Source organism: Variovorax sp. GW823-FHT04F07 (genome assembly GCF_058795995.1).
In genome coordinates this window covers 53362-276737 of record NZ_JBXAIG010000006.1, presented here as the reverse complement: position 1 = coordinate 276737, position 223376 = coordinate 53362, and the positions used below count along the sequence as shown (strand labels likewise).

202 protein-coding genes, 3 tRNA genes and 3 pseudogenes (2 of these 208 only partly in view) are annotated in these 223376 nt (G+C 69.3%); 96 read left to right on the top strand and 112 right to left on the bottom strand.

The features are described from left to right. Nucleotides 1-921: the 5' portion of an LLM class flavin-dependent oxidoreductase gene (locus AC1RAA_RS25425; RefSeq protein ID WP_492728146.1), read on the bottom strand. It extends 432 nt beyond the left edge of the window; only the first 921 of its 1353 coding nucleotides appear in the window; its start codon is at nt 919-921; its stop codon lies beyond the left edge, outside the window. Continuing rightward, nucleotides 918-1751 carry a MetQ/NlpA family ABC transporter substrate-binding protein gene (locus AC1RAA_RS25420; RefSeq protein ID WP_492728144.1) on the bottom strand — a complete coding sequence of 278 codons (834 nt, stop codon included), beginning with the start codon at nt 1749-1751 and terminating at the stop codon, nt 918-920. Before AC1RAA_RS25420 ends, AC1RAA_RS25425 begins: the two co-directional genes overlap by 4 nt. A gap of 132 nt (nt 1752-1883) precedes the next feature. Here AC1RAA_RS25420 and AC1RAA_RS25415 point away from each other — a divergent pair, with 132 nt between their 5' ends. Further along, nucleotides 1884-2585 carry an aspartate/glutamate racemase family protein gene (locus tag AC1RAA_RS25415; RefSeq protein ID WP_492728141.1) on the top strand — a complete coding sequence of 234 codons (702 nt, stop codon included), beginning with the start codon at nt 1884-1886 and terminating at the stop codon, nt 2583-2585. Here AC1RAA_RS25415 and AC1RAA_RS25410 read toward each other — a convergent pair. Next, nucleotides 2582-3508: an alpha/beta fold hydrolase gene (locus AC1RAA_RS25410; RefSeq protein WP_492728139.1), complete on the bottom strand. Its 927-nt coding sequence runs from the start codon at nt 3506-3508 to the stop codon at nt 2582-2584. The genes AC1RAA_RS25415 and AC1RAA_RS25410 overlap by 4 nt on opposite strands. A gap of 118 nt (nt 3509-3626) precedes the next feature. On the opposite strand from AC1RAA_RS25410, the gene AC1RAA_RS25405 reads away from it, so the two are divergent. The 4 genes from AC1RAA_RS25405 to AC1RAA_RS25390 all read left to right on the top strand — a co-directional run bounded on the left by AC1RAA_RS25405 (nt 3627) and on the right by AC1RAA_RS25390 (nt 6268). Further along, nucleotides 3627-4688, top strand: coding sequence for an aldo/keto reductase (locus tag AC1RAA_RS25405; RefSeq protein WP_492728137.1), 1062 nt, complete (start codon nt 3627-3629; stop codon nt 4686-4688). 17 nt (nt 4689-4705) lie between these two features. Continuing rightward, a complete protein-coding gene (locus AC1RAA_RS25400; RefSeq protein ID WP_492728134.1) occupies nt 4706-5197 on the top strand; it encodes an aminoacyl-tRNA deacylase in 492 nt (163 codons plus the stop codon). 74 nt (nt 5198-5271) lie between these two features. Continuing rightward, nucleotides 5272-5907 (top strand): glycerol-3-phosphate 1-O-acyltransferase PlsY, encoded by a 636-nt coding sequence (plsY, locus tag AC1RAA_RS25395; protein ID WP_062469978.1) that lies wholly within the window; start codon nt 5272-5274, stop codon nt 5905-5907. Between the two features lie 7 nt (nt 5908-5914). Beyond that, the gene (locus tag AC1RAA_RS25390) at nt 5915-6268 is read left to right on the top strand and encodes a RidA family protein (protein ID WP_070062404.1); all 354 of its coding nucleotides are present in this window, start codon (nt 5915-5917) and stop codon (nt 6266-6268) included. A 19-nt stretch (nt 6269-6287) separates the two neighbouring features. Here the strand turns inward: AC1RAA_RS25390 and AC1RAA_RS25385 are convergent, their stop codons facing one another. After that, nucleotides 6288-6932, bottom strand: a complete 645-nt coding sequence (locus AC1RAA_RS25385) for a retropepsin-like aspartic protease family protein (RefSeq protein ID WP_062469972.1) — start codon at nt 6930-6932, stop codon at nt 6288-6290. Nucleotides 6933-6939: 7 nt separating this feature from the next. Continuing rightward, nucleotides 6940-7425 carry a YajQ family cyclic di-GMP-binding protein gene (locus AC1RAA_RS25380; protein WP_062469970.1) on the bottom strand — a complete coding sequence of 162 codons (486 nt, stop codon included), beginning with the start codon at nt 7423-7425 and terminating at the stop codon, nt 6940-6942. 43 nt (nt 7426-7468) lie between these two features. Here AC1RAA_RS25380 and murB point away from each other — a divergent pair, with 43 nt between their 5' ends. After that, nucleotides 7469-8521, top strand: a complete 1053-nt coding sequence (gene murB, locus AC1RAA_RS25375) for a UDP-N-acetylmuramate dehydrogenase (RefSeq protein ID WP_095746331.1) — start codon at nt 7469-7471, stop codon at nt 8519-8521. Nucleotides 8522-8525: 4 nt separating this feature from the next. After that, entirely contained in the window at nt 8526-9359 is an 834-nt protein-coding gene (locus AC1RAA_RS25370; RefSeq protein WP_095950850.1) for a glycine-rich domain-containing protein, read from the top strand. Between the two features lie 90 nt (nt 9360-9449). Here the strand turns inward: AC1RAA_RS25370 and argG are convergent, their stop codons facing one another. From argG to AC1RAA_RS25350, 4 genes are all read right to left on the bottom strand, one after another. Further along, nucleotides 9450-10790 (bottom strand): argininosuccinate synthase, encoded by a 1341-nt coding sequence (gene argG / locus AC1RAA_RS25365; RefSeq protein ID WP_062469963.1) that lies wholly within the window; start codon nt 10788-10790, stop codon nt 9450-9452. Between the two features lie 15 nt (nt 10791-10805). After that, nucleotides 10806-11132 (bottom strand): pyrimidine/purine nucleoside phosphorylase, encoded by a 327-nt coding sequence (gene ppnP, locus AC1RAA_RS25360; RefSeq protein WP_062469962.1) that lies wholly within the window; start codon nt 11130-11132, stop codon nt 10806-10808. Nucleotides 11133-11258: 126 nt separating this feature from the next. Next, nucleotides 11259-11903 (bottom strand): hypothetical protein, encoded by a 645-nt coding sequence (locus AC1RAA_RS25355; protein WP_492728128.1) that lies wholly within the window; start codon nt 11901-11903, stop codon nt 11259-11261. Between the two features lie 58 nt (nt 11904-11961). Then, nucleotides 11962-12315, bottom strand: coding sequence for an ArsC family reductase (locus AC1RAA_RS25350; RefSeq protein WP_369629709.1), 354 nt, complete (start codon nt 12313-12315; stop codon nt 11962-11964). A gap of 36 nt (nt 12316-12351) precedes the next feature. Between AC1RAA_RS25350 and folC the strand changes: the two genes are divergently transcribed. The 11 genes from folC to AC1RAA_RS25295 all read left to right on the top strand — a co-directional run bounded on the left by folC (nt 12352) and on the right by AC1RAA_RS25295 (nt 21122). Beyond that, complete coding sequence (folC, locus tag AC1RAA_RS25345) at nt 12352-13659, top strand: bifunctional tetrahydrofolate synthase/dihydrofolate synthase (RefSeq protein ID WP_492728125.1); 1308 nt, start codon at nt 12352-12354, stop codon at nt 13657-13659. Nucleotides 13660-13731: 72 nt separating this feature from the next. Then, a complete protein-coding gene (locus AC1RAA_RS25340) occupies nt 13732-14595 on the top strand; it encodes an SPOR domain-containing protein (protein WP_492728123.1) in 864 nt (287 codons plus the stop codon). A gap of 35 nt (nt 14596-14630) precedes the next feature. Further along, complete coding sequence (locus tag AC1RAA_RS25335) at nt 14631-15116, top strand: CvpA family protein (RefSeq protein ID WP_070062414.1); 486 nt, start codon at nt 14631-14633, stop codon at nt 15114-15116. Nucleotides 15117-15128: 12 nt separating this feature from the next. Beyond that, nucleotides 15129-16631, top strand: a complete 1503-nt coding sequence (purF, locus tag AC1RAA_RS25330) for an amidophosphoribosyltransferase (protein WP_095746326.1) — start codon at nt 15129-15131, stop codon at nt 16629-16631. A gap of 21 nt (nt 16632-16652) precedes the next feature. Beyond that, nucleotides 16653-17876, top strand: a complete 1224-nt coding sequence (locus AC1RAA_RS25325; RefSeq protein ID WP_070062416.1) for an O-succinylhomoserine sulfhydrylase — start codon at nt 16653-16655, stop codon at nt 17874-17876. An 11-nt stretch (nt 17877-17887) separates the two neighbouring features. Next, entirely contained in the window at nt 17888-19276 is a 1389-nt protein-coding gene (gltX, locus tag AC1RAA_RS25320; RefSeq protein WP_492728121.1) for a glutamate--tRNA ligase, read from the top strand. Between the two features lie 36 nt (nt 19277-19312). After that, nucleotides 19313-19388: transfer RNA gene (locus tag AC1RAA_RS25315), tRNA-Ala, on the top strand. Nucleotides 19389-19439: 51 nt separating this feature from the next. Beyond that, a tRNA-Glu gene (locus tag AC1RAA_RS25310) sits at nt 19440-19515 on the top strand. Nucleotides 19516-19584: 69 nt separating this feature from the next. After that, nucleotides 19585-19661, top strand: a tRNA-Asp gene (locus AC1RAA_RS25305). A 218-nt stretch (nt 19662-19879) separates the two neighbouring features. Beyond that, the gene (locus AC1RAA_RS25300; protein ID WP_070062418.1) at nt 19880-20251 is read left to right on the top strand and encodes a hypothetical protein; all 372 of its coding nucleotides are present in this window, start codon (nt 19880-19882) and stop codon (nt 20249-20251) included. 253 nt (nt 20252-20504) lie between these two features. Continuing rightward, nucleotides 20505-21122, top strand: a complete 618-nt coding sequence (locus AC1RAA_RS25295; protein ID WP_492728119.1) for a DUF4337 domain-containing protein — start codon at nt 20505-20507, stop codon at nt 21120-21122. 159 nt (nt 21123-21281) lie between these two features. Here AC1RAA_RS25295 and AC1RAA_RS25290 read toward each other — a convergent pair whose 3' ends face one another. The 5 genes from AC1RAA_RS25290 to AC1RAA_RS25270 all read right to left on the bottom strand — a co-directional run bounded on the left by AC1RAA_RS25290 (nt 21282) and on the right by AC1RAA_RS25270 (nt 25933). Then, on the bottom strand, nt 21282-22925 hold the full coding sequence (locus tag AC1RAA_RS25290; RefSeq protein ID WP_492728117.1) for an ATP-binding protein: 1644 nt from the start codon (nt 22923-22925) through the stop codon (nt 21282-21284). A 169-nt stretch (nt 22926-23094) separates the two neighbouring features. Continuing rightward, entirely contained in the window at nt 23095-23358 is a 264-nt protein-coding gene (locus AC1RAA_RS25285) for a hypothetical protein (protein WP_492728115.1), read from the bottom strand. Between the two features lie 76 nt (nt 23359-23434). Further along, nucleotides 23435-23950, bottom strand: a complete 516-nt coding sequence (locus AC1RAA_RS25280; protein WP_354343854.1) for a hypothetical protein — start codon at nt 23948-23950, stop codon at nt 23435-23437. Continuing rightward, nucleotides 23940-24890: a universal stress protein gene (locus tag AC1RAA_RS25275; protein WP_492728113.1), complete on the bottom strand. Its 951-nt coding sequence runs from the start codon at nt 24888-24890 to the stop codon at nt 23940-23942. The genes AC1RAA_RS25280 and AC1RAA_RS25275 overlap by 11 nt, the downstream gene beginning before the upstream one ends. 419 nt (nt 24891-25309) lie before the next feature. Continuing rightward, the gene (locus AC1RAA_RS25270) at nt 25310-25933 is read right to left on the bottom strand and encodes a TetR/AcrR family transcriptional regulator (RefSeq protein WP_492728111.1); all 624 of its coding nucleotides are present in this window, start codon (nt 25931-25933) and stop codon (nt 25310-25312) included. A gap of 110 nt (nt 25934-26043) precedes the next feature. On the opposite strand from AC1RAA_RS25270, the gene AC1RAA_RS25265 reads away from it, so the two are divergent. Then, complete coding sequence (locus AC1RAA_RS25265) at nt 26044-26853, top strand: siderophore-interacting protein (protein ID WP_492728109.1); 810 nt, start codon at nt 26044-26046, stop codon at nt 26851-26853. A 15-nt stretch (nt 26854-26868) separates the two neighbouring features. On the opposite strand, the gene AC1RAA_RS25260 is transcribed toward AC1RAA_RS25265, so the two are convergent. Continuing rightward, complete coding sequence (locus tag AC1RAA_RS25260) at nt 26869-27879, bottom strand: AraC family transcriptional regulator (protein WP_492728107.1); 1011 nt, start codon at nt 27877-27879, stop codon at nt 26869-26871. Nucleotides 27880-28063: 184 nt separating this feature from the next. On the opposite strand from AC1RAA_RS25260, the gene AC1RAA_RS25255 reads away from it, so the two are divergent. The 5 genes and pseudogenes from AC1RAA_RS25255 to AC1RAA_RS25235 all read left to right on the top strand — a co-directional run bounded on the left by AC1RAA_RS25255 (nt 28064) and on the right by AC1RAA_RS25235 (nt 33195). Then, a complete protein-coding gene (locus AC1RAA_RS25255) occupies nt 28064-28858 on the top strand; it encodes an SDR family oxidoreductase (protein WP_492728105.1) in 795 nt (264 codons plus the stop codon). A gap of 49 nt (nt 28859-28907) precedes the next feature. Next, nucleotides 28908-30155, top strand: coding sequence for a styrene monooxygenase/indole monooxygenase family protein (locus AC1RAA_RS25250; protein ID WP_487848183.1), 1248 nt, complete (start codon nt 28908-28910; stop codon nt 30153-30155). Nucleotides 30156-30168: 13 nt separating this feature from the next. Then, nucleotides 30169-31404 (top strand): annotated as a pseudogene (locus tag AC1RAA_RS25245) (styrene monooxygenase/indole monooxygenase family protein); the annotation flags it as partial. Between the two features lie 9 nt (nt 31405-31413). Continuing rightward, nucleotides 31414-31902, top strand: a pseudogene (locus AC1RAA_RS25240) (flavin reductase family protein); the annotation flags it as partial. 51 nt (nt 31903-31953) lie between these two features. Continuing rightward, the gene (locus tag AC1RAA_RS25235) at nt 31954-33195 is read left to right on the top strand and encodes a dienelactone hydrolase family protein (RefSeq protein WP_492728102.1); all 1242 of its coding nucleotides are present in this window, start codon (nt 31954-31956) and stop codon (nt 33193-33195) included. A gap of 21 nt (nt 33196-33216) precedes the next feature. Here AC1RAA_RS25235 and AC1RAA_RS25230 read toward each other — a convergent pair whose 3' ends face one another. Further along, on the bottom strand, nt 33217-34293 hold the full coding sequence (locus tag AC1RAA_RS25230) for a helix-turn-helix transcriptional regulator (protein ID WP_492728100.1): 1077 nt from the start codon (nt 34291-34293) through the stop codon (nt 33217-33219). Between the two features lie 59 nt (nt 34294-34352). Between AC1RAA_RS25230 and AC1RAA_RS25225 the strand changes: the two genes are divergently transcribed. The 4 genes from AC1RAA_RS25225 to AC1RAA_RS25210 are packed head-to-tail and all read left to right on the top strand — an operon-like array spanning nt 34353 to nt 38834. Further along, nucleotides 34353-35339, top strand: a complete 987-nt coding sequence (locus AC1RAA_RS25225) for a Bug family tripartite tricarboxylate transporter substrate binding protein (RefSeq protein ID WP_492728098.1) — start codon at nt 34353-34355, stop codon at nt 35337-35339. A 13-nt stretch (nt 35340-35352) separates the two neighbouring features. Continuing rightward, nucleotides 35353-36054 (top strand): aspartate/glutamate racemase family protein, encoded by a 702-nt coding sequence (locus tag AC1RAA_RS25220; protein WP_492728096.1) that lies wholly within the window; start codon nt 35353-35355, stop codon nt 36052-36054. 39 nt (nt 36055-36093) lie between these two features. Further along, nucleotides 36094-36486, top strand: a complete 393-nt coding sequence (locus tag AC1RAA_RS25215) for a Rid family hydrolase (protein WP_492728094.1) — start codon at nt 36094-36096, stop codon at nt 36484-36486. Next, complete coding sequence (locus AC1RAA_RS25210) at nt 36483-38834, top strand: penicillin acylase family protein (RefSeq protein WP_492728092.1); 2352 nt, start codon at nt 36483-36485, stop codon at nt 38832-38834. Before AC1RAA_RS25215 ends, AC1RAA_RS25210 begins: the two co-directional genes overlap by 4 nt. A gap of 42 nt (nt 38835-38876) precedes the next feature. On the opposite strand, the gene AC1RAA_RS25205 is transcribed toward AC1RAA_RS25210, so the two are convergent. The 6 genes from AC1RAA_RS25205 to AC1RAA_RS25180 form a co-directional block, all read right to left on the bottom strand. Next, nucleotides 38877-39236 (bottom strand): hypothetical protein, encoded by a 360-nt coding sequence (locus AC1RAA_RS25205; protein WP_095746312.1) that lies wholly within the window; start codon nt 39234-39236, stop codon nt 38877-38879. Between the two features lie 103 nt (nt 39237-39339). After that, nucleotides 39340-39723, bottom strand: a complete 384-nt coding sequence (locus AC1RAA_RS25200; protein ID WP_062469906.1) for a roadblock/LC7 domain-containing protein — start codon at nt 39721-39723, stop codon at nt 39340-39342. Nucleotides 39724-39770: 47 nt separating this feature from the next. Beyond that, nucleotides 39771-40295 (bottom strand): GTP-binding protein, encoded by a 525-nt coding sequence (locus AC1RAA_RS25195; RefSeq protein WP_062469903.1) that lies wholly within the window; start codon nt 40293-40295, stop codon nt 39771-39773. Continuing rightward, the gene (locus AC1RAA_RS25190; RefSeq protein ID WP_369646213.1) at nt 40292-41008 is read right to left on the bottom strand and encodes a hypothetical protein; all 717 of its coding nucleotides are present in this window, start codon (nt 41006-41008) and stop codon (nt 40292-40294) included. The genes AC1RAA_RS25195 and AC1RAA_RS25190 overlap by 4 nt, the downstream gene beginning before the upstream one ends. A gap of 352 nt (nt 41009-41360) precedes the next feature. Further along, nucleotides 41361-42209, bottom strand: a complete 849-nt coding sequence (locus tag AC1RAA_RS25185) for a plasmid replication/partition related protein (RefSeq protein WP_307696023.1) — start codon at nt 42207-42209, stop codon at nt 41361-41363. Between the two features lie 30 nt (nt 42210-42239). Beyond that, the gene (locus AC1RAA_RS25180; protein WP_492728089.1) at nt 42240-43052 is read right to left on the bottom strand and encodes a 4'-phosphopantetheinyl transferase family protein; all 813 of its coding nucleotides are present in this window, start codon (nt 43050-43052) and stop codon (nt 42240-42242) included. Nucleotides 43053-43393: 341 nt separating this feature from the next. On the opposite strand from AC1RAA_RS25180, the gene AC1RAA_RS25175 reads away from it, so the two are divergent. From AC1RAA_RS25175 to AC1RAA_RS25130, 10 genes are all read left to right on the top strand, one after another. Then, nucleotides 43394-43927, top strand: a complete 534-nt coding sequence (locus AC1RAA_RS25175; RefSeq protein WP_206167912.1) for a sigma-70 family RNA polymerase sigma factor — start codon at nt 43394-43396, stop codon at nt 43925-43927. A 117-nt stretch (nt 43928-44044) separates the two neighbouring features. Further along, nucleotides 44045-44305: a DUF4880 domain-containing protein gene (locus AC1RAA_RS25170; RefSeq protein WP_492728087.1), complete on the top strand. Its 261-nt coding sequence runs from the start codon at nt 44045-44047 to the stop codon at nt 44303-44305. A gap of 218 nt (nt 44306-44523) precedes the next feature. Continuing rightward, nucleotides 44524-44778 carry an MbtH family protein gene (locus AC1RAA_RS25165; RefSeq protein ID WP_095746306.1) on the top strand — a complete coding sequence of 85 codons (255 nt, stop codon included), beginning with the start codon at nt 44524-44526 and terminating at the stop codon, nt 44776-44778. Beyond that, nucleotides 44778-45521, top strand: a complete 744-nt coding sequence (locus AC1RAA_RS25160) for a thioesterase II family protein (protein WP_492728085.1) — start codon at nt 44778-44780, stop codon at nt 45519-45521. The genes AC1RAA_RS25165 and AC1RAA_RS25160 overlap by 1 nt, the downstream gene beginning before the upstream one ends. A gap of 2 nt (nt 45522-45523) precedes the next feature. Further along, on the top strand, nt 45524-50833 hold the full coding sequence (locus tag AC1RAA_RS25155) for an amino acid adenylation domain-containing protein (protein WP_492728083.1): 5310 nt from the start codon (nt 45524-45526) through the stop codon (nt 50831-50833). Further along, on the top strand, nt 50833-55464 hold the full coding sequence (locus AC1RAA_RS25150) for a type I polyketide synthase (RefSeq protein WP_492728081.1): 4632 nt from the start codon (nt 50833-50835) through the stop codon (nt 55462-55464). Before AC1RAA_RS25155 ends, AC1RAA_RS25150 begins: the two co-directional genes overlap by 1 nt. Further along, nucleotides 55461-61280, top strand: coding sequence for an amino acid adenylation domain-containing protein (locus AC1RAA_RS25145; protein WP_492728079.1), 5820 nt, complete (start codon nt 55461-55463; stop codon nt 61278-61280). The genes AC1RAA_RS25150 and AC1RAA_RS25145 overlap by 4 nt, the downstream gene beginning before the upstream one ends. Before the next feature lie 2 nt (nt 61281-61282). Continuing rightward, nucleotides 61283-64384 (top strand): non-ribosomal peptide synthetase, encoded by a 3102-nt coding sequence (locus AC1RAA_RS25140; protein WP_492728077.1) that lies wholly within the window; start codon nt 61283-61285, stop codon nt 64382-64384. Between the two features lie 13 nt (nt 64385-64397). After that, nucleotides 64398-73994, top strand: coding sequence for an amino acid adenylation domain-containing protein (locus AC1RAA_RS25135; protein WP_492728075.1), 9597 nt, complete (start codon nt 64398-64400; stop codon nt 73992-73994). Further along, the gene (locus tag AC1RAA_RS25130) at nt 73994-74830 is read left to right on the top strand and encodes an alpha/beta fold hydrolase (RefSeq protein ID WP_492728073.1); all 837 of its coding nucleotides are present in this window, start codon (nt 73994-73996) and stop codon (nt 74828-74830) included. The genes AC1RAA_RS25135 and AC1RAA_RS25130 overlap by 1 nt, the downstream gene beginning before the upstream one ends. Nucleotides 74831-74934: 104 nt before the next feature. Here AC1RAA_RS25130 and AC1RAA_RS25125 read toward each other — a convergent pair whose 3' ends face one another. The 4 genes from AC1RAA_RS25125 to fhuF all read right to left on the bottom strand — a co-directional run bounded on the left by AC1RAA_RS25125 (nt 74935) and on the right by fhuF (nt 80022). Then, nucleotides 74935-77082, bottom strand: a complete 2148-nt coding sequence (locus AC1RAA_RS25125; RefSeq protein WP_492728071.1) for a TonB-dependent siderophore receptor — start codon at nt 77080-77082, stop codon at nt 74935-74937. A 135-nt stretch (nt 77083-77217) separates the two neighbouring features. Continuing rightward, the gene (locus AC1RAA_RS25120; protein WP_492728069.1) at nt 77218-78300 is read right to left on the bottom strand and encodes a GNAT family N-acetyltransferase; all 1083 of its coding nucleotides are present in this window, start codon (nt 78298-78300) and stop codon (nt 77218-77220) included. 32 nt (nt 78301-78332) lie between these two features. Further along, on the bottom strand, nt 78333-79160 hold the full coding sequence (locus AC1RAA_RS25115) for a formyltransferase family protein (protein ID WP_492728067.1): 828 nt from the start codon (nt 79158-79160) through the stop codon (nt 78333-78335). A 70-nt stretch (nt 79161-79230) separates the two neighbouring features. Beyond that, on the bottom strand, nt 79231-80022 hold the full coding sequence (fhuF, locus tag AC1RAA_RS25110; RefSeq protein WP_492728065.1) for a siderophore-iron reductase FhuF: 792 nt from the start codon (nt 80020-80022) through the stop codon (nt 79231-79233). Between the two features lie 216 nt (nt 80023-80238). Here fhuF and AC1RAA_RS25105 point away from each other — a divergent pair, with 216 nt between their 5' ends. The 4 genes from AC1RAA_RS25105 to AC1RAA_RS25090 are packed head-to-tail and all read left to right on the top strand — an operon-like array spanning nt 80239 to nt 86063. Next, nucleotides 80239-81945: a cyclic peptide export ABC transporter gene (locus AC1RAA_RS25105; RefSeq protein WP_492728063.1), complete on the top strand. Its 1707-nt coding sequence runs from the start codon at nt 80239-80241 to the stop codon at nt 81943-81945. 46 nt (nt 81946-81991) lie between these two features. After that, nucleotides 81992-83293, top strand: coding sequence for a lysine N(6)-hydroxylase/L-ornithine N(5)-oxygenase family protein (locus tag AC1RAA_RS25100; protein ID WP_492728061.1), 1302 nt, complete (start codon nt 81992-81994; stop codon nt 83291-83293). Nucleotides 83294-83296: 3 nt separating this feature from the next. Continuing rightward, nucleotides 83297-83554: a hypothetical protein gene (locus tag AC1RAA_RS25095; protein WP_492728058.1), complete on the top strand. Its 258-nt coding sequence runs from the start codon at nt 83297-83299 to the stop codon at nt 83552-83554. Between the two features lie 52 nt (nt 83555-83606). Next, nucleotides 83607-86063: a penicillin acylase family protein gene (locus AC1RAA_RS25090; RefSeq protein WP_492728055.1), complete on the top strand. Its 2457-nt coding sequence runs from the start codon at nt 83607-83609 to the stop codon at nt 86061-86063. A 93-nt stretch (nt 86064-86156) separates the two neighbouring features. Here AC1RAA_RS25090 and AC1RAA_RS25085 read toward each other — a convergent pair whose 3' ends face one another. The 3 genes from AC1RAA_RS25085 to AC1RAA_RS25075 form a co-directional block, all read right to left on the bottom strand. Further along, a complete protein-coding gene (locus AC1RAA_RS25085; protein ID WP_492728050.1) occupies nt 86157-88604 on the bottom strand; it encodes a TonB-dependent siderophore receptor in 2448 nt (815 codons plus the stop codon). 217 nt (nt 88605-88821) lie between these two features. After that, a complete protein-coding gene (locus AC1RAA_RS25080) occupies nt 88822-89850 on the bottom strand; it encodes a FecR family protein (protein WP_492728046.1) in 1029 nt (342 codons plus the stop codon). Beyond that, nucleotides 89847-90425: an RNA polymerase sigma factor gene (locus AC1RAA_RS25075; RefSeq protein ID WP_159275880.1), complete on the bottom strand. Its 579-nt coding sequence runs from the start codon at nt 90423-90425 to the stop codon at nt 89847-89849. The genes AC1RAA_RS25080 and AC1RAA_RS25075 overlap by 4 nt, the downstream gene beginning before the upstream one ends. A 288-nt stretch (nt 90426-90713) precedes the next feature. Between AC1RAA_RS25075 and AC1RAA_RS25070 the strand changes: the two genes are divergently transcribed. Beyond that, nucleotides 90714-91964 carry a glutamate carboxypeptidase gene (locus AC1RAA_RS25070; RefSeq protein WP_492728042.1) on the top strand — a complete coding sequence of 417 codons (1251 nt, stop codon included), beginning with the start codon at nt 90714-90716 and terminating at the stop codon, nt 91962-91964. A 36-nt stretch (nt 91965-92000) separates the two neighbouring features. Here AC1RAA_RS25070 and AC1RAA_RS25065 read toward each other — a convergent pair whose 3' ends face one another. The 4 genes from AC1RAA_RS25065 to AC1RAA_RS25050 all read right to left on the bottom strand — a co-directional run bounded on the left by AC1RAA_RS25065 (nt 92001) and on the right by AC1RAA_RS25050 (nt 96060). Beyond that, on the bottom strand, nt 92001-93398 hold the full coding sequence (locus tag AC1RAA_RS25065; protein ID WP_492728039.1) for a hypothetical protein: 1398 nt from the start codon (nt 93396-93398) through the stop codon (nt 92001-92003). A 252-nt stretch (nt 93399-93650) separates the two neighbouring features. Continuing rightward, nucleotides 93651-94355 carry a glutathione S-transferase N-terminal domain-containing protein gene (locus tag AC1RAA_RS25060; RefSeq protein WP_492728037.1) on the bottom strand — a complete coding sequence of 235 codons (705 nt, stop codon included), beginning with the start codon at nt 94353-94355 and terminating at the stop codon, nt 93651-93653. A 54-nt stretch (nt 94356-94409) separates the two neighbouring features. Further along, complete coding sequence (locus AC1RAA_RS25055) at nt 94410-95372, bottom strand: TIGR03571 family LLM class oxidoreductase (RefSeq protein ID WP_492728036.1); 963 nt, start codon at nt 95370-95372, stop codon at nt 94410-94412. 7 nt (nt 95373-95379) lie between these two features. Beyond that, complete coding sequence (locus tag AC1RAA_RS25050; RefSeq protein WP_492728033.1) at nt 95380-96060, bottom strand: TetR/AcrR family transcriptional regulator; 681 nt, start codon at nt 96058-96060, stop codon at nt 95380-95382. A 202-nt stretch (nt 96061-96262) separates the two neighbouring features. Here AC1RAA_RS25050 and AC1RAA_RS25045 point away from each other — a divergent pair, with 202 nt between their 5' ends. The 3 genes from AC1RAA_RS25045 to AC1RAA_RS25035 are packed head-to-tail and all read left to right on the top strand — an operon-like array spanning nt 96263 to nt 99772. After that, entirely contained in the window at nt 96263-97066 is an 804-nt protein-coding gene (locus AC1RAA_RS25045) for an SDR family NAD(P)-dependent oxidoreductase (protein WP_095746287.1), read from the top strand. A gap of 22 nt (nt 97067-97088) precedes the next feature. Then, nucleotides 97089-98222 (top strand): DUF5938 domain-containing protein, encoded by a 1134-nt coding sequence (locus AC1RAA_RS25040; protein WP_492728030.1) that lies wholly within the window; start codon nt 97089-97091, stop codon nt 98220-98222. Between the two features lie 5 nt (nt 98223-98227). Then, nucleotides 98228-99772 carry an acyl-CoA synthetase gene (locus AC1RAA_RS25035; RefSeq protein ID WP_492728027.1) on the top strand — a complete coding sequence of 515 codons (1545 nt, stop codon included), beginning with the start codon at nt 98228-98230 and terminating at the stop codon, nt 99770-99772. A 1-nt stretch (nt 99773) separates the two neighbouring features. Here the strand turns inward: AC1RAA_RS25035 and AC1RAA_RS25030 are convergent, their stop codons facing one another. Beyond that, on the bottom strand, nt 99774-101381 hold the full coding sequence (locus tag AC1RAA_RS25030) for a class I adenylate-forming enzyme family protein (RefSeq protein WP_492728026.1): 1608 nt from the start codon (nt 101379-101381) through the stop codon (nt 99774-99776). Nucleotides 101382-101496: 115 nt separating this feature from the next. After that, nucleotides 101497-102345: a hypothetical protein gene (locus tag AC1RAA_RS25025; protein WP_159275890.1), complete on the bottom strand. Its 849-nt coding sequence runs from the start codon at nt 102343-102345 to the stop codon at nt 101497-101499. Between the two features lie 186 nt (nt 102346-102531). Here AC1RAA_RS25025 and AC1RAA_RS25020 point away from each other — a divergent pair, with 186 nt between their 5' ends. Next, nucleotides 102532-103185, top strand: coding sequence for a DUF1345 domain-containing protein (locus tag AC1RAA_RS25020; protein WP_492728025.1), 654 nt, complete (start codon nt 102532-102534; stop codon nt 103183-103185). Between the two features lie 7 nt (nt 103186-103192). On the opposite strand, the gene AC1RAA_RS25015 is transcribed toward AC1RAA_RS25020, so the two are convergent. From AC1RAA_RS25015 to AC1RAA_RS25005, 3 genes are all read right to left on the bottom strand, one after another. Next, nucleotides 103193-104155: a DMT family transporter gene (locus AC1RAA_RS25015; RefSeq protein ID WP_492728024.1), complete on the bottom strand. Its 963-nt coding sequence runs from the start codon at nt 104153-104155 to the stop codon at nt 103193-103195. Nucleotides 104156-104233: 78 nt separating this feature from the next. Beyond that, nucleotides 104234-104731 (bottom strand): methylated-DNA--[protein]-cysteine S-methyltransferase, encoded by a 498-nt coding sequence (locus AC1RAA_RS25010; RefSeq protein ID WP_095746281.1) that lies wholly within the window; start codon nt 104729-104731, stop codon nt 104234-104236. Continuing rightward, complete coding sequence (locus AC1RAA_RS25005) at nt 104728-106332, bottom strand: DNA-3-methyladenine glycosylase 2 family protein (RefSeq protein WP_492728023.1); 1605 nt, start codon at nt 106330-106332, stop codon at nt 104728-104730. The genes AC1RAA_RS25010 and AC1RAA_RS25005 overlap by 4 nt, the downstream gene beginning before the upstream one ends. 110 nt (nt 106333-106442) lie before the next feature. Here AC1RAA_RS25005 and AC1RAA_RS25000 point away from each other — a divergent pair, with 110 nt between their 5' ends. Together AC1RAA_RS25000 and AC1RAA_RS24995 are read left to right on the top strand one after the other, a co-directional pair. After that, nucleotides 106443-107825 carry a phosphomannomutase/phosphoglucomutase gene (locus AC1RAA_RS25000; RefSeq protein ID WP_492728022.1) on the top strand — a complete coding sequence of 461 codons (1383 nt, stop codon included), beginning with the start codon at nt 106443-106445 and terminating at the stop codon, nt 107823-107825. A 7-nt stretch (nt 107826-107832) separates the two neighbouring features. Continuing rightward, complete coding sequence (locus tag AC1RAA_RS24995; RefSeq protein WP_307637856.1) at nt 107833-109224, top strand: 3-deoxy-D-manno-octulosonic acid transferase; 1392 nt, start codon at nt 107833-107835, stop codon at nt 109222-109224. Between the two features lie 16 nt (nt 109225-109240). Here the strand turns inward: AC1RAA_RS24995 and AC1RAA_RS24990 are convergent, their stop codons facing one another. The 4 genes from AC1RAA_RS24990 to AC1RAA_RS24975 form a co-directional block, all read right to left on the bottom strand. After that, nucleotides 109241-110770: a TolC family outer membrane protein gene (locus tag AC1RAA_RS24990; RefSeq protein ID WP_062469804.1), complete on the bottom strand. Its 1530-nt coding sequence runs from the start codon at nt 110768-110770 to the stop codon at nt 109241-109243. Nucleotides 110771-110794: 24 nt separating this feature from the next. Continuing rightward, nucleotides 110795-111148 (bottom strand): rhodanese-like domain-containing protein, encoded by a 354-nt coding sequence (locus tag AC1RAA_RS24985; protein WP_492728021.1) that lies wholly within the window; start codon nt 111146-111148, stop codon nt 110795-110797. Nucleotides 111149-111164: 16 nt separating this feature from the next. Then, the gene (locus tag AC1RAA_RS24980; protein ID WP_062469799.1) at nt 111165-111842 is read right to left on the bottom strand and encodes a protein-L-isoaspartate O-methyltransferase family protein; all 678 of its coding nucleotides are present in this window, start codon (nt 111840-111842) and stop codon (nt 111165-111167) included. 94 nt (nt 111843-111936) lie between these two features. Continuing rightward, a complete protein-coding gene (locus AC1RAA_RS24975; RefSeq protein ID WP_492728020.1) occupies nt 111937-112614 on the bottom strand; it encodes a TetR/AcrR family transcriptional regulator in 678 nt (225 codons plus the stop codon). Nucleotides 112615-112717: 103 nt separating this feature from the next. Here AC1RAA_RS24975 and msrA point away from each other — a divergent pair, with 103 nt between their 5' ends. The 6 genes from msrA (at nt 112718) to AC1RAA_RS24945 (ending at nt 118592) form a co-directional block, all read left to right on the top strand. After that, complete coding sequence (gene msrA, locus AC1RAA_RS24970; protein ID WP_492728019.1) at nt 112718-113269, top strand: peptide-methionine (S)-S-oxide reductase MsrA; 552 nt, start codon at nt 112718-112720, stop codon at nt 113267-113269. A 52-nt stretch (nt 113270-113321) separates the two neighbouring features. After that, nucleotides 113322-113684: a hypothetical protein gene (locus AC1RAA_RS24965; RefSeq protein ID WP_492728018.1), complete on the top strand. Its 363-nt coding sequence runs from the start codon at nt 113322-113324 to the stop codon at nt 113682-113684. Between the two features lie 83 nt (nt 113685-113767). Then, nucleotides 113768-115864 carry a TonB-dependent receptor gene (locus AC1RAA_RS24960; RefSeq protein ID WP_159275898.1) on the top strand — a complete coding sequence of 699 codons (2097 nt, stop codon included), beginning with the start codon at nt 113768-113770 and terminating at the stop codon, nt 115862-115864. 43 nt (nt 115865-115907) lie between these two features. Continuing rightward, on the top strand, nt 115908-116858 hold the full coding sequence (locus AC1RAA_RS24955) for an AEC family transporter (RefSeq protein WP_492728017.1): 951 nt from the start codon (nt 115908-115910) through the stop codon (nt 116856-116858). Nucleotides 116859-116991: 133 nt separating this feature from the next. Then, complete coding sequence (locus AC1RAA_RS24950; RefSeq protein ID WP_492728016.1) at nt 116992-117375, top strand: hypothetical protein; 384 nt, start codon at nt 116992-116994, stop codon at nt 117373-117375. Continuing rightward, nucleotides 117375-118592, top strand: coding sequence for an OmpA family protein (locus tag AC1RAA_RS24945; protein WP_492728014.1), 1218 nt, complete (start codon nt 117375-117377; stop codon nt 118590-118592). The genes AC1RAA_RS24950 and AC1RAA_RS24945 overlap by 1 nt, the downstream gene beginning before the upstream one ends. A 7-nt stretch (nt 118593-118599) precedes the next feature. Here the strand turns inward: AC1RAA_RS24945 and pdxH are convergent, their stop codons facing one another. Next, complete coding sequence (pdxH, locus tag AC1RAA_RS24940) at nt 118600-119256, bottom strand: pyridoxamine 5'-phosphate oxidase (RefSeq protein ID WP_492728012.1); 657 nt, start codon at nt 119254-119256, stop codon at nt 118600-118602. A 29-nt stretch (nt 119257-119285) separates the two neighbouring features. Here pdxH and AC1RAA_RS24935 point away from each other — a divergent pair, with 29 nt between their 5' ends. Beyond that, entirely contained in the window at nt 119286-119855 is a 570-nt protein-coding gene (locus tag AC1RAA_RS24935) for a nucleotidyltransferase family protein (protein WP_492728010.1), read from the top strand. Nucleotides 119856-119872: 17 nt separating this feature from the next. Here the strand turns inward: AC1RAA_RS24935 and AC1RAA_RS24930 are convergent, their stop codons facing one another. Continuing rightward, entirely contained in the window at nt 119873-120412 is a 540-nt protein-coding gene (locus AC1RAA_RS24930) for a superoxide dismutase family protein (RefSeq protein WP_492728008.1), read from the bottom strand. Beyond that, entirely contained in the window at nt 120409-121104 is a 696-nt protein-coding gene (locus tag AC1RAA_RS24925; RefSeq protein ID WP_062480152.1) for a gamma-glutamylcyclotransferase, read from the bottom strand. The genes AC1RAA_RS24930 and AC1RAA_RS24925 overlap by 4 nt, the downstream gene beginning before the upstream one ends. 135 nt (nt 121105-121239) lie before the next feature. On the opposite strand from AC1RAA_RS24925, the gene AC1RAA_RS24920 reads away from it, so the two are divergent. The 4 genes from AC1RAA_RS24920 to AC1RAA_RS24905 all read left to right on the top strand — a co-directional run bounded on the left by AC1RAA_RS24920 (nt 121240) and on the right by AC1RAA_RS24905 (nt 125230). After that, the gene (locus tag AC1RAA_RS24920; RefSeq protein ID WP_492728006.1) at nt 121240-121791 is read left to right on the top strand and encodes an OmpA family protein; all 552 of its coding nucleotides are present in this window, start codon (nt 121240-121242) and stop codon (nt 121789-121791) included. A gap of 200 nt (nt 121792-121991) precedes the next feature. Further along, entirely contained in the window at nt 121992-123821 is a 1830-nt protein-coding gene (gene edd, locus AC1RAA_RS24915) for a phosphogluconate dehydratase (protein ID WP_139702881.1), read from the top strand. 42 nt (nt 123822-123863) lie between these two features. Further along, complete coding sequence (eda, locus tag AC1RAA_RS24910) at nt 123864-124499, top strand: bifunctional 4-hydroxy-2-oxoglutarate aldolase/2-dehydro-3-deoxy-phosphogluconate aldolase (RefSeq protein ID WP_070062470.1); 636 nt, start codon at nt 123864-123866, stop codon at nt 124497-124499. A 2-nt stretch (nt 124500-124501) separates the two neighbouring features. Beyond that, entirely contained in the window at nt 124502-125230 is a 729-nt protein-coding gene (locus AC1RAA_RS24905) for a haloacid dehalogenase type II (protein WP_062480144.1), read from the top strand. A 12-nt stretch (nt 125231-125242) separates the two neighbouring features. On the opposite strand, the gene AC1RAA_RS24900 is transcribed toward AC1RAA_RS24905, so the two are convergent. The 9 genes from AC1RAA_RS24900 to AC1RAA_RS24860 all read right to left on the bottom strand — a co-directional run bounded on the left by AC1RAA_RS24900 (nt 125243) and on the right by AC1RAA_RS24860 (nt 135445). After that, nucleotides 125243-125812, bottom strand: coding sequence for a DUF1697 domain-containing protein (locus AC1RAA_RS24900; protein WP_492728003.1), 570 nt, complete (start codon nt 125810-125812; stop codon nt 125243-125245). 25 nt (nt 125813-125837) lie between these two features. Beyond that, nucleotides 125838-126251 carry a lactoylglutathione lyase gene (gene gloA / locus AC1RAA_RS24895; RefSeq protein ID WP_070062472.1) on the bottom strand — a complete coding sequence of 138 codons (414 nt, stop codon included), beginning with the start codon at nt 126249-126251 and terminating at the stop codon, nt 125838-125840. A gap of 60 nt (nt 126252-126311) precedes the next feature. Further along, on the bottom strand, nt 126312-126992 hold the full coding sequence (locus AC1RAA_RS24890) for a glutathione S-transferase family protein (RefSeq protein ID WP_492728001.1): 681 nt from the start codon (nt 126990-126992) through the stop codon (nt 126312-126314). Nucleotides 126993-127092: 100 nt separating this feature from the next. Beyond that, complete coding sequence (locus tag AC1RAA_RS24885) at nt 127093-128349, bottom strand: hypothetical protein (protein ID WP_492727999.1); 1257 nt, start codon at nt 128347-128349, stop codon at nt 127093-127095. Nucleotides 128350-128363: 14 nt separating this feature from the next. Beyond that, on the bottom strand, nt 128364-129047 hold the full coding sequence (locus AC1RAA_RS24880) for an ABC transporter ATP-binding protein (protein ID WP_492727997.1): 684 nt from the start codon (nt 129045-129047) through the stop codon (nt 128364-128366). Further along, on the bottom strand, nt 129044-130729 hold the full coding sequence (locus AC1RAA_RS24875) for an ABC transporter permease (protein WP_492727995.1): 1686 nt from the start codon (nt 130727-130729) through the stop codon (nt 129044-129046). The genes AC1RAA_RS24880 and AC1RAA_RS24875 overlap by 4 nt, the downstream gene beginning before the upstream one ends. Before the next feature lie 35 nt (nt 130730-130764). Continuing rightward, nucleotides 130765-131826 (bottom strand): Fe(3+) ABC transporter substrate-binding protein, encoded by a 1062-nt coding sequence (locus tag AC1RAA_RS24870; RefSeq protein WP_062480133.1) that lies wholly within the window; start codon nt 131824-131826, stop codon nt 130765-130767. 283 nt (nt 131827-132109) lie between these two features. After that, nucleotides 132110-134815, bottom strand: coding sequence for a phage head spike fiber domain-containing protein (locus AC1RAA_RS24865; RefSeq protein ID WP_492727993.1), 2706 nt, complete (start codon nt 134813-134815; stop codon nt 132110-132112). Nucleotides 134816-134878: 63 nt separating this feature from the next. Beyond that, a complete protein-coding gene (locus AC1RAA_RS24860; protein ID WP_492727991.1) occupies nt 134879-135445 on the bottom strand; it encodes a PaaI family thioesterase in 567 nt (188 codons plus the stop codon). 75 nt (nt 135446-135520) lie between these two features. Here AC1RAA_RS24860 and AC1RAA_RS24855 point away from each other — a divergent pair, with 75 nt between their 5' ends. From AC1RAA_RS24855 to AC1RAA_RS24840, 4 genes are all read left to right on the top strand, one after another. Beyond that, nucleotides 135521-135976, top strand: a complete 456-nt coding sequence (locus AC1RAA_RS24855; RefSeq protein ID WP_159270852.1) for a MarR family winged helix-turn-helix transcriptional regulator — start codon at nt 135521-135523, stop codon at nt 135974-135976. 111 nt (nt 135977-136087) lie between these two features. Further along, entirely contained in the window at nt 136088-137404 is a 1317-nt protein-coding gene (locus AC1RAA_RS24850; RefSeq protein WP_062480127.1) for an MFS transporter, read from the top strand. Between the two features lie 15 nt (nt 137405-137419). Continuing rightward, a complete protein-coding gene (locus tag AC1RAA_RS24845; RefSeq protein ID WP_070062482.1) occupies nt 137420-138844 on the top strand; it encodes an MATE family efflux transporter in 1425 nt (474 codons plus the stop codon). A gap of 38 nt (nt 138845-138882) precedes the next feature. Then, on the top strand, nt 138883-139590 hold the full coding sequence (locus AC1RAA_RS24840) for an SDR family oxidoreductase (RefSeq protein WP_492727989.1): 708 nt from the start codon (nt 138883-138885) through the stop codon (nt 139588-139590). Nucleotides 139591-139599: 9 nt separating this feature from the next. Here the strand turns inward: AC1RAA_RS24840 and AC1RAA_RS24835 are convergent, their stop codons facing one another. The 5 genes from AC1RAA_RS24835 to AC1RAA_RS24815 all read right to left on the bottom strand — a co-directional run bounded on the left by AC1RAA_RS24835 (nt 139600) and on the right by AC1RAA_RS24815 (nt 144407). Further along, nucleotides 139600-139926 carry a hypothetical protein gene (locus AC1RAA_RS24835; protein WP_095746254.1) on the bottom strand — a complete coding sequence of 109 codons (327 nt, stop codon included), beginning with the start codon at nt 139924-139926 and terminating at the stop codon, nt 139600-139602. A gap of 113 nt (nt 139927-140039) precedes the next feature. After that, nucleotides 140040-140822, bottom strand: coding sequence for an aldolase (locus AC1RAA_RS24830; RefSeq protein ID WP_492728360.1), 783 nt, complete (start codon nt 140820-140822; stop codon nt 140040-140042). Continuing rightward, entirely contained in the window at nt 140822-141463 is a 642-nt protein-coding gene (locus AC1RAA_RS24825; protein WP_492727987.1) for a 2-dehydro-3-deoxy-6-phosphogalactonate aldolase, read from the bottom strand. Before AC1RAA_RS24825 ends, AC1RAA_RS24830 begins: the two co-directional genes overlap by 1 nt. Beyond that, nucleotides 141460-142371, bottom strand: coding sequence for a 2-dehydro-3-deoxygalactonokinase (locus AC1RAA_RS24820; protein ID WP_070062486.1), 912 nt, complete (start codon nt 142369-142371; stop codon nt 141460-141462). The genes AC1RAA_RS24825 and AC1RAA_RS24820 overlap by 4 nt, the downstream gene beginning before the upstream one ends. A 296-nt stretch (nt 142372-142667) precedes the next feature. After that, on the bottom strand, nt 142668-144407 hold the full coding sequence (locus tag AC1RAA_RS24815) for an IlvD/Edd family dehydratase (protein WP_062476021.1): 1740 nt from the start codon (nt 144405-144407) through the stop codon (nt 142668-142670). Between the two features lie 214 nt (nt 144408-144621). Between AC1RAA_RS24815 and AC1RAA_RS24810 the strand changes: the two genes are divergently transcribed. From AC1RAA_RS24810 to AC1RAA_RS24790, 5 genes are all read left to right on the top strand, one after another. Continuing rightward, on the top strand, nt 144622-145371 hold the full coding sequence (locus AC1RAA_RS24810; protein ID WP_062476018.1) for a FadR/GntR family transcriptional regulator: 750 nt from the start codon (nt 144622-144624) through the stop codon (nt 145369-145371). 54 nt (nt 145372-145425) lie between these two features. Next, nucleotides 145426-145977 (top strand): TRAP transporter small permease, encoded by a 552-nt coding sequence (locus tag AC1RAA_RS24805; protein ID WP_223301408.1) that lies wholly within the window; start codon nt 145426-145428, stop codon nt 145975-145977. Then, nucleotides 145974-147275 carry a TRAP transporter large permease gene (locus AC1RAA_RS24800; protein ID WP_070062487.1) on the top strand — a complete coding sequence of 434 codons (1302 nt, stop codon included), beginning with the start codon at nt 145974-145976 and terminating at the stop codon, nt 147273-147275. The genes AC1RAA_RS24805 and AC1RAA_RS24800 overlap by 4 nt, the downstream gene beginning before the upstream one ends. A 61-nt stretch (nt 147276-147336) precedes the next feature. Next, nucleotides 147337-148347 (top strand): TRAP transporter substrate-binding protein, encoded by a 1011-nt coding sequence (locus tag AC1RAA_RS24795; RefSeq protein WP_062476013.1) that lies wholly within the window; start codon nt 147337-147339, stop codon nt 148345-148347. Nucleotides 148348-148433: 86 nt separating this feature from the next. Continuing rightward, the gene (locus AC1RAA_RS24790) at nt 148434-149633 is read left to right on the top strand and encodes a mandelate racemase/muconate lactonizing enzyme family protein (RefSeq protein WP_062476010.1); all 1200 of its coding nucleotides are present in this window, start codon (nt 148434-148436) and stop codon (nt 149631-149633) included. Nucleotides 149634-149642: 9 nt separating this feature from the next. On the opposite strand, the gene AC1RAA_RS24785 is transcribed toward AC1RAA_RS24790, so the two are convergent. Together AC1RAA_RS24785 and AC1RAA_RS24780 are read right to left on the bottom strand one after the other, a co-directional pair. After that, nucleotides 149643-150695, bottom strand: coding sequence for an endonuclease/exonuclease/phosphatase family protein (locus AC1RAA_RS24785; protein WP_492727983.1), 1053 nt, complete (start codon nt 150693-150695; stop codon nt 149643-149645). A 114-nt stretch (nt 150696-150809) separates the two neighbouring features. Then, nucleotides 150810-152618, bottom strand: a complete 1809-nt coding sequence (locus tag AC1RAA_RS24780) for a DEAD/DEAH box helicase (protein WP_492727980.1) — start codon at nt 152616-152618, stop codon at nt 150810-150812. Nucleotides 152619-152912: 294 nt separating this feature from the next. On the opposite strand from AC1RAA_RS24780, the gene ettA reads away from it, so the two are divergent. Then, the gene (gene ettA, locus AC1RAA_RS24775; protein WP_062475998.1) at nt 152913-154574 is read left to right on the top strand and encodes an energy-dependent translational throttle protein EttA; all 1662 of its coding nucleotides are present in this window, start codon (nt 152913-152915) and stop codon (nt 154572-154574) included. Between the two features lie 162 nt (nt 154575-154736). Here the strand turns inward: ettA and pabB are convergent. From pabB to AC1RAA_RS24760, 3 genes and pseudogenes are all read right to left on the bottom strand, one after another. Beyond that, nucleotides 154737-156493, bottom strand: a pseudogene (gene pabB / locus AC1RAA_RS24770) (aminodeoxychorismate synthase component I). A gap of 22 nt (nt 156494-156515) precedes the next feature. Next, entirely contained in the window at nt 156516-157898 is a 1383-nt protein-coding gene (locus tag AC1RAA_RS24765; RefSeq protein ID WP_159270859.1) for a TAXI family TRAP transporter solute-binding subunit, read from the bottom strand. A gap of 27 nt (nt 157899-157925) precedes the next feature. Continuing rightward, a complete protein-coding gene (locus AC1RAA_RS24760) occupies nt 157926-158954 on the bottom strand; it encodes a P1 family peptidase (RefSeq protein ID WP_492727978.1) in 1029 nt (342 codons plus the stop codon). 40 nt (nt 158955-158994) lie between these two features. On the opposite strand from AC1RAA_RS24760, the gene AC1RAA_RS24755 reads away from it, so the two are divergent. Next, nucleotides 158995-160296: an NAD(P)/FAD-dependent oxidoreductase gene (locus AC1RAA_RS24755; protein WP_492727976.1), complete on the top strand. Its 1302-nt coding sequence runs from the start codon at nt 158995-158997 to the stop codon at nt 160294-160296. Nucleotides 160297-160299: 3 nt separating this feature from the next. Here AC1RAA_RS24755 and AC1RAA_RS24750 read toward each other — a convergent pair whose 3' ends face one another. The 11 genes from AC1RAA_RS24750 to AC1RAA_RS24700 form a co-directional block, all read right to left on the bottom strand. Then, on the bottom strand, nt 160300-160590 hold the full coding sequence (locus AC1RAA_RS24750; RefSeq protein WP_492727974.1) for a copper-binding protein: 291 nt from the start codon (nt 160588-160590) through the stop codon (nt 160300-160302). A gap of 48 nt (nt 160591-160638) precedes the next feature. Next, nucleotides 160639-161088 carry a DUF411 domain-containing protein gene (locus tag AC1RAA_RS24745; protein WP_492680591.1) on the bottom strand — a complete coding sequence of 150 codons (450 nt, stop codon included), beginning with the start codon at nt 161086-161088 and terminating at the stop codon, nt 160639-160641. Between the two features lie 21 nt (nt 161089-161109). Next, nucleotides 161110-161628: a cupredoxin domain-containing protein gene (locus tag AC1RAA_RS24740; protein ID WP_492727973.1), complete on the bottom strand. Its 519-nt coding sequence runs from the start codon at nt 161626-161628 to the stop codon at nt 161110-161112. 34 nt (nt 161629-161662) lie between these two features. After that, entirely contained in the window at nt 161663-163051 is a 1389-nt protein-coding gene (locus tag AC1RAA_RS24735; protein ID WP_095948997.1) for a multicopper oxidase family protein, read from the bottom strand. A gap of 1 nt (nt 163052) precedes the next feature. Beyond that, nucleotides 163053-164429: a TolC family protein gene (locus AC1RAA_RS24730; RefSeq protein WP_492728358.1), complete on the bottom strand. Its 1377-nt coding sequence runs from the start codon at nt 164427-164429 to the stop codon at nt 163053-163055. Nucleotides 164430-164629: 200 nt separating this feature from the next. After that, nucleotides 164630-165040, bottom strand: a complete 411-nt coding sequence (locus AC1RAA_RS24725) for a hypothetical protein (RefSeq protein ID WP_492727970.1) — start codon at nt 165038-165040, stop codon at nt 164630-164632. A gap of 40 nt (nt 165041-165080) precedes the next feature. Next, entirely contained in the window at nt 165081-165356 is a 276-nt protein-coding gene (locus AC1RAA_RS24720) for a hypothetical protein (RefSeq protein WP_070062497.1), read from the bottom strand. Continuing rightward, complete coding sequence (locus AC1RAA_RS24715) at nt 165353-166357, bottom strand: glycerophosphodiester phosphodiesterase (RefSeq protein WP_492727968.1); 1005 nt, start codon at nt 166355-166357, stop codon at nt 165353-165355. Before AC1RAA_RS24715 ends, AC1RAA_RS24720 begins: the two co-directional genes overlap by 4 nt. Next, entirely contained in the window at nt 166354-166935 is a 582-nt protein-coding gene (locus AC1RAA_RS24710; protein WP_062475964.1) for a YceB family lipoprotein, read from the bottom strand. The genes AC1RAA_RS24715 and AC1RAA_RS24710 overlap by 4 nt, the downstream gene beginning before the upstream one ends. 72 nt (nt 166936-167007) lie before the next feature. Further along, nucleotides 167008-167496, bottom strand: a complete 489-nt coding sequence (locus AC1RAA_RS24705; RefSeq protein ID WP_492727965.1) for a GNAT family N-acetyltransferase — start codon at nt 167494-167496, stop codon at nt 167008-167010. A 26-nt stretch (nt 167497-167522) separates the two neighbouring features. Then, complete coding sequence (locus AC1RAA_RS24700) at nt 167523-168026, bottom strand: P-loop nucleotide/nucleoside kinase family protein (protein ID WP_492727963.1); 504 nt, start codon at nt 168024-168026, stop codon at nt 167523-167525. 525 nt (nt 168027-168551) lie between these two features. On the opposite strand from AC1RAA_RS24700, the gene idi reads away from it, so the two are divergent. After that, nucleotides 168552-169097, top strand: coding sequence for an isopentenyl-diphosphate Delta-isomerase (gene idi, locus AC1RAA_RS24695; protein ID WP_492727960.1), 546 nt, complete (start codon nt 168552-168554; stop codon nt 169095-169097). Between the two features lie 398 nt (nt 169098-169495). Beyond that, on the top strand, nt 169496-169816 hold the full coding sequence (locus AC1RAA_RS24690) for a LysR family transcriptional regulator (protein ID WP_159275929.1): 321 nt from the start codon (nt 169496-169498) through the stop codon (nt 169814-169816). A gap of 33 nt (nt 169817-169849) precedes the next feature. Here the strand turns inward: AC1RAA_RS24690 and AC1RAA_RS24685 are convergent, their stop codons facing one another. The 9 genes from AC1RAA_RS24685 to AC1RAA_RS24645 form a co-directional block, all read right to left on the bottom strand. Then, the gene (locus AC1RAA_RS24685) at nt 169850-170635 is read right to left on the bottom strand and encodes an amino acid ABC transporter ATP-binding protein (RefSeq protein WP_062475950.1); all 786 of its coding nucleotides are present in this window, start codon (nt 170633-170635) and stop codon (nt 169850-169852) included. Then, nucleotides 170619-171272, bottom strand: a complete 654-nt coding sequence (locus AC1RAA_RS24680) for an amino acid ABC transporter permease (RefSeq protein ID WP_062475947.1) — start codon at nt 171270-171272, stop codon at nt 170619-170621. The genes AC1RAA_RS24685 and AC1RAA_RS24680 overlap by 17 nt, the downstream gene beginning before the upstream one ends. A gap of 18 nt (nt 171273-171290) precedes the next feature. Next, on the bottom strand, nt 171291-171953 hold the full coding sequence (locus tag AC1RAA_RS24675; RefSeq protein WP_062475944.1) for an amino acid ABC transporter permease: 663 nt from the start codon (nt 171951-171953) through the stop codon (nt 171291-171293). Nucleotides 171954-171968: 15 nt separating this feature from the next. Beyond that, nucleotides 171969-172766: a transporter substrate-binding domain-containing protein gene (locus tag AC1RAA_RS24670; RefSeq protein ID WP_492727957.1), complete on the bottom strand. Its 798-nt coding sequence runs from the start codon at nt 172764-172766 to the stop codon at nt 171969-171971. Next, entirely contained in the window at nt 172763-173524 is a 762-nt protein-coding gene (locus AC1RAA_RS24665) for a GntR family transcriptional regulator (RefSeq protein WP_492727955.1), read from the bottom strand. The genes AC1RAA_RS24670 and AC1RAA_RS24665 overlap by 4 nt, the downstream gene beginning before the upstream one ends. Nucleotides 173525-173612: 88 nt before the next feature. Continuing rightward, a complete protein-coding gene (locus AC1RAA_RS24660; RefSeq protein WP_159275934.1) occupies nt 173613-174950 on the bottom strand; it encodes an MFS transporter in 1338 nt (445 codons plus the stop codon). A gap of 46 nt (nt 174951-174996) precedes the next feature. Beyond that, nucleotides 174997-176070, bottom strand: coding sequence for an MBL fold metallo-hydrolase (locus tag AC1RAA_RS24655; protein WP_492727953.1), 1074 nt, complete (start codon nt 176068-176070; stop codon nt 174997-174999). Between the two features lie 43 nt (nt 176071-176113). Further along, nucleotides 176114-176887: an SDR family NAD(P)-dependent oxidoreductase gene (locus AC1RAA_RS24650; protein ID WP_492727951.1), complete on the bottom strand. Its 774-nt coding sequence runs from the start codon at nt 176885-176887 to the stop codon at nt 176114-176116. Then, on the bottom strand, nt 176884-177384 hold the full coding sequence (locus tag AC1RAA_RS24645) for an ester cyclase (protein WP_223301409.1): 501 nt from the start codon (nt 177382-177384) through the stop codon (nt 176884-176886). Before AC1RAA_RS24645 ends, AC1RAA_RS24650 begins: the two co-directional genes overlap by 4 nt. A gap of 142 nt (nt 177385-177526) precedes the next feature. On the opposite strand from AC1RAA_RS24645, the gene AC1RAA_RS24640 reads away from it, so the two are divergent. Next, entirely contained in the window at nt 177527-178255 is a 729-nt protein-coding gene (locus AC1RAA_RS24640) for a Crp/Fnr family transcriptional regulator (protein WP_492727949.1), read from the top strand. A 13-nt stretch (nt 178256-178268) separates the two neighbouring features. Here AC1RAA_RS24640 and AC1RAA_RS24635 read toward each other — a convergent pair whose 3' ends face one another. The 3 genes from AC1RAA_RS24635 to AC1RAA_RS24625 all read right to left on the bottom strand — a co-directional run bounded on the left by AC1RAA_RS24635 (nt 178269) and on the right by AC1RAA_RS24625 (nt 180404). Next, complete coding sequence (locus AC1RAA_RS24635; protein WP_062475921.1) at nt 178269-179255, bottom strand: Bug family tripartite tricarboxylate transporter substrate binding protein; 987 nt, start codon at nt 179253-179255, stop codon at nt 178269-178271. 42 nt (nt 179256-179297) lie between these two features. After that, nucleotides 179298-179738 carry an OsmC family protein gene (locus tag AC1RAA_RS24630; protein ID WP_492727947.1) on the bottom strand — a complete coding sequence of 147 codons (441 nt, stop codon included), beginning with the start codon at nt 179736-179738 and terminating at the stop codon, nt 179298-179300. Between the two features lie 105 nt (nt 179739-179843). Continuing rightward, complete coding sequence (locus AC1RAA_RS24625) at nt 179844-180404, bottom strand: CHRD domain-containing protein (protein WP_390342445.1); 561 nt, start codon at nt 180402-180404, stop codon at nt 179844-179846. A 204-nt stretch (nt 180405-180608) separates the two neighbouring features. On the opposite strand from AC1RAA_RS24625, the gene AC1RAA_RS24620 reads away from it, so the two are divergent. After that, nucleotides 180609-182306, top strand: a complete 1698-nt coding sequence (locus AC1RAA_RS24620; RefSeq protein WP_095746224.1) for a long-chain fatty acid--CoA ligase — start codon at nt 180609-180611, stop codon at nt 182304-182306. 13 nt (nt 182307-182319) lie between these two features. On the opposite strand, the gene AC1RAA_RS24615 is transcribed toward AC1RAA_RS24620, so the two are convergent. Then, the gene (locus AC1RAA_RS24615) at nt 182320-183225 is read right to left on the bottom strand and encodes an AraC family transcriptional regulator (protein WP_492727944.1); all 906 of its coding nucleotides are present in this window, start codon (nt 183223-183225) and stop codon (nt 182320-182322) included. A gap of 102 nt (nt 183226-183327) precedes the next feature. On the opposite strand from AC1RAA_RS24615, the gene AC1RAA_RS24610 reads away from it, so the two are divergent. The 7 genes from AC1RAA_RS24610 (at nt 183328) to AC1RAA_RS24580 (ending at nt 190727) form a co-directional block, all read left to right on the top strand. Next, a complete protein-coding gene (locus AC1RAA_RS24610) occupies nt 183328-184077 on the top strand; it encodes an SDR family oxidoreductase (protein WP_492727942.1) in 750 nt (249 codons plus the stop codon). Between the two features lie 113 nt (nt 184078-184190). Continuing rightward, on the top strand, nt 184191-184694 hold the full coding sequence (locus AC1RAA_RS24605) for a sigma-70 family RNA polymerase sigma factor (protein WP_153282851.1): 504 nt from the start codon (nt 184191-184193) through the stop codon (nt 184692-184694). A gap of 61 nt (nt 184695-184755) precedes the next feature. Beyond that, on the top strand, nt 184756-185802 hold the full coding sequence (locus tag AC1RAA_RS24600) for a FecR domain-containing protein (protein ID WP_492727941.1): 1047 nt from the start codon (nt 184756-184758) through the stop codon (nt 185800-185802). A 70-nt stretch (nt 185803-185872) separates the two neighbouring features. After that, nucleotides 185873-188353 carry a ferric-rhodotorulic acid/ferric-coprogen receptor FhuE gene (gene fhuE, locus AC1RAA_RS24595; protein WP_492727939.1) on the top strand — a complete coding sequence of 827 codons (2481 nt, stop codon included), beginning with the start codon at nt 185873-185875 and terminating at the stop codon, nt 188351-188353. Between the two features lie 90 nt (nt 188354-188443). Beyond that, a complete protein-coding gene (locus AC1RAA_RS24590) occupies nt 188444-188746 on the top strand; it encodes a DUF3649 domain-containing protein (RefSeq protein ID WP_139705706.1) in 303 nt (100 codons plus the stop codon). Then, entirely contained in the window at nt 188743-190368 is a 1626-nt protein-coding gene (locus AC1RAA_RS24585) for a PepSY-associated TM helix domain-containing protein (protein ID WP_492727937.1), read from the top strand. The genes AC1RAA_RS24590 and AC1RAA_RS24585 overlap by 4 nt, the downstream gene beginning before the upstream one ends. Beyond that, on the top strand, nt 190365-190727 hold the full coding sequence (locus tag AC1RAA_RS24580; RefSeq protein ID WP_492727935.1) for a DUF3325 domain-containing protein: 363 nt from the start codon (nt 190365-190367) through the stop codon (nt 190725-190727). Before AC1RAA_RS24585 ends, AC1RAA_RS24580 begins: the two co-directional genes overlap by 4 nt. A gap of 2 nt (nt 190728-190729) precedes the next feature. On the opposite strand, the gene AC1RAA_RS24575 is transcribed toward AC1RAA_RS24580, so the two are convergent. Genes AC1RAA_RS24575 through AC1RAA_RS24550 form a run of 6 tightly spaced genes read right to left on the bottom strand, consistent with a single transcriptional unit; the run spans nt 190730 to nt 195718 of the window. After that, nucleotides 190730-191719 (bottom strand): Bug family tripartite tricarboxylate transporter substrate binding protein, encoded by a 990-nt coding sequence (locus tag AC1RAA_RS24575; protein ID WP_492727933.1) that lies wholly within the window; start codon nt 191717-191719, stop codon nt 190730-190732. A 58-nt stretch (nt 191720-191777) separates the two neighbouring features. Beyond that, nucleotides 191778-192134, bottom strand: a complete 357-nt coding sequence (locus AC1RAA_RS24570) for a cupin domain-containing protein (protein ID WP_492727931.1) — start codon at nt 192132-192134, stop codon at nt 191778-191780. An 18-nt stretch (nt 192135-192152) separates the two neighbouring features. Beyond that, nucleotides 192153-193157 carry a quinone oxidoreductase family protein gene (locus tag AC1RAA_RS24565; RefSeq protein ID WP_492727929.1) on the bottom strand — a complete coding sequence of 335 codons (1005 nt, stop codon included), beginning with the start codon at nt 193155-193157 and terminating at the stop codon, nt 192153-192155. Beyond that, on the bottom strand, nt 193154-194062 hold the full coding sequence (locus AC1RAA_RS24560) for a beta-keto acid cleavage family enzyme (RefSeq protein WP_062482144.1): 909 nt from the start codon (nt 194060-194062) through the stop codon (nt 193154-193156). Before AC1RAA_RS24560 ends, AC1RAA_RS24565 begins: the two co-directional genes overlap by 4 nt. After that, the gene (locus AC1RAA_RS24555) at nt 194059-194829 is read right to left on the bottom strand and encodes an SDR family NAD(P)-dependent oxidoreductase (RefSeq protein WP_492727927.1); all 771 of its coding nucleotides are present in this window, start codon (nt 194827-194829) and stop codon (nt 194059-194061) included. Before AC1RAA_RS24555 ends, AC1RAA_RS24560 begins: the two co-directional genes overlap by 4 nt. A gap of 22 nt (nt 194830-194851) precedes the next feature. Next, nucleotides 194852-195718 carry a dioxygenase family protein gene (locus AC1RAA_RS24550; RefSeq protein WP_070062525.1) on the bottom strand — a complete coding sequence of 289 codons (867 nt, stop codon included), beginning with the start codon at nt 195716-195718 and terminating at the stop codon, nt 194852-194854. A 130-nt stretch (nt 195719-195848) separates the two neighbouring features. Between AC1RAA_RS24550 and AC1RAA_RS24545 the strand changes: the two genes are divergently transcribed. The 3 genes from AC1RAA_RS24545 (at nt 195849) to AC1RAA_RS24535 (ending at nt 199541) form a co-directional block, all read left to right on the top strand. Beyond that, nucleotides 195849-196880, top strand: a complete 1032-nt coding sequence (locus tag AC1RAA_RS24545; RefSeq protein ID WP_492727924.1) for a LacI family DNA-binding transcriptional regulator — start codon at nt 195849-195851, stop codon at nt 196878-196880. Nucleotides 196881-196976: 96 nt separating this feature from the next. Continuing rightward, nucleotides 196977-197555: a thermonuclease family protein gene (locus AC1RAA_RS24540; RefSeq protein ID WP_082818193.1), complete on the top strand. Its 579-nt coding sequence runs from the start codon at nt 196977-196979 to the stop codon at nt 197553-197555. 60 nt (nt 197556-197615) lie between these two features. Continuing rightward, nucleotides 197616-199541: a PhoX family protein gene (locus tag AC1RAA_RS24535; protein ID WP_492727922.1), complete on the top strand. Its 1926-nt coding sequence runs from the start codon at nt 197616-197618 to the stop codon at nt 199539-199541. A 39-nt stretch (nt 199542-199580) separates the two neighbouring features. Here the strand turns inward: AC1RAA_RS24535 and AC1RAA_RS24530 are convergent, their stop codons facing one another. Further along, nucleotides 199581-199832 (bottom strand): hypothetical protein, encoded by a 252-nt coding sequence (locus tag AC1RAA_RS24530; RefSeq protein ID WP_070062528.1) that lies wholly within the window; start codon nt 199830-199832, stop codon nt 199581-199583. 19 nt (nt 199833-199851) lie between these two features. Next, nucleotides 199852-201198, bottom strand: a complete 1347-nt coding sequence (locus AC1RAA_RS24525) for an NAD(P)/FAD-dependent oxidoreductase (RefSeq protein ID WP_095747680.1) — start codon at nt 201196-201198, stop codon at nt 199852-199854. 149 nt (nt 201199-201347) lie between these two features. On the opposite strand from AC1RAA_RS24525, the gene egtB reads away from it, so the two are divergent. Together egtB and egtD are read left to right on the top strand one after the other, a co-directional pair. After that, on the top strand, nt 201348-202613 hold the full coding sequence (egtB, locus tag AC1RAA_RS24520; RefSeq protein WP_492727919.1) for an ergothioneine biosynthesis protein EgtB: 1266 nt from the start codon (nt 201348-201350) through the stop codon (nt 202611-202613). Between the two features lie 26 nt (nt 202614-202639). Further along, nucleotides 202640-203638, top strand: a complete 999-nt coding sequence (gene egtD, locus AC1RAA_RS24515) for an L-histidine N(alpha)-methyltransferase (protein ID WP_492727916.1) — start codon at nt 202640-202642, stop codon at nt 203636-203638. A gap of 4 nt (nt 203639-203642) precedes the next feature. Here egtD and AC1RAA_RS24510 read toward each other — a convergent pair whose 3' ends face one another. Genes AC1RAA_RS24510 through AC1RAA_RS24465 form a run of 10 tightly spaced genes read right to left on the bottom strand, consistent with a single transcriptional unit; the run spans nt 203643 to nt 214448 of the window. Then, on the bottom strand, nt 203643-205106 hold the full coding sequence (locus tag AC1RAA_RS24510) for an NAD-dependent succinate-semialdehyde dehydrogenase (protein WP_492727911.1): 1464 nt from the start codon (nt 205104-205106) through the stop codon (nt 203643-203645). A 12-nt stretch (nt 205107-205118) separates the two neighbouring features. Continuing rightward, on the bottom strand, nt 205119-206390 hold the full coding sequence (gene gabT, locus AC1RAA_RS24505) for a 4-aminobutyrate--2-oxoglutarate transaminase (protein ID WP_492727906.1): 1272 nt from the start codon (nt 206388-206390) through the stop codon (nt 205119-205121). Between the two features lie 34 nt (nt 206391-206424). Beyond that, nucleotides 206425-207471 (bottom strand): ABC transporter permease, encoded by a 1047-nt coding sequence (locus AC1RAA_RS24500; protein ID WP_070062533.1) that lies wholly within the window; start codon nt 207469-207471, stop codon nt 206425-206427. Then, nucleotides 207468-208976: a sugar ABC transporter ATP-binding protein gene (locus AC1RAA_RS24495; protein WP_492727903.1), complete on the bottom strand. Its 1509-nt coding sequence runs from the start codon at nt 208974-208976 to the stop codon at nt 207468-207470. Before AC1RAA_RS24495 ends, AC1RAA_RS24500 begins: the two co-directional genes overlap by 4 nt. Before the next feature lie 7 nt (nt 208977-208983). Next, on the bottom strand, nt 208984-210066 hold the full coding sequence (gene torT / locus AC1RAA_RS24490) for a TMAO reductase system periplasmic protein TorT (RefSeq protein ID WP_492727900.1): 1083 nt from the start codon (nt 210064-210066) through the stop codon (nt 208984-208986). A gap of 48 nt (nt 210067-210114) precedes the next feature. After that, complete coding sequence (locus tag AC1RAA_RS24485) at nt 210115-211092, bottom strand: 5-oxoprolinase subunit C family protein (protein ID WP_492727897.1); 978 nt, start codon at nt 211090-211092, stop codon at nt 210115-210117. Further along, on the bottom strand, nt 211082-211981 hold the full coding sequence (locus AC1RAA_RS24480) for a 5-oxoprolinase subunit B family protein (RefSeq protein WP_492727895.1): 900 nt from the start codon (nt 211979-211981) through the stop codon (nt 211082-211084). The genes AC1RAA_RS24485 and AC1RAA_RS24480 overlap by 11 nt, the downstream gene beginning before the upstream one ends. Continuing rightward, a complete protein-coding gene (locus AC1RAA_RS24475) occupies nt 211978-213372 on the bottom strand; it encodes an acetyl-CoA carboxylase biotin carboxylase subunit (RefSeq protein WP_492727893.1) in 1395 nt (464 codons plus the stop codon). The genes AC1RAA_RS24480 and AC1RAA_RS24475 overlap by 4 nt, the downstream gene beginning before the upstream one ends. An 11-nt stretch (nt 213373-213383) precedes the next feature. After that, a complete protein-coding gene (locus AC1RAA_RS24470) occupies nt 213384-213632 on the bottom strand; it encodes an acetyl-CoA carboxylase (protein ID WP_489058263.1) in 249 nt (82 codons plus the stop codon). Nucleotides 213633-213677: 45 nt separating this feature from the next. Further along, nucleotides 213678-214448 carry a 5-oxoprolinase subunit PxpA gene (locus tag AC1RAA_RS24465; RefSeq protein WP_492727891.1) on the bottom strand — a complete coding sequence of 257 codons (771 nt, stop codon included), beginning with the start codon at nt 214446-214448 and terminating at the stop codon, nt 213678-213680. Nucleotides 214449-214682: 234 nt separating this feature from the next. Here AC1RAA_RS24465 and AC1RAA_RS24460 point away from each other — a divergent pair, with 234 nt between their 5' ends. From AC1RAA_RS24460 to AC1RAA_RS24445, 4 genes are all read left to right on the top strand, one after another. After that, entirely contained in the window at nt 214683-215609 is a 927-nt protein-coding gene (locus tag AC1RAA_RS24460) for a LysR family transcriptional regulator (protein ID WP_070062541.1), read from the top strand. A 139-nt stretch (nt 215610-215748) separates the two neighbouring features. Then, nucleotides 215749-216033 (top strand): DUF427 domain-containing protein, encoded by a 285-nt coding sequence (locus AC1RAA_RS24455; protein WP_056579293.1) that lies wholly within the window; start codon nt 215749-215751, stop codon nt 216031-216033. Then, on the top strand, nt 216030-216779 hold the full coding sequence (locus AC1RAA_RS24450; protein WP_492727889.1) for a 2OG-Fe dioxygenase family protein: 750 nt from the start codon (nt 216030-216032) through the stop codon (nt 216777-216779). The genes AC1RAA_RS24455 and AC1RAA_RS24450 overlap by 4 nt, the downstream gene beginning before the upstream one ends. A 130-nt stretch (nt 216780-216909) precedes the next feature. Beyond that, complete coding sequence (locus tag AC1RAA_RS24445; RefSeq protein WP_056579296.1) at nt 216910-217350, top strand: universal stress protein; 441 nt, start codon at nt 216910-216912, stop codon at nt 217348-217350. On the opposite strand, the gene AC1RAA_RS24440 is transcribed toward AC1RAA_RS24445, so the two are convergent. After that, nucleotides 217337-218008, bottom strand: coding sequence for an RluA family pseudouridine synthase (locus AC1RAA_RS24440; RefSeq protein ID WP_354343682.1), 672 nt, complete (start codon nt 218006-218008; stop codon nt 217337-217339). The two genes, AC1RAA_RS24445 and AC1RAA_RS24440, sit on opposite strands and share 14 nt — an antisense overlap. A 125-nt stretch (nt 218009-218133) precedes the next feature. Between AC1RAA_RS24440 and AC1RAA_RS24435 the strand changes: the two genes are divergently transcribed. After that, the gene (locus tag AC1RAA_RS24435) at nt 218134-219330 is read left to right on the top strand and encodes an MFS transporter (protein ID WP_369632800.1); all 1197 of its coding nucleotides are present in this window, start codon (nt 218134-218136) and stop codon (nt 219328-219330) included. A gap of 3 nt (nt 219331-219333) precedes the next feature. Here AC1RAA_RS24435 and AC1RAA_RS24430 read toward each other — a convergent pair whose 3' ends face one another. From AC1RAA_RS24430 to AC1RAA_RS24420, 3 genes are read right to left on the bottom strand one after another with little or no spacing between them, the layout of a single operon-like run. After that, nucleotides 219334-219618, bottom strand: coding sequence for a 2Fe-2S iron-sulfur cluster-binding protein (locus AC1RAA_RS24430; protein ID WP_307696131.1), 285 nt, complete (start codon nt 219616-219618; stop codon nt 219334-219336). Then, the gene (locus AC1RAA_RS24425; protein WP_062477599.1) at nt 219615-219905 is read right to left on the bottom strand and encodes a VF530 family protein; all 291 of its coding nucleotides are present in this window, start codon (nt 219903-219905) and stop codon (nt 219615-219617) included. The genes AC1RAA_RS24430 and AC1RAA_RS24425 overlap by 4 nt, the downstream gene beginning before the upstream one ends. A gap of 4 nt (nt 219906-219909) precedes the next feature. Beyond that, nucleotides 219910-220056, bottom strand: a complete 147-nt coding sequence (locus AC1RAA_RS24420; protein WP_167395057.1) for a hypothetical protein — start codon at nt 220054-220056, stop codon at nt 219910-219912. Nucleotides 220057-220142: 86 nt separating this feature from the next. Here AC1RAA_RS24420 and AC1RAA_RS24415 point away from each other — a divergent pair, with 86 nt between their 5' ends. Both AC1RAA_RS24415 and AC1RAA_RS24410 read left to right on the top strand, forming a co-directional pair. Beyond that, a complete protein-coding gene (locus tag AC1RAA_RS24415; RefSeq protein WP_062477596.1) occupies nt 220143-220661 on the top strand; it encodes a GNAT family N-acetyltransferase in 519 nt (172 codons plus the stop codon). A 90-nt stretch (nt 220662-220751) separates the two neighbouring features. Beyond that, a complete protein-coding gene (locus AC1RAA_RS24410; RefSeq protein WP_492727886.1) occupies nt 220752-221669 on the top strand; it encodes a DUF808 domain-containing protein in 918 nt (305 codons plus the stop codon). Nucleotides 221670-221695: 26 nt separating this feature from the next. Here the strand turns inward: AC1RAA_RS24410 and AC1RAA_RS24405 are convergent, their stop codons facing one another. Beyond that, nucleotides 221696-221911, bottom strand: coding sequence for a hypothetical protein (locus AC1RAA_RS24405; protein ID WP_062477590.1), 216 nt, complete (start codon nt 221909-221911; stop codon nt 221696-221698). Nucleotides 221912-222047: 136 nt separating this feature from the next. On the opposite strand from AC1RAA_RS24405, the gene AC1RAA_RS24400 reads away from it, so the two are divergent. Beyond that, nucleotides 222048-222482, top strand: a complete 435-nt coding sequence (locus AC1RAA_RS24400; RefSeq protein WP_235926431.1) for a hypothetical protein — start codon at nt 222048-222050, stop codon at nt 222480-222482. A 77-nt stretch (nt 222483-222559) separates the two neighbouring features. Next, on the top strand, nt 222560-223357 hold the full coding sequence (locus AC1RAA_RS24395) for an enoyl-CoA hydratase/isomerase family protein (protein WP_492727884.1): 798 nt from the start codon (nt 222560-222562) through the stop codon (nt 223355-223357). Nucleotides 223358-223373: 16 nt separating this feature from the next. Here the strand turns inward: AC1RAA_RS24395 and AC1RAA_RS24390 are convergent, their stop codons facing one another. Then, nucleotides 223374-223376 carry the final stretch of a M14 family metallopeptidase gene (locus AC1RAA_RS24390; protein ID WP_492727882.1) on the bottom strand. Its footprint extends 1101 nt past the window's final position, so 3 of the gene's 1104 nt are visible here — the last part of the coding sequence; its start codon lies beyond the right edge, outside the window; its stop codon occupies nt 223374-223376.

The following is a 223376-nucleotide window of genomic DNA, read 5'->3' as shown; positions in this document are numbered from 1 at the left end:
CAGGCGCGTGAGGCTGTAGTCCCACGGGATCAAATCGACCAGCGCGTCGCGGCGGCGAAGCGCCTGCGCTTCGGTGGCGCCGACGATGGTGGTGAGGCCTGCCAGCACCTTCACCGCGTCGGGGCCGCGGCCCAGCTCGGCGGCGCGGGTCTTGAGGGCGCGTGCGTAGGCCTGCGATTCCTCGAAGGATTGCGAGGCGGAGAACACGGCTTCGGCATGGCGCGATGCGAGCTCGCGCCCGTCGGCCGAGGCGCCGGCCTGCACCAGCACCGGGTGGCCCTGCGGCGGGCGCGGCAGGTTGAGCGGGCCCTGCACCGCGAAGTGCTCGCCGCGGTGCGCGAGGGCATGCACCTTGGCCGGGTCGATGAAGCGGCCGGCGGCCTTGTCGCCGACGAAGGCGTCGTCTTCCCAGCTGTCCCACAGCGCCTTGACGATGTCGGCGAACTCGGAGGCGCGGGCGTAGCGCTTGGCATGGTCGGGCGTGGTGTCCAGGCCGAAGTTGCGCGCCGAGGGCAGGTCGGCCGTGGTCACCATGTTCCAGCCGGCACGGCCGGCGCTCACGTGGTCGAGCGTGGCGAAGCGGCGTGCGAGGTTGTAGGGCTCGTTGTAGCTGGTGGAGGCGGTGGCGATGAGGCCGATGTGCGTGGTCGCGGCGGCCACGCAGGCCAGCAGGATGGTGGGCTCCAGCGCGGCGATCGGGCGGAAATGGATCTGGTCGACGATGGCGGCGTTGTCGGCCAGGAACACGGCATCGAGCTTGGCGGCCTCGGCGATCTGCGCGGTGCGGATGTAGTGCTGGATGTCGGCGAACGCCCACGGGTCGCTTTCCGGCAGGCGCCAGGCCGAGGGCACGAAGCCCGAATGCAGGATGTTGACGTTGAGGTGCAGCTGCCTGCGCGGCGCGGTGGTGTTGTTGCTCATTGGTTGAAGTAGTCCGGCAGCCGGTAGCCCGCCCACACGGGGTTGGCCTTGAAGAACTTCTGGAATTCGGGCGACTGGTAGGCGGTGGCGATGTCCTTCGCGAACTTCGCGTGCTCGTTGCTGCGCTTCACCGCCACCACGTTGACGTAGGGCAGCGTCATGTCTTCGAGCTTCAGCGCCTCGGTGAGCTTCAGGCCGGAGGCCACGGCGAAGTTGCCCTGCACGGCCGCGAGGTCGGCGTCGGCCAGCGAGCGCGGTGCCTGTGCGGCGTCCAGCGGCACGATCTTCAGGCGCTTGGGGTTGCTCGCGATGTCGCGCTCCGACACGCTCAGCGGACTCACGCCCGGCTTGAGCGTGACCCAGCCGATGGCCGCGAGGATGTTGAGCGCGCGCGCCGCATTCACCGGGTCGGCCGGCAGCGTGACGGTGGCGCCGTCGGGCACGGCGTCGAGCGTCTTGTGGCGGCGCGAGTACAGGCCCATGGGCGGCGTCGGCACGTGCACCACGGGCACGAGGTCGAAGCCCTGCTGCTTGTTGGTGGCGTTCAGGTACAGCGAGTGCTGGAAGATGTTGGCGTCGATCTGGCCGCGCTCCACGGCGTCGTTGGGCTGCACGCCCTGGCTGAACTCGACGTACTTGATGCTGTAGCCCAGCTTCTTCAGCTGGGGCTCGATGCCGTGGGTGAAGGCGTCGCGGTAGGGGCCCGGCATGAAGCCGACGCGCAGGTCGTCCGCGTGGGCGGGCGCGAGCAGCAGCAGGCTCAGGGCGAGTCCGCCGGACAGCGGGGCAAGGCGGCGCAGCCACAAGGGGGCGCGCGAAAGGGAAGGCATGGCGACAACTCCGGGAGACGGCAAAGGGAGTCGGGCACTCTAGGACGCACGCTGCGCGCCGCGAACGAAGATTTGCGCGCTTGCATATCCGCAGGCCGGATAAACCGCGCCGGCTTTTGTAGGATGCGCCCCATGACCCTGCACATCGGAATCGTCGGCTGCTCCGCCGAAGGCGCAGCCCTTTGCTACAAGACCATCTGCATCGAGGGCGCGGCGCTGCTCGGCCCGCATGCGCACCCCGAGGTGTCGATGCACACGCCCTCGCTCGCGGAGTACACGCGCTGCCTGGACGCGGGCGACCTGGTGGGCGTGGGCGCGCTGATGCTCGGCTCCGCGCACAAGCTCGCCGCGGCGGGCGCGGATTTCCTGATCTGCCCCGACAACACGATCCACCAGGCCTTCGACCACGTGGCACCGCATTCGCCGCGGCCCTGGCTGCACATCGCCGAGGTGGTGGCCGACGAGGCCGTGCGCCGGGGCTTTCGCCGCATCGGCATCACGGGCACGCGCTGGCTGACCGACAGCGAGGTGTATCCCGAGAAGCTCTCGGCGCGCGGCCTTGAATTCGTGCGTCCCACCGTCGAAGAGCGTGCCGAGATCGGCCGGATCATCATGGACGAGCTGGTCTGCGGCATCTTCAGGCCCGAGGCCGTGGCCACCTTCCAGCGCGTGATGCAGCGCCTGAAGGACGAGGAGGGCTGTGACGCGGTGGTGCTCGGCTGCACCGAGATCCCGCTGATCATGAGCGACGCGAATTCGCCGCTGCCGACGCTGGATTCGACGCGGCTCTTGGCGCGCGCGGCCTTGCGTCGCGCCACGCAGAAGTCAAACTAGGCCAGGAAGTCTTCGATCAGCTGCGCCACGCGCTGCGGCTGGTCGTGGTGCAGCATGTGGCCCGCGTCGTCGAGCTGCTCGATGCGCACCGAGGGCACGGACTTCAGCCGCTCGTGGAATTCGGCGAGCGTGTAGCGGGCCTTCCACCAGCCGTGCAGGCTGTCGTCCGAGGCCTCGACCATCAGCGTCGGCACGGTGATGCGCGCATAGAGCGCCAGTGTTTCGTCGACGCGGAAGATGTTGGCGTTGACGATCTTGTGCGCGGCCTCGCCGAGGATCTGCCAGCGCGTGCTGCCGTCGGGCTGGGCCTGCGGCGCCGACCAGTGGCCGGCCAGCCAGTCGGCCTTGTCCTGCGTGAGGCGCGGGTTGGTCTTCATGAGGCGGCGCGCTACGCCGTCCACCGCCGAATAGCCCGCGAGCGCTTTCTCGCCGCGGTGCAGGCCCTTGAGCTCGTCGATCCACTGGCCGTAGCGCGCGGGCGCCTCGGCGGGCTGGCGCGCGGGCATGCCGAAGCCTTCGAGGTTGACGAGGCGGCGGATGCGCGCCGGGCGCACGCCCGCGTAGTGCATGGCGACGTTGCCGCCCATGCTGTGGCCCACGAGGTCGACCGGGCGCGCATCGTCGCCTTCGCCGGCGTAGTGGTCGAGCAGCCATTCGAGGTCGGCCAGGTAGTCGGGCAGCCAGTAGTTGTCGACGCCGCCGCCGTCGGTGAGGCCGAAGCCGCGCCAGTCGGGGGCGATGATGAAGCGGTCGTCCTTCAGCGCATCGACCACGAACTGCCAGGAGGCCGCCACGTCCATCCAGCCATGCACCAGCACCAGCGGCGGGCGATCGTTCGACGGCTGGCCCCAGAGGCGGACGTGGTAGTTCAGGTTGCGCACGGGCACGAATTCGCTGCGCGAGGGGCGGAGGGCTTGGTACATATGGCGCTCGATGATACGGAGAGGCCGCGCCGCGCGCAGTCCGCCACAGGACAGGGCGGCGCTCGGTTTCTCGGGGCCGGGGCAGCGCCTGCCGCGCGGGCGCGCTAGCATTCCGCGCATGAAAAAGATTCCACTCGGTCAGAGCGACCTCCACGTCACCCCGATCTGCCTCGGCACCATGACTTTCGGCGAGCAGGTCGATGAGCCCACCGCCCACGCCGTCCTGGCCCGTTCGCTCGAGCGCGGCGTCGACTTCATCGACACCGCCGAGATGTACGCGGTGCCGGCGAGCAAGGAAACCTGCGGCGCGACCGAAACCATCATCGGCCACTGGTTTGCGGCCAACCCCGGCACGCGCCAGAAGATCACGCTGGCGACCAAGGTGGCCGGCCCCTCGCGCGGCATGCCCTGGGTGCGCGAAGGCACGGGCATGACGGCGGCCGACATCGAGGCCTCGTGCCACGGCAGCCTGCGCCGCCTGCAGACCGACGTGATCGACCTGTACCAGATCCACTGGCCCGAGCGCCACGTGCCGGTGTTCGGCAACATCCACTACAACCCCGAGAAGGAAACCTCGCAGACGCCGATCCACGACCAGCTCGAGGCGCTGGGCAAGCTGGTGAAGGCGGGCAAGGTGCGCACCATCGGCCTGTCGAACGAGACGCCCTACGGCGTGCACGAGTTCGTGCGGCTGGCCGAGCAGCACGGGCTGCCGCGCGTGGTGTCGGTGCAGAACGTCTACAACCTGGTGAGCCGCGCGCACGAGAACGCGCTCGACGAGACCATGCACCGGCTCGGCGTGTCGCTGCTGGCGTACTCGCCGCTGGCCTTCGGCCTGCTGACGGGCAAGTACGACCAGAGTGGCATCGAAGGCCCCGACGCGCCCAAGGGCGCGCGCATCTCGAGCTACGAATCGGTGCGCAAGCAGCGCTGGGGCAAGCCCGACGCGCTGCGCGCGGCGCGGCGCTACAACCAGCTCGCGCGCGACCACGGCCTGAGCCCCACGCAGCTTGCGCTGGCCTTCTGCTACACCAAGTGGCAGGTGGCGAGCACGATCATCGGCGTGACCTCGGTGGCGCAGCTCGACGAAGACCTGGACGCCTACGGCACCACGCTGTCGGCCGAGGTGCTGGCCGAGATCGACAAGATCCGCCTGGACATCCGCGACCCCGCCGCCTGACCCGAACAAGTGAGCAAGTGAGCAAGAAAGCCCACGTTTCCGAGACGCCCGCCACCCAGCTGTTGCGGGCGAACCAGGTCGCCTTCACCGAGCACCCCTACGAGTACCAGGAGCACGGCGGCGCCCAGCACAGCGCGCAGGTGCTGGGCTTCGACCCGTTCACCGTGGTCAAGACGCTGGTGATGCAGGACCAGGACGCCAGGCCGCTGATCGTGCTGATGCACGGAAACCGCACGGTGTCGACCAAGAACCTCGCGCGGCAGATCGGCGCCAAGTCGGTCGAGCCCTGCAAGCCCGAGGTGGCGCAGCGCCACAGCGGCTACATGGTGGGCGGCACCTCGCCCTTCGGCACGCGGCGCGAGATGCCGGTCTACATCGAGTCGAGCGTGCTCGAACTGCCGAAGATCGCGATCAACGGCGGGCGGCGCGGCTACCTCGTGGGCATCGATCCGCAGGTGTGCGTGACGCTCCTGGGCGCCAAGCCCGTGCAGTGCGCGCTGGCAGAATAGCCGGCGTTTGCTTTTTCCCGCCGGGCATGCAGGCCGGCGGTGCACAACAACAATCCGTTTCCCGGAGACCCGCCTTGAGTTTCGATCTGCCTTCCCTCCTTGCCATCGTGGCGTCGTACCTGATCGGTTCGCTGTCGTTTGCGGTCATCGTGAGCAAGTCGCTCGGCATGGCCGATCCGCGCAGCTACGGCAGCGGCAACCCCGGTGCCACCAACGTGCTGCGTTCGGGCAACAAGGGCGCGGCGCTGGCCACCTTGCTGCTCGACGCGGCGAAGGGCTGGCTGCCGGTGTTCCTGATCCGCCAGTTCGGCGCGCAGTGGGGGCTGGGCGAGGGCGTGGCGGCGCTGGCGGGCCTGGCGGCCTTCCTGGGCCACCTGTACCCGGTGTTCTTCGGCTTCCAGGGCGGCAAGGGCGTGGCCACGGCCGCCGGCGTGCTGGTGGGCATCGCGCCCTGGCTGGGGCTGGCCACGGGCGCGACCTGGCTGATCATCGCGATCTTCTTCCGCTATTCGTCGCTGTCGTCGCTGGTGGCGGCGTTCTTCGCACCGGCCTACTACCTGCTGGGTGGAAACATTGCGTGGCCACTCGACCGCACGGTGCTGATTGCGATCATCATCATGAGTCTGCTGCTGATCTGGCGGCACCGCGAAAACATCCGCCGGCTCGCGGCCGGCACGGAGTCGAAACTCGGCTCGAAGAAAAAGGCTTGAACTCACCATGGCATCCATCACCCGCTTTCACGTCGGCCCGCGTCTGTCCGAGACCGCGGTGCACAACGGCACCATCTACCTCGCGGGCCAGGTGCCCGACGACACCACGCAGGATATTCGCGGCCAGACCGCGCAGGTGCTCGGCATGGTCGACCGCCTGCTGGCCGAGGCCGGCAGCGACAAGTCGCGCATCCTCATGACGCAGATCTTCCTGGCCGACATCGGCGACATCGGCGCCATGAACGAGGTGTGGGACGCGTGGATTCCGGCCGGCAACACGCCGCCGCGCGCGACCGTGGAGGCCAAGATGGCCAACGCGGCCTACAAGATCGAGATCGTCGTCACGGCCGCACAGGCCTGAGGCTAGATCGGGAGCGGTCTCAGTACCGCTTCTCGAGAATCATCTCGTCGGCATCGCGCCGCATCGAGAAGCGATTGAGAAAGCTGTTGCCCAGCAGCACGAAGGGCATGGGCTGCTGCGAGACGATGGCGTCGATGTCGTAGACCTCGACGTCGCCCACGCGCACGCTTTGCAGCCGCAGCCTGTAGCCCGCAGCGTTGCCGTTGGCCGTGCGCATCTGCACCAGTTGCCCCTTGCTGTAGTCGAGTCCGATGCGCTGGGCATCGACCGCCGACAGCGCGATGGTGGTTGCGCCGGTATCGAGCATGAAGGTGACGGCGCGGCCGTTGATCTGGCCCTGCGTCATGTAGTGGCCCCGGCTGTCGGCCTGCAGCACGATGCGGTTGCCGCCGCTGCCGGCAATGCCGCCCCGGCCGATGCTCACAGGCGAATCCATGCGCAGCGAAAAACGCTTGCCCGCCGATTCGACCACCGCCTGGTCGGCCTGCAGCGACACCAGCTTGACGCCCTGGAAGGTCTCCCCGACCGCCACCGTCTTGGGCGGCGCGCCGTTCACGATGAGGATGGCGCGGCTGCCGATGGAGCCGGTCAGCGTGACCGAGTCGGCGGCGTGCGCCGCCATGGCCGCGGCCGCCCACAGCGCCGCGACGAGGAGCGCCTTCATGCGCGGGTCAGTCGCGGAAGTTGTTGAAGGACAGCGGCATGTCGGGCACGTCCTTCTTGATGAGGGCCATGGCGGCCTGCAGGTCGTCGCGCTTGGCGCCGGTGATGCGCACGGCGTCGCCCTGGATCGCGGCCTGCACCTTGAGCTTGCTGTCCTTGACGATGCGGGTGATCTTCTTGGCCTGCTCGGTCTCGATGCCGTTCTTGATCTTGATGACCTGCTTGACCTTGTCGCCGCCCATCTTCTGGACGTCGCCCTTGTCGAGAAAGCGCACGTCGACGCTGCGCTTGGTGAGCTTGTTGCGAAGGATGTCCTCGACCTGCACGAGCTGGAACTCGGCGTCGCCGATCATGGTGATCTCCTTGTCCTTGAGCTCGACGGCGGCAGCGGTGCCCTTGAAATCGAAGCGCGTGCCGATTTCCTTGGCGGTGTTTTCGACCGCATTCTTCACTTCGGGCAGATTGGGCTCGCAGACGGTATCGAAAGACGGCATAGGCTCTCCTGGACGCACGGGTACTGAATGCGACAATTCTCCCATGATCGTGGAGTCCAATGTCCCGCTGCAGCCCTACAACAGCTTCGGCATCGTCGCGCGCGCGCAGCACCTGGCGCGCATCACCAGCGAGGCCGACCTGGCCGCGCTGCACGCCGATCCGGCCTGGCGCGACGAACCCCGTTTCGTGCTCGGCGGCGGCAGCAACATCGTGCTCACGGGCGACGTCAAGCCGCTGGTGCTGAAGGTCGAGATCAAGGGCCGGCGGCTGGTCGAAGAGACGCCGCGTGCCTGGATCGTCGAGGCCGGCGCCGGCGAAACCTGGCACGACACCGTCGAATGGATGGTGCGCAGCGGCTACCCGGGGCTGGAAAACCTGGCGCTCATTCCCGGCACCGTGGGCGGCGCGCCGGTGCAGAACATCGGCGCCTACGGCGTCGAGCTGCAGGACCGCTTCGATTCGCTGGACGCCTTCGACCTCGAAACCGGCCGCGCCTTCACGCTCGACGCGGCGCAGTGCGCCTTCGGCTACCGCGACTCGGTCTTCAAGCACGTGCGCAGCGGCCCGAACGACTTCGGCCTGGCGGGCCGCGCGGTCATCACGCGGGTGCGTTTCCGGCTGCCCAAGCCCTGGAAGCCGGTGGTCGGCTACCTCGACCTCGAGCGCAAGATGGAAGAAACCGCCAATTTCACACCCAGCGCGGTCGACATCTTCGAGTGGATCTGCGCCATCCGCCGCGCCAAGCTGCCCGACTGGCGCGTGCTGGGCAACGCCGGCAGCTTCTTTAAGAACCCGACGGTCACGCCCGAACAGTGCGCCGACATCATTGCGCGCGACCCCAAGATCGTGCACTACCCGATGGACGACGGCAGCATCAAGCTGGCGGCCGGCTGGCTCATCGACGCCTGCGGCTGGAAGGGCAAGTCGGTGGGCAACGCCGGCGTGTACGAAAAACAGGCGCTGGTGCTGGTCAACCGCGGCGGCTCGGCCAACCCGGTGACCGGCGGCGAGGTGATGACCCTGGCCAAGGCGATCCAGACCAGCGTGTACGAACGCTTCGGCATCCGGCTGGAGCCGGAACCCGTGGTGGTCTGAGACGGTGGATCTCGACTTCCTGCACCTGAACTACCGCCGGCGCATCGCCGTGCTGGGCTGGGCGCAGCTTGCCGTCATCGTGGCGGGCATCGCCTCGGTGTTCCTGGTGCGGGCGGGCTGGTGGGGGTCGGTGCTGCTGATCCTCGCGGCCCTCTGCTTCGCGGGGCTCCTGAGCCAGATCGAACTCAGCCTGCGCCGCCAGTTCATCCGCGAGGCCCGGCTGCCGCCGTTCCTGATCGGCAAGCTCCGCGCGGCGCACCCGCAACTGAGCCGACGCGACGCCGAGCTGGTGCTGCGCGGGCTGCGGCAGTTCTTCATGGCGTACCTGCGCAGCAACCTCAAGTTCGTCGCCATGCCCTCGCGGGTGGTCGACACGGCCTGGCACGAGTTCATCCTGCACACGCAGGGCTACCAGACCTGGTGCCAGGCGGCCTTCGGGCGCCTGCTGCACCACAGCCCGGCCGAGGTACTGGGCCAGGACGCGCGGCGCAACGACGGCCTGCGCCGCACCTGGTACTGGGCCTGCAAGGAAGAAAGCATCGACCCGCGTAATCCGGCGCGACTGCCGCTGCTGTTTGCGCTGGACATCAAGTTTGCGATTGCGGACGGCTTTCACTACATCCCCGATTGCCGGGCGATCGAGCGCGCAACGGGCACCGACGCGCACTGCGGTTCGAGCTTCGGCGATTCGTCGTCCGACGGCGGCAGCTCGGGCGATGCCGGAGGCTTCGGCGGCAGCGAGGCGAGCGGGAGCGGCGATGGCGGCTCCAGCGACGGAGGTGGCGCGTCCGATGGGGGCGGTGGATGCGGTGGCGGGTGCGGAGGAGGCGGCGACTGACGCCGGGTGCACCTTCCAAAGAAAAACGGGCCCCGAGGGGCCCGTTGTCATTGCTGCCCTTGCGGTTGACAAGGGCAGCGAAGGGATCGATCAGCTCGCGTCGCCGTCGTTCGCCAGCTTCGGCAGCGAGGCGCCTTCGCCCGACGACAGCAGGCCGACCTGCGTGTAGATGGCGAGCTTTTCGCGCGTGTCGACGATGTCCAGGTTGCGCATCGTGAGCTGGCCGATGCGATCCAGCGGCGTGAACGCGCCTTCGACCTTTTCCATGCTCAGGCGCTCGGGCTTGTACGTGAGGTTGGCCGATTCCGTGTTCAGGATCGAGTAGTCGTTCCCGCGGCGCAGCTCGACCGTCACTTCGCCGGTGATGGCGCGCGCCACCCAGCGCTGGGCCGTTTCGCGCAGCATGATGGCCTGCGGGTCGAACCAGCGGCCCTGGTACAGCAGGCGGCCCAGGCGGCGGCCGTTGTCGCGGTACTGCTCGATGGTGTCTTCGTTGTGGATGCCGGTGACCAGGCGCTCGTAGGCGATGAACAGCAGCGCCAGGCCGGGAGCCTCGTAGATGCCGCGGCTCTTGGCCTCGATGATGCGGTTCTCGATCTGGTCGCTCATGCCCAGGCCGTGGCGACCGCCGATGCGGTTGGCTTCGAGGATCAGCTCGACCAGGTTCGTGTAGCGCACGCCGTTCAGCGCGACGGGCACGCCTTCCTCGAAGCGCACCGAGACGGTTTCGCGCTTGACTTCGACTTCGTCCTTCCAGAAGGCGACGCCCATGATGGGCTGCACGATCTGCATGCCGCTGTTCAGGTGCTCGAGGTCTTTCGCTTCGTGCGTGGCGCCCAGCATGTTCGAGTCGGTCGAGTAGGCCTTTTCGGACGACATCTTGTAGGCGAAGCCGGCCTTCTGCATGAACGCCGACATTTCGGCGCGGCCGCCCAGCTCGTCGATGAAGACCTGATCGAGCCAGGGCTTGTAGATCTTCAATGCGGGGTTGGTGAGCAGGCCGTAGCGGTAGAAGCGCTCGATGTCGTTGCCCTTGTAGGTGCTGCCGTCGCCCCAGATGTGGACGTCGTCTTCCTTCATGGCCGACACCAGCATGGTGCCCGTTACCGCGCGGCCCAGCGGCGTGGTGTTGAAGTAGGTCACGCCGGCGGTGGTCACGTGGAACGCGCCGGCCTGCAGGGCGGCGATGCCTTCGTTGGCCAGCTGCGCGCGGCAGTCGATCAGGCGGGCGTTCTCGGCGCCGTAGAGCATCGCCTTGCGCGGGATCTCGTCGTAGTCAGGCTCGTCGGGCTGGCCGAGGTTGGCGGTGTAGGCGTAGGGGACCGCGCCCTTGAGCTTCATCCAGTGCAGCGCCGCGCTGGTGTCCAGGCCGCCGGAGAAGGCGATGCCGACCTTCTGGCCGGCGGGAACGTTTTGGAGAATGGTCGACATGTCAGGGGTTCCGTTTCAACCGAAGTGGCAGATGTAGCTGTAGGGCTCGCCGCTCACGCGGATCTGGAAGCTGGAGTTGCCCGGGATGCTGAACTTCTGGCCGGGGCCCGAGGCGATCCATTCGCTGGTGCCTGCGAGCTGGTATTCGCAGCTGCCGCCGGTGCCTTCCATGATTTCAGGCGCGCCGGTGTTGAAGGTGAGGGTGGAGGGCAGGACCACACCGACCGATTTCTTGGTGCCGTCCGCCAGGGTGAGGTTGTGGCTCACGCACTTGCCGTCGAAATACACATTGGCCTTGGTGGCCACTGCGGCGCTGTTGATGGTGTCGGTAGTCGTCGTCATTGGATGGATGGCGCCGGCGCCTGCGCGTTCGGCGGATCGAGGGACGCGCCGCGGCAGCAGCACCCCCGGGGTTGGAGAAGCCCTCGATTTTAGGGGCTCGGGCGAGCCGGCCCGCCGTGGGGGAACTCAGTAGCGCCAGCCGTGGCGATGGCCGCCCCATCCGCGATAGCCACGGTAGTAGCCGCCACCGCCCCAGCCGCGCGAATAGCCCAGGTTCAGCGAGATGCCGACCGGCGGGTAGACATAGGGCTGCGCATACGGGTAGGTGTAGGCGGGCTGCACGTAGACGGGCGGGGCGTACACCGGGGCCGGCTGCGTGTAGACCGGCGCCGGCGCGTTGGACACCACCACGCCGGGTTCGGGTACGACGCTGTCCCAGGGGGCGTTGGCGCCTTGCTGGTACGGGTACTGCCCCTGCTGCGGGTACTGTTCCGGGTACTGCGGGCCGTTGTTGGCCTCGACCGGGTAGGGCTGCAATTGCGACTGGGGCTGGACCGGCGCGGTGGTCACGCCCGACGTGGTCACCCCGTAGCCGCTGGCCTGGATCGGGATGGTGGCGCCCGGCCGGCTGGTGGTGCGGGTCGTGTACTGGCGGCCCTGGTACTCGTAGGTGACGTTGTAGCTGACGTCGCTGCCGGTCGTTTCGCGGATCGGCGTGGCGGAAATCACGCGCGCCTGGACCACTTGCTGGGCCTGCACGACGCTGGTGCCCGTGGCCAGCAGGCCGGCCGCCGAAAGCCCTGTGAGGATGCGAAAAACGTGTCTGTTCATGGTGTTCTCTCCTGCAGATCGCGGTTGGAGGCCGGCCGGCGGGACGGGGTTCCGGGGTTTACACGGCGTTCACAGCCCAGCTATCGGCATCGAAACCAGTCGTTACGCCCGTCTTCGGGCCCCAATCGACCACCGGCCGCTTGATCAGGCTGGGGTTGGCCAGCAGCACGGGGCGGGCCGAAGCGGCGTCGACCACGGCGTTGCGCGTGGCCTCGTCCAGCTTGCGCCAGGTGGTGCCCTTGCGGTTGACCAGCGCCTCCCAGCCGGGGGCCTGGAGCCAGCGGTCGAGCTCGGTCTCGGGCACGCCCTGTTTCTTGAAATCGTGGAAGGCGTAGGCCACGCCATGGTCGTCGAGCCAGGCGCGGGCGCGCTTGACGGTGTCGCAGTTCGGAATGCCGTATAGGGTTGTCATGGCCGCCATGATGCCGCGAGCGGCGGGTCGGCGACAATGCCGGCCTCCATGGAAACCCTGAACGACTGGCTCGCGCGCGCCGAGCACCTTCATCCCGACAAGATCGAACTCGGGCTCGATCGCGCCAAAGAAATGGCGCAGCGTCTGGGCCTGCGTTTCGACTGCCCCGTCATCACGGTGGCGGGCACCAACGGCAAGGGCTCGACCTGCGCCATGCTCGAATCGATCCTGACGCACGCGGGCTACCGCACGGCCGTGTTCACCTCGCCGCACCTGGTGCGCTTCGAGGAGCGGCTGCGGCTCAAGGGCGAGGCGGTCGATGCTTCCAAACTGATAGCAAGCTTCGAGGTGGTGGAAAAGGCCCGCGGCGACATGGCCCTGACCTACTTCGAGTTCACCACGCTCGGCATCCTGCATTGCATGATCCAGGAGAAGCCCGACGTGGCGATCCTCGAGGTCGGCCTGGGCGGCCGGCTCGACGCGGTGAACATCATCGACGCCGACTGCGCCGTCATCACCAGCATCGACCTGGACCACATGGAATACCTCGGTCCCGACCGCGAGAGCATCGGCTTCGAGAAGGCCGGCATCCTGCGCGCCGGCAAGCCCGCCATCGTGAGCGACCCGGTGCCGCCGCAAAGCGTCATCGACCACGCGAACGCCATCGGCGCCGACCTGTGGCGCTTCGGGCACGACTTCAACGTCTCGGGCGACAAGCAGCAGTGGGGCTGGTCGGGCCGGGGGCGACGCTACAGCGGACTGGCCTATCCGGCGCTGCGCGGCGCCAACCAGTTGCTCAACGCGGCCGGCGTGCTCGCGGCGCTCGAGGCGCTGCGCCCGCAGCTGCCGATCACGGCGCAGGCGGTGCGCAACGGGCTCGCGATGGTCGAGCTGCCGGGCCGCTTCCAGATCGTGCCGGGCGAGCCCACGCTGGTGCTCGACGTGGCGCACAACGCCCACGCCGTCGCGGCGCTGGCCGAGAACCTCGACGCGATGGGTTTTTCGCCCACCACGCACGGCGTGTTCGGCGTCATGGCCGACAAGGACCTCGCGCCCATCCTGGCGCGCATCGGGCCGCTGATCGATCGCTGGTACTTCACCGACCTGCCCACGCCGCGCGCCGCCAAGGCCGCCGATCTGCTGGCCGCGTGGCAGGCTCAGAACACGCGCGCCGACGCCTCCGGCAGCGTGCACGCGAGCCCGATGGACGCCCTGCGCGCGGCCATCGAGCAGGCAGGTGCCACTGATAGAATCGTGGTCTTCGGATCGTTCTTCACCGTGGGTGGCGTCCTCGAAAACGGCACCCCCCGGCTGCAAGCCAAACACCTGCTGCCAGGCGGCTGATCGTCGGGCTGTCCACACCCATCCGGCACCATCGGGCACCACCTCGCTGCACTCCTCCAGGGATCGAACTTCATGGCGTTTTTCAAGTTCCGCGCGCGCGGCCCACAAGGCAACGAAGGACGCAGCGCCCCCGCGGCGGTGCCGGCGGAAAGTGTCGAATCCATGCGCCGGCGTGCGCGCCATCGGCTGCTCGGCGCAGCGGTGCTGGTGCTGGTCGGCGTGATCGGCTTTCCGCTGCTGTTCGACACCCAGCCGCGCCCCGTGCCGGTCGACATCCCGATCGAGATTCCCGACCGCAACAAGGCCAAGCCGCTGCCCGTGCCCGCCACGCCGGCACCCGCGACGAGCAGCGCGCCTTCGTCGTCGTCCGATGGCAGCTCCCGCGTGGCGGCGGCCTCGTCGGCCGGCGGCATGATCACCGAGACCGCCGACGGCACCGTGATCGAGCCGGGCGCGACTGTGCCCGCGACGCCGGCGGCGCCCAAGCCCGCCGTGGAGCCGAAGAAGCCCGAGCCCAAGCCGGAACCCAAACCCGAGCCGAAGCCCGAACCCAAACCGGAGCCGAAAAAGCCCGAACCGAAGCCCGAGCCCAAGCCGAAGCCGGAACCCGCCAAGCCCGCCGCGAACGCCGACGACGGCGCCCGCGCCCGCGCGCTACTCGAAGGCAAGCCGCCTGCCGCCGCGCCCAAGCCGGCCGCCGACGACAACGGCCGCTTCGTCGTGCAGGTCGGCGCCTTCGCCGATGCCGACAAGGCGCGCGAAGTGCGCCAGAAGCTCGAGCGCGCCGGCCTCAAGACCTACGTACACGTCGCCAAGACGACCGACGGCGAACGCACGCGTGTGCGCGTCGGGCCGTTCGCCTCGCGTGCCGAGGCCGAGAAGGCCGCGGACCGGGTCAAGGGCTTGTCTTTGGCCGCAGCCATCCTCACGTTGTAAGCACCGCCGTCGCCCGCTGCCTGTAGTTCATTGCCGTGGCCCTGCTCGACTGGATCGCCATCGCGCTCATCGTGCTGTCGATGCTGTTCGGGCTGGTGCGCGGCCTGGTGTTCGAAGTGATTTCGCTGATCGGCTGGGTGGCCGCCTTCATCGTGGCCCAGTGGGTGGCCTCCGACGTGGCGGCCTGGCTGCCGTTCGGCGACCCGCAGGCCACCTGGCGCTACCCGCTGGCCTTCGTGCTGGTGTTCGTGGCGGTGGCGTTCGGCGTGGGGCTGGCGGCGGCCCTCACGCGCAAGCTGATCGCCGCGGTCGGCCTGCGGCCGGTGGACCGGATTTTGGGAGCAGCGTTCGGCGCGGCACGGGGGGCGGTGGCCCTGCTCGTGCTGGCGGTCGTTGTTCATTTGCTGGCGTTGAGCGACAGTGCCTGGTGGCACGAATCGCGCAGCGCCATTGTTCTCGATGCGGCATTGCAGGGCCTCAAACCCTCGCTGCCTGAAAAGTTGGCAAGCTACCTGCCCTGAGAGGAATCGTTCATGTGTGGAATCGTCGGCGTTGTCAGCAACGCACCCGTCAACCAGCTGCTCTATGACGCGCTGCTGCTGCTGCAGCACCGTGGCCAGGACGCGGCCGGCATCGTGACCTTGCTGGAACGCAAGTTCTTCATGCACAAGGCCAAGGGCATGGTGCGCGACGTGTTCCGCACCCGCAACATGCGCGCGCTGCCGGGCAACGTGGGCCTGGGCCAGGTGCGCTACCCGACCGCGGGCAACGCCTACAGCGAGGAAGAGGCGCAGCCCTTCTACGTGAACGCGCCCTTCGGCATCGTGCTGGTGCACAACGGCAACCTGACCAACGCGCACGCTCTGCGCGCGGAGCTGTTCTCCACCGACCACCGCCACACCAACACCGAGAGCGACTCCGAAGTGCTGCTCAACGTGCTGGCGCATGAAATCGAGCGTTCCTCGCGCGGCGTGCCGTTGCACCCGGCCGAGGTGTTCGCCGCCGTCAAGAACGTCTACAAGCGCCTGCGCGGCTCGTACGCCGTGGTCTCGCTGATCGCCGGCCACGGCCTGCTGGCCTTCCGCGACCCCTACGGCATCCGCCCGCTGTGCATGGGCCGCAGCGCCGACGGCACCGTCATGGTGGCCAGCGAATCGGTCGCGCTCGAAGGCTCGGGCCACGTGTTCGAACGCAATATCGAGCCGGGCGAAGCCGTGTTCATCGACCTCGAAGGCAACGTGCACTCGATGCAATGCGCCGAAGGTGCGTCGCTCAACCCGTGCATCTTCGAGTTCGTGTACCTCGCGCGTCCCGACTCGGTGCTCGACGGCATCTCGGTCTACCAGGCGCGCCTGAACCTGGGCGAGACGCTGGCCAAGCGCGTGGTCTCGACCGTGCCGCCGAACCAGATCGACGTGATCATCCCGATTCCCGAATCGAGCCGCCCGAGCGCCACGCAGCTCGCGCACCTCCTGGGCATTCCATACCGCGAAGGCTTCGTGAAGAACCGCTACGTGGGCCGTACGTTCATCATGCCGGGGCAGGGCGTTCGCAAGAAGTCGGTGCGCCAGAAGCTCAATGTGATCGGCAGCGAGTTCAAGGGCCGCAACGTGCTGCTGGTCGACGATTCCATCGTGCGTGGCACCACCAGCCGCGAGATCGTGCAGATGGCGCGCGACGCCGGCGCCCGCAAGGTCTACCTGGCTAGCGCCGCACCGCCGGTGCGCTACCCCAACGTCTACGGCATCGACATGCCGACCAAGGACGAACTCGTGGCGCACGACCGCACCGTCGAGGAAATCCGCGAGCTCATCGGCTGCGATGCGCTGATCTACCAGGACGTCGACGCCATGAAGCGCGCCATCGGCTCGCTCAACCCGAAGCTCGCCGGTTTCGACGCCTCGTGCTTCGACGGCGTGTACGTGACCGGCGACATCGACACCGCCGCCATCTCGCGCATGAACGGCAACCGTCCGCGCATCGAGGAAAACGAAGAAGACGCTTCGCGCCTCGCCCTGCCGAACCCGAGCGAGTAAGAGAAAGAAGAGAGGGCCGACGTGAGCCAAGACGAACGCACCTTGCCACCCGGCCTGCACCGCGACACCCTCGCGCTGCGCACCGGCCTGGCGCCCAGCCAGCACGGCGAGCACTCGGAGGCCCTGTTCCTCACGAGCGGCTTCGTGCAGCCCGACGCCGAAACCTCGGCGCGCCGCTTTGCCGGCACCGAGGCCGGCTTCACCTACTCGCGCACCTCGAACCCGACGGTCGCCAGCTTCGAGCAGCGCCTGGCCGCGCTCGAAGGCACCGAGGCCGCCATCGGCGCCTCGACCGGCATGGGCGCGATCCTCATGATGTGCATGGGCCTGCTCAAGGCCGGAGACCACGTGATCTGCTCGCGCTCGGTGTTCGGCTCCACGCTGAACCTGTTCGGCAAGGAGTTCGCCAAGTTCGGCGTCGAGACCACCTTCGTCTCGCAGACCGACGTGGCCGAATGGCGCGCGGCGCTCAAGCCCAACACCAAGCTGCTCTTCGCAGAAACGCCGACCAACCCGCTGACGGAAGTCTGCGACATCCAGGCCCTGGCCGACCTGGCCCACGGCGTGGGCGCGCTGCTCGCGGTCGACAACTGCTTCTGCACGCCGATCCTGCAGCGCCCGGCCGAACTGGGCGCCGACCTCATCATCCATTCGGGCACCAAGTACCTCGACGGCCAGGGCCGTGTGATGGCTGGCGCGATCTGCGGTCCGTCGAAGCTCATCGTCGATGTCTTTGGCCCCGTGGTGCGCACCGCCGGCATGGCGCTGTCGCCATTCAATGCGTGGGTCGTGCTCAAGGGCATGGAAACGCTTGGCATTCGCATGAAGGCGCAATGCGCGAATGCACTGGCCGTGGCGCAGTGGCTCGAGCAGCAGCCCGGCATTGCGCGCGTGTACTACCCCGGTCTTGCCTCGCATGGACAGCACGAGCTCGCGATGCGCCAGCAGTCGGGGCAGGGCGGGGCCGTGGTGTCGTTCGACGTGGTTGGCGACACGCCCGACGCCGCGCGCGCCAACGCCTTCCATGTGATCAACAGCACGCGCGTGGTGAGCATCGCCACCAACCTCGGCGACACCAAGACCATCATCACGCACCCCGGCACGACCTCGCACGGCCGCCTCACCGAAGTGCAGCGCCAGGCCGCGGGCATCAGCCAGGGGTTGATCCGCCTCGCGGTCGGCCTCGAATACATCGACGACATCACGGCCGATCTTTCGCGCGGCCTGAGCACCCTGACTTCCTGATTTTTCATTTCATGACCGGCAAAGTTCGCACCCGCATCGCACCGTCTCCCACCGGCTTTCTGCACCTGGGCACGGCGCGCACCGCACTCTATTCGTGGGCCTATGCGCGCCACCACGGCGGCGAGTTCGTGCTGCGCATCGAGGACACCGACGTGGCCCGTTCCACGCAGGACTCGACCGACCAGATCCTCGCGTCGATGCACTGGCTCGGCCTCGACTACGACGAAGGCCCGATCTACCAGATGCAACGCCTCGAGCGTTACCGCGAAGTCATCGCGCAGATGCTCGCGGCCGGCACCGCTTACCACTGCTACTGCACGCCGGCCGAGCTCGACGAGATGCGCGAAGCCCAACGCGCGCGCGGAGAGAAGACGCTGTACGACCGCCGCTGGCGCCCGGCGCCCGGCAAGGTGCTGCCGCCCGTGCCCGAAGGCGTGCCGCCCGTGGTGCGCTTCTGCAATCCGCCCGAAGGCGATGTGACGTGGAACGACCTCGTCAAGGGCGAGATCACCATCAACAACCGCGAGATCGACGACCTGATCATCCTGCGGCCCGACGGTGTGCCCACCTACAACTTCGCGGTGGTGGTCGACGACTGGGACATGAACATCACGCACGTGTTCCGCGGCGATGAGCACATCAACAACACGCCGTGGCAGATCAACATCTTCCGCGCGCTCGGCGCACCGCTGCCGCAGTTCGGCCACGTGCCCGTGATCCTCGGCGACGACGGGCAGAAGCTCTCGAAGCGCCGCGGTGCCGTGAGCGTCACGGCCTACGAGGACAACGGCTACCTGCCCGAAGCCATGCTCAACTACCTCGCGCGCCTGGGCTGGAGCCACGGCGACGACGAGCTCTTCACGCGCGAGCAGATGGTGAGCTGGTTCGACGGATCGCACCTGTCGAAGAGCCCCGCGCAGTGGGACGCGGCCAAGCTTGCGTGGGTGAATGCGCAGTACATCAAGGCCAAGAGTGGCGACGAGCTCGCGCCGCTTGTTGCAGCGCAGTTGCAAAAGCGCGGCATCGTCGCCGACGAGCGTCTGCCTGCGATCTGTGCGCTCTTCAAGGACCGTTGCGATACGACTGTGGCGCTCGCTGGTTGGGCTGCAGCGTTTTATGCGGACATCGAAGTGACCGACGCAGATCGCGCGCAGCACATCACCGATGCAGTGAAGCCCGCGATCGCAACACTCGTTGAAAAATTGATGACGGTCGCCTGGGAGAGGGCCGAAATCGCAGTTATGATCAAGGAAGTCCTCGCGACACACGCGCTGAAAATGCCCGTGTTAGCGATGCCAGTACGAGTGCTTGTGATGGGAACATCGCAGACACCGTCCCTCGATTCAGTGCTCGAAATTTTTTCCCGCGAAAAAGTTATCGAGCGATTGAAAAAGGCCTGAAAAATCGGGCTATAATTCGAGGCTCGACACCCACACGGGGGTATAGCTCAGCTGGGAGAGCGCTTGCATGGCATGCAAGAGGTCATCGGTTCGATCCCGTTTACCTCCACCATCAAAGTGTCGAGTAGGTTAGAGATGCTGATCGCAGCACGTCCAAGGTTTTGACCCTATCGTCTAGAGGCCTAGGACACCACCCTTTCACGGTGGCTACCGGGGTTCGAATCCCCGTAGGGTCGCCAGTTTCACTTCGGTGAAGTCGGCACGAGTCGTCAACACTCGGTTCCGCAAGGAACGAACGTTGTCTACCAGGAGTGGTAGTTCAGTTGGTTAGAATACCGGCCTGTCACGCCGGGGGTCGCGGGTTCGAGTCCCGTCCACTCCGCCAAACACAAGCCCCAGTAGCAGTTTTGCTACTGGGGCTTTTTGTTTTGCTCGGGGGCTTGAGCGCGGATTGGCACTTGTTCCTGGGATTCCGGCTAACCCACCTCGACCAGCTGGCAGCGTGACATTTGGGAACGTTCTTCACCGTGGCGATGTACGCGGCGCCGCAAGGCCAGGCGTTGGTTGTGCATCAGGGCTATTTCTCGCCCTCCAGGAGATGAAATGACTTTCCCCCGAGCCACTCTCAAGCTGGGTTTCGCAGGTCTTGTTGCTGCCGCAGCCTTGTTCACCGCTGCATCGGCCAGTGCGGCCACCAGTTGGTCCATTGGCGTCAACCTGCCTGGCGTGGTCGTGAGCGAGCCCGCACCGGTCTATTACGAGCCGGCGCCTGTCTACTCCAGGCCAGCCCCGACCTACTACCAGCCCGCACAGCCGGTCTACTCCGCCCCGGCACCTGTCTACTACGAGCCTGAATCCCGTTGGGAAGAGCGTCGCGCGCAACGCTGGGAGGAACGCCGCGCAGAGCGCCGTGAATGGCGTCGCCGGCAGTGGGAACGCGAGCAGCACCGTCGCTACTACGAGGATCGCGACTGACATCGGGAACGTCGATCCCTGCGAATCTGCCGGGCCTGGCATCAGTGATCTGCTGCCAGGCCCGGCTCGCATGCACGCGCGGTTGACCTGAGCGCAGCGCGTTTCCGGAGCGCAGCCATGCGCTCCCGGCGGTTGCCTGCGCGCCCTGCGCATCCGCAGGGCCGACAGGACTTTCACCGAGCCATCAACACGTGAAGTCCGGGCATACTCGCGCGCCCTCCAGATTTCCAACAACTACGCCAAGAAGAACTTCATGTCAGGACACGGCTTTCACGTGCATGGTCCGCACGATCACGAACTCGAGCATGCCGCCTCCGGCGGTCACGACCACGGCCATGAGGGTGCAGCCTCTTCAGGCAAGGGCATGAGCACGACAGGAAAGATTGCTGTCAGCACCGCGGCCATTGCGACGGCGGGCGCGATCTTCGCGTACATGGGCGGGGCCACGCAGGCCAACGCCGGCCTCTACAAGAACAACGCGGCCATCAAGAAGACCGAGGCTTCGAACCAGTGGAATTACTTCCAGTCGAAGAGCACCAAGCAGGCGCTGGCGGAGTTCGCACGCGACACCGCCACCGACGACGGCCGTCGCCAGGGCTGGCAGGTGAAGGTCACCCGCTACGAGCAGGAGAAGACCGAGATCCAGGCCGCCGCCAAGAAGCTGGAGGACGAGGCCAGCCGCTGGGACGCGCAGTCCGAGACGCAGATGCACCAGCACCACCGCTGGGCGCAGGCCACCACCGTGCTGCAGGTCTCCATTGCGCTGGCGGCCATTGCGCTGCTCACCCGGAAGAAATGGCTGGAGCGCGCCATGTACGGCGTCGCCGTCGCGGGCGTGGCGATCGGCGCGCTGGCCGCGCTGCACATCTAGTGTGGTGTCCCACAAATAACTGCGCATGAAATCGCGCCTTTCACGCCAGGGCGGCGTTGCAAATCCTCGCGATACCTACGGGTATCGCTGCGGTTTGCGCCTTGCCCTGACGCGAAACGCATCGATTTCATTTTGCGCAGCTATTTGCGGGACACCACACTAGGACTTGGCGGGGCGATTCACCAGTGCGTGAATCCCGCGCAGGTCCAACCGCTCCAGCAGGTCGACAAGCAGAGCCATGAACGGCGCATAGGCGGCTTGGTCGGCGTGGCGTTCGATCCAGTGCTCGATGTCCGTGACGCGGCCCTGCAGCGCCAGGCTGGCGAGTTCGTCCAGGGCGCGATCCTCCGGCATGGCATGTCGGGGCATCGCGGGCGCCGGTGATGGCTCGCCAGGCGCGGTCTCCCGCTGCGCGACGACGGGCCAGTCCGCGTCGGAGGCGTCGACCGGCACCGACAGCGCGAAGGAGAACGTCGCACCCTGACCGGCCACGCTGGCCACACTCAGCGTTCCGCCCATGGCCGAGACGATGCGCTGCGCGATGAACAGGCCCAATCCCGTGCTGCCGCTCGCGGGGTGCATCTGCTGGAAGGCGCCGAAGATGTCGATGTTCCGGCTCATGTCGATGCCGATCCCGGTGTCACTGACAGCGAAGCTCAAGACACAGGCGCGCCCCTCGGGCCGGGCCGTGACCGACAAGGTCACCACACCGTCGCGCGTGAACTTGGCGGCGTTGGACAGCAGGTTCAGCAGCACCTGCTGCATGCGCTTTCCGTCCAGGCCGATCTCTCGGGGCATTCGCTCGGAAGGGCGGTAGCGAAAGCGGTTGTTCCGCTGCGCGCACAGAGCGACGGCGTAGTCGGAAATGTCGTCCAGCAGGCGCGGCAGGTCGGTCGTGACGGGGTGGACCGTCAGCGGTTGCAGCTCTGCCTTGGCGTATTCCAGCAGTTCGTCGATCAGGTGGAGCTGGTACTTGACGCTGCGCTGGATGGTCAGCAGATGCTTGCGCTGCGTGTCGTGCGCATCGGCGAGCAGGAGAGACGCGTACCCGCCGATCGTCGCAAGCGGTGCGCGCAAGTCGTGACCGATGTAGCCCAGGATCTCGACTTTCTGATGGGCCTTGGCCTCGATGTGGGCGAGGGCCGCGCGCAGATCGGCATGCAAGGCGGCGGCGTGCATGTTGCCGAACGCCAGTGCGTAGCCGATGTGGGTCAACTTCAAGCCGAAGGCCAACAGGGTCTGGAAATTGCCCGATGCCAGAAAATCCTGTGGCACGGGAAAGAAGGGCGTTCCGACCAGGCGTGCACCATGAACCAGCAACGCCAGCAAGGCGACGACGACCACTTCGGGGTTGCTGTTTCCCCCGCGCCCACGACCCATCGTGCACAGTGCCTGGAGGGTCATCAGGGCGATCACCGACTGGGCCGCGCCGTACACGTAGACACGCGCCGAGGTGTCGTACGTGACATAGGAGAAGCAGGCCAGCAAGGCCACTTCCACCGCCAGTACCCCCGCCATCCAGGGCAGCCACGCGCGGCGCCGATCGAAGAACAGGCAGATGCCCACGTAGAACAGGACCGAACTCAGTGTCGTGAGGAAATTCCCGAGGAGGATGGAGAAGAAGTCCGGGATCCTGTCCCGCAGGATGAGCAGCAAAGCGCCGACGCCGAAGACAAGGAAGCCGACGCCCCAGACCAGCAGATAGCGCGCGCGTCCCTTCGCCCACAGCGCCAGCATGCCGGCGGCAAGGACAAACTCCGCCAGCGCCGTGAAGAACGCAGCAGTTCCCAGATTCAGATTCATTTGGACTTCGATCGACGCTTGGCGATGCGCGTCGCTCCGAGGGGAGTCCGATTCTGCGGAGGATCTCGTCAGCCGCCTTTGCCTGGCGGTGCGCCGGTTTTGATCGGGCGCCCTGTCCGGTCATTGACCGGTTCGCGCCTTCCCAGGTTGCGCGAGTTCAAGCGCAGCGCTACCCCAGCAGCAGGACCCGCGTGCCGTCGGAAGCCACCATCACGCCCGGCGAGGCCGCATCGATCTCGATGCGGATGCCCATGTGCAAGGCCGGGTCCAGGGGGCGCTGGCGGCCCGCGTTGAAGAGCGCCACGTCGCGCAGGTAGGTGTCGTGCTGCGCAAGGTTCAGCACGAACTTCTCTGGATAGGCGCCGGTCGCGCTCAGGTGGTCCGAGAATTTCTCGGTCATCGTGAAGAAGAGGAACAGCGGGTTGTCGGCCATGCCGCAAATCTAGCCGCGCCGGCCGAAATCCGGCTACCGGGTTTGTGGGAGGGGAGAAGGCGCCCGGCCGCAGCCCTCAGGCCATCCCATAGCGCAGCAGCCAGTTCCAGATCACCGCCGAGCCGTTCGACATCGCCAGCGCCGCCTTCGCATAGCCCATGAGGTCGGCCAGCCGCACCTCGGCGCGGATCACGACGTCGTGGCGCTGCAGGTCTTCTTCCTTCACGTCCGCGCGGCGCCGGTCGAGCTCGTCGCGCAGCACGGTGGCGTAGGCGCGGGGGCTCTTCAGGCGCAGGAACATGATCGGCTCCACCACCGCGTCGAGCGCGGGATCGACGAAGGTGTGGATCTCGGGTTCGCGCGAGACGACCTGGTCGCCGTGCGCGTCCCGGATCAGCTGCTGGGCCTCTTCGAGCGCGGCCTCGTTCGCCGCGTAGATCCGGCCGCCGCGTCCTTCGCAGATGAACACGTACTGGTCGGGCCGCGAGAGCCAGTCGACCGGCCCGCGCTGGGCGAAGACGGCCAGGCCTTCGGCGCCGGGCAGCAGCGACTGGCGCAGCGGGTACTTGGTGAGGGGGTCTTCAGCGAACATCTTGCAGCTTCCTCGAAATGACGAGCGACGGGGTGTCGGCGCGGCGGTCGGCGGGCACGACCAGCACGTCACCCGTGGCCCAGCACAGCACACGCTGCGCCACGCTGCCGAACAGGAAGTCGGCCAGCGGATGGGCGCGGCGCTTGCCGACCACCAGCAGCTCGGCGCGCGCGTGCTGCTGCTGCACCGTGGCCTGCCGCGCCGGGTCGCCGCGGCCGATGGCCGACAGCACGCGGTTGCGCCGCGCGCTGGACGAGTCGGTGAGCGAGAACAGCCGCTCGCGCGCCTGTCGCATGCTGTCGTGGCGGTAGGTCTTGATGGCGTGTTCGGACACTTCGGCGTAGCGCAGCTTGCTCTCGTGCATCGTGTTGAGCGCGTGGAACAGCTCCAGCGCGGCGTCGGGGTCCAGCCCGTGGGCCAGGCTCACGAGCTCGCGCGAGGCGGGCGTGAAGTCGACGGCCACGAGGATGCGGCTGTAGCGCAGGCGCGTGTCGAGCCGCGTCACGAGCACCGGGCAGCGCAGCTGCCGCAGCAGGCGCTCCACGGGCTGGCCGGTGAAGAAGGCGGCGGGCGAGCGGTCGCGTTCGTGGTTCAGCACCACGAGGTCGATGTAGCGCGCCTCGTCCACGATCTGCGCGAGGCCGCCGCCCGTCCCCGCGACCTGCTTGACCAGCACATCGAAGCGCGAGGCCATGGCGCGGGCCAGCCCCGCGAGCGCGGTCGCCGCCTCGGCGTGCGCGAGCGGCGCCAGGTCCGCGGGCGCGTACACGAGCTTCAGCAGCGCGCCGTGCTCGGCCGCGAGCAGGGCGGCGCGTTCGACCGCGCGGTTGCCGCGCGCCGTCAGGTCGGTGACGGCGAGGATGGATTGAAAGGACGGCGTGCTGGATGCGACGCCGCCTCCGGGAAGGGCGTGCTCCCGCTGAACCTGATGATGATGCATGACGCACTCCAGTCGAACGCGACCCCGGATGACGGGGGCGCAGCCGCGCGGGGCAGGTGCCCGGCGGTCGATGGTTTGCGCTGAAAAGAGAGAGGGGGAAAGAGGCGGACCGCCGGGCTCAGGAATGTGCGGGCGTCTGCTGGGCCGCCGCTGTCATCCGCGCCCACGCAGGCGTGCAACCGCCGGGGCGGGACGTCGAGGTGTGGAGGAAGGGCTGGGCGTTCATGCGGGGGAGTCTAGGCCGGATGCGGCCGAATCCGCTCAGTACCCGCACAACCTTTGCCAGATTGGAGCCGCGCGGTGCAGGGTGTGCGCGGTTGGGCTTCCCATTTTTCCTTTTCATTTGTCATGCGCAGGAGGGGACGTGTTTCCGTGTCTGTCCCTGTCTTCCTGGAGGTTCACGCATGAGATCCCACTGTCTAGCGCCCGGTCGGGCCGCAGAGATAGCCCATGAGCGCATCGACGATCGAGGCCTCGAGCGCGGCCGGCTCGAATTGCGCGGGCGGCTCGATGACGGCCGCATGCACCAGCGTCTCCATGATCTGCAGCACCACCCAGGTGGCGAGGTCGAGGTTGCGCGGCGCGAGTTCGGGGCGGTGCTCGTCCAGCAGCTGGCGCACGCGCCGGAAGATGTCGTGGTCGGCCGGGCTTTCTTCGCGCGGCGTGTCGAAGAAGGGAAATTCCTTTTCGAGCACGCGATGCAGCGCCGGGTAGAGCGCATGCGCCGCGAGCAGCGCGCGCACCATGGCCTGCACGCGCCCGCGCAGGCTGCGCGCACGCGAGGCGGCGAGCACCTCGTCGATCACCGCGTACATCTGCCCCGCGTGCCGCTCGTGCAGCGCCGTGATCAGCGCGTCCTTGTTCGGGAAGTACTGGTAGAGCGAACCCACGCTCACGCCGGCGCGTTCGGCCACCACGTTGGTGTTGGTGCCGGCATAGCCGCGTTCTCCCAGAACGCGAGCCGTGGCTTCCAGAATGACCTCGACCATCTGCTGGGAGCGCGCCTGGCGCGGCGCCTTTCTTGGCTGGGGAAGGGATTTCATCGGGCGTTCCGAATGCGAGTTTTCAATGCGAGTGAAGGCTCGTATTCTAAGAAGAACCGAGCAAATGCTCGCATTCAAGAGTTCGCAACATCCGAATCGATACACACACCATGACAGCCAATGCCTCCGAGGCCCACGCGCCGCGTGCGTTGCCTTCCGCCTTCCCGCTCCTGCAGCCAATCGCCGCGGTCCCACCCGAGCGTGGCACGCGGCTGGAAGCCCATGTCCTCCAGTGCCGCCTCGTGACGCCGCACATGCGCCGCATCACCCTCGGCGGCCCGGACGTCGCGGCCTTCTTGCGCCACGCGGCGGCCGACCAACCCGGCGCCTGGGTGAAGGTGTTCGTGCCCGGCGGCGAAGGGCGCGCCTACACCCTGCGGCGCATCGACCGCGTCGCCGCCACGCTCGAGCTGGACTTCGTGCTGCACGGCGACAGCGGCCACGAAGGCCCCGCTTCGGCCTGGGCGGCACGGGCGCAGCCGGGCGAACGCATCGGCTTCGCCGGGCCGCGCGACGGCGGTTTCGCGCTCCCGGACGACGCGCGCTGGGTGATGCTGGCCGGCGACGCGACCGCGCTGCCTGCGATCCAGTCGATTGCCGCGACCCTCGGGCCGGAGATCCGCCTCAAGACCTATGTCGAAGTGCCCACGGCGGCCGATGTGCAGGAGATCCGCAGCCAGGCCGTGCTGCGCACCTGCTGGCTCACCGGCGATCCGGCCGAGCCGGGGCTGGCGCTTCAGCAACAGCTGATGCACCGGCCGCAGCCGGCGGGGCCCGGTTACATCTGGCTGGCGGGCGAGTCGGGCGTGGTGCGCACGTTGCGCGCCCATTTCCTGAACGACCAAGGCCTGGCGCGCACGCGCCTGACCGCCAAGGGCTACTGGAAGCACGGCGAAGCCGACCACCGCGACCGGGCCTGAGCCCGACGCGCCGGGTCAGTGTTCCGCCGGTGCGTGGCGCGCGCGGGTGTCCGAAGGCCGCTCGCCGAAGCGTGCGCGGTACTGGGCCGCGAAATGGCCCAGGTGAAGGAAACCGTATTTTTCCGCCACGTCGCGCACGCCCGTCTGCGTGGCCGCGGCCTGCAGCTCGGCGCGCACCCGGTCCAGCCGCAGCTCACGCAGGAACTCCATCGGTCCCTGGCCCGCATGCTGGCGGAACGCGATCTGCAGGGCGCGTGCGCTGCAGCCGGCCTCGCGGCACACGTCGGCCAGCGACAGCGGCTGCTCGGCGTGCGCGGCCATGAACTCCTGCGCCTTGCGCACCGCGCGCGGCAGCAGGTGGCGCTGCGCGTCGCCGGCGAGCGCGCGCGAGTGGTTGTGGCCGGCCGACATCAGCAGGCTCGACATCAGGTACTCCTCGGCATGCTCGGCCAGGCGCCCGCCGCCTTGCAGCGCATTGCCGGCATCGAGCGTGAGCCGCAGGTAGTCGATGAAGTGCACCAGCGGCGCGAGCGCGGGGTTGTCCAGCGGCACACCGAGGTCGAACACCAGGTGCTGTCGCACCGGCGCCTGCAGCAGCGCCTCGAGCCGCGACAGCAGCGCCGCGCGCGCGATGCGCACGATCAGGTGCGGGCTGTCGTCGGCCCAGCGCATCGACAGCAGTTCGGTGGGCGAGGGCAGCGAGGCGACGCGCGGCGTGGCCTCGACCTGCTGGCCGCCGCAGCGGATGTCGGCGCCGCCGCGCAACGGAATCTGCAACAAGAAGAAGTCTTGCAGGTAGCCCGGGTCGATCTGGACGCCGGGACCGTACTGCACGTAATTGAGGCTCACGTCGCGGTGCAGGCGTGCGCTATGGTGGCAGGCGTCCAGTTCGGTGCGCGGGCGCAGCATGGTGAGGCCGTGCGGGCAGAACACGCGGGCCACGCTCTCGCGCGCCTCGTCCATGTCGTGGCTCTCGAACAAACGGTAACGCTGCAACGGCAGCCGTGGGGCGGTGGCGGTTTCCATAGGGAAGCGGGCAGACCGTAGCAAAAAGCCTTCCAGCCCACAATTCGGGCCGTCCCTTGGAACCCCCGAAAAAACCTGCGCGGCAAGGACAGCGCCTGCGTTTTCCGGATCGGCCGGCGAGGCCCGGCGCTCTACCTTTGGTCCATTCGCCGAACCGGCGATTCAACCGAGGAGAGCAAGCGTCATGTTCAAGGGACTCGAAGGCAAAAGCGCCATCGTCACGGGTGGTTCGACATTGATAGGCGCCGGCGTGGTGCGCGCCTTCCACGCGGCGGGCGTGAAGGTGGTCATCGCCGACATCGACGCCGACAAGGGCCAGCCGCTGGCCGACGCGCTGGGCGCCGGAGCGCGCTTCGTGCGCACCGACATCACCGACGACGCGCAGGTGAAGGCCTGCGTCGACGAGGCCGCGGCCCGCCACGGCGGCGTGCACTTTCTGGTGAACCTGGCGTGCTCGTACGTGGACGACGGCTTCAAGTCGCCGCGCGCCGACTGGCTCACCTCGTTCAACGTGAATGTGGCCAGCGCCGTCGCGATGCTGCAGGCGGCGCACCCGCACATGGTGGCGGCCGGCGGCGGGGCGGTGGTCAACTTCACCAGCATCTCGTCGCGCGTGGCCCAGACCGGGCGCTGGCTCTACCCCGTGAGCAAGGCCGCGATGGCGCAGCTCACGCGCAACATGGCGATGGACCTCGCCCCCGACCGCATCCGCGTGAACAGCGTCTCGCCGGGCTGGACCTGGTCAGCCGTGATGGACCAGCTCACGGGCGGCGACCGCGCGCGCACCGACCGCGTGGCCGCGCCCTACCACCTGCTGGGGCGCGTCGGCGACCCCGACGAGGTGGCGCAGGTGGTGCTGTTCCTGTGCTCCGAGCACGCGAGCTTCGTCACCGGCGCCGACTACGCGGTGGACGGCGGCTACTCCGCCATGGGCCCGGAGCAGGCCGTGCCCGCGATTCCCCGCCTGATGGAACCCTGATCGGCATCCACAACAACACCCTCACGAGACAACACAGAAGGAGCAAGCCATGAAGCGAATCGCCATCGTCGGCGCGGGCCAGTCGGGCCTGCAACTGGGACTGGGCCTGCTGGACGCAGGCTACGAAGTCACGATGTACAGCAACCGCACGGCGGACGACATCCGCCACGGCAAGGTCATGTCGAGCCAGTGCATGTTCCACACCGCGCTGCAGGTCGAGCGCGACCTCGGACTCGACCATTGGGCCAGCGACTGCCCCACGGTCGATGGCATCGGCTTCGCCGTGCCGCACCCCGAGCAGAAGGGCGCCAAGGCCATCGAATGGGCGGCGCAGCTGAACTCGAGCGCGCAGTCGGTCGACCAGCGCGTGAAGGTGCCGGCCTGGATGACGCTGTTCCAGCAGAAGGGCGGCGAGCTGGTCTTCAAGGACGCCGGCATCGACGACCTCGAGGCCTGCACCCGCAGCCACGACCTCACGCTGGTGGCCAGCGGCAAGGGCGAGATCTCCAAGCTCTTCGAGCGCGACGCCGCCAAGTCGACCTACGACCAGCCGCAGCGCGCCCTGGCGCTCACCTACGTGAAGGGCATGCGCCCACGCACGCCGTACTCGGCCGTGTGCTTCAACCTGATTCCGGGCGTGGGCGAGTACTTTGTGTTTCCGGCGCTCACCACCACGGGCCCGTGCGAGATCATGGTGTTCGAAGGCGTGCCCGGCGGCCCGATGGACTGCTGGGCCGACGTGAAGACGCCGCAGGAGCACCTGGCGCGCAGCAAGTGGATCCTGGACACCTTCACGCCCTGGGAGGCCGAGCGCTGCGCCGACATCGAACTCACCGACGACAACGGCATCCTCGCCGGCCGCTTCGCGCCCACCGTGCGCAAGCCGATCGCCACGCTGCCCTCGGGCCGCAAGGTGCTCGGCCTGGCCGACGTGGTGGTGCTCAACGACCCGATCACGGGGCAGGGCTCGAACAACGCGGCCAAGTGCGCCGACACGTACCTGAAGAGCATCCTGGCGCGCGGCGAGGGCGCGGCCGATGCGCCGTGGATGCAGCAGACCTTCGACCGCTACTGGTTCGGCTATGCGCAGTGGGTCACACGCTGGACCAACATGCTGCTCGCACCGCCGCCGCCGCATGTGCTCAAGCTGCTCGGCAGCGCCGGCGCCGTGGCGCCGATGGCCAGCGCCATCGCCAACGGCTTCGACGATCCGCGCACCTTCTTCCCGTGGTTCGCCGACCCGCAGGAGGCCGACCGCTACCTCGACACCTGCGCGGCCGCCGCGGCGGCTGCGTAGGCGGAGCCAGCGCATGACACGACGCGTGGCCATCGTCGGCGCCGGCCAGTCCGGCATGCAGCTCGCACTGGGCCTGCGGGCCAAAGGGTACGCCGTGACGGTGTATGCAAACCGCACGGCGCAGGAGATCTTCGACGGGCCGGTGATGTCCAGCCAGTGCATGTTCGAGACCGCGCTGCAGACCGAGCGCGAACTGGGGCTCGACAGCTGGACCGACACCTGCCCGGTGGTCGAGGGCATCGGCATGTCGGTGCGCAGCCCGGAAGGCCAGCGCGCCATCGCGTGGGAGGCGAAGCTCGACGGCCCCGCGCAGTCGGTCGATCAGCGCCTGAAGATCTCTGCGTGGATGCAGCTCTTCGAAGCGCGTGGCGGCCGCCTCGTGCACCAGGACGCGGACCTCGACACGCTGGAAGACTGCGCGCGCACGCACGACCTCGTGGTCGTCGCGAGCGGCAAGGGCGAAATCTCGGCGCTGTTCCCGCGCGATGACGCGCGCTCCCCGTTCGACGCGCCGCAGCGCGCGCTGGCGCTCACCTACGTGAAAGGCATGCGCCCGCGCGAACCGTTCGCGGCCGTGAGCTTCAACCTCATTCCGGGTGTCGGCGAGTACTTCGTGTTCCCGGCGCTCACCACCAGTGGCCCGTGCGAGATCATGGTGTTCGAAGGCGTGCCCGGCGGCCCGATGGATTGCTGGGACGACGTGAAGACGCCGCAGGAGCACCTGGCGCGCAGCAAGCAGATCCTGGCCACCTTCCTGCCGTGGGAGGCCGAGCGCTGCGAACACATCGAGCTCACCGACGACCACGGCGTGCTGCGTGGCCGCGTCACGCCCGTGGTGCGCCACCCGGTGGCCACGCTGCCCTCGGGCCGCCAGGTGCTGGGGCTCGCCGATGCGGTGGTGCTCAACGACCCGATCACGGGGCAGGGCTCGAACAACGCGGCCAAGGCGGCTGACATCTACCTCAAGCGCATCCTGGAGCACGGCGACGCGCCCTTCGACGCCGCGTGGATGCAGCAGACCTTCGACCGCTACTGGGAGGGCTACGCCCGCTGGGCCACCGACTGGACGCACAGCCTGCTCGCACCGCCCGCGCCGCACCTGCAGAAGCTGTTGCAGAGCGCCACGCACCGGCCGGCCGTGGCGAGCGCGGTGGTCAACGGTTTCGACGACCCGCGCAACTTCGCGCCCTGGTGGTTCGACGCGGCCGAGGCCGACCGCTTTCTCGAAGCCAAGGCGCGCGAGGCGGCGGTCGACCGCTTCGACCGGCGCGACTTCCGCAAGGCGCTCGGCCAGTTCAGCACCGGCGTCACCGTGATCACCACGCGCGCACTCGACGGGCGCCGCGTGGGGATGACGGCCAACTCGTTCTCGTCGGTGTCGCTCGATCCGCCGCTGGTGCTGTGGAGCCTGGCGCGGCAGGCGCCCAGCGTGGCCGACTTCACCGGCGCGAGCCACTTCGCGATCAACGTGCTGGCCGCGCCGCAGCATCATCTGTCGCGCCAGTTCTCGACGCCGCAGGCCGACAAGTTCGGCGGCGTCGATTGCTGCGAAGGCACGGCCGGCGTGCCGCTGCTCAACGGCGTGCTCGCGCGCTTCGTGTGCCGCAACGTGCGACAGTACGACGGCGGCGACCACCTGATCTTCATCGGCGAGGTCGAAGGCTACGAACGCTTCGACGGCGAGCCGCTGGTTTTTCACTCGGGCTACTACCAGGTCACGACGCGCCATCCGGAATGCGTACAGTGAGCCCCTGGTTCCCCACGTCCACCTTTGAGCATTGAACGGAGTCACACACCCATGCAGAACAAGGCATCCCCATCGTCGTCGCAAGACATCCGCATCCAGGCCGCCGACGGCAGCGGCAGCTTCGGCGCCTACCTGGCCCTGCCGCGCGGCGGCACCGGCCCGGGCCTGGTGCTCGCGCAGGAAATCTTCGGCGTCAACAAGACCATGCGCGACGTGGCCGACTACTACGCCGAGGAAGGCTACGTGGTGCTCGTGCCCGACCTGTTCTGGCGCCAGGAGCCCGATGTGCAGCTGGGCTACACGCCCGACGACTGGCAGCGCGCCTTCGCGCTGTACCAGGGCTTCGACGAAGCGCTCGGCATGCAGGACATGCAGGCCGCCATCACCGCGCTGCGCCAGCGCTCCGAGGTGCCCGGCGGCAAGGTCGGCGTGCTCGGCTTCTGCCTGGGCGGCAAGCTCGCCTACCTGGCGGCCTGCCGCACCGACGCGGACGTGGCCGTGGGCTACTACGGCGTGGGCATCGACGCCGCGCTCGACGAGGCCGACCGCATCCGCTGCAAGCTGGCGCTGCACGTGGCCGAGCTCGACGGCTTCTGCCCGCCCGAGGCGCGCGACCGCATCGTGCAGACCCTGCGCGGCCGGCCGAACGTCGAGGTGCATGTGTACCCGGGCGTCGACCACGCCTTTGCGCGCGTGGGCGGCGAGCACTTCCACCGCGCCTCGGCGCTCATGGCGCACGAGCGCAGCGTGGCCGCGCTGAAGTCGGCCATCGGCCCGAACTACGACCTGGCCGCGCTGTGGGACAAGCACTGCGAGTACGAGTTCGGCACCCGCAACGTGGACGACACCATGGGCACCATGGTGGCCGAGCCCTACGTCAACCACATCCCGACCATGACCGGCGGCGTGGGCTACAAGAACCTGCACGCGTTCTATACGAACCACTTCGTCAACAGCAATCCGCCCGACACCTCGCTGGTGCCGATCTCGCGCACCGTGGGCGCGACGCAGGTGGTCGACGAGATGCTGTTCTGCTTCACCCACACCACCGAAATCCCGTGGATGCTGCCCGGCGTGGCGCCCACCGGAAAGCGCGTGGAGATCCCGCTGCTCGCGGTCATCAAGTTCCGCGGCGACAAGCTCTACCACGAGCACATCTACTGGGACCAGGCGAGCGTGCTGGTGCAGGTGGGCCTGCTCGACGCGGCGCTGCTGCCGGTGGCGGGCGTGGAAACGGCGCGCAAGCTGCTCGACGAGACGCTGCCGTCGAACACGCTGTTGACGCGCGCTTGACACGCCCGCGCGGCTGATCCCTCAGGCGCCGCTGTTGGCCGGCGGCGCCTGCTGCAAGCGGTAGTCGCGCGGCGCCATGCCGTGCTGCTTACGGAATGCCGCGGTGAAGCGGCCGTGGCACTCCCACCCCGCCTCGGCCGCGATGGCCTGCACGCTCAGCTGCGTGTCGCGCAGCAGCCGAGCGGCCAGCGCCAGCCGCTCGGCGACGAGCAGGCCGTAGACCGTCGTGCCCTCCGCCTCCTTCACGTGCGCCTGCAGCCGCGTGGCGCGCAGGTCGAGCCGCTGCGCGAGCGCATCGACCGTCCACGCCTGCGCCGGCGCTTCGCCGAGCAGCGCGCGCAGCCTGCGCACCGTCTGCGTCGCAGCGCTGCCGTGGGTGTCTTCCGAACGTGCGGGGCGCAGCAGCTGTGCCAGGTCGAGCAGCACGCAGGTCAGCAGCTCGGTCGCACGTGCGTGGAACAGCGGCACGAAGGCCGGGCGATCGGAGGGCTCGTCGCCGATGCGCGCCAGGCAGTCGCGCACGCGCGGCGTGAGCGCCGCGTTGCACAGCACCCGGCCGTCGTCGCGCTCGACCAGCTCGCTCATCTGCCGTGCGGGCAACCGCACGCCCAACGCATGCAGCCAACGCGGCAGCAGGTCGCGTCGCAGGCGGAACTGCACGAAGTTGTTGCGGCAGGCGCCGGGAATGTGGATCAGGTAGCCGCCGTCGCGGTTCGGCGTGCGCAGCAGCGCGCGGTCGACGCGGAAGTCGAGCGGCCGCCCTTGCGCGCTGCCGATCTCGCCCGTGACGTGGCCCGAAAGAAAGAAGGTCAGCAGCAGCTCGTTGCCGGGCGCCAGCTGCACGTGCAGGTCGTCGTTCAACCTGAAATCGAAGTACAGCGCGCTCGCGCCTTCCCAGGGCGTGGTGCGCAGCCGCAGGATGCGGCCGCCGTCGTCGGGCCAGCGCACCTCGCGGCTCGCGCCGTCGTGCAGGGCCGGCAGCGCGAGGGGGCGGTCGGCGGGCAGGCGGATCAGCGCGGCGTTGAAATCGTCCTCGCGCAGCGCGGCGGCCGTGAACGGTGAAGGCTGGATCGGCACAGTCTGCGATGGGATCGGCATAGAAAACCCTGACAGGCGGCGTTAGCGTTGCAACACTTTGGTTTGAACGGAGTTTATGGATGAATGCTCGACGTGTCTGCCGGTTTCTGGGGCTCCTGGGGGCCCTCGCCGCGGGGTGCCTGCCGGCGCTTGCCGGTGCGCAGAGTGCCTGGCCTTCGCGGCCGATTCGCCTCGTCGTGCCCTTCGTGGCGGGCGGCGGCGCCGACGTGGCCGCGCGGCTGATCGCGGCCAAGCTGCAGGTGCAACTGGGCCAGCAGGTGGTGGTCGACAACAAGCCGGGCGGCAACACGCTGATCGGCGCGCAGGAGATCATGAAAGCCCAGCCCGACGGCTACACGCTGCTGTGGTCCATCGACCAGACCTTCGTGCTCAACCCGTCGCTGTACAACCGGCTGCCCTACGACCCGAGGAAAGACTTCACGCCGGTGGCGCTGGCCATCACCTCGCCGACGGCCGTCATCGCGCGCACCCAGCCAGGCAGCGTGGGCGACGTGCATGAGCTGGTGAAGCGCGCCAAGGCCGCCCCCGGCAAGATCAACATCGGCGCGGCCGCGATCCTGTCGCAGATGGCGCTGGAAGAGTTCAACCGCAGCGCCGGCATCGAGACCACGCGCGTGCCCTACAAGGGCAGCGCCGAAGTGGCGCAGGCCACCATCGCGGGCGACATCGACGCCGCCTTCGACGGCATGGCGCCCTATGTGCAGTTCGTGAAGGCGGGGCGCGCGAAGATCCTGGCCGTCACCTCGGCCAGGCGCTTCTCGGGCCTGCCCGACGTGCCCACGCTCGACGAGCTGGGCTACAAGGGCGTCGACTTCTCCGTGTGGTTCGGCGTGGTCGGGCCGGCCGGCCTGCCGCCCGAGATCGCGAAGCGCGTGAGCGACGGCGTTGACTGGGCGATCCGCCAGCCCGATGTGGTCGAGAAGCTGCTGGTGTTCGGCTTCGAGCCGGCCACGCAGACCAGCGCGAGCGCACTCAAGGGCCGCATCGACAGCGACCTGGTGCGCTACAGCCCGGTGATCCGCAAGCTCGGCTTCAAGCTCGACTGAGAAGGAACGCGTCATGAAAACCGCGGGCCTGATCGGAGGCGTCGCGTGGCCTTCCACGCTCAGCTACTACCGCTTGTTGAACGAGCACATCCAGCGCGAACTCGGCGGCCTGCACTCGGCCCGCTGCGTGATCGTGAGCCTGGACTTCGCCGGCGTCGTCGCCGCGATGACCGAAGGGCGCCGCGACGATGCGCGCGCCCAGATGGAAACCGCCGCGCGCCAGGCCCGAGCGGCCGGCGCGGAACTCATCGCGATCCTGGCGAACACCGGGCACTTCGCGGCCGACGCCGTGCAGGCCGCGGCGGGCGTGCCGCTGGTGCACGTGGCGCGCGAAACCGGCGACGAGATCGCGTCGCGCTTCCCCTCGATGCGCCGCCTCGGCCTGCTGGCCACGAGCTTCGCGCTCGACGCGCCGTTCTTCGGCCAGATGCTGGGGGAGGGCGCGGGCTTCGAGCTGGTGCTGCCCGACGCCGCGCAACGCCGCACGCTCGACGCAGCCATCTTCGGGCCGCTGGCGCGCGGCGAGGCCAGCCCCGCCGACGCGGCCGTCATCTCGACGCTGTGCAACGCGCTCGTGGCGCGCGGCGCGCAAGGCATCGTGCTCGGCTGCACAGAGCTGAGCGCCGTGAAGCCCTGGATCGCGTGCGCCGCACCCTTGTTCGATTCCACCGACATCCACGCCCGCGCCATCGTGCGCGAGATGACCCGGGCCTGATTCATTTCCACACACCGAGAACGAAAGAGAGACCACCGCATGCAGACCGCCAACTTTCCCTTGCCCTTTGTCAATGCGCCCTACAGCCGCGCGATGTTCGACGACGAGTGGATCTTCGTCTCCGGCACCATCGGCATGGACTACGACACGCAGACGCTCGCCGTCAGCGCCGAGGACCAGACCCGCCTGATGGTGCGCAACATCGAGAAGTACCTGGCGGCCTGTGGCGGCCGGCTCGAGCAGGTCATCAACTACACGTTGATCGTGGCTGGCGCCGAGCACCTGGGCGCGGTGGTGAAGACGCTGTCGGAAGTGCTGCCCTGCAAGCCGACGGGCACCGCCATGCTGGCCGGCATCGCCGTGCCGAAGGCGTGGGTGGAGATGCAGGTGATTGCGCGCAAGAGCCAGCCGGTGGGCGGGGCCAGGCCATGACACCGCGCGCCAGCGGGTTGCTGCGCGCGGGCTTCTGCGCGCTTGCCTGTGTCGTGGCCGGCTGCGGCGGCGACAACGGAGGCGGTGGCGGCTTCTTCGGTGGGCCGGTCGTGACGCCACCACCCACACCGCCCGCGTCGAACGACACCTACAGCGCCGAGGTGCGCTGGACGCAATACGGCCTGCCGCACATCAAGGCCAGCAACTATGCGGGCCTGGGCTATGGCCATGGCTATGCCGTGGCACGCGACCACCTGTGCCTGCTGGCCGACCGCGTGCTCACGCTGCGCGGCGAGCGCTCGGAACGCTTCGGCCCGGACGGCCTGGCCACCGTGGCCTTTCTGCAGATTCCCAACCTGGACAGCGATCTGTTCTATCGCGTGCAGCTGTCGGACGACGAGGTCGAGACCGCCTGGCAGGGCCTGTCCACCGATGCACGCCAGCTCGCGCAAGGCTATGCCGCCGGCTTCAATCGCTGGGTGCGCGACCTGCCGCCCGAGGCGCGCCCCGGCGCCTGCAAGGGCCTGGCGCTGCCGCAGATGACCGCCAGCGATGTGGTGCGCGCCACGATGCAGGTGGGCTCGCTGTGGAAGGCCTTGAGCGTCGCAGCGTACGCCTCGGCATCGACCTGGGACCAGCTGGGCGCGCCACCCGTGGCGAAGGCCAAGGGCGACCGCCCGCCGACGCAGCGCATGGCGAGCAACGCCTGGGCCTACGGCGCCGAGGCCACGGGAACGAACACCTCGATCATGGTGGCCAACCCCCACACGCTGTGGCAGGACCACTGGCTGCTGATGCACCAGATGCACCTCACCATTCCCGGCGAGATCGACGTGATGGGCGCCGACTTCCTGGGCCTGCCGCTGCCGTTGTCGGGCTTCACGCGGCACCTGGCCTGGAGCATCGAGGCGCCTTCGACCGTGACCTATCCGCTGCTGGTGGCGCTGGACGTGAAGCCCGGCGCGAAGCCTTCGTACACGGTCGACGGCGCACCGCGCGAACTGACGATGAAGACCGTCGCGCTGCGCGTGAAGCAGCCCGACGGCAGCGTGCGCACGCAAAGCCACAGCCTGCCGTACTCGCACCTCGGACCGCTGTACCGCTTGCCGGCGGAAGCGGGGCGCCCGGCCGGCTGGCATGCCGTGACCGACCCCAACGTGGCGAATGCGCGCGCGCTCGACCAGATCCTCGCCGTGGCGAAGGCGCGCGACATCGGCGCCTTCGAGCAGGCGGTGGCGCGCAACCGCGGCATCACCGCGCACCTGATCGCGGGCGACAGCCAGGGGCAGGCGATGTACATCGAGTCGGGGCCGCTGCTCGACATCGGCGATGCCGCGTTGCGCGACTGCGCTGTGGTACCGCCGCCCGACGACGCCACTGTGCCGGCCGCACTCGACGGCCGCCGCAGCGCGTGTGCCGTGCGCGATGCCGACGGCCGGCCGCGCCTGGCACCGGCCAGCCGCCTGCCGGCGCTCGCCACGCGCGGCATTGTGCAGAACGCCAACGACAGCTACAGCCTCTCGCTGGTGGGGCGCCAGCTCGATGGCTATTCATTGCTGCTCGGCAGTCCGAAGGCTGCGCCCGGTGCGCGCACGCTGATGTCGCAGCGGCAGATCGAAGACAGTCTGGCCGACGGCCGCATCGACGTGGCAGAAGCCACCGACATGGTGCTCGGCAATCGCAACCACCTGGCCGAGACCACGCTCGATGCCGTGCTGGCCGCCTGCACCAGCGCGAAGGGCGGTGCCACGGTGCAGCGCGCCTGCGGCATCCTGGCCGCGTGGGACCGGCGCCACAACGTCGACAGCCGTGGTGCCTTGCTGTTCACCGAGCTGGGCCCCCGGCTCGACAACGTGCCCGGCCTGTATGCGCAGCCCTACGACCCGGCACACCCGTTCCGCGTGCGGCCGGTGTCGTCGGCGGCAGGCGTGACGGCGGGCATCGTCGCGGCGGTGCGCGACACGGCCGATGCGCTGGCGGCGCTGGGGCTGCGTGGCGATGAGAAATGGGGTGACATGCTGGCGCGGCCCACGCCGCGCGGCCGCGTGCCGCTGCATGGCGGCCCGGGCGGGCAGGGCGTACTCAATGCGCTGGAGGGCGCGCCGCTCACGAAGGACGGCTACGGCGACATCATCGCCGGCACCTCGTACGTGCATGTGGTCACGTGGGCACAGGGCAAGCCGGTGGCGCGCGTGATGATGGCGGGCGGGCAGTCGAGCGACCCGGCCTCGCCGCACCACGACGATCAACTCGAGCTCTTTTCGCGCAAGCAGCTGGTGACGCCGCCCTTCACTGAAGAAGAGATCGCGGCCGATCCGAAGCTGGAGCGGCGCACGTTGCGCGAGTGACGGTGTCGCCAGGCCCTGAACGGAGCCTGGCAACGACGCCGCTCAGACCGTCATGCCTTGTTCGACGTCGAGCGTCTTGCGGCGCGCCATGGCCAGGTTCGACTTGGTCTTGTCCAGCACCAGGTAGACGAACAGGCCTTCCTTCTTCTGCATCGGGCGGATGATGTGGTACTGCTTGCCGAGCGTGATCAGCATGTCTTCGATGCTGTCGTTCAGGCCCAGGTCGCGCATGGTGCGCAGCTTGGCGCGGACCACTTCGGTGTTGCCGGCGGCGGCCACCTCGAGATCGACGCCCGAGCCGATCTGGCCCAGGATCATGCCGCTGCTCGAATCGACCAGCGCCGCGCACAGGGCGCCGTCGCAGGTCATCAGGTCGTCCATGGATTGCTTGATATTTGCCATCGAAATCTTTCCTAGTCCTCGCCCCTGAAAGTCGGCGGCCACCCGGGCGAAGGGGATGGGTGGCTGCCGGTGTCGAATGGGTGTGGTGCGCCGATGCTCGGCGTCAGGCGTGCTGCAGCAGCTGCGTCGCCTGTTTCGCGAAGTACAGGACCTGGCCGATGATGGCTTCGCGGCTGGTGACCACGCTCACGATCAGCGTCATCTCGGGATGCCGCGCCTGCAGCATCAGGATGTGGCCGTGCGTGGCCTCGATCGCCACGTTGTCGCAGTGGCCCAGCTGGCTTTCCTCGCCGGCCACGGCACCCAGCGCGGCCAGCGAACTGGCGATGGCCGACAGGCGCGCGACCTGCGCGGTGTTCTCGACGCGCGCGGCCAGCTCCAGGCCGTCTTCGGTCGAGATCACCACGGCCTTCACGCCCTTGATTTCCCGCATCAGGGTGTCGATGGCCGATTCCGCTGCAAGCCTGATTCTTGGAGTGATGTTCATTGCTGCCTGAATGGAAGGAAAAGGAGAAAAAGAGGCGCGTCCTGCGTTCAGACCTCGAGCTGGAGCAGGAGCAGTTCCAGCAGCTGCACGACCTGCTGCGCATCGGTGACGTTGGCCGGCAGCACCGGGCACACGACGCCCTTGGCCTCCATGCGCCGGGCGTAGGCGTCGATGCCGGGGCTCGGGTGCGTTTCCATGCGGCCCACGGCCACCACGCAGGCGGTCTGCGCAATGAGCTCGGCGAAGCCGTCCAGGTAGATGTCCAGGTCGGCCAGCGGATCGGGGCGGCTGTTGTCCACCAGGATCACCACGCCGAGCGCGCCACGCCCCAGGATGCGCCACATGAAGTCGAAGCGCATCTGGCCGGGCGTGCCGTACAGGCGCAGCTTCTCGCCGTTGTCGAGCGTGAGTTCGCCGTAGTCCAGGCCGACCGTGGTGGTGGCCTTGGCGACCGAGGTGTCGCTGTTGCGCACGTCGGTGCTCACGGGCGGGATCTCGCTCACGCCGGCGATGGCCGTGGTTTTGCCGGCGCCCATGGTGCCGGTGAAGAGGATCTTGTGTTCTACGGTCATTGAGGGCCTGACGGCAGCAAGCCGAGTCGGTTCCTGATGCGTGCGAGCAGGCCGGGCTGCACGGTGTCGCGGGCGGGTGCCGGGAAGCGGCTGTCGGGAAAGACGCTGTCGGGGGCCGAGGCCGCCACCAGCGCGCCGGGGGGCGCGGCGCGTTCGAGCAGGCCGGCGCGCTGCAGGTCGGCCAGGAAGTCCGCGCACTCCTGGCGCGTGGCGGGCGAGCGCTGCTGCAGCGACAGCACCGACGCCGGCCGGTTGGACATCAGCGTGGCCAGGCGCAGGCGGATCGGCGCCTCGAGCACGGCCGCGGGCGGCCAGCGCAGCATGCGGAATTCTTCGTGCTCGCCGATCGGCACCTCGGTCGTAGCCAGCCCCAGGCCGCGGGCGTGGACGACCATCGCGCCGAGGCGGTTGAGCACCACTTCCAGCGCATCGGTGTGCAGCGGCAGGGCCAGGAAAGGGCCGCGTTGCGGGTCGGCATGGGCAACCGTCAACGTGGGCACCGCCGGTTGGGGCGAGGCGGCGGCAAGGGCGACCTGGTCGCCGACGACCCGCAGGTCGGCCTGCTCGGCCTTCCACGACCAGTTCTGGTGCGTGCGGTGGTCGAGCAGCCGGATCAGCGACTTGAGCAGCACTTCTTCGCGGTGCGGCAGCCCTTCGACGCTGTAGCTCAGCAGGGCGCGTTGACTTTTGGGAACGGTGTTAACGGCGGTCATGCAGCCTCCGCACCACCGAGCCCATCGGCCGGCCGTTGTGGGATGTTGCGTTCAACCGCATCGAAAACACCGATTGGAGGCGGCATCGCCGTTCTTTTTGCAACTTAAGCACTCACTGTAAGAAGTTGGACGGAGACGCCGATCGCAACGCTGGCTGGGAGAACTAAAGTGTTTGTTTGGAGGTGGCGTCAAAAATATAACACTTGTTGCAAATAAAAACACAAGATTACGAACAACTGTTTTCAGTGGGTCGCGGACGCGACAAAGCCTCGCGGGCCGCAGTGCGGCGCGCGAGGTTTCAGGGAGGGGGCGGTGAAAGCGGCGGGCGGGGAGAAGGGCGCCCGCCGGGGCGTCAGTGCGCCAGTTGCGCCTGCAGCTCGGCCACTTGCCGGCGTAGGTCGGCGTTCTCGGCCGTGAGTTCGGCCACGCGCTGTTGCAGTTGCTGCACGGCGTCCAGCGCCGCCGGTTCGGCGCCTTCTTCGGTTTCGGGCGCGGCCTCGCGCGGCTTGCGCTTGGCCTCGCGCACGCGCTTGGCGGCCTGCTTGAGCTCGTCCTTGCCGGCGTTGGCAGCCGACACCTGCTCTTCAGCGGGCAGGGACGCGACGGCCGCGGCCGTGTTGATCGAGATCACGCCCGACTTCACGGCCGCCACCAGCTCGGGCGCGGCCTGCTTCTGGATCTTCTCGATCATCACGACCTGGCTGCTGCTCAGACGCGCGGCGCGGGCGATGGCCTCGCGGCTGTTCAGCGGCACGGGCGGCGGCAGGGCTTCGTCGGAAGCGGGAGTGGAGGTCGAAGCGGGCGCGTCGTCGACGTCGAAGGGCGGGTCGTCCGCCGTGGTCGGGGTGGTCGGCGTGGCGGCGCTGCTGCGGGCGCGGCGCTCGTCCACGATGTCCTTCTTGCGCAGCGCCAGCACGCCGCGCAGGTAGTCCGAGATGCTGCGGCGGCCCAGGTGCTGGTCGATCATCCACAGGTGCACGTCCTGCAGCGTCTTGAAGCGCGTGTTCTGCACGGTCTGGAAGGGCAGGCCGTGCTTCTGGCAGATGCCGTAGCGGTTGTGGCCGTCCACCAGCACGTCGCCCCACAGCACCAGCGCGTCGCGGCAGCCTTCGGTGAGGATGCTGCGTTCGAGGGCTTCGTACTCCTCCGGCGTCAAGGGATCGATATAGGCTTTGAGTTCTTCGTTGACGACGATGTTCATGGGTACGGGTGCGGGGAAAGGGCCGAAATTTTAGATGGCCGCACTTGTGCGGGTCGTGGCGACCGCAAGCGGCCGGTCCCATTCGAGCGGCGCGATCTCCCGGCAGACGATGCGTGTAGTGGCAGACGTCGCGTGGCCCTGCGCGGCGCACAGGGCCACGAGATGCTTCGGCGTGGGTCGCAGTTGCCAGAAGTCCCAGCCCTGCGCGGGGTCGTCGCCCGTGCGTGAATCCGAGCGCGCGAAGCCGATCGTGCCGGGGTTGTCCAGCGCAAAGCCGAAGCTGTCGAGCGGTATCTGCAGGCCGAGGCCGCGCGCCTTGATGTAGCTTTCCTTCAGCGTCCACAACTCGAAGAAGCGTTCCGCCTGGAACGCTGTTGGCAGTGCATCCAATGCCCGTGCTTCGGCTGGCGAGAAGTAGTGGTTGGCAACGTCGAGCGCGGCCTTGCGTTCGATGTTCTCGGTATCGACGCCCAGCTCGATGTGGCGCGCAACGGCCAGCACGATGAGCCCGTCGGTGTGGCTCAGGTTGAAGTTCAGGCCGACTGCTTCAAGGGCGTCGGGCGCGCCAATGCGAGGGCGCCCGAAAGCGTTGCTCGTGAACTGCCAGGCGTGCGGCGCCACCGGCGCGTAGCGCGACAGCACCGAGCGCACCAGCGTTCGTGTCAGCAGCTCGCGATGCCGGTCGCGTGCGAAGTGAAAGCGCGCCTGTTTCGACAGCTCTTGCGCACTCAGCAACGCACGGCATGCGGCCGTCAACTCGGGGCTGCCGGCATCGCCGTGAAAGCAGAACCAGAGGTGAATCTCGCCCGCGGGCAAGGGAATGAGTGAAGCGACGCTTGGCATGAAGGGGCCACAGCTTAGAGGCCATGAGGAGGCGATCAAGGGCCGCGTTCGCATTTTTTCCATGAAAAATGATGCGACGCGAAGTGGTCTATCATCGCGATCCCCCGCATGGGCAATGCCGGGCTCCGCGTTGGTGCAGAGCTTCCGGGCCGTGCGATTCGCAGCGCCGAATTTTCGCGGGGACCCACATCACTTGATTCGAACGGTGACCCGGAAGGTCATCACGGTGACTTGAGATTTGCATATAAATAGTAATGATTCTTATTTGTATTTGTGCATAGAAAGTAGTAACCGGCTTGCGGACCGTTTCGGCTCGCTCACAGGAGGAAGAGGTGTTGAACATGCCAGTGGATTCGTCCGAGCCTTCGCTCGGAGAAGTCTTCATCGCCCATCGCATGCAGCTTTGGCGCGTCGCCCGCAAGATCGTCAACACGGCGGATCTGGCCGACGACGTGGTGCAGGACGCCTACCTGAAGATCGTCGACGGCCCTTGCGTGCGGCAGGCCGACCGGCCCATCGGCTATTGCTGCCAGGTGGTGCGCAACATGGCGCTGGATTACTGCCGGCGCCACCGTGTCGAGGCCAGCTATCGCACCTTCGATGTCGACGTCGAACTCCTGGATGTGCCCGACGTCGGCACGCCGGACCGCATGATGTGCGAGCGCCAGGTCATCACCGCCATCGACCAGGTGCTGTCCGGGCTCGCGCCGAAAACGCGCCTGGTGTTCGAGCTCTATCGGCTGGAAGGCCTGACGCAGCGGGAGATCGCGGCGCGCCTGGGTTGCGCGCTGGGGCTGGTGAATGGCCTGATCGCCGAGGCTGCGACGGCCATCAAGTCCTGCGGCCATCTGCTGCTCGACAGCGGCTCGCGCTAGAGGCCGTCGCCCGACGGTGGGAAGGGGCACGCCCGTTTCCCGCGAGAATGCGCGCTGTGCAATGGCTGCAGGCGCTCAGGGGCCGGTCTGCACGGACAACGCGAACGGCTTTCAAGAATGACACAGGAAAAAGACGATCCCATCTGGAGCACCGCATGGGACTGGGTACAGCGCGAACACGACCGCGAGAATTTCGATGACGTGGCGCGTGTGGAAATGACGACCTGGCTCCTGGCAGAGCCCGCGCATCGCCGTGCCTACGACAAGGCCGCACAGCTCTGGCTGCTCGCGGGCTTCGTGCCTCCGGCCAACGACTTCGGCGATGGCGACGAATCGCCCGACGCCGGCACCGACACCACGCCGCAGCCCCGCACCTGACGCCCGACGCCCCCGCCAACGCGCGCCATGCCGCGCGTTCGTGGCGTGGCCCCGCCGGCCCACCTTGGCGGATGCAGCCATCTCCCCCGCCAAGTGCTCCCTCGTGAAATGAACAGATTCGCTTGCGAAGCGTCCTGTTGGCAGGGGCGCTGCAATTCGATCCGGTCCGCGACCGGCCATCGGGCGCTCCTTCTGTTCAATCACACAAGGACGCACCGATGTCGACGAGCTGTTTTGACCGCGAAGACGAGGCCTTCATCGTTCTGGTCAATCACGAAGACCAGTACTCCATCTGGCCCCACTGGAAAGCCGTTCCCGGCGGATGGACCGCCGTCGAAGGCGTCCAGGGCGACAAGAAGACCGTCCTCGCCTACGTAGAAAGCCACTGGACCGACATGCGGCCCAGGTCGCTGCGCGAATGGATGCAGCAGCAACAGGCGGACGCACCGGCCACGCAAACCGCGGCAGGTTGATGAGCGCTCAGGCGCCCCTGGCGCTGCTGTGCCTGCCGTGCGCGGGCGCAAGCGCCTCCATGTACCTGCGGTGGCGGCGTTTCCTGCCGCCGTGGGTCCGCATCGTGCCGGTGGAGCTGCCGGGGCGCGGCGCGCGCATGGGCGAAACCTTTGTCGAGGACTTCGATGCGATGGTCGCGCGGATCTGCGCCGAGCAGGCCGACGCGATGCGCGGCGACTTCGCGCTCTTCGGGCACAGCATGGGCGCGTTGCTCGTGCATGGCGTGGCCCGCCGGCTTCAGTCCTTGCGGCGGCCGTTGCCGCGCGCGCTGCTGGTGTCCGGCTGTGCGGCCCCTTCCCGGCGTGACCCCGAACGTTTCGACGGCGGTGAAGACGACGCCTCGCTGATCGCCGAACTGCGCAAGCAGGGCGGCACGCCCGAAGAGGTGTTCGCGAGCGAGGAGCTCATGCGCATCACGCTGGACACGCTGCGCGCCGACCGCCGCGTCTGCCGCAGCCACGTCCATGTCGCCGCCTGGCCACCGCTCCCGCTGCCGATCCAAGCCTTTGCGGGGCGCCAGGACGACATCGAGATGCCGGCCATGGCGGCCTGGTCCGAAGAGACCGGCAGCGCCTTCACGCTCGACTGGTTCGAGGGCGGGCACTTCTTTCTCAGGCAACACGAGGCCGCCTTTCTCGCGGCGCTGGTACGGCGTCTGCCGACGCATCTTCATCAAGCGCAACTTCAGGCGCATCAAGGGTAGATATGAACGAACCGCTCGCGACGGCATCCGTCGGCCGGCAACCGCGTAATTTCGTGGCGCACCTGCGCGCGTTGGCCGAACGGCGTACGCATGACGTCTGGCTCACCGTGGTCGACGAGATCGACGGCGTCTACAGCGAGCTGCCCTTCACCTATGCCGTCTTCGAGCAGCGCGTGCGCGCGCTCGCGGCCCGCCTGCAGCAGCAGTTCGTCAAGGGCGACCGCGCGCTCGTGATGCTCGACAACGGCGACCACTACGCCGTGAGCATGCTGGCCTGCTTCTACTGCGGCGTGATCGCGGTGCCGGTGTTTCCGCCCGAATCGACGCGGCCGCAGCATCTGGCGCGGCTCACCGGCGTCGCAGCCGATTCGCAGGCCCGCTGCGTGCTCACGTCTTCCGCCTTGAGCGCCGCGATGTCGGCGGCAGGCAACCAGTTCGGCGATGTGCAGATCGTTGCCGTCGACGCGATCGACATCGCGCTCGCCGACGCCTGGCAGCCCTTCGAGCCGAGCGACGACGACATTGCTTTCCTGCAATACACCTCGGGCTCGACCTCGGCGCCCAAGGGCGTCATCGTCACGCACGGCAACCTGATGGCCAACGAGCACGCGATCCAGGTCGGCATGGGCATCGGTCCCGACGACAAGTTCGTCTCGTGGGCACCGCTCTATCACGACATGGGCCTCATCGGCGGCCTGATGCAGCCGCTCTACAGCGGCATCCCGCTGGTGCTGACGTCGCCGCGCTATTTCCTCGAGCGCCCGGTGCGCTGGCTGGAGCTGATCTCGCGCCACCGCGCCACGCTCAGCGGCGGCCCCGACTTCTCGTTCCGCCTCTGCCTGGAGCGCGTGAAGGACGCGCAGATCGCGCAACTCGACCTCTCGAGCTGGCGCGTGGCCTACACCGGTGCCGAGCCGGTGCGCGCCGACACCGAATTCGACTTCATCGAACGCTTCGCCCCCGCGGGCTTCGACCCCGGCGCGGTCTACGCCTGCTACGGCCTCGCCGAAGCGACCCTGTTCGTGACCGGCGGCAAGCGCGGCGCCGGCATGGTGGCGCGCGGCTTCTACGCCGATGGCCTGGCCGCCGGCAAGGGCGCGCCGAGCGAAGGCGGCACGCTGCTCGTGGGCTGCGGCGCGGTGGCGGTCGAGCACGCGGTCGAGATCGTCGATCCCGCCACGCTGTCCGTGGTGGCCGAGTCCGGCCGCATCGGCGAAATCTGGGTGAGCGGCGCGAGCATCGGCGCCGGCTACTGGGGCAAGCCGCGCGAATCCGCCGAGACCTTCGTCGAGATCGCGGGTCGCCGCTGGCTGCGCACCGGCGACCTGGGCTTCGTCTGCGATGGCGAGTTGTACGTCACCGGCCGCATCAAGGACCTGATCATCGTCCGCGGCCACAACATCTACCCGCAGGACATCGAGCGCGTCATCGAGGCCGAGGTCGATGCGGTGCGCAAAGGGCGCGTCGCGGTCTTCGCCGCCAGCGGCCCTGACGGCGAAGGCATCGGCGCCGCGGCCGAGGTGTCGCGCAGCATGCAGAAGCTGGTGCCGCCGCAGGTGCTGGTCGAGGCGCTGAGCGCCGCGGTCAGCGAAGTGTTCGGCGAAGCGCTGTCGGCCGTGCTGCTGCTCAATCCGGGCGGCATGCCCAAGACCACCAGCGGCAAGCTGCAGCGCAGCGCCTGCCGCGCGGGCTGGCTCGATCGCAGCGCGGATGCCTATGCGATCTACGAGCGCGGTGCGTTCGTCAAGGGCGGCCCCACCGAGGCGCCGGCCGAAGAACCCGCGCTGGACGAGACCGAGCGCACGCTCGACGCCATCTGGCGCGAGGTGCTGCGGCCGGCCGATGCGAAGCCCTTTGCGCGCGACGCGCATTTCTTCACCCGTGGCGGCAGCTCGCTCACTGCGACCCAAGTGGCCTCGCGCATCTCGGCGCATTGGGACGTCGATTTTCCCGTGCGCCTCATGTTCGAGCAGCCGCGGCTGCGCGAATGCGCGGCCGCTGTGCGAAAGCAACTCGCGGAAGGCGTGCGCGCCCGTCCGGCGCCCATCGCCGTGTTGCCGCCCGAACGCAGGCTGCACGCGCTGCCGCTGTCCCATGCGCAGGAGCGCCAGTGGTTCCTCTGGCAGTTCGATCCGACGAGCGCCGCGTACCACATGAGCGGCGCGCTTCGCCTCACCGGCGCGCTGCAGGCCGACGCGCTGCGCGCGGCGCTCGACGACCTGGTCGCGCGCCACGAGTCGCTGCGCACCGTGTTCCGCGCCGGCAGCGACGGCATCGCCGCGCAATGGATCAAGCCGACCGATACGCTGCCCCTGGAACTGATCGACCTGCGCGACGTGCCGGCCGGCGAACGCGACAGCCGCCTCGCCGACGAAACCCGGCGCCTCAAGGCCGCGCCGTTCGATCTCACGCAGGGCGGCTTGCTGCGTGCAGCGTTGATCCGCATCTCGGACGACGCGCAGGTGCTCGCCGTGGTGATGCACCACATCGTCTCCGACGGCGCCTCGATGCAGGTGCTGATCGACGAACTCGCTGCCGGCTATGCGGCCCGCCTGCAGGGCAGGCCAGCGGCGCTTCCCGTGCCGCGCGTGCAGTACGCCGACTATGCGGTGTGGCAGCGCGAATGGCTGGCAGCCGGCGAGGCGCAGCGTCAATTGGACTGGTGGCGCGCGGAACTCGGCGACGAGCACCCCGTGCTCGAGCTTCGCACCGACCATCCGCGCAAGCCACAGGCCGCCTACAGCGCGGCGCGGCATGCCTTCGAGCTGCCGGCGCCAATGCTCGGCCGCCTGCGCGGACTCGCACAGGCCGAAGGTTCCACGCTCTTCGTCGTGCTGCTCGCGGGCCTGCAGGCACTGCTGCATCGCTACACGGGGCTGCAGGACATCCGCGTCGGCGCCGCGATCGCGAATCGCAACCGCGTGGAGTTCGAGAACGTCATCGGCCTGTTCGTCAACACGCTGGTGCTGCGCAATCCGATCGACGGCCGCACCCGCCTTGCAGAGGTGCTGGCACAGGCCCGCGAGACGGTGCTGGGCGCGCAGGCGCACCAGGACCTGCCTTTCGAGCAGCTGGTCCAGCATCTGCAGCCCGAACGCAGCATGAGCCACAGCCCGCTGTTCCAGGTGATGTTCAACCACCTGTTCGAGGATCACCGCGCACTGCAGCGGCTGGGCGACATCGAGGTGAACGACCATGCGCTGCCCGATCTGCAGACGCAGTTCGACTGGGTGCTGGAAGCGCGCGAGCGGCCCGACGGGCGCTTGATGCTCGACGTGATCTACGCGGCGGACCTGTTCGAGCCCGAGACCATCGAGCGGATGGCGCAGCACTACGTGACGGTGCTCGATGCGCTGTCCGCCGATGCAGGGCGCGCGGTCGGAGATGTCGAACTGCTGGCCGCGCCCGAGAAGTCGCAGCTCACGCAGTGGAGCGTGAATGCGCGGCAGGAGCCGGGTGCGGAGCTGGTGCACCACAGCATCGCGCGGCACGCACGGCAACAACCCGACGCGACGGCGCTGCTGTTCGACGAGTCGTCGCTCAGTTTCAGCGAGCTGAACGCGCGTGCCAACCGCCTGGCCCATCGGCTGATCGCCCTGGGCGTGCAGCCCGACATGCGCGTGGGCATCGTGATGGAGCGCTCGCTCGAAATGGTCGTGGGCATCCTCGGCATCCTGAAGGCCGGCGGCGCCTACCTGCCGCTGGACCCCGAGTACCCCGTGCAGCGCCTGGCCTACATGGTGGAAGACAGCGGCATCGAACTGCTGCTGAGCCATGGGGCCACCCGCGAGCTCATCGCGCCGCGGGCCGGCCTCACCCAGCTGGAAGTCGACAGCCTCGACGTCTCCGGCGAACCCGACACCAACCCGCAGGTCGCGCTGCACGGCGAGCACCTCGCCTATGTCATCTACACCTCCGGCTCCACCGGCAAGCCCAAGGGCGCGGCCGTGCGCCACGAGGCGCTGCGCAGTTGCATGGCGTGGATGCAGGAAACCTACGGCCTCGGCGGCGACGACACCGTGCTGCACAAGGCCCCGTTCGGCTTCGACGTGTCGTGCTGGGAGATGTTCTGGCCGATGACCACGGGCGCGCGCCTCGTGATCGCCAACCCCGGCGACCACCGCGACCCGGAGCGGCTGGTGCAACTGATCCAGCGTCACCAGATCACGACGCTGAACTTCGTGCCTTCGATGCTGCAGGCGTTCCTTGCACACCCGGGCATCGAGGCGAGCACGCGCCTGAAGCACATCATCGTCGGCGGTGAGGCCATGCCCGCGGAGACTCAGCGAGAAGCGCTCAGGCGCCTGAGCGGTGCGACGCTGCAGAACCTGTACGGCCCGACGGAAACCACGATCCACGTCACGCGCTGGACCTGCCGCGACGACGGGCAGAGCCTGGTGCCGATCGGCCGTCCGATCAGCGACACGCAGACCTGGGTGCTGGATGCGGCGCTCAACCCGGTGCCGCGCGGCGTGGCCGGCGAGCTGTACCTGGGTGGTGTGAGCCTGGCGCGTGGGTATCTGAACAAGCCGGGCCTGAGCGCCGAGCGCTTCGTGGCCGATCCGTTCGGCAGCGGCGGACGCCTCTACCGCACCGGTGACCTCGTGCGCTGGAATGCCGAAGGCCAGATCGAGTACCTGGGCCGCATCGACCATCAGATCAAGATCCGCGGCTTCCGCATCGAACTCGGTGAAATCGAGGCGCAACTCCTCGCGCAGCCAACCCTGCGCGAAGCCGTCGTCGTGGCGAAGCAAGGCGCAGCGGGTGCATCGCTCGTGGCCTATGTCGCGCCGCATGCGGGCCAGTCCGTCGACGTGGCCGTGCTGCGCGAAAGCCTCGGCCAGACGCTGCCGGACTACATGGTTCCAAGGGCCATCGTGGTGCTTGAAACGCTGCCGCTGAACGCCAACGGCAAGGTCGAACGCAAGGCGCTGCCCGAGCCCGAAGGCCTGGGGCGCGCCACCACCTACGAAGCGCCGCAAGGCCATGTCGCCCGCACGCTGGTGGCCATCTGGTCTGAGGTGCTGCAGGTCGAGCAGGTCGGCCTGCACGACAACTTCTTCGACCTCGGCGGGCACTCGCTGCTGCTGATCCGCGCACACCGTCTGCTGGAAGACCGGCTGCAGGTTGCGCTGCCGCTGGTCAATCTCTTCAAGTACCCCACCGTCGAGTCGCTGGCGCAGTGGATCGAGCAGGGCGGGGCCCAGGCCGTGTCCGCATCTTCCGCCGCCGCCGCCGCCGCCGACGACCGCGCGCTGCGCCAGCGCGCCGCCATGCTTCAACGCCGCAAAGTGGCAGAGAGAGTCAATTGATGACCCCCACCTTCAACGAATCCGCTGAGCCCACCGGTCTCGAGATCGCCATCGTCGGCCTGTCGGGCCGATTCCCTGGCGCCGACGATGTGGACGCCTTCTGGCGCAACATCCAGGGCGGCGTGGAATCGGTGTCGCGCTTCACCGACGAGCAGTTGCACGAACGCGGCGTGCCGCAGAGTCTGCTGGACGACCCCGACTACGTGAAGGCCGGCGTGATGTTCGAAGGCTTCGACCAGTTCGATGCCGGCTTCTTCGGCTACACGCCCCGCGAAGCCGAGAATCTCGACCCGCAGCAGCGCGTGTTTCTCGAGTGCGCCTTGGCGGCGCTCGAACACGCCGGCTGCGATACCGAGCGCTGGCCGGGCAAGGTCGGCGTCTACGCGGGCGAGGGCGCCAACGTCTACCTGATCCGCAACCTGCTGCCGTCCTTCGGCCTCGGCGCACACACGGGCATTGCCGACCTGCTCGGCCTGATGAACGGCAACGGCAGCGGCTCGCTGTGCACGCGCGTGGCCTACAAGCTCAACCTGCGCGGCCCCGCCGTGAGCGTGCAGACCGCCTGTTCCACCTCGCTCACGGCCGTGCACACCGCCTGCCAGGCACTGCTGAGCCACGACTGCGACATGGCCCTGGCCGGCGGCGTGTGGCTCAACCTGCTGCAAGAGGGCGGCTACCGCTACCAGGCCGGTGCGATCCTCTCGCCCGACGGCCATTGCCGCGCCTTCGACGCCGATGCGGCCGGCACGGTGATCGGCAGCGGCGCCGGCGTGGTCGTGCTCAAGCGCCTGGACGAAGCGCTGCGCGACGGCGACACCATCCATGCCGTCATCAAAGGCACCGCGGCCAACAACGACGGCTCCGCCAAGGTCGGCTTCACCGCGCCCAGCATCGACGGGCAGGCCGAGGTCATCCGCGCGGCGCAACTGATCGCGGGCGTCTCGGCCGACACCATCGGCTACATCGAGACGCACGGCACCGGCACCACGCTGGGCGACCCCATCGAGATCGCGGCGCTCACGCAGGCCTTTCGCGCCGACACCGAGCGGCGCGGCTTCTGTGCCGTCGGTTCGGTCAAGACCAACATCGGCCACCTCGATGCGGCGGCCGGCGTGGCGGGGCTCATCAAGGCCACGATGGCGCTCAAGCACGGCGTGCTGCCGCCCAGCCTGCATTTCACGAAGCCCAATCCGCAGATCGATTTCGCGAGCAGCCCGTTCTATGTGAACGCGCAGCGCCAGCCCTGGGCCGAAGGCCGCACACCGCGCCGTGCGGGCGTGAGCTCGTTCGGCATCGGCGGGACCAATGTGCATGTGGTGCTCGAAGAGGCGCCGCGCGCGCGTTCCGCGCAAGTCAAGGCATCGCCGTGGCAGGTGTTGCCGTTGTCGGCCAAGGACGCAGGCGCGCTCAAGGAAGGCCGCGAGCGACTGGCCGTGCATCTGCGTGAATCCGGCGATGAGCAGTCGCTGGCGGACGTCGCCTTCACGCTTCAGGAAGGACGTAAACCCTTCGCATGGCGCAGCGCAGTGGTCGCGAACCAGCCAGCGATGGCCGCCGAGATGCTCGCCGCAGCCCCCGCGCTCGCGCCGAAGCCCGTGACCGCGGCACCCGAAGTCGTGTTCCTGTTTCCCGGCAGCGGCACGCAGCACGCGCTCATGGGTGCAGACCTTTATCGCGAGAGCACGGTGTTCCGCGAGGAGATGGACCGCTGCTTCGCGCTGCTGCGCAAGGACAGCGGCGTCGACCTGCAGTCATTGCTGTTTCCGCCGGCAGGCGGGGAGTCGGCCGCCAATGAGCGCCTGCTGCGCGTCGAGTTCGCGCAGCCCGCGCTCTTCGTCGTCGGCTACGCGATGGCGCGCTGGTGGATGCACTGCGGCGTCAAGCCCGCGCTGATGCTCGGCCACAGCCTTGGCGAATATGTCGCGGCATGCCTGGCCGGCGTGTTCTCGCTCCAAGACGCACTGCGCATCGTGGCCGCGCGCGGCCGCCTGCTGCAGACGATGGTGCCGGGCGCGATGACCGCCGTATCGCTTTCCGAGAAGGAGCTGGCGCCTTGGCTCGCCATGGGCTGCGATCTTGCCGCGGTGAACGGCGAGGCGCTCTGCGTGCTCTCCGGCCCGGTGGATGCGATCGAGCGCGTCGAGGAGGCGCTGCGCGCGAAGCAGCATGTGCCGCGCCGCCTGCATGTGTCCATTGCCTTCCATTCGCAACTCGTCGATCCGGTGGTCGCGGAGCTGGAGCGCGTCGTGGCCGCGGTGCCGAGGAGCGCACCCGCTATTCCATTTCTCTCCAATGCTTCGGGCATGCCGATCACGGCGCAGGAAGCCACCGACCCCGCTTATTGGGGGCGGCATCTGCGTGGCGCGGTGCGCTTCGCCGAGGGCCTGCGCGAGATCTTCGCGACGCCCGGCCGCGCGGTGCTCGAAGTCGGTCCGGGCGAGACGCTCGCCGGTCTCGCTCGGCTGCACGCCGACAGCACTTCGGCCGCCGGCATCTGGGCCAGCCAGGCCCATCCGCAGCAGCTCGCGCGCAATGCGCCGCAGCTGGCGAATGCGGTGGCGGGCCTGTGGACCGCGGGCGTGGACATCGACTGGGCGGCCTGCCGCAACGGCGAGAGCCGGCGCCGCGTGCCGTTGCCGACCTATGCCTTCCGGCGCCAGCGGTTCTGGGTCGATCCCGCGGCAGCCTCGCAGCAGCCTGTGCAAGCCGGGCCCACAAGTCCTTTCTACGTGCCCGCATGGAAGCGCACGGCACTGCCGCCGCACGCCGAGCAGCCCACGGTGGCCCGCTCGGGCTGCACGCTGATCCTCGGCGATGCCAACAGCTTCACCGACCGCCTCGCACGCACGCTGCGTGCGCAGGGCGTGCCGGTGGTCGTCGCGCTGCGCGGCAAGGCCTTCGCGCGCACCGCCGCGCTGCAGTACGCGTTGCGGCCCGCCGAGCGCGCCGACCATGCGCGGCTCCTGCGCGAGGCCGAAGCCGAGGCTGGTGCGGTGACGCAGGTGTTCCATCTGTGGAGCCTCGATGCGGGGTGCCCCGCTGCCTCGCAGGCCGAGGTCTTCGAGCGCGGCTATTTCAGCCTGCTCGCACTGGCCCAGGCGCTCGACGACGTCGGTGGATCGCAACGCGCACCTCTGGCGCTGACCGTGATCGCCGACGGCATCGAGGACGTCTCCGGCACCGAGGCCCTTTCGCCCGAGAAGGCCACGCTGCGCGGCCTGGCCAAGGTGCTGGGCCAGGAGTCGCCGTCGATCGCCTGCCGCATCGTGGATGTGGTGCTGCCGGCGCCCGAGAGCGCGGCCGAGAGTGAGCTTGCACGCCGCGTGGTCGAAGAGGCGGCGGCATCGCACGACGAAGCCGTCGTCGCCTACCGCGGTCCGCACCGCTGGACCAAGGGCTACGAAGCGCTCGCGGCCGACACGCCGGGCGTGCAGCGCCTGCGCAAGGGCGGCGTGTATCTCATCACCGGCGGGCTCGGTGGCGTGGGCCTCGCGCTTGCGCGCCACCTCGGCAAGACCTGGCAGGCCAGGCTGGTGCTGCTGGGCCGCACGCCCGTGCCCCAGCGCAGCGAGTGGGCGCGCCTTGCCGAAGCAGCCGACCAGCCACTGGCGCTGCGCCGCCGGCTGCAGCAACTCATCGAACTGGAGGCTGCCGGCATCGAGGTGTTGACCGTGGCCGCCGATGTGACCGACTCCGCCCAACTGCGCAGCGCATTGGCGGCGGCGCATGCGCGTTTCGGCGCGGTGAACGGCGTCGTCCACGCCGTCATCGAACCCGACCACGGCATGGTCTCGCAACGCACGCAGGCGCAGGTCGAGGCGGCATTCGCACCCAAGGTGGCGGGCACGCGCGCGCTGCTCGACACGGTGGCCTCGGAGCCGCTGGACTTCGTGCTTTTCTGCTCCTCGATCGCGACGCTGCTCGGCGGCCTCGGCCTCAGCGACTACGCCGCGGCCAACGACTACCTCGACGCCTTCGCGAGCGCGCACCGCCGTTCGTCGGCGCTGCCGGTGTTTTCGGTCAACTGGGACGCTTGGCGCGACGTGGGCGCCGCGGCCGGCAAGGACATGCCCGAGGGCATGGGCCTGGACGAGCGCACCGGCGTGCTGGCCTTCGAGCGCATCGTCAACGGGCCCGACCTGCCGCAGGTCGTGGTGTCCGCATCGCCGCTCGCGCCGCGCCTGCGCCCGCTTCGCGGCCTGCTGGATGCGATGGACGACGAGCCGGGGGCCGCCGCGCCCGCGCGCGCCGGCCATCCGCGCCCCGTGCTGCAGACGGCTTTCGTCGCGCCCGAAGGCGATCTCGAAGAGGGGCTCGCCGAACTGTGGACCGAGGCGCTCGGCATCGCACCCGTGGGCGTGAACGACAACCTGTTCGAACTGGGCGGCGATTCGCTGCTCGCCATCCGCCTGCTGTCGAAGGTGCGCAAGGCCTACGGCGTGGACCTGGCGCCCGCCGCCTTCTTCAAGGCGCCCACCGTCGCCGAGCTGGCCGCACTGGTCGAGCTGCGGCTGATCGAGGACATCGAAGCGGCCGGCCTCGACGACGAAGCCGGCGAAACAGGCGAAACAGGAGAAAAGGGCCGGGACGGCGATCGCCTCGGCCGCAGCACTGCGAGTTTTCCATCATGAGCCAGGGCAACGACATCACCGCGCGCCGCGCCAAACTGACGCCGGCGCAACTGAGCCTGCTGCAGCGCCGCCTGAAGCGCGGGGACGGCAACGATGCCGCCGAGACGGCCGGCACCGCGCCGCGTCCTTCGCGCGAGGGCATTGCGAAGAGCACCGACGACGGCGGCGCTGCGCCGGTCTCCTTCATGCAGCAGGGCCAATGGTTCTTGTGGCAGCTCGATGCCGGCGACACGGCGTATCACGTCGGCGGCGGACTCGGCTTCTCGGGTTCGCTGGACGTGGCCGCGCTGCAGGAGGCGGTGCACCGTCTGGTGCAGCGCCACGACAGCCTGCGCACCGTGTTCGGCACCGGCGCGGAAGGCCTGCCCGAGCAGCGCATCGACCCCGCGGCGCGCATCGACATTCCCTTTGCCGACCTGAGCACGCTAGATGCGGCAACCCGCGCGGTACGCCATCGCGAAGCGGTGCTCCAGGTCTGCCGCACACCCTTCGACCTGACGACCGGCCCGCTGCTGCGCGGCGCGCTGCTGAAGATGGAAGAGGGCGAGCACCAGTTGCTGCTGATGCTGCACCACATCGTCTCCGATGCGTGGACCGTCGAGCTCATCCTCGATGAGCTGGCGCAGCGCTATGCGCAGCTGGTGGATGGCGCCGCGGTGCCGGAGGGTGCGGCGCAGGCCGGGCCCGAGATCCGCTACATCGACTTCGCGCGCTGGCAGCACCGGTGGCTCGAAGGGGAAGAGGGCGCGCGGCAACTGGCCTACTGGCGCCAGCGGCTCGGCGGCAGCCAGCCGGTGCTCGACCTCGCGACCGACCGCCCGCGCTCGGGCCAGTCCGGCTACAGCGCGGTGCAGCATGCGCTCGACGTGCCCGCGCCGCTTGCGCGCGAACTCCGGCAGCAGGCGCGCGCGCAGGGCGGCACGCTCTTCATGGTGCTGCTCGCGGCCTTCCATGCAGTGCTCTTCCGCTACACCGGGCAGGAGGAGATCCGCATCGGCGTGCCGGTCGCGGGCCGCAGCCGCCCCGAGACCGCGGGCGTCGTCGGCGCCTTCATCAACACCGTGGTGATGGATGCGCGCCTGAACGCACGCATGCCGTTGGCCGATCTGCTCGCGCAGGTGCGCGACACCGCCTTCGAGGCGCAGGCGAACCAGGAGCTGCCCTATGAGCGGCTGGTGCAGGCGCTGCGCGCCGACGGCGGCCATGCGAGCTCGCCGCTCTTCCAGGTCATGTTCAACCACCTCGGCGAGGGTGACCGCCCGCTGCGCGGCTGGCCGCGGCTGGCGGTGCGGCGCATCGACCTGGAGGAGCGCGCCGCACCCTTCGAGCTCACGCTGGAAACCATCGAGCGCGAGGACGGCAGCATCCGCGCCGCCTTCCGCTACGCGGCCGAACTCTTCGATCCCGCCACCATGGCGCGGCTGGCGGGCCACTACCACCGCATGCTCGCCGCACTGGCCACCGACCCGCGCCAGGCGCTGGGTGCGCTCGCGCTGCTCGACGATGCAGAGCATGCGCAGCTCGCGGCATGGGGCGTCAGCACGCACAGCCATGGCGAGGCCGAGCCGGTGCACCACCTCATCGCGCGCCGGGCCACCGCACACCCGGATGCCGAGGCGCTGGTCTTTGGCGACGAAACACTGAGCTACGCGGAACTCGAACGCCGCGCCAACCGCCTCGCGCACCGGCTCATCGCCCGCGGCGTGCGGCCCGAAAGCCTGGTCGGCGTGGCGCTGGAACGCAGCAACGAACTGGTGATCGCGCTGCTCGCGGTCATGAAGGCGGGCGGCGCCTACGTGCCCATCGACCCGGAACATCCGGCCGACCGTGTCGCCTACATGGTGCAAGACAGCGGGCTCGCACTCGTGCTCACGCAGGAGCGCCTGCGCGACCGGCTGCCCGCCGACGCTGGCGTGGCGGTGCTGGCCATCGATGCCGCCGATGCCGCCGATGCCGCCGATGTGGCCGACGCTCCCGACAGCGACCCGGCCGTGGCGCTGGACGCGGAGAACCTCGCCTACGTGATCTACACCTCGGGCTCCACCGGCAAGCCCAAGGGCGCGGCCAACCGGCATCGCGCGCTGCACAGCCGGCTCGCCTGGATGCAGCAGGCCTATGGCCTCGGCCCCGGCGACACGGTGCTGCAGAAGACGCCGTTCAGCTTCGACGTCTCCGTGTGGGAATTTTTCTGGCCGTTGATGGTCGGCGCACGGCTGGCCGTGGCGGCGCCGGGCGACCACCGCGATCCCGCCCGGCTGGTCGAGCTGATTCGCCGGCACGGCGTGAGCACGTTGCATTTCGTGCCCTCGATGCTGCAGGCCTTCCTCACGCAGCCCGATGTGGAAAGCTGCACCAGCCTGTGCCGCATCGTGTGCAGCGGCGAGGCGCTGCCCGCCGAGGCGCAGAACGAAGTGCTGAGGCGTCTTCCGCAGGCGAAGCTGCACAACCTCTACGGCCCGACCGAGGCGGCCATCGACGTGACCCACTGGACCTGCCGCGACGACGGCCGAAGCCAGGTCGCGATCGGGCAGCCCATCTCCGGCATCCAGACCCATGTGCTCGATGCGTCGCTCAACCTCGTGCCGCCCGGTGTGGCGGGCGAGTTGTACCTGGGCGGCATCGGGCTCGCGCGCGGCTATGCGAAGCGACCGGGGCTGACCTCGGAGCGCTTCGTGGCCGACCCCTTCGATGCGACCGGCGGCGGGCGCCTGTACCGCACCGGCGACCTCGTGCGCTGGAACAGTCAGGGCCAACTCGACTACCTCGGCCGCCTCGACCACCAGGTGAAGATCCGCGGCTTTCGCATCGAACTCGGCGAGATCGAGGCGCAGCTGCTCGCACATCCGCAGGTGCGCGAAGCGGTGGTGGTGATGCAGCAGGCGGCCGGCGGCGCACGGCTCGCGGCGTATGTCTCGCTGCGCGCCGTGCAGGGCGACGGCCAGGAGGCCAATGCCCAGGCGCTGCGCGAATGGCTAGGCCGCACGCTGCCCGAGTACATGGTGCCGTCGCTGCTGATGAAGCTGCCGGCGCTGCCGCTCAACGCGAACGGCAAGATCGACCGCAAGGCGCTGCCGCCGATCCAGGCCGCCGATGCCGGCACGCACGTACCGCCGAGCGGCGCGCTCGAGGAGGCGCTGGCGCGCATCTGGAGCGAACTGCTGGGCACGGTGGGGGTGAGCCGCGAGGCGAACTTCTTCGAGCTGGGCGGTCATTCGCTGATGGCTGCGCAACTGGTCTCGCGCCTGCGCGCAGGAGCGGGGCTGCAATTGCCGCTGCGCGAGGTGTTCGACCACCCGGTGCTGCGCGACATGGCCACGCGCCTTGCGCCTGTGGGAGCGGGCGCATCGCTGCCGACGTTGATGCCGGTGGCACGCGTCGGGCAGATGCACCTGTCGCCGATGCAGCACCGCCTGTGGCTTGTCGACAGGTTGTCGGGCACTGCCGCGCGCACTGGCTACAACATGGCGACCGCGCTGCGCTTCGAAGGGCCGCTCGATCCGGCCGTGTTGCGCCGCGCGCTCGAGACGCTGGTGTCGCGCCACGAGGTGCTGCGCATGGCCTACCCCGAGAACGACGATGGCGAACCGGTCGCGACGATCGCACCGGTGGCGGCCTTCGATCTGCCGTGGATCGATCTTTCGCCTGTGGCACCCGAGGCCGATGCCGCCCGCATCGATGCCGCGCTGGAGGCCATGGCCGCGGAGCCCTTCGACCTGGCAAATGCCGCACCGCTGCGCGCCTCGCTGCTGCACCTGGGCCCGGGGCGCCATGCGCTGCTCTTGTGCGTGCACCACATCGCCTTCGACGGCTGGTCGGGTGCGATCTTCGCGCGCGAATTCGTGGCTGCCTACGAGGCGCTGCGTGCCGACCTTCCCTCGACGCTGCCGCCGTTGCGCGTGCAGTACGCCGACTACGCGGTCTGGCATGCACGCATGCTCGAGGCCACTCGCGCGCAGGACGCCGCCTTCTGGCAGCGTTACCTCGACAACGCGCCGAAGGGCTCGCGCCTGCCGGTGGACACGTCGCAGCCGGGCGTTGCCGGACATGCGGGCGACAGCCTTCGCGTGCCGGTCGAAGGCGCGCTGGTGGAGGCACTGGCGCCGCTCGCCCGGGCGAACAAGACCTCGCGCTTCACCGTGATGCTGGCCGCCTTCCTCGCGCTGGTGCACCGCGAAGCCGGCACCGACGACATCGTCGTCGGCACGGACGTCGCGGGGCGCGACCACCCCGAGCTCGAGAAGCTCATGGGCTTCTTCGTCAACGTGGTGCCGCTGCGCTCGCGCCGCGACGAGGCGGCGCGCTTCACCGACTGGCTGGCGGCGGTGCATGCGGGCACGCAATCGGCGCTCGCGCACGGCGGCGTTCCCCTCGACCGCATCCTCGATCTGGCCGGCCTCGGCCGCGCGCAGGGCACGCCGGTGCGCATGCTGTTCGTGATGCAGAACACACCCACCGGCCACTTCGAGATCCCGGGGCTGCGCATCGATGTCGTGCCGCAGCGCGTGCGGCATTCGAAATTCGACATCGCCGTTTTCATCCACGAGGGGCCGCGCGAGTGGACCGCCGAGTGGGTCTACGACACCGGCCTCTACCGCAGCGAATCGATCCGGCGCTGGGCCGCCGATTGGTGCGCGCTGCTGCGGCAACTGGTCATCTCGCCCGAGGCACGGGTCGAGCAACTCTTTTCAACACCTGTTCGCAAGGAATCTCCCATGAATCCGATGCCATCGCCCCAGCTCGGCAAGCTGGACAAGCTCAAGAAATTCGCGGCCCGGCCACCGGCTGCCCCTGCCGCCACCGCAGGCGTTGCCGAAGCATCGCGCCCGCAGGTCAAGACCTCGTTCCTGTCCGATGCGCGCCAGTTTCCGCTCGTTGTCGAACCCGCGAGCGCCGGCTTCGACGCGCTCGCCTGGGTGCGCGAGAACCGCGGCTTCGTCGACGACGCACTGGCGCGCCACGGTGGCCTGCTGTTCCGCAACTTCGGTCTGGAGACGCCGCAGGACTTCGAGGCCTTCGCCGAGAACGTCGAGCCCGAGCTCTACGGCGGCTACGGCGACCTGCCCAAGAAGGAGGGCGGACGCCGCACCTACCGCTCTACGCCGTACCCCGAGCGGCAGATGATCCTGTACCACAACGAGAGCTCGCACATGGACCGCTGGCCGCGCAAGCAGTGGTTCTACTGCGAGCTGCCCTCGCGCGTGGGCGGTGCGACGCCGATCGTCGATTGCCGCGAGATGCTGCGGCGCCTGCCGGCGGAGATCGTCGATGCCTTCGAGCGCAAGGCGCTGACCTATGTGCGCACGTTCACGCCGCACCTGGACGTGAGCTGGCGCGATTTCTTCAAGACCGACCAGCGCGCCGAGGTCGAAGCCCGGCTGGCCTCCGGCGGCATCGAATGGCGCTGGCTCGACGAGGACACGCTGCAGACGCGCACTCATTGCCCGGCGGTGATGAAGCATCCGTTGACCGGCGAGCGCGTGTTCTTCAACCAGGTGCAGCTGCACCATCCCGCCTGCCTGGAGGCCGACGTGCGCGAGGACCTGCTCGCGCTGGTCGGCGCCGAGCGCATGCCGCGCCACGTCTGCTACGGCGACGGCACGCCGATCGACGACGAGACCATGGCCATCGTGGGTCGTGCCTACGAGGAATGCGCAGTGCGTTTCGACTGGCGCAAGGGCGACGTGGTGATGCTCGACAACATGCTCGCGGCGCATGCGCGCGATCCGTACGAAGGCCCGCGCAAGATCGTCGTGGCCATGGGCGCGATGTTCGAGCGCTCGACGCTGCTGGCCGCCGAAGCGGTAGGGAGCGAATGACGATGGAAGACCGGTTCGAGAATTTCGAGGCGGCCCTGCCGCTGAGCCCCGAGCAGCGCGCCGTGCTCGCAATGCACCGCGGCGCTGCACTGCCGCCGCTTGCGGTGTCGGTGACGATCGAGGGCGCGCTCGACGAGGCGCACCTGCGTACCGTGGCGGCCGAGGTGCTGCAGGCGCATGAGGCGATGCGCCTGGCGATGCGCGATGCGGTCGACCCGTTCGCATGGCGCCAGCAACCGCGTGCCACGCTGTCCGCCAGCCATGCGCAGGCCGATGCATCGATGCAGCTGCAAGAAGGCGGCGTGGTGCGCATCGGGCTGGACCGTGTCGATGCAGCGCATCACCGGCTGACGCTTTCCGCCCATCCGCTGGCGGCCGATGCGGCCAGCCTCGCGACGTTGGTCGCGCGCATTGCCGAGGCCTGCGGCAACGAGGGAACGGCCGATGCCGAGCCGTTCCAGTACACCCAGTTCGCGGCGTGGCGCGATGCGCTCGCGCACGACGACGAGGAAGACGCGGTGAAGGGGCGCGCCTACTGGGCGGGTTATCTGGCTGGCGGCGAAGCGCTTGCCGCGCCGCGCCTTGCTGCGCGACAGGGCGACGTGGGCGATGTGGCTGTTCCGGCGCGCCGCGTCGTCGAGCGCACGCTCGATGCCGCACTGCTGTCGCGGCTGGACGCACTGGCCCGATCGCACGGCGTGCAGGTGTCCGAGCTGCTCCAGGCCGCGTGGTGGACGTTGCTCGCGCGGCTCACGGGCTTCGCGCGCTTCACCGGCGGCTGGCAGCACGATTGCCGCCTCGACTATGAGGTGATGCAGGGCGCCATCGGCGTCTACGAGAAGGTGCTGCCGCTGCGGGTGGAGATCGGCGCCGAGGAGCCGTTTGCCGACTGGCTGGCGCGCTTCGCGGCCCAGGCCCGCACGCACGTCGAGGCGCAGGAATACGGCGTGCTCGATGCGGGGGCCGATGCAGCCCATCTCGCCGTCGGCTTCGCACTGCGCACGCCCGACGATCTGCCTGCGTCGTGGCAAGTGGCGCAACGCCCGGGGCCGCTGGCTTGCTTCGAGCTCGCGCTCGAAGTCGAATGGTCGGTGCCGCGTGCCGTGTTTGCGCTGCATGCCAACGAGGGCCGCTATGCCGCGCCTGCGCTGGAACTCCTGTTGCAGCAGCTCTTCGTGCTGCTGCAGGCCGTGGCCGACAGCCCCGCAACGCCGGTGCAGGACCTGACGCTCATCGATGCCGACGAACGCAAGGCCCTGCTCGCCCTGGACGGCGCACCGCTGGACGTGGGCACGCAGGGCATCGCCGAGCGCATCGCGCACTGGTCGCGGACGACGCCGGATGCGCCGGCCATCGAGGACGGCGAGCAACGCCTGAGCTACGCGGCACTCGACGTTCGCATCAACCGCATGGCGCACTGGATGCGGACGCAGGGCGTGCAGCGCGGCGGGCTGGTCGCGCTGGCGCTGCCGCGGTCGCTCGACCTGCTGGTCGCGATGCTCGCGGCCTGGCGGGCGGGCGCGGGCTACCTGCCGCTCGAACCCGAATGGCCCGCGGCACGCCGCGCCGCGGTGCTGGCCGACGCCAAGCCCGCGCTGCTGCTGCAGGCCGAGCCCGTGCAGGATGCCGAGGCATCGGCATGGTGCGTGGCCATGGCCGGCGGCATCGACCTGTCGGCCTTCGATGTCTCGGCGCCCGACGTGCCGGCCGCGCCGCATGACCTGGCCTATGTGCTCTACACCTCCGGCTCCACCGGCAAGCCCAAGGGCGTGGTGATCGAACAGGCGCAACTGCTCAACTACGTGGCCGCCGCTTCGTCGGCGATGGCACTCGACGGCTACCGCCGCTGGGCGCTCACCAGCACCGTGGCGGCCGACCTCGGCAACACGGCACTGTTCGGTGCCTTCTTCAACGGCGCGTGCCTGGTGGTGGCCGGCGCCGAGGCGACGAAGGACGCAGCCGTCTTCACCCGCTTCATGGCCGAGTGCCGCATCGATGCGATCAAGATCGTGCCCTCGCACCTGGAGGCACTGCTCGAGGCCGAGACCCCGGTGCTGCCGCGGCTCCTGGTGCTCGGCGGCGAGGCGGCATCGCGCTCGCTGCTGGAGCGCATTGCGCGCGCGGCGCCCCCGCCCGCCTGCACGGTCTACAACCACTACGGCCCGACCGAGACCACCGTCGGCGTGATGGTGCACCGGCTCGAGCCCGGCGCGGCCTTCCCCGACCAGCTGCCGCTGTCGCAGGTGCTGGCCAACAACCGCGTGCGCGTGCTCGATCACGCACTGCGGCTTGCGCCCACTGGCGCGCTGGGCGAGCTGTACATCGGCGGTGCGCAGCTGTGCCGCGGCTACCTCGGCGGCGTGGCGGCGGAAGCCTTCATCGACGACCCCTTCGCCCCGGGCGAGCGGCTCTACCGCACGGGCGACCTGGCATGCGTGCTGCCCGGCGGTGCGCTGCGCATCGCGGGGCGTGCGGACCACCAGCTCAAGGTGCGCGGCTTCCGCGTGGAGCCGGGCGAGATCGAGGCGGTGCTGCTCGCGCAGGAAGGCGTGCGCCAGGCGGTGGTGCTGCCCGTGGCGGTGCCAGCCGGCGGGGTGGAGCTCGTGGCCTGCGTGGTCGGCGACGCGGAAAAGGTGGGCGGGCTGCGCGAGCGGCTGGCCGCGCTGTTGCCGGCGCACATGGTGCCGTCGCGCTGCGTCGAGGTCGAGGCTTTCCCGCGCCTTGCGAACGGCAAGGTCGACCGGCTCGCGCTGGCGGCCGCCATGCCTGCGTCGGCCGGAGCCGCCGCGTCGCACGAAGGCGCACAAGCGCCGCGCGATGCACTGGAGCACCTGCTGGCAGCCGGCATGGCCGAGCTGCTCGGCCGCGCGTCCATCGGCGTGGACGAGGACTTCTTCGAACTGGGCGCCCATTCGCTGCTGGTGATCAAGCTGGCCGCGCGCATCCGCCGGCTGCTGCGCGTGGAGATCGCACCGGGGGTGGTGTTCGACCACCCCAGCGTCACGACGCTGGCGCGCGCGGTGCGTGCCGCCAGCGCCGACCCCGCGCAGACCGAACAGCTCGCCGACACCTGGCGCCTCGAGGCCGAGGCCATCCCCTCTTGAACGGAAACGCTTGATGAACGAGACGACGAAGATGCCGAAGGGCGTGGACCCCGAAGCCATTGCCGCATGCACGGTGCCCGGGGAGGCGGTGGCGATGTCCTTCGCGCAGCAGCAGCTCTGGTTCCTGCAGAACCTGGAGCCGCAACTCACGGCCTACAACCTGCCGCGGGTGTTCCGCCTGAAGGGGCCGCTGGACGCCGATGCACTGGAGCGCGCGTTCCAGGCGCTGGTCGAACGCCATGCCGTGCTGCGCACGCGCTTCTTCAATCGCGACGGTGCGGCGCTGCAGATGGTGCGGGGCGATGCCGCCTTCGGCATCGAGCGCATCGACCTGCGGGGCGAGGCGCCCGCATCGCGCGAGGCCAAGCTCGATGACGCCGTGCACCGCACCGTCTCGCACGTCTTCGACCTGGGTGTTGCGCCGGCGCTGGTGGCGCGGCTGGTTCGGCTGGCCGACGACGAGCATGTGCTTGCCCTCTGCCTGCATCACATCGTCTCCGATGCGTGGTCGAACCCGATTCTTGCCAAGGACCTGGCCGACGCCTACGCCGCCGCGCTGTGCACGACCGGCGCGGTGCACCTGCCCGCGCTGCCGCTGCAGTACGCCGACTACGCGCGCTGGCAGCGCGAGCGTGCAGCGTCGGGCGCGATGCAGCGCGACCTGGACCACTGGAACGCGCATCTGGGCAGCGAGGTGCCCGCGCTGGAGTTGCCGACCGACCACGCCCGCCCCGAACAGCTGGGTTTCGACGGTGCCGCCACGCACTTCGCACTCGAGGCGCCGCTGTGCGAGGCGCTGCTGAAGCTCTGCCGTGCCGAGCGCAGCACGCCCTTCGTGGTGTTGTTCGCCGCCTGGCAGGTGCTGCTTGCGCGCTACAGCGGCCAGTACGACTTCGCGGTGGGCGTGCCTTCGGCCGGCCGGCACCGCGAGGAACTGCACGGGCTGCTCGGCTTCTTCGTCACGACCCAGGTCTTCCGCGCACGGCTCACGCCGCGGATGTCGCTGCGCGACACCTGCCGGCAGGTGCGCGGCGACGTGCTGGCCGCGCTGGACCATGCCGACCTGCCTTTCGACGTGCTGCTCGCGAGCCGCACCGACCGGCGCGAGCCGGGCCGCACGCCGCTGTTCCAGGTCATGTTCGGCCTGCAGATGGAAGACGGCACGACCGGCCCCCGCTTCGAGGGCCTGCAGGTGGAGCAGCTGCCCGCGCCGGATCGCAGCGCGAAGTTCGAGCTTTCTCTGGACCTCACCCTTGCCGGCGCGCAGGTGCGCGGCCGGCTCGAATACAACACGGCGCTCTACGACAGGGCGACCATCGAGCGGATGGTGGGCGCCTACCTCGAGGTGCTGCGGCACATGGCGGCCGACGCCGAGCGTCCGGCCGGCAGCTTCGCGCTCACCGATGCGGCCGACCGCCGGCGGCTCGCGCAATGGGAAGGCGAGGCGCGCGAGCATCACGCGGTAGCGCCCATTCACCGCCTCTTCGAACGCCAGGCTGCGGAGCGGCCCGACGCGACCGCGCTGGCCTTCGGCGAGCAGGTGCTGAGCTATGGCGAACTGAACGCACGCGCCAACCGCCTCGCGCACCACCTGCTGGCGCGCGGCATGAAGCCCGAGATGCTGGTCGGCATCGCGGTGGAGCGCTCGGCCGACACGGTGGTCGGCCTGCTTGCGATCCTGAAGGCCGGTGCGGCCTACCTGCCGCTGGACCCCGACTATCCGCGCGACCGGCTGGCCTACATGATCGAGGACAGCGGCACCGCGCTCGTGCTCACGCAGCAGGCGGTGCGCGAGAAGATCCCGGCACCCGACCGCGTGACGGTGCTCGAACTCGACACGCTCGACCTGTCGGCCGAGCCCGCGCGCAATCCCGACATCGAGGTGGGGCTGGAGAACCTGGCCTACGTGATCTACACCTCGGGCTCCACCGGCCGGCCCAAGGGCGCGCAGCTGTGCCACCGCAACGTGACGCGGCTGCTGGTCGCCACCGACGCGTGGTTCGGCTTCGGGCCGGACGACGTCTGGACGCTCTTCCACTCCTACGCCTTCGACTTCTCGGTGTGGGAAATCTTCGGCGCGCTGTGCACCGGCGGCAAGCTGGTGGTGGTGCCCTATTGGGTCAGTCGCTCACCGGAAGACTTCCTTGCGCTGCTCGGGCGCGAGCGCGTGACGGTGCTCAACCAGACGCCCTCGGCCTTCGGGCAGCTCACGCGGCTGCCCGGACTCGCCGAGGCCGGCCTGGCGCTGCGCTGGGTGATCTTCGGCGGCGAGGCGCTCGAGCCCGAGACGCTGCGCTCGTGGATGGACCGCTTCGGCGACGCGCAGCCGCGGCTCATCAACATGTACGGCATCACCGAGACGACGGTGCACGTGACCTACCGGCCGATCACGCGGCGTGACCTAGACGGCGGGCGCAGCCCGATCGGGGTGCCGATTCCCGACCTGGGCCTGCGCGTGCTCGACGGCGAACTCAACGCGGCGCCCATCGGCGTGCCGGGCGAGCTCTATGTGGCGGGCGAAGGCCTGGCGCGTGGCTACCTCGGGCGGCCCGGCCTGAGCGCTGAGCGCTTCATTGCCGACCCCTTCGACACGCAGGGCGGCGGGCGGCTCTACCGCACTGGCGACCTGGCGCGCTGGAACGAGAAGGGGCAGCTCGAGTACCTGGGCCGCATCGACCACCAGGTGAAGGTGCGGGGCTTTCGCATCGAGCTGGGCGAGATCGAGGCGCAACTGCTCGCACAGCCCGAAGTGCGCGAGGCGGTGGTGATCGCCAAGGACAGCGCAAGCGGCACCTGGCTGGCCGCCTATGTATCGGCCAAGGACGGCCAGGCGCTGGAGCCCGTGCGGCTGCGCGAGCAGCTGGGCCGGCAGTTGCCCGACTACATGGTGCCCAGCGTCATCGTGGCGCTGGAGGCGCTGCCGCTCAACGCCAACGGCAAGGTCGACCGCAAGGCGCTGCCCGAGCCCGCGTTCGCCGCGAGCGCGGCCTACGAGGCGCCGCAGGGCGAGACCGAGCAGGTGCTCGCCGCCATCTGGGCTGAAGTGCTCGGCGTGGCGCGCGTGGGGCGCAACGACAACTTCTTCGAGCTCGGCGGCCATTCGCTGATGGCGCTCGGCCTGCTCGAGCGCATCCGTGCGCGCGGCTGGGCGGTGCAGGTGCGCACGCTGTTCCAGTGGCCGCAGCTCACGCGCTTCGCGCAGGCGGTCGAACAGGAGCAGCGGCTGGCGCGGCGCGAGGTGGTGGTGCCGCCCAACGGCATTCCGGACGGCTGCGAGGCGATCGAGCCCGCGATGGTGACGCTGATGGCGCTCGATGCGGCGCAGATCCGGCGCATCGAGGCCGCCGTGCCCGGCGGTGCGGCCAACATCCAGGACATCTATCCGCTGGTGTCGCTGCAGGAGGGCATGCTCTTTCACCACCTGCTGCAGACCGAGGGCGACGCTTACGTCACCTCGAGCGCGCTGAGCTTCGACAGCCGCGAGCGGCTCGAACGCTTCGTGGACAGCTTCAACCAGGTGATCGCGCGGCACGACATCCTGCGCACTGCGGTGCTGTGGGAAGAGCTGGCCGAGCCGGTGCAGGTGGTGCTGCGCGAGGCGCCGATGCGCCTTCGCTGGCTCGACGATGTGGCGCCGGCCGAGGGCGACACCGCCGCGCTCGGCGCGACCGAGCGCATGCACCGCTACGCGGCGCCGGGGCGCTACCGCATCGACGTGCGGCAGGCGCCGATGATCCACGCCATCGCGGCGCACGATGCGGCGCGCGGGTGCTGGCTGCTGCAGCTCTTCAACCACCATATGGTGGACGACAACACGACGCTGAAGCTGGTGGTGCAGGAGATCGCGCTGATCCAGCAGGGCCGCGCGGGCGAACTGCCCGTGCCCGCGCCGTTCCGGCATTTCGTGGCGCAGGCGCGCCTGGGTGCGAGCCGCGCCGAGCACGAGGCTTTCTTCGGCCAGCTGCTGGGCGACGTGCAGGACACGACGGCGCCCTTCAACCTGCTGGACGTGCGCGGCGACGGCCTCGATGCCGAGGCGCTGCGGCTGCCGCTCGATGCGGCGCTCTCGGCGCAGGTGCGCCAGCAGGCACAGCGCCACGGCGTGAGCGCTGCGACGCTGTTTCACCTCGCCTGGGCGTTGGTGGTCGCGCGCACGGCAGGCAAGGACGACGTGGTGTTCGGCACCGTGCTGTTCGGGCGGATGCAGGGCGGTGAGCGCGCGCTGGGCCTTTTCATCAACACGCTGCCGTTGCGCATCCGGCTGGGCGCGCAGACCGTCGAAGAGTGCCTGCGCCAGACGCACGCGGCGCTCAGCGGCCTGCTGCACCACGAGCATGCGAGCCTGTCGCTCGCGCAGCGCTGCAGCGGGCTGTCGGGCGGCGCGCCGCTCTTCACCTCGCTGCTGAACTGCCGCCACGCGGCACAAAGCCGGAAGGAGACCTCCGAGGCCTGGCCCGGCATGGAGATCGTCGGCAGCCGCGAGCGCAGCAACTACCCGGTGGCGATGTCGGTGGACGACCTGGGCGAGGGCTTCGAGATCGGCGCGCAGATCACCGCCGCGGTGGGCGCGCGGCGCCTGTGCGGCTTCATGGCCGAATCGGTCCGCGCGCTGGTGACGGCACTGGCTGAGAACCCCGGCACGCGCATCGGTGCGCTGGAGGTGATGCCGGACGCCGAGAAGGCGCTGCTGCAGCAGTGGGGCGTGAACGGGCCCGAGGCGGTCGCCGCGCCCTTGCCAAGCGATGCGCGCGGGGTGCACGCGGTGCACCGGCGCTTCGAGGCACAGGCGCAGGCGCAGCCCGATGCAGTGGCGGTGATCTTCGGTGACGAGGCGCTGGCCTATGGCGCGCTCAACGCGCGCGCCAATCGCCTGGCGCACCGTCTGATCACGCTCGGCGTGAAGCCCGAGACGCGCGTGGGCATCGCACTCGGGCGCTCGTTCGAGATGGTGGTGGGCATCCTCGCGGTCCTCAAGGCCGGTGGCGCGTACGTGCCTATGGACCCGGAGTACCCGGTCGACCGGCTGGCCTACATGGTGCAGGACAGCGGCATCGGCCTGCTGCTCACGAGCGAAGCCCTGGCGGGGCGGATGCCGCGGCCCGAGGGGGAGCACCGTGTGCTCCTCGTCGACCGCGAAGACCTGTCGGGCGAGCGCAGCGACAACCCCGACGTGCCGCTGCACGACCACAGCCTGGCCTACGTGATCTACACCTCGGGCTCCACCGGCAAGCCCAAGGGCGTGAGCGTGATGCACGGGCCTTTCGACATGCACTGCCGCGACACGGCCGTGCTCTACGAGATGGGGCCGCAGTCGCGCGAGCTGCACTTCCTGTCGTTCGCCTTCGACGGCGCGCACGAGCGGCTGCACACCGCACTGGGGTGCGGTGCGAGCCTGGTGGTGCGCGACGATTCGCTCTGGACGCCCGATCAGACGCTGGCCGCGATGCAACGCCACGGCGTGACCAACGCCGGCTTTCCGCCGGTGTACTTGCGCGAGCTGGCCAAGGAGGCGCGCGACAGCGGGCAGTGCCCGCCGATCCACCTGTATTCGTTCGGCGGCGAGGCGATGCCGCGCGACGGCTTCGAAGCGGTGTGCCGCTACCTCAAGCCGAAAATCCTGATCAACGGCTACGGTCCCACCGAAGCGGTGGTGACGCCGATGCTCTGGAAGGTGGGCGCGGACGAGCGCTGCGTGCCGGGCTATGCGCCCATCGGGCGGCCGGTCGGCGAACGCAGCGCACATGTGCTGGACGCCGACATGAACCTCGTGCCGCGCGGCGTGCCCGGCGAGCTGTACCTGGGCGGCGCCGGTCTCGCACGCGGCTACCTGCACCGTGCGGACCTGACGGCCGAACGCTTCGTGGCCGATCCCTTCGGCGCGCCGGGCGGGCGCCTCTACCGCACGGGCGATCTCGTGCAGTGGAGCGACGACGGCCAGCTCGAGTACCTGGGCCGCATCGATCACCAGGTGAAGGTGCGGGGCTTCCGCATCGAACTCGGCGAGATCGAGGCGCAAATGCTGCTGCAGCCCGGCGTGCGCCAGGCGGTGGTGGTGGCTGCCGAGGGGCAGGGTGGTGCACGGCTCGTGGGCTATGTGGGGGCGGACGCCGGGATCGACGTGTCGCGCCTCAAGCAGGTGCTGGGCGAGGCGCTGCCCGACTACATGGTGCCCGGCACCTTCGTCGTGCTGGAGAAGCTGCCGCTCAACGCCAACGGCAAGATCGACCGCAAGGCGCTGCCCGCGCCCGAGGCGGCCGGTGCCGATGCGCCGTACGAGGCGCCGCAAGGCGCGATCGAGGCTGCGCTCGCACAGAGCTGGGTCGAGGTGCTGGGCGTGGCGCGCGTGGGCCGCCAGGACAATTTCTTCGAACTCGGCGGCGATTCGATCCTGAGCCTGCAGATCGTGGCGCGCATGCGCAAGGCCGGCTGGCGTATCACGCCGCGGCAGCTCTTCGAGCGCCAGACGGTGGCGCTGCTGGCCACGGTGGCGCAGGCCGTGCAGACCGGCGCACAGCGCCCCGCGAGCCTGCGCGAGGGCGAGGTGCCGCTGCTGCCGATCCAGGCCGACTTTCTGGGCGCGAAGCTGCCTGTGCCGAGCCACTGGAACCAGGCGGTGCTGCTGCAGCCGCGCACGCCGGTGGAACTGGCGGCGTTGCGCAAGGCATTCGAGGCCGTGGTCGCGCACCACGACGCCTTCAGGTTGCGCTTCGGCCGCGATGGCGAAGGCCGCTGGACGCAGCACTACGGCGCGAGCGCGCACCACCCGGCCCACGAGCTGTTGTGGGTGCGACAAGCCCGAGACGCGCAGCAGATCGATGCGCTGTGCGACGAAGCGCAGCGCAGCCTGGACATCGTGAACGGTCCGCTGTTGCGCGCGCTGGCGATCGAGGTCGAGGACGGCAGTCAGCGGCTGCTGCTCGCGGTCCATCACCTGGCGGTGGACGGCGTGTCGTGGCGCATCCTGCTCGAAGACCTCGGCACGGCTTGCGCGCAGATGCTGCGCGGAGAGGCCGTCGTGTTGCCGGAGAAGACCAGCAGCTACAAGGACTGGTCGCAGGCGCTGCAGACCCACGCCGCGCAACTGGCGCAGGACGCGCGCGAACGCGCGCACTGGCAGGCGCTGGCCGAAGTGCCCGCGCAGCTGCCATGCAACCGCCCGCAAGGCGCCGCCACCACGGCCGAGCAGGCCAGCGTGGAACTGCGGCTGGACAAGGCCGCGACCGAGGCGCTGCTCAAGGACGCGCCTGCGGCCTACCGCACGCAGGTCAACGACATCCTGCTGACGGCGCTGGGCCGCGCGCTGTGCGCGTGGAGTGGGCACGAACGCATCCTGGTCGACCTCGAGGGCCACGGCCGCGAGGACCTGTTCGACGGCGTCGACCTGACCCGCACCGTGGGCTGGTTCACCAGCGCGTTTCCGGTGGCGCTCGCGCCGCTGGGCGAGCCCGGCGCGGCGCTCATGCGGGTGAAGGAAAGCCTGCGCGGCATTCCGGGCAAGGGGCTGGGATTTGGCCTGTTGCGCCAGCGCGGGGACGTAGGCATGGCGGTGCATGCGCAGGTGGTCTTCAACTATCTCGGCCAGTTCGATGGCGACTTCGATGCGGACGCGCTGTGGACGCCGGCGGCCGAAGGCATGGGCGTGACCGTGAACGAAGGCGCGCCGATGGGCCACGAGTTCCTGGTCAACGGCCAGGTCTACGCGGGCGAACTTGCATTGCGCGTGATGTACAGCCGCGCGCGCCACGATGCGGCCAGCGTGCAGGGCTGGGTCGACCGCTTCAGGCAGGAGCTGCTCGCGCTGATCGCGCATTGCACGAGCGGCCTTGCCGATGCGCAGGGCGTGACGCCCAGCGACTTTCCGCTCGCAGCGCTGGAGGCCGGGGCGCTCGACACGCTGGTCGCGGCGTTGCCCGAAGCCGCGACGCAGATCGAGAACATCCATCCGCTCGCACCGGGCCAGCAGGGCATGCTGTTCGAAAGCAGCATCGCACCGGGCACCGAGATCAACGTCGTGCAGACGCTGGTGCAGATGGTGGGCCTCGACCCGGACCGGTTGAAGTCGGCCTGGCAGGCGACGGTGGCGCGCCATGCCGCGCTGCGCACCGGCTTCCACTGGCAGCCACAAGGCGAGCCGATGCAGGTGGTGCTGCGGCATCTCGACGCGCCGGTGCAGCTGCTCGACTGGCGCGGACGGCACCGCGACGAAGCGGCGCTGGAACAGGCCTGGAACACGCTGTGCGAGGAAGAGCGCCTGCGAGGCTTCGACATGGCCCGCCCGCCGCTCGCGCGCTGGGTGGCCGTGCGCGTGAGCGACAACGCCTGGCGGCTGGCCTGGACCTGGCACCACATCCTCTTCGACGGCTGGAGCGTGTCGCGCGTGATGGGCGAGCTGTTCGCCTTCTACGCCGGCCAGAAGGTGACATCGCCGCTGCAGCCGTACGCCGATTTCGTCGCGGCGGTGCGCGGCGGGCGCGACGCGAAGGACGAGGAACAGACCTACTGGCAGGACCGCTACGCCGACATCGGTCGCACGCCGACGCTGCTGTGCGGCGTGCCGCTGCAGCGATGGGCGCCGGGCGGTTGCGACAGCCACCGCGTGGTGCTCGATGCCGCCACCACGCGCGCGCTGCGCGCCACGGCGCAGGTCGAGCAGGTCACGCTCAACACGCTGGTGCAGGCGGCCTGGGCGCTGCTGCTGATGCAGCGCACCGGCCGCGCGGGCGTGTGCTTCGGTGTGACGATGTCGGGGCGCTCGTTCGAGATGCGCGGCATCGACGACGTGGTGGGCCTGTGCGTGAACAGCCTGCCGCTCATGCTGCGCCCCGATGGTGCGATGGGCGTGGGCGCCTGGCTGCGGCAGATCGTCTCGGCCAACCTCGCGCTGCGTCAGCGCGAGCATGCGCCGCTGTCGGTCGTGCAGGGTTGGCTCGGCGTGCCGGGACAGTCGCTGTACGACACGCTGGTGATCTTCGAGAACTACCCGGTGGACGAGGCGATCTCGGGCGGCATGGGACCGAGCCTCGGCATCCAGGCCTCGTCGGGCCGCGGCACGCTCGGCGTACCGCTGGTGCTGATCGTCGAGACCAAGGGCGAGGAGATGTGGCTGAGCTTCGAGCATGCGCGTGAGGTGTTCGACCCCGAGGGCATGGCCGCCCTGGCGGCGCAGATGGAAGGCCTGGTGAAGGCGCTTCTGCAGGGCGCGGGCCGCACGGTGGCCTCGCTGCTGGAAGCGCCGGCGGTCGCGCATGCCGCATTGACGCGCACACCGGTGCGTGACGCCGTGGCGGGTGCATCGCGCAGGGCCTTGCCGGTGAGCGCGTTCTCGGCGCTGGCCGAGGCATGGCGCGGCGTGCTGTCGGCATCTGCCGCCACACCGCACGCGCACTTCTTCGAGCGGGGCGGCGATTCGCTGCTGGCTGCGCGCCTGGTCGTGCAATGGAACGCGCGTGTCGACCGCGAGGGCTTGCCCGCCGCGAAGATGCGACTGCGCGATGTGTTCGAACACCCCGTGCTCGACGACCTGGCCGTGGCCCTGTGCCTGCCGGCGGGCCGGACCGATCTCGACCCGGGTCGCACCGCGCCCCTGGCCGCCCTGGAGGAGAGTCTTTGATGAAGCCGCAACCTGTCTTCGACGAAGCCGCCATCGCGGCCTCCGCGCCTGTCGCGCTTTATGCCTTTCCCGCCCGCGCCTGGAAGCGCGACGAGTACGCGGTGCTGCAGGACGCGCTGCCCGTGCTCACCGTTGTCAGCGAACCCGGCAGCGAGGCGGCATGGGCCGGCGATTCGGTGGAAGCGATGGCCGACCGCTACGCGCAGGCCATTGCATCGCGCGAAGCGGCGAAGGCGCGGCCCATTGCGCTGTTCGGATGGTCGGTGGGCGCGCTCGTGGCGCTCGAGGTTGCGCGCCGGCTGCGTGAGCGTTTCGATATCGCGTGGGTCGGCGCCGTCGACATCGCGGCGTATCCGCAGATGCGCGCTGCGCTCGCCGGCGCACCGGCGCTCGATGCCGCGGAGCGCGAACCGCTGGACGCCTCGCTGCAGCAGTGGCTGGCACGTTCGGCCATGCGCGATCTCTGGCAGCAGACGCTGGGCCGCATGGCGCGTCCGCAGCACGACATGTTCCTTCGCGAGGTGGTACGCGCGTTCGGCGCGGCGCTGCCGGTCGACGGGCCGGCGGCAGGCTCGCAAGAGCACACGCTCTGGAGCCGCGTCAACTGCCTGCGGCTGGGCATTGCGCATGTGGCGGCCGATGAAGCGCCCGCGCCGGTGTGCTGGTGGATGTCGCAGGAGATGTCGGCGAGCCCCGGTGCGCGGACCGACGGCGTCGAAGTGATTGCGGGCAGCGACCACATGGGGGTGCTGGCCGATCGTGCGCTGCATGCGGCCGTGCTGCGCGAACTCGAAGCGGTGGAGACGGAAGAAAAGCAGGCAGGGGTTCGGATCTAGCCGGCCTGCAAATCAAAAAATGAACAGGCCACGTGGCGCCCGATGGCGCCACGTGGCCTGTGTCGTTTCAGGACCGGATGCCGACTCGTGCCGGCCCCTCGATCTCAGAACTGGTACTTGGCGCTCGCGACCACCGCGCGGTCGTTGCCCGGGTAGTAGCCGCCGTAGGCACGCGATGCGGTGTACTTGCGGTTGGCCAGGTTGGTGGCGCTCACCGAGAAGCGCCACGGGCCCTGGCGGTAGTGCACGGTGGCGTCCAACAGCGTGACACCGCCTTCGGCGTCGGTGTTGGTCACGTTGTTGTAGCGGCGGCCGATGTAGCGCATGCCGCCGCCCACGCCCCAGCCGTTGTCCATCGTGTAGTCGAGCCACAGCGAGGCGGTCTGCTTGGGCACCTGGATCGGGGTGTTGCCGAGTTCGTTGGTGTCCGCGCTCTGGATCACTTTCATGTCCAGCCAGGTGTAGGAGGCCGTGAGGTTCAGGTTGCGCGCGATCTCGGTCTTGCCTTCGAGCTCGAGGCCGCGCGAACGGATGCGGCCGATCTGGCGGGCTTCGAAGGTCTGCTGGTCGTAGGTGACCACGTTCGACTTGCGCAGGTCGAACACGGCGGCCGTGAACAGCGAGCGTGCGCCTTCGGGCTGGAACTTGACGCCGGCTTCCCACTGCTTGCCGCGGCTCGGGCGGAAAGGTTCGCTGTTGGCGTCCACGCCGCTGGTCGGCAGGAACGATTCACCGTAGCTGACGTAGGGCGCCCAGCCGTTGGGGAACAGGTAGGTCAGGCCGGCACGGCCGCTGAACTTGTCGTCGGTCTGCGAGCTGGCCTTGCCGGCCAGGCGGTCGAACGAGTTCGTCTTGACATGGTCCTGGCGGCCGCTGAGCGTGACGACCCAGCGGTCGGCGATCTTGATCTGGTCCTGCAGGTAGACGCCGAGCTGCTCGGTGGTCTGCGAGGTGTCCAGGCCGAGGCGCGTCGGCTCGGCGACGGGCAGGCCGTACACCGGGAACAGCAGGTCGAGCTTCGGGGCCGGGCCGGTGCGGGTGCTCGTCGAGTAGTTGTTGCGCATCCAGTCGATGCCGAACAGCAGCGTGTGTTCGGCGGCGCCGGTGCGCACGCGGCCCTGCACGTTGGTGTCGGCCGTCAGCTGGTGCACGCGCTCGGGGTCGGCGCGCGCGGTGCGCAGGAGCGTGCGACCGTCGGCCTGCAGCGCCGTGCGCATGTGGGTCTTGTCGGTGTCGAAGTCGTTGAAGCGCACGTTCTGGCGCACGGTCCAGCTGTCGTTGAAGTGGTGCTCGAACATGTAGCCGAGCGCGTTCTGCTTCTGCTTGATCCAGCTGAAGCGCGGCTCGCCTTCCTTGACCCAGGTGGGTACGCCCTTGGGGCCGACCACGTAGCCGGTGTCGTCGCCGGCCTTGCTCTGCAGGAACTCGGCCAGCACCGTGAACGAGGTGGCGGCCGAGGGCTGCCAGCGCAGCGAGGGGGCCAGGTAGTCGCGCTTGACCTTCACGGCATCGCCGTTCGGGTAGCTTTCCTGGGTGTTGCTGTCGTGGGCCACGCCTACGAGGCGGTAGGTGAGCGTGTCGCTGATCGCGCCGCCGAGGTCGACACCCAGCTGCTTGCGGCCGAAGCTGCCGAGCTGCACTTCGACTTCGCGCACGGCCGTGGCGCTGGGCATCTTGCTCACGCGGTTGATGACGCCGCCCGCATCGGACTGGCCGTAGGCCACCGAGGCCGGGCCGCGCAGCACTTCGACGCGTTCCACGCCGTAGGGCTCGGTCAGCGAGTAGGGCGCCAGGCGCAGGCCGTCGCGGTACATCGCGTTGGTGGCGTCGAAGCCGCGCAGCAGCAGCCAGTCGATGCCGCGGGCGTCATAGCCCCAGTTGCCGACGGCCACGCCCGGGGTGTAGCGCACGGCTTCCATGATGTTCTGCACGCCGCGTGCGTCGAGCTCTTCGCGGCCGATCACCGAGATGGACTGCGGCGTCTCGATCAGCGGGGTGTCGGTCTTCGTGCCCGTGGCGCTGCGGCGCGCCACGTAGCCCTGCACCGGGCCGTTCGCCACTTCGGGCTCGTCGCGCACTGTCACCACTGGCAACGTGCTGCCTGCGGTGCTCGGCGTGGCAGTGGAGGCCGAGGGCGGCTGCTGTTGCCCCTGTGCCGAGGCGGAAAGGCTCCAGAACGCGGCGGCGGTTCCGAAGGCGGCCACGAGCGAAGCGTTCAGCAGGCGCTGCCGGGGCAGGGGTAGAGGGCGCATGAAAAGGACTTCCAGAGAGGGTTGGGACGGCGGATTTTAATGAGAATGGTTCTTATTTTGATATGGATGTTTCAGTGCCAGTGGCGTCCCGACAACAGAAATCCCCTCTTTTCCATCGGCCCTTCTGCATGACGCTCATGCGGCATGCGCCGCAGCTTCCTGCGCACGCGGCAACCACAGCGCATCGCAGAAGTAGTGCTCCCGCAGCATCACGACGAGCTGCGCACGCTTGTGCGGCAAGTTGAATTCCTTCAGCTTCGCGTAGCCCGACTTGTCGAGGTTGCGGATCTGCTGCACATGGTCGATGCGCGGCTCGCCCACCGCGCGCTGCGTGCGCGGATCGCACAGGAAGATGTAGTGCGAGATCGAGGTGAGCCAGGCCGTCGCATAGGCCTTGCCGCGGAACGCGGGATCGCCCACCAGCACGTGCCAGCCGCGGTCGTAGTCCTGCACGTCGTAGAACGGCGCGATGCGGCTTTCCTTGGCCCAGTACATCTCGAAGTAGGCAAAGGGCTCGCCGTCGAAGCTCGCGATCATCGAGTACATGTGCGGATCGCGGTCGATGCCTGTGAGGTAGGCGCGGTGCTTGTCGAGGTCGCCTTCCTCTTCCCAGATCTTCGCCACGTCGGGGTCGTTCATCCAGCGGTTGAACATCAGCAGGTCGCGCTCGAGGTCGATGCTGCGAAACGAGAAGGTCTTGCCGAGCCACGGAATGAAGCGCTGGTAGAGCGTGCCGCGCGGCTTGGGTGGACGGCGCGGGTGGTACTTGCCGTTGGTCAGCGCGAACTGCTGCGCCATCGGTGCATGCACCTCCGGCAGCCAGAGCCCTGGCTGCTGCCACAGCTGCTCGCTGAAGGCTCGCATCTGGCCGTCCTGGGCCGGCAGCAACACGCCGGCATGTGCGAGTTCGCCGAAGCGTTCCGCGTTTGCAAGCGTGACGGCCTTGCACTCAGGATGGTGCGCAAAGAAGGCCTCGAGCGCCGCGAGCACATGCGGCGTGGCATGGGCAGCGTCGCCTTCGACCTGAGTGAGCAGCTTGTCGGCGCCGGCATCGTCGAGCTTCCATTGCGACAGCGATCCGGTCGTCCGGTTGCGGACCATGAAGGCGCGTGTGTCGAACGCGACCTCGTGCGCCACGCCGTCGGCGTAGGAGATCAGCGGTGCGCCTGCGCGCGGGTCGGCGGCGGCCGTGGGCCGGGTGAGGGTGGCAGTAGTCATAGGTCTCCTGGGGTGGACCGCGCCGGGCGGACTCAGAGGTGAGGGGCCAGCAGGGCCAGGCCCTGGTGAAGCGCCGGAAAGAGGCTGCGGTTGAAGTTGTTCCAGCGCAGCTCGAGGATCGAGTCGTCCGGTGCGATGTCGGTGCCGAGCACGTCGTAGATGACCTCGCCCGAATCGATGCCGTTGTCGACGTAGTGCAGCGAAGCGCCGGTCTTCAGCACCGGCGTCGTGGGCACCTTGGCCATGGTCTGCCAGTCGACCACCTTCTGGCCCTGCGCGCCGTGCAGCGCGTCGAGCGTGGCCCAGGCGCCGCGGCGCTGGAAGGGCGATTCGAGCCGCGTGATGCCGGGGTGGATGTTGACGATCCTGCGGTGGAAGCGGCTGCCGGGCCGCACCAACTCGTCCAGGATGACCAGCAGCCCGTCGAGCACGACCGCATCGGCGCGCAGCGTGAGCAGCTTGTCGAGCAGCGCGCGTTCGAAGGCGCTCTTGCCTGCCGCGCGCTCCGGCGCGTTCAGCGGCAGGCGGCGGTACGCCGAAGGCACCGGGTGCAGCATCTCCCGCAGCAGCCGGCCCTGTGCGCGCAGATCGGGCGGAAAGATCCACTTGCGTTCGGGGCTCCAGCCAAAGCCATAGTCCGCCAGCGCCGCCTGGTCGCGCGGCGATTGCGCGTCGTCGTCGAAGACGATGCCCTCCAGCGAATAGGCGTCGCCCAGCGGCGTGCCGTCGAGCGCCTGCGCGAGGTACTCGAGCGGGGACTTCATGTAGCGGGGTTCGCCCTTGTAGTCGATGAACTGGCCCGCCTTGTCGGCGGCCGCATTTCTCAGCGAGAGGATGTAGACGAGCTTTGCCTTGGGCATAGGTGTGGGATGGAGGGTTGGAGATCTCTCCTGGGAAGACGAAGTACCGGGCGATCTGTTCATCCGCGCCTCAGCCTTCGCCTTGCGCTTCGGTCTCGCTTGCGGTCTCGGTCTCGTCCTTGCGGTGCTGTGGCGCCAGCGGGCACGCCCCGCAGTAGCCCTCGCCGGGCAGCAGGTGGTAGAGGCAGCACTGGCGGTGCAACCTCAGCGGAATGTCGCGGCCTTCGTGGTGCCGTGTCACCTCACGCCGGGTGCCGTGCAGCGGATTGGCACCCGCGCCCGGCCAGTCGGCCTCGTGCAGCAGCCAGGCCCGGTCCTGCGCGATGGCGGCCGAGCCGCCGGTCAGCTGCAGGCCCTGGTCAAGGATCGGCTCGAGGTGGCGCGACACGTTGCCCCACAGGATCTTGGGCGCGATCCGCGTGAGCCCGGCGAGCGCGCCGAACAGCGGCGCGAGGTGCTGCCACAGCAGCGGTGCATAGCGCTCGGCGGTCGTGGCGCCGCGCCGCGTGTCGCCGGTCTCGACGAGGTGGAAGTCGATCACGCCGCCGTGGCTGTCGAGCCGCACCCACACCTGCGCCGCAGCGAGCGGAAACACGTGCTGCAGCATGCTGGCCGCCGCCACCACGGGCGGCAGCAGCACCTCGACGTACCGCAGGGTCCAGGCAGAAGCCACCGCGCGAAGGTCCGCGCCGGCGTGGCGCCTGAAGCGGGCGTGCGCATGCAGCACCTGTGCAAGACGCGGGCCGGGCTGCAGCAGGTCGGCCACGCGCACCGCATCGGGCGGCGGCGTGGGCGCGCACTGGAGCCCCTCGCCCAGGGACGTGAGTTCGCCCCGGAAGATCGGCGCCAGCAGCGGGATCATGGGCCGGCCTCAAAGAACGGCCGGGGCAGGGCCGCGACGCGTCGCTCGGGGTGCATTCCTTCCAGACGTGCGAGCGCCTCGCATGTTCACGACGCGGGCGTCAAAGTCCCCGGCCCGGCGTCGCGCATGAACATCGGCCACGCCCGCTCGTCTATGCAAGGGACGGCCTTGAGCCGCATGAACGCAATCGCCCCGAGGGGCGGAAAGATTCCTTGCATGACATCTCCCAGTGCCCCCGGTGCTGATGGCGCCCCCAGCGGCAATCGCGCGGAGGTTGCGCGCCTGCTGAAGCCCTTCTATCCATGGATCGCGCTGTCCGTGGTCACGGGCGTCTTCGCGGGCGTGGCCACCGTCGCCTTGCTGCGCACCATCAACCAGGTGCTCAACCAGCAGGGCAGCATGGCCGGCGGGCTGCTGCTGACCTTCATCGCGCTGTGCCTGGTGGCGCTGTTCGGCCGCATGGCGTCGGACATCTCGACCAACTTCGTCGGCCAGCAGCTGGTGGCGCAGGTGCGCAAGAGCCTGGCGCAGAAGATTCTCTCGGCGCCCATCGACGCGCTGGAGCGCTACCGCACGCACCGCCTCATGCCCGTGCTCTCGCAGGACGTGGACATGATCAGCGACGCCGCCTTCGTGCTGTCCACCGCGCTCATCGCCGTGGCCGTCGCGCTGGGCTGCCTGGCCTATCTGGCGTGGCTCTCGCTGCCGCTCTTCGGCCTGCTGTTCGTGGCGCTGGTGCTCGGCGCCACCTTCCAGACCGTGGCGCAGACCCGCGCCGAGGTCGGTTTCTGGAAGGCGCGCGAGCACGAGGACCAGCTGCACAAGGCCTACCAGGCGATCAGCGAAGGTGCCAAGGAGCTGCGCATGCACCGCGACCGCCGCACGCGCATGTTCGGCGGCCAGATCGAGCGCATCGTCGACAGCATCCGCAGCGTCAACAGCCGCGCCATCAACGTCTTCGTGCTGGCCACCTCGTTCGGCTCGGCCATGTTCTTCCTGCTGATTGCGCTGATCCTGGGCTGGGCCGCGTTTCGCACCACCGAGCCCGTGGTGCTCAGCGGTTTCGTGCTGGTGCTGCTGTTCCTGAAGGGGCCGATCGACCAGATTGCGCGCGCGCTGCCCAACGTGGGCCGCGCCAAGGTCGCCTTCATGCGCATCGCCGACCTGTCGGCGCGCTTCGCGAGCCCCGAGCCGCACCTGCACCTGGAGCGCGCGGGCGGTCCGCAGACGCTGGTCGAGGGCATCGGCATGCGCGGCGTGCGCTACGCCTTCGACGCACCCGACGGTGGCGAACCCTTCGTGCTCGGCCCCATCGACCTGCAACTGCGCCGCGGCGAGATGGTGTTCGTGGTGGGCGACAACGGCTCCGGCAAGACCACGCTCATCAAGCTGCTGCTGGGCCTGTATGCGCCGCAGCAGGGCGAGGTGCTGCGCGACGGTGCGGCCGTCACGCCGCAGGCGCGCGACGACTACCGCCAGCTCTTCACCACCGTGTTCTCCGACTTCTACCTGTTCGAGGACCTGGCCGGCGAGGGCCAGGGCGAAGAGGGCACGCACGGGCTGCCCCAGGCGGCCCTGCCGTACCTGCAACGCCTGGAGATCGCCCACAAGGTGAGCATCAAGGACGGCTCCTTCAGCACCGTCGACCTCTCGACCGGTCAGCGCAAGCGCCTGGCGCTGGTGCACGCCTACCTCGAGGGCCGGCCGGTGCTGGTGTTCGACGAATGGGCGGCCGACCAGGACCCGACCTTTCGCCATCTTTTCTACACCGAGCTGCTGCCCGAACTGCGCGCGCGCGGCCACCTGCTGGTGGTGATCTCGCACGACGACCGCTACTTCCACCTGGCCGACCGCGTCATCACGATGAAGGCCGGGCGCGTGGCGGAAGACCGCGCCCGCGCACCGCAAAGCCTCGCCGCGTGACGGCAGGCCGTATCCCACACACAAAGCCCACAGGAGTTGACATCCCATGCAGCACATCCATGACCTGATCGGCGTCGGATTCGGCCCGTCGAACGTCGCGCTGGCCATTGCACTCGACGAGAAGCGCCACGGCAGCAAGCCGCTGGACGCGCTGTTCATCGAGCGCCAGCCCAGCTTCGCCTGGCATCCGCACATGCTGCTGGACCAGGCCCACATGCAGATCTCGTTCCTGAAGGACCTGGCGACGCTGCGCAACCCGACCAGCCGCTTCACCTTCGTGAACTACCTGCACGAGAAGGGGCGGCTGACGGACTTCATCAACCTCAAGAGCTTCTTTCCGAGCCGCCACGAGTTCAACGACTACCTGGGCTGGGCCGCGGGCCAGTTCGAGGACGCCTGCCGCTACGGAGAGGATGTGTTCGACGTGCAGCCCGAGAAGCAGGGCGGCGAGGTGCAGTTCCTGCGCGTGCGCTCGCGCACCGCCGACGGCCGCGTGCAGGAGCGGCTCGCGCGCAACCTGGTGGTGAGCATCGGCGGCGTGCCCAACATTCCCGAAGGCTTTCGCGGGTTGCGCGACGATCCGCGTGTGTTCCATTCGAGCAGCTACCTGAAGGACATGGCGCAGCACCCGCAGGCGCGCCGCGTGGCCATCGTCGGCGCGGGCCAGAGCGCGGCGGAGATCTTCATGGACCTGCAGGGGCGCCCTGGCGCGCCGCAGGTCGACTTCATCATGCGTGCGCGATCGATCCGGCCTTCGGACGACAGCCCCTTCGTCAATGAAGTCTTCAACGCCGACTTCACCGACTACATGTACAGCCAGGGCACCGAGGTGCGCGCCGCGCTGCTCGACGAGTTCGCACAGACCAATTACGCGGTGGCCGACCTCGACCTGATCCAGCAGATCTACAAGGTCTTCTACGACCAGAAGGTGGCGCGCGGCACCCGCCTGCGCATGCTGCGCCAGCACGACGTGCGCGCGGTGCGTGCCGCGAGCGACGGCATCCACCTCACGCTGCTCGACCGCGACGTGCAGCGCGAGAGCACCGTGCGCTACGACGCCGTGGTGCTCGCCACCGGCTATGCGCGCGACCAGCACAAGGACCTGCTGGCGCCGCTCGCGCCGTACATCGGCCCCTACGACGTCGACCGCTACTACCGCCTGAAGGCCACGCCCGACTTCCATCCGGGCATCTACCTGCAGGGCGCCTGCGAGGACAGCCACGGCCTGAGCGACACGCTGCTGTCGGTGACCTCGGTGCGCACCGGCGAGATCGGCAACGCACTGCTGGCGGCGCAGTCGCGGGCGCGCAGCGCAGCGCGCGACGCGTCGCAGGCCGTCCAGATCTAGCCGATGCCCGGGCGCACCGCGATCGCCCGCACCACGCCGGTGTCCGCGCAGACGGCCGTCGACACCGCGTGGGCACTGTTCTGCCGGCTGCACGACGCGCCCTCGCGCGACCACGCCGACCAGCTCGTGCACTGGCTCGGCGAAGACCCCCGGCACGTGCGCGCGTTCGACGAGGCGCTCACGCTGTGGGCGCTCGCGGGCGCCGTGCTGGTGAAGCCCGTGCTCGAAGAGGCGCAGCGCTGCGGCCCCGATCTGCAATAGGCCGCAGCCGCCCCTGCGGCCATGGCTCCAGACTCGAGAAACACCGACACCCGTGAACATTCCGACCACCTCCCGCATTCCCCGGTGGGGCCGCCGCATGGCCGCCATCGCCTTGGCCGGTGCCTTGCTGGGCGCCGCGCCCGCCTGGGGCCGGCGCGATGCACCCTCGCATGCCACCACCGCCGCCATTGAGATCCGCCGCACCACCGACGGCATTCCCCACATCCGTGCCACCAGCTGGCGCGGGCTGGGCATCGGCTACGGCCAGGCGCAGGCCGAGGACGCGCTGTGCACGCTGGCCGATGCCTTCGTCACCTTCAGTGGGCAGCGCTCGCTCTACTTCGGCGCCGAGGCGAAACCGCAGACACGTTCCACCTTCGGCACACCCGCCAACCTCGACCTGGATTTCTTCTTCCAGGCCTTCGCGGGCGCCGATGCGGTCGAGGCGCTGAAGCGCGAGCAGCCGGTCGAGCTCAACGAACTCATTGCCGGTTTCGCCGAGGGCTACAACCGCCACGTGCGCGCGCTGCAGGCGGCACCGCAACGCCACGGCGACGCGGCGCCCGCCTGTGCGGACGCGCCCTGGGTGCGCACCATCGGCCCCGAGGACATCTACCGCCGCATGCTCGCCGCGGGGTTGGCGGGCGGCTACACGCATTTCGTCGCCGAGATCGCGAACGCGAAGCCCGCTGCGGCCCTGCCGCCCGCGCCGTCGGACAAGCTCTCGCTGTCCACGCGGCTCGACATTCCCGTGGGCGATGCGCACGGCATCGGCAGCAACGTGCTCGCCTTCGGCCAGGCCGCCACCGGCGAGCGCGGCGGCAGCGTGCTGTTCGGCAATCCGCACTGGTACTGGGGCGGGCCCGACCGCTTCTACCAGGCGCACCTCACGCTGCCCGGCAAGCTGGACGTGGCGGGCGTGTCCTTCCTCGGCATTCCGGTCATCATGATCGGCTTCAACAACGACGTGGCCTGGAGCCACACGGTGTCGGCCGCACGGCGCTTCGGCATGTTCGACCTGACGCTGGACCCGGCCGACCCCACGCGCTACCTCGTCGACGGCCGCTCCGAGCCCATGCGCGCCCAGCCGCTCGCGGTGGCGGTGCGCCGCGCCGACGGCACGGTGGACCTGGTGCATCGCACGCTTTACCGCACGCGCTTCGGCCCGGTGGTCGATCTTGGCGCCCGCCATGCGGCGCTGGGCTGGAGCGCCCGCAAGGCCATTGCGATCCGCGACATCAATGCCGACAACCCGCGCATCTTCCGCAACTTCTTCCGCTGGGACCAGGCGCGCTCGCTCGACGAATTCATCCGCATCCAGCGCGAGGAGCTGGCGATGCCATGGGTCAACACCGCGGCCATCGGGCGCGGCGACGGCCGTGCCTGGTATGCCGACATCGGCGCGGTGCCGGGCGTGCCCGACGACCTGCGCGCCGCATGCGCCACGCCGCTGTCGAAAGCGTTTGCCGCGCTCGACCCGGCCACGCCCATGCTCGACGGCAGCCGCTCCGCCTGCGAGTGGCAGAGCGCGAAGGGCGCGGTACAGGCCGGCACGCTGGCGGCCGACCGCATGCCCAGCCTGCTGCGCGAGGACTACGTCGCGAACATGAACGACAGCTTCTGGCTCACGAACCCGGCACAGCCGCTGACCGGCTTCGCGTCGGTGCTCGGTGCCGAGGGGCGCGCGCTTTCGATGCGTGGGCGGGAAGGGCACCGCATCGCGGGCGAGCTTGCCGCGGCGGGAGAGACCTCCAGCCGGGGCCTCGCGCAACGCGTGATGCACAAGACGCTGGAAGCACGTTCGTACACCGCCGACCGCTTCAAGTCCGCACTGCTCGATGCGGTTTGTGCGCCCGGCCAGGTGGAGCTGCCGGCCGAGGAGTCGGTGTCCAAGGCCCGCACGCGCGTCGACGTGCAGCCGGCCTGCCAGGTGCTGCGCCGCTGGTCGAACCGGGCCGATGCCACCGATCGCGGCGCGTTGCTGTGGGATGCCTTCTGGAGCCGGGTGCTGAAGATTCCCGCGAAGGAGCTCTACACGCAGCCGTTCTTGGCGACCACGCCGCTCACCACGCCCTCGGGCATCCAAGCGGCGGACCCGCGCGTGGAGCGCGCGCTGGCCGCGGCGGTCGAGGACATGGCGCGCAAGGGATGGGCGCCCGACACGCCGCTCGGCGCGCGCCGTTTCGTGCGCAGCGAAGGGCGCGAGGTGCCGCTGTCCGGCGGCTGCGACGGCGAGGGCTATTTCGCCATCGCTTGTGCCAACGAGGGCGACTACACCATGGGCGACCGCTCCCACGGCAACACCTATCTCCAGGTCGTGTACTTCAACCGCCGCGGCGTGCAGGCGCACACCCTGCTCGCGCACGGTGAGCGCGAGACCGCGGTTCGCAACGGCAAGGGCATGGCACCGGTGGCCCGCTACGCGCGGAAGGACTGGCTGCGCTTTCCGTTCCGCGAGGAGGACATCGCGCGCGACCCCTTGCTGTCGCGCAAGGCGCTCCGGCCCTGACGCCCGGGCAAAAAAAACGCACGACCCGGAAGCCGGGCCGTGCGTCAAAAGGGCACCTTCTGCCGGTGCCGCCCTAAGTCAATTCGTCGGGTGTCAGAGCTTGTAGCTGAGCTTCAGCCAGGCGTTGCGCGGGTTGCCCTGCGTGTAGCCGTTGTAGGCGCCCAGGCCGTTGTAGTAGCGCTTGTCGCCCAGGTTCTCGATGTGCAGCGAGGCGCTCAGGCGGTTGTTGATGTCGTAGCGCGCCATCAGGCCGAACAGCGTCAGACCGCCCTGCGAGGCGCGGCCGAGTTCGTTGAACTCGTCGTAGTAGATGCCGCTCTGGTAGCTCACGCTGCCGCCGACGGTGAGCTTGCTCCACTCGCCTGGCAGGCGGTAGCTGGTGGCCACCCGGAACAGGCGGCGCGGGTACTGCGGGTTCAGCAGCACGCCGTCGGCGTCGCGCTTGGCGTGGTAGGTGTAGCCCGCGAGCATCTGCAGGCCCGGCAGCACTTCGCCGGCGGCGGTGAGCTCGAAGCCCTTGCTCTTGGCGCCCTGCACCGCGCGGTACGGAATGCCGCCGTCGGGCAGCAGCGAGCCGGCGCCGGTGTCGATCACGGCCAGGTTGGTCTCGCGCGTCTTGAAGATCGCGGCGCTGGTGTTGAGCTTGCCGCCGAAGTGTTCGCCCTTCAGGCCCAGCTCGATGTTCTTGCCGCGCTGCGGTGCGATGAGCGCGTTGTTGCGGTCGCGCACCGTGTTGGGCTGGAAGATGTCGGTGTAGCTGCCGTACAGCGAGAGTTCCTTGCTCACGTCGAACACCACGCCCAGGTAGGGCGTGACCACGCCGTTCTCGCGCATCGAACTCACGCCGGTGCGCCGCCAGGTGGTCCAGTCGAGCGTGGACGCATCGGACTTGTACCAGGTGCCGCGCGCGCCGACGATGAGCGACAGCGGCTCGGCCAGCTTCAGGCGGGTCGAGGCGTAGATGGCTTTCTCGGTGGTGTTCAGCGGCGCCGTGTACAGCGGGTACGAGAAGGAGGTCGGCTCGGGGAAGCTCTGCAGCTGGTAGAAGTTCAGCGGCCGGCGGTCGATCATGCGCGGCACGGCGCCGCGCGTGTAGACCGTGGCGTCGTAGGTGTTGTAGCTCATGCCCACCACGGCCTCGTGCGTCTGGCCGAAGGCCTCGAACGGGCCCTTCAGGTGCACGTCGAGGGCCTTGTTGGCGCCTTCGGCGGGGTTCTCGCGGATGTCGATGGTGGAGGCGCCGGTGCGCGCGTTGATCGCGCGGTAGATGCTCAGGTCGCCCGAGGCGCGCTCGCGCTTGCTCTTGAGGTAGCTGGCGTCCACCTTCAGCTGCCAGCCTGCGCCCAGGCGCTGGTCGAGGTTGGCGAACAGCTTGTCGGAGTACATGTCCCAGTAGCTCCACGGGGCGCTGGAGTTGAACGAGCGCGGCAGGTTGGTGCGCTGGCCGTTGCTGAAGAACAGCGGGCTCTGGCCGTAGTTGGCGCCGTCGATGGCGGTCTTCTGGTGCTCGAAGCCCACCGACAGGCGCGAGCCCGCCGCGAGGTCGACTTCGAGAATGCCGTACAGCGCGTCTTCGCTGCGCTTCTTGTTCTCGATGAAGCTCTTGCCGTCGGTGCGCGAGGCCATGAAGCGGCCGCGCACGGTGCCGTCGGCATTGAGCGGGCCGCCCACGTCGATCTCCGCGTTGTAGCGGCTCCAGCTTCCGATGCCGCCCGAGATGTGGCCGGCGAATTCGGAGGTCGGGCGCTTGCGCACGAGGTTGATGGCGCCGCCAGGCGAGCCCACGCCGTTGAGCAGGCCGGCCGCGCCGCGGATCACCTCGACGCGGTCGTAGAAGGCGGTGCTGATCATGCTCGACTCGCCAGCCACGCTGTTGAAGCCCAGCGTGGGCACGCCGTCGATCATGGTGCTCAGGGCGAAGCCGCGCGAGGAGAAGGTCACGCGCTCGTCGTTGCGGTCGGCCACGATGCCGGGCGTCTGGCGCAGCACGTCCTCGAGGGTGACGAGGTTCTGGTCGTCGATCTGCTGGCGGCCGATGACGCTGACCGACTGCGGCGTCTCGCGCAGCGACAGGTCCATGCGCGTGGCGCCGGCGGCGGCGCGCGTGGTGTACGAGCCCGTGCCTTCGGTGGTGCCGTCGGTGGCGGCCTGCGCGGCCACGGTCACGGCCGGCAGCGTGGATGCGCCGGCCGTGCTCTGGCGCTGGATGGTGACGCGCGTGGGGCCGTTGCGCACCGCCACGAGGCCGCTGCCGGCCAGCAGGCGGTCGAGCGCCTGCTGGAAGCTCAGGCGGCCCGACACGGCCGGTGCGGCCAGGCCCGAGACCACGTCACCGGCGGCGAGCACCTGCACGCCGGTCTGGCGCGACAGCTCGTTGAGCGCGGCGCCCAGCGGCTGGGCGGGGACGTTGATGTCGCGTGCTTGTGCAGCGGCCTGGTCGGCGCCCTGGGCGGCGGCGAGGCCGCTCCAGCTGGCAAGGGCGGTTCCGAAGGCGGCGGCAAGCGCGGCGCTCAGGAGTCGGTGGCGAGGCGAGAAACGCATGGGTGAAGGCTCCAGACAAATAAATCGGTGCGGCATGAAACGGGGGGCGCGCCGCAGCCGTCGATCGGATGCGGGGTGCTTCTGGATGTAAGACGTTTGAACTCGAAAAAGAGAGACAGGCCCGTGACAAGGCATCGGCCGCCGCGTCGATGCGGGTCGAAAACGAGCGGGAAAAGGGTGCGAGAAAGGGAGCGGCGCGCCGGCGGGCACGCCCGGGTCAGCGCGCCTGCAGGCGCACGCTGCCGTCGGGCCGGGCCACCGCCACCAGCGGCAGGATGGCCGGCAGCGCGTCGAGCAGGCCGGCCGAGTCGTTGGTGCGAAAGCGCCCCGAGAGCCGCATCGCGTCGATGCGGGCGTCGGCGCCGACGATGGGCGCGCTGCGGTAGCTGTTGACCGCGGCCAGCGCGTCGCCCAGCGGGGTGTTGTCGAACACCAGCCAGCCGTCGCGCCAGGCCGAGAGGGCGGCGGTGTCGGCCTGGCGCACCGGATCGGCGTGGCCGTCGCGCACCTCGAGCATGTCGCCGGCGCGCAGGTCGACCACTTCGCCGCTGCGTTCGGTGCCGGCGTGGTGCAGCACCTGCACGCGCACATGGCCGTGCTCGACGCCCACGGTGATCGGGCCGCCGCGGTCGCGCACGGTGAAGGCGGTGCCGACCACTTCGATGATCGCCTCGCGCGTGCGCACCACGAAGGGCCGCTCGGCGTCGGGGGCGACGTCGAAGCGGACCTCGCCGCGCGCCATGTCGATCATGCGGCGGCGGCGGTAGAGCGTGACGTCGACGGCGCTCTGGGGCGCCAGGTCGAGGCGGCTGCCGGCCGAGGCATCGGCGGCATCGGCCAGCGTGACCTTCAGCATCCGCGCGTTCGGCGTGCGGTACGTCGCCTGGAACACGGGCTGCTGCCAGTACCACTGCACGCCACGTCCCGCGACCACGCCGGCGCCGAGCAGCCCGGCGACCGACAGCAGCATCTTGCGGCGCGAGGGGTTGCGCCGGGCCGGTGCGGGCACGGGTTCGTCGAAGTGCGCGCGCAGATCGTCGGCCACGCCGCCCAGGGCGTTCCAGCGCTCGCGCGCCTCGCGCACGGCGGCGGCGTGTTCGGGCGAGCGCGTGCGCCACTGGTCGAGCGCGAGCCGGGCGCTGTTGGCGGCCGGGCTCGGCGGCGCGATCTCGTCCTCGACGATGAGCGCGAGCGCGCGTTCGATCAGCCGTTCACGCGGAACGACCGCTGTGGCCGCACGGCTCATGAAAAGTCTTCGGCCAGTGCGGTGTCGAAACCCGCGTGGCTGTTCACCGCCTGCGGCTCGATCAGTTCCTGGCGCAGCTCGGCGAACACGCGCGAGCAGTCGATGGTGGCGCGCAGCAGGTGCTTGGCAACCGCCATCTCGGTGATGCCCAGGCGCTGCGCGATCTCGGCGCGCGAATGGCCGTAGGCGCGGAACAGCAGGAACACCTCGCGTCGGCGCGGCGGCAGCTGTTCCATGGTTTCCACCACGCGGCGCAGCACACGGTGCTGCGCCACGACGTATTCGGACGAGGGGGCCGTGAGGTGCGTGCCCACGACGGCATGCGAGACGGCCCACTCCTGCGCCACCTTGCGGTGGCGGGCTTCGTCGATGCACAGGTTGCGCGCCACGCGGAACAGCAGGGCGCGCGGCGACTCGATGGCGGCGCCGTCACGCAGGCCGAGGGTGTGCGTGTACACCCGCTCGAAGCTGGACTGCGCGATGTCGGCCGCATGGTGCGGGTCGCGCAGGTCGCGCGTGAGCTGCCGGCGCAAGTCCGCGTAGTGAGACACAAGTTCCTGGACGAGGTCGCGCATCCGGTCGCCTTCTCGCAAGCATCGACAAAGGACCCCTGGGCCGATGGCTGGTGCGCGCCGGTGAACAAGGAGGCGAGGGCGCTGGCTTCGGTGACCCCGGGGATGGGGTTAATAAGAACTATTCTTATTTAATGTAACACCGAAGCGTTGGGTTTCCGTGGCCCGGTGGGGGCCACCCGCAGCCTGTGGTGCGCGTGTGCCCGTCTTGCATTGACCCGTTCACGCACCGGGTGATAGCCTGCCGCCCGCTTCGAACGAACCTCCACAACAGAAAGAACAGGCTTCCTCATGCACCTTCGCTCCACCCCGCGTTCATGGACGCGCGCCGCCTGCCAGGGCGCCGTGCTGGCCAGTGCCTTGCTCGCCGTCAACGCCATGGCCCAGAAGCCGCACCAGGGCGTGCTCGACGCCGCCACGCAGCAAAAGGACGAGACGCTGCAGCTGCTGGAGCGCATGGTCAACATCGACTCGGGCTCGACCAACACCGAGGGCCTGGCCAAGGTGCGCGAGATGGTGGCGGACGAACTGCGCAAGCTCGACGCGCGCATCGAGAGCTTTCCCGCCGAGCCGCACCCGGGCATCAACCTGGTCGCGACGCTGACGGGGCAGGGCAAGAAGAAGATCCTCATCCTGGCCCACATCGACACCGTGTTCAAGGACGGCACGGCCGCGGCCAAGCCCTTCTACATCAAGGACGGGCGCGCCTACGGCCCCGGCGTGATGGACAACAAGGGCGGCGTCGTGGCCGGCCTGCAGGCGCTGAAGATCCTGCAGAAGATCGGTTTCAAGGACTACGGCCAGATCACCTTCCTGATCGACACCAACGAAGAGACGGGCTCGGTCGGCACCAGCGCGCTCATCGAGCGCGTGGCCAAGCAGCACGACGTGGCGCTGAACCTCGAGCCGGGTCGCCCGGCCGACGGCCTCGTGGTCGAGCGGAAGGGCTCGGCCACGGCACTCGTCGAGGTGAAGGGGCTCGCGTCGCACGCGGGCGTCGCGCCCGAGGCGGGCCGCAATGCCGCGATGGAAGTCGCGCACCAGGTGCTGCAACTGTCGAAGGTGGCCGATGCGGCGAAGAAGACCACGGTCAACTTCACGGTGCTCACGGCCAACGGACCGACCAACGTGATTCCCGCGTCGGCCAGCGCCAAGGGCGACGTGCGCACCGCCACGCCCGAGGAGCTCGACCGCGTCGAGAAAGATCTGACGCGCATCGCGCAGAACAAGCTCATCCCCGAGACCGAGGTGCGCGTGCGCCTCGTGCGCGGCCTGCCGCCGATGCCGCGCTCGCCCGCATCGGACAAGCTCGTGCGCATGGCCGAGGGCATCTACGGCGAGATCGGCAAGAAGCTCACCATCGAGAGCAGCGGCGGCGCCGCGGACGCCAGCCTCGTGGCCGGTGTCGGCGTGCCGGTGCTCGACGGCTTCGGCATCGTGGGTGGCGGTATCCACACGCCGGAGGAATACGCCGAGGTCGAGAGCGTGGTGCCGCGGCTTTATCTGCTGTCGCGGATGCTCATGGACTTGAGCGCGAACTGATCGCGCCTGCAGTGGCGTCGAGGCAGGGCGGCGGCGTCAGGCCTTCTCCAGTTCCTGCTTCAGATCGCCCGGCTTCAAGGTCTGGGGCGAGTACCGCTTTCCGGACAGTCGAGAGAGCGCATCGACGAGCACTTGTATTTGCGATTCATCGTAGTCTGCGTTGACGCGCTGCAGAGGGTCAGGCAGTTGGGTCAAGGACGTTTCGATCTTGGTTGCGACCAAGACGAGGGCATTGACGGTTTCCGCATCCAAGGCCTTCTTGTCGTTGTGGATGCCATTGGGCCATTTCATGCTTTGTGCGAAGTCGATCAGCTTTTTCGCGTCCCGATAGCGCTGGTTCTTGTTGACGCTGTTTCTCAGCGCGTCGATGACCGCTACACGCTCGGCCGTCGAAGCCTGGGCCTCGGAGGAAAGCTTGGCGGAGAACGCCGCGAAGGTGTTGGCGGGGTCGAGCGTCGCTTCTTCCTTGGCGCGATTGATCTGCACCGTGAGGTAGGTGCGATTTGCAAGAGGCTTGTTGCACGTCGCATCCTCGTAGAGGCGCGCGTTTTTCTGGTTGAACCACCAACCGGTCCAGCGATGGGTCGAGCTCGTGCTGTCTTCGGAGCTTCCCGTGTCCGTGAACGGCATGCGCACGAAGGCGTAGTTGGCGTACTCCAGCCGGCCCGAAAGCAGTGATTTGATCTGCCCGTCGCCAGGGAGCAGCGACGCGTGGTATTTGAACTCGATGTCGCTCTTGTTGGCCTTCAGCAGACCGCCCCCGATCGTGTCGAGCACCTTCAGCACAGGAGAGGCCGGCGGGTAGGCCACGGCGCCCAGGCTGGCCGCGGCGGTGAGCAGGCCCGATATTTCGCTGTTCTCCTTGATGTCCAGCTCCATGATGTAGAACTCCAGCAGCAGGGGCTTGCCGTGGTATTCGATGGGGCCGTAGATGGGCAGCTGGCTGAAGTTCAGATGCTGCTTTTCTGCCACGCCTTCGGAGTAGTACACGAGCCGGCCACGATCTCTTCCGGCAACGCTGAAATCGAAGTCGGTCTGGGCATCTTGTTCGGCGACGCGTGCAACGATGGCAATCTCGCCGCGCTTCTTGAACCCGAGGAGGCTGGCGCCGCGCTCGACAAACTCGTTGATGAAGACCTGGTTCAGATGGATCGTGATGATGTCGCCCTTTTCGATGGTGGGGCGCTGGGCATCCGTCATGGCATCGCATCTTCCGGCGGCCATCCGGATGTCGTATTTCTTGGGATCCGTGTCGGCGGTGAAACTGTTGCCGCACACGGATTGATATTTCCTGACGAAGGGAACGCAGGAGTTGGCAACGCTCCACTGGGCTTTTGCGTAGTCGTTGATGCCCTGATCGTCGGATGCGCTGGCGAGCGTACTGGCTTGCATGAGCACGACGGCGACCGTGCGCAGGATGCTTGCATTCTTCATGGCTTCCTCCTTGTGGTTCCACGTGGATGTCGAATCCGGCTTCGTGCGTGGAGGAGGGGACGGCGTGCGCTGTATCGCCGCAAGTGTGCGATCGCGTAATTTTTGTCAGCCCCCGCAACAACGCAGAGGGACTGTTCCAGTCGCCGGAAAGGTCAGGAATCCCACAAACGAGGGAGTCGCTCGAGCAACGGGTTCGGTACAGCCGTCGCCGATGCAGACGACGGCCCCGGCAGAGGCCCGATCGAGAGGGCCTCAGCCCCGCTTCGGAATGCCCAGGCCCTTCACCACGGCGGGCCGCGCCACGAAGGCCTCAAGCACGCGCGCGACGTTCTTGAACTCGCTGAAGCCCACGAGGTCGCCGGCCTCGTAGAAGCCGATCAGGTTGCGCACCCACGGGAAGGTGGCGATGTCGGCGATGGTGTACGTGTCACCCATGATCCATGCGCGCTGGGCAAGGTGCTTGTCGAGCACGCCGAGCAGGCGCTTCGACTCGGCCACGTAGCGGTCGCGCGGGCGCTTGTCTTCGTAGTCCTTGCCGGCGAACTTGTTGAAGAAGCCGAGCTGGCCGAACATCGGGCCGATGCCGCCCATCTGGAACATCACCCACTGGATGGTCTCGTAGCGGGCCGCCGCGTCCTTGGGGATGAACTGGCCGGTCTTCTCGGCGAGGTACAGCAGGATCGCGCCCGATTCGAACAGCGCCAGCGGCTGGCCGCCCGGGCCGTTGGGGTCGAGGATGGCGGGGATCTTGTTGTTCGGGTTGAGCGACAGGAACTCCGGCGACATCTGGTCCTGGGTCTCGAAGCTCACGAGGTGCGGCTCGTAGGGCAGGCCGGTTTCCTCCAGCAGGATCGACACCTTCACGCCGTTGGGCGTGGGCAGCGAGTACAGCTGCAGGCGCTCGGGGTGCTGCGCGGGCCATTTCTTCGTGATGGGGAAGTGCGAGAGATCGGTCATGGGGAAAGTCCTTGGAAGGAGGTCGACAACGGCGAGCGCCGGATTCTGCACGGGTCAGGCGGGCGGCGTGCGCGCATGGCCTTGCAGGCGCGGCAGCACCTCGCGGCCGAGCTCGTCGACCACGTCCTGCGCGGGCCGCCGGCTGCTGCGCGCGAGGTTCAGCAGCACGTGGGCGACGCCGGCGTCCTCCATGCGGTCGAGGTAGTCGACGAGCGCATGGCGCCCGGCGCGCAGGCCGAGTTCAATGGGCTCGGCGGGGGCGTCGGCATCGTCCAGCAGGTCGAGCTGCAACGATTGAACGAAGGGCTTGGCCTCGCCGCCCGCGCGTTCGCGCAGCGCGGTCTGCCACAGGCCGATGCGGCCCTGCTGGCGCGCTTCGTCGCGGTGGTAGGTGGCCCAGCCGTCGGCGTGGGCGGCGGTCCATTGCAGCGACTGGCGCGCCGAGCCCACCACCAGCATGCCGATGCGCGCGGTGGGCGCCGCCATGAGGTCGTGGCCGCCGGTGGCTTCGTGCAGCGCGGCGCGCTCGTGCGCATCGGGCGAGAGCGCCGAGCGCACGAGGTTCCAGCGTTCGCGGAAGACGTCGCCGCGCAGCGCGATGTCCTGCTGGAAGATGGCGAACTCCGCCTCGCGGTCGCCCGAGCCCAGGCCGAGGATGAAGCGGTCGTTCGACAGGCGGTTGAGCGAGAGCGCGGCCTTGGCCACGTGCAGCGGATGGCGCAGCGGCAGCACGGCGGCGGCGGTGCCGAGCGCGATGCGCTGCGTGGCGGCGGCCAGCGCGGTGAGCCAGACGAAGGGCTCGTCGAGCACCGCGGTTTCTTCGCCCTGCGGCACCATCACGGGCACGTCGCGCATCCACAGCGCCGCAAATCCGAGCGTGTCGGCAAGGCGGGCCAGCTGCAGTTCGGACGCGGGGTCGGCCATCGCGCCGTGCGGGCGCGCCAGCGGCGTCATCAGGCCCAGGGTGAGGCGCCCGGCGAGCAGCGTCTGCCGGTAGGCGGTGTTGAACGGCGCCATGGCGGCGTCAGGCGCTCCGCTTGCGGGAGGCCGGCACGGCGGGTGCAACGGGGGCGGCGAACAGCCGCTCGATCGATTGCCGCACGTCGGCCTGCATGTCGGCGATGGCCTTGGTGTCGCCCGAGAGGTGCTTGAGCAGCGCCTGCAGGAACAGCCCGTCGAAGAGGGCGTAGCAGGCCGAGGGCGGCAGGCCCGGCGCCTGGCCGGAGAGTTCGGCGAAGCGGCTCATGATGCGCCAGATCATGTCTTCGAGGCTCTTGTCGATCTGCACCACGTCGTCGTGGAAGGCCGCTTCGAACAGCGCCTGCGAGCGCAGGTCGTACCAGAGCCGGTGCACGTGGCCTTCGCCAAGCAGCGTGTCGCCCAGACTCTGCAGGAAGCCTTCCATGAGCTCGGCATACGTCGTGGCGGTGTCGACCGCGTGGTCGTAGCGCGTGACGCAGCGCGCCTTGTACTGCTTGACGCTGCAGACGATGAGGTCGACCTTGTCGCTGAAGTAGTAGTGCAGCACGCCATGCGAGAACTCGGAGTTCTGCGCAATTTCGCGCAGGCTGGTGCGCGCGTAGCCGAGCGTGGCCAGCGTGGTGAGGGCGGCTTCGCCGAGCTCGGCGCGACGCTGCTCGAACTTGTCGGCCGGCGCCTTCTGCACCCGCCCGGCGTGCTTCTTTACCCGTGAATGAGTGGTCATTTCTAGCCAGGCCGCAGAGTGCCGGCCGCTGTGTTTCCTGGTGATTGCAAACCATAGCACGCGGCGTGGGAAATCCCTCGTACGTGCATTCCAGAGGCATTTTACGAAATTTGGGCAGTCGTCAAAAAAATTCTTGACACTCGTCAAGTCGATTCCTAGCATGGCCGCTCCATCTCATACACATATCCACAGGAGACAAGTGATGGCCAAGTTCGACTTGACGGGGCGCAAGGCCCTGGTGACGGGTGGTGCGCGCGGCATCGGCGCGGGCATCGCCCAGGCACTGGCGCAGGCGGGTGCGTCGGTGATGATCGGCGACGTGCTCGCCGACCTGGGCAAGGAGACCGCGCAGCGGCTTTCCGCTGAAGGGGCGAAGGTGGGCTTCGTCCCGCTCGACGTCACGAAGGACGGCGATTGGGCGGCTGCCACCGAGGCCACGGTGAAGGCGCTCGGCGGCTTCGACATCCTGGTCAACAACGCCGGCATCGAGATCACCTCGCTGGTGGTCGACGTCGACGGCGACGACCTGCGCCGCATGCTCGACGTGAACGTGGCCGGCACGCTGCTGGGCATGAAGCACGCCTTTCGCGCCATGCGCCCCGGCGGCAGCGCGGGCGGCGGCGGGGCGGTGGTCAACATCGCCTCGGTCGCGGCCACCATCGCCTTTCCCGCCATCGCCGGCTACTCGGCGACCAAGTCGGCGGTCGACCGCGCCACGCGCGTGGCGGCCATGGAGTCCGGCAAGCTGGGCTACGGCGTGCGCGTCAACTGCATCTACCCCGGCCTCGTGCCCACCGACATGGGAATGAAGCTCGCCAACGACATCGTGGCCGCGGGGCTTGCGCCCAGCGTCGAGGCCGCCGTGGGCGACGTCATCGGCCAGACGCCGCTGGGCCGCCTCGGCGAGATCGGCGACATGGCCGACGTGGTGGTCTTCCTCTGCTCCGACGCCGCCCGGTTCATCACCGGCGCGGGCCTCGCGGTGGACGGCGGCATGGGCATGTGAGCGATCAACCAGGAGAGAAACAATGAGCAGCAAGAAGAAACCCGTCATCGTCTACGGCGCCTCCGGCTACACCGGGCGCCTGGTCTGCGAGTACCTGCGCGAGTACCACATCCCCTTCATCGCGGCAGGCCGCAGCGCGGAGAAGCTCGAAGCGGCGATGAAGTCGAACGTGCCCGGCATCGAGACCGCCGACTACGAAGTGGTCGAGGTCGCGCACACGGTCCAGGCGCTCACCGAGCTCTTCACCGGCGCCTCGGTGGTGCTCAACACGGTGGGGCCGTTCGCCAAGTTCGGTCCCGAGGTGGTCGATGCCTGCCTGGCCGCCGGCTGCCACTACACCGACACCACCGGCGAGCAGGACTGGCTCATCACGCTCGACCAGAAGTACGGCGCCAAGTTCGCGGCGGCCGGCCTGCTGCTGTCGCCCGGCCTGGCACAGATGTACACCACCGGCGAAATCGCCGCGCAGCTGTGCCTGGAAACGCCCGGCCTGGACACGCTCGACATCGCCGTGTTCTGGGGCGGCAGCCCGACCATCGCGTCGACGCAGACCATCCTGGTGAACGCGGCCACCTCCAAGGCCTTCTACCTGGAGCAGAACCAGTACGTCGAGTGGCAACCCGACGCGGGCCTGTACCACCTGTCGATTCCCGGCCAGCACGAAGCCGCCCTGGCATTGCCCTGGGGCGGTACCTCGCACCCGGTGTGGTTCAAGCGCGATCCGCGCGTGGCCAACGTGAAGGTGCTCGGCGGCGTCTTCAACAAGCCGCTGATGCTGGGCGTGCCGCAGATCGTGGCCGCCGCGCTCAAGGCCACCGAAGGCATGAACGACGAAGACCGCTATGCGGCGCTGGCCCAGACGGCGGCGGGCGTGATGAACACCATGCCGCCGCGCGAGAACCCGCGCATCAACAAGTCGGTCGACTCGGTGCATGCCTCCGGTCCGCTGGGCCGCGCGCACTGCGTGATCTTCGGCAACTGCAACTACAAGCAGACCGGCCTGCTGCAGGCCTACGCAGCGGCTTCGCTGCTGCAGCAGGCGCCGCGCCGCGCCGGCTTTGCCTCGGGCTGCCAGGCTTTCGGGCACCGCGAGCTGCTGGGGGCGCTGCGCAGCTTCGGGCTGGTGCAGGAACCCGTGCTCACGCAGATGGGCTGACGCGCATGCGCCTCGTCGACTACCTCGACAAAGGCGCCCAGCAGGGCGCCGATTCGCCGTGCCTCACCATGGGCGACGCCGACCTGAGCTACGGCCAGGTGCAACGCATCAGCTGGCGCGTGGCGCGCGGCCTGCAGCGCGCGGGCGTCCAGCCCGGGGACAAGGTGGCGGTGCTCTCGAGCAACGACGCCCTGGCCTTCGCCACGGTGTTCGGCATCTCGCGCGCCGGTGGCGTGTGGTGCCCGATCAACCCGCGCAACGAAGCCAGCGAGAACGCCTTCGTGCTCGATGCCTTCGATTGCGCCTGCCTCGTGTTCCACAGCAACTACGCGCCCATGGTCGAGCAGATGCGCACGCAGCTGCCGAAACTGAAGGCGCTGGTGTGCCTCGACCAGCGGCAGCCTTTCGCGCCCGCCATGGACGAATGGCTCGACGGGCTGGGCGATGCGCCGATCGACATCGCACCGCCCGACGACGTGGCCATGATCGCCGGCACCGGCGGCACCACCGGCCAGCCCAAGGGCGTGATGCTCTCGGGCGGCAACCTGGAGGCGATGTCGGCGCTGACCCTCATGGGCTACCCCTTCGAAGGCCGGCCCGTGTACCTGGCGCTCGCGCCGCTCACGCATGCGGCCGGCGTGCTGTGCCTGCCGGTGATGGCGCTGGGCGGGCGCGTGGTCATCATGCCCAAGCCCGACCTGAGCGAGTTCCTTTCGCTCATCGAGCGCCGGCGCGTCACCCACACCTTCCTGCCGCCGACGCTGATCTACATGCTGCTGCAGCACCCGGACCTGGCGCAGACGAAGCGCGACTCGCTGCAGTGCTTCTGGTACGGCGCCGCGCCCATGTCGGCCGCGCGGCTCGAAGAAGCGCTCGACAAGATCGGCCCCGTCATGGCCCAGCTCTTCGGCCAGACCGAGGCGCCGATGATGGTCTCGATGATGCCGCCGCGCGACCACTTCAACCCCGACGGTTCGGTGGCGCGCCAGCGCCTGGCCTCGGCGGGGCGGCCCGGGCCGCTGGTGCAGGTCGGCATCATGAACGGCGAGGGCGCCTTGCTGCCCACGGGCGAGAGCGGCGAGATCGTGGTGCGCGGCTCGCTCGTGATGCGCGGCTACTACAAGGACCCGAAGGCTACGCAGGAGGCCTCGCGCCACGGCTGGCACCACACGGGCGACATCGGCTACCTCGACGACGAGGGTTTCCTGTACATCGTCGACCGCGCCAAGGACATGATCATCTCGGGCGGCTTCAACGTCTACTCCGCCGAGGTGGAGCAGGTGCTGATGCAGCACCCCGACGTGCAGGACAGCGCGGTCGTCGGCCTGCCCGACGAGAAGTGGGGCGAGCGCGTGGTGGCCGTGCTGCAACTGCATGCGGGCCGCAGCGTGGACGCCGAGGCGATCAAGACTTTCGTCAAGTCGCGCATCGGCAGCGTGAAGGCACCCAAGCAGGTCGAGGTGTGGGCCGACCTGCCGCGCTCCAAGGTCGGCAAGGTGCTCAAGAAGGAAGTGCGGGCGTCGCTGCTGCAGAAGCTGTCGTCATCCTGATTCAGTCGCGCTGGTAGTGCCCCTGGTGGGCCTGGCGCAGCTCGAACTTCTGGATCTTGCCCGTCGAGGTCATCGGCAGCGCGGGCACGAAGACGATGTCCTTGGGCACCTCGAAGCCACCCAGGTGTTCCTTGCAGTGCGCCGTGAGCGTGGCTTCCGAGAACTCTGCCGGCGCATCGGGCCGGCGCGTGACGAAGGCCGTGATGGCCTCGCCCCAGCGCTCGTGCGGCAGGCCGACCACCGCCGCGTTGAGCACGCCCGGGTGGCGCAGCAGCACCTCCTCGACCTTGAGCGAGGGCACGTTCTCGCCGCCCGACTTGACCATGTCCTTGAGCCGGTCGAGAAAGATCAGCTGCCCGTCGTCGTCCAGCTTGCCCAGGTCGCCCGAGTGGTGCCAGCCGAAGCGCTGCGCATGCGCCGTGGCCTGCGGGTCCTTGTAGTAGCCGAGCATCACGTTCGGTCCGCGAAAGACGATCTCGCCGACCTGGTTCGGTGCGAGCAGCTCGCCTTCGTCGCCCATCACCGCGACCTCGTTCACCAGCGTGCCCACGCCCCAGTACGAGCCGAAGCGCTCGCGCTGCTGGTGCGTCTCGAAGATGGTGGCGCCGGGGTACATCTCGGTCTGCCCCGAGGCCAACGCGAAGTTCGGGCACAGCGCGTCGAGCAGGCGCAGCAGCAGCGTGCGCGACATCGGCGCCATCGCATACACGCACAGCCGCAGGCTCGACAGGTCGCGCGACTCGCGCTGCGGGTGGGCCAGCAGCGCGCCGTACATCATGGGCAGTCCGACCGTCACGGTGATCCTGTGGCGCTCGATGGCGGCGAGCATCGCGCCGGGGTCGAAGCCGCGCAGGATGACGTTCGTGCCGCCCACCGCGAGCGCCGACATCAGCACCGTGTGCTGCCCGCAGTGAAACAGCGGCAGCACGTTGCTCCACACGTCGTGGTGCGCAGGGCCGCCGCCCCATTCGAGCATGTTGCTCTGGAGCACCGAGTGCACCGAGGCGTGCGAATGCATCACGCCCTTCTGCCGGCCGGTGGTGCCGCTCGTGTACATGATGAGCGCGAGCTGGTCGCTGTCGATAGGCACGTCGGGCAGCGTGGCTGGGCCCTGCGCGATGGCCTGCGCCACGGTGGGCACGCCGGGCGGCGGCGTGTCGCCGTCGAGCACGCACAGCAGCGGCGAGACACCGGCCGTGTCCAGCAGCTGGCGCAGCTCGGGGCGCGCGTGCAGCGCGGTGTCGATCACCAGGTGCCGCGTTTCGGCGTGTTCGAGGATGTAGCCGATGGCATCGACCGCGAGCGCCGTGTTGATCGGCACCCACACGAGCCCGGCCTTCTGGATGCCCAGCAGCGCGACCACCATCTCGATCGAGTTGTTGCACAGCATGCCCACGCGCTCGCCGCTTGCGAGGCCAAGGCCCAGCAGGTGGTGCGCGAAGCGGTTCGATGCGGTGTCGAGCTCGCTGTAGCTCATGCGGTGCTCGCCTTCGATGAGCGCGGTGCGCGCACCGAAGCGCCGCGCGCTGCGGTGGACCACGTCGCCCAGCGCAATGCGGGCGATGCGTTGGAAGGAGGAGGGCGTGGGCTCGGTACGGGCGGCGGGCATGGGGGCGTGTCTCCGGTCGTTGGGGGTGTTCGATCGGAGCGCAGACTAAGACCGGCAACGCCTGCCGGTCTTGCGAAGAGTGGCTATGCGGCGCCGGCCGCCCGCCGGGGCCGCGTCAGAAGCGGGCCTTGAGGAAGGCCGAGGGCCCTTGCAGCCGCACCTTGAGGCGCGAATCGGCGAAGCCGCCCTCGCGCGTGAGGTCGATGTTGGTCACGCCATACGACAGCACCAGGCCCACGTTCTTCACCGGAAACCACTCCACGCCGGCTGCGGCGTTGTAGATGTTGCCGTGGAAGCGGCCGCTGCTTTTCCAGACGCCGGAGGCGTCTGCGAACAGCCGGAGGTCGGGCGTGATCGCGTGGCGCACGCCGACCTCGAGCAGGGGCGCGATGGCGTTGTCGCTCGAGCGCTCGCTGACCGAACGCACCTGTCCGTTCACCCCGACCAGCGCGCTGGCACCGAGCGTCGCGCGGTAGTAGGCCGCGCCGGCGCCCAGGCCGAAGACGGTGTTGCCCGAGCCGAGCCACCACTTGTAGGCGAGCTTGGCGAAGTCCAGCTGGGCCGAGAGGTTCGCGTTGCCGATGGCGCTCAGCGAGCCGAAGCTGCCGAACGAGGTGTTGCCGGCGACCTGTCCTTCATAGTCGCGCTTGTAGCGGTAGTAGTCGAAAGACAGGCCCTGGCTGTCGCCGATCAGCACGTCGGCCGAGATGCGCGGCATGGTCACGCGGCCCGGCTTGAGTTCGTTCGATCGCAGCACGCCGTAGGGGGTTTCGACCGAGGCGCTGAACTTGGGATCGGCACTGAAGGCTCCCACCGAGAAGCTGAAACGGTCCAGCGCCGGTGAGGGCTCGGCCGCAGCAAAGGGCGCGAAGCAAAGAAGGGAGAGGGCGCCGGTTCCGGCCAGGGCGCCCAGGGCGCCGAATCTCGCGGTCCGGTCGAACGGACGCGAACGAAGCAACAGCATGAAAGAAATCCTTCGGGTGAAAGATGCCTCGGGCATGTGCATGGCGCAATGCCTCCGGGCTGAGGCTCCCTGAAACCGCATCACCTTAGTGACGCGGCATCGCGCTGCGCATGCGCCGTTGGCCGATGTGCCTGTAGGAAATTGCCGATCGCGCGCCGATGCATGCCGCGGCGCTACAGTCCGCCCATGCGCGAACACCTTTCCACCACCACCGGTCCCCAACGCCTTCTCTACGGGGCCGCGGCGGCCGTCGTGGTGGCGCTCGTGCCCTGGCCGATGGGCCTCACGGCGCGCGCGCTGGCCGGCTGGTGCGCGGGCGTGGCCGTGTACCAGGTGCTCAGCTGGTGGTTGGCCGAGACCTTCGACGCCCAGCGTACGCGCGAGCGCGCGCAGCAGCTGGACCAGCCCAACGTCGTGATCCTGGTGTCGATGCTGGTGGCGGTGGGCGTGAGCGTGGTCGCCATCGCGATGCTGCTGCAGCAGGTGCGCCAGCTCAGCGGCTGGGCGCGCGGCGCGCACGTGGCGCTGGGGCTGGTGGCGCTGGCGGGCTCGTGGCTGATGATGCACACGATCTACGCCTTCCACTACGCGCACCGCTATTACATCGACCGCAAGGACAGCGCCTCCGACGGCGGGCTCGACTTTCCGGGCAAGGAAGCGCCCGACTACTTCGACTTCATGTACTACGCCTACGTGATCGGCATGACCTCGCAGGTGTCGGACGTGCAGGCCACTTCGCACGAGATGCGGCGCATCACGCTGGTCCACAGCGTGCTCGCCTTCGCCTTCAACATGCTCGTGCTGGCCCTGTCGGTGAACGTGGTGGCCGGCGTGGTCTGAAGAAGGCTCAGCCCGCGGCCTTGCGCAGCGACGGCAGCTTGACGATGCCGGTCGACAGCGCCACGCCGCACACGATCACGAAGGCGCAGATCAGCATCCACTGCGTGATCTGCTCGCCCAGGAACACGGCGCCGTAGAACAGCGCGAACACCGGCACGAGGAAGGTCACGGTGAGCGCGCGGGCCGGGCCGGCGCGTTCGATGAGTCGGAAGAACAGGATGTAGGCCACGCCCGTGCAGGCGATGCCCAGGGCCAGCAGCGCCAGCCACGCGCGCAGGCTGGGCATCTGCGCGGGCCAGAGCCAGATCGCGGGCAGCGCGAGGAACAGGCTGGCGCCGATCTGGCTGCCGGTGGCCGTGGTCAGCGCGGGCACGCCGGACAGGTGGCGCCGCGTGGCGCTGGCCGAGATGCCGTAGCACAGGCACGCCGCCAGGCAGGCCAGCACGGCCCACAGCGCGGCGTGGTTGCTGGCGCCGGCATGCAGGCCGGCGCTGCGGCTGGCGAGCATCGCGACGCCCGCGAAACCGATCACCAGGCCGACGAGGCGCGAGCCGTTCGGCCGCTCGCGAAACCAGGCCCAGGCCACCAGCGCGCCGAACATCGGCGTGGTGGCGTTGAGCACCGCCGCCAGGCCGGTGTTGATGGTCAGCAGCGCGAAGCAGAACAGCGCGAAGGGCATGCCCGAGTTGAAGATGCCGACCGTGAGGCTGGCCTTCCAGTGCTTGGCGATCGACGGCCCCTGGCCGCGCAGCAGCGCGATCGGCAGCAGGAACAGCGCCGCGATGACCACGCGCACGGCCGCGGTCGGCAGCGCGCCGAACTCCGCCGCGCCGATGCGCATGAACAGGAAGGAGGCGCCCCACAGCGCGCCCAGCAGCACGAGATCGACAAGCCACGCCTTGGGCGCGAGCGCGGCGGGGGCGGGCGAAGGCGAGGGGGCGACGGTGCTGTTGTTGTTCGTTGTGGTCATGCGTCTCTTTGGGGTGTGGCGCGCTGCGCTACATCGAGAGGATGTCGCGCCGCGCCACGGGCGGTGTTTTCTTCTGTCTTACTTGCCGGTCTCGAGTTCGAGCAAGGCGGTCTTGCGCTCGAGCCCGCCAGCGTAACCGGTCAGCGAGCCGTCTGCACCGAGCACGCGATGGCAGGGCACGATCACGCTGATCGGGTTGCGCCCGACCGCCGCACCGACCGCGCGCACCGCGGCCGGGTTGCCCACGCGCTGGCTCAGCGCGCCGTAGGTCGTGGTCTCGCCGGCCGGGATGGCGAGCAGCGCCTGCCACACGCCCTGCTGGAAGGCGGTGCCGTGCGACAGGTCGAGCTGCATGTCGAAGTGGCTGCGACGGCCCGCGAAATAGTCGTGCAGTTGCGCGGCCGCCTCGACCAGCGCGGGGTGGTCGTCCTTGGTCTGCCAGCCCGTGGTGTCGGGCCAGTGGCGCTGGTGGTCGAACCAGACGCCGGCCAGGCCCTGATCGGTGGCGGCCATCGTGACGCCGCCCAGCGGCGTGTCGGTGTGCGAGGTGTAGATGACGGTGCGCTTGAATTTCATGGTCTTTCAGGCACGGGGCCTGCCGTTGCGAGGTCGGAAGAAGTGGCGGTCGGCGCGGCGGCCGATGCCGGTTCGGAGGGCGCGGGCGGTGTGTGCCAGGCCCGCAGCACCGCATAGCTGCGCCAGGGGCGCCAGGCCTGCGAGGCCTCGCCCGCGGCGCGCGCGGTGGTCACGCCCAGCGCCTTCTGCAGGGCCACGTCGCCGGCGGGGAAGGCGTCGGGCCAGCGCAGGGCGCGCATCGCGATGTACTGCGCGGTCCAGGCGCCGATGCCGGGCAGTTCCTGCAGCGCCGCCAGGGTGGAGGGCACGTCGGCGCCCGCATGCAGCGCCAGCCGGCCCGAAGCCACTTCGCGCGCGATGGCCTGCAGCGCGGCCTGCCGCTGGCGCACGATGCCCAGCTGCCCGAGCGCATCGCCGCTGGCCGCCGCCAGCGCGGCGGGCGTGGGGAAGAGGCGGCTCAGGCCGTCGATGGGCGTGTCGATCGCGTCGCCGAAAGCCTCGACCAGCCGCGAGCCCAGCGTGCGCGCCGCGGCCACGGTGATCTGCTGGCCCAGCACCGCGCGCACCGCGAGCTCGAAGCCGTCGACCGTGCCCGGCACGCGCAGCCCGTCGCCGTGCGGAAAGGCCGCATGCAGCGCGGCGTTGATGGCCATCGGCTCCGCATCGAGGTCGAACAGGGCGCGTGCGCGGCTGATGACGATGGGCAGCACCGCGGCCAGCGAATCGCTCACGGCCAGCAGCACCTGCTCGCGTTCGAGGTCGAAGCGCAGCTGCAGCCAGCCGGCATGCGCCTGCCCGCCGTGCTGCACGCGCAGGGTGCGCGCCAGCCGCACGTAGGTCGGCGTGCTGCCCTTGGCGGGCTCCTTGCCGTCGGCGGTGTGCACGGTCTCGACGCCGCGCAGCGCGCGCCGTGCGAAGAAGCCGAGCATGGCGTTCGCGTCGTAGGGCGGGCGAAAGCCCAGCCGCACCTCGATGGCCTTGCCTTCGCCGCCCTCGGTGCCGCCCGCGCGGCGCAGTGCGCTCGGGTTGAGCCCGTAGTGCTCCACGAAGGCCGCATTGAAGCGCCGCACGCTCGCGAAGCCGCTGGCCAGCGCCACCTGCGTCATCGGCAGGCGCGTGTCGGCGATGAGCTGCTTGGCGGCCAGCAGGCGGCGCGTCTGCAGGTACTGCAGCGGCGACACGCCGAACTGCGCCTCGAAGATGCGCCGCAGGTGGCGGTCGCTCACGCCCAGGCGGGCCGCGATCTGCGCCGCGCCGGGGCCTTCCTCGGACCAGGCATCGGGCTCGTCGATCAAGCGCGCCGCCTGCAATGCGAGGATGCGCGAGGCGTCTTCGGTCGACCAGCTGGCTGCGCGCGGCGCCAGCTCGGGCCGGCAGCGCAGGCAGGGGCGAAAGCCTGCTGCCTCGGCCTGGGCTGCGTGGCGGAAGAAGCGGCAGTTCTCGCGCCGCGGCAGCTTCACGCGGCACACCGGCCGGCAGTAGATGCCGGTGGAGGTCACGGCCGTGAAGAACGAGCCGTCGAAGCGCGCGTCGTGCGTCTTCATCGCCAGGTAGCAGGCGTCGCTCTCGAGCACTTCGGAGGGGGCGTGGGCGGTAGACATGGGGAAATGATACGGTTTCGACTCGTTTCAACTGGCCGTTTTCGGACATCGATGTCTACAACGCGTTGCCTACAATGCCCGACTCCGAACCAACAGTGACTCCGCCCTTCATGCAGCTCAGCGCATCGATCTTCAAGGCCTATGACATCCGCGGCGTCGTGCCCCTCAGTCTCGATGTCGAAGTGGCCGAGGCGCTGGGCCGTGCCTTCGGCAGCGCAGCCCGCGCGGCCGGCGAGACCGCGGTGGCCGTGGGCCGCGACGGCCGCCTGTCGGGCCCGGCGCTGGTGGACGCGCTGATCGACGGCCTGGTCGCCACCGGCGTCGAGGTGATCGACATCGGCGCGGTCACGACCCCGATGCTGTACTTCGCGGCCCACACGCTGTGCACCAGCGGCATCCAGGTCACGGGCAGCCACAACCCGAAGGACTACAACGGCTTCAAGATGGTGCTGGCCGGCCGCGCGATCTACGGCGACGAGATCCAGGGCCTGCGCAAGACTATGGAAGAGGGCACTGCAAAGCTCGCACCGGGCGGCAGCGTGCGCAAGGTCGACGTGACCGACGCCTACGTGCAGCGCATCGTGGGCGACATCAAGCTCGCGCGCCCCATGAAGATCGTGGTCGATTCGGGCAACGGCATCGCGGGCGCGACCGCGCCGGCCATCTTCCGCGCCATCGGCTGCGACGTGGTCGAGCTGTTCAGTGAGGTCGACGGCAACTTCCCCAACCACCACCCCGATCCGAGCAAGCCCGACAACCTCCGGGACCTGATGGCCGAACTGGCCAAGGGCCAGGCCGAGCTGGGCCTGGCTTTCGACGGCGACGGCGACCGGCTGGGCATCGTCACGAAGGACGGCCAGAACATCTTCCCCGACCGCCAGATGCAGCTCTTTGCGCAGGACGTGCTCTCGCGCGTGCCCGGCGGCACCATCGTCTACGACGTGAAGTGCTCCCAGCGCCTGGCGCCGGCCATCGAGGCCGCGGGCGGCACGCCGATGATCTACAAGACCGGCCACTCGCTCATCAAGGCGAAGATGAAGGAAATCGATTCGCCGCTGGGCGGCGAGATGAGCGGCCACATCTTCTTCAAGGAGCGCTGGTACGGCTTCGACGACGGCACGTACGCCGGCTGCCGCCTGCTCGAGATCCTGAGCAAGCACCCGGACGCGAACGCCGTGCTCAATGCGCTGCCCACCAGCTTCTCGACCCCCGAACTGAACGTCGCCTGCGCCGAAGGCGAGCCGCACGCGCTGGTCGCCCAACTCGTGCAGAACGCGCGCTTCGACGCGCCCGCCCAGGTCTCGACCATCGACGGCCTGCGCGTGGACTGGCCCGATGGATTCGGGCTGATCCGCGCTTCCAATACCACCCCCGTGCTGGTGCTGCGCTTCGAAGGCCAGACCGAGGCGGCGCTCCAACGCATCGAGACCGAGATGCTTGCGGTGCTGCGAACGGTCAAGCCCGACGCCACGCTGGCCGCTGCTGCCCACTGAAGAACCTGTGCGTTCCCTGCTGCTTCGCCTCTACGGCGTCTTCACCACCGCCGTCCAACCGCTGGTCCGCCGCAAGCTGCGCCGCCGCGCCGTCGCCGAGCCCGGCTATGCCGTGGCCGTCGAGGAGCGCTTCGGCCACTACGACGACGCCACCACCGGCTTTGCCCAGTGCTGGGTGCATGCCGTCTCGCTGGGCGAGACGCGCGCCGCCGCCATCCTGATCGCCGAGCTGCGGCGCCAGTACCCGGGCATTCCGATCCTGCTCACGCACGGCACCGCCACGGGCCGCGAGGAGGGCGCCAAGCTGCTCGAGCCCGGCGACACGCAGGTCTGGCAGCCGTGGGACACGCCGGGCGCCGTTGCCCGCTTTCTCGACCGCTTCCAGCCGCGCATCGGCGTGCTGATGGAAACCGAGGTCTGGCCCGAGATGGCCGCCGCCTGCGCCGAGCGCCGCATTCCGCTGGTGCTGGCCAATGCGCGGCTCAACGAGAAATCGCGCGCCGCGGCCGAACGGCTCAGCGGGCTGGCGCGGCCGGCGTACTCGGCGCTCGCCGCCGTCTGGGCGCAGACCGAGGCCGACGCGCACCGGCTGGTGTCGCTGGGCGCCAAGGTGGCCGGGATCTACGGCAACCTCAAGTTCGACGCCACGCCCGACGCGCGGCAACTGGCCACGGCCGTGTCGCTGCGCGAGCACCTGCCGCGCCCGATGGTCGTGCTGGCCAGCTCGCGCGACGGCGAGGAGCGGCTGCTGCTGGAGGTGCTCAAGCGCTTCGGCGCCACCTCGCCGGTGCCGCCCGAGCAGGGCGCGATCCGCTCGATCGCCAAGCGCGTGCACGACGTGCAATGGATGATCGTGCCGCGCCATCCGCAGCGTTTCGACGAGGTGGCGGCGCTCATCGAGGCCGAAGGCTTCGCGGTGGCGCGCCGCAGCGCGGCCGGCCAGCCGGCCGAGGCCGAGATCTGGCTCGGCGATTCGCTGGGCGAGATGGCGCTGTACTACGGCCTGGCCGACGTGGCCTTGCTCGGCGGCAGCTTCGAGCCGCTGGGCGGGCAGAACCTCATCGAGCCGGCGGCCTGCGGCTGCCCGGTGGTCATGGGCCCTTCGACCTTCAATTTCGCCGAGGCGGCGCAGCTGTCGCTCGCGGCGGGTGCGTCGCTGCGCGTCGAGGGCATGGAGCAGGCCGTGACGGCCGCGCTCAAGCTGGTCGAGAACCCGGAGCGCCGCGCCGTGATGGCGCAGGCCGCGCTGGCGTTTTCGTCGTCGAACCGCGGGGCGGCCGAACGCACGGCCGCGGCGGTGCTGGCGATTGCGCAGGCGGCGGAGCCGGTGACGACACCTGTGGCCGGCGACGACGGCGCGCCGCCCGAAGCGGCGCGGGCCGAACCCACGCTGGATTGAGCGGCCCGTTGCCGGGTCAGCGCACCGGCGGGTTCAGGATCACCGGCGGCGGCGGTGCCGACGGCATCGTCGGCGCGGGCGGGTTGAACGGCTGCACCGGCACCGGCGGCACCACCGGAATGGCCGGCGGCGTCACGGGCACCACAGGCGCGCCCGTCGTCGCGGCAGGCACCGCAGGCGTGCTGCCATTGCGCGCCAGCGTCGCGTTGATCGCGTTCATGTCGTCGGTGGTCAGCGTGCCGTTGGCCTGGCGCAGTTTCAGGTTGCCCAGCAGCACGTTGTAGCGCGCCTGCGCGAGGTCGCGCTTGGTCTGGAACAGCTGGCTCTGCGAGTTGAGCACGTCGATGTTGATGCGCACGCCCACCTGGTAGCCCAGCTTGTTGGCGTCGAGCGCGCTCTGGCTGGAGGACTCGGCCGCTTCGAGCGCCTTCACCTGCCCCGCACCCGACACCAGCCCGAGGTAGGCCGCGCGCGTGGCCTGCGCCACGCTGCGGCGCGTGCCCTCGAGCACGCTGCGCGACTGGTCTTCCAGCGCCAGCGTTTCCTTGATGCGGTTCTCGGTGGCGAAGCCCGCGAACAGCGGCAGGTTGAAGGTGACACCGACCGTGGCGGCGTTGACGCGCGTGCCCACGGTGCTGGTGCTGGTGCCGGTCGGGTTGCGCGTGACGTTGTAGCCCAGGTTGGCGTCCAGCGTGGGCTTGTGGCCGGCCTGCGCCTTCTGCACCTCGAGCCCGGCCACGTCCAGGCCCAGGCGGGCCTGGCGGATCGCCGGATGCACCTCGTCGGCCTGCGCCACCCAGGCGTTGATGTCGGCGGGCTGCGCGGTCGGCAGCACGACCGGCGCGGCCAGCGGCACGGGCACGCTGCCCGGGCGGCCGACCAGCTGGTCGAGCACCACCTTCTTGACCTGCAGGTCGTTCTCGGCGGCGATTTCCTGCGCAATCACGAGGTCGTAGCGGGCCTGGGCCTCGCGCGAATCGGTGATGGTGGAGGTGCCGACTTCGAAGTTGCGCTTGGCCGATGCGAGCTGCTCGGCCACGGCCACCTTCTGCGCGCGCACCAGGGCCAGGCTGTCCTGGCTGGCGAGCACGTCGAAGTAGGCCTGGCTCACGCGCACGATCAGGTCTTGCTCGGCGATGGTGAGCACGGCCTGCGCCACTTCGGCCTGGCGCTTGCCCTGCTCGTAGGTGGCCCAGTTGGCGGGGCGGTACAGCGGCTGCGTGGCGTTGATGCCGACGTTCTGCGTGGTGAAGTCGCGCGACGCGCTGCTGCCGCGGCCGGTGCCGGTCAGGGTGTCGATGTCCAGGTTGCTGCGGTTCACGCCCGCGGTGAGCCCGACGGCCGGCAGGATGCCGGCCTTGGCCTGCGCGGCGCGCGCCAGGTTGGCCTCGTACTGGGCCCGCGCGCCCTGGTAGGTGGCGTCGAAGCCGCGCGCGGAATCGTAGAGTTCGTTCAGTGTCTGGCCCTGGGCCGGCAGTGCGAGCAGGCTCGCAATGGCGCTTGCGAGGGCTGCGGAAAGAGGCAGAAGCCGGGGCCTGGGAGGCATTGAACGTCCTTGGGAGGGAAAGAATCAGTAGCGCGGCACGCTCGGGTCGTGCTGCGCGGACCAGGCGTCGATGCCCCCCGCCACGTTGGCGAGCGAGTCAAAGCCGTTCTGGTGCAGAAAAGCGGCCACGCGCTGGCTGCGGGCGCCGTGGTGGCACAGGCAGGCGATGCGCAGCGCGGGCTGTCCGTCGCCGCCGGCGAGCTCGGCCAGCCGGCCGGGGATCTCGTTCATCGGGATCGCGACCAGCGTGAAGCCCTGCGGCGCGACGCTCGCCGTCTGCAGCTCCCAGGGCTCGCGCACGTCGAGCAGCACGGGGGCGGCGTCGGCGTCCTGTGCGAACCAGGCGGCCAGGTCGGCGGGGCGGACTTGATCGATCATTCGGTGGGCCGCTCGATCAGAACGCGAAGCGCGAGGGCTCGGGGAAGTTCAGCAGGCGCGGTGCCACGGTGTCCCAGGGCTGGATCGTCTCCCACTTGCTTTCGCTGGTGCGGGTCACGAAATGGGCGCGCATCATGGGCTCGTCGCCGACGATGGCCGACAGGCGGCCGCCGACCTTGAGCGAACCGAGCAGGTTCTGCGGAATGCGCGCGACCGAGCCGCTGAGCACGATCACGTCGAAGCTCGGGCCGCTGGCCAGGGGCACGGCGCCGTCGGCGTGGCGCACTTCGACGTTGGTCACGCCGTTGCTGCGCAGCGTCTCGGCGGCGCGGGCGGCCAGCACGGGGTTGATCTCGAGCGACAGCACCTGGGCCGCGCGGGCGCCGAGCAGGGCGGCCATGAAGCCGGAGCCGGTGCCGATCTCGAGCACCGATTCGTGCTTCTGGATGTGCAGGTCCTGCAGGGTGCGGGCCTCGACCTTGGGCGACAGCATGAATTCGCCGGGCACCGAGCCGTCGAGCAGGGGCAGTTCCATGTCGAAGAAGGACAGCGTGCGGTGCGCGTCGGGCACGTAGTCTTCGCGGTGAATCTCGGCCAGCAGCTCGAGGATGTCCGACTCCAGCACGTCCCAGGGACGGATCTGCTGTTCGATCATGTTGAAGCGCAAGCGCTCGAGGGTGGGCGTGGGGTTCATGGCGTGGCTTTCCTTGAAGGCTCTGGACGGGACAAACCTTCAATTTTAGGTCGCGTCGATGACGCCACCGCGCCAGTCGACCATCCGATGGCCGTCATGCGGGGCTCCCGGGGCGCACGCACAGGCCGTAAAGCACGGTTTCGCACTGGGTGGCGATGAATTTTTCGGGGTCGAGCGTGCTCACGCCGTCGACGCAGACCATGGCCGAATGCTTCCAGAGCATGAGGAACACCATGGGCGCGACCACCGAGTAGATGGCGTGGTCGATGTCCATGGGTACGAACTCGCCGCGGTCGATGCCGCGCTGCAGGATGCGGCGCAGCAGGTCGTGGCCGGGGCGCACCACCTGCTGGCGGTAGAACTCCGCCAGCTCGGGAAAATTGCCGCCTTCGCTCATCATCAGCTTGGTCAGGCCCGAGGCCTTGGTCAGGCCGACGCGCTCCCACCAGACGTTCATGCAGTAGCGCAGCATCTCGGCGGTCGTGCCTTCGAAGGCCTCGAACTCGGCGTTCCACTCTGTGAAACGGCCGCCGAGGTTTTCGATCACCACGGCCTTGAACAGCTCTTCCTTGCTCGGAAAGTAAAGAAAGAGGGTGCCCTTGGACACGCCGGCGCGGGCCGCCACTTCTTCCGAGCGGGTGGCGGCAAAGCCCTTTTCGACGAACAGGTCGAGCGCCGCCGCCAGCAGCTCGCCCGGACGCGCCTCCTTGCGCCGCTCGCGCTTGGACGGCAGCGGGCAGAACTTGTCGACGAGGGAGCGGGGGGAGGCCATGGTGTTAATGACTGACGGGTTAGTAATGTAGTGACCGGCATCCGGCCCGTCAAGCCGCGACAATACCGGTCCCCGCTTTTTCCAACCCACCCGGAGCCGCGCCATGTCTTCCTCACCGTCGCCCACCGAAACCATCGTGCTCGGCGGAGGCTGCTTCTGGTGCACCGAGGCGGTGTTCGACCGGGTGCAGGGCGTGCTGGACGTCGAATCGGGTTACAGCAACGGCCAGACCCTGAACCCGAGCTACGAGCAGATCTGCACCGGCCGCACCGGCCATGCCGAGGTCGTGAAGCTCGAATTCGACCCGGCCCAGATCAGCCTGCGCGAGCTGCTCGAGATCTTTTTCGTGGTGCACGACCCCACCACCCTCAACCGCCAGGGCAACGACGTCGGCACCCAGTACCGCAGCGGCATCTACACCACGAGCGACGCCCAGAAAGAAGTGGCCGACGCCGTCATCCACGAGATCGAGGCCAGCAAGACCTACAGCTCGCCCGTGGTGACCGAAGTGGCGCCGCTGGCCAACTACTCGACCGCCGAGGCCTACCACCAGGACTACTTCCTGAACCACCCGAACCAGGGCTACTGCGCGTTCGTGGTCGGCCCGAAGGTCGAGAAGTTCCAGAAGACCTTCGCTTCGCGCGTCAAGGCCTGAGTCTCTTCTTTCACGCCCTGTGTCCGCCACCCTGCGCCAGACCCCAACCCGCATGACGCGTGCCACCCGCGCGCTCATCGTCGCGCTGGCGTTCGCGCTCTGGTTTGCCGGCACGATGGGGCTCATGCACCGCTCGCTGCACGTGCCGGGCCTGCCCGCCGCTGCAGCGGCGGCGCAGGCACACGCCGCGCACCGGCACGACAGCGGCCACACGCTGGCCAGCCTCTTCGGCGTGCACGACGACGCCGACTGCCGTTTGTACGACCAGCTCTCGCACGGCACGGGTGTGCCCGGCGTGCCGCTGGTGGTGCTGCCGATGCTGCTGCCGGCGGCCACGTTTGCTTATCTGCAGGGCGAAGCCATCGCCCGCTGGGTCGCGCTCTTCGACGCGCGCGGCCCGCCGTCCACTCGCTGAATCCCCCGTGTTCCGGTTGCCGCACCCCTTCGGGCGGGTGAGGGCGGCCGGTCGTTCCCCGATTCAACGAGTGTCCTTTCTTCATGACCCCCCAATTCCGTCGCAACGCCATCGGCGCTGCCGTTCTTTCGCTCGCCTCGGTGGCGAGCCTGGCCCAGACCGCCGACACCGCCGCGGCCCCGGCTGCTGACGCCACCAGCCTGCGCGAGGTCACCGTCACCGGCAACCCGCTGGGCGCGAGCGACCTGATCGCGCCGACCACTTCGCTGTCGGGCGACCAGCTGCTGCTGCGCTCCGAATCGACGCTGGGCGAAACGCTGAACAACCTGCCCGGCGTGAGCAGCAGCTACTTCGGCCCCAACGCCAGCCGCCCCAGCATCCGCGGGCAGGACGGCGACCGCATCCGCATCCTGCAGAACGGCGGCGGCGCGCCCGACGCCTCGGCGCTGAGCTACGACCACGCGGTGCCCGTCGACGCGCTGGTGACCGAGCGCATCGAGGTGCTGCGCGGCCCCTCGGCGCTGCAGTACGGCGGCAGCGCCGTGGGCGGCGTGGTCAACGTGATTGACAACCGCATCCCGACCGAGCCCATCAACGGCTTCGGCGGCCGTGCCGAGCTGGGCTACGCCAGCGGCAACAAGGAAAAGAGCGGCGGCGTGCTGCTCGAAGGCGGCAACGACCGCTTCGCGCTGCACGTCGATGCCTTCAATCGCGATTCGAAAGACGTGGCGGTGCCGGTCGACCTCGAATGCAGCAAGCCCGGTCGCCTGTCGCTCGCGCGCCGCATCTGCAACTCGCAGAACGAGGCGCACGGCGGCGCGGTCGGCGGCACGCTGTTCTTCAGCCAGGGCTGGATCGGCGCCTCGGCCAGCACCTACCGCAGCAACTACGGCACCGTGGCCGAGGACGATGTGACCATCGGCATGAAGTCCGACCGCTACGCGCTGGAAGGCGAGTGGCGCCCGGGCGGCTTCATCCGCAGCATCCACGCCAAGGTGAGCCGCACCGACTACCGCCACACCGAGTTCGAGGGCCGCGAGGCCGGCACCACCTTCTCGAACCTGAGCAACGACCTGCGCATCGAGGCGCGGCACGAGAAGATCGGCAACCTCGAGGGCTTGGTCGGCTTCAGCCGCGAGACCAACCGCTTCGCCGCCGACGGCTCGGAGGCCTTCGCGCCGCACAGCCGCACGCGCTCCAACGCGCTGTTCCTGCACGAAGAGCTCGGCACCTCGTGGGGCCGCCTGAGCTTCGGCGCGCGCACCGAGAAGGTCACGGTGCGCTCGCTGGGCTACCCCGACGACCTGTCGGTGACGCGCTTCGCCATCGGCGAGCGCAGCTTCAACCCGCACAGCGCGGCGTTCGGCGCGCTGGTCAACCTCACGCCGCAGTGGCAGCTGACCTCGAACCTGGCCTACACCGAGCGCGCACCGAAGGACTACGAACTGCTCGCCAACGGCCCGCACGTGGCCACGGCGGCCTGGGAGGTGGGCGACCCGAACCTGGGCAAGGAAAAGTCCACCGGCTTCGACCTGGGCGCGCAGTGGAAGTCGGGCCCGAACACGGCCCGCGTGAACGCGTACGTCACGCGCTTTCGCAACTACATCGGCCTGACCGCGTCGGGCCGCACGCTCGACGAGGAAGGGCAGGTCGTCACCGACCCCGAGGCGACCGACACGCTGGCCGAGTACCGCTACGGCGGCATGCGCGCGCGCTTCACCGGCATCGAGGCCAACGGCAACCTGCGGCTGCTGGGCGCCGACGGCTTCGCGCGCATGGCCGACGCGGGCACGCTCGACCTCGAATGGCGCGGCGACATCGTGCGCGCCAAGAACCTCGACACCGGCGAGCCGCTGCCGCGCATCGCGCCGCTGCGCCTGGGCGCCACGCTGGCCTACGGCAACGGGCCGTGGACCGCGCGCGTCGGCTTCGACTACAACGCGGCGCAGCGCCGGGTGCCGAGCGTGGGCGCGCGCGAGACGGACGCGTACACGCTGTGGAACGCGTCCATCAGCTACCGCATGAAGGTGCAGCGCGCCAACCTCACCTGGTATGCGCGCATGGACAACATCGGGAACACGCTGGCCTACACACCGACCTCGATCCTGACGACCACGGTGTTCCCGAAGGCGCCGCTGCCGGGGCGTTCGCTGAAGGTGGGCCTGCGCGTCACGTTCTGAGGCGCCGGCCTTTCGCGCGGCGGGCGCGCGCTATCCTCGCCGGGTGAATTCGTTCGTCATTTCTTCCCTGCTGCCCGTCGTTCTCCTCATTGCCGCCGGCTACCTCGCCGGACGGCGCCGGTGGATCGGCGGCAATGCGGTGAAAGACCTGTCGAACCTCATCTTCCTGCTGCTCGCGCCCGCGCTGCTGTTCCGCGCCATGAGCACGGTGCACGTGCAGCAGCTGAGCCTGAAGCCCGTGGCGGCGTACTTCATCGCCTCGGGCCTGCTGTTCGCGGCCACGCTCGCGTGGCGCGGCTTCAACCGCACGGGCGCGGTGCTCGCGCTGGCCAACACCTACAGCAACACCGTGATGATCGGCATCGTGCTGATCGGCCTGGCCTACGGCGAGCCCGGCATGGTGGTGCTGCTCACGCTCATCTCGCTGCATTCGCTCGTGCTCATGACCAGCGCCACCGTGGTGCTCGAGCTGGCCGTGGCGCGCGAGCACGCGGCGGTGAGCGGCGCCGACCGGCGCTCCATGGCGCGCACCGTGGGGCGCGCGTTGCGCAACGCCATCATCCATCCGGTGCCGCTGCCCATCATCGCGGGCCTGCTGTTCGCACAGACGGGCCTCGTGATGCCCGAGGTGATCGACAAGCCGATCCAGTTGCTGGGCCAGGCCTTCGGGCCGGTCGCGCTGGTGATGGTGGGCATCACGCTCGCGCTCACGCCCATCGGGCGCCACTGGCGCGGCGCGCTGGCGCAGGCGCTGGTGAAGAACCTCGTGCACCCGCTGCTGGTGGCGCTCATCGGCTGGCTGCTGGGCGTGCGCGGCATTCCGCTCACCGTGATGGTGGTGGCGGCGGCGCTGCCCATCGGCGCCAACGTGTTCCTGTTCTCGCAGCGCTACCGCAGCGCCGAAGACCTGGTCACGGCCAGCGTCGCCGTGTCGACCGTGCTGGCGCTGGGCACGCTCACCCTGGTGATGACCTGGGTGCAGTGGTTGCCCTGACGGCCCCCATTTCTTCCGCGCCTTTCGCGAACTTTTGCCCGACTGAGCGACAGCGCTAGCCCTATGCCGTTTGGCAGGGGTGGCCGTTTGGTGGGCTGGCGAGCGGCGTTCGCGCCCCTACATTTGCCGGCTGATGACGATCTACCCGGCGCGTGTTTCGCCCCTTGCCCTTGCAGTGACGGCGGTGGTCGCGACGGTGATCGCGCTGCACGGCGCACGCGCGCATGCGGCGGGCGAGGCCAAGCCATGCCGCACGCCGTGCCTGGCCGTTCCCGTGCCGGTTGAGGCACCGCCGGCCAAGGACGTGGAGCCCAAGCCCGCCGTCGTGCGGCCGGCGCCGAAGCCGCGCCCGCAGATCACCGCCACCGCAGCGCCGGCCCCGGCGCCCGAGGTGCATCGCGAACCCGCCGAGCGGCGCCCCGCGCCTTCGAAACGCTGCAGCGAGATCAACATGCGCGCCGCCGTCGGCGAACCGCTGTCGGACCAGGACATGAAGATATTGAGGAGCCAGTGCTGATGACCACGACCACAACAACGAACGCCGCCGCCCCCCGAGCCCTGTGGCGCGTGCTGGCGCTGTGCACTGCCGCGCTGCTGGCCACCGCCTGCGCGCACCGCCCCGCGCCCAGCAGCGCCATGCCCTTCGATCAGGCCGTCACCCAGGCGGTCGACGACCTCATGGTGCAGACCCAGAAACTGCCGGCCTTCCTGGCCAAGGTGGAGTCGACGCTGACGCAGCGGCGCATCGTGATCGACCCGCTGCTCGAAGGCGCCAGCGGCCAGCAGACCGAGGTGACGCGTGTGGCCGAGCAGCGCATCGTGCAGCGCATGCAGGCGCAGTTCAAGCAGTTCACCGTGACGCCGTTCAACGCCAACGAGATCGGCAACGCGCAGTACGTGCTCAACGGCACGCTGGTGCGCGACAAGGACGCCTCGAGCGCGCCGTACCGGCTGAACCTCGCCATGACCGAGATCAAGAGCGGCATGGTGATCGCGCAGTCGGTGGCGCGCATCAGCGATGCCTCGCTCGACACGCGGCCCACCGCCTTCTTCCGCGACAGCCCCGTGAACGGCAAGGACCGCGGCGTGGAAGGCTACATCCGCACCGCCGAGACGCCGGCCGGGCAGGCTGCCGACGCGCTGTACCTGGAGCGCCTGCCGACCGCCACGGTGCTGCAGGAGGCCACCGCCGCTTACGAGGCCGGCCGCATGAGCGAGGCCCTGAGCCGCTACGAGGCCGCGTCGAAACGCGCCGACGGCCAGCAGCTGCGCATCTACAGCGGGCTGTACCTCACGCAGTCGCAGCTGGGCCGCACGGCCGATGCCGAGCGCACCTTCGGCACGCTGGCGCGGCTGGGGCTCGAGAGCAACAACCTGAGCGTCAAGTTCCTGTTCAAGCCGGGCTCGACCGACTTCCTAGCCGACCCGAAGATCAGCGCGGCCTACCCGATGTGGCTGCGCCAGATCGCGCGGCAGGCGGCGCAGATCGAGTCGTGCGTGGTGGTCACGGGCCACACGAGCCGCACGGGCTCGGAGGCGGTCAACGAGCGGCTGTCGCTGCAGCGCGCGACCAGCGTCAAGGCGCGGCTGGTGGGCGAGGCGCCGCCGCTGTCGAAGAAGCTGCGCGAAGCCGGCATGGGCTTTCGCGAGAACATCGTCGGCACGGGCGCCGACGATGCGAGTGACGCGCTCGATCGGCGCGTCGAATTCAAGGTCGCGACTTGCGAGGCTTGAGCCAGGCTTAAGGGGCCAGGCGTTCGCGCACCCAGTCCGCGCCTTCGAGCCGGTAGCGCAGCCGGTCGTGCAGCCGGCTCTTGCGGCCCTGCCAGAACTCCCAGCGGTCGGGCACCAGCCGGAAGCCGCCCCAGTGCGGCGGACGCGGCGGCGAGAGCAGGTGCTTGGCGGCGTACACGGCGGCGTTCTTCACCAGCACGTCGCGTCCGCTGATCACTTCGCTTTGCGGACTGGCCCAGGCGCCGATGCGTGAATCGAGCGGGCGGCTGGCGTAGTAGGCGTCGCTCTCCTCGGCGCTGACGCGTTCCACGCGGCCCTCGATGCGCACCACGCGCTCCAGCTCGACCCAGTGGAACTGCAGCGAGGCATACGGGTTGCCCGACAGCTCGCGGCCCTTGCGGCTGTCGTAGTTGGTGTACCAGACGATGCCGCGCGCGTCGTAGCCCTTGATGAGCACGATGCGGCTGGACGGCCGCAGGTCGCTGCCCACGGTGCTCAGCGTCATCGCGTTGGGCTCGGGGATGTGCGCGTCGACGGCCTCGGTGAGCCAGCGTTCGAACTGCTGGATCGGGTCGGGGGCGCTGCGGGTCTCGTCGAGCTCGGCGCGCTCGTAGCTCTTGCGCAGCGCGGCCAGCGCGTCCTTGGAAAGAGGAGAAGAAGTCATGCCGGGATTGTTGCGCACATACTCGGCCCATGACGACGACAGAGGCGAACTCCCCGACCGTGATCGTGCTGGCCTCGGGCCGTGGCGAGCGTTTCATCGCCGCCGGCGGCACGGGTTCCAAGCTGAAGGCGCTGCTCGCGGGCCGGCCCGTGCTCGAGCGCACGCTCGACGCGGTGCGCGCGAGCGGCCTGCCGTGGCACCTGGAAGACGCGGGTCACCCCGGCATGGGCGATTCGATTGCCGCGGCCGTGCGCGCCACGCCCCACGCTGCGGGCTGGCTGATCCTGCCGGGCGACCTGCCGTTGGTGCAGCCTGCGACGCTGCGGGCGGTGGCCGCCGCGCTCGGCGGGCGGGTGAATGCCGTGCAGCCGCAGTACCGGGGCGAGCGTGGGCACCCGGTGGGCTTTGCGGCGGGCTGCGGGGCGCAGCTGGCGGCGCTGGAGGGGAACCTGGGCGCATCGTCCGTCCTGCGGGCGATGCGTGCGATCGATTCGGTCATCGATCTGGCCGTGGACGATGCCGGCGTCGTGACCGACATCGATACGCCCGAGGCCCTGGCGCGGGCCGAGGCGCTCTGGCAGGCGCGCGCGGGCGCCTGACCACTCACACTTTTTGCTTAGTTCGTGGCAACGACCGCGCAGAGCACGCGCGGGCCGGAGTTGCCGGCGGGCTGCGTCGTGAAGTCGTCGCGGTCGCGGTGCACCACGAGCGCACGGCCGCGCACGTTGTTGGCGGTGCCGTCGGTCAGCGAGATCGCGTGGTTCTCGACGCTGAAGCGCGCCACGCCGCTGGCATCGGCCACGAGGCTGGGCAGCTCGCCGGCATGGCTGCCGGGGGCGGAGAACTTGCCGTGCGTGCCGCCGGCCGGGTTGAAGTGGCCGCCCGAGGCGTTGCCGTTGTTGCCGCAGTCGCCCTTTTCATGGATGTGGAAACCGTGCTCGCTGCCCGGCGCCAGGCCGCGCACCTCGCCGGACACGCGCACGCCGTGGTCGAGTGCGGTGAGCGTCACCGAGCCGCGCGCGGGGTTGGGCGTGACGGCGGCGGTCGGCGTCAGCTCGACCGTGGTGCTCGGCTTGCCGCCCATGCTGCCGCAGGCGGCGAGCACGGCAGTGGCGAGGAGGGCGGTGCCAGTGGCGAGGAGACGGCGATGGATCATTGGTTTTCCTTATTGATGAACGGGGTGGAGGGTTGAGAGGACGCGGTGTCCGAAGACCCCGCAACGTATACCGGAGCCGGGGCTGTCCCGCAATCGGCGGGTGTCTGAAATGGCGGCTCGGCGGCCAGCGCCACCAGCCGGGCCAGCGCCGCGTCGTGGATCGCATGGCGCTGCAGCTCGAGCAGGGTCTGGCGCGCGTAGTCGAGCGAGCTGCCGTAGCGGCCCACGGCATTCGCGAAGATGTGGCGGTAGCGCTCGTCGCTGAGCTCGCCCGTGAAGTTCGGGCTGCGCCGCGACAGCGTGAAGGCCAGCGCGCGCACCGGCCCTTCGGCGGTGCCGCATTGCAGCCACTTGGGGTCGTACACGCCGGTCGGCATCTCGCGCAGCCAGAGGCGTTTGAGCGTCTCCAGGCCCTCGGCCTTCGGCACGCGGAACACCACGCCCCGGCAGCTGCCGCCCGAGAGCAGCCCGAACACCAGGCCCGGCGTCTGCACGCTGCCGCGGTTGACGCGGCTCCACATCTTGAGCGCGCGGTGCCAGCCGTGCACCGAGGCCGCGCGCCGTTCCGCAAAGCCGAACTCGGGCCGCCAGATCAGCGAGCCGTAGCCGAACAGCCAGAGATCGTCGCGCCCGCCCCAGTCGGCGATCGCGCGTTCCAGCATCGGCTGCGGGTCGCGCAGCGGACGGGGCATGGGGTCGAGACCCGGCGGACCGGGGTCCGGCGCGCCGGCTGACACGGGGGTGTCGGGGGTGGCGCCTACAATTTCGTGATCATGGTTCACCGCACCATTATTTACCGACCCCTTTCCTACGGAGACCGCGCTTCCATGAACAACGACGACAGCCAGCAGAATTTCGCCCTCGGCTTCCTGGTGGCATTGATCGCGCTCGTGATCATGTTCGTGATCGGCGTCGCGTTCTGGCACAAGGGCCTGGGCGCGACGGCCGCGCAGGCCAAGCCCGCTGTCGCGGCTTCGGCTTCAGCGGCGCCGGGCGGCGCGGTGCAGGTGACCGAAGTCACCGAGACCGTCACCGTGGTGATCCCCGACGGCGCCAGCATCCGCGTGGTCGGCGGCGTGGTGAACTTCTACTTCGCGACCGGCAGCGCCGACCTCGCACCGGGCGCGGCCGAGGCGCTGGCCCTGGTCATCAAGGGCGTCGAGGGTGGCCGCAAGGCGGTGGTCTCGGGCTTCCACGACGCCACCGGCGATGCCGCCGTGAACGAGGAACTGGCCAAGAAGCGCGCCCAGATGGTGCGCGAGGTGCTGGCGGGCCTGGGTGTGCCGGCCGAGAAGATCGACCTGCAGAAGCCCGCCGTCACCGCCGGATCGGGCAACAACGCCGAGGCGCGCCGCGTCGAGGTCCGGCTGGTCGACTGAGCGATCCGGCCTTTTGCATCCCCCAAGGAAAAACCCGGCATGGCCGGGTTTTTTTGTGCCTGCACGCGACCGGGTGCATGCCTGAGTAATTTCGTATCGTTCTGCGGCCTGATTTCATCGGGGCGTCGCGCTCGAATTGGTACGATGGGCCTCCAGGCCCACAGTCGCGCCGGCGACACGCAGCAAGAGCCAACTTCCCCATGAGCAGCACACACCCCACCGTCCGCGACGTCACCGATCGCATCCGCGCGCGCAGCCGCGACACGCGCAGCACCTACCTCACGCGCCTGGCCGAGATCCGCGCCCGCGACCGCGGCTCCGACCGCATGGGCTGCGCCAACGTGGCGCATGCCGTGGCCGGCATCCCGGCCAACGACAAGTTCAAGGTGGTGGCCGAGCGCGCGCCCAACCTGGGCATCGTCACCGCCTACAACGACATGCTCTCGGCCCACGCGCCGTACCAGGGCTACCCGGACATCATCAAGCACGAGGCCCGCCGCCACGGCGCCACCGCGCAGGTCGCGGGCGGCGTGCCTGCCATGTGCGACGGCGTCACGCAGGGCACGCCCGGCATGGAGCTGAGCCTGTTCAGCCGCGACCTGATCGCCATGAGCACCGCCGTCGCGCTCACGCACGACATGTTCGACGGCGCGCTGATGCTCGGCGTGTGCGACAAGATCGTGCCGGGCCTGCTCATCGGCGCGCTGCACTTCGGTCACCTGCCCACCGTCTTCGTGCCTGCCGGGCCCATGCCCTCAGGCCTGTCGAACACCGCCAAGTCGAAGGTGCGCGAGCAGGCGGCGCAGGGCCTCGTGGGCCGCCAGGGCCTGCTCGAGGCCGAGATGGCCGCCTATCACACGGTCGGCACCTGCACCTTCTACGGCACCGCCAACAGCAACCAGATGCTGCTGGAGGCCATGGGCCTGCACGTGCCCGGCACGGCCTTCATCCAGCCCGGCGACGCCATGCGCGAAACGCTCACGCGCGAAGCGGTGCGCTCGGTGCTCGGCAAGGCGAGCGACACGGCCTTCAACTGCCCGCCCATCGGCGAGATGGTCGACGAGCGCTGCATCGTCAACGCCATGGTCGCGCTGCTGGCCACCGGCGGCTCCACCAACCACCTGATCCACTGGGTGGCCGTGGCGCGCGCTGCCGGCATCCTCATCGACTGGGACGACTTCTCCCAGCTATCCGACGTGGTGCCGCTGCTCACGCGCGTGTACCCCAACGGCAGCGCCGACGTGAACGAGTTCCAGGCCTGCGGCGGCCCCGGCTTCGTGATCGGCGAGCTGGTCGAGGCCGGCCTCATGCACGCCGACGTGCTCACGGTGCGCGCCGGCGGCATCCGCGAATTCGCCAACATCCCGTCGCTGGCCGGTGAGAACACGCTGCAATGGACGCCCGCTGCACCGCTGCAGAAAGAAGCCGTCACGCGCCCGGTGGCCAGCCCCTTCAGCGCCACCGGCGGCCTCAAGCTGCTCAGCGGCAACCTGGGACGCAGCGTGATCAAGGTGTCGTCGGTGCCCGACGACCGCCACGTCATCGAAGCGCCCGCCCGCGTGTTCGACTCGCAAGCCGCGCTGCAGAAAGCGTTCACTGCCGGCGAGCTGGAGCGCGACGTGGTCTGCGTGGTGCGCTGGCAGGGCCCGCAGGCCAACGGCATGCCCGAGCTGCACAAGCTCACGCCGCCGCTGTCGGTGCTGCAGGGCAAGGGCTTCCGCGTGGCGCTGGTCACCGACGGCCGCATGAGCGGCGCCTCGGGCAAGATCCCGGCGGCCATCCACGTGTCGCCCGAAGCGGCCGCCGGCGGCCCGCTGGCCAAGGTGCGCGACGGCGACCTGATCCGCCTCGACGCCGTAGCGGGTACGCTCGCCGTGTTGCTGCCCGAAGACGAATGGGCTGCGCGCGAGACCGCGACGCTGTCCGACGCGCAACGCATCGCGGATGGGCACGGCCTGGGCCGCGAACTGTTCGCCGGCATGCGCCGCAACGCACTGACCGCCGAAGAGGGCGCCTGCACCTGGATGTGACGGGGCCCCACGTGGGCCGCAAGAAACTTTTGGAGCCATGAGATGACAGACAGACTCACCCCCCTCGACGTGATGCGCGACGCACCCGTCATTCCGGTCATCGTGCTGAACGACGTGAAAGACGCCGTGCCCCTGGCGCGCGCGCTGGTCGCAGGCGGCATCCGCATGCTCGAAGTGACGCTGCGTACGCCGCAGGCGCTGCAGTGCATCGAGGCCATCGCCAAGGAAGTGCCCGAGGCCGTCGCCGGCGCGGGCACCATCCGCAGCGCGGCCGACGCACAGGCCTCGGCGCTGGCCGGCGCCAAGTTCGGCGTGAGCCCAGGCTACACGCGCGCGGTCGGCAAGGCCTGCCACGACCTCGGCCTGCCGCTGCTGCCCGGCGTGGCCACCGGCAGCGAGATCATGACGGCGCAGGAAGACGGCTACACCCAGCTGAAGTTCTTCCCTGCGCTGCAGGCCGGCGGCCTGCCGATGCTCAAGGCCTGGCAGGGCCCGTTCGGCGACGTCACCTTCTGCCCCACGGGCGGCATCCATGCGGGCAACGCGGCCGAGTTCCTCGCGCTGTCGAACGTGGCCTGCGTGGGCGGTTCGTGGATCGTGCCGACCGACGCCATCCGCGACGGCGACTGGACCCGCATCGAGCAACTGGCGCGCGCCGCGAGCCAGCTGCCGCGCTGAGCATGTCGGCCGATTTCGACGCGGGCGACCTCAAGGTCATCGCGTTCGACGTGTTCGGCACGGTGGTCGACTGGCACAGCGGCATCGCGGCCGAGGTCGAGCGCGTGCTGCCCGGCGTGGACGGGGCGGCCTTTGCGCTGGCCTGGCGCGCCGGCTACCAGCCCGCCATGAAGGCCGTGATGGAACGCATCGCGGCCGGCGAGGGCGGCTTCACGCTGCTCGACGAGCTGCACCTGAGCATGCTCGAGCAGGTGCTGCACGACTTCAGCCTGGCCGACCACCTCGACAGCGCCGCCAAGCGCGACCTGAGCCGCGCCTGGCACCGCCTGCCGGCCTGGCCCGATGCGGTCGAGGGGCTCACGCGGCTCAAGAAGAAGTTCACCATCTGCACGCTCTCCAACGGCAACATCGGCCTGCTCACCGAGATGGCCAAGCGCGCTGGCCTGCCCTGGGACTGCGTGCTGTCGGCCGAGGTGTTCAAGGCCTACAAGCCCGACCCGCGCACCTACCTCGGCGTGGCGGGCGTGTTCGACGCGACGCCCGGGCAGGTCATGCTCGCCGCGGCGCACCACGACGACCTGGCGGCCGCGCGCGTGTGCGGCCTGAAGACGGCGTACATCGAGCGGCCCCACGAGTTCGGCCGCAACCAGCCGAAGGACGTGTCGCCGCAGCCGGACAACAACCTGCATGTGCGCGACATCGTCGCGCTGGCCGACCGGCTGGGCTGCTGATCGCGCTGTTGATCAGTCGGTGATGAGCTTTTCCACCGTGCGCAGGTTGCGCGTGGTGGTGCTCGACTTGTAGCGGGTCTTCGCGAGCACCTTCGCCACCGGCGTCTCCAGGCTTTCGCCGCGCGGGCACTGCCAGTACAGCACGCCATCGCCGCGCACCAGCTGCTCGACCTTGGCATCAACCGCGCCGGCCTTGTCCATGATCTCGTCGAGCATCGCGGCGTCGGAGCTGAACACGAGGTACGGATGGTGCGTGTCGTCGATGCGTTCGAAAGGGTAGCCCGCCGCCATGTCGGCCACCTGCCGCTGCGTGAGCAGCACGATCCACGCCTCATAGCCGAAGCACTGGCGCAGCGCTTTCTCGATGCGCGTGCGCAGTGCGGCGGCATCGGGCGCGTCGGTGTCGAACAGCACGTTGCCGCTGGCGAGCACCGTGCGCACCGCGCCGAAGCCGAGTTCGTCGGCGAACAGCGCCTTCAGGTCGGCGCTCTTGATCGTGATGCCGTTGACGTTCACGCCGCGCAGCAGGGCGACGTAGCGCGTCAGCGGCGCGTCTTTCTTCTTTGTCTTCGGGCTTGCCATGGCGTGGGGTGCGGCCCGAAACGGCTCAGCGCAGGCCGCCGCCCGCGGCGTTCTCGTTGCGCTGGATCAATTCAATCTTGTAGCCGTCAGGGTCCGTCACGAAGGCGATCACCGTCGTGCCGCCCTTGACCGGACCGGCCTCGCGCGTCACGTTGCCGCCTGCGGCCTTGATCTTGTCGCAGGCCGCGTAGGCATCGGGCACGCCGAGCGCGATGTGGCCGTAGGCGGTGCCGAGTTCGTAGCTCTCGGTGCCCCAGTTGTAGGTGAGCTCGATCTCGGCCTGGTCGGGGTTGCCGTTACCGTAGCCGACGAAGGCGAGGCTGTACTTGTACTCGGGGTTTTCCGACGTGCGCAGCAGCGTCATGCCGAGCACCTGCGTGTAGAAGTCGATGGAGCGCTGGAGATTGCCAACGCGCAGCATGGTGTGGAGAAGTCGCATCTCGTGGGTCGTGTCGTTATGGGGGGGAAGGGGGCTATTGTCGCCCTCTGCTTCTTGCGATCAAGCCGCCAGCGTCAGCAGGTGCGCCTGGTACTTTTTCAGAAAATCCATCAGATGCTGTGGGTACTCGGGCACCACCGCCGCGCGCACGCTGGGGCGCGCCGCCAGCGCATGGCGCCAGGCATTCAGCTTGGGCAGCGCGTCGAACAGGTGTGAATCGCTGATCGCGTCGAACACCTCGAAGTAGCGGAACACCGGCGCGAACACCGCATCGACGAGGCTGAAGGCTTCGCCCGCGAAGTAGGGGCCTTGCCCGAGCGCGGCCTCGACGCGTTCGAACTTGGCGGCCAGCGCGTCGCGCTTCTGCGCGAACACGGCGGCGTCCTGAGTGGTCTCGTAGCCCCACAGGTCGGCGAGGACGGCCGAGCCGAATTCCATCCATGCGCGGTGCTGCGCACGTGCGAGCGGGTCTTCGGGGTGCAGGCGGACGCTGGGTTGTGTCTCTTCGAGGTACTCGCAGATCACGTTGCTCTCGAACAGCACGGCTTCCGTGCCATCGGGGCGCTGCACCTTCAGCAGCGGCACCTTGCCCAGCGGCGAGATGTCGAGAAACCACTGGGGCTTGTTCGCGAGATCGATCACGACGCGCTCGAAGGGCACGTTCTTCTCGTGCAGCGCGATCGCGGCGCGTTGCACGTAGGGGCACAGCAGGTGGCTGACGAGGGTGAGGGCCTGGGTCATGGGGCGTTCCGCTTTCGAAGAGTTGGGGTCAGGATCGCCGCGATTCTTGCGGTCCTGAACAACCTTTTCTGGAAAAGCCCATTCGGGCGCCGCCCGGTTGCTACGGCTTAGGAAAAAGATATGCGCCGGCCGCAGGCTTGAGAAGGGGCTTGAGTTCGGTGAACGGCAGCGCCACCGTGGTGCCGAGGCAGGCGCCGAGCGCATGCGGCACGCCGCTGACCGCGACGGCCAACGCATCGCGCCCGCGGGTGCGCTCGAAATGCAGTGCCAGGTACTCGGGCCACACCTCGTCGCAACCCGTGTAGTGCTGCGGGTCTGCGGCGGCTGCGGATTCGGGCCCGCGCCCCTGTGCTTTCAGCTGCTTCCCGATCAGCGCCATGAGCGTCTTGCTCGGCACGAACCCGTCCGGCGTCCTGGTGAACGCGCGGAACAGGCGATCGAAGTCGAGGTACTCGCCACGGACCAGGTCGAGTGTGTAGGGCGCGTAGTGGTTGTGGGGATGGGCGCCGCCGCAGTCGGCGCTTCCCGATTCGACGATGCTCATCAGCGTCGGGCTGAGAAAGGTGACGCGCACCGATTCCGCGTCGTAGTTTCCCAGCGAGCCGGCTGCCGGGTGCGTCTCTGTGTAAAGGGTGGCCTTGCATTCGAGCGCGGCGAGGCTGAGCTGTCCGTGCCTGCGCGCGAGGATGGCGTTGACCTTCTCGACCACGCGCGCATTCGGGTGTCGCGTGAGCCGCGGATAGGAAAAGCGCGTGCGCGGATCGATGACGATGCGCCATGCCACCGCTCCGCTGACGTGCTCCGCGCCTTGCTTGAGCGCTGTCTGCAGCTTCAGGTGGTCGTAGGGGGCTGTCTCGATGGAAACCGGTGCGTCCGAAGCCGCACCGGTGGTGTTGCCTGGCGGGATGGCGCGCGTCACCCGCTCGGTGGCGCCGGGACTCTTGCCCGGGTCGTACTGGCGAACCTGCCGAAGCTCGAACGCGACGTTCTGCTTGTCGGGGCCATCGCTCCAACTCCCGGCAAAGGTGCCGTTGATCACCTGGCCGCGCCATGTCGGACCCGGCTGTCGGGTCTGCGCGTCTTCGAACAACGGCGCGTTGCCGCCTTGTGCCGCCCGGTACATCGCCTCGCCCTGGATCGGGAGGGCTTCCACGAGCTTCGTCACCGGCCCGGAGAGTGGAATGTCGACACCGTGGCGGCGATAGAAATACCGCCCACCGCCAGTGGCATTCACTTCGAGCACGACCTCGCTGGTGCCGAGGGTGCCTTGGTAGACCGTACGGACTTCTGCCAGGGCCGGCATCGCCGACCCGAGCAACGTCGCCCACGCGAGGAAGAGTCGGGTCGCGTTGCGCATCGCGGGGCCTTCCGTTACGAGGCCGTCTCGAGCCAGTGCGTGATCCGCCCGTTGTGCATCACCCCGATGCGGTCGGCCATCGCATGCGCCTCGGCCTCGTTGTGCGTGACCAGGATCGCGGTCTGCCCGGCCTTCTTGAGGATGCCACGCACCTCGGCGGTCAGGCGCTCGCGCGTGCCGCCGTCGAGGTTGGAAAACGGCTCGTCCAGCAACAGCAGGGCGGGCGAGGGCGCCAGCGCGCGGGCCAGTGCGATGCGTTGCTGCTGGCCGCCCGACAGCTCGTGCGGGTAGCGCTCGCCGGCCTCGGCCAGGCCGACCAGCGCGAGCATCTCGGCCACGCGTGCCTGCTGCGCCGCGCGGCCCAGGCGGCGCAGGCCGAAGGCCACGTTCCTGGCGGCCGACAGGTGCGGGAACAGCGCGTACTCCTGGAACATCATGCCCACGCGCCGCTGCTCGGGCGGCAGGTGCTTTTGGGGCGACGACAGCAGCGTGTCGCCGAGGCGGATGGTGCCGGTGCGCACGGGCTCGAAGCCGGCGATGGCGCGCAGCACCGTGGTCTTGCCGCAGCCCGAGGGGCCGAACAGGCAGGCGATCTCGCCCGCGGCCAGGTCCAGCGAAAAGCCATCGACCACCGTGTGCGGGCCGCGCGGCGTGTCGTAGGCGAGCTGGAGCGAGTCGAGATGAAGCGGGGAACTCATGCGGGGTCCGTGTCGGGAGGCGTCACCGCCGGTGTCGTGCCGAGCTGGTTGCGCGCCAGCAGCACCACCGGCAGCAGGCCGGCGACCACGATGGCCAGCGCGGCGATCGCGCCTTCCTCGTAGGTGCCGCGCGCGGCTTCGGCGTAGAGCCAGGTGGCGAGGGTGTCGAAGTTGGCCGGGCGCAGCAGCAGCGTGGCCGGCAGCTCTTTCATGGCGTCGACGAAGACCAGCAGCGCGCCCGCCGCGATGGCGGGCTGCAGCAGCGGAAGGTGCACGCGGCGCAGCGTGCCGCCGGTGGTTTCGCCGAGCAGGCGCGAGGCCTGCTCGATGGCCGGCGGAATGCGCGCAAGCCCGGCCTCGATGCCGCCCACGGGCATCGCAAGAAAACGGATCGCGCAGGCCATGACCAGCACGATGCCCGCGCCCATCAGCGGCAGGCCCTGCCAGCCCATCGCGCCGGCCAGCGCCGCGTCGAAGGCCAGCGCCGGCGTCAGCAGGCCGATGGCGAGCACGGTGCCCGGCACCGCATAGCCCAGCGTGGCCACGCGCGCCTGCCAGCGGGCGCGGTTGAGGCTCGTGCCCTGGCTGCGCGAGGCCCAGGCCACGACCAGCCCCGCCGCCACAGCCACCACCGTCACGCCCGCCGCGAGCGCCAGCGTGTTGCCCAGGCTGGCCACGAGGCCCTGCGAAATGCCGCCGCCCTGGTGCAGCCGCTTGCCGCTTTCCCAGACCAGGTACAGCGCGGGCGCGACAAAGCCGATCAGCACCGGCAGCGCCGCCGTCGCGGCCGCGGCCCAGGCAGCGCTGCCGTGCAGGCGCCGGGGCTGCACCGCGCGCATGCGCTGCGCGGAGCCGAAGCGCTGGTGCTGGCGGCCGTTGCGTTCGAGCCAGACCAGCGCCACCACCACGAACAGCATCGCGCAGGCGATCTGCGCGGCGCCGGCCAGGTCGGAGCGCGTGATCCAGGTGGTGTAGACCGCCACCGTGAGCGTGTTCACGCCGAGGAACTCGGAGGCGCCGATGTCGTTGAGCGTCTCGAGCAGCGCCAGGCTCAGGCCGACAGCCAGCGCCGGCCGCGCCAGCGGCAGCGCCACGCGAAAGAACGCGCCGCGCCGGTTCTCGCCCAGCGTGCGCGCCGCTTCCAGCAGGTGCGCCGGCTGGGTCATGAACATCGCGCGCGCCGTCATGTAGACGTACGGATAGAGCACGAAGCCCAGCACGAAGATCGCGCCCGGCATCGAGCGCAGGTCGGGCAGGCGGAACTGGCGCGGGCTGTCGAAGCCCAGCATCCAGCGGATCGCGCCCTGCACGGGGCCGATCGGGTGCAGCAGGTCGAGGTAGGCGAAGGCGACGATGTAGGTCGGCATCGCCAGCGGCAGCAGCAGCGCCCAGTTGAGCACGCCGCGGCCGGGGAAATCATGTGCCGTGACCAGCCAGGCGCAGCCGGTGCCGATCACGAGGACGAGGGTGCCGACGCCCGCGAGCAGCAGCGCGGTGTTGAGCGCCGCCTGCGGCAGCACGTGCGCGAACAGCGGCCCCCAGTGGCCGACGCCCGAGCCGAACGCGAGCCAGGCCAGCGTGAGCACCGGCGCGAGCACGCCGAGCGCGATCAGGAACGACGCGCAGCGCCATGCCGGGCCCGCGGCGCGCAGGCCCGGCGGCTGGCGCCGCGAAATCAGCATTCAGTTGCCGGCAAGGTGTGCCCGGCCATGCAAGGTCACTGGTCGAAGCCGACCTTGTCGACGAGGGCGCTGGCCTGCTTGCGGTACTTGGCAATCTCGGTCAGCGGCAGCGGGTCGACCTTCAACTCGCCGATGGACTGGCCGATGATCGGGTCGAGGGCCACGCCCTTGCGCACCGGGTACTCGTAGTTGGCGTCGGCATACAGCGCCTGGGCCGGTTCCGACACCAGGAACTCGAGCAGCTTGACCGCGTTGGCGCGCTGCGGCGCGTTCTTGGCCACGGCCGCGCCGCTGATGTTCACGTGCGTGCCGCCGCTCTTGGCGCTGGCGAAGGTCGGGCGGATCACCTTGATGGCGTCGCCCCACTTGCGCGCGTCGGTGCCTTCCTTGGCGCTCTTCATCTGGCCCACGTAGTACGAGTTGGCCACGCCGATGTCGCAGATGCCGCCGAGGATGTCGCGCGCCACGTCGCGGTCGCCGCCGGTGGCCTTGCGCGCCAGGTTGCCCTTGACGCCGCGCAGCCACTGCTCGGTCTTGGCCTCGCCGTCGTGCGCGATCATCGCGGCCACCAGGGCCGTGTTGTAGGGGTGCTGGCCGGCGCGGATGCAGACCTTGCCCTTGTACTTCGGGTTGGCCAGGTCTTCGTAGCGGAAGCTGGTCAGCGGCTGGTTCTTGTCGGCGTACAGCACGCGGGCGCGCAGCGAGAGCGCGAACCACTGGCCGTCGGCGCCGCGCAGGTTGGCCGGAATGGCCGACTCGAGCGCGGCCGACTTCACCGGCTGCGTCACGCCGCCTTCGACGAGGTCGACGAGGTTGCCGATGTCCACCGTCATCAGCACGTCGGCCGGCGAGCGCGCACCTTCGGCCTTCACGCGTTCCAGCAGGCCGTCCTTCACGAACACCGTGTTGACCTTGATCTTGCTCTGCGCGCTGAACGCCGAGATCAGCGGCTGGATCAGCGCCGGCTCGCGCGTCGTGTAGAGCGTGAGCTCGTCATTGGCGGCGTGCGCGGGCAGGGCGGTGAGGGCGAGCCAGGCGGCGGAAACGCCGAGGAGGGCGTGCGCCACGCGGCCCTGGGGGCCGGAACGGTCGGTCATGAAGGATCCTCCAGGTGCAGTGAGGTGTTCTAGGAAAGGTATCGGCGACGACGGGTGCGTCGCTGATGAGAACAATTATCACTGACGGGGAGGGGTGGGTTTTCCTTTGGCTTACGGGTTGAGGGTTTACTGCGAAGCGCTCGGCCGGGGGCTCTAGGCCGTCAAGGTGAAGCGCTCCGCAAGGACTTGGCAGCCGGTGACACGACAGCGCGACTGCCATTCCGTTACGCCAGCTGAAACGGAATGGCGTCCAAGGAAACAAGGGCAGGCTCGGGGCTCTTTCCTATGCCGTCAGCGCCACCACCTCAGCGTCAGTGAGCTTCTGCGGCTGGTAGCGCAGCGCGCGCACATGAAAGAAGGGCTGGTTGCCCCCGTAGCAGAGATTCCCGATCCCGAGGAAGGCAAAGGGTGAGACTGCCGCCAACGCGACCTTCCTCAGCGTTTGACCGTTGCACCCGAAACGAACCCCGTCGACGCCGTAGCTGATCGACGCCTTCACTGTGCCGCCCTCCGGCGTGCCAGCAAGGTTGGCTGTCGAGGTGCTGGGCCCGACGACACCGTTGGTCACCGAAACGGCGTGCGCGGTGCCGGTAGGGTTGAAGCCGATACCAAGACGGTTCGAGGACGTGGCTCCGATCTCCACCAGGGTCCGAGACTCCGCGGGCCCCATGAGCGGGCGACCGAACTCCATGAAGATCGTGCCCTCGGCTGCATTGCACCAGCCTTTGCTCGTATCGACACGGACGTTGTCGCCTGCGCGCGTCGTGGCAGCTGAGGTCGCGGTGTCTGCTTGGCGGGTTGCGGCGACCGAGGTTGCCGCGTCAGCGAGACGGGTCACCGGGGCCGTCGTGGTCGGAACGTAGCTTGACGGGAACGAGGCCTGTTCGAGCTGGTATCCGGTGACCTTGAAGGTCCGCGCACTGTTGGCGGCGTACTTGTAGATTCCGGCGCCACCGGCGGGTGCTGTGCCAGTTGTCGCCCAGCCAGAGACCTTGTAGACACCATTGCCGACGTGCACTACCGATGTGGCTCCTGTTCCAACAGCACCGTTGGCGATCACCATCGCCAAATCCGCACCTGCCCCCAGACCGAGGACTGGCGGAAGGCCATCATCCATTTTCACAAAGGCTGAAACCACGTAAGTCGTCGACGCGGCAAGGGTGGCCGCCTTGACCGCGTAGTTGTATGGGCCGGTCGGTGCTTGGAATGCAAGCCCGGTAGTGAATCCGAGCCAATCTACAGTCGTGGCCGTCACACCATTGCGGGTTGGCGCATCCGAAACACCGTTGCGGAACTCGCTTTCGGTGAACAGGTTCGCCCCCTCCGCCTCCTGCATCAGCCAAGGCGCAATGGTCGGGTCGGCGGGGTTGTAGGTCATCCGCGCTGCGCCGGCCACAGCGGTCTTCATTGCGCCGGTCGAATCGAAGTAGGTCCCGATGGAAGCACGTCCGGTAAAGGTCTCGACGCTCGGAACGTAGCTTGTAGCAAAGGCACCTGTTTCGAGCTGGGCGCCCCAGATCTGAAATGCACCGTGGTCGGTGCCGTCGCCGACATGAAATGGGTAGATGGCAAGCGTATCGCCGACGGTGATCCCCGTAGACTGGGTGAATGCGCAGCGGAACCATCCGCCGCCTACCGACCGCATTTCCCACCCATTGCCCGAGATAGAAGGACTGCCACCATTAAGCGTGGCATAGCCGAAAGTGAACTGCGCCGCTGTGGTCGTATTGCGCAGCTGTAGCGACACTGGAGCGTTCCTCGATACGTTCTTCAGATAGACGGAGAACGTCATCACCGTCGATGTAGCAGCCGCCGACTGGCCCAATGATCCGGTAGGTGTTCCGGAGACCTCGACGGCTCGCAATGTCCCGTCGGGGGCCAACTTGCCGGTCGCACGTGAGACTGCGCCGGCAAAGAACCATGGAACCAAATGCATGTCGCTGCTCTTGAGCAGGATGTTGGTGCGCTGCTCTTCCACCATCAGCACAGGCGGCAACGCCAGATTCGACGGCTCGTAGCTGTTGCGCGCAACGCCTGCCGCCGCATAGCGCAGGATGCCTTTGGCGTCGTAGTAGCTGCCGATCGAGGCCCGTGCCGTGACTCCGTCCCAACTGGGGATGTAGGAGCTGGCGAACGCACCCACTTCGAGCTGCGCACCCCAGATGTAGAGGCCGGCGACGCCGTCGCCGGGACCGGTGCCGGTAGCCGCTGCGCCGGGGTAGACGGCCGCGGTCAGCGCCGCGGATGCGTCTGTCGTGAAAACGATCTCGACCCTGCGCCACCCACCGCCGACATCAGCGATCCGTTTCGACACCTCCGTAAAGACAGAGATGGTGAAGAGAGAGATGGTCAAGGCCGACAGGTCGAAGGCGAAGCTGATTCTTTCGCCTGTTGTCGCGCCGGAAGCGAAGGTCCATCCATTCGAGGAGCCTGCGGCCTTCGCATAGAAAGAAAAGGCGTAGGTGATTGCGGCCGCCGCTTTGGCAGTCGTCTGCGACGCGCGGCCCACGGACGCGATCCCGCCGTTGAGCAAGGTCAGCTTGCAGGCATCCCAACGTCCGTTCGGCGCCTGGGCTGCGCCAGGCACGGCGGTGACGCTCGTCTTCGCCCAGACCGCGTTTTCAAATCGCGACGAAAACGCCAATTGGTTGATTCGCGCGTTTTCAATGAGCAGCCCCTTCGCCACCTTCGTGATCGGATCGAAGTCGAAGCGCGGCGTGGCGCAGGGCTCGATGAAGCCTTGGGCGTTAACGCGAGAGCCGTTCGTGCCGCCCGCATAGGTGAACAGCTCGGCAAAAGTCTTTTCGGTAAGTGTCGTTGTCATCTGGTTGAGTCCTCTGCGGGCTGCCTTGCGCGAACGCAGGCGGTACCTTCGGGTTCGGCGGCGGAGGGTTCCGCCGCCGGCCAGCCCATGGCGGCCATGGCAGTCTTTTCCTTGGTTGGCGATGACGACTTTCTCGCCGAACGCCCCAACGAAAAAGGCCGACATATGTCGGCCTTCAAAGAAGTGAGGGGCGCCCCGCAATTCAACGAGAGCGGGGTCTTTGGGACCTCACCGCCCCGCCGGCACCTCGAACACCAGGCACGTCGTCGTCGCATGCGCATACAGCGTGCCGTCCGCCCCGACCAGCCGCGCCTCGGCGGTCGCGAGCTGCTTGCCGCAGTGGATCACCTTGCCCTCGGCGCGCACGCGCTGCACCTTCGGCGTGAGGCCCTTGACGTAGTTCACGCTGAGCTCGGCGGTGGTGTACGCGCGACCGGGCGGCATCATGGTGTGGACCGAGCAGCCCAGGGCCGAGTCGAGCATCGTGGCGACCCAGCCGCCGTGGATGGTTCCCAGCGGGTTCAGGTGCTGCGGCAGCGGCGTGCCCTGGAAGATGGCGATGCCCTTGCTGACCGAGACGATGGTGAAGCCCAGCGTCTTGGCGATGGCGGCGTAGGGGATCTCGCCGTTGAGCATGGCCTGCATGACCTCCAGGCCGGTCTTGCCGGCGACCTGCTCGGGGCGCGCGAGCCCGGGGCCGGGGCCGTTCTCGAGGCGCTCGGCGATCTGCCGCTCTTCGGCGATCCATGCGTCGAGCAGATTGGAGGGTGTGTCGGTGAAAGCTTGCTGCGTCATGCCTGTGTTCCTGCTGGGGGCTTTGCGGGGAGGGGTTGATTGCATATGCAATAGTTGCACATACAATAATACCCCATGGACACACCCACCCAACCCCGCGGCTGCACCAGCTTCAAGACGCGCCAGCTGATGCGCCGCCTGACGCAGCACTACGACGCCGAGGTGTCGCGCAGCGGCCTCAAGACCACGCAGTACTCGCTGCTGTCGCACCTCAAGCGCCTGGGCCCGATGCGCCCGGTCGACCTGGCGGGCGAGCTGAAGATGACCGCCTCCACGCTGAGCCGCAACCTGCAGCCGCTCATTACCGCGGGCTGGGTGGCGCAAGTGGCGGGCGCCGATGCGCGCAGCCGGCTGGTGTCGCTCACCGACGCCGGCGACGCCAAGTGGCGCGAAGCGCAGCAGCACTGGAAGACGGCGCAACTCAAGCTCAATGCGCTGCTGGGCGTGGAGCGCGTGCTCGCGCTGCATGCGCTCATCGACGAATCGCTCGCGCTGCTGGGCACGGGCGAGCCGGCCGACGTGCAGGACTGACGCTTCCCGCCACCCCCACAACGAACACTTTCCGCGTCTACGCAGTCGCGCGGCCGGATTTCCTGTCTCTTCGTTTCTCCCCCGACCCATTCCAACAGTTCCAGAGGTCCCATGTTCGCCACCCACGTCTCCGCATGGCTGCAGCGCCGCGGCATCCACTACGGCTGGATCGTCGCCGCCGTCACCTTCCTGACCATGCTCACCATGTCGGCCGCGCTCGGCCTGCCGGGCGCGATGATGAAGCCGCTCGGCGAGGAGTTCGGCTGGAGCACCGAGCAGATCTCGTCCGCGCTCGCGCTGCGCTTTGCGCTGTTCGGCCTCATGGGCCCGTTCGCCGCGGTGCTGATGGAGCGCTACGGCCTGCGCGCGGTGATGTGCGCAGGCCTCACGCTGGTCGGCCTGGGAATGGCGCTGGTCACCACGGCCTCGCAGCTGTGGCAGCTGTTCGTGCTGTGGAGCCTGATGCTCGGCCTGGGCACGGGCATGACGGCGCTGGTGCTGGGCGCCGTGGTGGCCAACCGCTGGTTCGTCGCGCGGCGCGGCCTGGTCGTGGGCATGCTCACGGCCAGCGCAGCCACCGGCCAGCTGGCCTTCCTGCCGCTGGCGGCCTGGATGATCGAGCACTGGGGCTGGCGCTCGGCCATCGTGCCGATCGTGGTGGGCAGCGTGGTGATTGCGCTGCTCGCGCTGTGCCTGGTGCGCAACCGGCCGTCGGACATCGGCCTGCTGCCCTACGGCGAAGCGCCCGGCACGCAGCCGGCGCCGGCGCCCGCGTTCACGATGAACTTCGCCACGCCGTTTCGCGTGCTGCGCGAGGTGGCGACCAACCGCACCTTCCTGATCCTGGCCGGCACCTTCTTCATCTGCGGCCTGAGCACCAACGGCCTGGTGCAGACGCACTTCATCTCGCTGTGCGGCGACTACGGCATGAGCGCCGTGCCCGCCGCCTCGGTGCTCGCGATGATGGGCGCCTTCGACTTCGTCGGCACCATCCTGTCGGGCTGGCTGTCCGACCGCTACGACAACCGCAAGCTGCTCTTCTGGTACTACGGCCTGCGCGGGCTGTCGCTGTTCTGGCTGCCGCATTCGGAGTTCACGATCTATGGCCTGGGCCTGTTCGCGATGTTCTACGGGCTGGACTGGATCGCCACCGTGCCGCCGACCGTCAAGCTCGCAGGCGCCGCCTTCGGTCCCGCGAAGGTCGGGCTGGTGTTCGGCTGGATCTTCGCGGCCCACCAGCTGGGCGCGGCCACCGCGGCCTACGGCGCGGGCTTTGCGCGCACGCTGCTGCTGACCTATACGCCGGCGCTGTACACGGCCGGCGCGGCCTGCCTGTTCGCGGCGGTGATCGTCATGGCGATCCGCCGTCCCGCCAAGACCGCTGCTGCACCGGCCGCGGCCACCACCAACGCCGCCGCGCGCGCCTGACCGCCGGAGACCCGCATGACCACCACGCAACAAGCGAACGGCGACCTCGACCCGCGCACGCGCCGCCTGCTCGAGGCGCCCATCATCCCCACGCTGCTGCGGCTGGCCGCGCCCAATGTGCTCGTGATGCTGGCGCAGGCCTCCGTCGGGCTCATCGAGACCTACTTCGTCGGCAAGCTCGGCACCGACGCGCTGGCCGGCATGGCGCTGGTGTTCCCCATCGTCATGCTGATGCAGATGACCTCCAGCGGCGCGATGGGCGGCGGCATCGCCTCGTCGATCGCGCGTGCGCTGGGCGCGCGCCGCCGGGGCGACGCCGATGCGCTGGTGTGGCACGCGGTGGTCATCGCGATCGGCTTCGGCCTGTGCTTCACGCTCGCGCTGCTGCTGGGCGGGCGCTGGCTGTATGGCGTGATGGGCGGCACTGGCGCCGCGCTGGAAGCCGCGCTCACGTACTCGAACTGGGTGTTCGCGGGCGCGGTGCTGGTGTGGCTCTTCAACTCGCTGTCCGCCATCATCCGCGGCACCGGCAACATGGCGGTGCCGGCCAACGTGACGGTGGTGGGCGTGGTGTTCCTCATTCCGGCGTCGCCGCTGCTGATCTTCGGCATCGGGCCGTGGGGCGGCATGGGCATCGCGGGCGGCGCGCTGGCGCTGCTGCTGTACTACCTGTTGGGCTCGCTCGCGCTCATCGCCTACCTGCGCTCGCCGCGCAGCCTGCTGCGCCCCACGCTGGCGGCGTTCCAGATGCGCTGGCCGCTGTTCCGCGACATCCTGCGCATCGGGCTGGTGGGCACGGTGTCGACGGTGGCGACCAACCTGTCGATCGGCATCGCCACCGCACTCACCGGCCATTTCGGCGCGGGCGCGCTGGCCGGCTACGGCACCGCGTCGCGGCTCGAGTACCTGCTGGTGCCGCTGGTGTTCGGCCTCGGTGCGCCGCTGGTCGCGATGGTCGGCACCTGCATGGGCGCGGGGCTGCGCGAGCGCGCGCTGCGCGCCACCTGGGCCGGCGCGGCGCTGGCCTTCGGCATGGCCGAGGTCATCGGGCTGGCTGCGGCGCTGTTCCCGCGCCCGTGGCTGATGCTGTTCGGCCACGACCCCGTGATGCTCGAGACCGGCGCACACTACCTGCGCGTGGTGGGGCCGCTGTACGGTTTCTTCGGCGTCGGGCTGGTGCTGTACTTCGCCTCGCAGGGCGCGGGCCGGCTGCTGTGGCCGGTGCTCGGCAACATCGCGCGGCTCGCCGTGGCGGGCACGGGCGGCTGGCTGGCGCTGCGCTGGGGCGGCGGGCTCACCGGCGTGTTCGCGGCGCAGGGTGTGGCGCTGGTGGTGTACGGCATCGTCATCGCCTCGGCCATCGCGGGCGGCGCGTGGTTCGGCCGTGTGGGCTGGCCGCGCACGACCCAGGGGCTGCTGCGCCGCGTGGCGCAGGCCTGAAGCGCTTCCGCTATCTCTTCATTAACGAAAGGCTCGTCATGCAGATCAAGGATTCCGTCGTCTTCATCACCGGCGCCAACCGGGGGCTCGGCCTGGCGTTCGCCAAGGCGGCACTCGCGGCCGGTGCGCGCAAGGTCTACGGGGCCGCGCGCGACCCGAAGAGCGTCACGCTCGCGGGCGTCGTGCCCGTGGCGCTCGACGTGACGCAGCCCGCGCAGATCGAGGCCGCGGTGCGCGCCTGCGGCGACGTGACGCTGCTGGTCAACAACGCGGGCATCTCGCGCGGATCGAGTTTCCTGGGGTCGGCCGATGCGGTGGCCGCGGCGCGCGCTGAATTCGAGACCAACTTCTTCGGCCCCTGGGCGCTCACGCAGGCCTTTGCGCCGGTGCTCGCGTCGAACGGCGGGGGTGCGGTCCTCAACGTGCTGTCGGCCCTGGCCTGGACAACGTTCCCCGGCGTGGCGACCTACAGCGCCACCAAGTCGGCGGCCTGGTCGCTGAGCAACGGCTTGCGCAACGAATTGGCGGGGCAGGGCACGCAGGTCACGAGCCTGCACGTGGCGCTCATGGACACCGACATGGCGGCGCGCCTGCCCGGTCCCAAGACCTCGCCCGATGACGCCGCGCGCCAGGCGCTGGCGGGCGTGGAAGCGGGGCTGCCCGAGGTGCTGGCCGACGAGGTCACGCGCCAGCTCAAGCAGAGCCTGTCGACCGAGCGCCCCGCCTATGCGAGCCCGCCGGCCTGAGGGCGTGCGTCAGTAGCGGTAGGGGTTGTTGGGGCGGCGGTCGTAACGGTTGGGCACACCGTCGCCGTCGTTGTCCCGGCGGCCGTGGCGGCGGCCTTCCCAGTCGCGGCGGCCGTGGTCGTAGTAGCCGTGGCGACGCGGACCATCGTAGTAGCCCGGGTGGTAGTGGCGCGGGGGCGGCGGCGGGGCGTAGTAGTGATGGCGCGGCGGCGGCGCGGGCGTCACGTACACCTGGGCCTGGATGAACGGGCCGCCGGCCTGGGCATGGGCCGGCGCGGTGAGGGCGGCCAGCGACAGCAGGGCGGCAGCACCGAAGGCGAATGTCAGCTTTTTCATGGCGACTCCTGGGGAGTGATTGCGATGCCTCATCGTCGCGCCATTATGTGAAGTTCTTGTAAGCCGGAAGCGAAATCGCATGAAGAGCTGTAAGCCGCTGCGCTCGCGCTTTTTCAGCGTGGCGGGGCCGGCAGCATGCGCCGAAGGGCTTCGAAGAACAGATCGGACTGTTCCCGCTCGCCCTGGATCTGCGCCGCCACGTGCGCGGCCAGCTTGGCGTTGACGGGCACCAGCGGGCGCCCGGTCGATTGCGCGATCACCTGGTGCAGGCAGGCGCGCTCCAGGTAGTACAGGTCGTCGTAGGCGTGCGCGATGGTGCCGCCCGCCACGATCACGCCGTGGTTCGCGAGAAAGGCCACGTCCTTGCCCGCCATGGCGCGCGCGATGCGCTCGCCCTCGGCGTCGTCCAGTGCCAGGCCGTTGTACTCGGCGTCGATGGCGATGCGGTTCATGTAGCGCATGGCGTTCTGGCTGGCGGTGGGGTCGAGCGCGCGGTCGACCGTGAGCGTCAGCGCCGTCGCGTAGGGCATGTGGCAGTGCAGCACCACGGCGTGGCCCGTGAGCCGGTGCACCGCGCCGTGGATGAAGAGGGCGGTGGGCTCCACGCGGTGGCGGCCCGCGAGCACTTCGCCGTGCACGTCGATCAGCACGATGTCGTCGGGTCCGATCTCGCTCCAGTGCAACCCGCGCGGGTTGATGAGGTAGCGGTCCTGCGCGCCCGGCAGCAACACGCTGAAATGGTTGCACACACCTTCGGACAGCCCGTGGTGGGCCGCGGCGCGCAAGGCGAGCGCGAGGTCTTCGCGCAACTGGCGCACGGCGGGGCTGGCGTATTCGGAATCGGCGGACATCGCGGGGGTCTCCTTCTTTCTTGTGGTGGATGGGGCTTGTCGGATCAGGCGCGGACCAGCCCGGCCCAGGCCGCCACGAAGCGCTGCGCGTCCTCGCGCACGGCGGCGGCGGTCTTGCCGGGCTTGTAGAGCGAGGAGCCGATGCCGAAGCCGGCGGCGCCAGCCGCGCGCCACGCGCCCATGTTGTCGGGGGCGATGCCACCCACGGGCATCACGGGCGTGCCGGCCGGCAGCACCGCGAGCAGGGCCTTGACCACGGCGGGCGAGGCCAGCTCGGCCGGGAACAACTTCAGGCCCGTGGCGCCGGCCGCGAGCGCGCCGAAGGCCTCGGTCGGCGTCATCACGCCGGGCAGGCAGGCCATGCCCAGGCGCGCCGCCTCGCGGATCACTTCCGCGTTGAAATTGGGCGACACGATCAGCTCGCCGCCGGCCGCCTGCACTTCGCGCACCTGCTTCGCGTCGAGCACGGTGCCCGCGCCGACCAGCGCGTTTGGAAAGCGCTGGCGCATCAGCGCGATGCTCTCCAGCGGCTGCGGCGAATTGAGCGGCACTTCGAGCAGCCGGAAGCCGGGCTCGACGATGGCATCGCCCACATCGGCGGCTTCGGCGGGCGAGAGGCCACGCAGGATGGCCACGAGCGGCAGGGCCTGCATCGCGGCGTTGAATTTTTCGAGGGGCGTGGTCATGGGGCGGGTGTCCGGTCGGTGTCGAGGAAGCCGGACAGCGTGTGCAGTCCGGCCCAGGTGGCTTCGGCGCCGAGCGTGCGCGTGGCGACGCCGGTGGCGCGCAGGGCCAGGGTGTAGCGCTGGGTGAGGGTGGAGGAGCCGATCAGCACGACCTCGCCGACGGCCTGTACCGATTGCGTGCGCAGCTCTTCGCCGATGAGCAGGCCCGACAGGTAGCTCGACAGCTCTTCCTTGGGCATGCGCTCGAACAGCGCGAGCGTGCGCGTGCCGAAAGCGTTGTGCAACAGGCCGTGGCCGTTCTCGGAGCGCGTCACGCCTTCGAGGAACGCGGCTTCGTCGAGCGGCGCGGCGGCGTCGAGCGTGCGCCCCAGGATCGAGTGCTGGCTCAGCAGCGCGTAGAACTCGCCCGTCATGTAGGTGCGAAAGCCCGCGACGCGGCCTTTCTTGACCGTGGCCCATTTGTTGTGGGTGCCGGGCAGCACGAAGACGCCGTCGTCCAGGCCGGTGATCGTCATGGCGCCGAGGATCTGCACCTCTTCGCCGCGCATCACATCGGGCACGCCGGCGTGCTCGTCGCTGAGGCCGGGCACGATCGCGATGCGCGCGCCGGGGATGGCGTCTGTGGCGATGATGCTGCGGCCTACTTCGACGCGGCCTGCGGGGCAGGGGCAGTAGGGCGCTTCGACCCAGCCCTGCTTGCTGCCGGCCATGCCGGAGATCAGGCAGCGCGTGTCTGCCAGGCGCATCCAGTCGCCGAACAGCGACTCGAACACGGCAGGAAAGCCGCCCTCGGGCACGGTGAGGATGCCGCGGGCGTCGCTGCGCTCTTCGATGACCTGCCCGCTCGGGTCGAGCAATGCACCGCGTAGCGAGCTTGTGCCCCAGTCGATGGCGATGAGTCTTGTCATGTCTGTCGTCTGTTGCGTTTCGAGAGTTTGTTCGGGGCGCGTGCCCAGGGCACCGGGTACTTCCCTCCGCGAATGTCCCCCGCCTTCGGCTCCTCCTTGATTTCGCTGCGGGAAGCACCCAGTGCCCTGGGCACTGGAGGCGCGGTTGTTGTGCGTGCCGATCAACGACTGCAGCGAACAACGCTCACGTCGATGGGGTGCCTTGCGCAGCGAAATCAAGGAGGAGCCCGAAGGGCGGGGGACATTCGCGGAGCAAGGTACCCCGTCGGCGGGAGCGCGCCCTGGATCTCTCCAAATCAGTGATTGTCTCGCGGCACAAAAGCCCCACGGCGACCACGCAGAAAGGCCAGGTCCGCTCCCTGGTCGGCCTGCAGCACCGTGTCGACGTACAGCTTCCAGTACCCCGAATCGAGCGGTGCCTTGGGTGCGACCCACTTCGCGCGGCGCTTCGCCAGTTCCTCGTCGCTCACGTGCAGGTGCAGCTTGCGGTTCGGCACGTCGAGCTCGACGATGTCGCCGTCCTGCACCAGCGCCAGCGGGCCACCCGCAGCCGCTTCAGGCGCCGTGTGCAGAACGACGGTGCCGTAGGCCGTGCCGCTCATGCGTGCGTCGCTGATGCGGACCATGTCCGTGATGCCCTTGCGCAGCACCTTCGGCGGCAGCGGCATGTTGCCGGCCTCGGCCATGCCGGGGTAGCCCTTGGGGCCGCAGTTCTTGAGCACCATGATGCAGTGCTCGTCGATGTCCAGGTTCTCGTCGTCGATGCGCTTGTGCAGGTCGTCGGCGCTTTCGAACACCACCGCGCGGCCCTTGTGCACCAGCAGCTCGGGCGTGGCCGCGCTGGGCTTGATGATGGCGCCGTTGGGCGCGAGGTTGCCACGCAGCACGCAGATGCCGGCCTTGTCCTTGAAGGGCTCGGCCTGGGTGCGGATGACCTGCGGGTTGTAGTTCTCGGCATCCTTCACGTTCTCCCACACGCTCTGGCCGGTGACGGTGAGGATGTCCTTGTGCAGGTGGTCGGCGATTTCCTTGATGACCACCGGCAGGCCGCCCGCGTAGCAGAAGTCTTCCATCAGGAACTGGCCCGAGGGCTGCAGGTTCACGAGGCAGGGCAGGTCGGCGGCCAGGCGGTCGAAGTCGTCGAGCGTGAGCTCGACACCCATGCGGCCCGCAATGGCCAGCAGGTGGATCACGAAGTTGGTCGAGCCGCCGATGGCCGCGTTGACCTTGATCGCGTTCTCGATCGCCTGGCGCGTGAGGATCTTCGACATGTTGAGGTCTTCATGCACCATGTCGACGATGCGCCGGCCCGCCTGCCGTGCGAGCACGTTGCGCCGGCCGTCGACAGCAGGGTAGGCCGCGTTGCCCGGCAGGCCGATGCCCAGCGACTCGACCATGCTGGCCATGGTGCTGGCCGTGCCCATCGTCATGCAGTGGCCGTGGCTGCGGTGCATGCAGCTCTCGGCCTCGAAGAAGTCTTGCAGCTTGAGCGTGCCGGCGCGCACCTGCTCGCTCATCTGCCATACGCCGGTGCCCGAGCCCAACTCCTGCCCGCGCCATTTGCCCGAGAGCATGGGTCCGCCCGACACGCCGATGGTCGGCAGGTCGACGCTGGCCGCGCCCATCATCAGCGCGGGCGTGGTCTTGTCGCAGCCCATGAGCAGCACCACGCCGTCGAGCGGGTTGCCGCGAATGCTTTCTTCGACATCCATGCTCGCGAGGTTGCGGTACAGCATGGCGGTGGGGCGCAGGAGCGTCTCGCCCAGCGACATCACCGGGAACTCGAGCGGGAAGCCGCCCGCTTCGTACACGCCGATCTTCACCTGCTCCGCGAGCGTGCGGAAGTGCGAGTTGCAGGGCGTGAGTTCGCTGAAGGTGTTGCAGATGCCGATGACCGGGCGACCGTCGAACTGGTCGTGCGGCACGCCCTTGCCCTTCATCCAGCTGCGGTAGATGAAACCGTCGCGGTCGTGGCGTCCGAACCACTGCTGGCTGCGCAGTTCGCTGGCGGGCTTTTTCTTCGGGGCGTTGCTCATGGGATGTGTCTCTTCGTCGTTGATGCTTTGCGGAAATCCTCAGGGTTTTTCCTGCGGGACGCCCGTTTCAATCATCATATGATAAGCGTGACGAGCTGTCGCGCATTCAGGGTTTTCGAGTGGCCGGCACAGGCAGATCCGCCTGAATCCGGCCCCGATACGGGCAGGCAAACAGGCACCGGACACCACCAGAACCACACACCCACAGGCAGGCATGATCAAGAACGTTCACGGCAACACGGTCGACCGCATCGGCAGCGACATCGTCGCGGGCCGCTATGCGCCCGGCGCGTCGATTCCGCCGGAGCCGCTCTTGTGCGAAGAGCTCGGCGTGAGCCGGACCGTGGTGCGCGAATCGATCAAGTCGCTGATCGCCAAGGGCCTGGTGACCAGCGGCCCGAAGGTGGGCACGCGCGTGCAGCCGCCCGACCAGTGGAACTGGTTCGACGCCGACGTCATCGTCTGGCAGACGCAGGCGGGCCTGTCGGCCGAGTTCCTGCGCGACCTGCAGGACCTGCGCCGCGTGGTCGAACCCGCCGCGGTGGCGCTGGCCGCCCAGCGCGCCACCGCCGAAGACATCGCCGACATGGAAGACGCCTACGCGGGCATGAAGCGCGCCATCGAGTTCGGCGGCGACTACATCACGCCCGACCTGCGCTTTCACCAGGGCCTCATCCGCTCCAGCCACAACCGCATGCTGGTGCAGATGAGCCGTGCGCTGGGCGCGCTGTTGCGCACCAGCTTCGAGATTTCAACCACCCGCAAGAACGGGCCCGCGAGTTCGCTGCCGCTGCACCGCGCGGTGCTCGACGCCGTCATCGCACGCGATCCGGCCGCCGCCGAGAAAGCCGTGCTGGTGCTCATCGACGGTGCGCGCCACGACATCGAGACGGTGCTGGCCTCGCGCAAGAAGATTCCGCGCATCAGCCGCCCGGCGACGCAGCTGAAGGCCTTCCCGCTCTAGACGCGGCGGCCGCGCAGACATCCCATAACAACACTGGAAAGTCAGGAGACGCAGATGCTGATGCAAAGGGCTATCGACGGATTTTTTCGCCTGCTGGAGTTCCTCGTCGTCGTGTGCATGGTGGCGATGGTGGTCATGGTGTTCGGCAACGTGGTGCTGCGCTACGGTTTCAATTCGGGCATTTCGGTGTCCGACGAGATGTCGCGCTACTGCTTCATCTGGCTCACCTACATCGGCGCCATGGTGGCCATGCGCGACGGCGCGCACCTGGGTGTCGACACGCTCATCAAGCACCTGCCGCTCATGGGCAAGAAGGTCTGCTTCTTCCTGAGCCAGTCGCTCATGCTGTTCTGCAACGTGCTCTTCTTCATGGGCACCTACGAGATGCACGAGCTGCAGGTGACCAACATCTCGCCCGTGGTGGGCATCTCGATGATCTGGGTCTACGGCATCGGCTACGTGGTGTCGGTGGTGATGGCCCTCTTCAACATCGACAAGCTCTGGCGATTGTTCAGGGGCCGGGTGCCCGACCAGGAGCTGATCCAGATCATGGAATCCGAAGAACAGGTGCTCGACGCCGCCGCACACGGGAAGGTGGCGCAATGACTGTCACGATCTTCATCGTCTCCCTGCTCGGCGCCATGGCACTGGGCATTCCGATCTCGTATTCGTTGCTGGTGTGCGGCGTCTCGCTGATGGGCTGGCTGGCCTACACCGGCGGCCTGCCGGCTTTCGACAGCCAGATCATTGCGCAGCGCTTCGTCGACGGTGCCGACAACTTCCCGCTGCTGGCCGTGCCGTTCTTCCTGCTGGCCGGCGAGTTCATGAACGCGGGCGGGCTCAGCCGGCGCATCGTGAACCTGGCGATGGCCTGGGTCGGCCACTACCGCGGCGGCATGGGCTATGTGGCGGTGCTGGCCGCGATCATCATGGCCTCGCTGTCCGGTTCGGCCGTGGCCGACACGGCCGCGCTCGCCGCGCTCCTCATCCCCATGATGAAGGCCGCCGGCTACCAGATGAACCGCTCGGCCGGCCTCATTGCGGCGGGCGGCATCATCGCGCCGGTGATCCCGCCGTCGATCGGGCTCATCGTGTTCGGCGTGGCGGGCAACGTGTCGATCACCAAGCTGTTCCTCGCGGGCATCGTGCCCGGCATCCTGATGGGGCTCGCAGTGGGCGTGGCCTGGTGGATCGTGGCCCGGAAGGACAACGTGAAGTCCTCGCCGCGCGTGCCCTGGGGCGAGCGGCTGAAGGTCACGGCGCAGGGCAGCCTGGCGCTGGCGCTGCCGATCATCATCATCGGCGGCATGAAGTTCGGCGTCTTCACGCCGACCGAAGCCGCCGTGGTCGCGGCCGTCTATTCGCTCGTGGTGGGTCTCTTCATCTATGGCGAACTCAAGGTCAAAGACCTGTACCGCCTCACGCTGGCGGCCGGCAAGACCACCGCGGTGGTGATGTTCCTCGTGGCTGCCGCGATGGTGAGCGCCTGGCTCATCACGGTGGCCAACATCCCGACCGAGGTGGTGTCGCTGCTGGAGCCCTTCCTGGACAACAAGACGCTGCTGATGTTCGTGATGATGGTGCTGATCGTCATCGTGGGCACCGCGCTCGACTTCACGCCCACCGTGCTCATCCTCACGCCGGTGCTGATGCCCGTGGTGCTCAAGGCCGGCATCGACCCGGTGTACTTCGGCGTGCTGTTCATCATGAACAACGCCATCGGCCTGATCACGCCGCCCGTGGGCACGGTGCTCAACGTGGTGAGCGGCGTGGCGCGCATCTCGATGGACGATGCCTTCAAGGGCGTGATGCCTTTCTTCATCGCCCACCTGGTGGTGCTGTTCACGCTGGTGTTCTTCCCGCAGCTCGTGACCGTGCCGCTGCAGTGGTGGATGGGGCGCTAGTTCTTCCTTTTTCCTGTCAGTCAGTTCGTTCAACCAACCCCTCGAATCGAAGGAGACAAGCATGTTGTTTCGCAGAACCCTGATGACCGCCGCCCTCGTGGCCGGCGGCCTGCTGGCGTCGACCGGCGCCCTCGCGCAATTTGCCGAACGCACGATCAAGTTCACCAACGGCGTGAACGAAGACCACCCCGTGGGCGTGGGCGTGAAGAAGATGCAGGAAGTGCTGGCGGCCAAGACCGGCGGCAAGATGAAGATCACGGCCTTCTGGGGCGGTGCCGCGGGCGGCGACCTGCCGGCCACGCAGGCGCTGCGCGCCGGCACGCAGGAAATGGTGTGCACGTCGAGTTCGCCGCTGGTGGGCATCGTGAAGGAACTCGGCGCCTTCGACCTGCCGTTCCTGTTCGCCAACGAGAAGGAGGCCGATGCGGTGCTCGACGGCCCCGCGGGCGAGTACTTCAACAAGAAGCTCGAAGCCGCCGGCCTCGTGAACCTGGCCTACTGGGAGAACGGTTTTCGCAACCTCACCAACAGCAAGAAGCCCGTGGCCAAGGCCGAGGACTTCGAAGGCGTGAAGCTGCGCGTGATGCAGAACAACATCTTCCTCGATTCGTTCAAGACCCTGGGCGCCAACGCCGTGCCCATGGCCTTCGGCGAGGTGTTCACCGCACTCGAAACCCGCACCATCGACGGCCAGGAGAACCCCTTCGTGACCATCGAGACCTCCAAGTTCAGCGAGGTCCAGAAGTACCTGAGCGTGACGCGCCACGCCTACACGCCCTTCCTCATCCTCTACAGCAAGAAGCTCTGGGACCAGCTCAACCCGCAGGAGCAGGCGGTGCTGCGCGAGGCCGCGAAGGAAGGCCAGAAGGTCCAGCGCGAAGCCAACCGGGCGCTCAACGAGAAGTCGCTCGCCAGCCTGCGCAAGACCATGACGGTGAACGAAGTCTCGGCGGCCGAACAGAAGCGCATGCTGGAGAAGGTCAAGCCCGTGTACGACAAGAACGTGCCCAACATCGGCACGGAAGCCGTGGGCGTGGTCACCGACGCGCTGAAGAAGGCGCGCGGGGGCTGATCGAGGCGTTCGGCCATGCGCTGAATGTGTGCAAGAGCCGCGCGGCACCCGCCGCTGCGGCTTTTTCTTTTTGCGGAATCCTTGTCATGAAAATCACGCAGCTCGAAACCATCCGCCTGGGCGAATTTCCCAACATCCTGTGGGTGCGCCTGCACACCGACGAGGGCCTGGTCGGCCTCGGCGAGACCTTCATGGGCGCCGAAGCGGTCGAGGCCTACCTGCACGAGTGGGCGGCGCTGAAACTGCTGGGCACCGACCCGCTGCAGATCGAAGCGCGCAACCGCGACATCACGGGCTACCTCGGCTGGCGCGGGTCGGGCGTGGAAACGCGCGGCAACTCGGCCGTCGACATCGCCCTGTGGGACCTGTTCGGCAAAGCCGCCAACATGCCGGTGCACACGGCGCTGGGCGGCAAGAGCCGCGATGCGATCCGCATCTACAACACCTGCGCGGGCTACCAGTACATCCGCAGCGCCACCAACCAGACCAGCTCGAACTGGGGCCTGGCCAACAACAACGGGCCCTACGAAGACCTGCAGGGCTTCCTGCACCATGCCGACGAGCTGGCCGAGTCGCTGCTGTCCGAAGGCATCACGGCCATGAAGATCTGGCCCTTCGATCCGGCGGCGGAAAAGAGCCACGGGCAGTACATCAGCAACGCCGATCTCGACACCGCGCTCGAGCCCTTCCGCAAGATCCGCCAGGCGGTGGGCGGCAAGATGGACATCATGGTCGAGTTCCACAGCCTGTGGCGGCTGCCGATGGCGCAGAAGATCGCGCGCGCGCTGCAGGAGTTCGACACCTTCTGGCACGAGGACGCCATCCGCATGGACAGCCTCGACCTGCTCAAGCAGTACGCGAAGGACTGCCAGGCGCTCGTCTGCGCCAGCGAGACGCTGAGCTACAAGTGGGGCTTCAAGGACTACCTGCAGACCGGCGTGGCCGGCGTCGCGATGCTCGACCTGAGCTGGTGCGGCGGCCTCACCGAGGCGCGCAAGATCGCCGCCATGGCCGACGCCTGGCAACTGCCCGTGGCACCGCACGACTGCACGGGGCCGGTGGTCTGGGCCGCGTCCACGCACCTGAGCCTGCATGCGCCCAATGCGCTCATCCAGGAGAGCGTGCGCGCCTTCTTCACCGGCTGGTACAAGGAGCTCGTCACCGAGTTGCCGAAGGTCGAGAACGGCATGATCAGCCTCAACGACAAGCCCGGCCTCGGCCTGGAACTGCTGCCCGACCTGCACAAGCGCGCCGACGCGATCGTGCGGGTGTCGAAGGCGGCGTAGCGCCGTTCGTCAGCGGTTGTCGTCGGTGCGCAGCCGCAGCAGGGCGCGCACGAAGCCGTGGTCCGAGCGCGAGCGGTCGCGCCCTTCGTGCAGGTGGTCGTTGAAGTAGTCGACGCGGCGCACGTCGCCCAGGCTGTGGCGGCTGCTGGCGACGAACTCCTCGCTCACCAGGATCTGGTCGAGCACATCCGGAAAGCCCTGGTGGATGTGCGAATAGGCCACGTCCTTCTTCAGCGCCGACTCGCCCTGCATCTCGTAGGCGTTGAACAGCGCCACGTCGCGCGCGGCCTTGTCGTAGGCCACCTCGGAGGTGGCGGCCACCAGCTGCGTGGTCACGCTGTGCGGGTTGTCGTTGAAGTCGCCCATCACCACCAGCGGCACGTTGGTGCCCTGCAGCAGGTCGATCACGATGCAGCGCAGGGCCGCGGCCTCGGCGCCGCGCATCAGCAGCGAGCGCAGCGAGGCCATGGCGCCGATCTTGCGGTCGTCGCGGTCTTCCAGGTGGTTGCCTTGCGCGTCCTGCAGGAACTTGGGGCGCTTGGACTTCAGGTGCACCGTCAGCACATGCACCTGCTGGCCGTGCTTCATGCGCACGGTGACCAGCAGGGGCGGGCGCTCGAAGCGCGTGTGCGGGCCGATGCCCGGCACCTCGACACCGAAGCCCGAGGGGAAGTCGACGAAGGACTGCACGCTGTCCACCTGCAGCCGCGTGACGATGCCGACGCGCGGCGTGCCCTGTGCGCCCGGCCGCCCGGGCGTGCCCGGCGGGCTGCCGGGCGGCGGCGAGTTCTCGGCGCCCGGCACCGAGACGAAGTCGTAGCGCAGCCCGCTGCGGCCGATGGCGGCCTTCAGCGCGGCCTCGTCCCACACCTCCTGCACCGCGAGCACGTCGGCATTGAGCGCGTGGATGCGCTCGCCGATCCAGTCGATCTTGCGTTCGTATTCGCGCTCGCTGTAGGCGTCCTGGTTCTCGTAGTACACGCGGTTGGGGTTCGCGAGGTTGAGCAGGTTGCAGGTGGCGACGAAGAGCGTGGCGTAGTTGGGCGGGATGTAGGAGGGCATGGCCCGCACATTGTGTCCTGAGACGGTGCAAACGACCCTGCTGCGCCGGCCGCACCGGCAGAAACGAAAAAGGGCACCGAAGTGCCCTTTGTGGAATCGACGCGTGTGTGCGTTTCAGCGACCGAACGAACGACCGCCGCCGCCACCGGAGCGGCCACCACCGCCACCGCCGTAGCCACCACCACCACCACCACCACCACCCGAGCGGCCACCGCCACCCGAACGGTTGCCGCCGTAGCCGCCACCGCCGCCCGGTCGGCCGCCGCGACCGCGACCACCCATGTGGTCCACGCTCGTGCGCAACGGGTCCGGCTGGCCGGCGCCGCCGCCTGCAACGGCTTCAGCGCGCAGGTGCGCGACCTGGTTGGCCTGCGTCGGGCTGTGGCTGTTGCCGTGATGGCGCGGTTGGCGCTCTTCGTGCGGTGCGTGGTGATGCGGCTGCTGCGGTGCGCGCGGCTGGCCTTGCTGCGGGCCGCGGCCCTGTGCCGGACGGGCTGCGCCCTGGCCGCGCGGGCCCTGGCCCAGGCCTTGGCCACCACCGTTGGCATTGCGGCCTTGGCCGCCGCCCTGGCCGCCACCGCGGCGCTGACCGCCGCCATTGCCGCCGCCACCACCGCCGTTGCCGCCACCCTGGCCGGCCTTGTTCTCGCGGATGCGCGACATCATTTCGGTGCGTGCGGCCTTGGCGGCTGCCTGCATGACTTCGCGGCTCGGCGGACGGCCGGCGCCGCCCCAGATCGTCTGGCGACCCATGGCGATCGGCTCGGCGCGTTCGCCTTCTTCAGGACCGAAGCCCTCGACCTTCTGCACCGGGATCGTCTGCTTCGTGAAGCGTTCGATTTCCTGCATGAAGCCTTCTTCGTCCAGGCACACGAAGCTCACGGCCTCGCCGCTCGAACCGGCGCGGCCGGTGCGGCCGATGCGGTGCACGTAGTCTTCGCTGACGTTCGGGATCTCGTAGTTCACGACGTGCGGCAGCTCGTCGATGTCGATGCCGCGGGCTGCGATGTCGGTGGCCACCAGGGCGCGGATGTCGCCGCTCTTGAAGCCGGCCAGCGCCTGCGTGCGGGCGCTCTGGCTCTTGTTGCCGTGCAGCGCCATCGCCTCGATGCCGTTCTTGGTGAGGAACTCGGCCACGCTGTTGGCGCCGAACTTGGTGCGCGTGAACACGAGCACCTGGCTCCACTTGTTCTCGTTGATGATGTGCGCGAGCAGCGCCTTCTTCTTGCCGCGGCCCACGGGGTGGATCACCTGCGTGATGCGCTGCACCGTGGTGTTGCGCGGCGTGACCTGGATGCTCTGCGGGTTCTTGAGCAGCGAGCCGGCGAGGTCGCGGATCTCGTCGCTGAAGGTGGCCGAGAACAGCAGGCTCTGCTTTTCCTTGGGCACCAGGGCCAGGATCTTCTTCACGTCGTGGATGAAGCCCATGTCCAGCATGCGGTCGGCTTCGTCCAGGATCAGCATCTGGACCTGGCTCAGATCGAGCATGCCCTGCTGCTGCAGGTCGAGCAGGCGGCCGGGGGTGGCCACGAGGATGTCGACGCCCTTCTTGAGCTTGCTGATCTGCGGGTTCATGCCCACGCCGCCGAAGATCACGGTGGAGTCGAGCTGCAGGTACTTGCCGTAGGTGCGCACCGACTCTTCGACCTGGGCCGCGAGTTCGCGCGTGGGGGTCAGCACGAGGGCACGGATGCCGATGCCGCCGAACTTGTTGGTGGCGCTGCGGCTCATGGTGAGCTTGTGCAGCATCGGCAGGGTGAAGGCCGCGGTCTTGCCGGTGCCGGTCTGGGCGCCGCCCAGCAGGTCGTGGCCGTCGAGGACCACGGGAATGGCTTGCGCCTGGATGGGGGTGGGGGTGTCGTAGCCGTGCTCGTGCACAGCCTTCAAGATGGCGGGAGCCAGCTTCAGTTCGTCAAAATTCATTGTGGAAACAACAAGCGCCATACACGGCGCAGTGGCATCGGCCCGCCAGGCGTCGTTTTGGGGTGACGCCGAGCCAGTCAAGGCAGATGAAGGTCAGGGGTGGGAGCCGGAAGACCCGCGGTGATTTGGGGTTTTCTTCGTCCCCGGCAGAGAGCCGGTTTGCGGGCAACTGGACCCGGCAACGAGGACTATTGTCGCATGAGTCGATAATCATGGGTTCGCCGCGCTCGGATCACTGTCCGGACGACCGTGCTTTTACGCAAATCCCAAGCTACCCAAGGTAATCATTCACAGATGGCTCAATACGTCTATTCGATGAACCGCGTCAGCAAGACCGTGCCGCCCAAGCGGCAGCTCTTGAAGGACATTTCGCTCTCTTTCTTCCCCGGCGCCAAGATCGGCGTGCTCGGCCTGAACGGCTCGGGCAAGTCCACGCTGCTCAAGATCATGGCGGGTGTGGACAAGGAATTCGAGGGCGAGGCCCTGCCCATGCCGGGAATGACGATCGGCTACCTGGAGCAGGAACCCAAGCTCAACGCCGAGCACACGGTGCGCGAATCGGTCGAGGAGTCCATGGGCGCGGTGTTCGCGGCCAAGGCGCGCCTCGAAGAGGTCTACATCGCCTACGGTGCCGAAGACGCCGACTTCGACGCGCTGGCGGCCGAACAGGCCCAGCTCGAAGCCATCATCGCCACCGCCGGCACCGATTCCGAGCACCAGCTCGAAATTGCCGCCGACGCGCTGCGCCTGCCGCCGTGGGACGCCAAGATCGGCCTGCTGTCGGGCGGTGAAAAGCGCCGCGTGGCGCTGTGCCGCCTGCTGCTGTCCAAGCCCGACATGCTGCTGCTCGACGAACCGACCAACCACCTGGACGCCGAATCGGTCGAGTGGCTCGAAGTGTTCCTGCAGCGTTTCACGGGCACCGTGGTGGCCATCACCCACGATCGCTACTTCCTGGACAACGCCGCCGAGTGGATCCTGGAAATGGACCGCGGTCGCGGCATTCCCTGGAAGGGCAACTACAGCACCTGGCTTGAGCAGAAGGGCGAACGCCTGGCGCAGGAGCAAAAGAGCGAAGAAGCCCACGCCAAGGCCCTGAAGAAGGAACTCGAGTGGTCGCGCCAGAACCCGAAGGCACGCCAGGCCAAGAGCAAGTCGCGCCTGGCCCGCTTCGAAGAGCTGAGCGACATGGAATACCAGAAGCGCAACGAAACGCAGGAAATCTTCATTCCTGTGGCGGAGCGGCTGGGCCAGCAGGTGTTCGAGTTCCACGGCGTCAGCAAGTCCTTCGGCGACCGCATGCTGATCGACAACCTGAGCTTCACCGTGCCGCCGGGCGCGATCGTCGGCATCATCGGCCCGAACGGCGCCGGCAAGTCGACGCTGTTCAAGCTGCTCGCGGGCAAGGAAAAGCCGGACACGGGCGAGGTCGTCATCGGCCAGACCGTGAAGATGGCCTTCGTCGACCAGCACCGCGACGAGCTGGCGTCCGACAAGACCGTGTGGGAAGACATCTCCAACGGCCTGGACATCATCAACGTCGGCAAGTTCCAGATGGCCAGCCGCGCGTACGCGGGCCGCTTCAACTTCAATGGTGCCGACCAGCAGAAGAAGGTCGGCACGCTGTCGGGCGGTGAACGCGGCCGACTGCACCTGGCCAAGACGCTGATCGCGGGCGGCAACGTGCTGCTGCTGGACGAACCGTCGAACGACCTGGACGTGGAAACCCTGCGCGCCCTGGAAGACGCGCTGCTCGAGTTCGCCGGCACCGTGATGGTCATCAGCCACGACCGCTGGTTCCTCGACCGCATCGCCACGCACATCCTCGCGGCCGAAGGCGACAGCCAGTGGACCTTCTTCGACGGCAACTACCAGGAGTACGAAGCCGACAAGAAGAAGCGCCTGGGCGAAGAAGGCGCCAAGCCGAAGCGCATGCGCTACAAGGCCTTGAAATAAGGCTCGCCCCCAGGCTTCGCGCACTTCGTGTCGCTACGCCAACCCCCTACCGGGGGCAACACCTGAGGCCCGGCAAAGCCGGTTCCTCGGTGTTTCTGGTGAAGAAGTCCTAGCGTCGTTCCAAGAGCGCGCGGTTCCGCAAGGGGCCGCGCGCTTTGTCGTTCAGGGGGCGTCGTGGCCGACGAGGTCCGCGTCGAGCCAGCCGCGCAGGCTGTTGACGAAGGCGAACGCTTCGACGCGCGGCAGGTCGTCCACGCGCACGACTGCTTCGGCCAGTTGGCCGTCGCGCAGGCGGCGCGCGCGCCCGATGCCGTCGAGCAGCCCGCAATGCAGTGGCGGCGTGACCCAGCGGCCGTCGAGCCGCAGCGCGATGTTGCCGCGCGTGCATTCGGTGATCTCGCCGTCGCGGTTCCACAGCAGGGTGTCGAACACGCCGGGCGCGGTCGGCGCAAAGGCCTCGTAGTGCGCACGGCGCGTGGTCTTGAAGCGCGAGAACTCGCTGTCGGCCTCGTCGAAAGCGCGCGCGGCCAGCTGCAGGCGCACGCGCGGTGGCGCAGCGTCCATGGCGAAGGCTTCGGCGCGCGGTTGTCCTTGCGCGTCGAGCAGCAGGCGCACGCGCCATGTGCCTGCGGCATGCGCGGCGAGCAGCCGGTCGAGGCAGGCCGCCACGCGCGCTTCGTGCCACGGATAGCCGAAGTGCGCAGCTGCACGATGCATGCGGGCCAGGTGCGCGGGCGCATCACGCAGCGCACCATCGGTCAGCGCCAGGGTTTCGAGCAGCTCGAAGGACGTCATGGTTGCGAAGATACCGCCGCGCCGAGAAAGGCCCGCTTGTGCCGCCACTCGTCCCACTCCGCATCCGCCTGCGCGTCGGCCGTGATGCCGCTGCCGATGCCGCAGCGCGCGGCGCCGTCGCGCAGCGTGACGGTGCGGATCGGCACGTTGAAGGTCGCGTGCCCGCCGGGCCGAACCACGCCCACGGCGCCGCAGTACACGCCGCGCGCGTCGGGCTCCAGCGCGCGGATCATGCGCATGGCGCTCACCTTCGGCGCGCCGGTGATGGAACCGCAGGGGAACAGCGCCGCGAACAGGTCGGCCAGCGTCGTGCCTTCGCGCAGCCGGGCTTCCACGTCGGAGGTCATCTGCCACACGGTGGGCAGCGCCTCGGTGTGGAAGAGGCGCGGCACGCGCACCGAGAAGGGCTGGGCCACGCGCGAGAGGTCGTTGCGGATCAGGTCCACGATCATCACGTTCTCGGCGCGCTCCTTGGGCACGGTGCGCAGCCGCAGCGCGTGGGCCGCGTCTTCGGCGGGCGTGGCGCCGCGCGGGGCGGTGCCCTTCATGGGGCGCACGAGGATGCGGTCGCCGTCGCGGTCGAAGAACAGCTCGGGCGACACCGACAGCACCTGCTCGTCGCCGGTGTCGATGAAGGCGCCGTAGCCGTTGGGCTGCGCCTGCCGCAGCGCATGGAACCAGGCCTGCGCGTCGCCGTCGAAAGTGGCGCGCAGCGGCGCCGTGTAGTTGAGCTGGTAGAGCACTCCGTCTGCGATGGCGCGGTGGATCGCCTGCATGTTGCGGTCGAAGGCTTCGCGCGACAGGTCGGCCGACCACGCGACGGGCGCCACGGCGGGCGCCGGCGCGTCGGGCCACGGCAATGCTGCGTCGTGCACGCCGAACCAGGCCAGTGGCCCGTCGGGCGCATGCACCTCGAACGCCGGATCGAACGCCGCAGCGGCCTCGTAGCGCAGGTGGCCGACGCACCAGCGGCCTTCGCGGGCCAGCGCCTCGACGGCCTCCAGCACGGGGCGCACCTCGTGCGGCGCATGAGCGACGAGCACGCGCACGGGCGCACCGAAAGCGGCGCGCAGCCGGGTCGCCCCGTCGGTGCGCGGGTCGGCGAAATCGATCAGCGTGGACAGCAAGCGCGCGCCCGGTCCCTTGTCAGGTGGCCGCGCGGACCGGCGCGGCGGCGGCTGTTGCGCCTGCCGAGCCCGCGAGTGCCCGCTTGCGCACCGCATAGATGTTGTTGCGCAGCGCATAGAGCTCGTCGGCGTACGACAGCGGCACGGCCACCTTGTTGACCACGCGGTCGAGGTCGTCGAGTTCTTCCAGCAGCTTGTCGCGCTCGGCCTGGCTCTGGCGCCCGTCCACCTTGGCCTCGATGTCGCGCAGCCGCGCGTACCAGCGGAACACGCGGCGGCGCACGCGGAACTGGTACAGCGGCGGGATCACGCGGCTCAGCGGCAGCATCAGCACCAGCACGCCGCCCAGCACGAGCCACATGCGCTCGACCAGGTTGCTGGCCCAGAACGGCAGGTAGCGCTGCCAGAAGGGCGGCGTGCCGTTGATCGCGCGGTCGCCCTCGGGGCTCACGGGCAGTTCGCTGGTGCGCGTGTTGGGGAAGTCGCGCGCGCGGTTGAACCAGCCGGCGTCGCTGTGCACGGTCTGCGCGGCCTGCGCGAACAGCTGGCGCAGGGCCGGGTGGGTCTCGTCGCGCGACAGCAGCGAGGTGGTGGCGGCCAGCAGCGACACGTCGTGCAGCGGCAGGTCTTTCGAGAGGTCGACCACGCCGCGCGGCAGCGACACGGCCGAGAGGAACGGAAAGCGCCGCGTGTAGGCCTCGGCCTGGCCGAAGTCCATGAGCTGGATGTCGCCGGCGCGCAGCAGCCGCTGCACCTGCGGCGACTGCGGCGCCGAGAACAGCACGATGGCATCGAGCAGCCCGGCCTGCAGCGCCTCGGCCGCGGCGGCCTGCTCGAGGTTCGACAGCAGCAGGTCGTCGGGCCCGAGCCGGTTGGCCTTGAGCAGCCGCTCCATGATCTCGGGCAGCCCGCTGCCCGGCAGGTCGACGTTCACGCGCAGGCCGCGCAGCTGCGTGAGCGAGGTCAGCGTGCCGGTCTTGCGGTCGATCTTCTGGGCGGTGTCGGTGCGGTAGAAGAGCCAGATGGGCTCGAAGAACAGCGCGCCCAGCGAGCGCAGGCCGGCCTCTTCGTCGGCCACCGGGTCGGCGCTGCCGCCGCGCACGAAGGCCACGTCGGCGCCGCCGGTGCGCAGCAGTTGCAGGTTCTCGGTCGAGCCCGAGGTGGCCTTGAGCTCGACGGTGATGCCGCTGTGCTTCAGGGCGTCCGCGTAGCGCTTGCCGAACTGCGCGTAGGCGCTGCCCGTGGGGCCGGTGGCCAGCGTCACGTGCTTGGGCGGTTGCGGCTGCAGCCACCAGTAGGCCGCAATCAGCAGGCCGATGACGATGAACACGATCGGGCCGGCCGAGGCGATCAGGTCGCGGATCGACAGCAGGATCAGCTTCAGGGTGCGGGGAAACGCCATGGGGTGCCTCGTCGTGCAGTGCGCGGGTCAGCCGCGCGGTGCGGCCAGGTCGGCGGCGCAGGGAATGTGCAGCTCGCCCACGGTCACCGCGCGCGCGGCGCGCACGGCGCGCACGGTGGCGATCGCGGTGGCTTCGGCGGCCATGGTGCTCAGCACGGTCATGCCGGGCGCATCGCCTTCCAGCGGCACGCGGCCGGTGGCCAGTGCGAACAGCGTATCGCCGTCGCTCATGGTGTGCACCGGGTTGATGGCGCGCGCCAGGCCGTCGTGCGCCACCATGGCGAGCCGGTTGGCCTGCACCTTGGTCAGCACCGCGTCGGTGGCGATCACGCCGATGGTGGTGTTGGTGCCCGCCAGCAGCGGCTTGGGCAGCTCGCCGCGCAGCAGCGCGCGGCGCGTGTCGAGCAGGGCGCTGCCGTCCTCGGTGCGCGCGCCGGCCACGGGCAGGGCGGTGTCGGGATCGATCACGTCGCCCAGCGAATTGACCGCGATGAGTGCGCCGACCGTGACGCCGCCCACGGTGACCGAGGCGGTGCCGATGCCGCCCTTCATCGCGCGGTGCACGCCGAACAGCTTGCCCACCAGCGCGCCGGTGCCCGCGCCCACGTTGCCCTCGGCGGGCGCGTCGGTCGAGGCGGCTTCGCAGGCGGCGTAGCCCGCGGCCGCGTCGGGGCGGATGCGCGCGTCGCCCATCGGCAGGTCGAACAGCACGGCGGCCGGCACGATGGGCAGGGTGCCGAAGCGCACGTCCATGCCGACGCCGCGTTCTTCGAGCCAGCGCATCGCGCCTTCGGCGGCGGCCAGGCCCCAGGCGCTGCCGCCCGCGAGCATGACGGCATGCACTTCCTGCACGAGGTTGCCGGGCGAGAGCAGGTCGGTCTCGCGCGTGCCGGGCGCGGCGCCGCGCACATCGACACCGGCCACGGCGCCGTCGCGCGCAATGATCACGGTGCAGCCGGTGGGGCGGCGGGTGTCGGAGAAATGGCCGACTTCGATGCCGGCGACGTCGGTGATGGCACCGGCGCGAGAAGAGGGGGAAGAAGACGCAGCGGACATGGCGGCCGATTATGGGACCGCGACCTTTACGATCCCCACAATGACAGTTGCAAGAAGTTTCTCCCCCGAGGGCGGCAGCCGCCACGTGGTGGTGATCGGCGCGGGCGCGGTGGGCTGCGCCACCGCCATCGAGGCCCTGCGCGCGGGCCTGCGCGTGACGCTGGTGGAGCCCGGCGAGCCGGGTGGCCCGCAGGCCACGAGCTACGGCAACGCCGGCTGGCTGTCGTCGCACTCCGTGGTGCCGCCCGCGCTGCCGGGAGCCTGGCGCAAGGTGCCGGGCTGGCTGGCCGACCCGCTCGGGCCGCTGGCGTTGCGCTGGCGCCACCTGCCGCGCGCGCTGCCGTGGCTGTTGCGCTACCTGGCCTCGGGCTGGACCGAGGCGCGCGTGCAGCGCACCGCCGACGCATTGCGCACGCTGCTGGCCGATGCGCCCGCGCTGCATGCGCAACTGGCCGCCGAGGCCGGCGTGCCGCAGCTCATCGAACGGCGCGGGCTGCTGCATGCCTACCGTTCGCGCGCCGAGTTCGACGGCGATGCGCTGGGCTGGCGCGTGCGCCGGCGCGCCGGTGTCCAGTGGGAAGAATGGCCGGCGGACGAACTGCGCCGCCGCGAGCCCGATCTGGCCGCGCGCTACACGCTCGGCATCTTCGTGCCCGAAGCCGGCCACTGCCGCAATCCGGGCGCCTACGTGGCGGCCCTCGCCCAACATGCGCTCGACGCGGGCGCCGAACGCGTCGCCGCGCGGGCCACCGGCTTTCGCATCGAGGGCGGCCGGCTGCGCGCCGTGCGCACGGAGGCCGGCGAGATCGCCTGCGACGGCGCCGCCATCTGCGCCGGTGCGCGCTCGGGCCCGCTGGCCGCGGCGGCAGGCTCGGCGGTGCCGCTGGAGTCCGAGCGCGGCTACCACGTGGTGCTCGAAGCCGCCACGGCCGGCCCGCGCACGCCGACCATGGTGGCCGACGGCAAACTCATCGCGCACTGGATGGACGGCGGCCTGCGCGCGGCCGGCCAGGTGGAGATCGCGGGCCTCGAAGCGGCGCCCGACTGGCGCCGCGCCGAGATCCTGCACGCGCATCTGCAGTCGATGTTTCCGTCGCTGGCACCGCCCGCGCCCGGTGCGCCTTCGGTGGCGCACTGGCTCGGACACCGCCCGAGCCTGCCCGACGGACTGCCGTGCATCGGCCCGTCGGCGGCCAGCGGCGACATCGTGCTGGCCTTCGGGCATGGCCACGTCGGCCTGTGCGGCTCGGCGCGAACCGGGCGGCTGGCGGCGCAGCTGCTGGCGGGCGTTGCGCCGGAGATACCGCTGGCGCCCTTCGATCCGGGGCGCTTCAGGTCCTGAGGTTCAGTTCGCCGGCGTGATCGACAGCACGGTGAGTGCGCCGTCGACCTTGTCGACGGTGAACTTCACCTTGTCGCCGGCCTTCACCTTGGCGAGCAGCGCCGGGTCGCTCACGCGGAACACCATGGTCATGCCGGTCATCTCGAGGTTCGGGATGTCGCCGTGACGCAGGGTGATCTTCTTGGCGTCGGTGTCGACCTTGCGGACTTCGCCGTCGACCTGGGGCAGTGCGGCCTGCGCGAACGCCGCGGCAGCGAGCACGAGGGTGGAGAGGGCGGTGAGGACTGTTTTCATGGTCGGGGTTCCTTCCTGGTTTGGATGGGATGAAGGGTGAAGAAGGGGTCAGCGGTAGCTCTGGAAGACGCGCGTGCTGCCGTCGGCCAGCACCAGCAGCACGTCGTAGGCGTCGCGCTGGTCGCCGTAGGCCGGGCCGTCCATGCCGGGCGAGCCGATGGGCATGCCGGGCACGGCCAGGCCGATGGCCTTGGGCTTTTCCTTCAGCAGGCGCTGCATCTCGCGCGCCGGCACGTGGCCTTCGATGGCGTAGCCGCCGACGCGGCCGGTGTGGCACGAACCCAGCTTGGCCGGAATGCCGAGCCGCTCGCGCGCCGGGCCGTTGCCCTCGTCGTGCACGCGCGTGGCAAAGCCGTTCTTGTTGAGGTGCTTGACCCAGTCCTGGCAGCAGCCGCAGTTCGGGTCTTTCCAGATCTCGACCATCGGCGCGGCGGCCTGCGCGGCGAGCGGCAGGGACGCGGTGGCGGCGGCGAGTTTCAGGAGGGTTCGTCGTTGCATGGTGGGGTTCCTTTCAGTGGGTCATCGTGCGGGCGCGGCAGCGGCCCGCACGCGCACGCGGCCGGCCATGCCGAGTTCGTAGTGGTCCTTCACGAGGCAGGCGAAGTCGAAGTCGCCGGCGCGGTTGAAGGTCCAGATCAGTTCGCCGGTCTTGCCCGGCTGCACATGCGCCATCCAGGGCTCGTCGTGCTCCATGCCGGGGTGCTTCTTCATCATGGCGGCATGGTCCTCGATGACGGCGGTGGTGCCAAGCACGAGCTCGTGCAGGTCCTTGCCGCGGTTCTTCAGCCGCAGGCGGATGGTGTCGCCTTCGCGCACCTCCAGGACCGAGGGCGTGAACGTCATGTCGTCGGCCATCGCGATGTCGATGGTGCGCTTCACGGCGCTGGCCTTGCCGGCGATGCCCCAGGCTTTCTGCTCGGGTGCGAGCGATGCGGCGGCGGTGCCGGCCTTGGGTGCGTGGCTTTCGTGGGCCGTGGCGAAGGGGGTGACGGCTGCGAGCGCAAGGCCGGCGACGAGGGTGGAGAAACGGGTGTTCATGAAGGGAATCTCAAAAAAAGTTGGATCGATGCGATCAGTGGTTGTGGGCTCCATGGCCCGAGGGCTTGCGCACGGTGGCGCTGCCGCTGTCGGGGCTCGCGGGCGCGGCGCCCGTCTTGCGCGGCGCCACCGGCGCACCGCTGGCCGACACCTCGCGCGCGACCGTGCCGGCCGGGTGCTTGAACCAGCCCGGGTCGCGGTAGTCGCCCGGCTTCTGGTCGCGCCGCACCTTGAGCAGCGTGAACATGCCGCCCATCTCGGCCGAACCGAAGGGACCGGTGCCGGTCATCATGGGCACGGTGTTCTCGGGAATGGGCATTTCCATCTCGCCCATGTCGGCCATGCCCTTGTCGCCCATCACCATGTAGTCGGGCACGAGCTTCTTGATTTTTTCGGCCACGCCCTTGTGGTCCACGCCGATCATGGTCGGCACGTCGTGGCCCATCGGGCCCATGGTGTGGTGTGCCTTGTGGCAGTGCAGCGCCCAGTCGCCTTCTTCGTCGGCGATGAACTCCATCTGCCGCATCTGGCCCACCGCCACGTCGACCGACACCTCGGGCCAGCGCGCGGTGCGCGGCACGGGGCCGCCGTCGGTGCCGGTCACCTCGAACTCGTGGCCGTGGATGTGGATCGGGTGGTTGGTCATCGTGAGGTTGCCCGCGCGGATGCGCACGCGGTCGCCTTTGCGCACGTTGAGCGTGTCGATGGCCGGGAACACGCGGCTGTTGAAGCTCCAGATGTTGAAGTCGGTCATGGTGTTGACCTTGGGCGTGGCGCTGCCGGGTTCCACGTCGAAGCTGCCGAGCAGGAAGCAGAAGTCGCGGTCGACCTTCTCGATCAGCGGATGCTCGGCCTTCGGGTGCGTGACCCAGAAGCCCATCATCCCCATCGCCATCTGCACCATCTCGTCGGCGTGCGGGTGGTACATGAAGGTGCCGGGGCGGCGCGCCGTGAACTCGTAGACGAAGGTCTTGCCCGGCGGAATGTGCGGCTGCGTGATGCCGCCCACGCCGTCCATGCCGTTGGGCAGGCGCTGGCCGTGCCAGTGCACGGTGGTGTGCTCGGGCAGCTTGTTGGTCACGAAGATGCGCACGCGGTCGCCCTCGACCACCTCGATGGTCGGGCCGGGCGACTGGCCGTTGTAGCCCCACATGTTGACCTTGAAGCCGGGCGCCATCTCGCGCACGACGGGTTCGGCGACGAGGTGGAATTCCTTGACGCCGGCGTTCATGCGCCAGGGCAGCGTCCAACCGTTGAGCGTGACGACGGGGTTGTAGGGGCGGCCGTTGGGCGGCACGAGCGGTGGCGCGGTGGCGGTCGAGGCCTGCGTCACCGGCTCGGGCAGCGCGGCCATGCTCACGCGGCTCACGGTGGTGGCGGCCACTGCCGTGGCGGCGCCCGCAAAGAAGTTGCGACGGTTCATGTCAGTGGCCTCCCGCCGCAGGTTCGTTGGTGGCCGCGGTCTGCAGGGCCGTCATGCCGCCGGGCGAGCTGCCCGTGAGCACCAGTTGAAGATCGGTGTCGGCCAGCCAGAAGTCGCGCTGGGCCTCCATGCCGGCGTTCACGGCGAGCATGCTGGCGCGCGTTTCGCCGAGCAGCTCCCACACGCTGGCGAGCATGCCGTTGTAGCGCAGCACCATCTCCTCGTTCACCTGCTTGCGCAGCGGCAGCACCTCGTCGCGATAGCGGCGCGCCAGGGCGTAGGCGGTGTTCCAGCCCTGCCAGGCTTCGCGCGCCTCGCTGGCGGCGAGCACGCCCACGTCGCGCACGCGCGCGGCCGATTGCAGGTACTGCGCCTCGGCGCGGCCGCTGCGGGCCTGGCCCCAGTCGAAGATCGGAATCGGCAGTTCGAGCTCGAAGCCGCGCGTGGTTGATTTCGAGCGATCGGCATCGTTCTCGAAGGTGGTGTTGCGCACCACGCCCAACTCCATCGCGTTGATCATGCGGGTGGCGTGCGTGAGGCCGAGCGAGCCGGCCACGGCCGTGTTCTGCGCCTGCGCCGAGCGCACGTCGAGCCGGTCGCGCAGCGCCAGGGCCTGCACGTCGCCGAGTTCGGGCGCGGCCTTCGGCAGCGGCGGCAGGCGGTCGGGCAGGGTGTAGCCGGTGCGCGTGCCGCTCAGGCCCAGCAGGCGCGTGAGCTGTTCGCGGCTGGCGACGGCCGCCTGTTCGGCGCGTGCGAGTTGCGCGGACGCGTCGGCCAGCAGCAGCTGTTCGCGCGTGCGCTGCAGCGCGCTCCAGTTGCCGACCTGGGCCATACGGTGCGCCAGTTCGGCGCCGGCCTCGGTGGCGTCCTTCGCGTCGCGCAGGTAGCTCACGCTCTGTTGTGCGGCCACCGCGCGCACCCAGGCGCGGCGGGTGTCGGCGGCCAGCAGCAGCACGCTTTGCGCCGCCTGCAGCTTGGCCGCTTCGTGCCGCTGGCCGGCCCAGCGCGCCTGCCACGGCAGCGTGAGCAGGCCCACCACGTTGAAGCTCAGCATGCGCTCGAACTCGCGCTCGCTGCCCTGCGCCAGGCGGCTGAAGGACAGCACCGGGTTCGGCAGGCTCGCGGCCTGCACGCGGTCGGCGTCGCTCAGTTGCAGCGTGGCAAAGGCGTCCTGCACGCGTGGGCTGTTGACGAGCGCGATGCGCACGGCGGCTTCGGCGTCCAGCGGCTTGGCCAGCAGCGCGTCGACGCTTTGCTGCGAGGCGTCGTCCGGCTTGCGCTGGGCCGCGGCGCCCGCCATGAGCGGGTTGCCGTCGACCAGCGCCTGCACGTCGCCGGCGCCGCCGTCGGGCGACAGGCTGGCGCAGCCGGCGAGCACCAACGCAGCGGTCAGCGCGGTGGCGGTTCTGAGGAATGAAAAGTGACTTTTTCGCCCGAGGGGCGGGCTATCTGTTCGATAGCGGGGGATGCCGGCATACGGCCGGCGAGCAAGGGAATTCACGAGCGATCTCCATGGGCAATACGGCGAACGCTGCGAGCCGGGAAGGGCTCACTGCGGACGGACTACGGGCAGGAAGATCAGGAAATGGGCGGCTTGAAGCCCAGGACGGGCTCGGCGCTGGCAAAGCGGGCCGCGTGTGCGGCCGGCGGCGCCTGGGGCGCCGCATGCGGGGTGTCGACCAGCGGCATGCCGCCGAGCGCCACCGTGTGGCAGACCTGGCAGGCGACACAGGTGCCGCAGTTCGCGTGGTCGGTGCCGTGGGACTGCTGCGAATCGCTGCTGCTGCCGTGCATGGCCGCCATGTCGTGGCCGGTGTCAGCCTCCATGGTGGCTTCATGGCAGTGCGATTCGGCGATGCCGTTTGCCGCGGCCACCACCGCCTCGGCGGCGGGCAGCGAATGCCGCACCATCTCGAGCGCCATGGCGTCGCCGAGCCAGCCGCGGATGGGCAGCAGGGCGATCATGAGGGCGAGCAGCAGGGTGCGCATGGTTGGGCGCGATGATAAACCGGGGCGGGGCGTCAGCGCCTCAAGACACCAGCTGGCCGCGGGCCTTGTCGACCCACACCTGCAGGTTGTCGAGCAGGTCTTTCTGGCTGAACGAGCAGCTTTCCTCGCTGAAGAGCGCGCTCGATTCGAGGCGGTCCAGCAGGTTCAGCAGCACCTCGCCGTAGCGCGGCGGCAGGGCGCCGAGCAGCTCGGTGCTGGCGCGCGCGGCCGTGGAGAGCGTGGCGACGGAGCCGCCACCGCCTTGCAGCGCGGCGATGCCCGAGGCGATGGTATCGAGTTGCGTCACGGTGCTCATGAGGTGGCCTTCGCTGGTGGTGGCAGTGCCAGGCCGCGCTCGCGCATGAGGTCGCGCAGCACGTCGGGGTAGTCGGTGATCAGGCCATCGGCGCCCGCGTCCATGAGCCGCACCATGTCGGCGCGCTGGTTCACGGTCCAGGGCACGACCTTCATGCCGAGCTTCTGCGCCTCGCGGATCGCGGGGGCACCCAGGTCGGCATGTGCCGGCGACCAGATCACCGGCCCGGTCGATGCACCGACCGCGGCCTTCACGAGCTGCGGCACCGAGGCGAAGCGCGCGGCGTCGAGGCCGGCGGTCCAGCGGCTGTCCTTCAGCGTGCGGGGCGTGGTGAGGTAGGCGCGCGACAGCTGCGGCGCGAGCTGGCCGACCAGCGCGAGCGTGCGCCAGTCGAAGCTCTGGATGGTCACGCGCTCGCCCACCTTCGCCTTGTCGATCTCGGCCAGCAGCGCGCGCACCATGGGCTCGGGCGCGGCGGTCTCGTCGGGCTTGGTCGGGTCGATCTTGGTCTCGATGTTGAAGTGCACTCGCGCGGCATCGGCGCCGCGCGCCTGCACCTGCGCGAACAGCGCGGCCAGCGTGGGAATGCGCTCGCCGTCGCGCGGTTGTTGCAGCGCGAACTGCTTGCCGTAGTTGCTCTCGGGGTTGAGGCGGCCCACGTCGTAGGTCTGCAGCTGCGCCAGCGTGAGCGAGCGCACGGACGGGGCGGGCTTGGCTATGAGCCAGGCGCCGCGCGCGTCGCGCGTGTGGTCGGCGTTGAGCGCCGTGTCGTGCGACACCACCACCACGCCGTCGGCCGTGAGCCCGATGTCGAGTTCGAGCGTGGTCACGCCCAGGGCCATCGCGTTGGAGAACGCGGCCAGCGTGTTCTCGGGCGCCAGGCCGCGTCCGCCGCGGTGGGCCTGCAGGTCGAAATGCTGCTTCACTTTGGGGGCGACTGCGGCACAGCCGGCAGCGATAAGCGCAGCGGAGATGAGGAGAAGGACGGCGCGATGTTTCATTTGAGTTGCACTTTGATGCCGTTGTCTTGCACCGTGATGTCGCCGACCTCGTAGGTCTTGCGCCCGACCGTGAGCTCGTCGGCCGTGAAGCTGCGCAGGATCTGGCCCTGCAGCAGTTCCTGTGCGACCACCGCGCCGACCTTCTGCAGGCGCTCGGCGTCGCGGCCTTCCACGCCCTGCAGCTCGAGGCGCTCGGCCTTGGGCTGGTCCAGCCGCAGCGCGCGTGCCGCCGCGTCGTAGCGCAGCGCGCTGCTCACCGACACCACCCCCTGCACCGGCGAGGCCGCCAGCAGCGGGCTGGCGATGGTCAGCGTGGCCGTGATGGCCGCGCGGTTGGCGCGCCCGTCCAGGCCCAGCTGCGGGTCGCGCAGCCCGACCATGAAGATCTCGGCATAGCGCTCGGCCACCGGAAAGCGCTTGGCGATCTGCGACTGCAGCTCCTCGCGCGTGGCGGTGTATTCGTTGGTGAAGAAGTTGAAGCCGGCCAGCGCCGCGAACGGCGCGGGCAGGGCGGCGGCGCCCAGCAGCGCGCGCAGCACCCGACGGCGGAAATGAGAGGGCGGGATTCGGTCGGTCATGGAGCTTGCGAGCTTGCCACAGGCGACGAGGTTCCCGCCAGCGGCGCAAGGGCGCGCCGGCGTGTCGGAGGTTCAGCCGTTCACGCGCAGTTCGTAGCGCGCAAACGTCCCGCCGCGCAGGTCGATGCAGCTGTGCAGCGCGAAGCCGAAGCCTTCGTACAGCGTGCGCAGCGCGGCGCGGTCGGCCACGCAGTCCAGCCGCAACCAGGGGCGCCCGAGCGCGCGGGCGTGGTCGCGTGCATGGCCCAGCAGCGCGCGCGACACGCCCCGGCCGGCCCAGGCGCGGCGCACGGCCAGCTTGTGCACGAACAGCGCGCTGCCGGGCGCGATCTCGGGCCAGAACGACGGGTCTTCCAGATCGAGGCGCATCACGCCGGCCCAGTCGCCGTTCTCCTTCGCCACCACGTAGCGGCCGGCGTCGGTGTCGCGCTGGATGCGTTCGAGGCCGGTGTCGGCGGCGCTCCAGAGCGGGCGTCCGCCCTCGGCGAGCCATTGCGCGGCTTCGGCCAACACGGCCGCGACGGCGGGCGCTTCGGTGGAAAGGGCGGGTTCGATGTGCATCGGCGCGCAGCTTACCGGCACCGGTGTCAGGCGTGCCGGATCACGTGGAACCCTTCCTCGGCCGTGGGCGGCACGAAGTGGCGGGTGATCAGGTCGAACTGCGCGTCGGAGGTCTCGAAGGGGTGCTCGCCTGCCGCGTTGCGCGCCCGCAGCCGCGCCTTGCAGACCTCGTCCGGCACGTCGAGAAAGTGCAGCTGGTGCGCCGCGCCGGCCTGCTCGAAGAGGCCGCGCGCCCAGGCGCGGTGGCTCACCGTGTTGGCCGGAAAGTCGAGCACCACCGACACGCCGGCGCGCAGCAGCGCGCAGACGTGCTCGCCCATCGCCTGCTTGAGCCGGCCCGCGGCGCGCACGTAGTCGGGCAGCGCGTGGATTTCACCGGGGTAGAGCGCGGCGAGCCAGGTGTCCTCGCTGATGCACACGGTGGCGGGCGCCTGCGCCAGGCGCCGGGTCAGCGTGGACTTTCCGGCGCCGATCTTGCCGCAGACCATGTGCAGCACGGGCGGGAGCGGTGAGGGTGGTGTCGGTGTCATTCGGTCTCCTGCGGTTGGGGGAACAAACCTCGGGAGACGGACAAGAAAAACCCGCCTCCTGGGGCGGGTTGCATGGCGTGGTTTCGAACCGTGCGCTAGCTCACCCGCTCTCGCGAGAGCGGGCGAATGATCGATGCGGTGCGAAGGCGGGCCATGGAGGGCGAGGTTAACCCGGCGCGGGGCGCGCGGGAAAGCGGCGGCGATCACGCGTTGCCGATGGCGCGCCAATGACCGTGCGGCGCGGGCGAACCAGGAACCACGGTTCGAAATGCGCAAGAAATACCTGTGGAGCAGTTTGGGCGCATTTGTGAATCTGATTCGATATTTTTGTTATCTGTGTAATTATTTGTGTTTATTCCATTTTTTATATTCTTCGTCGATGTAATCAGTTCGAACTAATTTGAATTTCTTATTGCGGTCTGGAAAAAAATACGTGCTAAAGAAGCGAATCGGCTTTTTCGAAGCCGCCAGGCCAGGGAAATCGCAGGGCCGCGAGGCTCCGGGCCCTCACTTCTGGAGCAGCGCATGGACGAATTCCTGATCGCCGTCGACGCCGAAGACCGGCCGCTGCACGCGGTCGAGAAGATGAACGCCCACCGCGAGGGCATCCTGCACCGGGCGTTCTCGATCTTCCTGTTCGACACGCAGGGCCGGGTGCTGCTGCAGCAGCGCGCCCTGGGCAAGTACCACTCGCCCGGCCTGTGGAGCAACAGCTGCTGCGGGCATCCGCGCCCCGGCGAGGACACCGGCGCGGCCGCCCTGCGGCGGCTGCACGAAGAGCTGGGCCTGCGGTGCGCGCTGCAGCCGGTGACGGCCTTTCTCTACCGGGAGGCGGTGTCCGCGGAGCTGGTCGAGCACGAGTACGACCACGTGTTCGTCGGCATCGCGCACGGGCTGCCGCAACCCGACCCCGGCGAGGTGCGCGAGTGGCGATGGCTGGCCTTGCCCGAGTTGCACCGCGAACTGGCGCGGGCCCCGGCGCACTTCACCATCTGGCTGCACCGCATCGCCGAACGCTTCGGGCCGGAAGGCCTGGGGGCCTGGCGGGAGCGCGCGTTGACGGCGCATTGACGCGCGGCCTCGGCCAGACCCGTAAGGCCCACTGATTCCCGTGGCTTTCGGTCGAATTGCACCTACCACCAAAGTTCTATATCAAAAAATTTCTCTTTAACAGGAACTGCAATTGCACTAAATTCTCAATTCACTCCCGGCAATGCCTTACAAGCCTGGGAGTCGGTTAATTCAAGGATTTGATGAGAAGGAATCACCTCTGTTGAATTGGATTGGATCCGTGGTTTGCGTCCGTGGTCATGGGAATTCACGCAATTAGAATTCCCCGTTGCGTGGCCTTCTCGCCATTCGATGCGATTGAATTGCTTTGAAAGAAGGCAGACATGAAGCAGAAGAGCGAACAGGCCGCGGTGTACCCCTGCACGTCCACGACAGCCCCCGGCTGAAAGGGGGCTGCGGTGTTGCGCATCACCTTCCGGCAACTGGAGGCCTTTCACTGGGCCGCGACATTGGGCTCCGTCAACGCGGCGGCCCGCCACCTCTTTGTCAGTCAACCGGCCATCACGGCCCGCGTGAGGGAGCTCGAAGGCATCCTCGGGCACGCGCTGTTCGCGCGCAGCCAGCAGGGCGTGCAGCTGACCGCGGCCGGCGACGAACTCTTCCAGCAGGTGCAGCAGCTGCTGAAGGCGGGCGAAGAGGTCGAGCGGCGCGGCGGGCGGCTGGTGCCGCCGCTGGCCGCGGGGCTGCGGCTGGGCATCGACGAATCGCAGCACCTGTAGCGGCGGCGGCTGCTGCCGCTGCCACGCGCGCGGTCAGTCGTGCAGCGACGACAGGAACTGCTTCAGCTCCGGCGTCTGCGGCGCACCGAACAGTTCCGCCGGCGGGCCCATCTCGTGCACGCGGCCCTGGTGCATGAAGATCACGCGGTCGCTGACCTTGCGCGCAAAGCTCATCTCGTGCGTGACCATCAACAGCGTCATGCCTTCGTCGGCCAGCGACTCCACCACGCGCAGCACCTCGCCCACCAGCTCGGGGTCGAGCGCCGAGGTGATCTCGTCGCACAGCAGCACGGCCGGTTCCATCGCGAGTGCGCGGGCAATGGCCACGCGCTGCTGCTGGCCGCCCGACAGTTGCTCGGGCATCGCATCGAACTTCTCGGCCAGGCCCACGCGTTCGAGCAGCTTGCGCGCCTGCGAAGCGGCTTCCATCGACGAACGCTTCTTCACCAGCGTGGGCGCGAGCATCACGTTCTTGCCGACCGTGAGATGCGGGAACAGGTTGAAGCCCTGGAAGATCATGCCCACGCGCTGGCGCAGCGTGCGCATGGCCATCGCGCTCTCGTGCAGGAGCGGCTTGCCGTCGACAGTGAGCGCACCTTCCTGGAACACCTCGAGCCCGTTGATGCAGCGCAGCAGCGTGCTCTTGCCCGAGCCGCTCTTGCCGATGATGGCGATCACCTCGCCGCGCTTCACGTCCAGGTCGATGCCCTTGAGCACCTCGTTCGTGCCGTAGGACTTGCGCAGCGCCGTGATGCGCACGATGGGCGCCGCGAACGATGCGGCTTCGGGTTGGGTTTGGGGTTCAAGCACGGCGGCCATGGGTCTTCCTCTCGAGGGTCTTGGCGTACAGGCTCACGGGGAAGCACAGCACGAAATAAAGCAGGGCCACGCAGCTGAACACCACGAAGGGCTGGAAGGTGGCGTTCGAAATCATGCTGCCGGCCTTGGTGAGTTCGACAAAGCCGATCACCGACGCCAGCGCCGTGCCCTTGATCACCTGCACCAGGAAGCCGACCGTCGGCGCGATGGCGATCTTCACGGCCTGCGGCAGGATCACGTGGCGCATCTGCTCGCCGAAGCTCAGCGCCAGGCTGCCCGAGGCCTCCCACTGGCCCTTGGGGATCGAGGCCACGCAGCCGCGCCAGATCTCGGTGAGAAAGGCGCTGGTGTACAGCGTGAGCGCCACGCTCGCGGCCGTCCACGCCGACACGTCGATGCCGAACAGCGCGATGCCGAAGTAGGCGAGAAACAGCTGCATCAGCAGCGGCGTGCCCTGGAACAGCTGCACGTACAGGCCCACGGCCCGCTGCGCCGCCTTGCCGCCGCGCAGCCGCGCGAACAGCAGCAGCCCGCCCACGAGCCCGCCGCCGACGAAGGCGATGAGCGAGAGCACGACGGTCCAGCGCAGCGCCATCAGCAGATTGCGCAGGATGTCCCACAAGGAAAAATCGACCATGGTGCAAGGGCCTCGCGTTCAGCGGCCGAAGAAGAAGCGCGGCCCCGCCCACTGGAGCAGGCGGCGCAGCGCCACGGCCAACGCCAGGTAGATGAGCGTGGCGACGATGAAGGATTCGAAGGCGCGGAAGTTGCGGCTCTGGATCAGGTTGGCCGCATAGCTCAGCTCCTCGGTCGAGATCTGCCCGCACACCGCCGAGCCCAGCATCACGATGACGATCTGGCTCACCATCGCGGGCCACACCTTCTTGAGCGCCGGCGGCAGCACCACGCGCAGGAACACCTGCGCCTTGCTGAGCGCCAGGCTCACGGCGGCCTCGATCTGCCCCTTGGGCGTGGCCTCGATGCCGGCGCGGATGATCTCGGTCGAATATGCGCCCAGGTTCATCACCATCGCGATCACCGACGCCACCTCGGGCGAGAGCTTCACGCCCGCGGCCGGCAGGCCGAAGAAGATGAAGAACAGCTGCACGATGAAGGGCGTGTTGCGGATCAGCTCCACGTACGCGCCCACGAGCGCGCGCAGCCACGCCGGCCCGCCCGAGCGGGCCCACGCGCACAGCGTGCCCACGGCCAGGCCGAGCACGGTGCCGACGGCCGTGAGGCCCAGCGTCCACGCCACGCCGCGCAGCAGCAGCGGCCACTCGGCGAGCACCGCGCCGAAGTCGAATTCAATGCCCATGGCCGCGCCCTTCGGTCAGACCGGCAGGTCGCCGGCCGCCTTGCCGAGCCACTTCTTGGACATCGCGTCGAGCGTGCCGTCCTTCTTGGCGGCGGCAATGATCTCGTTGACCCGGGTCTTCAATGCGGTTTCGCCCTTGGCGATGCCGATGAAGCAGGGGCTGTCTTTCAGCAGCAGCTTGTACTCGGCGCTCACCTTCGGGTTCTTCGCGAGCATGTCGCCGGCCACTGCCGCGCTGGTCGCGAGGGTCTGCGTCTGGCCGGCCACGAAGGCGGCGATCGTCGCGTTGTTGTCCTCGAAGCGGCGGTAGTCGACGTTCGGCGGCGCCACCTTGTTCAGTTCCTGGTCTTCCATGGCGCCGCGCGTCACGGCGACGGTCTTGCCGGCCATGTCGGCGAAGCTGGTGAGCTTCATGCTCTTGGCCGCATACACGGCCTGGAAGAAGGGCGCGTAGGCCGCGCTGAAGTCGATCACTTTCTCGCGCTCGACGTTCTTGCCGAGCGTGGAGATCACGAGGTCGGCCTTGCGCGTCTGCAGGTAGGGAATGCGGTTGGCGCTGGTCACCGGCACCAGCTCGACCTTCACGCCGAGCTTGGCGGCGACGAGCTGCGCCATCTCCACGTCCAGGCCCTGCGGCTGCATGTTGCGGTCGACCGAGCCGTACGGCGGGTAGTCGGTGGGCACGGCGATCTTGATGGTCTTGGCCTTGAGCACGTTGTCGAGCGCGTTCTGCGCCTGGGCGGCGCCGGTGGCGGCCAGCAGGGCGGCGCTGGCCAGCGCGAGGGCGAGGCGGCGGGTGGCGAAAGAGGTCATAGCAGGGCTCCTAGGTAGGTCGATGAATCGGTGGCGTCGTCGGCGGGCGCGGCCTTGCGGCGGCGCTGCGGCGCGGGGGTGGGGTTGTTGTTCAGCGGTGCCAGCGCATCGCGCAGCTGCGCGAGCGGGTCGGCGGGGGCCTGCACGCGCAGCGCCGACTGCACCGTGCCGATGTGTTCGGCCATCAGCGCCTCGGCGGCGGCGTGGTCGCCGCGCTCCAGCGCTGCGACGATCTGCACGTGGTCTTCGCACGACTGCACGGCGTCGTGCGTGCTCTGGTAGAGCATGGCGATCAGTGTGGTGCGCGCGGTGAAGTCGCGCAGCGTGTCGGCCAGCAGCGTGTTGCCCAGGCACTCGGCCAGGCACACATGGAAGTCGCCCAGCAGGAAGCTGCGGTGGCCGACGTCGCTCTCTTTCAGTGCGGCCTTTTCACGCTGCAGGTGCGCCTTCAGCTGGCGCAGGGCGGCCTTGTCGATCTTGTCGGTACTGCGGATGAGCCCGAGCTCGATCACGCGCCGCGCCTCGAAGGCCTCGCGCGCCTCGTCCTGCGAGGGCTCGATGACGAACCAGCCGCGCCGCGCGCTCACCGTGACGATGCCGCGCGCGGCCAGCCGCGTGAGCGCCTCGCGCACGATGGTGCGGCTGCAGTCGAACAGCATCGCCAGCGGCTGCTCGCCCAGGCGCGCGCCGGGCGCGAGCTTCTGCGCCATCACCGCTTCGACGATGCGTGCACTGATTTCGGATGCGGAGATGGCCATATGCCTGCATATCAGCAGCTTCCGTGCCAACTGGTATGCAAGCCGTGTGCACCGAAATGGGCCGGCCGTGGTGCGCCGGCGGTGCGCGCTAGCGCTGGCCGAGTGCGCTGCGGGGCAGGGCCAGCAGCATGAGCAGCGCCGACAGCACCAGCGCGCCGCTCAGCACATACAGGCTGGCCGTGAAGCCGCCCGTGAGCGTCTTGAGCGCGCCCACCATCATCGGCGCCACCAGCCCCGCGCTGCCGCCGATGGTGCTGATGAGCGCAATGCCCGCCGCTGCGGCGCTCTTGGACATGAAGCTGCCGGGAATCGCCCACAGCACGGTGAAGGCGCTCGAGATGCCCATCGACGCCAGCGCCAGGCACAGCACGGCGGCCACGGGGCTGTGCATGAAGAGCGTGGTCAGCGCCAGCCCGGCCGCGCCCGCGAGCGCGCCCAGCGCGAAGTGCCAGCGGCGCTCCTGGTGCCGGTCGGAGTGGCGGCCCACGACGATGTTGGCCGCGATGCCGGCCACGGCGGGAATCACCGAATAGAAGCCGATCTGCAGCACGCTGAGCCCCATCGACTTCAGGATCGTCGGCTGCCAGAACGACAGCGCATAGATGCCCAGGATGATCAGGAAGGACATGAAGCCGATCAGCCACACGCGCCCGTCGCGCATCGCCGCGCCGAAGGTGTGGCGCCCGGCGGCGCCGTGCGCGGCCTGGTCCTCGGCCAGCAGGTGCGCCACGCGCTGCTTCTCGGCCGGCGAGAGCCACGGCGCCTGCGCCGGGCTGTTCGACAGCGTGCGAAAGGCAATGACGCCCAGCAGCACGCTCGGCAGCCCTTCGAGCAGGAACAGCCACTGCCAGCCGCGCAGCGCCAGCACGCCGTCCAGGTAGGTCATCGTGAGTCCGGCGATCGGTCCCGCGACGATGGGCGCCGCGCCGAAGGCCATGAAGAAGAGCGCGGTCGCCTGCGCGCGGCGGCGCGAGGGGAACCACAGCGTCAGGTAGAACAGCACGCCCGGCGCAAAGCCGGCCTCGAACACGCCGATGAGAAAGCGCAGCACGTAGAACTGCGTGGGCGTGGTGGCGAACATCATCGCCGCCGAGGCCAGGCCCCACAGGCCCATGATGCGCAGCAGCGTGGCGCGCACGCCGATCTTTGCGAGCATCAGGTTGCTCGGGATCTCGAACACCGCATAGCCCAGAAAGAAGATGCCCGCGCCCAGGCCGAACACCGCGTCGCTGAAGCCCAGCTGGTCCTTCATCTGCAGCTGCGCGTAGCCGACGTTGGTGCGGTCCAGGTAGTTCAGCACGTAGCAGGCGCACAGCAGCGGCATCAGCCGCCAGGTGATCTTGCGAAAGAGCGCGGCATCGTCGCGCGCATCGGCCGAGGCCGGTGTGCGCGCGCCGGCGGCGGCGTCGAGGGTGGCGGTGTTCATCGGTGTGTCTCCTTCTCTTTCTTGCTGTTGTGCGCGTGTTGGCAGGTCAGGCCCGCACGAGCGCGCCGAAGCTGGTTTCGCCCCACAGGTGGCTCGTGGGCGCGCCCGGAAACAGCCAGTGCGGCGAGCACTCGGCCGACGGCACGACGTTGCTGAAGCCGTGCAGCGCCGAGGTGCCCGCGAGCGTCTTCTCGAGCACCATCGACAGGTACTGGTCGTTGCTGCTCTCCTGCGTGTTGCCGTTGAGGATCACCTCGGCGCCCGTGGCCTGCGCATAGCGGCGGATGCCGTTGTGGCGCGACTGCAGCGGCGCCCAGCTGTCGGCCGCCACGCCGTTCTCGCTGCTCACGCGCAGGCCGTCGCCCGTGCGGTACACCAGCGAGTGGTTGCCTTCGGTGTGCCCCGGCGTGTGCACCAGCGCGACGCCGGGACCGAGCTGCAGGCTGCCGTCGAAGGCGACGATGCGCTCGGCCGGCACACCGTCCAGGCCGTGCGGGCAGTACCACTCGGCCTGTACCGGCAGCAGGCCCTGCACGTTCGCGAGTTCCTGGCGATGCACCAGCAGCTTCGCGTTCGGCAGCAGGCCCGGCGCACCCGCGCTGCCGAGCCAGCGGCGCACGTCCTGCGTGTGCAGGTGGTCGTAGGTGATGTGGTCGATCTGTTCGGGCGCCACGCCGCAGCCGGCGAGCGCCTGCAGCACGGTCTGGTAGGCCGGCGCAATCGCCTTGTGCAGGAACTTCGGCGTCTGGTCGCTCAGGCGCTTGAAGTAGGGCGTTGCGTTGCCGGCCTCGAAGTCGGCCGGCGTGAAGAGCAGCGTGCGCAGCCGGCCTTCGAAGTCGTCGTACTGGACGAGCACGGTGCGCGCCAGCAGATGCACCATGTGCGGCTTGAGCAGCTGCTGCGAGTACACGCCGGTGAAGGCGAACCACGCGGGGTACGGAATGCGCAGCAGGTTGAAGCTGCGCGCGAAGTGCACGGGCGGCGCGTCGAGCAGCCGCTCGCGCAGGGCTTCGGCGCCGTGGCGGATGGCGCGCAGGCGGTCCTGTGGCATGGCGGCGTGGCGCGTGCCGTCGAGCTCGGTGATCTGCGCGAAGCCGGTGGGGTCGGGGTCTCGGGTCATAGGGTCTCCTGTGTCTGGATGCGTGGGCTGCCTGGTGCGTCGCTCAGTACATCGAGCGCCCTCCGGAGATATCGAACACCGCCCCGGTGCTGAACGAGCACTCGTCCGACGCCAGCCACGCCGCCATCGCCGCCACTTCGTCGACGTCGACAAAGCGCCCCATCGGCACGCGCGAGAGCAGGGCGGTGCGCAGCTGTTCGCGGTGTTCGGCGGGCACGCCCGCGAAGACGGCCGTGTCGGCCGCCGACGGCGTGATGCAGTTCACCAGCACGCCCGACGAGGCCAGCTCCTTGCCGAGCGACTTGGTCAACGCGATGAGCCCGGCCTTCGAGGCCGAGTAGGCGGCGTTGAAGCCGTTGCCTTCCTTGCCCGCGACCGAGGCGATGTTGACGATGCGCCCGCGCCGCTGCGCCAGCATCAGCGGCGCGAGGGCGCGGCAGCACAGCCAGGCGCCCGTGAGGTTGATGTCGAGCACGTGGCGCCATTGCGCGGGCGTGTGCTCCCACGCGGGCACCGTCGGCCCGAGCACGCCCGCGTTGTTGACGAGCACGTCGACGCGGCCGAAGCGTTCCTGCGACTGCGCAGCCGCGTGGGCGATCTGGTCTTCGTCGCGCACGTCGACCAACGATGTGATCACGGTGCCCAGCGGCGCCAGTTGCGCCGCCGCCTCCGCCAGCGTCGCAGCCTCGACATCCCACAGCGCGACGCTCGCGCCGTTCGCGAGGCAGCGCCGCGCGATGGCCAGGCCGATGCCGCGCGCACCGCCGGTCACGATCGCATGGCGCCCTTCGAGCGGCCGGGCGAGCGCGTCGGTCATGCCGTGGCGGCCTCGGCCCGCGGGGCGGTTTGGCCGAGCAGTCCGGCGACCAGCCCGCCCACCATCTCCGGGGGCACGCCCACGAGCAGCTGGCGCAGCATCGTCAGCGTGTCGAAGTACACGCGCTCGCACACCAGCCGGTCGCCCTCGAAGATGAAGAAGGCGTTCATGCGGCAGCGAAAGCTGTTGCCCGTCGGCGGCAGGCCCTTGAGCGGGCCGCGGTGCGTGCCGAGCAGCCAGAACTCCACGATCACCGAATCGTCGGCATGGCGCAGCTGGATGATCTCGTGGCGCTGGTCGGGGAAGGCGCGGCGCGTGTCGGTGTAGTACTGGCGCACGTCGGCGATGCCGTCGTGCACCTCGCCGCTGGGAATCAGCTCGTAGTGCGGGTGCGGGAAGGTGCCGAGCACCGCGTCGAAATCCTGCCGCGTCTCGTCGGCGAAATGGTCGAGCACGAGGCGCTCGCGGCGGGCTTGCAGGTCGGTCAGTGTGGTCATCGGGGTGTGCTCCATGCGACAGGGGTGACAGGGGACATCGGGTTGCCGCGAATGCGTCGACCCGGGTGGCCTGCGTACTATCGACAGCCCCTCGACGCCAGACTGTCCGGTGTTGGCAATCGAGGCCCCGGACAAACCCGCGATGCCACGCTCTTCCCCTTCTTCCAGCGCCAGCCCCGACGCGCCGGACGCGCAGCCTTCGCCCGTGCACAACAGCGACATGCGGCTGGCCGACGACGTGCAGCAGCGCCTGCTCGCGGTGGCGCACCGGCGCACGCTGGTGCGCGGCGAATCGCTGTTCCACAAGGGCTCGTCGCCCGACGCGCTGTTCGGCGTGGTCAGCGGCTCGTTGCGCGTGAGCGTGGTCGCGCCGGGCGGGCGCGAAGCGGTGATCGCGATGCTCGAGCCGGGCCACTGGTTCGGCGAGGTCTCGCTGCTGGTGGGGCGCGAGCGCGTCTACGACACCTGCGCCGTCGACACCACCGAGATGGCCGTGGTCGCGGCGGCCGACTTCCACCGGCTGGTGGCCGACCATCCCGACGTGCACATGGCCTTCACCCGGCTCGTGTGCCTGCGGCTGCGCCAGGCGCTGGCCTGGATCGACGACGTGATCCTGATGCCGCTGCCCGTGCGGCTGGCGCACCGGCTGCTCACGCTGGATGCGCGCGCGGTGGCGCCTGCGGAGGACGGCGGCGGCACGCTGCTGGGCGTGTCGCAGGAAGACCTGTCGTTCATGCTCGGCGTGTCGCGCCAGAGCGTGAACCGCCAGCTCAAGCTGTGGGAAGAAGACGGCACGCTGCGCGTGCGCTACCGCAGCATCGAGCTGCTCGACCGCGCGCAGCTGGAGCGGCACGCGGCCACGCCGCGCTGAACGCCGCCGGGGTTCAGTCCATCCGCGCGCCCGAGGCCTTCACCGCCTTGTCCCAGCGCGGCGTTTCCGTCGCGAGGAAGCGTGCGAAGTCCTCGCTGCCCAGGTAGGCCGGGTCCGCGCCCTGGCTCACCATGCGCTCGCGCACCTCGGGGCTGGTCAGCACCTGTCTGAACGCATCGCTGAGCTTGGCGACCACGTCCTTGGGCGTGTCCTTCGGCGCGAGGAAACCATAGAAGCCCACCACCTCGAAGCCCTTGACGCCGGACTCGATGACGGTCGGCACGTCGGGCAGCGCGGGGTTGCGCTCGCGGCTGGTCACGGCCAGCGCGCGCACCTTGCCCTGCTTGTGATAGTTGGCGGCCTGCGGAATCGATTCGGCCATGAACTGCACCTGCCCACCCATCAGGTCGGTGAAGGCCGGCGCGCTGCCGCGGTAGGGGATGTGCACCATGAAGAGGCCGGTCGCGGTCTTGAACATCTCGGGCACGAGGTGGCTGATGCCGCCGTTGCCCGCCGAGCCGTAGTTGACCTGGCCCGGCCGCGCCTTGGCGTAGTCGATGAATTGCTTGAGGTTCTGCACCGGCAGCTTGGGCGTGACCAAGAGCGCGAGCGGCTGCATCGCGGTGCGCGCGATCGGCACGAAGTCGCGCTGCGTGTTGTAGGGCAGCTTGCTGTAGAGCGCGCCGTTGATCACCGCCACGCCGGTGTTGGCCAGCACCAGCGTGTAGCCGTCGGCCGGGCTCTTGGCGACGAAGTCGGCACCGACCGAGCCGCCCGCGCCGGGCTTGTAGTCGACGATCAGCGGCTGGCCGAGCACGGCCTGCAGCTTGTCGGTCAGCAGCCGCGCGTGCTGGTCGAGCGGGCCGCCGGCCGGGAAGCCGATGACGACCTTGATCGGCTTGTCGGGGTAGGCGGCCAGGGCCGCCGTGGTGCCGAATGCGCCGAACGCGCCGAGGGCGAAAGAAAGGACCGCCGATGCGGTCCGGGTGGGCTTGCTCATGATCCGTCTCCTTTTTTGTGGAGACGATCATAAGCAGCGCGGTCAGCTCGCCAGCGTGGCCTTCAGCGTGATCTCGGGCACGCTCGCCAGCGCCTTCGACAGCGGGCAGCCGGCCTTGGCGGCGGCCGCGATTTCCTGGAACTTCGTCTCGTCGAGGTTCGGCACGGCCGCGTCCAGTTCGAGCTGGATGCGGTCGATCTTGAAACCGGCGCCGTCCTTGGCCAGCCGCACGGCGGCCTTGGTGTCGATGCGCGTCGCGGTCAGGCCCGCCGCCTCCAGCGCGAAGGCAAAGGCCATCGTCAGGCAGGCCGCATGGGCCGCGCCGACGATTTCCTCGGGGTTGGTGCCGCGCCGGTCGTCTTCGAAGCGGCTGGCGAAGCCGTAGGGGTAGTCTTTCAGGGCGCCGGTCTCGGTGCTGACCAAGCCCTTGCCGGTCTTGCCGGCGCCTTCCCAGTGAACGCTTGCGTGCTTGTCTGCTGCCATGGACATTCCTTCAGGTGGAGGGTGGATCGGAGGGAGAACCGCAGGTATCGCTCCGAAATCCGCGCCTGTCTGTAGTCGCAGAGCGCATCGCATCGGGGGCCGACGTCAGCCGCCGTGCACGCCCCAGGTGCTGCGCTTGAGCTGGCCCCGGACCTCGCCGCCCGGCCAGGCCTGCGTCGACACGCTCACATACCAGAGGCCCGCCATCAGGTCGGCCATCTGCGCGGGCGTCAACCGGTTCGTGCCGGTCCGCTCGTAGCCGGCGCCGGTGCCGTCGTTGCGCGGCTCCCCCTCGCTGGGCAGCGGCAGCTGGATCGCCAGCGGGCCGTTGCTGCCCGTGGCGGCGGGGCCGTAGAAGCCGACGACCGTTGCCGGCCCGCTCAGGCGCGCGGCATTCACGCGCCATTCGAACACCCCGGTGGCCAGCGTCAGGGTGCCGGCCGCCGAGCCGCCGGCCTTGCCCTTGTGCGGCGGGACCACGTCCTCGGTCCCGAGCCAGCAGTCGGCCACGAACCATGTCGGTGGTTCCTTGGACGGCTGCTCCGTCGCCGGGGCCGACATGCCGAACCGGGGGACCCGCGAGCAGCCCGCCGCGGCCAGGGCGGCCAGTGCGGCACCGAAGAGGGCGATGCGTCGGCGCAAGGTGGGGCGGGCGGGATCGGGCATGGCAGGCAGGCACAGGTGAAGCGGAGCCCGCACGATAGCCGATGCGCTGTGCCTACCCGACGTACGAAGAATGGGCGTCGCCAAGGTGACGCCCCGGGGGCTTCCCCGATGGGAGCGGCGGCCGGTGCGGCTTAGGCTGGCGCATTGCGCCTTTTCGCACCGCTTTCTTTCCCCTCTCCTTCCTCCTTCGCCTGTTCACAGACCATGCAACCACGCCCGCATTACAAGTTCTGGCCCAAGCGCCTCCCGCATTCGATCACCGTCCCCGCGACCTCGCTGTGGCACAACCTGGCCACCTCGGCGGCGCGCTACCCCGACAAGGCCGCGCTGGTCTTCTTCGGCCGCGTGCTGAGCTACCGCGACGTGGCCGACCAGGTCGAGCGGCTGGCCGGCACGCTGCATGCGCTGGGCGTGCAGCGCGGCGACCGCGTGGTGCTGAACATGCAGAACTGCCCGCAGCTGGTGATCGCGCATTTCGCCATCCTGCGCGCCAACGCCGTCGTGGTGCCGGTCAACCCGATGAACCGGGCCGAAGAACTCAAGCACTACATCGTCGACCCCGACGCCAAGGTGGCGATCACCACCGGCGACCTCGCGGCCGAGCTGGCCAAGGCCAGCGACGCACTGCCGCCCGAGCAGCGCCTGTCGCACCTCATCGTGAGCCAGTTCACCGACGCCTTCGATGCCGGCGTGACCGGCGACGACGCCCCCGCGCCGGCCTGGGCCGACTGGCTCGGCACGCGCCACCCGCTGCCCGCGCTGGCCGACGGCCAGGTCATGGCGTGGACCGACGCGCTCGCGGCCGGCCACCCGGCCCCCGCGCATGTGGTGGGCGCCAACGACATGGCGCTGCTGCCCTACACCAGCGGAACCACCGGCCTGCCCAAGGGCTGCGTGCACCACCATTCGAGCCTCATGCACAACGCGATGGCCGGCCAGCTCTGGGGCCAGGCGACGTCGGAGGCGGTGGTGCTGGCCGTGGTGCCGATGTTCCACATCACCGGCGTGGTGAGCATGATGCACACCTCGATCCTCGCGGCGGCCACGCTGGTCATCATGCCGCGCTGGGACCGCGACGTGGCGGGCCGGCTCATCTCGCGCTGGAAGGTCACGAGCTGGACCAACATCCCCACCATGGTCATCGACCTCATGGCCAGCCCCAACTTCGCGAGCTACGACCTCACGAGCATGACCCACATCGGTGGCGGCGGCGCCGCCATGCCGCAGGCCGTGGCGCAGCGCCTGCTCGAGCAGTACGGCCTGAAGTACCAGGAGGGCTACGGCCTCACCGAGACCGCCGCGCCCTCGCACACCAACCCCTCGGACCACCCCAAGCAGCAGTGCCTGGGCATTCCGTTCATGAGCACCGACGCGCGCGTGGTCGACCCCGACACGTTGCAGGAGATGCCCATCGGTGAATCGGGCGAGATCATCATCCACGGCCCCGAGGTGTTCCAGGGCTACTGGAAGCGCCCCGACGCCACCAAGTCCGCCTTCGTCGAGTTCGAGGGCAAGCGCTTCTTCCGCTCGGGCGACATGGGCCGCATGGACGAGGAGGGCTACTTCTTCATCACCGACCGCCTCAAACGCATGATCAACGCGAGCGGCTTCAAGGTGTGGCCGGCCGAGGTCGAGCTGCTGATGTTCCGCCACCCCGCGATCCAGGAGGCCTGCGTCATCTCGACCAAGGACGACTACCGCGGCGAATCGGTCAAGGCCGTGGTGGTGCTGCGCGCCACACACAAGGACACGACCGAGCAGCAGATCATCGACTGGTGCCGCGAGAACATGGCGGTCTACAAGATTCCGCGCAAGGTGGAGTTCGTCGATGCGCTGCCGAAGAGTGGGAGTGGGAAGGTGATGTGGCGCCTGCTGCAGGAGAAGGAAGGCACGGCGGCCTGATCGTTGCTGTGGGCTACAGCTGGCGCGCGTAGCGCCCCGGCGCTTGGCCCACATGGCGGCTGAAGGCCGTGCTGAAGGTGCTGGCCGAGCTGTAGCCGACGCGCGCGGCCACCTCCGCTGGCGCACAGCCGCCGCGGCGCAGCAGGTCCTTGGCGAGCGCCATGCGCCACGCCAGCAGGTATTCCATCGGCGGCACGCCCACGGCGCGCGAGAAGCGCTCGAAGAAGGCCGAGCGCGAGAGCGCGGCCTTGCCGGCGAGTTCTTCCACCGTCCATGAGCGCGCGGGGTCCGCGTGCATGTGCCGCACGGCGGCGGCCAGCCGGCTGTCCGCCAGCGCGCGCAGCAGCCCCGGCGGCGCGCCTTCGCCGGGCGCCGAGCGCAGCGCCTCGATCAGCAGCACCTCGACCAGCCGCCCGAGCACGAGGTCGCGCCCCGGCCGCTGCGCCAAGGACTCTTCGCGCACGAGCTGCACCAGCAGCGACAGCCGCGCGACGCCGCGCATGTGCAGCACCGAAGGCAGCAGCGACACCATCAGGGCCGCGTCGGGCGAATCGAAGGCGAAGTAGCCGCCGAGCATGCGCACGTCGGGCGGGCCGTTCCGGTCGCCGTGGCGGACCTCGCCGTGTGCGTCCTCGCGCGCCGCCTGTTCATGCGGGTCGAGGAACACCGGCGGTGCCGGCGTGAGTCCCGACAGCGTGAAGCCGGGCGTGGCCGGCATCAGCAGGAAGTCGCCGGCGGCCAGCGCCAGCGGCGGCTGGCCGTCGACCGCCAGGATGCACTCGCCCTCGAGCATGGTGCAGAAGCTGGGCTGGCCGAAGGCCGTGTAGCGCACGGCCCAGGCGCCGGCGCCCGCGATCACCTTGGAATACACGGCGCGCGGGCGAAGCAGCGCGATGACCTCGGCCAGGGGATCGGCCATGGCTGGACTCCTGCAAAAGAAATGGCGACGTTCGATGGTAGCAAGTCCGGTCGGTCGTCCCTATCGTTGGGGCTCTTCATCACCCACTTCCAAGGAATCCCATTGAAAACCGCATTCATCACCGGCTGCTCCTCCGGCTACGGCCTGGCCACCGTCCGCCACTTCCACGCCCAGGGCTGGCGCGTCGTCGCCACCATGCGCACGCCGCGCGACGATCTCTTTCCCGACGCGCCGAACCTGCGCGTGCTGCCGCTCGACGTGACGCGGCCCGACAGCATCGCCGCCGCCATCGAGAACGCGGGCCCGATCGACGTGCTCGTGAACAACGCCGGCGTCGGTCTCTTCGGCGCCTTCGAGGCCACGCCCATGGCCACCGTGCGCGAGGTGTTCGAGACCAACACCTTCGGCATGATGGCCATGGCGCAGGCCGTGCTGCCGCAGTTCCGGGCGCGGCGCTCGGGGCTGCTGGTCAACGTCACCTCGTCCGTCACGCTCGCGCCGATGCCGCTGGTGGCCGCGTACACCGCGAGCAAGACCGCCATCGAGGGCTTCACCGCTTCGCTCGCGTTCGAGCTGGCGGCGTTCGACGTGCGCGTGAAGCTGGTCGAGCCGGGTTACGGGCCCGGCACGCGGTTCACCGAGAACGGGGCGCAGCGCATGCAAGGCCTGATCCCGCCGGACTACGCACCGCTGGCGCAGGGCGTCTTCGCGGCGCTGGGCAACCCCACGGCCGTGACCACGGCGGCCGACGTGGCCGAGGCCGTCTGGCGCGCCGCGAACGACGTGGCGGCGACGTTGCGCTATCCGGCGGGCGCGGACGCGGTGGCGCTCGCGGCGGCCCGGCCGGCCTGAGCCGCGCTGTCTGCAGTGTGGACAGGACGGGCAGGGCGGCACTGCGGCCTTTTTGCTTAAAATGAGAATAATTCTTATTTGTAGGCGGTGCCCCCGCCGCCGTGCCGCCCGCCATGTCCGCTGCCGAAGCCGCCTTCCAGCAAGTCCACACCCTCTACAGCGACCACCACGGCTGGCTGCAGTCGTGGTTGCGCAAGAAGCTCGGCAATTCGTGCGACGCGGCCGACCTCGCGCAGGACACCTTCGCGCGGCTGCTGACGGCGCGCAACCCGGAGGTCATCGCGCAGCCGCGCGCCTACCTCACGAGCGTGGCCAAGAACATCCTCGTGAACTGGTACCAGCGCCAGGCGCTGGAGCGGGCCTACCTCGAGGCGCTGGCCGTGATGCCTGAGCCAGAGGCGCCGTCGCCCGAGCAGCGGCTGGTGATCCTGCAGACGCTGCACGAGATCGACGCCATGCTCGACGCCCTCAAGCCGCTCGCGCGCCGGGCCTTCCTGCTGTCGCAGCTGGACGGCATGAAGTACGAAGACATCGCGCGCGAGCTGGGCGTGTCGCTGGTCACGGTCAAGCGCTACATGCAGCAGGGCTTTCGGGGCTGCCTGGCGGTGATGGCATGAGCGCCGCGCCGGGCCGCCCCAAGCAAGCTCGCGCCGAAGTGCGAAGCACGAAGGCATTCTGATGAGCGCGATGAATTTCGAAACGTCAGCACTTGCGCCTCGCGTGCTCGACGAAGCCGCCGAATGGCTGATGCGGCTGCACGACAGCGCCGTCACCGACGAAGACCGCCATGCCTGCGAGCGCTGGCGGCAGAGCCACCCCGACCACGCCCGCGCCTGGGCGCGCGCCGAGCAGCTGATGAACAAGCTTGGCGGCCTGCCGCCGGCACTCGCCATGTCTTCGCTCGCGCGGCCCGCACGCGGCAACGCGAACAACCGCCGCGCCACGCTCGGCCGCTTGGCCGCGCTGCTCGCGGCCGTACCCGCCGGCTGGCTCGGCTGGCAGGTGGTCGAGATGGCGGGCGAACGCGGCTGGATGGCCGGGCACCGCACCGCCACCGGCGAGCGCCGCGAACTGCGGCTGGTCGACGGCAGCCGCCTCACGCTCAACACCGCCAGCGCGATCGATGTGCACTTCGACGGCACGCAGCGCCGCGTGGTGCTGCAGGCGGGCGAGATCTTCATCGCCACCGCGCCCGACCCCGCCGCCGCGCACCGCCCCTTCCGCGTGGCCAGCGCCGGCGGCACGCTGGAGGCGCTGGGCACGCGCTTCAGCGTGCGCAAGGAGACGGGCGGCGCCACCCACATCGCCGTGCTCGAAGGCGCGGTGCGCATCACGCCCGAGCGTGCCGCCGCGCGCGTGCTGCCGGCGGGGCAGCAGGCCCGCTTCACGGCCGACGGCATCGACGACTTCCGCCCGGCGGACGCCTCGGTGCTGGCGTGGACCCAAGGCATGCTGCTCGCCGACGGCATGCGGCTGGCCGACTTCGCCGCCGAGCTGTCGCGCTACCGCCCCGGCCTGCTGCAGTGCGACGCGGCGGTGGCCGAGCTGCGTGTCTCGGGCGCCTTTCCGCTGGCCGACACCGACGGCGTGCTGCGCATGTTGGTGTCGACCTACCCGGTCGATGCGGCCACGCGCCTGCGCGGCTACTGGGTCACGCTGGTGCCGCGTGCGGCAACCGAAGAGCGCGCGACGGGCGCTTCGAAAAATATATCGATCCGGGGGTGAGACTTTTTTTCGTTTCGGCTGGCAAGGAGGGTGAAGAACCCACCGTTGCCCAACCGAAAGGCCCGTCTCCATGTCTGCATCCCGCCCGTCCGCCTTGCGCCCGTTCGCAGAGCGCCGCCTGAACACCGTCCTTCGCCATGCCTTGATGGCGCTTGCCCTCGGCGGCCTGGCCGGCGCGGGAGGGCCGGCCTTCGCACAAGCGTTGTCGTCCTCGCTCGACGCCGCCGCGTCCCGCGCCTACGACATTCCCGCCGGCCCGCTGGGCCGCACGCTCGCCGCCTTCGCGGCCGGCAACGGCATCGCGCTGTCGTTCGACCCCGCGCTGACGCAGGGGCGCAGCAGCCCCGCGGTGGCGGGCCGCTACACCGCGCGCGAAGCCATCGAGCGCCTGCTCGCGGGCAGCGGCCTGCAGGTGGTGGCGCGCACCGACGGCAGCTACACGCTGAACCGCCGCGAGGCCGGCACGCCCGCCGCAGGGGCCGGCGGCGTCGACACGCTCTCTCCCGTCACCGTCACGGCCGAGGCCGACCGCAGCGGCACCACCGAAGGCACCGGCGCCTACACCACGCGCGCCACGGCGGCGGCCACGGGGCTGGCGCTGTCGCCGCGCGAGACGCCGCAGTCGGTCACCGTCATCACGCGCCAGCAGATCGACGACCAGAACCTGCTGTCGCTCGGCCAGGCCATGCAGAGCGTGCCCGGCGTGTTCTCGGTGAGCTCCGACAGCGACCGCACCGACCTGTACGCGCGCGGCTTCTACATCGACAACTACCAGTACGACGGCGTGCCGACCACGGTCACCACCGACTTCTTCGGCGCCTCCACCAACGACCCGGTGCTGTACGACCGCATCGAGGTCGTGCGCGGCTCGACGGGGCTGCTCACCGGCGCGGGCAACCCCTCGGCCTCGGTGAACCTGGTGCGCAAGCACGCCGACAGCAAGGTGTTCGCCGGCAACGCATCGCTCGCGCTGGGTTCGTGGAACCTGCGCCGCGGCACGGTCGACCTGCAGACGCCGGTGACGAAAGACGGCCGCGTGCGCGCCCGCCTCATCGGCATGACGGAAGACCGCGACTCCTTCATCGACATGTACCACGGCCGCAAGCACGTGCTGTACGGCGTGGTCGATGCCGACCTCACGCCCAGCACCACGCTGAGCGTGGGCATCGAGTCGCAGGCCACGCGGCCCACCTCGTCGACCTGGGGCGGCCTGCCGCTGACCTTCAGCGATGGCACAGCCACGCGCTGGGACCGCTCCAAGACCGTCGGCACACCGTGGACCCACTGGGACACGACCACCACCACCGCCTTCGCGAACCTCACGCACCAGTTCGACAACGGCTGGAAGCTCAAGGCCAACGGCTCGCACCGGCAGAGCAAGCAGAACGCCAAGCTGCTGTACCTGTACGGCGACCTCGACCGCCTCACCGGCACCGGCCTGGGTTCGCTGCCCGGCTACTTCGAGCATCAGTTCCGCCAGAACAGCCTCGACCTGCAGGCCACCGGCCCCTTCACGCTGCTGGGGCGCACGCACGAACTCGTGGTGGGCGTCAGCAACAGCCAGTCGCGCTACGTGGAGGCGAGCCATCCGCGCACCAGCCCGCTGCCCGACACTGGCAACTTCTACGACTGGAACGCCGCGTCGTACCCCGAGCCGGGCTGGGACCCGCTGAAGGTCTCGGCCATCACCAAGACGCGCCAGACCGGCTACTACGGCGCCGCGCGCCTGTCGCTGGCGGATTCGCTCAAGCTCATCGTGGGCGGGCGCCAGAACAGCTGGCGCTCCACGCGCCTGACCGCCGACGCCCCGGCCACGCGCAAGCACGAGGTGTTCACGCCCTACGCGGGCCTGGTGTACGACCTGAGCGAGAACTACTCGGTGTACGCGAGCTACACCGACATCTTCCAGCCGCAGAACTACCGCGACGCCAGCGGCGCGTACCTCGACCCGGTGACCGGCAAGAGCTACGAGATCGGCCTCAAGGGCGAGCACCTGAACGGCAAGCTCAACACTTCCATCGCCGTCTTCCGCGCCGAGCAGGAGAACGTGGCGCAGCGCGACGGCACGAAGCTCGTGCCCAACTCGAGCGAAGGCGCCTACTACGGCGCACGCGGCGTGACCAGCAAGGGCATCGAGCTGCAGGTGTCGGGCGAACTGGCCCCGGGCTGGCAGCTGAACGCGGGCATTGCGCGCACGCTGGGCCGCGAAGGCAACGGCAACCGCATCAACACCGCCATGCCGACCACGCAGGCCACGCTGTTCACCACCTACCGGCTGCCCGGCGCGTGGCACCGGCTCACTTTGGGCGGCGGCGTCAACTGGCAGAACCGCACCTCCTACGCGTACAGCGTGGGCGATGTCGACCTGCGCTACCAGCAGGGCTCGCGCGCGGTCGTGAGCCTGATGGCGCGCTACGCCTTCACGCCCAAGCTGGCGCTGCAGCTGAACATCGAGAACCTGTTCGACAAGAAGTACTACAGCAACATCGACGGGCAGGCCTACTTCGGCACGCCGCGCAACGCGGTGGCGACGCTGAGCTACGCGTTCTGACCGGGAAAGAGCGGGGGCATGACCCTTTTTTCGTTCTCGTTTGTCATGTAGGGGAGGGGCGCATGTCCGCGCCCCGTTTTCCGGTCCCCGATGAACACCCGCACCTCCTCTTTTTCTCCCGCCCTGCGGCTGCTGTCCCGCGTCGCGGCCGCCGTGCTTGGCGGCTACGCGCTGGCCTCGGCCGCCGCCGTCTTCCTGGCCGCCGTGCTGCCGGCCGGCCCCGCCGAGGCCGCGCTCGGGGGCATGCAGTTCAGCTTCGCGGTCTACACCGTCGCCGTGATCTGGGCCTTTGCGCCCGTGTCGCTGCCGCGCGCCTGGGCCGGCCTGCTGCTGCCCGCCGTGGTGCTGGCCGGGCTCGGCCTGGCATTGCGCGGCGCGGGAGGCGGCGCATGAGCACGAAGAAAACCAAGGCGCCGTCGCAGGGCGGCTTCCGCCAGGCCCAGGCCTGGCTGCACACCTGGTGCGGCCTGTGGTTCTCGTGGCTGCTGTTCGCGGTGTTCCTCACCGGCACGCTGGCCGTGTTCGACGAGCCCATCACCCACTGGATGACCCCGGAGCACCACGCCGAGGAAGCCGCCGCTGCAGCCAAGAAGGAGAAGGGCGAGCCCACGGCCGACCGCGCGCAGCGCCTGGCCTGGGGCATGGCCTACATGGCCGAGCACCACGCGGGCGCCTCGATGTGGGAGCTGTGGCCTTCGGACGCGCAGGGCGGCGGCGAGCTGCGGGTGTTCTGGTTCGACGCCAACCGCCAGTACGCGGGCGTCGCGCTCGACCCCGCCACCGGCAAGCCGTTGAAGGAAGACGGCGGCCACGCGGCGCGCGCCACGCTCGGCGGCCATCACTTCGTCGATTTCCACTACGAGCTGCACGCCGGCACTGTCGGCCTGTGGATCGTCGGCATCGCCGCGATGGCGATGCTGGTGGCGCTGGTGTCGGGCGTCATCACGCACAAGCGCATCTTCAAGGACTTCTTCACCTTCCGTCCCAAGAAAGGCCAGCGCAGCTGGCTCGACGCGCACAACGCCGTGGCGGTGCTGACGCTGCCCTTCCAGTTCATGATCGCCTACACCGGCCTCGTGATCTCGGGCACCAGCTTCATGCCGGCCCCCAAGGTCTTGCACTACGGCACCGGCCCGCAGGCGCAGGTGCGCTTCGTGTCCGAGCTGGGCGACAGCGACAAGCCCGCCGCCACCGGCCGCGCGATGCCCGTGCCCGTGCTCGAACCCTTCGCGGCGCGCGGCCAGGAACGCATGGGCCAGCCGGTGCGCGCGGTCGTCATCGACCACCCGGGCGACGCGGGGGCGCGCATCGGCGTGTACGGATGGAACGGCGACGACGAATCCGCGCGCCGGCTCAGCGCCACCACCGGCATGGTGCAGTTCTCGGCCGCCACCGGCGAGGTGCAGCGCGTGCGCCTGCCGGGCGCCGCGGACGGAGGGGCCGCCATGCTCGCGCAGTCGGCCATGGGCGGGCTGCACATGGTCACCTTCGGCGGCTGGCCGATGAAGTGGCTCTACTTCCTGTGCGGGCTCGCGGGCACCGCGATGATGGGTTCGGGCGCCGTGCTGTTCATCGTGAAGCGCCGCCAGAAGCACCTGGGCGAGTTCGGTGGCGCGACCGCGCGGGTCTACCGGCTGGTCGAGGCGCTGAACGTCGCGGCCATCGCCGGGCTGGCGATCGCCTGCGTGGGCTACCTGTGGGCCAACCGGCTGGTGCCGGTCGGCATCGGGCAGCGCGCGGACCGCGAACTGCAGGTCTTCTTCGCGCTGTGGGCGCTGGCGCTGGTGCATGCCTTCGTGCGCCCGCCGGCGCGCGCGTGGCGCGAGCAGCTCGGTGCGCTGGCTGCGCTGTGTCTGCTGTTGCCGGTGCTCAACTTCGTGACCACGGGCGATCACTTGCTGGCGCAGTTCCTGCGCAGCGATTGGGAAAGCCTCGGGGTCGAACTGGGTGTCGTGGCCTTCGGGTTTGCGGCGCTGGGCGCGCTGCGCCATCTGCTGCGAAAGGCGGCGCGATGACGACGGCATGGGCTTCGTGGCTTGGCCTTGCGCTGGCGTATGCGGGCATGGCGTGCCTGAGCTTTGCCATGGACCGGCACCACGAGCAGCTGACGCGCGGACGCGAAGTGCCCGCGCGCCGGCGCACGGGCTTGCGCGCGATCGGCATGGTGCTGCTGGCCGCGGCCGTCGTGCCCTGCGTGATGGCGTGGGGCCCCACGGTCGGGACGGTCGCGTGGCTGGGCTTCCTGTCGGCGGGTGCGTTGCCGGTGGCGCTGCTGTTGCCGTACCGCCCACGCGCCGTGGCGTGGGGCGCCGGTGCTGCCGCCGTGGCCGGTGGAGCGGGGCTGGCGCCGGTGCTGGCGGCGCTGCTGCGCTGAGGTCAGTCCACCTTGATGGCCGCGGCCTTGACCACCTGCTGCGCCTTCGCGGTCTCGTCGGCAATGAACTTGTTGAACTGCGCGGAGGGCATGGTGAAAGGTTCGGCGCCGAGTTTCTCCAGCCGTTCCTTCAGCTCGGGCGCGACCATGATCTTCGCGACCTCGGCCTGCAGCCGGTCCACCACGGGCTGCGGCGTTTTGGCGGGCGCGAACAGGCCGACCCAGAACAGGTAGGCCGAGCCCGGCACGCCGGCCTCCACGGTGGTGGGCGCATCGGGCAGGGCGGACGAGCGGCCGGCGGTGCCCACGGCCAGTGCCTTGAGCTTGCCGCTCTTGATCAGCGGCAGCGCCGACACCATCGGCGCGAAGAACCAGTCGACGCGCCCGGCCATCACCTCGGTCATGGCTTCGGGCGTGCCGCGAAAGGGCACATGCTGCGCATCGATGCCGGCCGCGAGGCGGAACACCTCGGCGTTCATGTGCGTGGCCGAGCCGTTGCCCGCGGAGCCGTAGTTCAGCCCGCCGGGCTTGGCCTTCGCCTTGGCCACGAGGTCTTTCACGTCGGTGAAGTGCGACGGCGAGGTCACCAGCACGTTGGGCAGGCTGGCCATCGGCGTCACGCCCGTGAAGTCCTTCAGCGTGTCGTACGACAGGCCCTTGTAGATCCACGGGTTCACGAGATGGCCGGCCGAATGCACCAGCAGCGTGTAGCCGTCGGCCGGCGCCTTGGCGGCGATGGCCGCGCCCAGCGTGCCGCCCGCGCCGGGGCGGTTGTCCACGATCACGCTGGTGCCCAGCGCGGGCCCGAGCTTTTCGGCGACCAGGCGCGCGACGATGTCGGTGCCGCTGCCTGCCGTGAAGGGCACGACCAGCTTGATCGGCTGCGTGCCCGGCCACGCGCCTTGTGCATGGGCGCCGCCGAGCGTGCAGGCCGCGAGTGCCGCGGCGATCGTGAGTGCCTGTCGGCGGCTCCAGGGGAATGTCTTCTTCATGCGTCTTGTCTCCGTTGATTGGTTGGTGTGAGCGATGAATGACTGGGAAAGGAGCGCGTCAGGCGGGCGGTGCGTTCGCCATCACCAGCGCCACCAGCACCGGGCGGTTGCTGCGGTTCTCGAGCTGGCGCTTCTCGCCGGGCGCGAAGCGGCAGCTGTCGTAGGGCTGGAGCACGTCTTCCTGGTGCGCGCCGTCGAGTTCGCCGACGACGTGCAGCTCGCCCTCGAGCACGAGGTAGAGCTTTTCCATCGGCGAGCCGTCCAGCCCGGTGCGGCCGCCGGGCAGGATCTGGCTCATGCCCATCCACATCTGCGCCGAGGGGCCGGCCTCCTTGCCCTGCAGGCGCAGGCAGCGCATGTCGAAGTGGTTGGGCGCCTCGTAGTGCGGCGCCTCGCTGAAACGGGTCACATGCATGGTGGGTGTCCTCGGGGTTCAGGGGCGCAGCACGACACGGTCGGTGCTGCCCGACAGCACCAGCCGGTAGGCGTCGATCGCTTCGTCGAGCGCGAAGTGGCGTGCCACGGGAAAGGGCTTCAGCGTGCCGCGCTCGAAGCCTTCGCGCATCGCGTCGAGTTGCGCGGTGGAGGCCACGCAGTCCATCGCCAGCGAGTCGATGCCCACGTAGGTGTGCATGCCGCGGTAGAACGCGAAGATGTCGAAGGGCACCGCGCGGTCGTGCGTGGCGATGAAGATCTGCGTGGCCCCCTTGGCCATCGCCTTGTTGGCGGCCTCGAAGTAGGCGCTGCCCACGGTGTTGTAGACGATGTGCGCGCCGCGTCCGTCGGTGAGCTCGCGCACCTGCGCGCCCACGTCGGCGTGGTGGCGCGCATCGACCACGTCGACCGGCGCGCTCGCGACCCCCGCGAAGGGCCCGGGGCCGCGCTGCACCGCGATCACGCGCGCGCCGGCCTGCGCGGCCAGCTGCACCGCCGCCTGCCCGACCTTGCCGTTGGCGCCCAGCACCAGCACCGTCTGGCCCGCCTGCGGCATGCCGCTGCGCCGGAAGCCCTCGTAGGCCGTGACGAAGGGCACGCCCACCGCGCCGGCCTCGTCCATCGAGATGCCCTTCGGCTTGGCGCGCAGCGCTGCTTCGGGCAGCACGAGGTAGCGCGCATGCGAGCCGTCGCGCGTGATGCCGACATCGCCGCCCGAGCCGTAGACCTCGCGGCCGACCCATTCCGAAGGGCCGTTCACCACGGTGCCCGCGAAGTCGCGGCCCGGCGTGCGCGGCCAGGTGGCCTGCGGCATGAGGCCCAGCGCGGCCTTCACGTCGCTCGGGTTCACGGCGGCGGCGGCCACGCGCACCACGGCATGGCCGGGCGGCGCCACGGGCTCGGGCTGCGGCGCGGCCTCCAGGCGCAGCGCCTCGAGGTTGGCGGCCTTGCCGTTCACGCGCAGGGCGCGGGGTTCTTGAAGTTCGTGGGTGACGGCGCTCATCGTGCGGCTCCCTGAACGGCGCGGGTGTCGGCCAGCCCCAGCATCGCGCGGGCCTCGCGCGGGTTGGCGACCTCGCCGCCCAGGCTGCGCAGGATGTCGCGCGCCTTCGCCACGAGCTGCGCGTTGCTTTCGGCCAGCACGCCTTTCTCGAGGTAGATGTTGTCTTCCATGCCCACGCGCACGTGGCCGCCCAGCAGCCACGACTGCGCGACGATCGGGAACTCCGTGCGGCCGATGCCGAAGGCGCTCCAGAAGGCGCCGCGCGGCAGCAGGTTGCGCGCATAGAGCAGCGTCTCGGGCGTGGGCGCGAAGCCGTACTTCACGCCGAGCACGAAGGTCCACATGGCGGGCCCGTCGAGCGTGCCGTCGGCGATGAGGTCCAGCGCCAGGTGGATGTCGCCCGAGTCGAAGATCTCCAGCTCGGGCTTCACGCCGGCCTCGCGCATCACCTTCGCCATGCGGCGCACGTTCTTCGGCGTGTTGATCACCACGTCAGGGCCGGAGTTCATGGTGTTGAGGTCGAGCGAGCACACGTCGGGCCGGATCAGCGCGATGTGCTCCACGCGCTTTTCGGGCGGCAGCAGCGTGGTGCCGGGCGCGGCGATCTTCGGGTCGTCCTCGCTCGGAATGAAGCGCCCGCCCGGCCCGGTCGTGAGGTTCACGATCAACTCGCGGTTCTCGCGGCGGATGCGATCGACCACCTCGCGGTACAGATCGACCTCCATCGAGGGCTTGCCCGTTTCGGGGTGGCGCACGTGGATGTGCACCTGCGCCGCGCCAGCTTCGGCGGCGGCCAGGCATTCGTCGGCGATCTGCACCGGCGTGATCGGCAGGTGCGGCGTCTGCTCGGGCTTCACGAGGTTGCCCGTGACGGCGCAGGTGATGAGCGTCTTCGCGTTGTTCACAGGTGGCGCCCTCCGTCGACCACGATGCGTGTGCCGGTGACGAAGCGCAGCGTGGTGGCCAGCGCCTCCACGGTGGCCGCCACGTCGTCGGGCTTTCCGATGCGTCCCAGCGGCGTGGTGCTGGCCATCTTGTCGGCGAACTCGGCGCCGCGCCCGGGCACGAAGCCCGACTCGACCGCGCCCGGCGACACCGACACCACGCGCACCGCCGGCGCCAGCGCTTTGGCCAGCGCGTCGCCCACCACGTCGAGCCCGGCCTTGGCCGCGACGTACGCGAGGTTGCTGCCCACGCCCGTGAAGCCGGCGATGGACGAGATGTTGACCACCAGCCCGTCGCCGGTGGCCTTGAGCATCGGCGCGAAGGCGCGGATGGTGGCGAACACGCCGCGGAAGTTGGCGCGCAGCAGGTCGTCGATGAGGTCGTCGGTCAGCGCGTCGAGGTCGCCGGCCGGCACGGGCTGCGTGTGGCCCGCGCTGTTGACCAGGATGTCGCATCGCCCGTGCGCGGCCTTCACCTCGGCGGCGGCGGCTTGCAGGCTCGGCGTGTCGACGATGTCGGCGCGGATCGCGCCGTGGCGCTGGCCGCTGTCCGAGGGCAGGGCGGCGGCGCGCGCGGCGGCGTTGTTGTCGTCGCCACCGCGGTGCAGCAGCACGCAGGTGGCGCCCAGCGCGGCCAGCCGCGTGGCCGTGGCATAGCCGATGGCGCCGAGGCCGCCGGTGATGACGGCGATCTTGCCGTGGAGTCGGGATTGGGGGTCGAAGCTCATGGGATGAAGCGAAGTTGGGGAATCAGGGGATCGGTGGGCGGGGGAACTTCATCTCGCCGGGCTCGAGCTGAAAGTCGTACTGCAGCGTGGCGCGCTGTCCATCAGGCGCGAGCGCGAAGCGGCCGATGAGCTGGCGCGTCACGCCGAAGGTCGGGTCGCTCTCCAGGTTCTCGTCGTCGTCGGCGAACACCTGCGTGACCAGCACCTTGTGGCCCGGCTTGCTCAGCATGAAGTGCAGGTGCGCGGGCCGGTTGGGGTGGCGTTGCTGCGCGCGCAGCAGCACGCCGCAGGGCCCGTCGGTGGGCACCGGGTAGCCGGCGGGGCGCACGCTGCGGAAATGAAAGCGGCCTTGCGCGTCGGTGGTGAAGCGCCCGCGCAGGTTCATGTCGTCCTGCTCCGGGTCCTGGTTCTCGTAGAGCCCGACCGGCGAGGCCTGCCACACGTCGACCGTGACATCGGCCATCGGCTGCCCGCCCACATCGCGCACCGTGCCGGTCACCTCCAGCGGCGTGCCGGGCGTGCCCGAGCGCGCGATGCTTTCGCCCGCCGCGCAGGCCGGCGAGTTGGCGCGCCAGAAGGGGCCCAGCAGCGCGGCCGGCGATTCGCCGTGCGGGTCCTGGTTGTTCTGCAGCGCCACCACGGTGGACACGCCCAGGATGTCGGCCGCCAGCACCACCTCGTTCTTGGTCTCGCCCGTGGCGTGGCCGATGGCGACGATGAATTCGAGCGCCTGCTCGAACTCTTCCTCGGTCAGCTTCACCTCCTGGACGAAGGCGTGCAGGTGGCGCGTGAGCGCGTCCATCACGGTGCGCAGGCGCGGGTCGGGGGTGCGTTGCATGGCGTCGAGCGCAAAGCCGAGCACCGAATCGGGGGAGGTGGCGATGTTCATCTGCAATCCTTGCAATCGTTTGCATAATCTTAAGGCAGATTCCCCAAAAGTAAAATGGCGGGTATCCGGGATGCCAGAATGGGAATTCGCCAACCGTGGCGCTTCGGATGACCAACAATCGTTTGCACCAATGAGCACCCATCCCTCTTCCAGCCCAGTCACCATCCGCGACGTCGCCCGTGCCGCCGGGGTGCATGTGTCGACCGTGTCGCGCGCGCTCAGCCCCGAGAAGCGCTCGCTGATCAGCGACGAGGTGCTGCGCGTGGTCGAGGAGGCCGCGCAGCGCCTGGGCTACCGGCCCAACCGCGCGGCCTCGGCGCTGCGCACGGGCCGCACCCACACCATCGGCGTGCTGGTGCCCGACATCACGAACGCGGTGTTCCCGCCGATCCTGCAGGGCATCGAGGCCAGCGCGGCCGCGCGCGGCTACTTCGTGTTCGTCACCAACGTGGTCGATCCGGCGCTCGCGCGGCCGGTGCTCGAGCGCATGCTGGCGCAGCGCGTGGACGGCGTGATCCTGGCCACCGCCACGCGCGACGACCCGCTGGTCGACTTCGTCGCCAAGGCCGGCATGACCGCGGTGCTGGTCAACCGCGCCGACGAGACCGGCCGCCTGCCCGCCGTGGTGAGCGACGACCGGCTGGCGATGAAGCTCGCGGTCGATCACCTCGTGGGCCTGGGCCACAAGCGCATCGCGCACCTGGCGGGGCCGCAGACCATCCCCACCGGCGTGGGCCGTTTGCTGGGCGTGGAGCAGGCGCTGCGCGACCACCGCATGAAGCCGGCGCGCATCGTCGAGTGCGCCAGCTACAGCCGCGAGGCGGGCGCGGCCGCGATGAAGCAGATGCTCGCGGCCGGCGCCGCGCCGCAGGCCGTGGTGTGTTGCAACGACCTCGTGGCGCTGGGCGCCTACGACGCGCTGCGCGAGGCCGGCCTGCGCGTGCCGAAAGACATCTCCATCACCGGCCACAACGACATGCCGCTGGTCGACATGGTCGATCCGCCGCTCACCACCATCCGCCTGCCGCACCGCGAACTCGGCTGGCGCGCGGCCGAGATGCTGTTCGAGGAGATCGACGGGCAGGCGCTGTCGGCCTCCACCGTGGTGCTGCGCCCGGAGCTGGTGGTGCGCAAGTCGACGGCCGCGCCGGCCGCGCGCTGAGCGAAGACGAAAACAAATGCATCCGAAGGGCGGTGCGCACACTTCGCGCCGAGAATCGTCGGCCATTCCCGGCCCCGTGTTCCGCTTCCTTTTCGCATGCGCTTTCGTCCCGTCTTCCTGCTTCTTTCCCTCGGTCTTTTCCTCCCGCTGCTGACCCACGCCGCGTCGCCCCGCACCTGCCTCGTCGTGGGCGTGAGCGACGGCGACACGCTCACCGCGCGCTGCGGCCGCAGCGGTGCCTATGAACAGGTCAAGGTGCGCATCGCCGCCATCGACGCGCCCGAGAAGGCGCAGCCCTACGGCCAGCGCAGCCGCCAGGCGCTGAGTCGCCTGTGCTACGCCGAGAAGGCCGTCATCACCGAGCGCGACACCGACCGCTACGGCCGCACCGTGGCCGACGTGCGCTGCAACGGCGAAGACGCCGGCCGCCGCCTGGTGGCCGAGGGCTGGGCCTGGGTGTACGACTACCACGGCATCGCGAAGAAGCGCGGTGGCGACCTGTTCCGCCTCGAGGCCGCGGCGCGCGCGCAGCACATCGGCCTGTGGGCCGACACCGCGCCGACGCCGCCCTGGGACTGGCGGCGCGAACGGCGGGAGCAGCCGCGCAACAACAACAGCAACCACGGCGGTAGCTCGCAGCCTTGGGGCGACGTGCGCTTCGAACCCCTGTCATGACGGCTTCATGGGCGCGCGGGAGCATCGCGGGTTCCCACGATTCCCACGGACCCCCAGGACATGGCCAAAGACTTCGCGCGCATGGAGGACTCGAACCCCTCCGGAAACCCTACCATCCACGACGTGTCCGATCCGCAGCGGCGGGTCTTCGTGCGCGGCGGCCTCGCGGCGGCCGTGGCGGGCCTGTTCGGTCCGCTGGCCGGCTGTGCCAGCACGGGCAGCGGCAGTAGCAATAGCGCAGTGAGCGGCCTGGGCCGCGCCATCGGTTTCAAGAGCGTGCCCATGGCGGCGGTCGACCAGGTGGTCGTGCCCGAGGGCTACCGCACGCAGGTGATCTACCGCTGGGGCGACCCCACCGGCATCGCGGGCCGCATGCCCGCCTTCAAGACCGACGCTTCCGACTCCGCCGACGACCAGGCGCTGCAGGCCGGCATGCACCACGACGGCATGGCCTTCTTTCCGCTGGACGGATCGAACCGCGGCCTGCTGGTGCTGAACCACGAGTACGTGGACGACGGCCTGCTGCACACCGACGGCATGAAGACCTGGAGCGCCGCGAAGGTGCGCAAGTCGATGCATGCGCACGGCGTGTCGGTGATCGAGCTGCAGCGCGACGGCGCGGCCTGGCAGCAGGTGCTGCCCTCGCGTTTCGCGCGCCGCATCACCGCGCTCACGCCGATGACGCTCACCGGCCCCGCGGCCGGCCACCCGATGCTGCGCACGGCGGGCGACCCCTCGGGCACGCAGGTGCTCGGCACCTTCAACAACTGCGCCAACGGCCAGACGCCGTGGGGCACCTACCTGACCTGCGAGGAAAACTTCGCCGACTACTTCGAGGGCACCGCCACGCCCGACGCGCACCAGAAGCGCTGGGGCCTCAAGAAGGGCAACGGCGCCAAGTACCGCTGGCACGAGCACGAAGAGCGCTTCGACGTCGCCAAGCACCCGAACGAATCGAACCGCTACGGCTGGGTGGTCGAGATCGATCCGCAAGACCCGAGCTCGACGCCGCGCAAGCGCACCGCACTGGGCCGCGCCGCGCACGAAGGCGCGGCCGTGGCGCTCACCGACGACGGCCGCGCCGTGGTCTACATGGGCGAGGACTCGCGCTTCGAATACATCTACAAGTTCGTGAGCCGCGACAAGGTGCGCCCCGGCGGCGCCGCCGCCAACCGCGACCTGCTCGACCACGGCACGCTCTACGTGGGCCGCTTCGACGTCGACGGCACGGGCGAATGGTTGCCACTGGTGCAGGGCAAGAACGGGCTGGTGGCCGACAAGGGCTTCGCCACGCAGGGCGACGTGCTCATCAAGTCGCGCCAGGCCAGCGACCTCCTCGGCGCCACGAAGATGGACCGCCCCGAGTGGACCACCGTCGATCCGCTGACGAAGGAGGTCTACTGCACGCTCACCAACAACAGCAACCGCGGCGCGCCGGGCCAGCCCTTCATGGACGCGGCCAACCCGCGCTCCAACAACACGATGGGCCAGATCATCCGCTGGAAGGAAAGCGGCGACCTCGACGCCACGAAGTTCGCCTGGAACCACCTCGTGCTCGCGGGCGACCCGAAGCAGACGCGCTACGAGGCGCAGGGCAACGTCAAGGGCGACGCCTTCGGCAGCCCCGACGGCCTGATGGTCGATGCGCGCGGCGTGCTGTGGATCCAGACCGACGTGTCGACCTCCACGCTCGGCAAGGGCGACTACACCAACCTGCCCAACAACCAGATGCTGGCCTGCGACCCGACCAAGGGCGAGATCCGCCGCTTCCTGCTCGGCCCGGCCGGCTGCGAGATCACCGGCCTCACGGCCACGCCCGACCTGCGCACGCTGTTCATCAACATCCAGCACCCGGGCGAGCCGGCCAACGAGCGCAGCGACCCCGAGCGCCCGCTCGCCGTGTCGAAGTGGCCCGACGGCGCAGGCCGGCCGCGCTCGGCGACCGTGGTCATCACGAAGATCGACGGCGGGGTGATCGGCAGCTGACGCAGCCAAGGGGGCGCCTCGCGGGGCGCCCTCGGGCCTTCAGCAGTGGCCCGAGTACCAGCAGCGCATCTCGGGCATGAGCAGGCCCCAGACGAAGCTGATCGCGCACACGACCAGCATCAGCAGCGCGAACATGCGCAGGCCCTCGGCGCCCCAGCGCGGCGCGAAGATGCTCACGAGAAAGCCCGAGAGGAAGGTGCCTTCGAGCCAGGCCGCGCCGCCCCAGCGCAGGATCCAGAGCCAGAACAGCGCATCGAGCGCATGAAAGACGACCCACCAGAGCAACGTCATCGCGCGGCGTGGGAAGTGCTTACGACTCGCTGCGGCCCTGCACGTCGGCCACCACGCGCGCGTTGCGCTGGAAGCTCCAGTAGGCGCTGGCCCAGTCCCACATCACGACCACGCGGTTGCGGAAACCGATGAGGAAGTACGCGTGCGCGAACAGCCAGAACAGCCATGCGGGCCGGCCGCTGAAGCGCAGCGGGCCGAAGGGCGTGCCCAGGTCGACCACGGCCGAGTTGCGCCCGATGGTGGCCAGGTTGCCGTAGTCGGCGTAGCGGAACGGCACCGTGGGTTGGCCCGCCAGGCGGCGCAGGATGTTCGCCGCCGCCGCGCGGCCGGCCTGCTTGGCGCCGGGCGACACACCGGGCACCGGCTTGGGCGGCTTGCCGGGCGCGTGGCTCATGGCGGCGGCCAGGTCGCCCACCACGCTGATCTCGGGGTGGCCGGCCAGGCTCAGGTCGGGCTCGACCTTGATGCGGCCCGCGCGGTCGCACTCGACGCCCGTGGCGCTGCCGAGCAGCCGCCCCAGCGGCGAGGCCGCGACACCGGCCGCCCACACCACGCAGCTGCTGGGAATGCGGTAGCTCTGCAGCGGCGCGCCGTCGGGGCCGCCGCCGGTCTGCACTTCGAGGCCGGCGTTGTCGATGGCGGTGACGCGCGCGTTCAGCCGCACCTCCACGCCGAGCCGTTCCAGTTGTTCGAGCGCCTTCTGGCTCAGGCTCTCGGGCATGGCCTGCAGCACGCGCGGGCCGCCCTCGACCAGCAGCACCTGCGCGCTGCCGGGGTCGATGCGGCGGAACTCGCCCGCGAGCGTGTGCTTGGCGATCTCGGCCAGCGTGCCGGCCATCTCGACACCGGTCGGCCCGGCGCCGATCACCACGAAGGTGAGCAGCGCGCGGCGGCGCTCGGGGTCGGCGGTGGTCTCGGCCGTCTCGAAGGACATCAGCACGCGGCGGCGGATCTCGAAGGCGTCGGCCAGCGTCTTCAGGCCCGGCGCGGCGGGCGCCCACTCGTCGTGCCCGAAATAGCTGTGCGTGGCGCCGGCCGCCACGATCAGGTGGTCGTAGGCCACCTGGCTGCCGTCGGCCAGTTGCACCGTGCGCGCGGCCGGGTCGATGCCCGTCACCTCGGCCAGCAGCGTGGTCACGTTGGCCTGCTTGCGGAACAGGGCGCGCACCGGCGCCGCGATCGACGGCGCCGCGAGCCCGGCGGTCGCAACCTGGTACAGCAGGGGCTGGAACAGGTGGTGGTTGGTCTTGTCGATCACCGTCACATCGACGTCGGCCCGCTGCAGCTTGCGCGCTGCCTCGAGTCCGCCGAAACCGCAGCCGATGATGACAACGTGGGGCCTGGCCGAAGGAGAGGGGGTTTGCATCGCCCGGATCATACGCAGCGGGCCGGGGCGTTCCGGGGCCGCTTGCGCGCAGGACGGGCTCCTGCGGCGGCGCGGCGGCGGCGTCTTGTCCTACGTGCCTTTGTCGCCGGTATGGGCTAAAACTTCTGGCTCACCCGACTGGAGACACCATGACGTTTTCCCGGCCGATCGCCCCCGTGGCGAGCGCCTTGCGCGAGCAATTCCGCACGGTGCGCGCCGCCAGCCTGGCGCTGGCCGCGCCGCTGTCCGCCGAGGACCAATGCATCCAGTCGATGCCCGACGCCAGCCCGACCAAGTGGCACCTGGCGCACACGACGTGGTTCTTCGAGACCGTGCTGCTGCAGCCGCATGCGGCGGGGTACCGACCCTTCGATGCGCGTTTTCATTACCTCTTCAACTCCTACTACGAGGCGCTCGGCCCGCGCCACCCGCGGCCGCAGCGTGGGCTGCTCACGCGGCCGTCGCTCGATGAGGTGCATGCCTACCGCCGCCATGTCGACGAGGCGGTGCTCGCGCTGCTGGCGGCGCCGGAGGCGCTCGACTGGGCGGTCATCGAGGCCATCGTCGCGCTCGGGCTGAACCACGAGCAGCAGCACCAGGAGCTGCTGCTCACCGACATCCTGCATGCGCTGTCGTGCAACCCGCTGCTGCCGGCGTACAAGCCCGCGAGCGGCCCCGCGCGGCGGCTGGCCGCCGTGCCGGCCGAGGTGCGCTGGCTGGAACAGCCGGGCGGCACGGTCGAGGTCGGGCATGCGGGCGAGGGCTTCTGCTTCGACAACGAGACGCCACGTCACGCCACCTTGCTGCGCCCCTACGCCATCGCCGACCGGCTGGTGAACTGCGGCGACTACGCGCAGTTCATCGCCGACGGCGGCTACCGGCGGCCCGAGCTGTGGCTGTCCGACGGCTGGGCCACGGTGCAGGCCCAGGGCTGGCGCCACCCCGCCTACTGGCTCGAGGCCGACGACCCGCGCATCGCCACCCTCGGCGCCGGCGGCGGCCCTGCCGCGCCCGGCGGCTGGCAGGTGTTCGGCCTGCACGGCGTGCGGCCGATGGAGGCCGACGCGCCCGTGTCCCAGCTGAGCTTCTACGAGGCCGCCGCGTACGCCGAATGGGCCGGCGCGCGGCTGCCCACCGAGTTCGAATGGGAGGCCGCCTTCGACGCGCCCGGCATCGCGCAGATGAGTGGCCACGTCTGGCAGTGGACGCGTTCTTCGTACGACCCGTACCCGGGCTTTCGTCCGCTGCCGGGCATCGCGGCCGAATACAACGGCAAGTTCATGGTGGGCCAGCTGGTGCTGCGCGGTGGCAGCGTGGCCACGCCGGCCGGCCACACGCGGTCGAGCTACCGCAATTTCTTTCCGCCGGCGGCACGCTGGCAGTTCTCGGGGCTGCGGCTCGCGAAAGACCTTTGACCGACACCTCGATGGAGCCGAGCACCATGCGCAATCCCACCGCCCCGTTCGCCCTCGCCAGCCACCTGCAACGACAGGAAGCCGCGACCCCGCCCGACACCGCCCCGTGGTCCGAGTTCGGCCGCGCCATGCAGGCCGGCCTGGCGCGCACGCCGCGCCACATCTCGCCCAAGTTCTTCTACGACGTGGCCGGCTCACAGCTGTTCGACCGCATCTGCGAGCTGCCCGAGTACTACCCCACGCGCACCGAGCTGGGCATCCTTGGCGCCTGCGCCGGCGAGATCGCCGCGCAGATCGGGCCGAACGCCGAGATCGTCGAGTTCGGCGCTGGCTCGCTCACCAAGGTGCGGCTGCTGCTCGACGCGCTCGAATCACCCAAGCGCTATTTGCCGATCGACATCTCGGGCGAGCACCTCGAAGCCGCTGCGGCACGCCTGAAGGCCGACTACCCGGCGCTGGCCGTGCAGCCCATCGCGGCCGACTACACCATGCCGCTCGTGCTGCCCGCGCCCATGGCCGGGGCGGGCCGGCGCGTGGGCTTCTTCCCCGGCTCGACCATCGGCAACTTCGAGCCCGACGAGGCGCTGGCGTTCCTGCAGCTCGCGGCGCGCATGCTGCGCGGCGGCGGCCTGCTGATCGGCGTCGACCTGGTGAAAGACCCCGGCCGGCTGCACGCGGCCTACAACGACGCACAGGGCGTGACGGCGGCGTTCAACCTCAACCTGCTGCGGCGCGCGAACGCCGAGCTGTCGGCCGACTTCGACCTCGACGGCTTCTCGCACGCGGCCTTCTACAACGCACCGATGCGCCGCATCGAGATGCACCTCGTGAGCCGGCGCGCGCAGAGCGTGCAGCTGCGCGGCGAGCGTTTCTCCTTCGAGGAAGGCGAGACCCTGCACACCGAGTACTCGCACAAGTTCACCGTCGAGGGCCTGCAGGCCCTGGCGGTGCGCGCGGGCTTCCGCGTCGGGGCGGTGTGGACCGACCCCGAGCGGCTGTTCAGCGTGCACTGGCTGCTGAGCTGATTCGCTAGCTGTCCAGCCCCGCCAGGCACACGTACTTCACTTCGAGGAAGTCGTCGAGCCCGTACTTCGAGCCCTCGCGCCCCAGCCCCGATTGCTTGACGCCGCCGAACGGCGCTTCGGCCGTCGACACCAGCCCGGTGTTCACGCCCACGATGCCCGATTCGAGCGCCTCGGCCACGCGCATGATGCGGCCGATGTCGCGGCTGTAGAAGTACGCGGCCAGCCCGAACTCGGTGTCGTTGGCCGCGGCGATGGCCTCGGCCTCGGTGTCGAACGCGAAGATCGGCGCCAGCGGGCCGAAGGTTTCCTCACGCGCGAACAGCATGTCGGGCGTGGCGCCGCCGATCACGGTCGGCTCGTAGAACAGGCCGCCCAGCGCATGGCGCTTGCCGCCCGCGAGCACGGTGCCGCCCTTGGCGACGGCGTCGGCCACGTGCTCCTCGATCTTCTCGACCGCCTTGGCGTCGATCAGCGGGCCCTGGTTGACGCCGGCCTCGGTGCCGTTGCCGACCTTCAGTGCGTTGACTTTGGCCACGAGCTTCTGCGTGAAGGCCTCGAGCACGCCGCGCTGCACGTAGAGGCGGTTGGCGCACACGCAGGTCTGGCCGGTGTTGCGGTACTTGGAGACCATCGCGCCTTCGACGGCGGCATCCACATCGGCATCGTCGAACACGATGAAGGGCGCGTTGCCGCCGAGTTCGAGCGACAGCTTCTTGATCGTGTCGGCCGACTGCTTCATGAGCGTGCGGCCCACCTCGGTCGAGCCGGTGAAGGTGAGCTTGCGCACGATGGGGCTGCGCGTCATCTCGCCGCCGATCTGGCTGGCCGAGCCGGTGAGCACCGACAGCAGGCCCTTGGGCACGCCCGCGCGTTCGGCCAGCACGGCAAAGGCCAGCGCCGAGAACGGCGTCTGCGTGGCCGGCTTCACGACCATGGCGCAACCGGCCGCGAGCGCGGGCCCGGCCTTGCGCGTGAGCATGGCGGTGGGAAAGTTCCAGGGCGTGATGGCGGCGGTGACGCCCACGGGCTGCTTCAGCGCCAGGATGCGGCGGTCGGCCTGCGGCGCGGGAATGGTGTCGCCGTACACGCGGCGCGCTTCCTCGGCGAACCACTCGATGAACGAGGCGGCATAGGCGATCTCGCCGCGGCTCTCGGCCAGGGGCTTGCCCTGCTCGGTGGTCATGATGAGCGCGAGGTCGTCCACGTTCGCGAGCATCAGGTCGTTGAGCTTGCGCAGGATGGCCGAGCGTTCCTTGGCGGGCACCCTGGCCCAGGCCTTCTGCGCCTTCTCGGCGGCGGCGATGGCGCGCACGGTTTCCTCGGTGCCGCACATGGGCACGGTGCCGATCTGCTCGCCGGTGGCGGGGTTGGTGACGGCGACGGTGGTGCCGTTGTCGGCATTCACCCAGGCGCCGGCGATGCAGGCCTGCTGGCGCAGCAGGGTCGGGTCTTGGAGTTTCAGTGGCATGGGTGGTTTGTCTCAGGCTTGCAATGCGGCGGCGAGGATGTCGAGGCCTTCGCCGAGCACCGCGTCTTCGATGGTCAGGGGGAACAGGAAGCGGACCACATTGGCGTGCACGCCGCAAGTCAGCAGCAGCAAACCCGCGTCGCGCGCTCGGGTTTGCACCTGCTTCGTGAACGCGGGGTCGGGCGCGCCGTCGGCGCCCGCGAACTCGACCGCCACCATCGCGCCCAGGCCGCGCACGTCCGCGATCTGCGGCACCTTCGCGCGCAGCCCTTCGAGGCGCGCCTTGAGCCGGTCGCCCAGCACCTGCGCGCGCTCGCACAGGCGTTCGGCCTCGATCACGTCGAGCACCGCATGCGCCGCCGCAATGGCCAGCGCGTTGGCGGCGTAGGTGCCGCCGAGGCCGCCGGGCGCGGGCGCGTCCATGATCTCGGCGCGCCCGCACACGGCCGACAGCGGCGTGCCGCCGGCCAGGCTCTTGGCCATGGTCATGAGGTCGGGCACCACGTCGTGATGGTCCATGGCAAACCACTTGCCGGTGCGCGCGAAGCCGGTCTGGATCTCGTCGGCGATCAGCAGGATGCCGTGGCGGTCGCAGATCTCGCGCAGCGCGCGCATGAAGGCGGGCGGCGCGGCGTAGAAGCCGCCTTCGCCCTGCACCGGCTCCAGGATGATGGCCGCCACCTGCTCGGGCTCGATGTCGGCCTTGAACAGCTTGTCGATGGCGCGCAGCGAATCGTCCACCGACACGCCGTGCAGCGCGATCGGCGCGGGCACGTGGAAGATGCTGCCGGGGAAGGGCCCGAAGCCGGTCTTGTACGGCACCACCTTGCCCGTGAGCGCCATGCCCATGAAGGTGCGGCCGTGAAAGCCGCCGCCCAGCGCGATCACGCCGGGCCGGCGCGTGGCGGCGCGCGCGATCTTGATCGCGTTCTCGACCGCCTCGGCGCCGGTCGTGAAGAAGGCGGTCTTCTTGGCGTGGGTGCCGGGCGTGAGGCGGTTCAGGCGCTCGGCCAGCGACACCACGCTTTCGTACGGCACCACTTGGTAGGCCGTGTGGGTGAAGCGATCAAGCTGCGTGCGGATCGCCTCCACCACGCGCGGATGCCGGTGGCCGGTGTTGAGCACCGCGATGCCCGAGCCGAAGTCGATGTAGCGCCGGCCTTCGACGTCCCACAGCTCGGCGTTGAGCGCGCGCTCTGCGTAGATGGGAAAGCCGATGCCGACGCCGCGCGGCGTGGCGGCGATGCGGCGCGCGTCGATGGCGGCGTTGGTCTTGGATGTCATGAGAGATTCCTTTGTTGCTTGTATTTGGGGGCGCTCAGTGGCTGCCCGGTGCCACCATGCGATGGCGGATCTGGTCGGCGACCACGGCCACGATCAGCAGGGCGCCCAGCACCACCATCTGCAGGTACGAGCCCACGCTGGCCAGGTTCATGCCGTTCTGCACCAGGCCGATGAAGATCGCGCCCATCACCACGTTGGGCACGCGGCCGATGCCGCCGCGCAGGCTCACGCCGGCGATCACGCAGGCGGCAATCGATTCGAGCGCCACGGTGCCGCCGAGGTTGGCCTCGCCGGTTTCCACGCGCGCCGTCAGCAGCAGGCCGCTCACCGCCGCCAGGCCCGCGCACAGCAGATAGGCCATGAGCAGCACGCGGCGCGTGTCGATGCCCGACAGTGCCGCGGCCTTGGCGTTGCCGCCCACCGCGAGCAGGTGCGTGCCGGTCGGCAGGCGGCCCATGAGCACGCCCATGCCGGCCACGCACACGGCCGTGACGAGGATCGGCACCGGCACGCCGAGCACGGTGCCGAAACCGAACAGCTCGCTGAACTGCGCCGGCATGCCCGACACCGGCACGCCGCCCGTGAGGAACAGCGCAAAGCCGAAGCCGATCGACTGCACGCCCAGCGTCACGATGAAGGGCGACACGCCGATCACCGCCACGCCGAAGCCGTTGACCAGGCCCACCACCAGCCCGGCCAGCATCCCGCAGGCGCAGCCCACGAGCACCACCATCCAGGCCGCGTCGGGAAAGGCCGCGCCCAGCGCCTGCATGGCGAGCGCCGAGACCACCGAGGTGATCGCCATCACCGTGCCCACCGAGAGGTCGAAGCCGCCGGTGACCAGCGCCAGCATCTGGCCCAGCGACACGAGGATGAGGTAGACCGACTGGCGCAGCAGGTTCACGAGGTTCTGCACCGTGAGGAACTGGTCGGACAGCGTGGCGAACACCACGCAGGCGATCACCAGCATGAAGGGCAGCACGCCCAGTCGCAAGAAGAGGCTGCGCAGCAGGCCGAGGGCGCGCCCGGCCAGGCCGGGCGTGGGAGCCGCGGGGGCGGCGGTGAGGGAAGGCGAAGTCATGAGGAGGGGTTCTCGCTGGGGCCGAAAAACAGGTTGAGCACGGCGGTTTCCTGGATGGCGTCGCCGTGCAGCTCGCCGGCGATCTCGCCGCGGCACATCACGTACACGCGGTGGCTCAGGTGCAGCACCTCGGGCAGGTCGGACGAGATCACGACCACCGCGGCGCCGCCTTCGCAGAGCTTGCGGATCACCTCGTACAGCGCGCTGCGCGTGCCGACGTCGACGCCGACCGTGGGCTCGTCGAACACGTAGAGCGCGGCGTCGCGCGTCATGCCCTTGCCGAACAGCACCTTCTGCTGGTTGCCGCCCGAGAGCAGGCCCACGGGCCGTTCGAGGTTGCGCGGCGCAAGCTCGACGCGCTCGGCGGCCGTCGTCGAAAGCCGGCGCCCGAGGCGCTTGCGCAGCCAGCCGCCGCGACCGCGCAGCGGCCCGTGCACCAGCGGCAGCGTGATGTTGGCGCGCGAGGTGAAGCCGAGCACCAGCCCTTCGCCCTTGCGGTCGGGCGGCAGGTAGAAGAGGCCGTCGTCGAGCAGCTGGCGCACCGTCGCGCCGGTGCGCGGTTGGCCCTTGAAGAGCACGCGGCCTTCGCTCACGGGGTCGAGCCCGTAGATCGCGCGGAACAGCTCCGACTTGCCGCAGCCGACCAGTCCGGCCAGCCCGACCACTTCGCCGCGCCGCACCATGAGGCTGGCGTGGCGCACGCCGTTCGGCGAGGCCAGCCCGTCGACCTGCAGCACCACCTCGCCGGGATTGGCGGTGATGCGTGGGTAGATGTTGTCGATGGCGCGCCCGCTCATCAGCTCGATGAGCCGGTCGGCGCTGGTCGCATGCGCGTCCACCGTCGTGACCTTGCGGCCGTCGCGCAGCACTGTGATGCGGTCGGCGATCTGCGCGATCTCCTGCATGCGGTGCGAGATGTAGACGATGCCCACGCCGCGTGCCTTCAGCCGCGCCACCAGTTCGAACAGGCGCTGCGTCTCGGTGTCGGTGAGCGAGGCGGTGGGTTCGTCGAGGATCAGCACCGACACCTCGCCGCGCAGGCCCTTGGCGATCTCCACCATCTGCTGCTGCGCGCGCGTGAGGCCCGCCACGGGCGCATCGACATCGATCTCGAAGCCCAGGTCGGCCAGCATCGTGCGGGCGCGTTCGCGCACCGCCGCGCGGTCGAGCAGGCCGCCTTGGCACGGCTCCTCGCCCAGGCTCAGGTTCTGCGCCACCGACAGCGTGGGGATCAGCGAGAACTCCTGGAACACCGCGCTGATGCCGTGGCGCCGCGCGTCGTGCACGTTGGTGAACTTCACCGGCGCGCCGTGCATGCGGATCTCGCCCGCGGTCGGCACGTTGGCGCCGGCCAGCAGCGAGATCAGCGTCGACTTGCCGGCGCCGTTCTCGCCGAACAGCACGTGCACCTCGCCGGCGCGCAGCTCGAAGTCCATCGCATCGAGCGCGAGCACGCCGGGGTAGCGTTTGCCCAGGCCGAGGGTCTGCAGCAGCACGGGAGCCATGGCCGGCCTACTTGACCTCGAACACCGGCTTGAAGCCGGTCGGCGGCAGGATGTCGGCCTGCTTTACGGTCTTGATGTTGCCGGCGTCGACCACGAAGATCTTCGGGCCGACGTGCTTCACCACGTCCTTGTTCTCGAGCAGGCGCACGGCCTGGTCGACCGCGATGCGGCCCTGGATCACCATCGAGTCGGCCGGCGCGGCCACGATGCGGCCCTTCTGGATGCCTTCGTAGACGCCCGGCGTCATGTAGAACGAGAGCACCTGCACCTTCTTGTCGAGGTTGCGCGCGCGCAGGATGCCGGTGGCGGCCTCGGCCGTCACGGCGGTGCCGGCCACGTAGGCGAGGTCGGGGTTGCCCTGCAGCACGTCTTCGACCAGCTTGGCCTGCGCCTCCTTGCCGGTGTCGCCGTACTTGGGGTCGAGCACCGTCACGGCGCTGCCTTTGATCGCTTCCATGAAGCCCTTGTGCGCGGCCTCGACCCAGCCCGCGCCGGCCGGGCCGGGGAACCAGCCGACCTTCACCGGCGGCGAACCGGTCGGGTGCTTCTTGGCGAGGTACTCGCCGGTCGACTGACCCATCGTGTAGAACGAAACGAGCGACTTGGCCGACAGGTCGGGCGAGCTGATGCCGTTGACCAGGTCGATCACCGGCACCTTCTTGGCGGCCGTGGCCTTGATGACGTTGTTGAGCCCGTCGCCCGAGATCGCGCCGATGACCACCGCGTTGGCGCCGCGCGCAACGCAGTCCTCGATCTGCGAGACCTGCTTGCCCAGGTTGGTGTAGCCGCCCGCGTCGACCACCTGCAGCTTCACGCCCAGGCGACGCGCCTCTTCGATCACGCCGTAGTCCACGCCGAGCCAGTAGGCGTCCTTCATGTGCGGGAACGACACGCAGATGTCCCACTTCTTCGACGCCTTGGCCAGCGGCGTGTAGTCGATGGGTTTCTTCGTGCCCTCGGCCGAGAAGGCGGGCTCGGTGGCCTCGGCCTTGTAGGGAAACCAGTCGGCGGCCGAGGCCGGGGCGTGCCACGCCAGGGCGGTGGCGAGCGAAGCGGCGATCAATGAAACGCGCAGGGGCGAGCTGTTCATGAAGAACTCCTTGGGTGACAGCGGTGAAGAAAAGGGGGAGGGAACGCGTCAGGCCGCGAGTGCGGCCCGCAGGCGATCGAGCCGTCGTCGGCGTTCGGCGCGGGCTTCGAGCGCCTGCGCCATGTCGACCTCGACGAAGCGCGCCTTGTGGTTGGGCTGCATCTGGGCGATGAGGTCCATGTCGGCGCTGATGACCGTGCCGACCATCGCGTAGCCGCCGCCCGACACCGCATCGCGGTGCAGGATGATCGGCTCGCGCCCGCCCGGCACCTGGATGGAGCCGTACGGGTAGCCCGCATCGACGATGTTCGACGGGTCGTCGCCCGCGCCGAAGGGCGGCGTGCGGTCCTGGAACTTCAGCGGCGTGCCGTGCTTGTAGCGGTAGCCGATGCGGTCGGCCTCGGAGCCGACGGTCCAGGTGTCGGCGAAGAAGCTTTGCACCGACACCTCCTGCAGGCGATGGAAGTAGATGCCCGGCAGCACGCGCAGGGCCACTTCTTTTTCGAGCACTGGCAGCAGCGCGGCATCGACCGTGCGGCCGGCGCGGGCGTTGGCCGAAGGCGTGCCCACGGGGAGCTTGTCGCCGGCCAGCAGCTTGCGGCCATTGAAGCCGCCGAAGGCGCCCAGGCCGTAGGTCGAGCGGCTGCCCAGCACCACCGGCACGTCGATGCCGCCGGCCACGGCGATGCACATGCGCGCGCCGAGCTTCATGAAGTCGAAGCTCAGTTTGTCGCCGGCCTGCACCGTGAAGGATTCATTGCGCGGCATCTCGTTGCCGTTGAGCTTGATCTTCGCGTCGGCGCCGGTCACGGCCACCAGCGCGGGTGCGTCGAACTGCAGTTCAGGCCCGAGCAGCGTGCTTTCGATGACGGCCGCGCCTTCGTCGTTGCCCACCAGCAGGTTCGCGAGCACCAGGCTTTGCTGGTCGAGCGCGCCCGACAGCGGAATGCCCAGGTGGTAGTAGCCGGGGCGGCCGGCGTCCTGCACGCTGGTCGCGAGGCCGGGCTTGAGGACTTCAATCGCCATGGAGCACCTTCAGGAGCTGTTGGTTGTAGCCGTCGGGGTCGGCCAAAAATTCGTTGAGCGAGAACGACACCGGCGCGATGCGCAGCGCGTAGGTGCCGGCCTCGACCTGCGCGACCTGGCGGTCGTACTCGGCGCGGTCGATGGGCTTCCACTTGACGATGTCGCCGGGCTGGAAGAACACCATCAGGTCCTTGAGGTACGACAGCCGCTGGGCGGGGTCGAAGATCGGTGCGGGCGTGACGCCGAACATCTGGTAGCCGCCGGCGCCGCGCACCGAGTAGATGCAGCTGAAGCAGCCGCCGTGGCCCAGCGTGAGCTTGGGCGTGTCGGTGCGCGGGCTCAGGTACTTGGGCACCTGGATCTGGCGCTGGCGCTCGACCATCTGGAACAGGAAGGGCAGGCCGGCCACGAAACCGACCATCGAAACGAACCACGGCGCCGACGAGTGCGCCTCGATGAAGGCCTCGACCGAGGCGTGGCCGTTGATGCGCGCCGCGTACTCGATGTCGGTGCTCGACGGGTCCTGGTGACGCTCGCGAAAACGCATCAGCGTCTCGTGCGTCCACGGGTCGTTGTAGAGCACGGGAATCTCGACGATGCGCGTCTGCATCTGCAGGTCGGCGTCGCCCAGACTCGCTTCGATGTCCTTCAGCGTGGCGAGCAGCGTGTCGGGCGCGATCGTGTCGGGGTCGAAGCGCACGAGGTAGGCGGCGTTGGCCGGGCAGATCTCGGTCACGCCCGGCAGCGCGCGGCGGCGCAGCTCGTTGCAGATCGCCATGCCCTTGAAGAAGGCGGGCAGCGACATCTCTTCGCTGATCTCGACGAACAGGTGCTCGTCGCCGCCGAAGCTGTAGCGGGCTTGCGCGGGGAGGGTGTTTGCAGCGGTCATGCGGCCACCTTCAACATGGACGGCGCGTCGGCGAGTGGATTCGCCGCGAGCCAGGTTTCGAGAAAGCCGGTGTGGAACTCGGCCTTGGCGACATCCGCGTCCTCGCACAGCGCACGGTGCAGCGGGATCGTCGTGTGGATACCTTCGACTTGCAACTCGTCGAGCGCACGGCGCATGCGGGCCAGGGCACTGGCGCGGTCGGTGTCGTGCACGATGAGCTTGCCGAGCAGCGAGTCGTAGTACGCGGGCACGGTGTAGCCGGGAAATAGGAAGGTGTCGAAGCGCACGCCCGGGCCGCCCGGCACCACGAGCTGCGACACGAGGCCGGGGCTTGGCATGAAGTTCTTCGCCGCGTTCTCGGCGTTGATGCGCACCTCGATGGCCGCGCCGGTCAGGCGGATGTCGTCCTGCTGCAGGCGCATCGGCTGGCCCAGCGCGATGCGCAGCATTTCCTTCACGAGGTCGACGCCGGTGACCATCTCGGTGATCGGGTGCTCGACCTGGATGCGCGTGTTCATCTCGATGAAGAAGAACTCGCGCGTGTCGTCGTCGTACAGGTACTCGAGCGTGCCCGCGCCGCGGTAGGCCACGGCGCGTGCGAGCCGCAGTGCCGATTCGCACAGCGCGGCGCGTGTGGCCTCGCTGATGGCGGCCGAGGGTGCTTCTTCCCACACCTTCTGGCGGCGCCGCTGCAGCGAGCATTCGCGCTCGAAGCAGTGCACCACGCGCTCGCCGTCGCCCAGGATCTGCACCTCGATGTGGCGCGCCTGGCGGATGAAGCGTTCGAGGTACACCTCGCCATTGCCGAAGGCCGCCTGCGCTTCGGCGGTGGCGGTGGCGAACTGCTGGCGCAGCTCGGCCTCGTCGTGCGCCACGCGGATGCCGCGCCCGCCGCCGCCGGCCGAGGCCTTGATCATGATCGGGTAGCCGATGTCCTTGGCCACTTCGACGGCGGTGTCGGGGTCGGTTACCACGCCCGCGCTGCCGGGCACGGTGGGCACGCCGGCGCGCAGGGCGGCGGCGCGCGCCGCGGCCTTGTCGCCCATGGTGCGGATCGCATGCGGCGTCGGGCCCACGAACACCAGGCCCGCGGCCTCGACGCGCTCGGCGAACGCGGCGTTCTCCGAAAGAAAACCGTAGCCCGGGTGCACCGCGCCGGCGCCGCTGTCGGCGGCGGCCTGCAGGATGGCGTCGATGCTCAGGTAGCTTTTGGTGGCGTGCGCCGGGCCGATGCGCACGGCCTGGTCAGCCATGCGCACGGCCAGGCTCTGCGCGTCGGCGTCGCTGTAGACGGCGACGGTCTTCAGCCCCAGCTCTTTGGCGGCGCGGATGATGCGCACCGCGATCTCGCCCCGGTTGGCGACCAGCAGTGTGTCGAATGCGGCGGTCATGGGCGGTTGCCTCAGGCCGTTTCGATGACGGCCAGCAGCTGGCCCGGATCGACCGGCTCGCCGTTCTCGACGGCGAAGCGCGCCAGGCGCCCCGCCGCGTCGGCCGTGACTTCGCTGAACTGCTTCATCACCTCGACCAGGCCGAGCACGTCGCCCACGGCCACGGTGTCGCCTTCGGCCTTGAACGGCGGCGCGTCGGGCGCCGAGCGGCGGTAGAAGGTGCCCGGCAGCGGGCTCAGGACGTCATGGGTAGCGGGCATCGGGGCACTCCTGGAACAAGATCGGGGAAACAAGAAAGAGAAAGCTCAGGCCGCCAGGCCCGCAACTTCGATGCCGTGGTCGGCCAGCGCGCGGCGCGTGGCCTGCACCAGCGCGAGCGCGCCGGGCGTGTCGCTGTGGATGCAGACCGAGTCGAAGCCGATCGCGACGTCTTCGCCTTCGACCGTGCGCACCACGCCCTCGGTGCAGGCACGCAGCACCTTGGCGGCCACGGCCTCGGGGTCGAGCGCGCCGACGCGGCGCGTGAAGACGATGGAGCCGCTCAGGTCGTAATCGCGGTCGGCATAGAACTCGCGCACCACCGGCTGGCCCAGCTCGCGCGCCACCTGGAAGGTGACGGACGATTCCATGCAGAACAGGCGCAGCGTGGGTTCGATCTGCTGCAGCGCGGTGACGAGGGCGCGCGACAGCGCCTCGTCGCGCGCCGCATGCATGTACAGCGCGCCGTGCGGCTTGATGTGCTGCAGCGTCATGCCGGCCAGACGTGCGAACTCGCGCAGCGCGCCGAGCTGGTAGACCATGTCGTTCACCAGCTCGTCGGCCGGCGCGGTGATGTGGCGGCGCCCGAAGCCCACGAGGTCGCGAAAGCCCGGGTGCGCGCCGATGCCCACGCCGTGTTCGCGGGCCAGCAGCACCATCCTGCGCATGATGTTCGGGTCGCCGGCATGGAAGCCGGTCGCGATGTTGGCCGAGCTGATCAGCGGCATGAGCTGCTCGTCCACGCCGTCGCCGATGGTCCAGGGGCCGAAGCCTTCGCCCATGTCGGAATTCAGATCGATCCGCGTTGTCTTCGTCACGTCGTCCCGCCTTTGTGTGGTGCGCATCGCCAAGGGGGCGATGCAGGTTGGCGCGAAGGTTAGCCAGCGGTCGAAAGGCCGAAAAGCATTGTTTTCAGGCGGCCCGGTATCTGAAAAACAGATGCTGCAAGCCGCTGGAATGGGCGCTACGCTGGAGGGAAGCGATCGCGCGGTATCGGGTTTTCGCCCGAGGCGTGCAGCGCGTATCCGTAAATACCCTAGGAAGACAGCGCCATGTCCCTGACCCTTCGCCAGCTCAAGTACTTCTCTGCGGTGGCCGAGGTGGGGCGCATCTCGCACGCGGCGCTGCAGCTCAATATCTCGCAGTCGGCCGTGACCACCGCCATCCGCGAGCTCGAGGAGCTGATGGGGCAGCAGCTCTTCGAGCGGCACCCGCACGGCGTGGAACTCACCAAGGCCGGGCGTCGCTTCCTGAGCCATGCCTACGCGGTGCTGTCGGCGGCCGACGAGGCGGTGCGCATGCCGCACGAGGGCGAGAACGTCGAGGGCTCGCTCACCATCGCGGCCAGCTACACGGTGCTGGGCTACTTCCTGCCGCACCACCTGCAGCGCTTCGAACAGCTGCATCCGCAGGTGACGGTGAAGGTGCACGAGGTGGCGCGCGAGGCCATCGAGGAGGGCCTGATCACGCAGCGCTACGACATCGGCGTGGTGCTCACGTCGAACGTGGTGCTGCGCGAGCTGTCGCTCGAAACCTTCTTCGGTTCGCAGCGTCGGCTGTGGGTACCGGCCAAGCACCCGCTGCTGGACAAGGCCGAGGTGACGCTGGCCGACGTGGCGGCCGAGCCTTACATCATGCTCACCGTGGACGAGGCCGCGGCCACCGCGCTCAAGTACTGGAGCAAGACGCCGCACCAACCGCAGATCCGGCTGCGCACGAGTTCGGTGGAGGCGGTGCGCAGCACGGTGGCCAACGGGCTGGGCGTGACGGTGCTGTCGGACATGGTCTACCGCCCGTGGTCGCTGGAGGGCAAGCGCATCGAGACCATCAACCTGCGCGACGCGGTGCCCACGATGAACATCGGCCTGGGGTGGAAACAGGGCGTGGAGTTTTCGCCGGCGATGACGGCGTTCCGCAACTATTTCCGGCAGCTGTTTCTCGAGCCGGCGTCGGGGCGCACGGGGCGCGGTCGCGGCTGAGGTTGCGGGGGAAACCCTGCCGGCATCGGGCCGGGATGACCCGGCGCAAGGAAAGCACGTCGCGCCAGCGTCACAATAGCCGCTGTCCCGAGCGCGCAATGCGGCATCGGCACCTTGCACCTCCCCGGAGATCGATCCCATGAAAGCAACCTGGAACGGCGTCACCATCGCCGAAAGCGACGACACCGTGCTCGTCGAAGGCAACCACTACTTCCCGATGAGTTCGCTCAACCGCGACGTGGTCACCTTCAGCAACCACAAGACCACCTGCCCGTGGAAGGGCTCGGCGAACTACTACTCGCTGCTGGTCAACGGCGAGCTCCATGCCGACGCCGCCTGGTACTACCCCGACCCGAAGCCCGAAGCCGAGGAAATCCGTGACCGCGTCGCGTTCTGGAAGGACGTGAAGGTCAGCGCCCAGTGAGCACCGCCGCCTTCGCTCCCCCGTTCACGCCGCCGGCCGAACTGGCCGGTGCGCTGCGCGAGCACGGCTACGCGGTGCTGAGCCCGCAGGGCGTGTGCGACTGGCTCGGCGTGCCGCTGGCGCAGCTCGAAGCGCTGCACGCCGACTGGAACGACCTGCCGCCCGACGAGTACCTGAAGGACGGCGGGCGCTACCGCACGCGGCGCCACGCCTGCTTCACGGTCGAGGCCGACGCCACGCTGGCGCAGGTGCCGCACCGCGCGCACTGGCAGCCGGTCGAATACAACGCGCTGCACGGCGGCATGCAGCGCTGGTTTGCGCCGATGCTCGACGCCACGGTGGCGCAGCCCGTGTGGCAGCGGCTGATGCGGCAGCTGGGCCAGGTGAGCAGCGACATGCGCGGCGCACCGCAGCGCTGGTTCGTGGAAGCGCACCAGTTCCGCATCGACACCGCCGGCGGCATCGGCCGCCCGACGCCCGAAGGCGCGCACCGCGACGGTGTCGACCTGGTGGCGGTGGTGCTGATCGGGCGCCAGGGCATCAAGGGCGGCGAGACGCGCGTGTTCGAGGCCAACGGCCGGCGCGGCGAGCGCTTCACCATGACCGAACCGTGGACGCTGCTGCTGCTGGACGACGCGCGCGTGATCCACGAATCGACGCCGATCCAGCCGCTGGAAGAGGGCGGCGATGGCTGGCGCGACACGCTCGTTGTCACCTGCCGGTCCGAGGGTTTCCAGGGGGATTGAGATGCCTGCGGGCTTCGCTGGTCGGAGTCCTACAGGGCGGGTTCTGCATAGCGGTTAAATTCGGGGCCCGACCCGGTGCGAACCGGGTCCGTCAGTCTGTCTGTCTGCGAACGCTAAGCGAGGTCCCGCCATGTTCAATCACATCCTGGTCCCCATCGACGGCTCCGAAACTTCCATGCTCGCGGTCAGCAAGGCCAGCGGTCTCGCCCTGGCCTTCGGCAGCCGCATCACGCTGATCCACGTGATCGACAACTACCCCTTCATCGGCGTGGGCGCGGACTATGCGCTCGGCCAGAACGAATACCTCGCGGCGGCCACCGCCAGCGCCAACGCGGCGCTGGCACGCGGCGTGGCCGCCCTGGCGGCCGAAGGCCTGCACAGCGACCAGCGCGTGATCGACGGCCACGTGGTGCACGAAGGCATCGTGGACACCGCCATCGCCATCGCGGCCGACCTGATCGTGATGGGTTCGCACGGCCGCAGCGGCATCGAGAAACTGCTGCTGGGCAGCGTGACGCAGCGCGTGCTGCAGGACGCCACCATGCCGGTGCTCGTCGTCAAGGGCCGCTGAGCACGAAGCCCGCCGCACGTTCGAAGTGCAACGGCTCCCGCGTCGCGGGATGCACGAACCCCAACTCCCTGGCATGCAGCAGCAGGCGCGGCGCGCGTGCCTGCAGCGCGGCGTCGCCGTACAGCGCGTCGCCCAAAATCGGGTGCCCGATCGACAGCAGGTGAACGCGCAGCTGGTGTGAACGGCCGGTGAGCGGCTCCAGCAGCACATGCGTGGCCGCAGGGCCGCCCGGCGGCGACACGCTGGCCAGCGCGCGCCAGCGCGTGAGGCTGGGCTTGCCGGCCGGATCGATCTTCTGCAGCGGCCGGCGCGGCCAGTCGGCCATCAGCGGGGCGTCGATGAGCGACCAGTCATCGCGCTGCGGCATCACACCGTCGACGATGGCTTCGTAGCGCTTGTGCACCTCGCGGTCGGCGAAGGCCGCGCTCAGGGCGCGTTGCATCTCCAGGCCGCGCGCCATCACCACGAGGCCGCTGGTGCCCATGTCGAGCCGGTGCACGATGAGCGCGTCGGGCCACTGGCGCTGGGCGCGCGCGCTCAGGCAGTCCTGCTTGTCCTCGCCGCGCCCGGGCACGCACAGCAGGCCGGCGGGCTTGTCGAGCACCAGCAGGTGGGCGTCTTCGTGAACGGGGAGCAGGTCGGGCGGCGAAGCGGTCATGGGGACAGCGAGTGTAGAGAGGCTCAGAAAGCCGGAAGAAGGCTGGGCTATCCTCGACCGATATGCCCGGCGCCGCTCCTCCCTTGTCTCCCACGTTCACCGACCTGAGGCGCGAGCGCCCCTTCATGCAGCTGTGGGTGGCGCGCCTGTTCGGCACCGCCGCCTCGCAGATGATGCTCGTGGCCATCGGCTGGCACATGTACGAGCTGACGGGCAGCGCGTGGGACCTGGGGCTGGTCGGCCTGTACCAGTTCGTGCCCGCGCTGCTGCTCGCGCTGCTGGCCGGCCATGTGGTGGACCGGCACCACCGGGGCCGCATCGTGGCGGTGTGCTTCGCGGTGCAGGGCACGGTGGCGCTGGCGCTGCTGTTCGCGGTGCTGCACAAGAACGACACGCGCGGGCTGCTGCTCGGGCTGTCGCTGGTGCTGGGCGCGGTGCGCGCCTTCCAGATGCCGGCGCAGCAGGCGCTCACGCCGCTGCTGGTGCCGCCGCTGCTGCTGTCGCGCGCGATGGCGTTCAGCTCGGCCGGCATGCAGGGCGCGATCATCGGCGGGCCGGCGCTCGGCGGGCTGCTGTTCGTGGCGGGCATGGCGGTGGTGTACGGCGCGAGCGTGCTGTGCTTCGCGGTGGCCTGCGTGCTGGTGCTGCGGCTGCGCTACGACCACGCCCCGGCCGCGCGCGAGCCGGTCACGCTGGCCACGGTGTTCGCGGGCGTCAATTTCATCTGGAAGCGCAAGCCGGTGCTGGGCGCCGTGTCGCTCGACCTGTTCGCCGTGCTGCTGGGCGGCGCCGTGGCGCTGCTGCCGATCTATGCCAAGGACATCCTGCACACCGGCCCCTGGGGCCTGGGCCTGCTGCGCAGCGCACCGGCGGTGGGCGCGTTGGTGATGTCGATCGCGCTCACGCGCCGGCCGGTCGAGCGCAACGTGGGGCGCACGCTGCTGCTGGCCGTGGGGGCGTTCGGGCTGTGCATGGTGGTGTTCGGCTTGTCGAAGAGCTTTCTCGTCTCGCTCATCGCGCTCGCGGTGTCGGGCGGTGCCGACATGGTCAACGTCGTGATCCGCCAGACGCTGGTGCAGCTGGAAACGCCCGACGCCATGCGCGGGCGGGTGAGCGCGGTCAACTCGATCTTCATCGGTGCGAGCAACCAGCTCGGCGAGTTCGAATCGGGCGCCACGGCGGCGCTGCTGGGGCCGGTCGGCTCGGTGGTGCTCGGCGGCGTGGGGACGATGCTGGTGGCGCTGACGTGGTTCCGCCTGTTCCCGTCGCTGGCGCAGCGCGACCGGCTGGTGGTGGCGGCGCCGGCTTCAGCGCGGCCCTGATCGTCAGTCGAAGAGGGCGCGCGCCTGCGGCACGTCGAGCGTGAGGTCGCTCTGCGCCACGGCCACGCACGGAAGAATCCAGCCGTCGATCTTTTCGTCGAAGCTCAGGCCCGGCCATTCGATGAGGTGGCGGCTCTCGCCCGACAGGCGCTGGCAGATGCAGGTGCGGCAGGTGCCGTTGCGGCACGAACTGGGCAGCTCGATGCCGGCCGCCTCCGCCGCATGCAGCAGCGTGACGCCCGCCTCGGCCTCGAATTCGAGGCCCGACGGTTCGAGACGGACCTTCATCGCGCGGGAGGTTCTTGCTGCTGTTGCTGCTGTTCGCGGCGTTGCTCGCGCAGCATGAAGAGGTACAGGCTCTCGACCTTGTCGCGCGCCCAGGGCGTCTTGCGCAGGAACTTGAGGCTCGAACCCACGCTGGGCTCGCTGATGAAGCAGCGGATCGGCACCAGGTGCCCCAGCTGCTCCCAGCCGTAGTAGTCGGCCAGCGCAGTGACGATGGCCTCCAGCGTGAGGCCATGCAACGGGTTGCGCGGCTGCGCCGGCTTGGGGGCGGGCGCGGGGACGTCGGTCACTCGGTCACTTGTTCTTGAGCTTGCCGCGCGGAATCACCGCCGTGGTGACGGTGCGCACGGGCTCGATGCCGCCGGTGGGGGCCTTCGGCGGCGAGGTGTCCTTCTTCGGTTTCTTCGCTTCCTTGTTGGTGCGTTGCTGACCCTTGGCCATGTGCTTTCTCCAGTTGATACGTGCGGATGCCGGAGGAGTTTAGCGGTGCGGCGACAATAGCCGGTTCCACACGTTTTTCCGCTTTCATGTCCGATTACGAAGTTCGCCCCGCCACGATGCGCGACGCCAAGGCCGTCGCCGAAGTCCATGCCCTCTCTGCCAAGGCCGCCTACGAAGGCATCCTGTCCGAAGACGACCTGCGCGTGCTGGCCCCCGCCTCGCGCGAGGCCAAGTGGCGCGAGGCCATCGAATTCAGCGAACCCCAGGTCCATGTGGTGACGCACGGCAGCGAGATCGTCGGTTTCGTGGGCTTCGACCGCTCGCGCGACCCCAAGACGCCGCCCACCACGGGCGAGATCTGGGCCATCTACGTCAAGCCCGAGCACTGGGGCAAGGGCGCCGGCGTGGCCCTGTGGGACGCCGCCCGCGAAGGCCTGGCCGAAGAAGGCTGCACCACGGTCACCATCTGGGTGCCGCTGCGCAACGACCGCGCCATGCGCTTCCACGAACTCGCCGGCTTCAAGCGCGAGATGAAGACCGCCAAGACCACCGCACTGGGCACCGTCCGCGTCGAAGAAATCCGCCTGAAGCGGGCGGTGGACTGACCCACCCCCGGATGCCGCGTACGGTCTTCACCGGCGCGGCCATCGGCTGCGGATAAGCTCGCCGCTTCTTCCACAGCCTGACTTTCGCCCATGGCCACCAGCCTGCTCCTGCTGCTCGACGACATCGCCACCGTGCTCGATGACGTCTCCGTCCTCACCAAAGTTGCTGCCAAGAAGACCGCCGGGGTGCTCGGCGACGACCTCGCGCTGAACGCGCAGCAGGTCACCGGCGTGCGCACCGAGCGCGAGCTGCCGGTGGTGTGGGCCGTGTGCAAGGGCTCCCTCGTCAACAAGGCGATCCTGGTGCCGGCCGCGCTGGCCATCGGCACCTGGCTGCCCTGGCTGGTGACGCCGCTGCTCATGGTGGGCGGTGCGTTCCTGTGCTTCGAGGGCGCCGAGAAGCTGGTCCACAAGTTCCTGCACAAAAAGGAGCACGAGGCCGACACCGCGCGCCACCAGAAGGCCGTGGCCGACACCACGGTCGACGTGGTCGCGGTCGAGAAGGACAAGATCAAGGGCGCGGTGCGCACCGACTTCATCCTCTCCGCCGAAATCATCGCCATCACGCTGGGCACCGTGCAGGGCCAGCCGTTCACGACGCAGCTCAGCGTGCTGGTCGGCATCGCGCTGATCATGACGATCGGCGTCTACGGCCTCGTGGCCGGCATCGTGAAGCTGGACGACGCGGGCCTGTACCTGAGCCAGCGCAGCAGCGCGGCGGCGCGCAGCCTGGGTCGCGGCATCCTGGCGGCAGCGCCGTGGCTCATGAAGGGCCTGTCGGTGGCCGGCACGGCCGCCATGTTCCTCGTGGGTGGCGGCATCCTGGTGCACGGCGTGCCGGCGTTCGGCCATGCGGTCGAAGACTGGGCCAAGGCCACGGGCGGCGTGTTCGGCACGCTGGGCTCGATGGGCGTCAATGCCGTCGTGGGCATCGTGGCCGGCGCCATCGTGCTGGCCGTGGTGGAACTCGTCGGCAAGCTGCGCGGCAAGAAGGCGGCGGCGCACTGAGCGCCTGTTGACCTTGCGGCCGGGCCTCAGCGGTCCGGCTTGCCGCGCTGGAACAGGCCGACGCCGACCAGCGCCACCCCCAGCGCGAGCGCGAACCAGCCGACGAGGTACGCACCGGCCACCATCTCGAACCAGCGCGTGCCCTGCAGGAAGCGCGGCCCCAGCAGCACGGCGACGCCGATCAGGAGGCAGAGGATGCCGCGCTCGATGGTGCGCAGCTGTCGTTGGGGGCGTCGGGCCATGGGGGTCTTTGCAAGGGAAAACGGAAGCGGCCATTGTCCCGCGCCGCGCGGAGAGGCCGGCAGCCGCCTGAAAACGTCGCGTGCGCGCATCGCTCGGCGCGCAAAAATGCTTCCAAACGTTGCAGAATCGCAGGCCATGCCATACCGCCACCTGCCCACCGGTTCCGCCTTCTTCCTTCCGTTGCGACGCGCCTGCGTGGGCGCCTCGCTGGCCGTGATGGCCGCCACGGCCTTCGCGCAGCCGCAGCCCGACCCCGCCGGTTTTCCGATGGACTCGGTCGGCTACCTCAACGAGGAGCTGCCGCGCATGGAAGCGGCCATTGCCGCGAAGGACCGCAGCTTCTTCCTCGGCGCGATGACGCGCATGGTGCAGTTTTCCGAGCGCTGGGGCTTCAAGGCCAAGGCCAATCCCGAGCTGGCCGCATACCCGATGTGCACGGCGGCCGTCATGGACTACGCGGTGGTCGGCATGTGCAGGCTGAACCCCGCCGACGATGCCTGCGAGCCGGGCCTGGCGCCGCGTTTCGATGCGAACGTGAAGCGCTGCCGCGAGCTGGCCGCGCAAAAATAGGCCTCCGGCCTTTCTTCTCTCCTTCATCGAACGAAGTCCCCGCGCCATGGCCGTGCGTGCGGGGCGGAGACACACGCATGGACTACACCCGCTACCAGACCCTCGCCCTCACGCGCCGCGGCGCGAACGGCGCGGTGCTCGACATCCAGATGCGCGCCACCAACGGCAAGCTGCCCACGGCCGGCCATGACGGCCACCGCGAGCTGGCCGAGATCTGGCGCGACGTGGCGGCCGACGACACGGTGCGCTGCGCCGTGCTGCGCGGCGAGGGCATGGGCTTCTCGGGCGGCGGCGACCTGGGCATGGTGCAGGACATGACCACCGACGACACCGTGCGCCAGCGCGTGTGGAAGGAAGCGCGCGACCTGGTCTACAACATCATCAACTGCGACAAGCCCATCGTGAGCGCCATGCACGGCCCGGCCGTGGGCGCGGGGCTGGTGGCGGGGCTGCTGGCCGACATCTCCATCGCCACGAAGAACGCGAAGATCGTCGACGGTCACACCCGCCTGGGCGTGGCGGCGGGCGACCATGCGGCCATCGTGTGGCCGCTCTTGTGCGGCATGGCCAAGGCCAAGTACCACCTGCTGCTGTGCGAGCCGGTGAGCGGCGAGGAGGCCGAGCGCATCGGCCTGGTGTCGCTGGCGGTGGACGAGGCCGGCCTGCTGCCGCGCGCCTACGAGATCGCCGACCGCCTCGCGGCCGGCAGCCAGAGCGCGATCCGCTTCACCAAGTACGCGCTGAACAACTGGCTGCGCCAGGCGGGGCCGACCTTCGACGCCTCGCTGGCGCTGGAGTTCATGGGCTTCGCGGGCGCCGACGTGCGCGAGGGCGTGGCCTCGCTGCGCGAGAAGCGCGCGCCGAACTTCGGCTGAGCCGACCTCCGCCGGGTCA

Bases quoted from the DNA above. Each gene is read 5' to 3' on its own strand.
- AC1RAA_RS25420 (WP_492728144.1), bottom strand. From the start codon at position 1,751: ATGCCTTCCCTTTCGCGCGCCCCCTTGTGGCTGCGCCGCCTTGCCCCG.
- AC1RAA_RS25415 (WP_492728141.1), top strand. From the start codon at position 1,884: ATGACCCTGCACATCGGAATCGTCGGCTGCTCCGCCGAAGGCGCAGCC.
- AC1RAA_RS25410 (WP_492728139.1), bottom strand. From the start codon at position 3,508: ATGTACCAAGCCCTCCGCCCCTCGCGCAGCGAATTCGTGCCCGTGCGC.
- AC1RAA_RS25405 (WP_492728137.1), top strand. From the start codon at position 3,627: ATGAAAAAGATTCCACTCGGTCAGAGCGACCTCCACGTCACCCCGATC.
- AC1RAA_RS25390 (WP_070062404.1), top strand. From the start codon at position 5,915: ATGGCATCCATCACCCGCTTTCACGTCGGCCCGCGTCTGTCCGAGACC.
- AC1RAA_RS25385 (WP_062469972.1), bottom strand. From the start codon at position 6,932: ATGAAGGCGCTCCTCGTCGCGGCGCTGTGGGCGGCCGCGGCCATGGCG.
- AC1RAA_RS25380 (WP_062469970.1), bottom strand. From the start codon at position 7,425: ATGCCGTCTTTCGATACCGTCTGCGAGCCCAATCTGCCCGAAGTGAAG.
- murB (WP_095746331.1), top strand. From the start codon at position 7,469: ATGATCGTGGAGTCCAATGTCCCGCTGCAGCCCTACAACAGCTTCGGC.
- argG (WP_062469963.1), bottom strand. From the start codon at position 10,790: ATGTCGACCATTCTCCAAAACGTTCCCGCCGGCCAGAAGGTCGGCATC.
- ppnP (WP_062469962.1), bottom strand. From the start codon at position 11,132: ATGACGACGACTACCGACACCATCAACAGCGCCGCAGTGGCCACCAAG.
- AC1RAA_RS25355 (WP_492728128.1), bottom strand. From the start codon at position 11,903: ATGAACAGACACGTTTTTCGCATCCTCACAGGGCTTTCGGCGGCCGGC.
- AC1RAA_RS25350 (WP_369629709.1), bottom strand. From the start codon at position 12,315: ATGACAACCCTATACGGCATTCCGAACTGCGACACCGTCAAGCGCGCC.
- folC (WP_492728125.1), top strand. From the start codon at position 12,352: ATGCCGGCCTCCATGGAAACCCTGAACGACTGGCTCGCGCGCGCCGAG.
- AC1RAA_RS25340 (WP_492728123.1), top strand. From the start codon at position 13,732: ATGGCGTTTTTCAAGTTCCGCGCGCGCGGCCCACAAGGCAACGAAGGA.
- purF (WP_095746326.1), top strand. From the start codon at position 15,129: ATGTGTGGAATCGTCGGCGTTGTCAGCAACGCACCCGTCAACCAGCTG.
- gltX (WP_492728121.1), top strand. From the start codon at position 17,888: ATGACCGGCAAAGTTCGCACCCGCATCGCACCGTCTCCCACCGGCTTT.
- AC1RAA_RS25300 (WP_070062418.1), top strand. From the start codon at position 19,880: ATGACTTTCCCCCGAGCCACTCTCAAGCTGGGTTTCGCAGGTCTTGTT.
- AC1RAA_RS25295 (WP_492728119.1), top strand. From the start codon at position 20,505: ATGTCAGGACACGGCTTTCACGTGCATGGTCCGCACGATCACGAACTC.
- AC1RAA_RS25290 (WP_492728117.1), bottom strand. From the start codon at position 22,925: ATGAATCTGAATCTGGGAACTGCTGCGTTCTTCACGGCGCTGGCGGAG.
- AC1RAA_RS25285 (WP_492728115.1), bottom strand. From the start codon at position 23,358: ATGGCCGACAACCCGCTGTTCCTCTTCTTCACGATGACCGAGAAATTC.
- AC1RAA_RS25280 (WP_354343854.1), bottom strand. From the start codon at position 23,950: ATGTTCGCTGAAGACCCCCTCACCAAGTACCCGCTGCGCCAGTCGCTG.
- AC1RAA_RS25275 (WP_492728113.1), bottom strand. From the start codon at position 24,890: ATGCATCATCATCAGGTTCAGCGGGAGCACGCCCTTCCCGGAGGCGGC.
- AC1RAA_RS25270 (WP_492728111.1), bottom strand. From the start codon at position 25,933: ATGAAATCCCTTCCCCAGCCAAGAAAGGCGCCGCGCCAGGCGCGCTCC.
- AC1RAA_RS25265 (WP_492728109.1), top strand. From the start codon at position 26,044: ATGACAGCCAATGCCTCCGAGGCCCACGCGCCGCGTGCGTTGCCTTCC.
- AC1RAA_RS25260 (WP_492728107.1), bottom strand. From the start codon at position 27,879: ATGGAAACCGCCACCGCCCCACGGCTGCCGTTGCAGCGTTACCGTTTG.
- AC1RAA_RS25255 (WP_492728105.1), top strand. From the start codon at position 28,064: ATGTTCAAGGGACTCGAAGGCAAAAGCGCCATCGTCACGGGTGGTTCG.
- AC1RAA_RS25250 (WP_487848183.1), top strand. From the start codon at position 28,908: ATGAAGCGAATCGCCATCGTCGGCGCGGGCCAGTCGGGCCTGCAACTG.
- AC1RAA_RS25235 (WP_492728102.1), top strand. From the start codon at position 31,954: ATGCAGAACAAGGCATCCCCATCGTCGTCGCAAGACATCCGCATCCAG.
- AC1RAA_RS25230 (WP_492728100.1), bottom strand. From the start codon at position 34,293: ATGCCGATCCCATCGCAGACTGTGCCGATCCAGCCTTCACCGTTCACG.
- AC1RAA_RS25225 (WP_492728098.1), top strand. From the start codon at position 34,353: ATGAATGCTCGACGTGTCTGCCGGTTTCTGGGGCTCCTGGGGGCCCTC.
- AC1RAA_RS25220 (WP_492728096.1), top strand. From the start codon at position 35,353: ATGAAAACCGCGGGCCTGATCGGAGGCGTCGCGTGGCCTTCCACGCTC.
- AC1RAA_RS25215 (WP_492728094.1), top strand. From the start codon at position 36,094: ATGCAGACCGCCAACTTTCCCTTGCCCTTTGTCAATGCGCCCTACAGC.
- AC1RAA_RS25210 (WP_492728092.1), top strand. From the start codon at position 36,483: ATGACACCGCGCGCCAGCGGGTTGCTGCGCGCGGGCTTCTGCGCGCTT.
- AC1RAA_RS25205 (WP_095746312.1), bottom strand. From the start codon at position 39,236: ATGGCAAATATCAAGCAATCCATGGACGACCTGATGACCTGCGACGGC.
- AC1RAA_RS25200 (WP_062469906.1), bottom strand. From the start codon at position 39,723: ATGAACATCACTCCAAGAATCAGGCTTGCAGCGGAATCGGCCATCGAC.
- AC1RAA_RS25195 (WP_062469903.1), bottom strand. From the start codon at position 40,295: ATGACCGTAGAACACAAGATCCTCTTCACCGGCACCATGGGCGCCGGC.
- AC1RAA_RS25190 (WP_369646213.1), bottom strand. From the start codon at position 41,008: ATGACCGCCGTTAACACCGTTCCCAAAAGTCAACGCGCCCTGCTGAGC.
- AC1RAA_RS25185 (WP_307696023.1), bottom strand. From the start codon at position 42,209: ATGAACATCGTCGTCAACGAAGAACTCAAAGCCTATATCGATCCCTTG.
- AC1RAA_RS25180 (WP_492728089.1), bottom strand. From the start codon at position 43,052: ATGCCAAGCGTCGCTTCACTCATTCCCTTGCCCGCGGGCGAGATTCAC.
- AC1RAA_RS25175 (WP_206167912.1), top strand. From the start codon at position 43,394: ATGCCAGTGGATTCGTCCGAGCCTTCGCTCGGAGAAGTCTTCATCGCC.
- AC1RAA_RS25170 (WP_492728087.1), top strand. From the start codon at position 44,045: ATGACACAGGAAAAAGACGATCCCATCTGGAGCACCGCATGGGACTGG.
- AC1RAA_RS25165 (WP_095746306.1), top strand. From the start codon at position 44,524: ATGTCGACGAGCTGTTTTGACCGCGAAGACGAGGCCTTCATCGTTCTG.
- AC1RAA_RS25160 (WP_492728085.1), top strand. From the start codon at position 44,778: ATGAGCGCTCAGGCGCCCCTGGCGCTGCTGTGCCTGCCGTGCGCGGGC.
- AC1RAA_RS25155 (WP_492728083.1), top strand. From the start codon at position 45,524: ATGAACGAACCGCTCGCGACGGCATCCGTCGGCCGGCAACCGCGTAAT.
- AC1RAA_RS25150 (WP_492728081.1), top strand. From the start codon at position 50,833: ATGACCCCCACCTTCAACGAATCCGCTGAGCCCACCGGTCTCGAGATC.
- AC1RAA_RS25145 (WP_492728079.1), top strand. From the start codon at position 55,461: ATGAGCCAGGGCAACGACATCACCGCGCGCCGCGCCAAACTGACGCCG.
- AC1RAA_RS25140 (WP_492728077.1), top strand. From the start codon at position 61,283: ATGGAAGACCGGTTCGAGAATTTCGAGGCGGCCCTGCCGCTGAGCCCC.
- AC1RAA_RS25135 (WP_492728075.1), top strand. From the start codon at position 64,398: ATGAACGAGACGACGAAGATGCCGAAGGGCGTGGACCCCGAAGCCATT.
- AC1RAA_RS25130 (WP_492728073.1), top strand. From the start codon at position 73,994: ATGAAGCCGCAACCTGTCTTCGACGAAGCCGCCATCGCGGCCTCCGCG.
- AC1RAA_RS25125 (WP_492728071.1), bottom strand. From the start codon at position 77,082: ATGCGCCCTCTACCCCTGCCCCGGCAGCGCCTGCTGAACGCTTCGCTC.
- AC1RAA_RS25120 (WP_492728069.1), bottom strand. From the start codon at position 78,300: ATGACTACTGCCACCCTCACCCGGCCCACGGCCGCCGCCGACCCGCGC.
- AC1RAA_RS25115 (WP_492728067.1), bottom strand. From the start codon at position 79,160: ATGCCCAAGGCAAAGCTCGTCTACATCCTCTCGCTGAGAAATGCGGCC.
- fhuF (WP_492728065.1), bottom strand. From the start codon at position 80,022: ATGATCCCGCTGCTGGCGCCGATCTTCCGGGGCGAACTCACGTCCCTG.
- AC1RAA_RS25105 (WP_492728063.1), top strand. From the start codon at position 80,239: ATGACATCTCCCAGTGCCCCCGGTGCTGATGGCGCCCCCAGCGGCAAT.
- AC1RAA_RS25100 (WP_492728061.1), top strand. From the start codon at position 81,992: ATGCAGCACATCCATGACCTGATCGGCGTCGGATTCGGCCCGTCGAAC.
- AC1RAA_RS25095 (WP_492728058.1), top strand. From the start codon at position 83,297: ATGCCCGGGCGCACCGCGATCGCCCGCACCACGCCGGTGTCCGCGCAG.
- AC1RAA_RS25085 (WP_492728050.1), bottom strand. From the start codon at position 88,604: ATGCGTTTCTCGCCTCGCCACCGACTCCTGAGCGCCGCGCTTGCCGCC.
- AC1RAA_RS25080 (WP_492728046.1), bottom strand. From the start codon at position 89,850: ATGAGCCGTGCGGCCACAGCGGTCGTTCCGCGTGAACGGCTGATCGAA.
- AC1RAA_RS25075 (WP_159275880.1), bottom strand. From the start codon at position 90,425: ATGCGCGACCTCGTCCAGGAACTTGTGTCTCACTACGCGGACTTGCGC.
- AC1RAA_RS25070 (WP_492728042.1), top strand. From the start codon at position 90,714: ATGCACCTTCGCTCCACCCCGCGTTCATGGACGCGCGCCGCCTGCCAG.
- AC1RAA_RS25065 (WP_492728039.1), bottom strand. From the start codon at position 93,398: ATGAAGAATGCAAGCATCCTGCGCACGGTCGCCGTCGTGCTCATGCAA.
- AC1RAA_RS25060 (WP_492728037.1), bottom strand. From the start codon at position 94,355: ATGACCGATCTCTCGCACTTCCCCATCACGAAGAAATGGCCCGCGCAG.
- AC1RAA_RS25055 (WP_492728036.1), bottom strand. From the start codon at position 95,372: ATGGCGCCGTTCAACACCGCCTACCGGCAGACGCTGCTCGCCGGGCGC.
- AC1RAA_RS25050 (WP_492728033.1), bottom strand. From the start codon at position 96,060: ATGACCACTCATTCACGGGTAAAGAAGCACGCCGGGCGGGTGCAGAAG.
- AC1RAA_RS25045 (WP_095746287.1), top strand. From the start codon at position 96,263: ATGGCCAAGTTCGACTTGACGGGGCGCAAGGCCCTGGTGACGGGTGGT.
- AC1RAA_RS25040 (WP_492728030.1), top strand. From the start codon at position 97,089: ATGAGCAGCAAGAAGAAACCCGTCATCGTCTACGGCGCCTCCGGCTAC.
- AC1RAA_RS25035 (WP_492728027.1), top strand. From the start codon at position 98,228: ATGCGCCTCGTCGACTACCTCGACAAAGGCGCCCAGCAGGGCGCCGAT.
- AC1RAA_RS25030 (WP_492728026.1), bottom strand. From the start codon at position 101,381: ATGCCCGCCGCCCGTACCGAGCCCACGCCCTCCTCCTTCCAACGCATC.
- AC1RAA_RS25025 (WP_159275890.1), bottom strand. From the start codon at position 102,345: ATGCTGTTGCTTCGTTCGCGTCCGTTCGACCGGACCGCGAGATTCGGC.
- AC1RAA_RS25020 (WP_492728025.1), top strand. From the start codon at position 102,532: ATGCGCGAACACCTTTCCACCACCACCGGTCCCCAACGCCTTCTCTAC.
- AC1RAA_RS25015 (WP_492728024.1), bottom strand. From the start codon at position 104,155: ATGACCACAACGAACAACAACAGCACCGTCGCCCCCTCGCCTTCGCCC.
- AC1RAA_RS25010 (WP_095746281.1), bottom strand. From the start codon at position 104,731: ATGAAATTCAAGCGCACCGTCATCTACACCTCGCACACCGACACGCCG.
- AC1RAA_RS25005 (WP_492728023.1), bottom strand. From the start codon at position 106,332: ATGTCTACCGCCCACGCCCCCTCCGAAGTGCTCGAGAGCGACGCCTGC.
- AC1RAA_RS25000 (WP_492728022.1), top strand. From the start codon at position 106,443: ATGCAGCTCAGCGCATCGATCTTCAAGGCCTATGACATCCGCGGCGTC.
- AC1RAA_RS24990 (WP_062469804.1), bottom strand. From the start codon at position 110,770: ATGCCTCCCAGGCCCCGGCTTCTGCCTCTTTCCGCAGCCCTCGCAAGC.
- AC1RAA_RS24985 (WP_492728021.1), bottom strand. From the start codon at position 111,148: ATGATCGATCAAGTCCGCCCCGCCGACCTGGCCGCCTGGTTCGCACAG.
- AC1RAA_RS24980 (WP_062469799.1), bottom strand. From the start codon at position 111,842: ATGAACCCCACGCCCACCCTCGAGCGCTTGCGCTTCAACATGATCGAA.
- AC1RAA_RS24975 (WP_492728020.1), bottom strand. From the start codon at position 112,614: ATGGCCTCCCCCCGCTCCCTCGTCGACAAGTTCTGCCCGCTGCCGTCC.
- msrA (WP_492728019.1), top strand. From the start codon at position 112,718: ATGTCTTCCTCACCGTCGCCCACCGAAACCATCGTGCTCGGCGGAGGC.
- AC1RAA_RS24965 (WP_492728018.1), top strand. From the start codon at position 113,322: ATGACGCGTGCCACCCGCGCGCTCATCGTCGCGCTGGCGTTCGCGCTC.
- AC1RAA_RS24960 (WP_159275898.1), top strand. From the start codon at position 113,768: ATGACCCCCCAATTCCGTCGCAACGCCATCGGCGCTGCCGTTCTTTCG.
- AC1RAA_RS24950 (WP_492728016.1), top strand. From the start codon at position 116,992: ATGACGATCTACCCGGCGCGTGTTTCGCCCCTTGCCCTTGCAGTGACG.
- AC1RAA_RS24945 (WP_492728014.1), top strand. From the start codon at position 117,375: ATGACCACGACCACAACAACGAACGCCGCCGCCCCCCGAGCCCTGTGG.
- pdxH (WP_492728012.1), bottom strand. From the start codon at position 119,256: ATGACTTCTTCTCCTCTTTCCAAGGACGCGCTGGCCGCGCTGCGCAAG.
- AC1RAA_RS24935 (WP_492728010.1), top strand. From the start codon at position 119,286: ATGACGACGACAGAGGCGAACTCCCCGACCGTGATCGTGCTGGCCTCG.
- AC1RAA_RS24930 (WP_492728008.1), bottom strand. From the start codon at position 120,412: ATGATCCATCGCCGTCTCCTCGCCACTGGCACCGCCCTCCTCGCCACT.
- AC1RAA_RS24925 (WP_062480152.1), bottom strand. From the start codon at position 121,104: ATGCCCCGTCCGCTGCGCGACCCGCAGCCGATGCTGGAACGCGCGATC.
- AC1RAA_RS24920 (WP_492728006.1), top strand. From the start codon at position 121,240: ATGAACAACGACGACAGCCAGCAGAATTTCGCCCTCGGCTTCCTGGTG.
- edd (WP_139702881.1), top strand. From the start codon at position 121,992: ATGAGCAGCACACACCCCACCGTCCGCGACGTCACCGATCGCATCCGC.
- eda (WP_070062470.1), top strand. From the start codon at position 123,864: ATGACAGACAGACTCACCCCCCTCGACGTGATGCGCGACGCACCCGTC.
- AC1RAA_RS24905 (WP_062480144.1), top strand. From the start codon at position 124,502: ATGTCGGCCGATTTCGACGCGGGCGACCTCAAGGTCATCGCGTTCGAC.
- AC1RAA_RS24900 (WP_492728003.1), bottom strand. From the start codon at position 125,812: ATGGCAAGCCCGAAGACAAAGAAGAAAGACGCGCCGCTGACGCGCTAC.
- gloA (WP_070062472.1), bottom strand. From the start codon at position 126,251: ATGCGACTTCTCCACACCATGCTGCGCGTTGGCAATCTCCAGCGCTCC.
- AC1RAA_RS24890 (WP_492728001.1), bottom strand. From the start codon at position 126,992: ATGACCCAGGCCCTCACCCTCGTCAGCCACCTGCTGTGCCCCTACGTG.
- AC1RAA_RS24885 (WP_492727999.1), bottom strand. From the start codon at position 128,349: ATGCGCAACGCGACCCGACTCTTCCTCGCGTGGGCGACGTTGCTCGGG.
- AC1RAA_RS24880 (WP_492727997.1), bottom strand. From the start codon at position 129,047: ATGAGTTCCCCGCTTCATCTCGACTCGCTCCAGCTCGCCTACGACACG.
- AC1RAA_RS24875 (WP_492727995.1), bottom strand. From the start codon at position 130,729: ATGCTGATTTCGCGGCGCCAGCCGCCGGGCCTGCGCGCCGCGGGCCCG.
- AC1RAA_RS24870 (WP_062480133.1), bottom strand. From the start codon at position 131,826: ATGACCGACCGTTCCGGCCCCCAGGGCCGCGTGGCGCACGCCCTCCTC.
- AC1RAA_RS24865 (WP_492727993.1), bottom strand. From the start codon at position 134,815: ATGTCGGCCTTTTTCGTTGGGGCGTTCGGCGAGAAAGTCGTCATCGCC.
- AC1RAA_RS24860 (WP_492727991.1), bottom strand. From the start codon at position 135,445: ATGACGCAGCAAGCTTTCACCGACACACCCTCCAATCTGCTCGACGCA.
- AC1RAA_RS24855 (WP_159270852.1), top strand. From the start codon at position 135,521: ATGGACACACCCACCCAACCCCGCGGCTGCACCAGCTTCAAGACGCGC.
- AC1RAA_RS24850 (WP_062480127.1), top strand. From the start codon at position 136,088: ATGTTCGCCACCCACGTCTCCGCATGGCTGCAGCGCCGCGGCATCCAC.
- AC1RAA_RS24845 (WP_070062482.1), top strand. From the start codon at position 137,420: ATGACCACCACGCAACAAGCGAACGGCGACCTCGACCCGCGCACGCGC.
- AC1RAA_RS24840 (WP_492727989.1), top strand. From the start codon at position 138,883: ATGCAGATCAAGGATTCCGTCGTCTTCATCACCGGCGCCAACCGGGGG.
- AC1RAA_RS24835 (WP_095746254.1), bottom strand. From the start codon at position 139,926: ATGAAAAAGCTGACATTCGCCTTCGGTGCTGCCGCCCTGCTGTCGCTG.
- AC1RAA_RS24825 (WP_492727987.1), bottom strand. From the start codon at position 141,463: ATGACCACGCCCCTCGAAAAATTCAACGCCGCGATGCAGGCCCTGCCG.
- AC1RAA_RS24820 (WP_070062486.1), bottom strand. From the start codon at position 142,371: ATGACAAGACTCATCGCCATCGACTGGGGCACAAGCTCGCTACGCGGT.
- AC1RAA_RS24815 (WP_062476021.1), bottom strand. From the start codon at position 144,407: ATGAGCAACGCCCCGAAGAAAAAGCCCGCCAGCGAACTGCGCAGCCAG.
- AC1RAA_RS24810 (WP_062476018.1), top strand. From the start codon at position 144,622: ATGATCAAGAACGTTCACGGCAACACGGTCGACCGCATCGGCAGCGAC.
- AC1RAA_RS24805 (WP_223301408.1), top strand. From the start codon at position 145,426: ATGCTGATGCAAAGGGCTATCGACGGATTTTTTCGCCTGCTGGAGTTC.
- AC1RAA_RS24800 (WP_070062487.1), top strand. From the start codon at position 145,974: ATGACTGTCACGATCTTCATCGTCTCCCTGCTCGGCGCCATGGCACTG.
- AC1RAA_RS24795 (WP_062476013.1), top strand. From the start codon at position 147,337: ATGTTGTTTCGCAGAACCCTGATGACCGCCGCCCTCGTGGCCGGCGGC.
- AC1RAA_RS24790 (WP_062476010.1), top strand. From the start codon at position 148,434: ATGAAAATCACGCAGCTCGAAACCATCCGCCTGGGCGAATTTCCCAAC.
- AC1RAA_RS24785 (WP_492727983.1), bottom strand. From the start codon at position 150,695: ATGCCCTCCTACATCCCGCCCAACTACGCCACGCTCTTCGTCGCCACC.
- AC1RAA_RS24780 (WP_492727980.1), bottom strand. From the start codon at position 152,618: ATGAATTTTGACGAACTGAAGCTGGCTCCCGCCATCTTGAAGGCTGTG.
- ettA (WP_062475998.1), top strand. From the start codon at position 152,913: ATGGCTCAATACGTCTATTCGATGAACCGCGTCAGCAAGACCGTGCCG.
- AC1RAA_RS24765 (WP_159270859.1), bottom strand. From the start codon at position 157,898: ATGGCGTTTCCCCGCACCCTGAAGCTGATCCTGCTGTCGATCCGCGAC.
- AC1RAA_RS24760 (WP_492727978.1), bottom strand. From the start codon at position 158,954: ATGTCCGCTGCGTCTTCTTCCCCCTCTTCTCGCGCCGGTGCCATCACC.
- AC1RAA_RS24755 (WP_492727976.1), top strand. From the start codon at position 158,995: ATGACAGTTGCAAGAAGTTTCTCCCCCGAGGGCGGCAGCCGCCACGTG.
- AC1RAA_RS24750 (WP_492727974.1), bottom strand. From the start codon at position 160,590: ATGAAAACAGTCCTCACCGCCCTCTCCACCCTCGTGCTCGCTGCCGCG.
- AC1RAA_RS24745 (WP_492680591.1), bottom strand. From the start codon at position 161,088: ATGCAACGACGAACCCTCCTGAAACTCGCCGCCGCCACCGCGTCCCTG.
- AC1RAA_RS24740 (WP_492727973.1), bottom strand. From the start codon at position 161,628: ATGAACACCCGTTTCTCCACCCTCGTCGCCGGCCTTGCGCTCGCAGCC.
- AC1RAA_RS24735 (WP_095948997.1), bottom strand. From the start codon at position 163,051: ATGAACCGTCGCAACTTCTTTGCGGGCGCCGCCACGGCAGTGGCCGCC.
- AC1RAA_RS24725 (WP_492727970.1), bottom strand. From the start codon at position 165,040: ATGCGCACCCTGCTGCTCGCCCTCATGATCGCCCTGCTGCCCATCCGC.
- AC1RAA_RS24720 (WP_070062497.1), bottom strand. From the start codon at position 165,356: ATGAGCACCGTGACGCAACTCGATACCATCGCCTCGGGCATCGCCGCG.
- AC1RAA_RS24715 (WP_492727968.1), bottom strand. From the start codon at position 166,357: ATGAAACATCGCGCCGTCCTTCTCCTCATCTCCGCTGCGCTTATCGCT.
- AC1RAA_RS24710 (WP_062475964.1), bottom strand. From the start codon at position 166,935: ATGACCGACCGAATCCCGCCCTCTCATTTCCGCCGTCGGGTGCTGCGC.
- AC1RAA_RS24705 (WP_492727965.1), bottom strand. From the start codon at position 167,496: ATGCACATCGAACCCGCCCTTTCCACCGAAGCGCCCGCCGTCGCGGCC.
- AC1RAA_RS24700 (WP_492727963.1), bottom strand. From the start codon at position 168,026: ATGACACCGACACCACCCTCACCGCTCCCGCCCGTGCTGCACATGGTC.
- idi (WP_492727960.1), top strand. From the start codon at position 168,552: ATGGACGAATTCCTGATCGCCGTCGACGCCGAAGACCGGCCGCTGCAC.
- AC1RAA_RS24685 (WP_062475950.1), bottom strand. From the start codon at position 170,635: ATGGCCGCCGTGCTTGAACCCCAAACCCAACCCGAAGCCGCATCGTTC.
- AC1RAA_RS24680 (WP_062475947.1), bottom strand. From the start codon at position 171,272: ATGGTCGATTTTTCCTTGTGGGACATCCTGCGCAATCTGCTGATGGCG.
- AC1RAA_RS24675 (WP_062475944.1), bottom strand. From the start codon at position 171,953: ATGGGCATTGAATTCGACTTCGGCGCGGTGCTCGCCGAGTGGCCGCTG.
- AC1RAA_RS24670 (WP_492727957.1), bottom strand. From the start codon at position 172,766: ATGACCTCTTTCGCCACCCGCCGCCTCGCCCTCGCGCTGGCCAGCGCC.
- AC1RAA_RS24665 (WP_492727955.1), bottom strand. From the start codon at position 173,524: ATGGCCATCTCCGCATCCGAAATCAGTGCACGCATCGTCGAAGCGGTG.
- AC1RAA_RS24660 (WP_159275934.1), bottom strand. From the start codon at position 174,950: ATGAACACCGCCACCCTCGACGCCGCCGCCGGCGCGCGCACACCGGCC.
- AC1RAA_RS24655 (WP_492727953.1), bottom strand. From the start codon at position 176,070: ATGACCCGAGACCCCGACCCCACCGGCTTCGCGCAGATCACCGAGCTC.
- AC1RAA_RS24650 (WP_492727951.1), bottom strand. From the start codon at position 176,887: ATGACCGACGCGCTCGCCCGGCCGCTCGAAGGGCGCCATGCGATCGTG.
- AC1RAA_RS24645 (WP_223301409.1), bottom strand. From the start codon at position 177,384: ATGACCACACTGACCGACCTGCAAGCCCGCCGCGAGCGCCTCGTGCTC.
- AC1RAA_RS24640 (WP_492727949.1), top strand. From the start codon at position 177,527: ATGCCACGCTCTTCCCCTTCTTCCAGCGCCAGCCCCGACGCGCCGGAC.
- AC1RAA_RS24635 (WP_062475921.1), bottom strand. From the start codon at position 179,255: ATGAGCAAGCCCACCCGGACCGCATCGGCGGTCCTTTCTTTCGCCCTC.
- AC1RAA_RS24630 (WP_492727947.1), bottom strand. From the start codon at position 179,738: ATGGCAGCAGACAAGCACGCAAGCGTTCACTGGGAAGGCGCCGGCAAG.
- AC1RAA_RS24625 (WP_390342445.1), bottom strand. From the start codon at position 180,404: ATGCCCGATCCCGCCCGCCCCACCTTGCGCCGACGCATCGCCCTCTTC.
- AC1RAA_RS24620 (WP_095746224.1), top strand. From the start codon at position 180,609: ATGCAACCACGCCCGCATTACAAGTTCTGGCCCAAGCGCCTCCCGCAT.
- AC1RAA_RS24615 (WP_492727944.1), bottom strand. From the start codon at position 183,225: ATGGCCGATCCCCTGGCCGAGGTCATCGCGCTGCTTCGCCCGCGCGCC.
- AC1RAA_RS24605 (WP_153282851.1), top strand. From the start codon at position 184,191: ATGTCCGCTGCCGAAGCCGCCTTCCAGCAAGTCCACACCCTCTACAGC.
- AC1RAA_RS24600 (WP_492727941.1), top strand. From the start codon at position 184,756: ATGAGCGCGATGAATTTCGAAACGTCAGCACTTGCGCCTCGCGTGCTC.
- fhuE (WP_492727939.1), top strand. From the start codon at position 185,873: ATGTCTGCATCCCGCCCGTCCGCCTTGCGCCCGTTCGCAGAGCGCCGC.
- AC1RAA_RS24590 (WP_139705706.1), top strand. From the start codon at position 188,444: ATGAACACCCGCACCTCCTCTTTTTCTCCCGCCCTGCGGCTGCTGTCC.
- AC1RAA_RS24585 (WP_492727937.1), top strand. From the start codon at position 188,743: ATGAGCACGAAGAAAACCAAGGCGCCGTCGCAGGGCGGCTTCCGCCAG.
- AC1RAA_RS24580 (WP_492727935.1), top strand. From the start codon at position 190,365: ATGACGACGGCATGGGCTTCGTGGCTTGGCCTTGCGCTGGCGTATGCG.
- AC1RAA_RS24575 (WP_492727933.1), bottom strand. From the start codon at position 191,719: ATGAAGAAGACATTCCCCTGGAGCCGCCGACAGGCACTCACGATCGCC.
- AC1RAA_RS24570 (WP_492727931.1), bottom strand. From the start codon at position 192,134: ATGCATGTGACCCGTTTCAGCGAGGCGCCGCACTACGAGGCGCCCAAC.
- AC1RAA_RS24565 (WP_492727929.1), bottom strand. From the start codon at position 193,157: ATGAGCGCCGTCACCCACGAACTTCAAGAACCCCGCGCCCTGCGCGTG.
- AC1RAA_RS24555 (WP_492727927.1), bottom strand. From the start codon at position 194,829: ATGAGCTTCGACCCCCAATCCCGACTCCACGGCAAGATCGCCGTCATC.
- AC1RAA_RS24550 (WP_070062525.1), bottom strand. From the start codon at position 195,718: ATGAACATCGCCACCTCCCCCGATTCGGTGCTCGGCTTTGCGCTCGAC.
- AC1RAA_RS24545 (WP_492727924.1), top strand. From the start codon at position 195,849: ATGAGCACCCATCCCTCTTCCAGCCCAGTCACCATCCGCGACGTCGCC.
- AC1RAA_RS24540 (WP_082818193.1), top strand. From the start codon at position 196,977: ATGCGCTTTCGTCCCGTCTTCCTGCTTCTTTCCCTCGGTCTTTTCCTC.
- AC1RAA_RS24535 (WP_492727922.1), top strand. From the start codon at position 197,616: ATGGCCAAAGACTTCGCGCGCATGGAGGACTCGAACCCCTCCGGAAAC.
- AC1RAA_RS24530 (WP_070062528.1), bottom strand. From the start codon at position 199,832: ATGACGTTGCTCTGGTGGGTCGTCTTTCATGCGCTCGATGCGCTGTTC.
- AC1RAA_RS24525 (WP_095747680.1), bottom strand. From the start codon at position 201,198: ATGCAAACCCCCTCTCCTTCGGCCAGGCCCCACGTTGTCATCATCGGC.
- egtB (WP_492727919.1), top strand. From the start codon at position 201,348: ATGACGTTTTCCCGGCCGATCGCCCCCGTGGCGAGCGCCTTGCGCGAG.
- egtD (WP_492727916.1), top strand. From the start codon at position 202,640: ATGCGCAATCCCACCGCCCCGTTCGCCCTCGCCAGCCACCTGCAACGA.
- AC1RAA_RS24510 (WP_492727911.1), bottom strand. From the start codon at position 205,106: ATGCCACTGAAACTCCAAGACCCGACCCTGCTGCGCCAGCAGGCCTGC.
- gabT (WP_492727906.1), bottom strand. From the start codon at position 206,390: ATGACATCCAAGACCAACGCCGCCATCGACGCGCGCCGCATCGCCGCC.
- AC1RAA_RS24500 (WP_070062533.1), bottom strand. From the start codon at position 207,471: ATGACTTCGCCTTCCCTCACCGCCGCCCCCGCGGCTCCCACGCCCGGC.
- AC1RAA_RS24495 (WP_492727903.1), bottom strand. From the start codon at position 208,976: ATGGCTCCCGTGCTGCTGCAGACCCTCGGCCTGGGCAAACGCTACCCC.
- torT (WP_492727900.1), bottom strand. From the start codon at position 210,066: ATGAACAGCTCGCCCCTGCGCGTTTCATTGATCGCCGCTTCGCTCGCC.
- AC1RAA_RS24485 (WP_492727897.1), bottom strand. From the start codon at position 211,092: ATGGCGATTGAAGTCCTCAAGCCCGGCCTCGCGACCAGCGTGCAGGAC.
- AC1RAA_RS24480 (WP_492727895.1), bottom strand. From the start codon at position 211,981: ATGACCGCTGCAAACACCCTCCCCGCGCAAGCCCGCTACAGCTTCGGC.
- AC1RAA_RS24475 (WP_492727893.1), bottom strand. From the start codon at position 213,372: ATGACCGCCGCATTCGACACACTGCTGGTCGCCAACCGGGGCGAGATC.
- AC1RAA_RS24470 (WP_489058263.1), bottom strand. From the start codon at position 213,632: ATGCCCGCTACCCATGACGTCCTGAGCCCGCTGCCGGGCACCTTCTAC.
- AC1RAA_RS24460 (WP_070062541.1), top strand. From the start codon at position 214,683: ATGTCCCTGACCCTTCGCCAGCTCAAGTACTTCTCTGCGGTGGCCGAG.
- AC1RAA_RS24455 (WP_056579293.1), top strand. From the start codon at position 215,749: ATGAAAGCAACCTGGAACGGCGTCACCATCGCCGAAAGCGACGACACC.
- AC1RAA_RS24445 (WP_056579296.1), top strand. From the start codon at position 216,910: ATGTTCAATCACATCCTGGTCCCCATCGACGGCTCCGAAACTTCCATG.
- AC1RAA_RS24440 (WP_354343682.1), bottom strand. From the start codon at position 218,008: ATGACCGCTTCGCCGCCCGACCTGCTCCCCGTTCACGAAGACGCCCAC.
- AC1RAA_RS24435 (WP_369632800.1), top strand. From the start codon at position 218,134: ATGCAGCTGTGGGTGGCGCGCCTGTTCGGCACCGCCGCCTCGCAGATG.
- AC1RAA_RS24430 (WP_307696131.1), bottom strand. From the start codon at position 219,618: ATGAAGGTCCGTCTCGAACCGTCGGGCCTCGAATTCGAGGCCGAGGCG.
- AC1RAA_RS24420 (WP_167395057.1), bottom strand. From the start codon at position 220,056: ATGGCCAAGGGTCAGCAACGCACCAACAAGGAAGCGAAGAAACCGAAG.
- AC1RAA_RS24415 (WP_062477596.1), top strand. From the start codon at position 220,143: ATGTCCGATTACGAAGTTCGCCCCGCCACGATGCGCGACGCCAAGGCC.
- AC1RAA_RS24410 (WP_492727886.1), top strand. From the start codon at position 220,752: ATGGCCACCAGCCTGCTCCTGCTGCTCGACGACATCGCCACCGTGCTC.
- AC1RAA_RS24405 (WP_062477590.1), bottom strand. From the start codon at position 221,911: ATGGCCCGACGCCCCCAACGACAGCTGCGCACCATCGAGCGCGGCATC.
- AC1RAA_RS24400 (WP_235926431.1), top strand. From the start codon at position 222,048: ATGCCATACCGCCACCTGCCCACCGGTTCCGCCTTCTTCCTTCCGTTG.
- AC1RAA_RS24395 (WP_492727884.1), top strand. From the start codon at position 222,560: ATGGACTACACCCGCTACCAGACCCTCGCCCTCACGCGCCGCGGCGCG.